General features: G+C 43.3%; 188 protein-coding genes, 1 tRNA gene, 2 pseudogenes and 1 riboswitch (2 of these 192 only partly in view). Of the genes and pseudogenes, 91 read left to right on the top strand and 100 right to left on the bottom strand.

What is annotated here, in order from left to right:
• On the top strand, window positions 1-2477 hold the 3' portion of the coding sequence (locus tag L4C35_RS06710; RefSeq protein WP_428462151.1) for a cadherin repeat domain-containing protein. 676 nt of this gene lie to the left of the window's left edge; 2477 of the gene's 3153 nt are visible here — the last part of the coding sequence; the start codon falls outside the window, past its left edge; the stop codon is at window positions 2475-2477.
• Window positions 2478-2620: 143 nt separating this feature from the next.
• Here L4C35_RS06710 and L4C35_RS06715 read toward each other — a convergent pair whose 3' ends face one another.
• Window positions 2621-2896, bottom strand: coding sequence for a hypothetical protein (locus tag L4C35_RS06715; RefSeq protein ID WP_428462152.1), 276 nt, complete (start codon window positions 2894-2896; stop codon window positions 2621-2623).
• Between the two features lie 323 nt (window positions 2897-3219).
• Between L4C35_RS06715 and L4C35_RS06720 the strand changes: the two genes are divergently transcribed.
• Window positions 3220-4674, top strand: a complete 1455-nt coding sequence (locus L4C35_RS06720) for an HD domain-containing phosphohydrolase (RefSeq protein WP_428462153.1) — start codon at window positions 3220-3222, stop codon at window positions 4672-4674.
• A gap of 125 nt (window positions 4675-4799) precedes the next feature.
• On the opposite strand, the gene L4C35_RS06725 is transcribed toward L4C35_RS06720, so the two are convergent.
• Complete coding sequence (locus tag L4C35_RS06725; protein WP_428462154.1) at window positions 4800-5981, bottom strand: autotransporter domain-containing protein; 1182 nt, start codon at window positions 5979-5981, stop codon at window positions 4800-4802.
• Between the two features lie 471 nt (window positions 5982-6452).
• On the opposite strand from L4C35_RS06725, the gene L4C35_RS06730 reads away from it, so the two are divergent.
• Window positions 6453-7796 carry a winged helix-turn-helix domain-containing protein gene (locus L4C35_RS06730; protein WP_428462155.1) on the top strand — a complete coding sequence of 448 codons (1344 nt, stop codon included), beginning with the start codon at window positions 6453-6455 and terminating at the stop codon, window positions 7794-7796.
• A 161-nt stretch (window positions 7797-7957) separates the two neighbouring features.
• On the opposite strand, the gene L4C35_RS06735 is transcribed toward L4C35_RS06730, so the two are convergent.
• Complete coding sequence (locus tag L4C35_RS06735) at window positions 7958-9229, bottom strand: SGNH/GDSL hydrolase family protein (protein WP_428462156.1); 1272 nt, start codon at window positions 9227-9229, stop codon at window positions 7958-7960.
• A 306-nt stretch (window positions 9230-9535) separates the two neighbouring features.
• Entirely contained in the window at window positions 9536-10447 is a 912-nt protein-coding gene (locus L4C35_RS06740; RefSeq protein ID WP_428462157.1) for a LysR family transcriptional regulator, read from the bottom strand.
• Window positions 10448-10657: 210 nt separating this feature from the next.
• Between L4C35_RS06740 and L4C35_RS06745 the strand changes: the two genes are divergently transcribed.
• Both L4C35_RS06745 and tdh read left to right on the top strand, forming a co-directional pair.
• Window positions 10658-11854 (top strand): glycine C-acetyltransferase, encoded by a 1197-nt coding sequence (locus tag L4C35_RS06745; RefSeq protein ID WP_428462158.1) that lies wholly within the window; start codon window positions 10658-10660, stop codon window positions 11852-11854.
• 26 nt (window positions 11855-11880) lie between these two features.
• On the top strand, window positions 11881-12912 hold the full coding sequence (tdh, locus tag L4C35_RS06750) for an L-threonine 3-dehydrogenase (protein ID WP_428462159.1): 1032 nt from the start codon (window positions 11881-11883) through the stop codon (window positions 12910-12912).
• Window positions 12913-13017: 105 nt separating this feature from the next.
• On the opposite strand, the gene L4C35_RS06755 is transcribed toward tdh, so the two are convergent.
• The 3 genes from L4C35_RS06755 to L4C35_RS06765 form a co-directional block, all read right to left on the bottom strand.
• On the bottom strand, window positions 13018-13302 hold the full coding sequence (locus L4C35_RS06755; protein WP_428462160.1) for a hypothetical protein: 285 nt from the start codon (window positions 13300-13302) through the stop codon (window positions 13018-13020).
• 200 nt (window positions 13303-13502) lie between these two features.
• On the bottom strand, window positions 13503-14027 hold the full coding sequence (locus L4C35_RS06760) for a type II secretion system protein (protein WP_428462161.1): 525 nt from the start codon (window positions 14025-14027) through the stop codon (window positions 13503-13505).
• A 160-nt stretch (window positions 14028-14187) separates the two neighbouring features.
• A complete protein-coding gene (locus L4C35_RS06765; RefSeq protein WP_428462162.1) occupies window positions 14188-14478 on the bottom strand; it encodes a GNAT family N-acetyltransferase in 291 nt (96 codons plus the stop codon).
• A 104-nt stretch (window positions 14479-14582) separates the two neighbouring features.
• Here L4C35_RS06765 and L4C35_RS06770 point away from each other — a divergent pair, with 104 nt between their 5' ends.
• From L4C35_RS06770 to L4C35_RS06785, 4 genes are all read left to right on the top strand, one after another.
• Complete coding sequence (locus L4C35_RS06770) at window positions 14583-15215, top strand: 3'-5' exonuclease (RefSeq protein WP_428462163.1); 633 nt, start codon at window positions 14583-14585, stop codon at window positions 15213-15215.
• Window positions 15216-15473: 258 nt separating this feature from the next.
• Window positions 15474-16358: a tetratricopeptide repeat protein gene (locus tag L4C35_RS06775; protein ID WP_428462164.1), complete on the top strand. Its 885-nt coding sequence runs from the start codon at window positions 15474-15476 to the stop codon at window positions 16356-16358.
• Between the two features lie 409 nt (window positions 16359-16767).
• Complete coding sequence (locus L4C35_RS06780; protein ID WP_428462165.1) at window positions 16768-18738, top strand: BCCT family transporter; 1971 nt, start codon at window positions 16768-16770, stop codon at window positions 18736-18738.
• Window positions 18739-18974: 236 nt separating this feature from the next.
• Window positions 18975-19406, top strand: coding sequence for a hypothetical protein (locus L4C35_RS06785; RefSeq protein ID WP_428462166.1), 432 nt, complete (start codon window positions 18975-18977; stop codon window positions 19404-19406).
• Window positions 19407-19568: 162 nt separating this feature from the next.
• Here the strand turns inward: L4C35_RS06785 and dbpA are convergent, their stop codons facing one another.
• Entirely contained in the window at window positions 19569-20957 is a 1389-nt protein-coding gene (gene dbpA / locus L4C35_RS06790) for an ATP-dependent RNA helicase DbpA (protein WP_428462167.1), read from the bottom strand.
• Between the two features lie 314 nt (window positions 20958-21271).
• Between dbpA and L4C35_RS06795 the strand changes: the two genes are divergently transcribed.
• A complete protein-coding gene (locus L4C35_RS06795; RefSeq protein ID WP_428462168.1) occupies window positions 21272-21823 on the top strand; it encodes a hypothetical protein in 552 nt (183 codons plus the stop codon).
• A gap of 77 nt (window positions 21824-21900) precedes the next feature.
• The gene (locus tag L4C35_RS06800) at window positions 21901-22497 is read left to right on the top strand and encodes a hypothetical protein (protein ID WP_428462169.1); all 597 of its coding nucleotides are present in this window, start codon (window positions 21901-21903) and stop codon (window positions 22495-22497) included.
• Window positions 22498-22505: 8 nt separating this feature from the next.
• Here L4C35_RS06800 and L4C35_RS06805 read toward each other — a convergent pair whose 3' ends face one another.
• The gene (locus L4C35_RS06805) at window positions 22506-23117 is read right to left on the bottom strand and encodes a DNA-3-methyladenine glycosylase family protein (RefSeq protein WP_428462170.1); all 612 of its coding nucleotides are present in this window, start codon (window positions 23115-23117) and stop codon (window positions 22506-22508) included.
• Between the two features lie 116 nt (window positions 23118-23233).
• Window positions 23234-25084 (bottom strand): beta-ketoacyl synthase, encoded by a 1851-nt coding sequence (locus tag L4C35_RS06810; protein WP_428462171.1) that lies wholly within the window; start codon window positions 25082-25084, stop codon window positions 23234-23236.
• Between the two features lie 114 nt (window positions 25085-25198).
• Here L4C35_RS06810 and L4C35_RS06815 point away from each other — a divergent pair, with 114 nt between their 5' ends.
• Together L4C35_RS06815 and L4C35_RS06820 are read left to right on the top strand one after the other, a co-directional pair.
• Entirely contained in the window at window positions 25199-26179 is a 981-nt protein-coding gene (locus L4C35_RS06815) for a GlxA family transcriptional regulator (RefSeq protein WP_428462172.1), read from the top strand.
• 157 nt (window positions 26180-26336) lie between these two features.
• Window positions 26337-27014, top strand: a complete 678-nt coding sequence (locus L4C35_RS06820; protein WP_428462173.1) for a hypothetical protein — start codon at window positions 26337-26339, stop codon at window positions 27012-27014.
• Here L4C35_RS06820 and L4C35_RS06825 read toward each other — a convergent pair.
• Window positions 27011-27493: a methylated-DNA--[protein]-cysteine S-methyltransferase gene (locus L4C35_RS06825; RefSeq protein ID WP_428462174.1), complete on the bottom strand. Its 483-nt coding sequence runs from the start codon at window positions 27491-27493 to the stop codon at window positions 27011-27013. The genes L4C35_RS06820 and L4C35_RS06825 overlap by 4 nt on opposite strands.
• A gap of 396 nt (window positions 27494-27889) precedes the next feature.
• Between L4C35_RS06825 and L4C35_RS06830 the strand changes: the two genes are divergently transcribed.
• Window positions 27890-28549, top strand: coding sequence for a nitroreductase family protein (locus L4C35_RS06830; protein WP_428462175.1), 660 nt, complete (start codon window positions 27890-27892; stop codon window positions 28547-28549).
• 100 nt (window positions 28550-28649) lie between these two features.
• On the opposite strand, the gene L4C35_RS06835 is transcribed toward L4C35_RS06830, so the two are convergent.
• Together L4C35_RS06835 and L4C35_RS06840 are read right to left on the bottom strand one after the other, a co-directional pair.
• Window positions 28650-29321, bottom strand: coding sequence for a PH domain-containing protein (locus L4C35_RS06835; RefSeq protein ID WP_428462176.1), 672 nt, complete (start codon window positions 29319-29321; stop codon window positions 28650-28652).
• A 62-nt stretch (window positions 29322-29383) separates the two neighbouring features.
• Window positions 29384-29848 (bottom strand): c-type cytochrome, encoded by a 465-nt coding sequence (locus L4C35_RS06840; RefSeq protein ID WP_428462177.1) that lies wholly within the window; start codon window positions 29846-29848, stop codon window positions 29384-29386.
• Window positions 29849-29994: 146 nt separating this feature from the next.
• Here L4C35_RS06840 and L4C35_RS06845 point away from each other — a divergent pair, with 146 nt between their 5' ends.
• Together L4C35_RS06845 and L4C35_RS06850 are read left to right on the top strand one after the other, a co-directional pair.
• Window positions 29995-30621 (top strand): cytochrome b/b6 domain-containing protein, encoded by a 627-nt coding sequence (locus L4C35_RS06845; protein ID WP_428462178.1) that lies wholly within the window; start codon window positions 29995-29997, stop codon window positions 30619-30621.
• Window positions 30622-30631: 10 nt separating this feature from the next.
• On the top strand, window positions 30632-31063 hold the full coding sequence (locus L4C35_RS06850) for a MarR family winged helix-turn-helix transcriptional regulator (RefSeq protein ID WP_428462179.1): 432 nt from the start codon (window positions 30632-30634) through the stop codon (window positions 31061-31063).
• Window positions 31064-31203: 140 nt separating this feature from the next.
• Here the strand turns inward: L4C35_RS06850 and ppiC are convergent, their stop codons facing one another.
• The gene (gene ppiC, locus L4C35_RS06855; RefSeq protein WP_428462180.1) at window positions 31204-31485 is read right to left on the bottom strand and encodes a peptidylprolyl isomerase PpiC; all 282 of its coding nucleotides are present in this window, start codon (window positions 31483-31485) and stop codon (window positions 31204-31206) included.
• Between the two features lie 194 nt (window positions 31486-31679).
• Window positions 31680-33572 (bottom strand): methyl-accepting chemotaxis protein, encoded by a 1893-nt coding sequence (locus tag L4C35_RS06860; protein WP_428462181.1) that lies wholly within the window; start codon window positions 33570-33572, stop codon window positions 31680-31682.
• A gap of 208 nt (window positions 33573-33780) precedes the next feature.
• On the opposite strand from L4C35_RS06860, the gene L4C35_RS06865 reads away from it, so the two are divergent.
• Genes L4C35_RS06865 through L4C35_RS06875 form a run of 3 tightly spaced genes read left to right on the top strand, consistent with a single transcriptional unit; the run spans window position 33781 to window position 36141 of the window.
• On the top strand, window positions 33781-34152 hold the full coding sequence (locus L4C35_RS06865) for a PepSY domain-containing protein (RefSeq protein ID WP_428462182.1): 372 nt from the start codon (window positions 33781-33783) through the stop codon (window positions 34150-34152).
• Window positions 34149-34814 carry a response regulator transcription factor gene (locus L4C35_RS06870; protein ID WP_428462183.1) on the top strand — a complete coding sequence of 222 codons (666 nt, stop codon included), beginning with the start codon at window positions 34149-34151 and terminating at the stop codon, window positions 34812-34814. Before L4C35_RS06865 ends, L4C35_RS06870 begins: the two co-directional genes overlap by 4 nt.
• Complete coding sequence (locus L4C35_RS06875; RefSeq protein WP_428462184.1) at window positions 34798-36141, top strand: ATP-binding protein; 1344 nt, start codon at window positions 34798-34800, stop codon at window positions 36139-36141. The genes L4C35_RS06870 and L4C35_RS06875 overlap by 17 nt, the downstream gene beginning before the upstream one ends.
• Before the next feature lie 53 nt (window positions 36142-36194).
• Here L4C35_RS06875 and L4C35_RS06880 read toward each other — a convergent pair whose 3' ends face one another.
• Window positions 36195-36437: a hypothetical protein gene (locus tag L4C35_RS06880; RefSeq protein ID WP_428462185.1), complete on the bottom strand. Its 243-nt coding sequence runs from the start codon at window positions 36435-36437 to the stop codon at window positions 36195-36197.
• Between the two features lie 190 nt (window positions 36438-36627).
• Between L4C35_RS06880 and L4C35_RS06885 the strand changes: the two genes are divergently transcribed.
• On the top strand, window positions 36628-38274 hold the full coding sequence (locus tag L4C35_RS06885) for a P-loop domain-containing protein (protein WP_428462186.1): 1647 nt from the start codon (window positions 36628-36630) through the stop codon (window positions 38272-38274).
• Between the two features lie 225 nt (window positions 38275-38499).
• Here L4C35_RS06885 and L4C35_RS06890 read toward each other — a convergent pair whose 3' ends face one another.
• From L4C35_RS06890 to L4C35_RS06905, 4 genes are all read right to left on the bottom strand, one after another.
• Entirely contained in the window at window positions 38500-39198 is a 699-nt protein-coding gene (locus L4C35_RS06890) for a hypothetical protein (protein ID WP_428462187.1), read from the bottom strand.
• Window positions 39199-39237: 39 nt separating this feature from the next.
• Window positions 39238-39813, bottom strand: coding sequence for a cyclase family protein (locus L4C35_RS06895; protein WP_428462188.1), 576 nt, complete (start codon window positions 39811-39813; stop codon window positions 39238-39240).
• A gap of 775 nt (window positions 39814-40588) precedes the next feature.
• Entirely contained in the window at window positions 40589-41548 is a 960-nt protein-coding gene (locus tag L4C35_RS06900; RefSeq protein WP_428462189.1) for a YadA C-terminal domain-containing protein, read from the bottom strand.
• 479 nt (window positions 41549-42027) lie between these two features.
• The gene (locus tag L4C35_RS06905) at window positions 42028-42615 is read right to left on the bottom strand and encodes a cyclase family protein (RefSeq protein WP_428462190.1); all 588 of its coding nucleotides are present in this window, start codon (window positions 42613-42615) and stop codon (window positions 42028-42030) included.
• 298 nt (window positions 42616-42913) lie between these two features.
• Between L4C35_RS06905 and L4C35_RS06910 the strand changes: the two genes are divergently transcribed.
• The 5 genes from L4C35_RS06910 (at window position 42914) to L4C35_RS06930 (ending at window position 48163) form a co-directional block, all read left to right on the top strand.
• Window positions 42914-43273 carry a c-type cytochrome gene (locus tag L4C35_RS06910; RefSeq protein WP_428462191.1) on the top strand — a complete coding sequence of 120 codons (360 nt, stop codon included), beginning with the start codon at window positions 42914-42916 and terminating at the stop codon, window positions 43271-43273.
• Between the two features lie 15 nt (window positions 43274-43288).
• Entirely contained in the window at window positions 43289-44698 is a 1410-nt protein-coding gene (ccoN, locus tag L4C35_RS06915) for a cytochrome-c oxidase, cbb3-type subunit I (protein ID WP_428462192.1), read from the top strand.
• The gene (locus L4C35_RS06920; protein WP_428462341.1) at window positions 44699-45313 is read left to right on the top strand and encodes a cbb3-type cytochrome c oxidase subunit II; all 615 of its coding nucleotides are present in this window, start codon (window positions 44699-44701) and stop codon (window positions 45311-45313) included.
• Window positions 45310-47466, top strand: coding sequence for a c-type cytochrome (locus L4C35_RS06925; RefSeq protein ID WP_428462193.1), 2157 nt, complete (start codon window positions 45310-45312; stop codon window positions 47464-47466). The genes L4C35_RS06920 and L4C35_RS06925 overlap by 4 nt, the downstream gene beginning before the upstream one ends.
• A gap of 97 nt (window positions 47467-47563) precedes the next feature.
• Entirely contained in the window at window positions 47564-48163 is a 600-nt protein-coding gene (locus tag L4C35_RS06930; protein WP_428462194.1) for a hypothetical protein, read from the top strand.
• 142 nt (window positions 48164-48305) lie between these two features.
• On the opposite strand, the gene L4C35_RS06935 is transcribed toward L4C35_RS06930, so the two are convergent.
• Window positions 48306-48680 (bottom strand): hypothetical protein, encoded by a 375-nt coding sequence (locus L4C35_RS06935; RefSeq protein ID WP_428462195.1) that lies wholly within the window; start codon window positions 48678-48680, stop codon window positions 48306-48308.
• Window positions 48681-48904: 224 nt separating this feature from the next.
• Window positions 48905-49909 (bottom strand): adenosine deaminase, encoded by a 1005-nt coding sequence (locus tag L4C35_RS06940; RefSeq protein ID WP_428462196.1) that lies wholly within the window; start codon window positions 49907-49909, stop codon window positions 48905-48907.
• A gap of 99 nt (window positions 49910-50008) precedes the next feature.
• Window positions 50009-50108: riboswitch (purine riboswitch) on the bottom strand.
• Window positions 50109-50354: 246 nt separating this feature from the next.
• On the opposite strand from L4C35_RS06940, the gene L4C35_RS06945 reads away from it, so the two are divergent.
• Window positions 50355-53999 carry a hypothetical protein gene (locus tag L4C35_RS06945; RefSeq protein ID WP_428462197.1) on the top strand — a complete coding sequence of 1215 codons (3645 nt, stop codon included), beginning with the start codon at window positions 50355-50357 and terminating at the stop codon, window positions 53997-53999.
• A gap of 113 nt (window positions 54000-54112) precedes the next feature.
• On the opposite strand, the gene L4C35_RS06950 is transcribed toward L4C35_RS06945, so the two are convergent.
• The 12 genes from L4C35_RS06950 to L4C35_RS07005 all read right to left on the bottom strand — a co-directional run bounded on the left by L4C35_RS06950 (window position 54113) and on the right by L4C35_RS07005 (window position 74525).
• Window positions 54113-56272: a molybdopterin-containing oxidoreductase family protein gene (locus L4C35_RS06950; protein ID WP_428462198.1), complete on the bottom strand. Its 2160-nt coding sequence runs from the start codon at window positions 56270-56272 to the stop codon at window positions 54113-54115.
• A gap of 12 nt (window positions 56273-56284) precedes the next feature.
• On the bottom strand, window positions 56285-57733 hold the full coding sequence (locus L4C35_RS06955; protein WP_428462199.1) for a Na+/H+ antiporter NhaC family protein: 1449 nt from the start codon (window positions 57731-57733) through the stop codon (window positions 56285-56287).
• Window positions 57734-58064: 331 nt separating this feature from the next.
• Complete coding sequence (locus tag L4C35_RS06960; RefSeq protein WP_428462200.1) at window positions 58065-60002, bottom strand: monovalent cation:proton antiporter-2 (CPA2) family protein; 1938 nt, start codon at window positions 60000-60002, stop codon at window positions 58065-58067.
• The gene (locus tag L4C35_RS06965) at window positions 59999-60625 is read right to left on the bottom strand and encodes an NAD(P)H-dependent oxidoreductase (RefSeq protein ID WP_428462342.1); all 627 of its coding nucleotides are present in this window, start codon (window positions 60623-60625) and stop codon (window positions 59999-60001) included. Before L4C35_RS06965 ends, L4C35_RS06960 begins: the two co-directional genes overlap by 4 nt.
• A gap of 253 nt (window positions 60626-60878) precedes the next feature.
• Window positions 60879-62462 (bottom strand): methyl-accepting chemotaxis protein, encoded by a 1584-nt coding sequence (locus L4C35_RS06970; protein WP_428462201.1) that lies wholly within the window; start codon window positions 62460-62462, stop codon window positions 60879-60881.
• Window positions 62463-62803: 341 nt separating this feature from the next.
• Window positions 62804-63802 (bottom strand): patatin-like phospholipase family protein, encoded by a 999-nt coding sequence (locus L4C35_RS06975; protein WP_428462202.1) that lies wholly within the window; start codon window positions 63800-63802, stop codon window positions 62804-62806.
• On the bottom strand, window positions 63792-65123 hold the full coding sequence (locus L4C35_RS06980; RefSeq protein ID WP_428462203.1) for a DUF4056 domain-containing protein: 1332 nt from the start codon (window positions 65121-65123) through the stop codon (window positions 63792-63794). The genes L4C35_RS06975 and L4C35_RS06980 overlap by 11 nt, the downstream gene beginning before the upstream one ends.
• A gap of 6 nt (window positions 65124-65129) precedes the next feature.
• Entirely contained in the window at window positions 65130-66293 is a 1164-nt protein-coding gene (locus tag L4C35_RS06985) for a BamA/TamA family outer membrane protein (RefSeq protein WP_428462204.1), read from the bottom strand.
• An 11-nt stretch (window positions 66294-66304) separates the two neighbouring features.
• Entirely contained in the window at window positions 66305-67216 is a 912-nt protein-coding gene (locus L4C35_RS06990; RefSeq protein ID WP_428462205.1) for a hypothetical protein, read from the bottom strand.
• Between the two features lie 389 nt (window positions 67217-67605).
• Window positions 67606-69789 (bottom strand): 1,4-alpha-glucan branching protein GlgB, encoded by a 2184-nt coding sequence (gene glgB, locus L4C35_RS06995; RefSeq protein ID WP_428462206.1) that lies wholly within the window; start codon window positions 69787-69789, stop codon window positions 67606-67608.
• Window positions 69790-69793: 4 nt separating this feature from the next.
• Window positions 69794-71986: a 4-alpha-glucanotransferase gene (gene malQ, locus L4C35_RS07000; RefSeq protein WP_428462207.1), complete on the bottom strand. Its 2193-nt coding sequence runs from the start codon at window positions 71984-71986 to the stop codon at window positions 69794-69796.
• 79 nt (window positions 71987-72065) lie between these two features.
• A complete protein-coding gene (locus L4C35_RS07005; protein WP_428462208.1) occupies window positions 72066-74525 on the bottom strand; it encodes a glycogen/starch/alpha-glucan phosphorylase in 2460 nt (819 codons plus the stop codon).
• A 498-nt stretch (window positions 74526-75023) separates the two neighbouring features.
• Here L4C35_RS07005 and malT point away from each other — a divergent pair, with 498 nt between their 5' ends.
• Together malT and L4C35_RS07015 are read left to right on the top strand one after the other, a co-directional pair.
• On the top strand, window positions 75024-77732 hold the full coding sequence (gene malT, locus L4C35_RS07010) for an HTH-type transcriptional regulator MalT (RefSeq protein WP_428462209.1): 2709 nt from the start codon (window positions 75024-75026) through the stop codon (window positions 77730-77732).
• 46 nt (window positions 77733-77778) lie between these two features.
• On the top strand, window positions 77779-78477 hold the full coding sequence (locus tag L4C35_RS07015; protein WP_428462210.1) for a DUF4336 domain-containing protein: 699 nt from the start codon (window positions 77779-77781) through the stop codon (window positions 78475-78477).
• A gap of 155 nt (window positions 78478-78632) precedes the next feature.
• Here the strand turns inward: L4C35_RS07015 and L4C35_RS07020 are convergent, their stop codons facing one another.
• From L4C35_RS07020 to trxB, 7 genes are all read right to left on the bottom strand, one after another.
• Window positions 78633-79913, bottom strand: coding sequence for a sulfurtransferase (locus L4C35_RS07020; RefSeq protein WP_428462211.1), 1281 nt, complete (start codon window positions 79911-79913; stop codon window positions 78633-78635).
• Between the two features lie 245 nt (window positions 79914-80158).
• Window positions 80159-81322 carry a glycine/sarcosine/betaine reductase complex component C subunit alpha gene (gene grdD / locus L4C35_RS07025; RefSeq protein WP_428462212.1) on the bottom strand — a complete coding sequence of 388 codons (1164 nt, stop codon included), beginning with the start codon at window positions 81320-81322 and terminating at the stop codon, window positions 80159-80161.
• 12 nt (window positions 81323-81334) lie between these two features.
• Window positions 81335-82876, bottom strand: a complete 1542-nt coding sequence (gene grdC, locus L4C35_RS07030; protein WP_428462213.1) for a glycine/sarcosine/betaine reductase complex component C subunit beta — start codon at window positions 82874-82876, stop codon at window positions 81335-81337.
• Between the two features lie 78 nt (window positions 82877-82954).
• Window positions 82955-83419, bottom strand: coding sequence for a glycine/sarcosine/betaine reductase complex selenoprotein A (grdA, locus tag L4C35_RS07035; protein WP_244915165.1), 465 nt, complete (start codon window positions 83417-83419; stop codon window positions 82955-82957).
• A 14-nt stretch (window positions 83420-83433) separates the two neighbouring features.
• Window positions 83434-83901, bottom strand: a complete 468-nt coding sequence (gene grdA / locus L4C35_RS07040; protein ID WP_084711705.1) for a glycine/sarcosine/betaine reductase complex selenoprotein A — start codon at window positions 83899-83901, stop codon at window positions 83434-83436.
• Between the two features lie 218 nt (window positions 83902-84119).
• A complete protein-coding gene (gene trxA, locus L4C35_RS07045) occupies window positions 84120-84446 on the bottom strand; it encodes a thioredoxin TrxA (RefSeq protein ID WP_428462214.1) in 327 nt (108 codons plus the stop codon).
• Between the two features lie 10 nt (window positions 84447-84456).
• On the bottom strand, window positions 84457-85668 hold the full coding sequence (gene trxB, locus L4C35_RS07050) for a thioredoxin-disulfide reductase (RefSeq protein WP_428462215.1): 1212 nt from the start codon (window positions 85666-85668) through the stop codon (window positions 84457-84459).
• A 920-nt stretch (window positions 85669-86588) separates the two neighbouring features.
• Between trxB and L4C35_RS07055 the strand changes: the two genes are divergently transcribed.
• Window positions 86589-87986: an aminopeptidase gene (locus L4C35_RS07055; protein WP_428462216.1), complete on the top strand. Its 1398-nt coding sequence runs from the start codon at window positions 86589-86591 to the stop codon at window positions 87984-87986.
• Window positions 87987-88010: 24 nt separating this feature from the next.
• A complete protein-coding gene (locus L4C35_RS07060) occupies window positions 88011-89492 on the top strand; it encodes an oligopeptide:H+ symporter (RefSeq protein ID WP_428462217.1) in 1482 nt (493 codons plus the stop codon).
• Window positions 89493-89668: 176 nt separating this feature from the next.
• Here the strand turns inward: L4C35_RS07060 and L4C35_RS07065 are convergent, their stop codons facing one another.
• Complete coding sequence (locus L4C35_RS07065) at window positions 89669-90031, bottom strand: DsrE/DsrF/TusD sulfur relay family protein (protein WP_428462218.1); 363 nt, start codon at window positions 90029-90031, stop codon at window positions 89669-89671.
• A gap of 276 nt (window positions 90032-90307) precedes the next feature.
• Between L4C35_RS07065 and L4C35_RS07070 the strand changes: the two genes are divergently transcribed.
• Window positions 90308-90724 carry a GrdX family protein gene (locus L4C35_RS07070; protein WP_428462219.1) on the top strand — a complete coding sequence of 139 codons (417 nt, stop codon included), beginning with the start codon at window positions 90308-90310 and terminating at the stop codon, window positions 90722-90724.
• Window positions 90725-90858: 134 nt separating this feature from the next.
• On the opposite strand, the gene L4C35_RS07075 is transcribed toward L4C35_RS07070, so the two are convergent.
• The 3 genes from L4C35_RS07075 to selD (L4C35_RS07085) form a co-directional block, all read right to left on the bottom strand.
• Window positions 90859-92154: a glycine/betaine/sarcosine/D-proline family reductase selenoprotein B gene (locus L4C35_RS07075; RefSeq protein ID WP_428462220.1), complete on the bottom strand. Its 1296-nt coding sequence runs from the start codon at window positions 92152-92154 to the stop codon at window positions 90859-90861.
• Between the two features lie 14 nt (window positions 92155-92168).
• The gene (locus L4C35_RS07080) at window positions 92169-93461 is read right to left on the bottom strand and encodes a glycine/sarcosine/betaine reductase component B subunit (protein WP_428462221.1); all 1293 of its coding nucleotides are present in this window, start codon (window positions 93459-93461) and stop codon (window positions 92169-92171) included.
• Between the two features lie 107 nt (window positions 93462-93568).
• Entirely contained in the window at window positions 93569-94612 is a 1044-nt protein-coding gene (gene selD / locus L4C35_RS07085) for a selenide, water dikinase SelD (protein WP_428462222.1), read from the bottom strand.
• Between the two features lie 882 nt (window positions 94613-95494).
• Between selD (L4C35_RS07085) and L4C35_RS07090 the strand changes: the two genes are divergently transcribed.
• From L4C35_RS07090 to L4C35_RS07110, 5 genes are all read left to right on the top strand, one after another.
• Window positions 95495-95586 (top strand) — tRNA-Sec (locus tag L4C35_RS07090).
• Between the two features lie 235 nt (window positions 95587-95821).
• Window positions 95822-97189, top strand: a complete 1368-nt coding sequence (gene selA, locus L4C35_RS07095; protein WP_428462223.1) for an L-seryl-tRNA(Sec) selenium transferase — start codon at window positions 95822-95824, stop codon at window positions 97187-97189.
• A complete protein-coding gene (gene selB, locus L4C35_RS07100) occupies window positions 97186-98994 on the top strand; it encodes a selenocysteine-specific translation elongation factor (RefSeq protein WP_428462224.1) in 1809 nt (602 codons plus the stop codon). Before selA ends, selB begins: the two co-directional genes overlap by 4 nt.
• 23 nt (window positions 98995-99017) lie before the next feature.
• On the top strand, window positions 99018-100097 hold the full coding sequence (gene selD, locus L4C35_RS07105) for a selenide, water dikinase SelD (protein WP_428462225.1): 1080 nt from the start codon (window positions 99018-99020) through the stop codon (window positions 100095-100097).
• Between the two features lie 230 nt (window positions 100098-100327).
• Window positions 100328-100597 carry a D-fructose-6-phosphate amidotransferase gene (locus tag L4C35_RS07110; protein WP_428462226.1) on the top strand — a complete coding sequence of 90 codons (270 nt, stop codon included), beginning with the start codon at window positions 100328-100330 and terminating at the stop codon, window positions 100595-100597.
• A gap of 128 nt (window positions 100598-100725) precedes the next feature.
• On the opposite strand, the gene L4C35_RS07115 is transcribed toward L4C35_RS07110, so the two are convergent.
• Together L4C35_RS07115 and L4C35_RS07120 are read right to left on the bottom strand one after the other, a co-directional pair.
• The gene (locus L4C35_RS07115; RefSeq protein WP_428462227.1) at window positions 100726-101013 is read right to left on the bottom strand and encodes a helix-turn-helix domain-containing protein; all 288 of its coding nucleotides are present in this window, start codon (window positions 101011-101013) and stop codon (window positions 100726-100728) included.
• Window positions 101003-101248, bottom strand: coding sequence for a hypothetical protein (locus tag L4C35_RS07120; RefSeq protein ID WP_428462228.1), 246 nt, complete (start codon window positions 101246-101248; stop codon window positions 101003-101005). Before L4C35_RS07120 ends, L4C35_RS07115 begins: the two co-directional genes overlap by 11 nt.
• Before the next feature lie 225 nt (window positions 101249-101473).
• Here L4C35_RS07120 and nadS point away from each other — a divergent pair, with 225 nt between their 5' ends.
• The 3 genes and pseudogenes from nadS to L4C35_RS07135 form a co-directional block, all read left to right on the top strand.
• Window positions 101474-101674, top strand: coding sequence for a NadS family protein (gene nadS, locus L4C35_RS07125; RefSeq protein ID WP_084711714.1), 201 nt, complete (start codon window positions 101474-101476; stop codon window positions 101672-101674).
• A gap of 316 nt (window positions 101675-101990) precedes the next feature.
• Complete coding sequence (locus tag L4C35_RS07130; RefSeq protein WP_048897574.1) at window positions 101991-103481, top strand: SulP family inorganic anion transporter; 1491 nt, start codon at window positions 101991-101993, stop codon at window positions 103479-103481.
• Window positions 103482-103857: 376 nt separating this feature from the next.
• A pseudogene (locus L4C35_RS07135) lies at window positions 103858-104070 on the top strand (LssY C-terminal domain-containing protein); the annotation flags it as partial.
• On the opposite strand, the gene L4C35_RS07140 reads toward L4C35_RS07135, so the two are convergent.
• A complete protein-coding gene (locus tag L4C35_RS07140) occupies window positions 104037-104678 on the bottom strand; it encodes a CAP domain-containing protein (RefSeq protein ID WP_428462229.1) in 642 nt (213 codons plus the stop codon). The pseudogene L4C35_RS07135 and the gene L4C35_RS07140 sit on opposite strands and share 34 nt — an antisense overlap.
• 424 nt (window positions 104679-105102) lie before the next feature.
• Here L4C35_RS07140 and L4C35_RS07145 point away from each other — a divergent pair, with 424 nt between their 5' ends.
• The gene (locus tag L4C35_RS07145) at window positions 105103-106143 is read left to right on the top strand and encodes a hypothetical protein (protein ID WP_428462230.1); all 1041 of its coding nucleotides are present in this window, start codon (window positions 105103-105105) and stop codon (window positions 106141-106143) included.
• Window positions 106144-106241: 98 nt separating this feature from the next.
• Here the strand turns inward: L4C35_RS07145 and modC are convergent, their stop codons facing one another.
• From modC to L4C35_RS07185, 8 genes are all read right to left on the bottom strand, one after another.
• Window positions 106242-107324 carry a molybdenum ABC transporter ATP-binding protein ModC gene (gene modC / locus L4C35_RS07150; RefSeq protein WP_428462231.1) on the bottom strand — a complete coding sequence of 361 codons (1083 nt, stop codon included), beginning with the start codon at window positions 107322-107324 and terminating at the stop codon, window positions 106242-106244.
• Entirely contained in the window at window positions 107318-108010 is a 693-nt protein-coding gene (gene modB / locus L4C35_RS07155) for a molybdate ABC transporter permease subunit (protein ID WP_428462232.1), read from the bottom strand. Before modB ends, modC begins: the two co-directional genes overlap by 7 nt.
• On the bottom strand, window positions 108000-108773 hold the full coding sequence (gene modA, locus L4C35_RS07160; protein ID WP_428462343.1) for a molybdate ABC transporter substrate-binding protein: 774 nt from the start codon (window positions 108771-108773) through the stop codon (window positions 108000-108002). The genes modB and modA overlap by 11 nt, the downstream gene beginning before the upstream one ends.
• A 115-nt stretch (window positions 108774-108888) precedes the next feature.
• Window positions 108889-109566 (bottom strand): CerR family C-terminal domain-containing protein, encoded by a 678-nt coding sequence (locus L4C35_RS07165; protein ID WP_428462233.1) that lies wholly within the window; start codon window positions 109564-109566, stop codon window positions 108889-108891.
• 185 nt (window positions 109567-109751) lie between these two features.
• The gene (locus tag L4C35_RS07170) at window positions 109752-110714 is read right to left on the bottom strand and encodes a 3'(2'),5'-bisphosphate nucleotidase CysQ family protein (RefSeq protein ID WP_428462234.1); all 963 of its coding nucleotides are present in this window, start codon (window positions 110712-110714) and stop codon (window positions 109752-109754) included.
• Between the two features lies 1 nt (window position 110715).
• Window positions 110716-111717, bottom strand: a complete 1002-nt coding sequence (locus L4C35_RS07175) for a phosphotransferase (RefSeq protein WP_428462235.1) — start codon at window positions 111715-111717, stop codon at window positions 110716-110718.
• A gap of 48 nt (window positions 111718-111765) precedes the next feature.
• The gene (locus L4C35_RS07180) at window positions 111766-112029 is read right to left on the bottom strand and encodes an alternative ribosome-rescue factor A (protein WP_428462236.1); all 264 of its coding nucleotides are present in this window, start codon (window positions 112027-112029) and stop codon (window positions 111766-111768) included.
• 35 nt (window positions 112030-112064) lie between these two features.
• Window positions 112065-113225 (bottom strand): serine hydrolase domain-containing protein, encoded by a 1161-nt coding sequence (locus L4C35_RS07185; RefSeq protein ID WP_428462237.1) that lies wholly within the window; start codon window positions 113223-113225, stop codon window positions 112065-112067.
• Between the two features lie 441 nt (window positions 113226-113666).
• On the opposite strand from L4C35_RS07185, the gene L4C35_RS07190 reads away from it, so the two are divergent.
• Window positions 113667-114362: a MaoC family dehydratase gene (locus L4C35_RS07190; protein ID WP_428462238.1), complete on the top strand. Its 696-nt coding sequence runs from the start codon at window positions 113667-113669 to the stop codon at window positions 114360-114362.
• A 62-nt stretch (window positions 114363-114424) separates the two neighbouring features.
• Here L4C35_RS07190 and L4C35_RS07195 read toward each other — a convergent pair whose 3' ends face one another.
• The 5 genes from L4C35_RS07195 to L4C35_RS07215 all read right to left on the bottom strand — a co-directional run bounded on the left by L4C35_RS07195 (window position 114425) and on the right by L4C35_RS07215 (window position 118932).
• Window positions 114425-115231, bottom strand: coding sequence for a DUF4349 domain-containing protein (locus L4C35_RS07195; RefSeq protein WP_428462239.1), 807 nt, complete (start codon window positions 115229-115231; stop codon window positions 114425-114427).
• A 268-nt stretch (window positions 115232-115499) separates the two neighbouring features.
• The gene (locus L4C35_RS07200; protein WP_428462240.1) at window positions 115500-116192 is read right to left on the bottom strand and encodes a DNA alkylation repair protein; all 693 of its coding nucleotides are present in this window, start codon (window positions 116190-116192) and stop codon (window positions 115500-115502) included.
• Window positions 116193-116330: 138 nt separating this feature from the next.
• Window positions 116331-117302, bottom strand: coding sequence for a DUF4382 domain-containing protein (locus L4C35_RS07205; RefSeq protein ID WP_428462241.1), 972 nt, complete (start codon window positions 117300-117302; stop codon window positions 116331-116333).
• 197 nt (window positions 117303-117499) lie between these two features.
• Window positions 117500-117913 carry an alternative ribosome rescue aminoacyl-tRNA hydrolase ArfB gene (arfB, locus tag L4C35_RS07210; RefSeq protein ID WP_428462242.1) on the bottom strand — a complete coding sequence of 138 codons (414 nt, stop codon included), beginning with the start codon at window positions 117911-117913 and terminating at the stop codon, window positions 117500-117502.
• A gap of 104 nt (window positions 117914-118017) precedes the next feature.
• Complete coding sequence (locus tag L4C35_RS07215; RefSeq protein ID WP_428462243.1) at window positions 118018-118932, bottom strand: LysR family transcriptional regulator; 915 nt, start codon at window positions 118930-118932, stop codon at window positions 118018-118020.
• 72 nt (window positions 118933-119004) lie between these two features.
• Here L4C35_RS07215 and L4C35_RS07220 point away from each other — a divergent pair, with 72 nt between their 5' ends.
• Complete coding sequence (locus L4C35_RS07220; RefSeq protein ID WP_428462244.1) at window positions 119005-120237, top strand: carcinine hydrolase/isopenicillin-N N-acyltransferase family protein; 1233 nt, start codon at window positions 119005-119007, stop codon at window positions 120235-120237.
• A 113-nt stretch (window positions 120238-120350) separates the two neighbouring features.
• On the opposite strand, the gene L4C35_RS07225 is transcribed toward L4C35_RS07220, so the two are convergent.
• Window positions 120351-122066 (bottom strand): NAD-dependent malic enzyme, encoded by a 1716-nt coding sequence (locus L4C35_RS07225; protein ID WP_428462245.1) that lies wholly within the window; start codon window positions 122064-122066, stop codon window positions 120351-120353.
• Window positions 122067-122302: 236 nt separating this feature from the next.
• Here L4C35_RS07225 and L4C35_RS07230 point away from each other — a divergent pair, with 236 nt between their 5' ends.
• Complete coding sequence (locus L4C35_RS07230) at window positions 122303-123094, top strand: TOBE domain-containing protein (RefSeq protein WP_428462246.1); 792 nt, start codon at window positions 122303-122305, stop codon at window positions 123092-123094.
• A gap of 699 nt (window positions 123095-123793) precedes the next feature.
• Here the strand turns inward: L4C35_RS07230 and L4C35_RS07235 are convergent.
• Window positions 123794-124054 (bottom strand): hypothetical protein, encoded by a 261-nt coding sequence (locus L4C35_RS07235; protein WP_428462247.1) that lies wholly within the window; start codon window positions 124052-124054, stop codon window positions 123794-123796.
• A gap of 446 nt (window positions 124055-124500) precedes the next feature.
• Here L4C35_RS07235 and rbsD point away from each other — a divergent pair, with 446 nt between their 5' ends.
• From rbsD to L4C35_RS07265, 6 genes are all read left to right on the top strand, one after another.
• Window positions 124501-124920, top strand: coding sequence for a D-ribose pyranase (gene rbsD / locus L4C35_RS07240; RefSeq protein WP_428462248.1), 420 nt, complete (start codon window positions 124501-124503; stop codon window positions 124918-124920).
• 62 nt (window positions 124921-124982) lie between these two features.
• Window positions 124983-126497, top strand: a complete 1515-nt coding sequence (gene rbsA / locus L4C35_RS07245) for a ribose ABC transporter ATP-binding protein RbsA (protein WP_428462249.1) — start codon at window positions 124983-124985, stop codon at window positions 126495-126497.
• The gene (gene rbsC, locus L4C35_RS07250; protein ID WP_428462250.1) at window positions 126494-127486 is read left to right on the top strand and encodes a ribose ABC transporter permease; all 993 of its coding nucleotides are present in this window, start codon (window positions 126494-126496) and stop codon (window positions 127484-127486) included. Before rbsA ends, rbsC begins: the two co-directional genes overlap by 4 nt.
• Window positions 127487-127583: 97 nt before the next feature.
• Entirely contained in the window at window positions 127584-128462 is an 879-nt protein-coding gene (gene rbsB, locus L4C35_RS07255) for a ribose ABC transporter substrate-binding protein RbsB (RefSeq protein WP_428462251.1), read from the top strand.
• 185 nt (window positions 128463-128647) lie between these two features.
• Window positions 128648-129568: a ribokinase gene (gene rbsK / locus L4C35_RS07260; protein WP_428462252.1), complete on the top strand. Its 921-nt coding sequence runs from the start codon at window positions 128648-128650 to the stop codon at window positions 129566-129568.
• 54 nt (window positions 129569-129622) lie between these two features.
• Complete coding sequence (locus tag L4C35_RS07265; protein ID WP_428462253.1) at window positions 129623-130630, top strand: substrate-binding domain-containing protein; 1008 nt, start codon at window positions 129623-129625, stop codon at window positions 130628-130630.
• Window positions 130631-130791: 161 nt separating this feature from the next.
• Here L4C35_RS07265 and fabG read toward each other — a convergent pair whose 3' ends face one another.
• The gene (gene fabG / locus L4C35_RS07270) at window positions 130792-131526 is read right to left on the bottom strand and encodes a 3-oxoacyl-ACP reductase FabG (protein WP_428462254.1); all 735 of its coding nucleotides are present in this window, start codon (window positions 131524-131526) and stop codon (window positions 130792-130794) included.
• A 280-nt stretch (window positions 131527-131806) separates the two neighbouring features.
• Between fabG and L4C35_RS07275 the strand changes: the two genes are divergently transcribed.
• A complete protein-coding gene (locus L4C35_RS07275; protein ID WP_428462255.1) occupies window positions 131807-132763 on the top strand; it encodes a LysR family transcriptional regulator in 957 nt (318 codons plus the stop codon).
• The gene (locus L4C35_RS07280) at window positions 132729-133685 is read left to right on the top strand and encodes an alpha/beta hydrolase fold domain-containing protein (protein ID WP_428462256.1); all 957 of its coding nucleotides are present in this window, start codon (window positions 132729-132731) and stop codon (window positions 133683-133685) included. Before L4C35_RS07275 ends, L4C35_RS07280 begins: the two co-directional genes overlap by 35 nt.
• 103 nt (window positions 133686-133788) lie before the next feature.
• Here L4C35_RS07280 and L4C35_RS07285 read toward each other — a convergent pair whose 3' ends face one another.
• Both L4C35_RS07285 and L4C35_RS07290 read right to left on the bottom strand, forming a co-directional pair.
• A complete protein-coding gene (locus L4C35_RS07285; RefSeq protein WP_428462257.1) occupies window positions 133789-135711 on the bottom strand; it encodes a DEAD/DEAH box helicase in 1923 nt (640 codons plus the stop codon).
• A gap of 423 nt (window positions 135712-136134) precedes the next feature.
• Window positions 136135-137835 carry a sensor domain-containing diguanylate cyclase gene (locus L4C35_RS07290; protein WP_428462258.1) on the bottom strand — a complete coding sequence of 567 codons (1701 nt, stop codon included), beginning with the start codon at window positions 137833-137835 and terminating at the stop codon, window positions 136135-136137.
• A gap of 424 nt (window positions 137836-138259) precedes the next feature.
• Between L4C35_RS07290 and L4C35_RS07295 the strand changes: the two genes are divergently transcribed.
• The 4 genes from L4C35_RS07295 to L4C35_RS07310 all read left to right on the top strand — a co-directional run bounded on the left by L4C35_RS07295 (window position 138260) and on the right by L4C35_RS07310 (window position 143279).
• Window positions 138260-140269: an exoribonuclease II gene (locus L4C35_RS07295; protein WP_428462259.1), complete on the top strand. Its 2010-nt coding sequence runs from the start codon at window positions 138260-138262 to the stop codon at window positions 140267-140269.
• A gap of 243 nt (window positions 140270-140512) precedes the next feature.
• The gene (locus L4C35_RS07300) at window positions 140513-141055 is read left to right on the top strand and encodes a DUF1415 domain-containing protein (protein WP_428462260.1); all 543 of its coding nucleotides are present in this window, start codon (window positions 140513-140515) and stop codon (window positions 141053-141055) included.
• Window positions 141056-141192: 137 nt separating this feature from the next.
• Window positions 141193-142437, top strand: coding sequence for a GGDEF domain-containing protein (locus L4C35_RS07305; RefSeq protein ID WP_428462261.1), 1245 nt, complete (start codon window positions 141193-141195; stop codon window positions 142435-142437).
• A gap of 236 nt (window positions 142438-142673) precedes the next feature.
• Window positions 142674-143279, top strand: coding sequence for a hypothetical protein (locus tag L4C35_RS07310; protein ID WP_428462262.1), 606 nt, complete (start codon window positions 142674-142676; stop codon window positions 143277-143279).
• Between the two features lie 604 nt (window positions 143280-143883).
• Here L4C35_RS07310 and malG read toward each other — a convergent pair.
• The 3 genes from malG to malE are packed head-to-tail and all read right to left on the bottom strand — an operon-like array spanning window position 143884 to window position 147618.
• A complete protein-coding gene (gene malG / locus L4C35_RS07315) occupies window positions 143884-144774 on the bottom strand; it encodes a maltose ABC transporter permease MalG (RefSeq protein WP_048897535.1) in 891 nt (296 codons plus the stop codon).
• A 12-nt stretch (window positions 144775-144786) separates the two neighbouring features.
• On the bottom strand, window positions 144787-146376 hold the full coding sequence (gene malF / locus L4C35_RS07320) for a maltose ABC transporter permease MalF (protein WP_428462263.1): 1590 nt from the start codon (window positions 146374-146376) through the stop codon (window positions 144787-144789).
• 60 nt (window positions 146377-146436) lie between these two features.
• The gene (gene malE / locus L4C35_RS07325; RefSeq protein ID WP_428462264.1) at window positions 146437-147618 is read right to left on the bottom strand and encodes a maltose/maltodextrin ABC transporter substrate-binding protein MalE; all 1182 of its coding nucleotides are present in this window, start codon (window positions 147616-147618) and stop codon (window positions 146437-146439) included.
• A gap of 619 nt (window positions 147619-148237) precedes the next feature.
• Between malE and malK the strand changes: the two genes are divergently transcribed.
• The gene (gene malK / locus L4C35_RS07330; RefSeq protein WP_428462265.1) at window positions 148238-149347 is read left to right on the top strand and encodes a maltose/maltodextrin ABC transporter ATP-binding protein MalK; all 1110 of its coding nucleotides are present in this window, start codon (window positions 148238-148240) and stop codon (window positions 149345-149347) included.
• 95 nt (window positions 149348-149442) lie between these two features.
• Here malK and L4C35_RS07335 read toward each other — a convergent pair whose 3' ends face one another.
• Window positions 149443-150375, bottom strand: coding sequence for a universal stress protein (locus L4C35_RS07335; RefSeq protein WP_428462266.1), 933 nt, complete (start codon window positions 150373-150375; stop codon window positions 149443-149445).
• A 213-nt stretch (window positions 150376-150588) separates the two neighbouring features.
• Window positions 150589-152514, bottom strand: a complete 1926-nt coding sequence (locus tag L4C35_RS07340) for a BCCT family transporter (protein ID WP_428462267.1) — start codon at window positions 152512-152514, stop codon at window positions 150589-150591.
• Between the two features lie 309 nt (window positions 152515-152823).
• On the opposite strand from L4C35_RS07340, the gene L4C35_RS07345 reads away from it, so the two are divergent.
• The 5 genes from L4C35_RS07345 to L4C35_RS07365 all read left to right on the top strand — a co-directional run bounded on the left by L4C35_RS07345 (window position 152824) and on the right by L4C35_RS07365 (window position 158377).
• Window positions 152824-153003: a hypothetical protein gene (locus L4C35_RS07345; protein WP_428462268.1), complete on the top strand. Its 180-nt coding sequence runs from the start codon at window positions 152824-152826 to the stop codon at window positions 153001-153003.
• 146 nt (window positions 153004-153149) lie between these two features.
• Window positions 153150-153491 carry a hypothetical protein gene (locus tag L4C35_RS07350; protein WP_428462269.1) on the top strand — a complete coding sequence of 114 codons (342 nt, stop codon included), beginning with the start codon at window positions 153150-153152 and terminating at the stop codon, window positions 153489-153491.
• A 691-nt stretch (window positions 153492-154182) separates the two neighbouring features.
• Window positions 154183-155394, top strand: a complete 1212-nt coding sequence (locus tag L4C35_RS07355; protein WP_428462344.1) for a maltoporin — start codon at window positions 154183-154185, stop codon at window positions 155392-155394.
• A gap of 112 nt (window positions 155395-155506) precedes the next feature.
• Complete coding sequence (locus tag L4C35_RS07360; protein WP_428462270.1) at window positions 155507-156331, top strand: MalM family protein; 825 nt, start codon at window positions 155507-155509, stop codon at window positions 156329-156331.
• Between the two features lie 120 nt (window positions 156332-156451).
• Complete coding sequence (locus L4C35_RS07365; RefSeq protein WP_428462271.1) at window positions 156452-158377, top strand: glycogen debranching protein; 1926 nt, start codon at window positions 156452-156454, stop codon at window positions 158375-158377.
• Window positions 158378-158486: 109 nt separating this feature from the next.
• On the opposite strand, the gene L4C35_RS07370 is transcribed toward L4C35_RS07365, so the two are convergent.
• From L4C35_RS07370 to L4C35_RS07385, 4 genes are all read right to left on the bottom strand, one after another.
• Window positions 158487-160370 carry a methyl-accepting chemotaxis protein gene (locus L4C35_RS07370; RefSeq protein WP_428462272.1) on the bottom strand — a complete coding sequence of 628 codons (1884 nt, stop codon included), beginning with the start codon at window positions 160368-160370 and terminating at the stop codon, window positions 158487-158489.
• A gap of 244 nt (window positions 160371-160614) precedes the next feature.
• Window positions 160615-162144: a glycogen synthase GlgA gene (gene glgA, locus L4C35_RS07375; RefSeq protein ID WP_428462273.1), complete on the bottom strand. Its 1530-nt coding sequence runs from the start codon at window positions 162142-162144 to the stop codon at window positions 160615-160617.
• A complete protein-coding gene (gene glgC / locus L4C35_RS07380) occupies window positions 162134-163351 on the bottom strand; it encodes a glucose-1-phosphate adenylyltransferase (protein ID WP_428462274.1) in 1218 nt (405 codons plus the stop codon). The genes glgA and glgC overlap by 11 nt, the downstream gene beginning before the upstream one ends.
• A gap of 649 nt (window positions 163352-164000) precedes the next feature.
• Window positions 164001-164279 (bottom strand): PepSY domain-containing protein, encoded by a 279-nt coding sequence (locus tag L4C35_RS07385; RefSeq protein ID WP_428462275.1) that lies wholly within the window; start codon window positions 164277-164279, stop codon window positions 164001-164003.
• 149 nt (window positions 164280-164428) lie between these two features.
• Between L4C35_RS07385 and L4C35_RS07390 the strand changes: the two genes are divergently transcribed.
• Window positions 164429-165568, top strand: a complete 1140-nt coding sequence (locus L4C35_RS07390; protein WP_428462276.1) for an amidohydrolase — start codon at window positions 164429-164431, stop codon at window positions 165566-165568.
• A 96-nt stretch (window positions 165569-165664) separates the two neighbouring features.
• Here the strand turns inward: L4C35_RS07390 and L4C35_RS07395 are convergent, their stop codons facing one another.
• Entirely contained in the window at window positions 165665-167383 is a 1719-nt protein-coding gene (locus L4C35_RS07395) for a phospho-sugar mutase (protein WP_428462277.1), read from the bottom strand.
• A 278-nt stretch (window positions 167384-167661) separates the two neighbouring features.
• Entirely contained in the window at window positions 167662-168999 is a 1338-nt protein-coding gene (gene astB / locus L4C35_RS07400) for an N-succinylarginine dihydrolase (protein ID WP_428462278.1), read from the bottom strand.
• Window positions 169000-169334: 335 nt separating this feature from the next.
• On the opposite strand from astB, the gene L4C35_RS07405 reads away from it, so the two are divergent.
• From L4C35_RS07405 to L4C35_RS07435, 7 genes are all read left to right on the top strand, one after another.
• Window positions 169335-170753: an HlyD family type I secretion periplasmic adaptor subunit gene (locus L4C35_RS07405; RefSeq protein ID WP_428462279.1), complete on the top strand. Its 1419-nt coding sequence runs from the start codon at window positions 169335-169337 to the stop codon at window positions 170751-170753.
• Between the two features lie 2 nt (window positions 170754-170755).
• Entirely contained in the window at window positions 170756-172069 is a 1314-nt protein-coding gene (locus L4C35_RS07410) for a TolC family outer membrane protein (RefSeq protein WP_428462280.1), read from the top strand.
• A 17-nt stretch (window positions 172070-172086) separates the two neighbouring features.
• Window positions 172087-172677 (top strand): OmpA family protein, encoded by a 591-nt coding sequence (locus L4C35_RS07415; RefSeq protein WP_428462281.1) that lies wholly within the window; start codon window positions 172087-172089, stop codon window positions 172675-172677.
• 69 nt (window positions 172678-172746) lie between these two features.
• On the top strand, window positions 172747-173433 hold the full coding sequence (locus L4C35_RS07420) for a transglutaminase-like cysteine peptidase (protein ID WP_428462282.1): 687 nt from the start codon (window positions 172747-172749) through the stop codon (window positions 173431-173433).
• A gap of 5 nt (window positions 173434-173438) precedes the next feature.
• On the top strand, window positions 173439-175361 hold the full coding sequence (locus tag L4C35_RS07425; protein ID WP_428462283.1) for a bifunctional diguanylate cyclase/phosphodiesterase: 1923 nt from the start codon (window positions 173439-173441) through the stop codon (window positions 175359-175361).
• Window positions 175362-175363: 2 nt separating this feature from the next.
• Window positions 175364-177520, top strand: coding sequence for a type I secretion system permease/ATPase (locus L4C35_RS07430; protein WP_428462284.1), 2157 nt, complete (start codon window positions 175364-175366; stop codon window positions 177518-177520).
• Between the two features lie 106 nt (window positions 177521-177626).
• Window positions 177627-178127: a transcription elongation factor gene (locus tag L4C35_RS07435; RefSeq protein ID WP_428462285.1), complete on the top strand. Its 501-nt coding sequence runs from the start codon at window positions 177627-177629 to the stop codon at window positions 178125-178127.
• A gap of 17 nt (window positions 178128-178144) precedes the next feature.
• Here L4C35_RS07435 and L4C35_RS07440 read toward each other — a convergent pair whose 3' ends face one another.
• From L4C35_RS07440 to L4C35_RS07450, 3 genes are all read right to left on the bottom strand, one after another.
• Window positions 178145-178915 carry an ABC transporter permease gene (locus L4C35_RS07440; RefSeq protein ID WP_428462286.1) on the bottom strand — a complete coding sequence of 257 codons (771 nt, stop codon included), beginning with the start codon at window positions 178913-178915 and terminating at the stop codon, window positions 178145-178147.
• Window positions 178908-179549, bottom strand: a complete 642-nt coding sequence (locus tag L4C35_RS07445; protein WP_428462287.1) for an ABC transporter ATP-binding protein — start codon at window positions 179547-179549, stop codon at window positions 178908-178910. The genes L4C35_RS07440 and L4C35_RS07445 overlap by 8 nt, the downstream gene beginning before the upstream one ends.
• Window positions 179550-179619: 70 nt before the next feature.
• Window positions 179620-180243 (bottom strand): HD domain-containing protein, encoded by a 624-nt coding sequence (locus L4C35_RS07450; RefSeq protein ID WP_428462288.1) that lies wholly within the window; start codon window positions 180241-180243, stop codon window positions 179620-179622.
• 224 nt (window positions 180244-180467) lie between these two features.
• On the opposite strand from L4C35_RS07450, the gene L4C35_RS07455 reads away from it, so the two are divergent.
• A complete protein-coding gene (locus L4C35_RS07455) occupies window positions 180468-181487 on the top strand; it encodes a S66 family peptidase (RefSeq protein WP_428462345.1) in 1020 nt (339 codons plus the stop codon).
• 161 nt (window positions 181488-181648) lie between these two features.
• Window positions 181649-182455, top strand: a complete 807-nt coding sequence (yidA, locus tag L4C35_RS07460; protein ID WP_428462289.1) for a sugar-phosphatase — start codon at window positions 181649-181651, stop codon at window positions 182453-182455.
• Window positions 182456-182519: 64 nt separating this feature from the next.
• On the opposite strand, the gene L4C35_RS07465 is transcribed toward yidA, so the two are convergent.
• Window positions 182520-183755 (bottom strand): dicarboxylate/amino acid:cation symporter, encoded by a 1236-nt coding sequence (locus tag L4C35_RS07465; RefSeq protein ID WP_428462290.1) that lies wholly within the window; start codon window positions 183753-183755, stop codon window positions 182520-182522.
• Window positions 183756-184537: 782 nt separating this feature from the next.
• Here L4C35_RS07465 and L4C35_RS07470 point away from each other — a divergent pair.
• Window positions 184538-186307: a bifunctional glycosyltransferase family 4 protein/polysaccharide deacetylase gene (locus L4C35_RS07470; RefSeq protein ID WP_428462291.1), complete on the top strand. Its 1770-nt coding sequence runs from the start codon at window positions 184538-184540 to the stop codon at window positions 186305-186307.
• A 101-nt stretch (window positions 186308-186408) separates the two neighbouring features.
• Here the strand turns inward: L4C35_RS07470 and L4C35_RS07475 are convergent, their stop codons facing one another.
• Entirely contained in the window at window positions 186409-187668 is a 1260-nt protein-coding gene (locus L4C35_RS07475) for a metal-dependent hydrolase family protein (protein ID WP_428462292.1), read from the bottom strand.
• Window positions 187669-187763: 95 nt separating this feature from the next.
• The gene (locus tag L4C35_RS07480) at window positions 187764-188774 is read right to left on the bottom strand and encodes a helix-turn-helix domain-containing protein (protein ID WP_428462293.1); all 1011 of its coding nucleotides are present in this window, start codon (window positions 188772-188774) and stop codon (window positions 187764-187766) included.
• 117 nt (window positions 188775-188891) lie between these two features.
• Here L4C35_RS07480 and L4C35_RS07485 point away from each other — a divergent pair, with 117 nt between their 5' ends.
• The 3 genes from L4C35_RS07485 (at window position 188892) to L4C35_RS07495 (ending at window position 191426) form a co-directional block, all read left to right on the top strand.
• Window positions 188892-190355, top strand: coding sequence for a pyridoxal phosphate-dependent decarboxylase family protein (locus tag L4C35_RS07485; protein ID WP_428462294.1), 1464 nt, complete (start codon window positions 188892-188894; stop codon window positions 190353-190355).
• Between the two features lie 130 nt (window positions 190356-190485).
• Window positions 190486-190956, top strand: a complete 471-nt coding sequence (locus tag L4C35_RS07490; protein ID WP_428462295.1) for a GNAT family N-acetyltransferase — start codon at window positions 190486-190488, stop codon at window positions 190954-190956.
• 164 nt (window positions 190957-191120) lie between these two features.
• A complete protein-coding gene (locus L4C35_RS07495) occupies window positions 191121-191426 on the top strand; it encodes a nitrogenase-stabilizing/protective protein NifW (RefSeq protein ID WP_428462296.1) in 306 nt (101 codons plus the stop codon).
• A 73-nt stretch (window positions 191427-191499) separates the two neighbouring features.
• Here L4C35_RS07495 and L4C35_RS07500 read toward each other — a convergent pair whose 3' ends face one another.
• Window positions 191500-192513, bottom strand: a complete 1014-nt coding sequence (locus L4C35_RS07500; protein WP_428462297.1) for a helix-turn-helix transcriptional regulator — start codon at window positions 192511-192513, stop codon at window positions 191500-191502.
• 134 nt (window positions 192514-192647) lie between these two features.
• On the opposite strand from L4C35_RS07500, the gene L4C35_RS07505 reads away from it, so the two are divergent.
• Together L4C35_RS07505 and L4C35_RS07510 are read left to right on the top strand one after the other, a co-directional pair.
• The gene (locus L4C35_RS07505) at window positions 192648-194225 is read left to right on the top strand and encodes a DUF4145 domain-containing protein (protein WP_428462298.1); all 1578 of its coding nucleotides are present in this window, start codon (window positions 192648-192650) and stop codon (window positions 194223-194225) included.
• A gap of 9 nt (window positions 194226-194234) precedes the next feature.
• Window positions 194235-195377: a PcfJ domain-containing protein gene (locus L4C35_RS07510; protein WP_428462299.1), complete on the top strand. Its 1143-nt coding sequence runs from the start codon at window positions 194235-194237 to the stop codon at window positions 195375-195377.
• Window positions 195378-195474: 97 nt separating this feature from the next.
• Here the strand turns inward: L4C35_RS07510 and L4C35_RS07515 are convergent, their stop codons facing one another.
• Window positions 195475-195963, bottom strand: a complete 489-nt coding sequence (locus tag L4C35_RS07515; RefSeq protein WP_428462300.1) for a hypothetical protein — start codon at window positions 195961-195963, stop codon at window positions 195475-195477.
• Window positions 195964-196228: 265 nt separating this feature from the next.
• Between L4C35_RS07515 and L4C35_RS07520 the strand changes: the two genes are divergently transcribed.
• Both L4C35_RS07520 and L4C35_RS07525 read left to right on the top strand, forming a co-directional pair.
• Window positions 196229-197539, top strand: a complete 1311-nt coding sequence (locus L4C35_RS07520; protein ID WP_428462301.1) for a lipopolysaccharide biosynthesis protein — start codon at window positions 196229-196231, stop codon at window positions 197537-197539.
• Window positions 197526-198227 carry a lipoate--protein ligase family protein gene (locus L4C35_RS07525; RefSeq protein ID WP_428462302.1) on the top strand — a complete coding sequence of 234 codons (702 nt, stop codon included), beginning with the start codon at window positions 197526-197528 and terminating at the stop codon, window positions 198225-198227. The genes L4C35_RS07520 and L4C35_RS07525 overlap by 14 nt, the downstream gene beginning before the upstream one ends.
• Window positions 198228-198386: 159 nt before the next feature.
• On the opposite strand, the gene L4C35_RS07530 is transcribed toward L4C35_RS07525, so the two are convergent.
• Both L4C35_RS07530 and L4C35_RS07535 read right to left on the bottom strand, forming a co-directional pair.
• Window positions 198387-198860, bottom strand: coding sequence for a hypothetical protein (locus L4C35_RS07530; protein ID WP_428462303.1), 474 nt, complete (start codon window positions 198858-198860; stop codon window positions 198387-198389).
• A gap of 231 nt (window positions 198861-199091) precedes the next feature.
• A complete protein-coding gene (locus tag L4C35_RS07535; protein ID WP_428462304.1) occupies window positions 199092-199745 on the bottom strand; it encodes a class I SAM-dependent methyltransferase in 654 nt (217 codons plus the stop codon).
• 1120 nt (window positions 199746-200865) lie between these two features.
• Here L4C35_RS07535 and L4C35_RS07540 point away from each other — a divergent pair.
• On the top strand, window positions 200866-201198 hold the full coding sequence (locus tag L4C35_RS07540; protein WP_428462305.1) for an Hpt domain-containing protein: 333 nt from the start codon (window positions 200866-200868) through the stop codon (window positions 201196-201198).
• Window positions 201199-201214: 16 nt separating this feature from the next.
• Here L4C35_RS07540 and L4C35_RS07545 read toward each other — a convergent pair whose 3' ends face one another.
• Both L4C35_RS07545 and L4C35_RS07550 read right to left on the bottom strand, forming a co-directional pair.
• The gene (locus L4C35_RS07545) at window positions 201215-201835 is read right to left on the bottom strand and encodes a LysE family translocator (protein ID WP_428462306.1); all 621 of its coding nucleotides are present in this window, start codon (window positions 201833-201835) and stop codon (window positions 201215-201217) included.
• Window positions 201836-201995: 160 nt separating this feature from the next.
• Window positions 201996-204665 carry a hybrid sensor histidine kinase/response regulator gene (locus tag L4C35_RS07550; RefSeq protein WP_428462307.1) on the bottom strand — a complete coding sequence of 890 codons (2670 nt, stop codon included), beginning with the start codon at window positions 204663-204665 and terminating at the stop codon, window positions 201996-201998.
• A gap of 113 nt (window positions 204666-204778) precedes the next feature.
• On the opposite strand from L4C35_RS07550, the gene L4C35_RS07555 reads away from it, so the two are divergent.
• Window positions 204779-205261: a hypothetical protein gene (locus tag L4C35_RS07555; RefSeq protein ID WP_428462308.1), complete on the top strand. Its 483-nt coding sequence runs from the start codon at window positions 204779-204781 to the stop codon at window positions 205259-205261.
• Window positions 205262-205263: 2 nt separating this feature from the next.
• Entirely contained in the window at window positions 205264-206304 is a 1041-nt protein-coding gene (locus L4C35_RS07560; protein ID WP_428462309.1) for a porin family protein, read from the top strand.
• A gap of 87 nt (window positions 206305-206391) precedes the next feature.
• On the opposite strand, the gene L4C35_RS07565 is transcribed toward L4C35_RS07560, so the two are convergent.
• From L4C35_RS07565 to L4C35_RS07575, 3 genes are read right to left on the bottom strand one after another with little or no spacing between them, the layout of a single operon-like run.
• Window positions 206392-207153, bottom strand: coding sequence for an ABC transporter ATP-binding protein (locus L4C35_RS07565; RefSeq protein WP_428462310.1), 762 nt, complete (start codon window positions 207151-207153; stop codon window positions 206392-206394).
• Window positions 207150-208199, bottom strand: coding sequence for a FecCD family ABC transporter permease (locus tag L4C35_RS07570; RefSeq protein ID WP_428462311.1), 1050 nt, complete (start codon window positions 208197-208199; stop codon window positions 207150-207152). The genes L4C35_RS07565 and L4C35_RS07570 overlap by 4 nt, the downstream gene beginning before the upstream one ends.
• The gene (locus tag L4C35_RS07575; RefSeq protein WP_428462346.1) at window positions 208196-209344 is read right to left on the bottom strand and encodes an ABC transporter substrate-binding protein; all 1149 of its coding nucleotides are present in this window, start codon (window positions 209342-209344) and stop codon (window positions 208196-208198) included. The genes L4C35_RS07570 and L4C35_RS07575 overlap by 4 nt, the downstream gene beginning before the upstream one ends.
• A gap of 511 nt (window positions 209345-209855) precedes the next feature.
• Here L4C35_RS07575 and L4C35_RS07580 point away from each other — a divergent pair.
• Together L4C35_RS07580 and L4C35_RS07585 are read left to right on the top strand one after the other, a co-directional pair.
• Entirely contained in the window at window positions 209856-210791 is a 936-nt protein-coding gene (locus L4C35_RS07580) for a DMT family transporter (protein WP_428462312.1), read from the top strand.
• Window positions 210792-210802: 11 nt separating this feature from the next.
• Window positions 210803-212263: a sodium:solute symporter family protein gene (locus tag L4C35_RS07585; RefSeq protein ID WP_428462313.1), complete on the top strand. Its 1461-nt coding sequence runs from the start codon at window positions 210803-210805 to the stop codon at window positions 212261-212263.
• 88 nt (window positions 212264-212351) lie between these two features.
• Here L4C35_RS07585 and L4C35_RS07590 read toward each other — a convergent pair whose 3' ends face one another.
• The gene (locus L4C35_RS07590) at window positions 212352-213230 is read right to left on the bottom strand and encodes a helix-turn-helix domain-containing protein (RefSeq protein WP_428462314.1); all 879 of its coding nucleotides are present in this window, start codon (window positions 213228-213230) and stop codon (window positions 212352-212354) included.
• Window positions 213231-213782: 552 nt separating this feature from the next.
• Here L4C35_RS07590 and L4C35_RS07595 point away from each other — a divergent pair.
• Window positions 213783-215015, top strand: a complete 1233-nt coding sequence (locus tag L4C35_RS07595) for a serine/threonine protein kinase (RefSeq protein WP_428462315.1) — start codon at window positions 213783-213785, stop codon at window positions 215013-215015.
• Between the two features lie 88 nt (window positions 215016-215103).
• Here L4C35_RS07595 and L4C35_RS07600 read toward each other — a convergent pair whose 3' ends face one another.
• A complete protein-coding gene (locus L4C35_RS07600; protein ID WP_428462316.1) occupies window positions 215104-216012 on the bottom strand; it encodes an ROK family protein in 909 nt (302 codons plus the stop codon).
• A gap of 278 nt (window positions 216013-216290) precedes the next feature.
• Between L4C35_RS07600 and L4C35_RS07605 the strand changes: the two genes are divergently transcribed.
• A complete protein-coding gene (locus L4C35_RS07605) occupies window positions 216291-216503 on the top strand; it encodes an acetyltransferase (RefSeq protein WP_428462317.1) in 213 nt (70 codons plus the stop codon).
• A gap of 70 nt (window positions 216504-216573) precedes the next feature.
• On the opposite strand, the gene L4C35_RS07610 is transcribed toward L4C35_RS07605, so the two are convergent.
• Genes L4C35_RS07610 through L4C35_RS07620 form a run of 3 tightly spaced genes read right to left on the bottom strand, consistent with a single transcriptional unit; the run spans window position 216574 to window position 220200 of the window.
• Complete coding sequence (locus L4C35_RS07610; RefSeq protein WP_428462318.1) at window positions 216574-217170, bottom strand: PqiC family protein; 597 nt, start codon at window positions 217168-217170, stop codon at window positions 216574-216576.
• Window positions 217170-218819, bottom strand: a complete 1650-nt coding sequence (gene pqiB, locus L4C35_RS07615; protein WP_428462319.1) for an intermembrane transport protein PqiB — start codon at window positions 218817-218819, stop codon at window positions 217170-217172. Before pqiB ends, L4C35_RS07610 begins: the two co-directional genes overlap by 1 nt.
• A complete protein-coding gene (locus L4C35_RS07620) occupies window positions 218812-220200 on the bottom strand; it encodes a PqiA/YebS family transporter subunit (RefSeq protein ID WP_428462320.1) in 1389 nt (462 codons plus the stop codon). The genes pqiB and L4C35_RS07620 overlap by 8 nt, the downstream gene beginning before the upstream one ends.
• A 338-nt stretch (window positions 220201-220538) precedes the next feature.
• Here L4C35_RS07620 and L4C35_RS07625 point away from each other — a divergent pair, with 338 nt between their 5' ends.
• A complete protein-coding gene (locus L4C35_RS07625) occupies window positions 220539-221159 on the top strand; it encodes an alpha/beta hydrolase (RefSeq protein ID WP_428462321.1) in 621 nt (206 codons plus the stop codon).
• A gap of 121 nt (window positions 221160-221280) precedes the next feature.
• Here L4C35_RS07625 and L4C35_RS07630 read toward each other — a convergent pair whose 3' ends face one another.
• Window positions 221281-221769, bottom strand: coding sequence for a hypothetical protein (locus tag L4C35_RS07630; protein ID WP_094958293.1), 489 nt, complete (start codon window positions 221767-221769; stop codon window positions 221281-221283).
• Window positions 221770-222154: 385 nt separating this feature from the next.
• Between L4C35_RS07630 and L4C35_RS07635 the strand changes: the two genes are divergently transcribed.
• From L4C35_RS07635 to L4C35_RS07650, 4 genes are all read left to right on the top strand, one after another.
• Window positions 222155-224110, top strand: coding sequence for an alkyl/aryl-sulfatase (locus L4C35_RS07635; protein ID WP_428462322.1), 1956 nt, complete (start codon window positions 222155-222157; stop codon window positions 224108-224110).
• A gap of 39 nt (window positions 224111-224149) precedes the next feature.
• On the top strand, window positions 224150-224635 hold the full coding sequence (locus tag L4C35_RS07640; RefSeq protein ID WP_428462323.1) for a hypothetical protein: 486 nt from the start codon (window positions 224150-224152) through the stop codon (window positions 224633-224635).
• A gap of 336 nt (window positions 224636-224971) precedes the next feature.
• Window positions 224972-227617: a beta-N-acetylhexosaminidase gene (locus L4C35_RS07645; protein ID WP_428462324.1), complete on the top strand. Its 2646-nt coding sequence runs from the start codon at window positions 224972-224974 to the stop codon at window positions 227615-227617.
• A gap of 315 nt (window positions 227618-227932) precedes the next feature.
• Complete coding sequence (locus tag L4C35_RS07650) at window positions 227933-229918, top strand: bifunctional metallophosphatase/5'-nucleotidase (RefSeq protein ID WP_428462325.1); 1986 nt, start codon at window positions 227933-227935, stop codon at window positions 229916-229918.
• Between the two features lie 171 nt (window positions 229919-230089).
• Here L4C35_RS07650 and L4C35_RS07655 read toward each other — a convergent pair whose 3' ends face one another.
• Complete coding sequence (locus L4C35_RS07655) at window positions 230090-230437, bottom strand: immunity protein YezG family protein (RefSeq protein WP_428462326.1); 348 nt, start codon at window positions 230435-230437, stop codon at window positions 230090-230092.
• Window positions 230434-230686: pseudogene (locus L4C35_RS07660) on the bottom strand (DNA/RNA non-specific endonuclease); it runs 115 nt beyond the window's last position. Before L4C35_RS07660 ends, L4C35_RS07655 begins: the two are co-directional and overlap by 4 nt.

A 230686-nucleotide genomic window follows, 5' to 3' on the forward strand; every position in this document is an offset into this window, starting at 1 on the left:
AAGCTATTACTAACAACTTCTCCGATATAGAAATGAAGTTTGGTGCAAAACCACTTCATCAAACGTTAAGTAGTGAAGCCACTTACACATTCCAGGCAAATGATCCTGAAATAATTAGCATCGATCAGGCATCTGGTACTATCCAAGCTCTAAAAGTGGGAAGAACTTATGTTGACGTTACTTATAAATCTATCCATTCAAACCAAGCAGCAATCCATGATGGTTTTTATGTCGATATTGTAAAAGGCGATCGTCCTGCTGCTTTTAACGCAGCAATAGCACAGGATCTTCCTTACTCGACACTTATCCAGCAACCCAAACTACATCTGGCAAATCAAACTGGTAAGTTAAGCTATGAGCTTGTATCTGGTAATAACATCAGAAACTTCAGCAACACTAATGGCTCTTTCCTAACAACCGGATTGGGTACAGTTGAAATAAAAGTAACAGACAAGAGTGACAACTATGTCGATGCATCTGATCTCGTCACCTTTGAGGTAGTGAAAGCAGATCATCCACCTTTGGCAACTCTAGAGACTAACTATACTTACTCAAGCTCTGAGCATACTGTTACAATTCCAGGCCAAAAAGGTACATTACAGCTTAAACCTTCAGATACCAGTATCTTACGTGTAGATGGTAATAAGCTTACAACCTTGAAAGCCGGTATTACTACAGTTGGAGTTACTGATATATCAGAGCTATACAACACAGCAACAACAACATTAACTGTCCATGTTGAACGTGCAAACCGCAATGCTTTTACAGTTAAACCCGTAAATCAGAAATATTCTGCAAGCTCGATTAAGTTTACAGAACTGTACGATTACTCAGAAAATAGTGCAACGGTACAAACACCACCAGTTGTTAGTGTTAAAGCTAATTCCGATGGCGCTGTTTCATTAAACCAGACGAATAAAACACTAAACATTAACAAAGCGGGTTCAGCAACTCTTGAATTATACTGGCCACAAGATGACCAATATAAAGAATCAGACAAGAAAACTGTTGAGATAAATATCACGCCAGCAGATAACCGCTTAACGCTTGCGGCACGTTCAGTATCAGCAACCTATCAAATTGATACAAAAACTATTGGGGCGCCTAAAGTTGAAGGTAAAAAAGGCACAATTAGCTACCGTATAAAAAGCGGTAGCCCGACTGATGTGGTCAGCATTGACAGTACCTCAGGCCTGATGACAGTTAACAATGCGGGCAATACAACCATTGAAGTTATCGACAGTGGCAATGAAAGCTTCATGGAGTCTAAAACAACATTTACTGCTATTGTTCATCAAGCTAAAGCTGATTTAGTTGTTGAGTATCCAAATGAGATCGCTCTTGGTGGAGATAAATTCCTTCAACCTAAAATTTCACGTAAATTATGGGATCTTAACTTCACTGTAGATAATACTTCAATTGCTGAAGTGGCTAATAATTCAAATGGTCACATCGAGTTAAAATCACCTGGCACTGTACTCATCTCTTATAATGGTACATCTCGTAACTACCAAGCTGTACGTGGGCAAAGCTACCTTAAAGTGCTAAAAGAAGCGCACCCTGGTATTAAGGTGGAAAATCTTGATGTGTATTACACCCCATTAGAGCAAAAGAAATCGGTAAAAGTAACGTCTCAGCAGTACGGTGCAAGAACCTTTATCCCATCAGGATCACCGGGCTCGCGTTATAGTTATAACTTCAACACCCGTTTAGGCACTATTTCTGACATTCAAGATTATCCATTTTCTATTAGCTTTGCAGTCACAGAAAGTGAAAGCGAAAAATATCAAGCTGCAATAAGTGGGTCTAAACAAGCGGATCAAGGTGTTATTCACATTTATCCACCGCAACCTAACGACTCAGATAAAGATTACACACTCACACTTTCTAGTAGTAGCCCGTCGCTAGTGATTGAAAGTGGACTAAATAGTCCTCGCTATAGCGGGCTATTGCGAAGTTCGTTGTACTTAAAAGGTTATGACAAACATTACTTACCAACGCAGACTGACGTAGCAACTTACGGCAATGGTTTTTTTGCATCTCTGAGAGTCAAACCAGTGGGTAACGATGACATCAAAGCAAGGACGGCTGTTCGTGTTGTAATTAACCGTTATGATGGTTGTGAGTCAGCTTACAATGATAGCAGTTCATTAATGCCAAATATGGCTATCAATTTTAATACAGATGGACAAAATGACTGTAAAACAGAAGGTGAACGCGCTAACTATTTTACTAAATTTACTCTACTGGATAGCCATCACCTAACGCCTGGAGAGTGGGAACTCGTCGATCCGCTGGTTATTTACCGCGCAGGTAAACGCGAGTTTATAGATACACCAACAGGTGGGTCATATGTTCAATACTATAAACTAGATGAAGATAAAAAAGGGTACCTAGAGTCCATCCATGCAGATGCTCAAAGTAAAATGCGTAAAGTCTATGAATGGAATACTGTTAACCTGAGATTTAGCATCTAGACTTAACAGTGAATCCATAATATGAAAAACCGAGCATGCATATTGCTACTCGGTTTTTTCATATCTAGCACGCTCAAAAAAGGCGGTAACTGGGATACCGCCAAGCGCCAAGCGCCAAGATGTCGCTATATTATCCTATACCGTTAATCAGAACGTAGGCAACGCTGTTCTGACTCAAGTTCAGTGGCAGCTCGCCATAGTTTTTGCTCTCGGTGTTGGTGTTTATCTAATGTTTGATGGATGCCCTCTACCGCTAATTCATCCATTGGACCTATGTACTGCTCGGCATGGCTGGAGAAAATAGTCCTGAACTCCTCCATAGTTGGAAGACGGTTATTTTCCTCCTCAAAACTGTCAAAGATATCAGTAACCTTTACCGATATATCACGCTTAATTCCATCATGATCTGAACTATCCATATTAACCTCAGCGGTAAATAAACTTACTAGTACAAATGCCAACCATAAAAACATAGACATAAGTGTATGCTTTTTTGTTACGGGTAAGTGTAGTTGAAGCCAGCAACGTTCGAGTAATAATGTGATACATATTTTGTACAAATCAACCAAACTAACACAGCAAAAAGTCGCTAATACAGTAAGAAAACCGTAACATGTAGCCTTGATTAACCTATTGCGCCAATGATTATTTCTATTGTAATGATATTACTGAGAATTTAATGAATAATGCAGTTTTAACACCTTGTTAAACTATTGCGCTTTCGTACTAATAATAACCAATAATGACTACAGAACAACAACTCACAAAACGTGCAGCGATCCATTACATTTTTGCAGCTGGTATTTTTACTTTATATGGTGAACGTGTTTGTCCATTTCTCGACTCGCTTGCAGGCTGGCAAACTGGACTCTATGCCTTCATCACTTTCACTTTGATGTTTTTACTACGGTCAATATGGCTTAAAAGTGACGACAGCCTTCTTTGCGTTACTCGAAATATGATCATTTTTTCCACTGGAGCGATTGGATTATCTTTATGGTATAGCCTCTTCCATGATTTCCCCGTTGAAAGCGCTCTAAAAGTCCTCTTCGGCATTGCGAGCCTTGGCGTATTGATCAGCTTAGATCTTTCTTTATATGGACAAATCCTCCACTACCCAAAAAAGATTGATATTAAGCAACTTGAGGGCAGTCAAAGTTATCGCCATTCGCTCGCCTTTAAAATGGCGGCAACAGTACTCTTTGTCGTGACTTTACTTACCGTAGTACTAAGCTTACTGATGCTTAAAGATGTACGTTGGTTAGTTGATAATGTCGCGATTACAGGCCCTCGCGTTGCTATCATCAGTATCATTAAAGAATTTACTTACGTCGCGATTGTGCTAGTCGGCTATACGGCATCCATTATGTACCTATGGTTGAAATTGCTGCGTTTGTTACTTGTCAATCAACAACAAGTATTACAAGAAGCGGCAAAGGGAAACTTGGCGGTTAGAGTTCCCGTTGTTCAGCATGGTGAAATGGGGAAAATCGCGCACTATACCAATGAGATGCTAAGCCGATTAGAAAAAAGTTACGATGAAATAAATCTCACTCGTGATGTCGCGATTGTTGGTCTATCTGCCTTAGCGGAGTCCAGAGACAATGAAACAGGTGCACACATTTTACGCACACAAGAGTATGTTCGCGCTTTAGCTAACCAGCTTAAATACCATAGCAATTTTCGCGCTAACTTAACCGATGAATGGATTGACTTGCTCTATAAATCAGCCCCACTGCACGATATTGGTAAAGTGGGTATCCCTGACGCCATTTTACTTAAACCTGGAAAGCTAACGGACAAAGAGTTTGAGATCATGAAAACACATGCTCAAATCGGTGCCGAATCACTCGCAACAGCTGAAAAGAACATGGGAAGTTCGAGCTTCTTGAGTTTAGCGCGAGAAATTGCCCTAACCCATCATGAAAAGTGGGATGGAAGTGGCTACCCACATGGCCTAATAGCAGAGGAAATCCCTTTGTCAGGGCGATTAATGGCCTTAGCAGATGTTTACGATGCTTTGATCTCACAGCGCGTATACAAGCCCGCTTTTAGCCATGAAAAGGCAAAATCCATCATATTGCAAGGCAAAGGAATACACTTTGACCCTCAGATCATCGAGGCCTTTTTAGAGTGCGAAAATGAATTCATTAAGATTGCCTACAATAACCAAGATAATGTATTAATTGCAGCTTAGTCCGATAATGGCTTTGCTATTATAAGGCCTGTTTGAAACCAGGCCTTTTTTTGTTGTTACTGTCATCAACACCACTAATCACAAGGTAAATAGCCCCTCCTTTTGGAGATGATAAAAGCATCAAGCTATTTAAGCTGAAAGCGAATGCCAAGCGTAAAACGTTGTGCATCAAGTTCATCTAAACCAACCAATGAGCTTGCCTCTACATATCCATACCAATCGTTGCTAAAACGCCCAGCCATACCGACATGTACACGACCAAATATTTGATCATCTGATTTAATCACTATCGGTAACGAAGAACCGTACTGCTCGGTCTGAAGTTGGCTTATAATTTTTTGGCCACCATTATCAAAATCGTAGTGCACATAGCCACGCACATAGGGCTGAAATAAACCAAGGCTAGTTCGGAATGGATAAGTAAAGCTCGCACCAGATATAAGCATGCTAGAACCTAATGCGTTCACATCTTCAACTGTAGAAAGAAGGTAATTAGAGTTACCACGAGAAGGGCGCTCGGTATAACGATCCGTATCTGAGAGGATATGCTGCAGTGAACTTTCAAGTGCAATATCCCAATACTGGTGACTGATTAAATAACCCGCGCCTAATGAAAACACCCAGACATCAGAGTCGGCTCTTTCTTGCTGAGAAAAAGCACTGCTGTCTAATATCGATACACGGCGCTCAATATCTGTATCGACTACCGCATAACTCGCACTAAAATCAACGTACCAGTCGTCTTGGAAATAGCTGAAATACCCCGACGCGACTAATGCATCTATTTCAATGTCATTTTGATTTGTTCCACCTTGGTAGTAAGGTAATCCAAGTGCAACACCAAATAAATAGTGCTCATTCAGTAGGTAATCACCACCTAACGTTACCGTATATCCATCTTCAAATTGGACATTCGCAGTGGATTGACTCGGGCGCACATCTTGATCAATACGAACATAAGCATCAAGCCGAGATTGCTCTTTGCGCCCATAACCACCATCACTGTATAACACGGCTTTTGATAAGTTTGTGGATTGATAAGTCGAAGAAAAAGCCGAAAGAGCCTCACTGGAAGCGTATGAATTATTGATGTTAGCCGCTCGGTTATAGACAGAAGGCGCTGTTTGTTGAGCTCGCGTTAAATATTCATCATGCCGAAAGTCTGCGACAGCATCTTTAAAACCAGAAGATATCGCCTTATAGACATTTTCAGACAGACTGATATCGTCTTCTGCCACGGCACCCATTGCATAAATGGTAAAGCACCATGCAAATGGTATACGCAGGTATACACTGTGAAAGATCATAATCGCGCCCCTAAAAAAACACTCCAACTTATGCTGAATTTTCTTGCACTCTTTGGTGCTTATTTATCGACGCCACTTCAACAACTTAAAATGTGAACAAACAAATTGGTTACATCTTAAATTCCACCTTCCTGTGAAAATATTGATTGCAAAAGTAACATACTAAGCATAGTCGCCGCTCTTCAAACTCGCCTACCAACATCAAGATCCTAACCAAATAGCCGTCTCGCTTTGGCGACATAGGCGAGCAAGCTACTGAATTAAAGAATCAAATCGTTTCAAATACTTTTGAGGATTCACAAAACAGAAGATGACAACTTTTTGACTCATTAATGATAGCATTACCCACAACCAGGTTTGATGTGGTATCATATTCACAAAGCTTGCAAATAAACCACTTAACATTCACAAGCTCAATAGACTTAGTGGTTAATTCGCCATCAAATCATATAATATAAGAATGTGAGTTACATGCTTGATAAAGAACTTAATAACGATAATTACCAAGTAGGTGCTGAGTTTATATATGTTTGCTCAACACGCACTCTCTCTACATCAAGGCAAGAAGTGAGCCTAAATCGTGCTGAACGAGAACTATTGCACTGTTTAATCACAAATGCATATCGTGTGGTGTCTTTCGAAGAGTTACTGCAAGCTGGGTGGCCACACAAATCCGTTGCGCGTACTTCTCTGTTTCAAACCATTCGCAATTTGCGCATTAAATTAAGAGAGACAGAAAAAGGTGAATTCATTGAGCACGTATCTAGCGTTGGCTACCAGATAAAAGCGACAAAGACCGTCACGACTACTGCTAAGTTAAATGAAAATCCCCCTCCTTTAGCTCATTCAAGCAACAAGCGGAAACAAGTTATAAGCACCATACTGGGCTTGCTAACACTCATGACGGCACTCCTCGTATACTTTAACTTGGAGAACACATCCGAAACCGATTATTTTTATCAGGTAAGCCATAGTAAAAAAAACAGCAGCATTGTTTATCTGACGAAATCACAAGATAAACTGAATTTTTTAGAAAAGAACAGCAACACATACCTAACACCCACAACATTAGGTCAGCGATTATTTTTTATTGCAAAAATGGATGATAGTTATTCGGTCGCATACTGTGATAAAAATGCTGATGGTGAGTGTATTGCATCATCAGTACAAGCCATCGCTTTTAGCCATAAAGACATCAATGTTTTTTGGAATAAACTGGCAAAAAATAGCAAGTCAAATCTAGCCATCCCTTTATTACATGATGAAAAGAATATTCAACACGCCGCTAAATCGTACAACCTTTATATTGATAATGGTAAGTTTATTCCGAACTTAAGCCAATTTTATCTTCAAAAAACAGGTTCATATAACTGGAACTATACAGCGGTATTCTATCGGAAATTTAACCATAAAAATCGTTTTATACCATTAGCATTTAGTGGTGGCGAGATATCATTATCTGCCACCAACAGAGCTCCTTTCATCGCAAAGGCCGTTGTCCACACAAACTGCTCTCATGCCCTGTTACCTAAAGATGAACTGGAAAAGTTAAGTGATGGGCCTGCGGGAAACCTAGAAAGGCGTATTAATCATGACTATAGCAAAAGCTCTACGACACTGGCTTATATTTTGTTTCGTCAAAATGGGCTTATCTTATGGTATTCCGACGTCGATGGTTTTTTCTGGTTCAATAAAGATCAGATCATGAACTCAGAATTTTCAGCATTGGCTGAACTTGATGCCTGTAAAGATTATCTAAACCTTGGTGTCTGTCATAATACGCCCGCTAATACGCCCGCTAATACGCAAGGATAATGGCATACCCTTACCACCCGTACGATTTAATCTATGGTGATGTAAAAATTTAATATGATGGTATTTGTTATTAACAATACCTACCAACAGCCATTTAAAAAGGAGGCAACCATTGGCTTCCTCCTTTTTTGTCAGTGCTTTTAACCAGCAATAACGATCAGTTACTTGGTTAGATTGGAATTAAAACTAAAATATTTCAAAACAGTTTGTTCTACCTGCTCTGCAATCACTTTATGTGCCTGAGTCGTTGGGTGTGTTACCCCCCAAAATACATAGCTATCAGATCCGTAACTTGCACAATCATTCGTTAGTGAATGACTCATCAAATAATCAACTGACGAACTACGATTAATATTCATACAAGCATCTGTGGCGTTTCTAAAACCGTAGCGTGATGGCTCTTGTGTTAATTGTTCGAATAAAGTACTGGTGTCATACAATGCAATATTGACGCCCTGCATACGGAATAACATAACCTCTTGAGCAACGAAATCATTAAATGCTGTGATTTTTGCTTTAATGGCTTTTGCTTCATTAGGATCGCTGTATTTAAACTGTGGCGCTTTTGTTGCGTCAGGTAAGTTTAATACCACAATATTATTTGCACCGTTGGCTATTAATTTTTTCAACGCACGATCAAAATCGTTGCTCACATCGGCAACATTACGGTTGTAATTGACAAAATCATTCAAGCCAAATTCAATCGTAAATAAGCTGTTTTGAGGGTTATAGTTCTTCGCCATTTTCATGTAGGTTAAGTAAGAGTCCACCTGATCATGAATACCAGACAAAGCAACGTATTTAGTTGTCCCCGCAGCACCACCAACAGCCCATGTATACAATGGAAGCCCTTTCGACTCGGCTAAATACTCGGTCCATACAAAACCATTTGAAAAATGACCTAAGAACCATGAATTACGGTTAGGGAAAATCCACTGCGAACCATTATATAAATTGCCCGTATCTGAAATACTATCACCAAAACTGATCATTTTATTGATAGTACCAGCCTGTTCCGCACTATCGTTCGTCCAAACCGAGTGGTTGTATGACATGCGAGTATCCGCTGCAAAATATGTCATATCAGCCGTGTCATGTGTCACCCCTAGGGTACTGTCACAACGCGCTTGAATTTCAGACTGCGGGGTATCGGTATAAAACATATTTTTAAATGAGACAGAAGAGTACCAATAGCCTGGTAGCGTAAAATAATCACCATTTTCATCCAACGCCCATTCCCATGTAGTTGCCGCATCATCATGCGTCGTATGCGGGCGGTACCAGCACTTCACATAAGTATATGTATTCGCACTTTGTACATTCTGTACTTGGGCATAAGAAATACTTTCGGGTGTCACCAGAGGTTCGCTCGCCGCTGCCGTAGTTATCGCTGAAGTTAAAATCAGGGTTAGTGGTATTATCATTTTTTTCATAAATAGGCTCGCCTCATAATTGTGTCACAATGGATAGTACAAAAATAAAAAGCTCGATAAGTGTCAGGAAAGCCTGAACGACTTAATATTGCGTTGCACTATATTGCTTATAGCGACCATTTTCTGTTGATAATAATAATTAATTGATACTAATTGTGATGCTTATACCAGATATTGAAATTTGAGTGTATACCGCCTAAATAATCATCCATAGAGGATTATTTATTTGCATTTATTCAATTCTTTAAATAATAAAACAGACATTTAATCTAACTAAAATCAAGAAACACCTATAAACAACGCCTATTACAACGGCAGATGTTTACTCATATAGTCAATAAATACTCGCAAACGAGCTGGCATGTATTTCGTTTGTGGGTATTGCATAGCGATTGCACCATGATAGTTACTTTTAATGGTCCAATCGCTTAGTACAGGTACAACTGTGCCTGACGCTAACGCATCTGCTATCACAAAGTCGTGGAAAATTCCGATCCCTAACGCATTTTTGACCCCATTCAATCGCATTTGTGAATGGTTCACCGCATAACGCCCTGAAACTGCCACAGTATGAAATTCATCGTCTTTCAGAAAGTCCCAAATATGATCTCGCTCTGTTTCAGCAAGGTATAAACAATCATGGCCAACCAACTCGGTAGGATGACGAGGAAAACCTTTCGCTTCTATATAGGCAGGGCTAGCACACAGTACTAAATTCGTTTTACCGATTTCCTTCAACACCAAGTTTTCATCAGGTTTATCCGTTAGTTTAAATGCGACATCGACATTGTGTTTAAACAAATCAATATCGCCATCGGCAGCGCGCAGCTTTAATTGAATCTCAGGATAGCGCTTTAAGAACGGCACAACAAAAGGTTGTAATACTGAGTTTAAAAAAGCCTCTGGCGCCGCAACCGTAATTGAACCTGCAGGCTCGGTGTGATCTGAAGTAGATAACTCAACCGCTTGCTGGGCAGCATTGACCATCAAAACACTTTGGTCATACACCCGCTGTCCAGATTGGGTGATAATCAGCTTACGCGTAGTACGTTCAAACAATTTTACTGACAAGGCTTTTTCTAAACGCGTGATCAATTTACTCAAAGCCGATGGTGTCACGTTCAGTTTTTTAGCTGCAGCAGTAAAGCTGCCCTCATTCACAACTAAAATAAAAGCGGCTAAATCGGGTAATAACGCGATGAGTTTGGTACTAATCATGATGTTCTGTGCTCTAAGTCTCAGTACACATTTTTATTTGTGCCTTAGATTCATTAATGTTTTTCCATCTTGAGGGATAATCCTCATAATGGCAATGAATTAGAATAGTGGAATAGCTATCAAGTGCTAACTATTGGCATTTTTAGCTGTCCCTACAACACAGTAACGACCAGGACGTTACTACTATAATGACTAGGAAGGAATAGGATTATGTCCTCTGCATTCTATCAACAGATCCAGAATCAAATTGAAGAAGTAAAAAGCGAAGGTTTGTACAAATCTGAACGCATCATTACTTCAGCTCAAAAAGCAGCTGTTTCAATCTCGACTGGCGAAGAAGTACTTAACTTCTGTGCTAATAACTATCTTGGCCTTGCTAACCACCCTGAGCTTGTAAAAGCAGCGAAAGCAGGTATGGATGAGCACGGTTTTGGTATGGCATCTGTACGCTTTATTTGTGGTACACAAGACTCTCATAAAGTGCTTGAAGAGAAGCTATCTACCTTCCTAGGTAAAGAAGATACTATTCTTTACACATCATGTTTTGATGCCAATGCAGGCCTTTTCGAAACCATTCTAGGCAAAGAAGACGCTATCATTTCTGATGCGCTAAACCACGCCTCTATCATTGATGGTGTTCGTCTATGTAAAGCGATGCGCTTTCGTTACTCGAACAACAACATGGAAGAGCTAGAGCAACAACTGATTGAGGCAAAAGAAGCAGGCGCACGTCACACGCTTATCGTGACTGACGGTGTGTTCTCTATGGACGGTGTTGTTGCGAACCTTCCTGCTATTTGTGACCTTGCTGAAAAACACGGCGCATTAGTGATGGTTGATGATTCTCACGCTGTGGGCTTCATGGGCGAAAACGGTGCTGGTACGCACGAATACCACAATGTTATCGACCGTATCGATATCATCACTGGTACCCTAGGTAAAGCAATGGGTGGCGCGTCAGGCGGCTACACATCAGGCAAAAAAGAAGTGATCGACTGGCTACGTCAGCGTTCTCGTCCTTACCTATTCTCTAATTCTGTTGCTCCTGCCATCGTTTCTGCATCTATTCGTGTGCTTGATTTGCTTGCTGAGTCTGGCGATCTACGTACACAACTATGGGAAAACGCGGCACATTTCCGTACTCGTATGGAAGCAGCTGGCTTCACTATGGGCGGTGCTGATCACGCGATCATTCCAATCATGCTAGGTGATGCAAAAGTAGCAGCAGAATTTGCTGAGCGTTCATTGGCGAAAGGCATCTACGTAGTAGGTTTCTCTTTCCCAGTAGTACCTAAAGGTCAGGCACGTATTCGTACCCAAATGTCTGCTGCACATACCCGTGAGCAACTTGATCGCGCAATTGATGCGTTCATCGAAGTTGGTCGCGATATGGCAATCATTAAATAATCACAGATAGTAGTAAGGGAAATAACATGAAAATTAAAGCTCTGTCTAAATTGAAGCCAGAAGAAGGCATTTGGATGACCGAGGTTGAAAAACCTGAAATGGGTCATAACGATCTGCTTATTCGCATCAAGAAAACAGCTATCTGTGGTACTGACGTTCATATCTACAACTGGGATGAATGGTCACAAAAAACAATTCCAGTACCTATGGTTGTAGGCCATGAGTACGTAGGTGAAGTTGTTGGTATTGGCCAAGAAGTTCGCGGCTTCAACATTGGCGACCGCGTATCTGGCGAAGGTCACATCACATGTGGTCACTGTCGTAACTGTCGTGGCGGCCGTACTCACCTTTGTCGTAACACTACAGGTGTTGGTGTAAACCGCACAGGTGCGTTCTCTGAGTTCTTGGTCATTCCTGCGTTCAACGCATTCAAAATTCCTGCAGAGATCTCTGACGATCTAGCATCTATCTTTGACCCGTTTGGTAATGCTGTTCACACGGCACTGTCTTTCGACCTTGTAGGTGAAGACGTACTGATCACAGGTGCGGGTCCTATCGGCATCATGGCAGCAGCAGTTGCACGCCACGTTGGTGCACGCCACGTTGTTATCACTGATGTAAACGAATACCGCCTAGATCTTGCTCGTGAAATGGGCGTAACACGCGCTGTTAACGTTGCAAACGAGAAGTTAGAAGACGTCATGTCAGACCTTGGCATGACTGAAGGCTTCGATGTGGGTCTTGAAATGTCAGGTAACCCATCGGCATTCAACAGCATGCTAACCAGCATGAACCACGGTGGTAAGATTGCCCTGCTAGGTATTCCACCATCAGACATGGGTATCGACTGGAACCAAGTGATCTTCAAAGGCTTGGTGATCAAAGGTATCTACGGTCGTGAAATGTTTGAAACGTGGTATAAAATGGCAAGCTTGATCCAATCTGGCCTAGACCTAACACCTATCATCACTCACCACTACAAGATTGATGACTTCCAAGCTGGCTTCGATGCCATGCGCTCAGGCAAGTCTGGTAAAGTAATCCTAGATTGGGAATAACATCCCCCTCTATTGGTTAGTTTTACTTAATCGAAGCTAAAACAGCAAAGCCCCTGTACGCATAATAAACACGTACAGGGGCTTTTCTTTGCTAGGCGACAAGTCTTACTTCTTAATTGCCGTTTTTAGGTACTTATAGGCTTCAGAAAAGAAGAAATAGACACCACCCGCACCAGTCGAAGCTGCATACTCTTGCGTTAAGTAAACAAAATTAGACTTAAACTTCTCTATCGCCTCTTCTTGGGTATCTGCGTAGATATAGTCGCCTTCCACCTCAAAGCCTTGTTCAAGCAATTGATTTTTTTCTTCTAAAAAGGTCTCTGATTCAGGGTTTAAAAACGTAAATGCTTTTTCGTTGTCGCCTTGACGGAAAAACTGAAACTTAGCCATATCAACACTTTCCTTCTGTACAATAAGTTATCGTTAAAGTGATTTTGAAGGGAATGGTACTAAGTCAGCCTCATAAGCTTAAAAGTAAAATAGCGCTAAATTGATTGCTTGGGAAGGGTTGTTTTATGCGAAACGACGAAGGATCAAAAAAGCCTGATGGAATCACTTCATCATCAGGCTTTTGTCTTGCTATTGGAAACTTATTGGCAAGGTGTGATTTCTAAGCGGTAGGGAATATCGTTTTGAGTCTTTCTATAATAGCGGATAAAGCAGTTATTATTTACCAGCTTACTCTGTTGACCTTCACGATAGACATTATCACGTTGCGTAATAGTGATTGATGGGCCTTGTAGATCATCTTGTCCATGAATAAAAACGATCGCCCAATCATCTCTCTTTGTGTGATCGCCTAAAGCATCAACTAATACAGGCAACGTCAATGTATCCGCCGCTGGGTAGCCGTAACGAAAGTCACAGCTTGTTTTTTCACAACCAGCAACAGGGACATCTTTATTAAGTAACGGGGTTGCTTCCAAGCCATTCATAGCTAGAATTCCGTATCCCATTTCCATCCCCGAAGTCATTGCTCCTTTCATTGCCTGTAGCGCTGAGTTTCTCGCGTCGACTTGCATGTTCATAAATCGAGGCGCTGCCGTAACGGCTAAAATGCCAAGGATGACAATCACCACCACTAGCTCAATCAGAGTAAAGCCTTTATTTTTCACACCAGCTCTCGACAAAAATTTGACAGGTGGTAATTCTATGCCTTTAAAAACACCAGTCAATACTCATGAAGAATAAATGGCGATCAAGATCACGTCACATTGGATTAATCATCACCATTTATAAAATGTCTAGAATCATACCCTTATCTTGTAAATAACCTTACTTCGTCGCCACTAAATGTTGCCACTCTTCATGCTTATTAAGGTAATGAACAACGTAACTACAAATAGGCACAATGCGTAAACCTTCAGCCTCGATATAAGGCAATACCGCAGCCATCATCTTCCCGCCTGCTCCTTGTCCTCTTAATGCATCAGGCACCGAGCTATGGTCCACCTGCAATACATTCCCGACACGTTGATAACTCAGCTTGCCCCAACAATCTGGCGCGAGTTCAATACGATATTCATTGTTATCCTGATCATGGATAACATTCAGTTGCTCTGCCATACATAGTTCCTTCTGCGTTTATGTTCTACTTACTTTGGTTTTTGCCTCATGGCGTTGTACCTATATAATACCGAATATCTAATAGTAGTGAGCAAGTGAATATAATGGCTAACCCTCTCGCCAATAGCGTCGTCGTACTCGATTTCGAAACCACGGGTCTTTCGCCTAATCAAGGCGATCGCGCCATAGAAATTGGTGCAGTCAAATTAGAGAACGGTATTGTTACAGGGCAGTTCCAACAGCTCATGAATCCTGGCCGTCGCGTCAGTAGTTTCATCGAAGGTTATACCGGCATTACCAACTCGATGCTGAGCACAGCCCCTTCTTGTGAAGAAGTGATGGATGAATTTGCCGACTTTATTGGCGACGCTAATCTTGTTGCACACAATGCCTCTTTCGATCAGCGATTTCTTGACGCAGAACTCGATATTATTGGTCGCCAGTATGGCGGCACATTCGCTTGTTCTATGCTGATTGCGCGTCGTCTGTATCAATCTGCGCCCAATCATAAATTAGGGAGTTTGGTTGAATATAAAAACATCGAGACAGACGGTGTTTTTCACCGTGCGTTAGCCGATTCAGAAATGACAGCCAAACTATGGCTACAGATGCTTGAAGACCTAAACCTCGACTTTAAGATTCAACACCCAAGCTTTGAGTTAATGCAAAAAATTGCTAAAAAGAATAAAGCAGCGGTACCTATGTTTTTGTACCGTGAAGCAAAAAATTTCGTTTAAACGCGCACGCTTCTTTCCTCGCCAAACCACAACGTCTTCCCTTTAAATCAGGCGTGTTGGCAAAGTATGTATAGCCAGAGTCATTGGCTACTACCTTGCTACGTCAATACGCCTTAACTATCTTCTAGTTATGCTCGCATTAACATCTACATACAAATCCAACCTGCAACTGATAGGCTCCCGGGCATAAACATCGATACTCATGTTGATAATCTGTTAGGGTGTGTACGCACTCAACATCAGAAGTAGGACGCTATAATGCAACTAAGACAATGGTTTCTAACCGTTTGCCTGATAGGCATCACCCTTCCCACCCTTGCTGAATCTACCCCAGATAGCCAGCAAGAGCCTAAGAGTGAACCAACCTACTCTGAGCTCAGTATTTATGATAAACCGCTGATGGAGCGCTATGTTTTAGATGAATTGAAAACATTACGTACCAATCAGCAAGACCTTGAACGCCGCATGATTGTCGAAATAACTGATCGGGAGTTAGCCGTAGCTGACAAATCTCTGAATTATGCCAATGTCACTGTGACTTATTTCTTTTACATCATTGCGGGTGTCGCATCACTGATTGCCTTGATAGGTTGGCAGTCATTACGCGAAATGCGGGTCAATACTAAGAAAATGGCGGATCAACAGCTACAAGAAATCGCCGAACAATACGAGAAAAAATTCCAAGCCTTAGAACGCGAACTTCGCAGAAAAACCCGCAGTATCAGTGATAACAACAAAGAAATCGAGAAAATTAACGAGGTTCATAACCTCTGGCTACGCGCACAAAACTTCCAAAATCCTGAGCAAAAAATGGAAGTCTACGATGAAATCTTAAAGATCCGTCCTGGTGATTTAGAAGCCTTAACCCACAAAGCTGATGCCGCAATGGAAATCCGCGAGTTCCACTGGGCACTTAGCTTGTGTAACCGCGTATTAGAAGTAGATGACTCTAATGCTCATGCACTTTATCAACGTGCTTGTGCTTATGCCCGCCTCGGTGTGGATGAGCAAGCAATATCAGATTTAGAACGCTCAATTAGTGAAAGTGCACTCATGCGCGATCTTGCTGCAGAAGAAGCTGATTTTGAAATGCTACACGGCAACGAGCGATTTGATATGTTGATCGCAGCAACAGAGCAGTAAACACGCCATCGAACAGCGTGTCATCTCGGCAGTATCCTCATGAATTTTAAAGTGATACTGCCAACCTCCTCTTATTTATTCCTTTGCATCCCACCACTCTATTTTCTTTAACACTCAACGCATCGAACTCTAAGCAATTAACAGGTTGCTTTCGCACTGTAATACACCTCCAACACCCACAAACCCGCTATTTCAGAGCATTTAATTCTACAAAATCCGTTCCATTAACGAATCATTCACCACAATTTATTTTGAACTCTAAACAATTAGTTGTTAGCATACTGTCAAATTGATAACTAACAGGAGAAAATCATGCGCATTTTGCGCTCACTGGGTGCGGCCAGTTTCATCGTCGAATAGACTCGACACAAGAAGGATAAGCCCGTAACAATGTCATATCGAAGGATGTATGAGTTTTCAAAAAGATATCAATAAACCCGTTTTTTTCATTTCATTAGTAATCATTGCATTACTTTCATTTGTCGGCGTATTTTGGCCTGACTCAGCACAAAACTATTTTGGTGCGATCCAAAAATGGTTCGTTACCCAAGCAAGCTGGCTATACATTTTATCTGTTGCCATCTTTCTAATTTTCCTCGTATTCGTCATGTGCAGCCGCATGGGCGATATCAAGCTTGGCCCCGATCATTCAGAACCTGATTACACCTTTGGCTCTTGGGTTGCTATGCTGTTTTCTGCAGGTATGGGTATCGGCCTGATGTTCTTCGGTGTTGCCGAGCCAGTCATGCACTTTATGTCACCACCTGTTGGTGATCCGCAAACGGTTGAAGCCGCTCGTGAAGCCATGAAGATCACTTTCTTCCATTGGGGCTTACACGCTTGGGCTATCTATGCGGTTGTGGCACTTTCACTCGCATACTTCTCATATCGCCATAAGTTGCCACTGCTACCACGCTCTGTGCTACACCCACTGATTGGCGATAAAATCTATGGGCCGATTGGTCACGCTGTCGATATCTTCGCGGTAATCGGTACCCTATTTGGCGTTGCAACCTCACTCGGCTTTGGTGTAATGCAAGTAAACGCAGGCTTTAATTACTTATTCGGTCTGCCGCAAACCACTACAGTTCAAATGGGCTTGATTGCCGTTATCACTTTGTTCGCAACTGTATCCGTTGTTTTGGGTCTTGATGGTGGTATCAAACGCTTATCTAACATCAATATGTCGCTAGCAATACTGCTTGTTGCCGTCGTGATTATTGCAGGTCCAACCGTACTTATTCTGCAATCATTCGTCCAAAACACAGGCAGTTATCTCAGCGATATTGTGAATAAGACTTTTAATTTATTCGCCTATGCACCTAAAGAAGATTGGATCGGTGGTTGGACACTACTTTATTGGGGATGGTGGATTTCATGGTCACCGTTCGTCGGTATGTTCATCGCTCGAATCTCACGTGGTCGTACTATTCGTGAATTCTTGATCGGTGTACTTCTGCTGCCTTCACTGTTTGGTTTCCTATGGTTTACCGCATTTGGTAACACAGCCATTGATGCCATCATGAACCACGGTGCAACTTACCTAAGTGAAGCTGTGAGCAGTAACGTGCCAGTCGCATTGTTCAAATTCTTCGAACATATGCCACTGTCTAGCTTATTGTCCATGATGGGCGTATTACTGGTTATTACCTTCTTCGTTAGCTCGTCTGATTCAGGTTCACTTGTTATTGATACTCTGACCTCTGGCGGTGCAGAAGAGCCACCTGTATGGCAACGTATATTCTGGGCGGTGACTGAAGGTGTCGTTGCTGCGGCATTACTTGGCGCTGGTGGCTTATCAGCCTTACAAACCATGACGATTGCGAGTGCTTTCCCTATCATGATTCTGCTCTTGGTATTTTGTTACTGCTTGTTTATCGCATTACGGAATGATTACCTGTTGCAGTCGAGTGTGCAAAATCACAATACGTCTGTGCAATACACCAAAGCAAGTGTGAGCTGGAAAGATCGAATCTCTTCGTTGGTTAGTCATCCAAAGAAAACAGAGGCGAAAGCCTTTATTGATGAGACAGCAAAACCTGCACTCACCTCGCTCGCGAATGAAATGAAGAAGCAAGGTCTAGCCGCCCGCATTCAAATTCTGGATCCTGAACGTGTACGTATGGTGATAGAAAAAGAAGGGGTAGAAGACTTTGCCTACGGTATTCGTCTGCGTCGATTTGTATTACCAACCTATGTTAATGAAGAGCAAAGCACTTACTACCGTGCAGAAGTCTTCTTGTTGCAAGGTGGCCAACAATACGATGTCTTAGGTTATACCCAAGATCAAATCATTGCTGATGCGATTACACAATATGAGCGTCACATGCACTTCTTACACTTAGCAACCTCAGAAAATGTTGCAAGTAAAGCTGGTTAAAGCGTCTTTTAAAAAATAAAGACTTAAACAAAATCAAGCCCTTAACACTCAAGTTATCATTCCTTGAGTATTGAGGGCTTTTTTCAGCAAAAAACTTCCCTTACGAATATAACTTGTTACATCATTTGTTCTTTTCGAAATTCTCTTGATAAGAAATTCATCTTCATTGTTGAATTTAACAACGTTCAATTCCTGTCGCTTTATATACCCATAGAGCATGCAAAAGGGAAGTAAGAATGAATGTAACAATGAGCCCCTCAATGTCGATTCTTGACTATCAACAAGCAAACGCAAACAACATATCCGCCAAGAACACGAATCAGCTAATTAAACCTATTATGGAGAGCAGAGAAACGACAACTCATGCAATAGACCATAATAAAAACCTCCAAACCCAAATGAAACATAGCGCCGAAAAAGCAAAAAAAGCACCAACAAAGAATGAAAACCGAAAAGATGAACTCCAAAAACTGAAAGAGCGATTAAATGAGAAAATTGAAGAGCTCGTTAAGCAAATAAAAAACTTATCTAAATTTGATAGTGAAGCTACTAAGCAGTTAAAAGAATCATTCCAATCACAACTGATACAAGTGCAAGGACAGCTTACAAAAGTAATCGATGAAGAAAGAAAGTTATTAGAAAAAGAAGCTCGAGAAAAAAACTTGTAATACGCCTGAACAATCAGAGTCTATTTAATCGCGCTAACTCAACCGACACATAAGAAAAACCCCAAAGGCACATATGTGCATTTGGGGTTACATTTCGAACTTTATTATTTGCCGCTAGTTTTGACTGATACTACTAGCCTAAATAAACATCTAGTCAATCAATTAACGGTTAATCGGGCGTACACGGAAGTTACGACCTTTCATTTTACCCGTTTCAAGCTTACGCACTGCTGCGCGCGCTACTTCACTATGTACAGCAACATAAGCACGGTTATCAAACAGGTGAATTTTACCGACTTGAGAGCCATTGATACCGTTTTCACCAGTCAATGCGCCAAGAATATCACCAGCACGTACTTTTTGCTTTTTACCACCATCGATAAGCAGCGTTGTCATTAGTGGACGACGCGTTGGCTTGTCTAGCAAGTCCATAGACGGTAGTTCTTCACCGTGAATTGAACGATCTAGGTAGTCTTCTAATAGCGCAACTTTGTAGTGCTCTTTATCGCTAAAGAGCGAACAAGCAATACCTTTGCTTCCCGCTCGACCTGTACGGCCAACACGGTGAACGTGCACTTCAGTATCACGCGCAATGTGATAGTTAATAACAGCATCTAGCGAGTCAATATCAAGACCACGTGCCGCTACGTCTGTCGCAACCAGAATAGACGCACTCTTATTGGCAAAACGCACCAAGGTTTGATCACGTTCACGTTGTTCTAGATCACCGTGCAGTGCTACCGCACTAAAGCCGTACATATCTAATGCGTCAGCAATTTCTTGCGCTTCACGCTTGGTATTACAGAACACAACCGTTGATTCTGGTTGGTGTTGTTGAAGTAGAAGACGCAATGCAATCATGCGGCTTTCATTGTCATCTACTTTGAAAAAGTGCTGTGTGATGCTGCTATTGTCGTGGGTTGATTCCACTTTCACCATAACTGGCTTATGCATAATGTCGTCAGCAATTTCTTTAATTTGCTTTGGATAAGTTGCACTAAACAATAACGTTTGACGATCGCTTGGCGCTTCATCAACAATCGCATCAATAGAAGATTGGAAACCCATTTCCATCATACGGTCAGCTTCATCAAACACTAGGGTATTTAATTCTGCTAAGTTTAAGAAGCCTTTGCGGATATGCTCTTCTACACGGCCCGGCGTACCCACAATAATGTGTGCACCATGCTCTAGTGAGCCAATTTGTGGACCAAACGGCATACCACCACAAAGGGTCAACACTTTAATATTGTGAATAGTACGTGCTAACTTACGGATCTCTTTAGCAACTTGGTCGGCCAGCTCACGCGTTGGGCACAACACCAAAGTTTGCACGCGAAAACGCTTAACATTCAAGTTAGAAAGTAATCCTAAACCGAACGCGGCCGTTTTACCTGAGCCAGTTTTTCCCTGCGCAATCACATCTTTACCTGCCAACATGTGCGGCAGACTTTGCGCTTGGATCGGTGTCATCTCGGCGTAACCCATAGATGATAAGTTTTCCAGCAAAGCAGGGTTCAGTTCGAGTGTAGAAAAGGCAGTCTGGCTCAAGGTTATGTCCTATCGTATAAAGAGTTAGGATGGATAATTACGGATTATTCCCATTAAAGGCTGCGCACAATACCAGTTTGCAGTGTGCAAGCATAGTAGCAGAACGTTTTTATCCTTGCTGTTTTAGTTCTAACACTATTAACTAAAATACAAACCAGCATGTGCGATATAAAACAACATCCCATACAGGCACACTTCAAACTTGCCACAAACGCACAAAAACGCCATTAAATCTTCTAATTACCTATCAGAAATATTATCTTTTATGCCATAATGCCGATAAGTTATAAATCAAACAATATTTGTCATTACTCATGCGTACGTCTCTACATTATTGCTTACTGTATACTATTGGTTTATTCACCATTTGTACGGTACCCCACGCCTATGCTAATAACTTTTCATATAATTATGTAGAAGCGCAGGTCATTACAGACCCTGGTGGTATCGGCGTGGCTGGCAGTGTTCCTTTCCACGAACATGCGCATGTTGTCTATAACGCACAAACTTCTTTCAATTCCGATTGGCTACTCACTGGCGGGGTTGGCTTTAATGCACCTATCGCAGATCGGGCTGATGTACGTGGCTATTTAAAAGCACACTCACGCAAAAACGATCAAACCAATGGCGACTGGGGTGACACATTTTCTGAGTTCAGTTTAGACTTCTCCATTTGGGCCAATCAGCTGTCCGAAGTCGGCGCATCAATCGGCACCTACTACATGCCTGAAGATGAAGAAATTGATAAATTCCACCTGTTCTATCGTTATCATGCCACCAGCGCGATATCCATTGGTGTTGAACTTCACCTAAGCGGCTTAGATGATGGCCAGATGTTACTATCAGCCCGCTACCCTCTCGGCTAATATCTCCCCAGAAAAACGTAGAACTCAACGAATCAGTCATTAAGAAGCAGCATTATGCTTACTAATGGCTGATTTTCTTGCTTGATACATATAGACTGTCGATAAAAAGACAAATAAGATTTGATTTAATTATGTATAAAGCTGTTACGTGCGCACTATTCACCTTCTTCTTAATCATTACTTCCGCTAACACATACGCTAATAATTTTAATTACAATTACGGTGAAGTACTTGTTCCACTCAATCCTGGCGGCCTTGGTTTAGGCGGTTCAATGTTGATCCACCAAAATGCTCACCTGGTTGCCGAGGCACAAAGCGCCTTCAAAAATGACTGGTTAATAACAGCTGGTGCAGGCTTTAATGCGCCGATATCACAATTCGCGGACCTACGTGGATATTTAAAAATACATTCGCAAAAAAACAAACAAACAACAAATACCTTTGGCCGCTTTTTTACCGAGTTAAGCCTCGATGCATCGACATGGGTGAACCCTGTTTCAGAAGTTGGAGCAAGTGTTGGTTCTTACCTTATTTCTGATGACGATAAAAAATTAAAACTTCAAACTTATTATCGCTTTCATCCAACACCAACATTCTCATTCGCTGCAATTTTAAATATTAGCGGACTTGAAGATGGTCAAATCATGCTATCAGCACGCTATCCACTAGGATAGAAGTGTGATTATGCTGGCGCACCGCGGTAATAATGCCATAGGAATAATGATCCGACGGTTCGCCATGGCGTCCACGCGCTGACAAGCTCGCGCGCTTCTTTTGCGGTGGGCTTTTCGTCTAATCCCTTTAAACGCCCTAATGCCACTTGCAGTGCTAAGTCGTCTGCTGGAAACACATCGGTTCGTGCTAGTGCAAACATCAAATATATCTCGGCGCTCCAACGACCAAAGCCTTTTAAAGCCATAATGCTATCTATCGCTTGCTCATCATCAAACGTTGCGAGTCGATCGATATCTAACTGTCCATTATAAATCGCCTGCGCTAACCCTCGGGTATATAGCACTTTGCGCCCAGACAAGCCTGCCTCGCGAATGCTTTGCTCACTCAAACTCAAATAATGCTCAGGGGTAACCGTTGGCATAAGTGCTGTGACTCGGGCCATAATGGCTTTTGCAGCATGGGTAGAGATTTGCTGGCTGACCACGATAGACAACAGTGATATAAAGTGAGGTTTTAAATAACGTGGTGGAGGGTTGCCATATTCCAGCCACGCCTTCGCAAGATCAGCATCAAGCAAAGCTAGCTCTGTCATTCCCTGCGCGATCAATTTTTCATCCATTCACTTGCTCTCTATTCGCCTCACTTCCTCCAATCTAGCGTATTACTTCAAAATAGCAAAAAGCCATACTAAGCTGCCTTAGTATGGCTTTTATAAGCATTTAACGGGGTTAAAGCTTACACGTAATCACTGTACGGGTTTTCGGTTGGCAATTGGATTGCTTGGCCAAACGCTGACAGATTCATGCTTTCAGGTGTCATCGTAATTGATGTTTCATCCATGACATTTTCACCAAAATCGTAACGAATGCTCTCTACGCCCTGACAAGCCGCTTGATCTTGTTGGCTCACCATTTGGCTAATTGGTTCGTTTTTCGCTTGGTACTGCGCAAAAGCCTCTGCACCGTATTTTTTCACTAGCATTGCTGTTGTCTGAGCTGGAGACAGCACCAAGCCTGTTGCGTTATTTCCGCCAAAACCTTTCGCATTCAAAATAACGGCTTTGTAGTCTTCGCCCTTCTCGCCCGCATATTGGTGTTGTGTCAGAATATTAAGATTCGACTGGTGTACATCTTCAGCAATATGGTCAATCGAAGTAATGCCCGGCACCCAGCCGTACTGCCATACGCCTAGCGAAGCGATAAGTTGATCGCCAGCTGCCGCGCCCATAGAGTGGCCCAAGTAAGACTTCACTGCCGTTACTGGCCAGTTATCAATACTAAAGGTTTTCGCGACTTCGTTCAGAATATGGCTTTCTGTCACGCGATTTTGCGGTGTGCCTGTACCATGCGCTTGTACATAAGTTTGCTTCACACCTTGCTCGCCTAAAATGGCTTTTGCTAAGGCTGTCGCTTTTGCTACCGTGACATAGTTACCCACACCCGGTGCAGAGATAGACTTTTTATTACCGTCGGCATTCACGAACACATCAGCGACAGAACCATAAATATTCATGCCAAGTGATAACGCCAGTTCATCATCCATCAGTACCACAAACTGCGATGATTCCGCCATGGTGAAGCCAGCATTGCTTGAGAACGGACGACACGCACGGCGGTTATCGACGGTTTCACTTTGATCGAGGGCTTTAATTTGCTCATCTTCCGCCAATGCGCCCATCACACGGAAACCTTCCATCACTTCTGCTACAACAGGGGCTTCAGCGTTACCAACAATAACAACCTTCGCTTTACCATGCTGAATGTCGTACATGCCTTGACGGAGGTTATAGAGGAAAGTCGCACACGCGCCCATGTTGGTGCCCGTTGTACCAACACTGTTGATCATGTAACCATTAATGAAATCCGCTGGCATTTCAGCAAAGGATAACGCCATCATCTTTGAGCTAACACGGCTACCAATTAATGGCGCGGCAATCATGCCAGACAGTGATTGATCATCGATTTGACCTAACGCACTACCCGCATAGACAGAAACTTCGTCTGGCTGAATGTGTTTTAAAATTTCTTGCCAATCAACCCCCATCGAGTTCAACGCATCAGATGCACCGTATACCGACAGCTTTAAACCACGAGGGTGAAAACGGGAATTGTACAAACTACCTGGATCAAAGCCTGCGGGGATATTGCCACCGCTGGTTACAGGGTAACTTGTGCGGTCTTCTAACAAGGCTGCCAGATCACCCGTTACAGTGATTTTGACTTTGCTGCCTTGTACTTCAAGTGACCAGTTCTCAGGAATTTTTGTTGGCAATTTAGATTTGCGCACCGTGAATGTCATGGTGTCGCTACCGCTATTAATCGTTGCTTTGTACTGGTGCAAAATATTGTCAGGATCAAATGAATCAATACGGCGGATTAGTGTGCCCGCTTTAATCGCTTCAATAAGCTCATCGGTAAGATTTTCCTCTTGGCTTAATCCCATTCGACGCGCAAGATCTTGCCATGTTGATGCCATTACATCAGCAGATAATACATCCGACACCATACGCTTATAACTATGGAAACCAGAACTACGACCAGCAGCATTAATGCCACCAAAACCCACGATAAGCGGTAACTTTGTCATTTGACGCCTACTACAAAACAATAATTTGCGGCTAGGTTACCAATTTACGCTGGTTTATCACCCTGTATTTATGCCAAAATCACTGCCATTCACGCCAACATAGAGCCAATGTGTATGAAAGTCGGTTTTGTTCTCTACCATCGCGCCCTGATCACCGGCGTTTCCCTCGCCGCCGAGATGCTAAGCAGTGCGGCCAGTTTGCGAGAAAGACGGCTACAACGCAGTGATCCCTTTAGTATTCAGCTAATTGCAGCCAGCTTATCGTCACCAAAATTAACCGCGGGGCTACGCTTAGAGCCTGATATTACCTTCGATGACCCTGCGGCTTTCGACGTAATTATTTTACCACCTATGTGGGGGAACCCGCTGTCAGCACTTAGCCATACACCTGCGTTAATACCTTGGCTTATTGAACAATACCGCCAAGGCGCTAAGTTAGTTGCGACAGGCACTGGGGTGATGCTACTGGCAGAAACAGGCCTATTGGATTATCAAGTCGCAACAACACACTGGTACTTCTACGACAAATTCACCGCTCGTTACCCAAACGTCAAACTCAACCGCAAAGCGTCAATTACCGCCGCCAATGGCCTTTACTGTACAGGCAGTATCAACTCCCAAACGGAGATGATTTTGTTTTTGATTGCACAGCAGTATGGTCAAAAAATCGCGACCACTATCGAAACCCACTACGGCCATGAAATATCAAAATCAACCCAGCAACCGTTTTACCAAATTGGTGGCGAAGTACAGTTTGATGAGTCTATCGCGTTTGCTCAAGATTGGATGAAGCGCCATTTATCACAAGTGATCACCGCACAGCAAGTGGCGGATGCCTGTGAACTCCCTTTACGAACTTTCAGTCGCAAGTTTAAGGATCAGGTAGGGCAGGCTCCTCATCAGTACTTACAACAAATACGAATGGAAGCGGCACAAGAGCTATTGCGGGATTTCGGCATGAGTATTCAAGATGTTGCCGAGCAAGTCGGCTATAAAGATGCATATCACTTTTCGACACGCTTTAAGCAAGCCTTCGCCATGACTCCAGCACAATATCGCACCATGGTAAAAGCGAAGATTTATAACGCGAGTTAAGCAGGTATTCCGTGTAGTGAGACATTACGGTACTGTTTATCGCTGAGGCTAAACCGTATACGACCAACCAAAAGTAAGACTTGTCTAATAGCTGATACACTGGAAAATCATATCGCCACATAAACTGTCTGTATTGATTCGTAACGTTGTGAAGCTTATGTGGTTCATTCTGTTCGTCGTCATCAAATACATAAAACGCGCTGGCATCTATGCTGTCAGCGTCGTGACGATTTACAGCTATGGCGCTCAAGCTGGCGTACTACCGACGAGTAAAATCACGGTTGATGCCCATCAATGCCGCCTCGACTTTTTCCATTTAGCGAAAAATCAGCAACAAGAATTTGAACCTATCATTCAATTAGCCATGGTATACACCAAAAATAGCCAAAGCCGCTACGTGGCAATAAAGCGTAAAATTCCTACCGATATACACACGGCAGTTCAATATGAAAATATTCAATATCAACGCGCGCATAAACCTGTTGCTGTATTCACAACCTATTGGCAGTCGCTGAATAAAGATCACCAGATCGGCGGCCTTGTGGTATTAGGTAGCGATAATTACCAACAGGCTTTTGATAAAATCACCTCATTGATGTTCCAAGATGAAGGGCATTTTGAATTATCCCCTCAGCAAGGTAAGTCAATTTTAGGCTCCTTGCCTGAAACACCGCAGTCTATCCCCTTACCAGCGCGAGAACCTGACAATAATCCGAGAGAAAATAAGCCGCCAAAGAAACACTATTCCTCAGATAAAACAAGGCAAGGAATATATCAATTCTATGTGCAAGACGATCACCTAGCTCAGTTTAAACATTGCTTAAGCAAGACTTAGTCATGCACAGCTAACGCGCCTTCTAACTTTAATAGGTAGGCCTTCATGTCTACACCACCGGCATAACCCGTTAGTTTACCGTTAGCGCCAATAACACGATGGCAAGGTACGATAATCGCAATCGGGTTCTTACCATTGGCAGCACCAACCGCCCTAACCGCTTTAGGATTATTAATTGCATCAGCAATGGTTTTGTACGAACAGGTTTCGCCATAAGGAATACTTCGAAGTGCTGTCCAGACCTGCTTTTGAAACTCAGTACCTTCTGGCGCAAGCGGTACAGTAAAGCGCGTTAATGTGCCAGCAAAATACGCATCAAGCTGGTGACAACATTCAATAAATGGATCTTCTGTTAATAACCAATCGGGGTCGACATCATCATCTTCACGTTGTGAGGCCAGCGTTACTCCAATCAAACCATGTTCATTGGCGAGCAAACGTATCTTACCTAAAGGGGATGGATGGAAATGACAAAACATTTTGCACCTCGGGTAAATAAACGATTCAAAAACGAAATTATCACCATGATGCCGTTTTTCACACCAATATGCACCACACTATTGATATTGGTAACAATAAACACAGGTCCTAATTTCCATTTAGCGGCGACTTACCACTATTCAGGCGGTATTGGCCTCAAACCAGCTCGAACTTGTTAAAAATCAGCTATTCACACCAAAACCATAGCGAGTGACATTCGTTCTTCAAAGCGAAGTTCGCTCAACATTATGGACATTTAACACCATAATGATTGGATCAAAACGCTATTTTTCAATTGGAATATTCCTCTTATTCTTGCTGCCAACAACACGGTTGAAGAGGCTAACTCAAGCAACCGACAAATTATTAGTACAAGTAAAACGCTGGAGAGCACCATGTCTCATCAAATTATCGCCGATCTAAACACGCGTTACACAGCAAAAAAATACGACGCAACCAAGCGCATTTCGCCAACAGATATGGATGTTATCAAAGAAGCAATTCGTCTATCTGCTTCTTCAATCAACTCACAGCCTTGGAAGTTTATTGTGATTGAAAGTGATGAGGCCAAACAGCGCTTCCATGACACTTTTGCCAATATGCACCAATTTAATCAGCCACATGCTAAAGAAGCATCGCATACAGTACTATTTGCTTATAATCCGAATTATAGTAAAGATGAGTACAAGAAAGTGGTTGATGTCGAGGTCACATCTGGTCACTTGCCTGCAGACAGATATGATGCAATGCTCAATGGCGCCTATGGGTTTGCGGAAGCGAATACTGATGAAAATGGCTTTAATGGTGGCTGGACTAAAGCACAAACCTATATCGCCTTAGGCAATACATTACACACTCTAGCCCGACTGGGTATTGATTCAACGCCAATGGAAGGCGTGGATTCCAAGTTGATTGGTGAAATATTTAAAGATGAGCTTGATGGCTACGTTTGTGACGTTGCACTTGCGATGGGCTATCGCCTCGCTGATGGTGATTACAACTATGGTTTACCTAAATCTCGCCTAGCAGCAGAAGATGTAATCACAGTGCTTTAATCAGCAGCTGCTGAGTAACAACATAATATTCAAAAACCGCCAATGGCTAAGTTGGCGGTTTTTCTATATCTCATATAACAGCGATTTATGCCGTGATAACTTACTGAGTAAGCTGTACTTTATGGCCAAGATACATCACTTCAACCGTGGCATAACCCAAGTTAACCGCTTCAAATTGTTTGGTCAGTTCGCGCGCATGCTTTGCATCTTTTGCTAAAAAAGAGACATTATAAATTGGGCGCTCTACACCACTTTCTAGTGTTTGGGTATTCAAGTACGAAGATGTAATCAGACCCGCCTGATTTAAACCAATAACACGTTGCAAATCGACACCTAAAACACGATCCATCTCGAGGGCATCAATACCTTCACGCCATGTAAATGTCACCCCATAATTTTTGGGTACGGGTGTATTATCCAGCCATTTATTGCCAAGCAAGCGTACGTTATTAATTTTTACCAGTTCTTTTTTATAAAGAGGCAAATTTGCCAACTTCGCTTTGGCATTGGCTTCATCTGTCGCATCAATAACAAAACGAATAAGTTTCATTGGTTTACCGTCAATACTGCTATCAAAGACAAACATATCTTTAATTTCACCGTTATTCACTAACTGGCCAAAAGCAGCGCGTTGCTCCGACATCGTCGCTAGTACATCATTCGCGTTATTGGTATTCCATGCGAGTTCAACCCCATAATCAGCAGCAGAGACAGCAGTGCTTACCGATAGAGAAGCAAAGATAACAGTGGCAATAGTCATTACTTTTTTCATGGTTCTACCCTTTTGGTTAATTATATTTATTTTGCTGACGTTCTTTCTAATTCGGCTGTTGGTTAAAAGCGCGAACGGTAACTACGGTGACACCCGCGGCAAGTCTTTTCGGCTTTCGACAACCCTGTTTTTAATTCATTAAGGTTTTGCTGTTCGCTTGCTTGATGCATTTGCTGGAAGCCCGTATCCATTTGAGCCAACAAAGCGTTAAATTTTTCAGGCTTATTCCATACCTCTTTTTTCGCTTTACTGCCGCTTTGGCTTCCTTCAGGAAATAATGTCATCAGCGCTTTACTGTGATCAGCAAGTTGCTCACTGATCAGCGCGAGTTGCTGCCAATCCGTATCTTGACCACCAATACTTTTTGAAGCCGTTTTCAAATCGCTTTCGATACTGCTAAAGGCTGTTTGACGCTGTGCAATTGCTTGGTCGTAACTATCAACACCAGCCTTCGCAATCACTGGCAAGCTAATAACCAGCGGTAGCAATACCAAGGCACATACTTTTTTATTCATTCGCTTTCTCATGACTCTCTCCAAGTTTGATTGGTTGCCACTGCTGGCTTGCTTTTTAATTTACACGGCAATAGTTGCAATTGCAACTATTGCCGTGTAAATTATCTCTGCCGCATAGATAAAGCATCAACTCATCGAACATTGATTAGGGGTATAGAATGAAAGTTTGGGATCTTTCCGCACGTATTTATCACTGGCTACAAGCCACTTTATTTTGCTTACTTCTTGCATCTGGCTTTTCAGGTAAAGACGCACATATCCCTCTTGGACTTATGCTGTTTACCTTGATTGTGTGGCGATTAATTTGGGGAGTTGTTGGCAGTGACACCAGCCGGTTTACACATTTCCTGCGCTCACCATTAAGTGTTATCCGTTATTTACGCGGTAAAGAAGACGCTAAAGCAGGCCATAATCCACTGGGGGGATGGATGGTTATTTGTATGATTGGTACTCTGTTATTGCAGTGCATATCGGGATTAGCTCTCGCAGGTTTATTAGATACCCTCCCAATGGCCGAATATTGGCTATCAGATAACGTTTTTACCGTTTTAGAGAATATCCACCTGTTTTTGGCCAATGGTTTACCTATTCTGATCGCTTTGCATGTAGGCGCGATCATTATCTACAAACTACGTAAAAAACCACTTGTTATGGCTATGTTTACTGGGCGCCAAGCTGGATTGGAGAAATCACAGACTGAGCTGTATTTCGCATCTAACGCACGAGCATTACTCGTGCTAACTGCCGCAGTATTCGTTACTATTGCAATAGTTGCATTCGCATAAGAGAAAAATAATGGACGAACAATTTGATAGGCAAAAGAGTTTTGGTTGGATGATCAATGTAGTCGCAAACCAAGCAGCCAAAAACCTCGAAACTGAGCTTGCGAAACATGATTTTCCGCGCTCACTTTGGCCAACAATGATGTGCTTATGGGAAAAAGAAGGGGTGACTCAACGTGAAATCGCGCAAATTGCTAAAGTAGAAAATTCCACCACTACACGCATTATTGACAAACTCGAAGTATTAGGACTCGTTGAACGTCGTGACGACCCCAACAGCCGTCGTTCATATCGCATTTATTTAACTAAGGCTGGACGAGATTTGAAAGGCACTTTGCAACCTATTGCCTTGAAAGTAAATAAAGAGATCCTCGATGTGCTTGATCCTAAAGAGCAAGACGAAATGATCCGCTTATTGCAAAAAATGATGCCAACATCAATATAAGATGAAATTAAGGCCTAGGAACACCTGAGACGGGTGTTTTTAGGCTCATCTTCCATGCTCCCACCATTAAAAAAGCCTCGAAAACGAGGCCATTAACTTAACAACTCATCCAGTTACTAGACGTCCCTTAATACAAGAGACTAGGTGCGGTACAAAACCTTGATGATATGGTAACCAAACTTGGTTTTTACTGGGCCTAGGTTTTCTAATACCTTGCCAGAAAACACAGCTTTATCAAACGCAGGAACCATCGCGCCTTTACGAAACTCACCTAGATCGCCACCACGTTTACCTGATGGGCATGTAGAGTATTTCTTTGCCAGTGTTTGGAATTTTGCACCCTTGTTAAGTTGCTTAAGGATGTCATCTGCTTGTTCTTTATGCTTCACCAAAATATGAAGCGCTGCTGCTGTAGAGGCCATTACCCATCTCCACGATAAAACGATAATCGCCCGAAGTTTGCGTGAATTCATAGCAACTAGCAAGCTTAACGCAACGAATAAAGGCTGTGAATTACGGGGCAAATAAACGAAAGCCACCCATTTGTTTACTTTGGGTGGCTTATTTACGCTAATTGCTCACAACAAGTACGCTTAGTATCGATACAAGGCAGAACTTATAGCTTATAACGCTCAACTTCTTTTTCTAGCTGATCAGCAAGTGCCTTTAATCCTTCTGCTTGTTTAGCGGCCGCCTGTGCTTCCTCAGCCATCTGATTCGCAACTTCTTGAACACCTTCGGTATTACGGCTAATTTCTGAAGTAACACTTGATTGCTCTTCCGCAGCAGAAGCAATCTGAGTGGACATATCATTAATCACTGTAATTTGACGGGCAATATCATCAAGGCTTATACCTGCATTGTTCACGTCTTGCACGCTGGTTTCCGCTAGCTGATGGCTATCCGACATCACATCGACCGCTTGCTTTGTTGTTGACTGTAACGTCTCAATCATGGATTGGATCTCTTCGGTTGAAGTATGCGTGCGTTGCGAAAGGACGCGAACCTCATCAGCCACGACAGCAAAACCACGCCCTTGTTCACCAGCTCGTGCCGCTTCTATTGCCGCATTAAGCGCTAACAAGTTTGTTTGCTCTGCAATCGAACGAATGGTGGCAAGAATAGAGCTAATTTTTAACGCATGATCGTTGAGGTGCTCAATAATACTCACGGCACTATCAACTTCTTGCGCTAAGTTACCAATAGAAGTTTGGCTTTGCCCAACCTGAACATGGCCGTTTTCAGATAGACCTACCGCTTCTTCTGCACTCTTAGCCGTATTTTCAGCATTATTGGCAATTTCTTGGGTGGCGCTAGCCATTTCAGCAACAGCTGTCGCCACCATGGTGATTTCATCTTGCTGACGACGAATACTTTCACTACGCGCCAACGCGGAATCCGCCGTATTAGCCGCGGCTTCATTCAAATGATGTGTAATATCACGCAATTTGGTCGCCATTATGTGTTGGCGTGAAACAAACTGGTTGAAGTTGCCAGCTAATTTACCAATATCATCATCGCTTTGAACATCAATGCGTACTGTCAAATCCCCTTCACCATTAGCAATATCTGCTAACGCATCTGACACTGTGTTCAATTCACGTAATTGATGCGTTACTAGCCATGCCACGAAAACAGACACAAAGAGTAGAATCACTAAGCCAATCAAGGCTTGCTTGACCAACATATCGCGCATTGGTGCTTCAAGTGTGTCTTGATCCATCACGAGCGCAATCACCCAAGATGTATTTGGCACAGCAACGACAACAACGGCTTTTTCCACACCGCCTACTTGGCTAAAGAAGAAATTATCTCCTGCCATCGTGCGCTGAAGCTTATCAGCAGCAAAATCAGCACCAATATCAGTCAGTGGTTTTAGTTGCATTTTCGCATTAGGGTGAGCAACAACAACGTTATCCCGAGTATCAAGTAGCATGGCATAGCCTTTACCCGGTACTGCAATATTTAAAACATCTTTAACCAGTTCACCGATTGCAAGGTTAGAGGCCGCAACACCGACAATTTCACCTTGCTGAAATACAGGATCAGCCAATGTCACCACTAATGTTTGCATAGTGTGACTAACATAAGGCTTGGTCGTGATAGGTTGGCGAGCTGCGTACGCTTCTTTGTACCAACCACGGCTACGAGGATCGTAGCCAGCTTTATTTAATGACGGATCATGGCGATACATCACACCATCACGCGTACCGTAGTAACTTAAACCAAAATCACCCGCCACCAGCGTTTGCTTCAGATGAGATACAATGTCTAGACTTGGATTGAGTTCTATCGCTTCTTTTAATGCTTGAACTGATTGTTGACGAGCACCAAACCAATCGCCAATCCCTTTACTATAAGCCGCTGCTGTATTGTGGCTTTCACTGCGAATTGCGCTCCATGCTTGGTCTTTCATTGACTGGTAAGAAGACCAGGTGAGTACGACAATTGTTAAAAAAATCAATGAAAGGCTTGATAAAACCAACTTCATCTTTAAAGATAACCGCATAATATCCCTTATAAATAAATCGCATTACATGCATAAAACTTATGGAAGGATATTAATAAAAGCATTAATTTGATTTGCGACATGTATCAAACTAATTACAATGCACTCAATTGGATGCTTACAATCAAACCAGAATGTTCACTTTGAGTTCACCTTTTGCCAGTTACACTGGCTATCATGCTAAAACATTTGTTGGCGGAAGGTACTTATGAAGGTAGGCAAAATCATTAAGTCACTGACATTAAGCGCGCTTATATGCTGGGTTGCCCTAATGAGTGCAACAGCAATGGCAGCCCCCACACCACGGTTAGAAATCGACGAAGATCATGACGATTTTATGGAAGCCGTTGAGCAAGGACTGATCCAATCTTTTTCTGCATTACAAACGACCGTTGCGCGTCAATTACATGGTCGTATCATCAAAGTGGAATTAGAAGAAGATGATGATATCTGGATCTATGAGCTAAAATTGCTCGATCCACAAAATAATATCGTCAAAGTTGAATACGATGCCCGTACGCTTTCTATTATCAAAATATCAGGGCGTCAGCTTGAAAATATTATCAAGGGAACAGAATGAAAATCTTAGTTGTAGAAGATGAAGTCACCCTAGGCGGCCAGATTGTCGAAGGCCTTGAACAAAATGGCTGGGTTGCCGAATTATCCTGTGATGGTATCGATGCATTGTACCGTTCAACATCAGAACCTTGGGATGCCATTGTCCTTGATCTTGGCTTACCAAAATTAGATGGTTTAACCGTATTGAAAGGCATTCGCGATGAAAATGTGAATACGCCCGTAGTGATCCTTAGTGCTCGCAACGAATTGACACAACGTGTTGAAGGGCTAAATGCAGGCGCTGATGACTACCTAACCAAACCCTTCCAGATGGTTGAATTAGTTGCACGTTTACGTGCTCAACTGCGCCGAGCATCAGGCAGTGGTTCACCGGTCATTCAAGCAAGTGGACTAAGCCTAGATACACGTACTTCTAAAGTGATGTGGCAAGGTCAAGCTATCGACCTAACAGCACTGGAATTTAAAGTGCTGGCTTACCTCATGCACAATACAGATAAAGTGATTTCACGCACCGAACTGGTTGAGCATATCTATAAACAAGATTTCGACCGTGACTCCAACACCATTGAAGTATTTATTGGCCGTATTCGTCGAAAAATTGGGGGAGATGTCATTAAAACAGTTAGAGGGCTAGGATACCGAATCAATGCCGATGCTAAGTAAGGTCAATCGAACATCGGCGAGTCTTCGCAGCCGCTTGCTTTTCGCCGCGGCTGCGTGGTTATTGATCATCACTGTCAGTGCGGGTTATCTCGTGCCCAACGTTATCCACCAATATTTAGTGGATCAAGAAAAGCAGCAACTTGACCTGTACCTCGATGAAATAACAGCGCTTGCCGATACTGACAAAAGCGGACGTATTACTGTTACCGCGCCTATGTCGAACCCAAGGTTTCAATCACCCTACAGTGGTTTATATTGGTCACTCAGTACCAAACAGTTTCAACTTAGGTCTCGTTCTTTATGGGATAGCCGTATTTCAGGTAATAAAGAAGAGGGTTTCACTGGTCCAAACGATCAAACGCTACTCACAGTGCAGCGTAATATCTATTTACCTGATATTGATGCCCCCGTGTCGTTGACTATCGCTATCGACAAAAGCCGATTAAACAAAACATTGCACCAACTCAATCAAGGTCTGTGGATTTTATTACTGATCATGGCGGTTGGTATGTTAATGCTTACCTGGCTCCAAGTAAGTTGGTCATTACTACCACTAAAAAAACTACAAGCCAACTTAAAGCAAGTGCGCGATGGTGATACCACAGAGCTCAAAGCCAATTATCCTAAAGAAGTACAACCGGTTATTGATGACTTAAACGCGCTCCTTTTCCACTACCAAGAACTGTTAGAACGTGCACGAAATCAGTCGGGAAACCTGTCTCATGCACTAAAAACACCCATTGCAATTCTAAACAACGAAGTTACTAATTTACCACCAGACGTAAGTGCTAAGTTAGTACCCACCATCAATCAGTTACAGCAACATATCGACTATCATCTCGGTCGAGCTCGCATGGCAGGCGCCGCCAATATTCTTGCAGCGAAAACCCAACCCTCGGCGCGCATTGATGCCATCTCAATGGCCATGGATAAAGTCTATGCTCAGCGCGGTATCGTGCTGGTCAATGAAGTGGAGAGTGACATTTTGGTTGCTGTCGAGAAACGCGACCTTGATGAGATCATTGGTAACCTTATTGAGAACAGTTACAAATGGGCGGATAACTTAATCCGAGTTTATGTTGAACCAGATACTGATCAAACCGTTCATATTGTGATTGAAGATGATGGCCCAGGTATTAGTGATGAAGGCTGCATTGAGGTAGTAAAACGCGGTGTAAGGCTAGATGAATCCACACCCGGTACTGGCCTTGGTTTGAATATAGCTAACGAGTTAACCCATAGCTATCGCGGTGAACTGACGCTTTCTCGCGCGCACCTTGGTGGTCTTCGGATTGATTTATTGCTTCCGCTTGCAAGGAGCATTTGATTTCATAGGGCCTATTCTATCGTTTATAACTAATACATGAATGGATAGGCTCATTAATACTCAGGCCAAAACACCAGATTCACAATACGAACAATCACGCCTAATACGAAGCTGGCGACACCCATTCGATACCAACGATATTCAGCCACATCCATCCCGATTCGCTTGTAAAACATGGTCACTACGCCTAGCCAGTTTTTGGTGCGCAGCCCAAATTGCAGCATGCTTTTCACAATCATTAATACACCTATGGTGATCAAAAGCATTTCTATAGCCGATAGGCTTGTTTGCAGCATACTTGCATCCCTTTGTTAGCTTTCACGTCTACTACCAGCATAAGCGAAAGGGTGATCTCGGCAATTAGACCTTAGTGGCAAGGCTACATACTTTATTTCAACGGATTACCACAAAAGCCACATGCTTATTTAACCACTTTGGTGTAGTATCGCCTCCCCGAGAATGAACAACTACTGATATCGAGGCACTATGCAACTTCTCGAAGCCAAATTACAAAAAATCGATCGACACAATTACCGCAGCTATTCGAGCCTTCGTGGCGAATACAAATTCGTCGACTTCGACTTTTATATCGATATCACCCAAGCAGACCCATACGCGCCTGCTTCTCGAGTTCGTGCGCACCGCGCATGGTCGCTAACTGATCTTGCTTGGCTGAAAGACCAATCAGCAGATTACCAACGCGCAGCGCGTGATTTTATTGCACGTGCATTCGCTGATCTTGCTCAGCAAGAAAATGGGATCAGAATTGACCGTCCGGGACAAACCGTTCTTGATCGTACTGCTGTTGTCTTCGACGACGAAGGTATTGAATTACGTTTTCGCGTAAATCTACCGTCTGACGGCCGTACTATTATCGCCAAGAAAACGCTGAACCTACTGACCTTTACCATGCCGAAAATCATTCGCCGTGCAACGATTGCTCGCGAACTTGATATTGAAGCGTTGAAACGTCACTGTGAAGCAGTAGAAGACCAAGTCGCACTTCGCGCTCAGCTAAAAGAACATAACTTATTAGCCTTTGTAGCTGATAACAGTATTTTGCCACGTCTAGCTGGTAATAATGATTCACCACTTGCTGATGCTGTTCCTTTCATCGCACCTGAGTCGCTAGCGATTGAATTAGACGCACCACACCGTGGTAAAATTCGCGGCATGGGCGTACCAACGGGTATCACCATGATCGTTGGTGGTGGTTTCCACGGTAAATCTACCCTATTGAATGCAATTGAAAGCTCAGTGTTTGATCATCTACCAGGTGATGGCCGTGAGTACATCGTCTCTGACGAAACAGCGGCTAAGATCCGTGCTGAAGATGGTCGCTGCGTTCATAATGTTGATCTATCTCCGTACATCTCTAACCTGCCAATGGGTAAAGATACGGCATCATTTAGCTCGCAAAACGCATCAGGCTCAACCTCACAAGCGGCATGGTTGCAAGAGTCTATCGAAGCAGGTGCACGTGCACTCCTTATCGATGAAGATACCTCAGCCTCTAACTTCATGATCCGTGACGAGCGTATGCAAGCACTGATCGCCAAAGATGATGAACCAATCACACCGCTTGTTGACCGCGTTTCACTCCTACGTGACCAGCTAAACATTTCAGTATTACTGGTTATGGGTGGCTCTGGTGACTATCTAGATGTTGCTGATACCGTGATCCAGATGCATAACTACCAAGCAATTGATGTGACAGCAAAAGCGAAAGAAGTGGTAGCATCCCACCCGACTCGTCGTGCTCTAGAAGGTTCTGAAACACTGCAACGCCCACGCACTCGCCCTATCAACCGTGCGGCTTTGAAAGCCCTACTGGAAGACGGTAAGTTCCGCGTGCAAGTTAAAGATAAATCAGCAATGCGTTTTGGCCGTGAATTAGTCGACTTAAAAGCTCTTGAACAAGTTGCTGATTCAAGTCAACTTCATACTATCGGCTGGCTATGGTTTCAACTTGCTCAAGGCAAAGGTTGGGAAAAAGTGCCAAGCAAAGCATTTGCCGACATGCTAAACGATGACTGGTTTGCCATGATGCCAAACTACGGCGACTTAGCAAAACCACGTGTTATTGAAGTGATGGCGGTACTTAACCGTATGCGTAAATCTGAATTCAAATAATGGCAGACAACACATACTGAAGTTATATTCAGTTGTGATATTACGCTAACGCTCAAATAGAAAAAGCGGCTCGGTTAATCCCGAGCCGCTTTTTATTTAGACGGTTAACATGCCCCTTCGGGCCAATCATCTCAACCATGGTGGTAATGGTATTCTTTCAGCTCATACGCTACATAAAACGACGAGATCTAATAATACCTGATTTATTTTTGCTTCAGACTAAATCTAAGACAGTGCATCCGAATAGAGCGTTAAGCTGCCTTCATATTGGCTCTCTAAATAACGAGAGGCTGATTGCACCATTTCATATCTTCCGCAGATATACACATCGGGTAAAGCCAAAAAATCGGCATCTTGGTAGACCACATCCAAAAGCTTAGCTTGGCGTGTTACGCTATGTGCTGAAGCCATTTCTGTCACGGGTATGTAATGAAAGTTCGTGTACTCTTTCGTCAACCCCGTCAGGTAATCATGCTCATACAGATCACTTTCAGTATATGCCCCCCAATAAAGAGTGAGGTAGCGATCTGGGTCTTGATGCAATGCCGCCTGCAATATACTCCGCGTATAGGTGTAACCCGATCCGCCAGCAATTAAAACAATCGGACTTGGACTATCACGAAGCCAAGCATTACCGCTAGCTGCTCCAACCTTCACAAGGTGCTCCGCCTCGAAGCACGACTGAAGATATTTCACCCCTGCTAGCAGAGCGCTTTGATCTGAAATGCCACCTAAATGCAGCTCAAACTGATTATTACCCGTTGGCATGCTAGCAATAGAAAATGGGAATTTCCCACTATCGCCAAGATCGAGTAGCACGTATTGCCCAGCTAAAAAATCAAAATCACTCTCAGCCTGTAAACAAACCGCCAATGTTTTTGTATTTAGGTAAGTTAAGCTCACAACCTTACACTGTATTGTCATTGTAACGCCTTCCTATAATTAGCGATCAAGCATTTTTAATTACGCCTGACTCAACGCAATAACGTCACAACGTTTGCCTGTTGACGCCGATGTCGGATCAAAACGAATGTCTAGCGACACAATTGAGCTAAGTATTGCTTGAGTCAGGCAGACATTTTCAATCACAAAACAATCATGCGATTCGCAACGTTTATCAAACGAAATATGCTCGTCGCCATGGGCACCAATACCATAGCTATCAATCACGATAAATTGTGGCTCTTGTTTCAAGATCGCATCTAATACGTCGCTATCAAGTACTGTTGATTTACCGCCATAATTCGGGTTTCCGTAGCCGTTTTGCTCAAAATTACCGGTATATAACACCAATGATTTCCCTTGCAGTTCCAACACTTCAACCTGCTCTAGAGTCGGCATAGCTTGTGAGCAATCAAGGATTTGAACATCCGTTTTATAGTTCGTTTCTAATGGCACCTTAGTGTAGCAATCAATGTGAGTCCCAATGTGGCCCATCGCATTGACTGAATCTGCTTGTGCTTTAGCCCACTGATAAGCTGGGTGATCTTCGTTAATCTCAAGGCTGATATTTTTTGAATGTAAATCTGTTCGAGTCATTGTTGTTCTCCTCTCTAGTTGATGGGGAGAATTCTAGCGATTAAACCAGAGTGCCATTACAAGCATTAAGACAAAAAACGTCAAAATAAGGACATATAGAATTTACCAGCCAACCCCGCCTCTGATGAAAACAAAAGAATCATCAATTCAACCCTTCTTAATAAGCCAAGTGATCTTCTATTAAGACTCAACATCGAGCTGATGGCATATAACACAAGAGTTCAACCCAACTCTTCGCAACGAAAAGATAGGCGTTCTCATATCAAATAGTATGTCTAGTGATGCAAACGAAGGGAGCGTAATTGACGCAATAACACAGCCAATTATTATGGTCGATGAAGACTATATGTAGCTTGATAAATAACAGTGGTGATCAGGTATATGTATAACAGTCAGAAAACAACTGATTGCTAATCATAATACTAGGGATTATAGCGAGGAAAAAAACACCAGCAGAAACGTATAATCAAATAATGAAAAAGACGAACTCAGCAGTTCATTTAACCTGCTGGTGATGATTATTACAAAAGTAACAAATGGTAGCATTAGCTCTGATTTTTTACTGAAATCAGGAAAACAGAGATAAGCGTATCAAAATCTTATCATTCCATTTTTATCAATCGAAATGGTAAACGACCAACCTTGCATGGTTTAGCAATGCCTACTTAGCGGGTAGACATTGATAAACAGTGTCTGATTTTTATAACCCGAAACCAGCAAAACGAGTATTTACTTTGAATGGCACTTTTTACTAAAGTGCCAAACAGTAAATCAATTAAAGTGCGTAAGAAACGCCAGCGTTAACCATTGTATCTTTTTGAGAGAACTTACCTTGTGCGTAAGCCAGACCAGCTTTAACAGCTACGCCATTTTCCCATGCTTTAGTCAGACCTACAGCGATAGCAGTTGAGCCATTGTAGTTCGATACGCCAGCACCAACGTGCATAGCTTCACCAGCGATAGCAGGCATAGCCGCTAGAGCACCAACAGCCGCGATACCGTTAGAAAGTTTGCCTTCTAATTGGTCAGTACGTTTTTCAAGTTGGTCTTGACGTTGAGCCATTTTTGAAAAGTCGTTACGTAATTCGCCGATAGCTTTTGTGTTGCCTTCAATTTTAGCAGTAGTACGAGCGTATTCAGCTTCTACAGCTTTAGCAGTTACGTTGTACTCTTTTTCTAAATCTTTAGCTACTTTGTCAGCTTCTTTGTAGATGTTATCGATACGAGAGCCATTGTGAACGATGTTACGGTCGTTGTTAGCAATCTTGTCAGAGTTTTTATCGATCTTAGTTTCGTTGTTCTTAGAACGGTTTTCGTTAGCATCTGTACGAGATTTGTTTTCGTTGATGCGAGAACGGTTGTCTTCGGTAGCTTTGCGGTTAGCTTCGCGCTCATGGTCAGCTTTCGTGGTGTTCTCCATAACAGAGTTGCCGCTGTTAGAAAAATCAGGAGTGTAGTCTGATACATTAACGTCGCCACGAGTTGCAGCTTCGTTAATCATGTCAGCAGCATTACGCGTGTTTTGATCGCCAGCAACTTTTGCAATATCTTTCCACTCACCAATATTGTCGCGATTAACCGCATAGCCACCAATTTTAACTTCTTTACCAGTTTGAACCAGTGTTTCAATTTCAGAAAATACAGAGTCACGACGATCGATGTCTGCGCTTGAAGCCATTGCAGAACCAGAACCAAGAACAGAAAGAAGCGCTAACGCGATTACAGATTTTTTCATTTTGCTAATACCTTGCAAGTTGAATAATTAAGAATCAGGTTCGCCGTCGAACCTGTATCATTTCGGTTGCGGATATTAGACATTAAACCTGATAGTGTCAACACTATATCTAGATTATTTTTAGATATAACCACCAAAACCCATCAATCACCGCACGAATAAAAAACACGATCATTCATGAGCTTAATGCGTTAGCGGTATATCGAACACGGCTATATAGCATTTGCGTCATCAATTAACTATGACGTATAACTCTCACAAAAACCAAAAGATATCACAACGAACCAAGTTGGCATTGCTTTTATCTAACCTAATAACGAAGTCGTAATCAATATTTCGAGCACTTAAAATTGGAGGATATGGGGGGATTAGGCAGAATCAGGTAGGGATAGTAAAAATGCTGTAAAGCACTAAAAATAAGCACTTTGATGAAAGTAAATAATAAAACGGCAGTTTGCCATTACACGAAACCTAAACACTTACTTATCCAACTTGGTATGGCTTAACACAGTAACGTCGCAACGCTTGCCTGTTGAAGCTGATGTCGGATCAAAACGAATGTCTAACGAAACAATGGAGCTAAGCATGGCTTGAGTGAGACAAACATTTTCAATCACAAAGCAATTGTGCTCTTCGCAGCGTTTATCAAACGAAATATGCTCGTCGCCATGGGCACCAATACCGTAGCTATCAATCACGATGAATTGCGGCGCTTGTTTCAATATCGCATCGAGCACATCGCTATCAAGCACTGTCGATTGCGCGCCATAATTCGGGTTGCCATAACCATTCTTCTCGAAGTTACCGGTATAAAGCACAAGTGACTTACCATCTAGTTCCAGCCCCTTAATCTGATCAATCGTCGGCATCGCGTCTGAGCAATCAAGAATATGAACATCTGTTTGGTAGTTTGTTGCAAGTGGTACCTTGGTATAGCAATCAATGTGAGTACCAATGTGACCCATAGCATTGACTGAATCTGCCTGTGCTTTAGCCCACTGATAAGCAGGATGATCTTCATTAATCTCAAGGCTAATATTTTTTGTATGTAAATCGGTTCGATTCATTGTTGTTCTCCTCTCTAGTTGATGGGGAGAATTCTAGCGATTAAGCCAAAGCGCCATTACAAACATTAAGACAAAAAACATCAAAATAAGGACTTCTAGCCTATAGCGATTTCGACAAGCATTCAGTGAGGGCAAAAGAATGGTTAATTTGGCTATACGGATTTACCAAGTGATCTATTCTTAAAACTCGCTACGTACTGAAAAGAGCTAAATGCATTTATTCAAAGTAAGCCATGCAATAGCGCGCTTAGTGTCAATCTATTTACGACAAAATCTGCGTACACCTAAAGGAGCTGTGATGCGTTTTAATCAGTTCAAATATCATTCGCTAGCCACACTTTCAATACTTGCTGTCACGGCGGCCTTTTCCCCAACACTGCTTGCCTCTGAAAATGAACAGTTCGAGATTGGTAAACAAAAAGCCAAAGTTTGCATGACATGCCATGGGGCGGACGGTATCTCCACTCAAGATCCTTACCCTAACCTTCGCGGTCAAAAAATGGGGTATCTCATTTCTTCATTAAAAGATTATCAAACCCGTGAGCGTACCAGTGGACTCGCTGTGCTGATGCAGCAACAAGCAGATGCTCTGTCTGATCAAGACATTCGAGATATCGCCTATTTCTATTCTCAGCTCGGTAATGAATCACAACCTTAAGCAAAGAGGCTTGTTATGGAACCGGTGACAACGCAGTACAGCATTAAAGTTGTGAAGTATTTCATCCTCGCGGCTTTAGTGTGGGCAATTGCAGGCATGACTATCGGTGTTATTTTGGCCGCGCAACTCTATTGGCCATCACTTAATTTCGACTCGCAATATTTTCAGTTTGGCCGACTCAGACCACTTCATACATCGGGTGTTATTTATGGCTTTGTGGTCAACATTCTAATGGGAACGTCGCTTTATATCGCACAACGCACAGGCCATTGCGAAATCTTCAATAAAAGCCTGTCGTGGATGGTCTTTGGGGGTTGGCAACTTGTACTGCTTCTTGCACTTATCTCTTTACCCGCAGGCTACACCACATCAAAAGAGTACGCAGAATTAGAATGGCCGATCGATCTCTTGATCGTATTGGTTTGGGTACTGTATGCCGTGTTATTTTTTGGCACCATCGCAAAGCGTAAGGTTGGTCATATCTTTGTGGCAAACTGGTTTTTTGCCGCTTTTATTATCGTCATCGCCATGATTTTCATCGTGAATAACCTTGCGATGCCTGTCTCAGCCATGAAGTCTTATTCGGTGTTTGCAGGCGCACAAGACGCCATCGTCCAATGGTGGTGGGGACATAACGCTGTCGGTTTCTTGCTTACTGCAGGGGTAATTGGGATGAACTATTACTTCATTCCCAAAGCTGCTGAGCGACCTATTTACTCATACCGACTATCTGTTATCCACTTTTGGGGGTTAGTCGGTTTTTACACATGGGCTGGCACCCACCATCTTATTTATTCTTCAGTACCGATTTGGGTCCAAAACATCGGAATAGTGATGTCGCTTATCTTATGGCTTCCCTCTTGGGCTGGCGCTTTCAACAGTGCAATGACCTTGCTCCAAAACAAAGAAAAACTGAAATCTGACTATATTTTGCTGTTCTTTTTCTCTGCCATTCTTTACTACTGCCTTGCCACATTTGAGGGACCATTATTAGCGATCCGCTGGTTTAACATGCTGGCGCACAACACGGAGTGGGTCATTGGTCACGTCCACTCTGGCGCCTTAGGTTGGGTCGCCATGTCAGGAATAGCCGTCTTCTATTACTTCATTCCTCGGTTGTGGAATAAAACCGAATTATGGTCACAACGCTTGATTAAATGGCATTTCTGGCTAGCACATGCAGGCGTAGCCATTTACGCAATCGCGCTATGGGTAGCTGGCATAGGTGAAGGCTATATGTGGCTGGCGCAAAACGACAATGGTGAACTGGTATATAGCTTTATTGAGGCCATGGACTTTAAAGCACCATGGCTATTTCTGCGCTTCTTCGGGGGAGCACTCTTTGTGCTTGGCTTGCTACTCATGGCGGTGAACTTATACAAAACCGTCCGTATGCCTGCAATATTTGTGGCAAAGGAGGCCTAAATCATGAGTAAAGATTTCACCCACTCCCTTGTCATTTTGATCATAGTAACCCTTGTGGTGGCTTCGTTTTCATTAGTGGTTTGGGTTGTACCTAACATTGTTCGCGGTGATGATATTGCCAAAGGTAGCCTAGCCAAACCCTTTACCGCTATCGAACTCGCAGGCCGCGATATTTATATCAGCGAAGGTTGCCATGTGTGCCACACACAGATGGTACGTCCGCTTGATCCCGAAGTAAAACGCAATGGTCGCCCAAATCAAGAAAGCGATGATATCTATGAGTTCCCAAATTTATGGGGCTCAAAACGTACAGGGCCCGACCTGACTAACCTCGCCCGAAAATACTCAGATCAATGGCATGTGCTTCATCTTGTCGATCCAAGGCAAGTAGTTCCAACCTCCATCATGCCTGCTTACCCTTGGCTATTTGAGCAAACCCTGTCTGGTGATGACATCAGTGCAAAAATGGAAACCCTCAGAACACTCGGTGTGCCCTATACCGACGAAGAAATCGGTGATGCGAGGTTACAAGTAAGAGGAAAAACCAAAGGTGAAGCATTAATTCGGTACCTACAAAGCCTTGGTAAAGATACGTCACAGGAGGTATCGCCATGAGTAGTTTTTGGGCGCTATGGGCCGCTATTTTCACGCTCATTTTCTTTGTACTGATGATTTCTGTTATTGTGAAATATTGGCGCAGTAACCATCAAGCGGATCAAAACCACACCATAGGTAGCTTCGATGGCATCGATGAAAAAGACGCACCACCGCCAAAAATATTGTTTATCAGTTACGCTATCGCATTCGTATTATCTGCTGGTTATCTTGTCTTGTATCCAGGCCTAGGAGAGTGGCAAGGGCTCATTGATTGGCAACAAAGTGATGATAAGCTGAGCTCACCCAATACCAGTTTGGGTCAACAATTTGCACCACTCAATGACGCCAGCTTAGCTAAGCTAGCTGAAAACCCAGAGATTGTCGCAAGCGGGCAAATTCTATTTCAAACCCACTGCGCCGCCTGCCACCGTAATAATGCACAAGGGCAAAAACATTTCCCTAACCTCATCGATCAAGTTTGGTTATATGGCGGTACTGATGAAGCCATTCTTCATTCGATTGCTAAAGGTCGAAATGGCGCTATGCCTGGCTGGAGTGAAGTCCTTCGCCCCGATGAAGTCGCTAAGATATCGTATTACCTTGCCTCGTTAAATCAGCGTCATACCGACGTACCCGAAGTAAAAGTCGAATTGGGTAAAACTTTATTTACTCAATACTGTGCATCTTGTCATGCCGACGGCTCAGTCGCGAATCCACAGCTTGGGGTACCCGATCTCTCAGACGATATTTGGCTGCATGGCGGTAGCATTGAAGAGATCCAACACACCATTAACTATGGCTTAAATAACCTGATGCCAGCATTCGAAAGCCAATTAACAAATAATGAAATACGTGCTTTAGGTGCTTATATTCGTCATGCCGAATTTACACAGCAAATGAAATTAGCAGAGCTGGAACAAAAATCTGTCGAACGAGGTAAATACCTCGCATACGCAGGTGACTGCGTGGCTTGTCACAGCTCTGAAGGTGGCGAACCATTTGCGGGCGGGTTGCCTTTTGTGACGCCATTCGGCACCGTTTATTCTACCAATATCACACCGCATGCCAGCGAAGGGATTGGGGAGTATGACTTTGACGATTTCCGCGATGCGCTCGTTCGTGGTAAGGGCAAGAAGGGATACCTCTACCCAGCAATGCCTTACACCTCTTACCAATACCTCACAGAGCAAGACATGCTCGACTTGTGGGAATACATGCAATCGATCACTGCGGTTTCACGCCGTAACGATGACAACAGCATGATGTTTCCGTCGAACATTCGCTTAGGGTTACTAGGCTGGAATATCGTATTTATGGACACAGATCCAATCGACTATAGCGTCCCCTCAGAGTTAAGCGGACAAATCAAAGACGTTGAAAAATGGCAACAAGGCAAATATTGGGTGGCTGGGCTGGGCCATTGCTCTGAATGTCATACCCCAAGAAACATCGCGCAAGCCTTAATTGCTGAGCGTATTTTCCAAGGGAACCTCATAGATGGTTGGAATGCACCAGACATTACCGCCAATGAGCTATTTATCGATGGTTGGGATGAAGATACCTTGACTGATTTCTTACACACAGGTCATTCCGATAAAGGGACAGCCTTTGCAGGTATGGCCGATGTGGTCAAAAACAGTCTAAGTCTAATGACACGAGAAGATGTTGAGTCTATGTCTTATTACCTACTCAATGGTGATACGAATAACGTGATCAGCAAAAATGCCGTGCCACTGCAACCCAAAGGCTTTGATGAAACAGCTTATCAAACACCTATCTACGCTACCTACCGCCAAACCTGCGGTGCATGTCATGGTGACGATGGTAAAGGCCGCCCACCAATTGCACCAACACTGTTAAACAACGGTATTATCATGCACAGCGATCCGTTCAATACCATTGCCGTCACTGTTCGCGGGTTACAACCAACCTATATCGACAAAGATCGCAATTTTATGCCCATGGCCAGTTTTGAGGATGTACTGTCTGATAAGAACCTCGCAGAACTGATCACTTTTGTCCGTTCCAATCTTGGTGACAGGCATGAGCCCGTCACCGCGGAACACGTCAAAGAAGTCAGGGAGACCTTGGAAGCCGCAGGTTATGCTGGCGGATTGCACACTACACCCGATATGTATGACCGACGCGACAACACGATTAATATTAAGTAGATCACATAATCGATAGTTTCTTCACGCATTCGCTTTTATCCTTCTACCCTATAAGTGCAGTCATATTCATATGTGAATTATTCAAAAGGATAGGAAAATGGCAAATAGCGATCCAGTTGCAGATATTGCAACAGAAGTAGCAAGTGACCTTTTAAAAGAGCTTTTTGGGCCAATGGTTAGTATGGGGCACCCTATTGCTGCAGCAGTAGTAAACGCAACAAAGTACCATATGACTTTAATTCCCGATATACATACTCATCACGGCCAATACACCCAAGCACCAAACTCAACGCTTGGTGTACTACCCGTATCAGCCGAAGAAGAGAAAAGTGTTCATAAAAATATAGTAACAGTAGGTATGAAGTCCGTCATTTCTGGAACAGGAGGTGTTGCAGAAGCTATTTTTGGTTATGAATTCCAAAAAGAAGGCGTTACTTACCAGCTTTGTTTTTATTTAAAACATGGCCATCACCTAGAGGCAGGTGCTGCACTTTGGCGTAAAGGTGAAAAAGTGCATGGTGAAGATTACAGTAAAAAGATCCACAAAGCGGCTGAATCACTCATTCATACCATTCAGAAAAATCGTCCTCAAACATCCTATTCAAAAGACGGAGAAGGAGCCTCTGTCACCGTTGATAAAATAAAAGTTTCCCACTCATCAGGAGAAATGTTCCAGTTCCTCATTGAAGAAGTTTAACGAAGCTATGTGAACGGCGCTTAACTTAAACCACAGAAATGAAAAAGGCGTTAGCAAACTCTACTCTGCTAACGCCTCACATAAATAGGGCATCATGTCTGATGAACATATTTAATTTTTATGATTACGCTTAGTTTGACAATTAATCAATGTCGCAATCAGTACAACTTTGTAGTGCGATTTCATGTTCAAAAACTGCACTCTCGCTACCATCTGCCAGTAGCTCTGCTATTTCATCCGCAACTTCTTGCTCATCTTCCGCTTCAATTTGATCAGCTAGCTCTTCTTCTGCGTAACCATAGAAATTCAGCAATAAGTAATCACGTGCTTCGTCTTTAGTACAAGTCACGTTCACTGAAAGATCTGCCTCAACCTTTCCTTGCGCAATAATAGCAGCCAGTTGTGTTAGAACATCTTCTTTCATCGCCGCTGTTAACCAACCAAGATCAGTGCTTACTGTGGTTTTTTTACAGTTAAAACAAGGTAGTTGGTGAAAGTAATATTGAAAATCAGTCATAGGTAATTTCTTCTTTTAGTGTTGTATAGCAAGATTATGCGCGTTTTCTCGCAAAATACTATCTTAATAGGCACTGAATACTGGATTACCGCCGATGATTCGATTCGGGGCACAAACTGAGATCATGCTGAACACACATCTAAACCAAGGTAATCATTGAAGAGGCTGTCGCAGAAACGAACCGAGTCGGTAAAATAAGGGCTAGCTAACTAGCCCTTTAGTCATTAATGATTTGCTAAGTAATCTTCTACCTGAGCACGGTAATCCGCTTTAAGTGTATCGCTAATAAAACTACCGTTGATCGCATTAATGGTGAATAGTGCCAGCTCTTGCTTGCTCATCGGATGGGCATGACTGACCGCTAAGAAGTTATCTGTCATGTAACCACCAAAGTAAGCAGGATCGTCAGAGTTAATGGTCACCGCTACGCCTTTACGAAGTAGTTCAGCGATATTGTGTTGTTCCATTTCATCAAATACGCGCAGTTTAATGTTAGAAAGCGGGCACACTGTTAACGGCATTTTGCTGTCTATTAACGCCTCGAGTAACAGCTCATCTTCTACACAACGTACACCGTGATCGACACGGCTAACACTCAGCATTTCGACTGCATCGACAATGTTTTGTGCTGGGCCTTCTTCACCAGCATGTGCCACCGTCAGTAAACCGGCCTCTTTAGCTTGTTGGAACACGCGTTTGAACTTAGCTGGCGGATGCCCTTGCTCTGAAGAGTCCAACCCTACCCCAATAATTTTATCTTGATGATTCAAAATCGATTGTAAGGTTTCTATCGCGCTTTCCTCTGAAAGATGGCGCAAGAAACACGCAATAATTTGCGAGGTAATGCTTAGCTGCTCGTGACCGTCCTGCATCGCACGGTGAATACCATTGATAACAGTGTCGAAAGGAATACCACGATCTGTGTGCGTTTGTGGATCAAAGAAGATTTCAGTATGGATAACGTTATCGGCTTTAGACTTTTCTAAATATGCCCAAGTCAGATCGTAAAAGTCTTGCTCGGTACGTAACGCGTTAGCACCTTGATAGTAAATATCTAAAAAAGACTGTAAATCTTCAAACTCGTAAGCTTTGCGAAGGGCTTGTGGGGATTGATATGGAATATCGATGTCATTACGTTTAGCTAATTCAAACAGTAATTCTGGCTCTAGTGAACCTTCGATATGTAAATGCAGCTCTACTTTTGGAAGACCCTGAATAAATGCGTTCATATTCTCATCCATCTTTTCTTATGATTATTGTGGATACAATTACTCTAAGAATAGGCACAGATTTGAAAAAAATGAACGCCATTACAAAGAGTAAGATCCACCGTGATCTCAACTCTTCGTAATCAGCACTTTGAGGGCGCTGGTAGAGACCCCCAAACCATATCATTGGGGTTATACGAAGCAAACGTCAAGGATTATACGCCAAAAGTGATGCTTGGCTAGGGCTTATGGATCTTCTGTGATTTAAAGCGTGTTATTTGAATATGTGCTTTTGATGCCGATTAATGGATTAGAAAAGCGCGCCTTTGGTCGCTTCATACATATAGATAGTGAAATATTTTCGTAGAAAAACGGGATGATCGCGCATCATGAAAGATGCCCTCTTTCATCACAATGTAATTTAATCTACTGTATTTAAAGTTATTTATTATAAAAACATCGCCTTATGAATCAATTTGATAAAAACAAAATAATTACCCTCGATATTCAAGACCCACAACAAATCAAAGCAGCGCTTATTCAATACCAAACGCTCCTCAATACTGACCAAGCTTTTAATAATCAACAGTTTGATGTGGAGTTCAAACATCACAACTCTAATGAACAGCGCCGCTTACAACCTAGTGATGCGGGGCAGAACCTTAGGCTATTAAAGTCCGCGCTAGATAAAGGTCAAGAAGGTGGTTCTCACTACTACGACCATGAGATCACCGACACCACTGAAACCTATATCTCAGAGGTGATCGTATTTGCTGCCGCACTCCAATACCCTGAAATTAAAGACACTATTGTCGATACAGCTAAAGCCATTGTTGCTTATACTCGCCGCATGAACGATACCAGTGAAATGTGGATTGATGACATGCGTGTATTTGGTGTCGAAGCGCTATATATGCTGGCATGCACTGACCTGCAATACACTTACCTTCTGGGACAGTTTTTCATCCCCTATTGGGACGATGAACATGCTACCCAATATGAAAGCTATCTTGCTTCATTATTAACAAAGCACGGCTGGCATCCCGCACTGATTAAAGCCTTTATTTGGTGTGACAACCCTACTTTTCGAACTGGGATGTTCAAGGATGATCCCTATAGCGATGCCGTCACTTATCAGCCTTTAGGTGAGTACTTAAAAGAAAACCCAGATCAATACGACAGCTTTAAGCTGATGGTAATTGAACGTTTTCAGGCCAAGCCTGTATTGTTGTGTCGCATAGATACCACTGAAGAAGAGGATGAAGATTTTAGCCACTACCACCCCGTGCTGTGGCTATACCAAAGCCTCTTCTCACACTCTGATTTTTACGACGAAGATGAAACACTAGATACCTTCATGCAGCAAGCTTTCATGACCAGTACGCTGGAAGATGAAGCTTACGATCTAGAAGCCCATATTCGAAGCCAAGTAACAGATACCTTGGTGATAGCCTCTGAGAATGCGTTAAAAGAACGTGCAGAATACCTCGCCTATCTCGCCCGTGACGAGCGTCAATACGAGCTAAACTTTGGCACCCAGGTACTCAAACCGCTCATTCTCGCCATGCCGCAAGGTGAACAACTTTGGTGTTATATCGAAAACGGCGAAGACCGCAGTGCATTAGATGCCTTAGAAGAAGTTGAGCTAATTCCGCTCGCCAAAGCACATGCACCTGAGATGTCGGCTCAAATTGAAGATCACTTGTGCAGCTTTGAATATAACAACCAAGGCGTTACCGAAGAATTAAATAGTATTCTAGATTTAGTCCGTGGGGATCTACTAACAGATCACTTTGGTGAAGAGTCGACCATTGAACATGAAAATGGCTTGATCACGACCTTAACTGTCACCGCAGACAACGATAAAGGTCGACTGGAAGCACGTCGCCAACAATACCTGCGTGTCATCGATGTCTTTTATCACGCGCTAGGTAAACGTGAACTTCGCAAATACATGATGGAATCACTCACAGAAGGTGATGAAGACGCCTTACTGTCACGCCAAGACTACTACCGTCGCTATAGCCAACTGCCAGCACCCGAAACAACTCCATCAGATGCTGACAATGAACCTCTCGAACCTGCGCTATCGCGTGATGTGCAGTCTATCTTCTGCAGCTTCACCGATAACGATGAGATGCTGTACAGCAAGCATTTTAAGCATGTCAATAAGGTACTGCGTACCTCTCGCGACCTCTGTAATCCAACGCACTGGCCTGAACCTCACATGGGCTTTATGGCGTTGGCAAGTTACCAGCTTCACCGCGATTTCAATGAAAAGCTAGGCGATAATGTTACCGAGGCACTCTTTCACTACTTAAACGAACACAATGTTTGGGAAATGGCCGCCTCGCACATAGTAAAAGAAGCCTTCATTCAAGGAGCCTACTACTGCCCTGAAGATAGAGGGCTAAATGAAGCGGATGTTGCTCGCATCAAAGCCTATTTTATGGCTGACAAACCAACTGAGAGCCAAGAAAGTCTATTGGCATTGCTTGAACCGCAATTATTCCGCGATGATTGCTGCCGCCGCAGTCATATCTACCTGAATAAATACAGCGAATACCAATCAGGTTACAAGTTATTCCAAGACCACGACGAAGACTTCCAGCGCTTTACCTTGATTGCATTCTGGCTACGTCAGCTGCCACTGCCCTTACGTGCACAAGCCGATCGTCTATGGCAATTTATCATTACCCTCGCCCCTGTTCGTGCCGCACGAAATATCTTGCGCGCCTACTCAGATGATTCGTGGGATATTGAGTTTGAGAACATACTTGATGACATCAACATCCAAGAACAGCTCGAAAAAGCAGGGATTAATCAGGGAATACTCAGCGCCTATGAAATGGATCGTCAGTTCCATGATACCAAGCGTTATCAACATTGGATCGATGTGTATAGCGAAATAACCAGTACTGAAACCAGCATGTTTGGCAGCATAGATCGTAAAAAGGCCGAAGCCATGCGTGATGGTTTACAATACATCAACGAACACACCAAGATTGAATTCTTACATCATGCATCGCTTAAGTACCCTGAGATCCCACTCGATCTCAACCACGACTTCAAACGTGCGCTCAATATCATGGTGCAGCTGAATATTCAGTCTTGGGAACAAGCGTTAGCCTACGAGTTGGATAAAAGCTGCTTATTCGTTGGTGACGGTGATAAGACACCAGCGAAACTGCGCCTCCCTATCATCGCTGATGAAGATACGGTTCACGACCAGCCTTGCCATATGGATGGCATGAGTTGGATGGCGATCACCGTGGTGCAAAAACGCCGTAACGAACAAGGCGACGATCATCATGTCATTTTGATGGCTGACCATGAAGTTCCCCTTGAGGCCTACCATGAGTCGCTACCTCGCGGGCCATTACTGATTTTCGCAGAAGATGTCGATAGCCAAGCACTACTTACCCGCATTGCTGAACTGCAGAATACCAAGGCGAGAATCGAACATATCGTCATTCAAACCTTGGAATACCTCGAAGGAAAAACCGATTTCGACAGCATAACGTCACTTTATGCAGCGCAGTTGTCAGGCGAATACTTCAGTCCTAACGCTGAGGAATACACCATGTACGGTTTGAACCAGTTTATTTGGACCATGGACCCAGTGCGCCGTGATCGTTTCGCCAAGTTACTGCTCAACCATAACTACCGTGGCTTTAAAATTATTGAAGGAAACTATGAAAAACCATGGTTACACCATCAGCTCAGCCAAGGGGATATTGACTTTGACATCTACCTTGAACGTGTTCGTGAATATGACAACGAAGCAACAGAAACAGGGATGCATTTCTTACTCAATTGGCTAGTAGCGCTGGAAGTAAACCCAGCCCACATTACGCTATTTTGTATTAAGCATTCTGACTTCGAAGCGTGTTGTGAATTTATTCACACTCATGCACGCGGTGATTTAAGTCGAAGTAACTCAAATCTGGCAAGCTTCAAAAAAACCTTGGCCTATTTACATGCAGGTCGGCGCGCACAACTGCCTGAGATTTTAAGCCAAGCAAGTGATGCGGCTATCTTGATGGAACCGCTCACTAAAGATCGCTCTCGCGCAGTAAAAGAAGCCGTGGCAAATTACTGCCCAGCATAATGTAATCGCTTCATTTAAAACGCCCTTGGCTTACTCAAAGCCAAGGGCGTTTTTTATTTCTTCACAGCTTCTGAAAGATCAAGACGAGACGACTTTATGAATCACAACCTCACCTACTCTTTACTCAGCCTCACCCTAATCCCATTGATATTAAAACTGCCCGCTTCGCCAAGGCCGCGCCCATCATCATCACCATTGGTTAACACATTGTAGTTGGATTCAAAAACATCACCTAAACGGTTATACCCTAGCTCGGGATACCACCAGCTTAAATCAGCCACCACCACATTTAGTGCAAGAGCAGAGTCTAACTTCAACTGCTGATAGATCGCTTGGCCACGCTCAGCTTCTATTCGTACACTGTCACCCTCAATAAGCCCAAATGAAGCAGCTGTTTCAGGATGAAGCCGCACTAATGGATTAGGGTGGGCACCACGCAGCGCGGCTATTTGACGACCATGCGAGAACATATAATGTTTGGATTTGGCCGTAGTCAGTAGCAAAGGATAGCGTGAATTTTTAACCGTTTGCATAGGCTTAAACGTAGGCAATGGAGCCGCACCTAACTGCACTAATGCCTTGCTATACAGCTCCACCTTACCACTAGGCGTTGGAAAGCCATGGTGTAAATATTTACGATACTGCTTAACAGGTGGTGTGGGCGCCAAGCGTTGTTTTGCTTTTAATGCGGTGAAATCCACACCACTTGGCTGCAAGAATAGGTTCCAATACGCTTCATCTTGAAAGTGCTTGAATGGGTCTGGCTCTAACAGCCTGTCATGCTTGGTTTCGAAGACACCCAAGGCCTCACCGATAGCTGCAATAATCTGATGATCAGGTTTCGCATCACCCACTTGCCCTAACTTAGGCTGATAACGAATCGCGCCATCATTACCTTGTGTTAAACCCTCGTATTCCATAAAACTTGCTGCGGGAAAAATAATATCTGCCATCATCGCCGTCGGCGTCATAAATAACTCTGACACGGCTAAAAAGTCTAATGCTTTAAGCGCCTGATGCACTTTACGGGTATCTGGCCAGCTTAATAATGGATTCGCACCAACCACAAAGCCTGCCTTCACTGGATTTTGTTCGTCATGCAAAATGGCATCAGTGATCCCTTGATTCGTCGCTCTGAAATACTCAGGGATAACTGGCGTGCCTGCACTTTGATCTCGCTCGACTTGTGACAAGGCATTGACTTCTTGATCATCGTAAGGCCAGCGACCCGTTATCAAAGAAGCCTCTTGATTATGAAATTGCCCACCAGGGACATCGATATTACCTGTAATCGCCATCAACATAGCAATCACTCGATTCACTTGAAAACTGTCACTGTTATGATCGAGCGCATTACCACTTACGATTACTGCAGGTTTCGCTTGCGCATAGGTTCGTGCTGCAGCCTGAATTTGACTTATCCCTAATTGTGCATCTTGTGCCAAACGCTCTAATGAATAACAACTAAGCTGCTGCTGAAGCCATTCAAAACCGACACACCAATTGGCGACAAAGTCATGATCATAAAGATCCTCTTCAATAATCACTTTAAGCATCGCCAGCCCTAAAGACAGATCGGCTCCTGGTGCAACACGCAACCACAGATCGGCTTGCTGGGCATGCTTCGTTTTTTGTGGATCAATGCAGATTGAGCTAGCACCCGCTTTGAGGGCCCGTTTTAAGGTTTTGACCTCACTAAAACGCGTGTGATACTTGTTAACGCCCCAAAACATGATGCACTGCGTTTGCTCATTGATATCATGGCTTGGGCTATAACCTAAGGTATATTCACGACCCAGTTTTGTTGGAGCCCAGCAGACGGTTTCAGGGCCGACGATATTGGCTGTATTCATGCCATTGGCAAGCCGTAATAACTGGGTGTTGATAAAATCTTTCGAATGCCCATAAGCCAGAAAAACACTGTTATCGCCCCACTGTTGCTGAGTCTGCGCTAAACGCTCAGCCGTATAGTCAATAGCCTCTTGCCAACTCACCGCTTGCCAATGCCCATCTCCTCGTTGACCAATTCGCATCAATGGCTGTGTTAGGCGATCGGGGTGATTCATGATTGCTAATGCGTTTCGTCCTTTACGGCATAACTGACCTTGTGACACGGGATCATCAATATCCCCCATAATTTTCTGACTGCCATCAAAAGACTCAATAACTTTTAACTGGCAACCGCCACCACAAAGCGCACAGCTGGTCATTGTGACTTTCTTATCTTGCTGCTGATTTAGCGCGAGAGGCGCCGCTGCAAATAAATTCAACATGGTCGCCCCCGATCAGTTTGTAATGTCTTTAGGCACACTGTAGCCCTGTGCAGGTTCGTACTTAATAAGCGTACGTCCCATGCCGACGAGCAACAGAGAGATAATAGGTGTAAGCCACACATACACGGCATAAGGCGCATAGACTAATGGGCTAACCCCTAACGTCGCCGTCATAAATGCCCCTGCGGTTGTCCACGGCAATAACATACCTGATGTCATTGACCCTTCACTCAGCAAACGACTAAGCATTTCAGGCTTAAAACCACGTTGTGCATATACCTCTTTGTAAAGGGACCCATTAAGGATCATCGATAGGTAGACTTCGCTGGTTGTAACGTTACCCAGTACACAGGTGCACAACGTGGTAAACACCAAACTGACGTTACTTTTAAGCTTGGGAAGGATCTTCTCAAGCATCACAGTAAGAAAATGCGCCTTCTCAAGTAAGCCGCCCATACAAAGCGCAATAAACGCCAACGAGAAAGTCCACATCATGCTTTGGATGCCACCACGGACCAGCAAGGTATCAGCCAGTTCATGACCCGTAGTGTGAGTAAAGCCATAATTAAGCGCCGCAAAAATGTCGTGTAAACTGTTGCTTTGAACCAAGGCTGCAACCACACCACCAGAGACAATGCCGCAGAATAATGCAACCTGAGAAGGTATTTTGGCGAAGGTCATCGCCAAGGTGATCACAATAGGTGCTAACACCAACGGATTCATATCAAAGGTTTGGCTGAGGACATGTTGTAGCTCAACAATATGTTCAGTCCCACCCGTTTCTGACCCCGCATAATACGCGCCCATAAAGTAATAAGCGGCAGCAGATAATACCAACACGATGCGGTTAACTTTACTGACTGCTTTTAAGTGATCACTCACTGTAGTGCCTGCTGTCGCCGACGATAAAATCGTGACATCAGAAAGTGGCGATAAATTAACACCAAACACACCGCCTGAAATGATCATCCCCGCAATCACAGGTAACGGCACACCTAAGCTGATCCCCATGCCGATGAGCGCGACACCTATGGTAGAAGCTGCGCCCCAGTTGGTACCCGTGGCATAGGTGATGCCACAACAGACTAAAAAGCCAGCAGGTAAAAAGAGTGCGGGCGAAACAATATCTAGCCCATAATAGATCAAGGCAGGAATTGTACCCGCCAAAATCCAGACACCGATGATCATGCCGATAAGCAAAAAGGCAAACATAGCGCCCGTGGCATTTTTTAAGCTATTGCCCATGATCTCAATTTGCTGATCGAGGTTATAACCACAACGCCAGCAAAGTAACATGGTGAGAACCACGGCAATAATCAGCAAAATATGGACATCAAGATGAAAAACCATGATGCCAATAATCAAAGATATAGTGATGAATGAAAGTAGAAACACGGCTTCGCCAAAAGATGGCAGGCGAATACCTTCTCTTTTATCGATAAGTGATGAACGGTTTTCCACGGTCACTTCCTCTGAAGAAAAGTTGAAAGAGCAATTCTAAAGAGGAGGCAGACAATAACTGTGATTTAAACTATTGTTTTTGAAGACTTTATATTGGATGATTTATTTTGTTATACAAATCACTGAATACCGATAACCAAATAAATCAATTAACAATACCACATCAAAACAATCGCAATTATTTAATACAATAACAACCTAGCTCTATCTATTCTGTTTATTTGCCTCTATTCAATCACAATGGTTTATTGTGAAATTTATAAAACCCAATAAAAAAACACCGTCACTTTATTAGAGACGGTGTTTTTATTCTATTCGCTTATCTAATCAATTAGTTCGCTTGAGGCTGTTCATCATCCTCTAAACCATCTGCATAGCCTTTCGGTGGTGGCGTCCAACCGCGCTCTGATCGACTGTGCTTATCACTGCGATCAATTTTCATTTCTTCCGCCATGACTTCTTCCAGGCGAATGAACAAGTCTCGGTAGTTATTATCGAAACGTTCACCTTCTGAATCATCTTCCCACACAGCATACAGCTTGTCTGACTTACGCTCTTCAACCCGCTTATAAGTCGTCTTTTGTTGCTCTACGAAGAATGGATGCATACCGAGCGATTTCATCGCATGACCACCGATTTCTAACGCAGAATGATAGGTTTCTGATTCAATAATATCAGCACCTGCCTGGCGTAACAGGTAGCCATGACCACGGTCGAAAGATCGGGTAATAATCTTCACATCTGGGTAGGTATGTTTAACGTATTTGACCAATTCAACGCTGTGTTCATGATCATCAATAGCAACCACCAAGGCAGCGGCATGTTCAATACCAGCGGTATGCAGTAAATCAGGGCGAGTGGCATCACCATAATAGGCTTGAGTCCCAATCTGGCGCACCATATCCACCTGATTAGCTTGGTGATCAAGCACCACAGTTTTGACTCCGTTAGAAACCAATAGGCGATTAACAATCTGACCAAAACGCCCGATGCCAGCAATGATCACAGTGCCTTGATCATCGATCACATCCGTTTCGCGATCATTCGATGTTTTTTCAAACCGCGGCAAGATCACCTTATCAAACACGATAAATAGCCCTGGCGTTAAGAACATCGATAGTGCAACCACCAGCGATAAAGTCTGCGCGACCTCCGCTGGAATAACATGGTTTTGCAGCGAGAAGCTCAGTAATACAAAGCCAAATTCACCCGCTTGCGCCAAGCTTAACGTGAACAGCCAACGGTCGCTGCCTTTGATCTTAAAGATCAACGCCAAGCAATAAAGCACGGCGGCTTTTATCAGCATCACACCGAGCGTGAGAGCAATGATCAAACCAAAATCATTAAACAATACGCTGAAATTAATTCCCGCCCCAACCGTAATAAAGAACAAACCAAGCAATAAGCCTTTAAAAGGGTCGATGTTGGATTCCAATTCATGCCGAAATTCACTGTTAGCAAGTACTACCCCCGCAAGGAAAGTCCCTAGCGCTGGCGATAACCCCACCAAACTCATTAGCGCAGCAATACCTATCACTAACATCAAAGCTGTGGCGGTAAAGATCTCACGCAGACCAGAACTGGCCACAAAGCGAAACAGTGGCCGGCTCAGATAGTGGCCACCAATCACGACCACGATAATAGACCCAGTGATCACTAAGCCATACGCCCAACCAGGTAAACCTGCGACTAAGCTGAGCTCTTCATGATGCTCTGCCGCTGCCCCAATAGCTGATTGCGCCTGAGCAACTAAATCAGGTAAGGCAAGTAGCGGAATAAACGCCAGCATAGGAATAACGGCTATATCTTGGAACAAGAGCACAGAGAAAGCATTCTTGCCGCCTTCGGTTTTGGTTAAGCCTTTTTCATTAAAGGTTTGCAGTACGATAGCGGTAGAAGAAAGCGCGAAAATAAGGCCGATAGTTAAGGCGATAGTCCAAGGCAGATCAAAGTACAAGGCGAGCCCAAACACAACGGCTGTGGTTCCTCCCACCTGCAGGCCACCGAGCCCCATTAGGCGATTACGCATTGCCCACAACATTTTGGGTTCAAGCTCTAGCCCGACCAAGAACAACATCATCACCACACCAAACTCAGCAAAATGCTGAATAGTCGTGGTTTCTTCACCGACTAGCCCTATGATAGGCCCAATCACAACCCCTGCAATCAAGTACCCAAGCACAGATCCTAACCCCAGTCGTTTCGCAATGGGCACTGCGATAACAGCGGCAGCTAGATAAATGAAGGCTTGTAGAAAAATACTGGTCATTTCACCGCCTCCATTACGCGGGGATCGTCATTTAAATAATGATTAAGCTTCTCGAGCTGCGATGCACGTTCACGATCGACATCACCAGCAACCAACAACTGCAACAAGTCACGCCAATCAGCAAGATGCTCATCAATACGATTTTCTTCTAAAGCAGTACGCGAACCAAACAAGGCAAAAGGCGGAAGATAATGCATCCCTGTTAAGCTGGCCATTTGTTCTAATGGGTACAAAAGTTGACGAATCGTAAAATGGTTATAGCCTTCGGCACGGTATGCTTCTACTTTTGCCCCCGCTGTAAGCGAGCAGAAAAACGTCTTGCCTACTAACGCATCGCCCCCCGTTCCATAAGCAAAAGTGTATTCCAACACTAAGTCTTGCCACTCTTTCAAAATGGCCGGCGTTGAATACCAATAGAGCGGAAACTGAAAGATGATTACGTCATGATCGCGTAAGCGCTTCTGCTCTCTATCGATGTTGATATTGAACGTAGGGTACTCAGCATACAAATCGACAGTTGTTACGCCATCTATCTTCTTCGCTACGTCGAAAAGGGGAAGATTAACCTCAGAGCGATGCTGAGAAGGATGCGCAAAAAGCACCAATACCTTTTGGGTCATAATATCCCTTATTATGTTGCAGAAATATCTATCAAAAAACTTAGTCTAAGCCTAAACATTGAGTTCTATCTTTATCAATGATTTTAACCAGCAAGAACGATCCATTACTTAGTTAAATAGTCATCATATACCTTAACTGATAACTATAGGACTTAATAAAAAAGACACAGAGTGTTAAGGCTGGTGGCGGCACAAATAAAAAAGCCTCAGTGCGATAACACTGAGGCTTGGTAGTTATTTAGCTAAAGCAGATTGCTTAACGCTGAAACTGTTTCATCAAGCGACTCAGGCCTTCTAATCGCTCGACCAAGCGTTGAGTACTTTCAACTGCTCGATCACTGACTGAAGAAGTTGCACAAGAGAGTTCATTAATTTGCTCAACACTACGGCCAATATCATCAGACACTCCCGCCTGTTCTTCAACCGCAGCGGCAATTTGGTGGCTGTTATCGGTCACGCGATTGAGCATATCGTTAATCTGACTCAGTTGATCGCCCGTTTCCAGCGCCTGCGCGCGACATTGCTCTGACAAATCACCACCACGTTCAACCGCAGTAACAGCTTGCCTCGCTGTTTGCTGCAAGTTGGTGATCATGGCTTGGATTTCTTCAGTCGATGTTTGTGTTTTCTGAGCCAGCGAACGCACTTCATCCGCTACGACGGCAAAGCCGCGACCCGCTTCACCAGCCCTTGCCGCTTCAATGGCTGCATTCAGTGCCAGCAAGTTCGTTTGATCAGCAATAGAACCTATCACATCCAAGATACTTTCAATTTGGCGACTACTGTCTGATAGCGCATTAATAACTTGCTTAGAGTTATCCAATTCACTGTGCAGCGCTTGTACCGAATCAATGGTTTGCTGTACGCGTTGTTGACCATCTTCCGACATCGATTGTGCTTGGGAAGTCAGTTCTGAGGCTTGTGCCGCACTTTCCGCCACTTCTCGAATAGAGGTCGACATCTGCCCCATCGCCACGCCCACATGCTCAGTTGCTTCCGTTTGACGTGCCAAGTTGGTTTTAATTTCTTGCGAGTTTGCGCGTTCATCTTCCGCAGAGATAAGAATATCTCCCGAAGTCTCACTCGCGCGGCCAACAATAGCGCGTAGCTCAGCTTGACGCATACGCAGTGCTAATTCAACCGCAGAATAATCATCTTTACGACCGGTATAAACCGCTTCCATCAATGGGTTATCGTAAGCCTTGGCTGCAAGTTCATTGATCGCTGCTTGGCGCTTACCCATGATGCCAGACAGCCCCAATGCTAGCGACGAGATTGCCATCATACCAACAGAAGCAAGGCTATAATCAGAAGCAAACATTTGGTAGGCCGCCAGACCTAAAGTCGCAACCAGCAAGCCATTTAGCAGGTAGCCTTGGCGTAAACGCGGACGCGTTGCCACACCAGCTTTTTGACCTTGCTTAATCTTGCTATAGATCTCTGAAGCACGATTAATTTCATCACGCGATGGGCGGCTGCGCACTGATTGATACTCAACAACCTGCCCTTTATCATCTGTAATTGGCGTAACAAAAGCAGATACCCAGTAATGGTCACCATTTTTACAGCTATTTTTAACGACACCCATCCAGCTTTTACCCGCTTGAACGTATTGCCATAATTGAGCAAAAGCAGCTTTGGGCATATCAGGATGGCGGACTAAATTATGAGGTTCACCATACATTTCTTCAGCTTGATAACCAGCCACATCACAAAAGTGCTGATTGGTATACGTGATATGGCTTTTAGGATCAGTGGTCGAGATAAGGTTAATCGATGAGGCGTACTCATGCTCTTTAGAATGCGATTGAGTGTCGTGAAGCGGCTTTGTTTGATGCATTACCAGCCCTTGAATATAAAATTTTTTTATAGCAAGCCTTCCCTCCACCGTTTAGATGCAGAGAAGATAATTTATGAGTAACAGTTGTATGAGGGGTAAGAAAACTGTGACATTAGTCCAATGTTACAGGATGACAGCAAGTAAAAACAAGCTACCAAAGGTGAAAAGTAAGTTTGAAATACTCGACTAGCTCAATATCAAACATTCTCTTTTCAAATTAAAAGAGCATATGAATAGCTTTCACATGCTTTTTTAATTTTGTGTCTATAGGGTAAGCGATTATGAATAACAGTTAACGTCAAACATACTTAGATCACACCAGGCTAATGGGCCCGTTCTTCTTACGCTGGGTTGCTCAGCAAAGCTTTCAAACGCGGAATATGTGGCAACATCGCTTGATAACCCGCTTGCATAGCAGCCTCACGATCATGTCGATTGCCAAAGTTAATCAGGCTGTCATCCCACGGCGTTGGCCTAACGAGGATATCAGCACTATTAGTTTCTTCGCTTGATGCATCACAGCTCTGTAACCAGTAAGTATTTGCGATAATGGTTGCAGCACTATCAGTCAGCGGCGGTGGTTGACTACAAAACACATCAATACCTATCACTATATCCGCTTTCATTTGGCGAGCGGCATAAACAGGTACAGGTGACAGTACACCACCATCAACTAAAATTTCGTTATTGTTTTGTACAGGTACAAACACGCCGGGTACGCTCGACGATGTCTGCACAGCGCGACCAACATCACCATGAGTAAACATCACTGTACGCTTAGTGGTTAGGTTAGTTGCGATAATACCTGTTGGTATCGGCAGGTCTTCAACATCATCATATTCTATTTGCTTGTTGAGCCATTTTGCCAAGGCTCTTCCTTTGATTAAGCCTTGTCTAGACACATTAAAATCTGCAATTTCATGTTCAGCAAATGAGTACATGATCTTTTCGATTTCATCGTATTCTTTACTGCTATAAAGTACAGCCGCTATTGAACCAACAGACGTACCTGTAACAAGATCGGCTTTGATGCCAGCCTCATCAAGTGCTTTCATCACACCTAGGTGCATCATACCGCGAGCAGCTCCTCCACCAAACGCAATCGCTAATCGAGGACGTTGATTTTGAGCATGCTCTGCTTTGACTTCACCGCGAGCCTCTGATGCCTCTGATGCCTCTGGAGGATGAACAATATCTTGCGTGGTAAGCGCATCGTAATAATTGGTTGTACCACATCCTGTTAAGCCAACAATTAGGCACACAGCTATTATCCAGCTTTTTGCTGAACCATAACCTGGATTACATGGTGTACCTAACTTAGGGCGCTGGCTATTTATCATTGGACTGCCTTAGTTGAAATAAATCGCGCTCATCTAATTGCTGCGCGAAATCAGCGATCTGCTGAAAATGAATATGCTCAATACGATGCTTCCACAGTGCTGGCGGCACGTGCTCGAAAGTATCGGCATAGCGCTCATCAACTTCCAGCACCAAGCGTGCAATATTGTCTAGCTGAATACCTTCCACCTCACTAGGAAGTGATAGTGATGTTGGCGCAACTTGAGCAAGGATCTGAGTCACCGCAGGCTGACCGAACACATCAGCCTCACTGCGAATATTCAGTTGAATCCCACTCTCCACCTCGCCTGTTAAAACATCACTTAGGCTGGCTTTCGTCCCAAGAACATGCGGTGTTTGATGATCACCCATGATGTAATGGCGCTTTAAAATCATATACTTGCTAGGAATAGATTCGGTTGAATCCCACCACTGACCATCTACAACCTCTAGCGCTAGCTGAGCTTGTTCGGTGCTGACAACGCCTAACTGTTTCAAACTGGCCGCTATCCACAAGGTTAAATTCTGGTTGTACTCGGTTTCGTTTAGCATCTTGTACTGCTCGATCAGCGCAAGCGTCAGCTTTGCCCCTAACATGTTGGAGTACAGATCTTCGATTGAATACGCAGAAATCGTCTCTGGCCATTGTGAGAAACTACTGTAGCCATGCCACTGTGCTATTTCATGCGATTCTGCTTTGAAATAAGCGATACGTGCCGCCATATTGGCGGCTATCCGCCATTTTTGTGCATCACTAAAATTCGATGTGTCAAAGGCCTTCATTTCTACATAACGCGGACCAAGTTCTGCAGGCAGTTCAATGCGATGTGCCGTACCTAAATAATTCAACATCTCAAAGAACAAGCCTATCGTATCATCAGCGGTATCACGTACATGTGCTAAATCGATGAAGCCACCTTGGGTGGTATAAAGCAGCCCATTATTTTCGCTGCCTGTGACACCAGAAGCCGATGCTGAAGCGGGCGTATAATGGTAGATTCCACTCGCAAACTTATGCGGACCAATCTCATCCAGACTCACGATGTTATTTAAACGAAAGAAAGGGATCGGCAAAGGACCAAGTTTCACCTTTTGCATGTCACCAAATGCACAACAAGGACGAACGTTATCTGGCACAGACAAGCTCGGTAATTGCGATGTACTAATCAACCACTCATCTGAACGGCTCTTTCCGTCAGATAGCATGGTTTTAACTTGTGATTCAGAAGGCGTCGCATGAATTTGCCACGCCTCTGTAGCACAACCACTGAGTACAGTGCACAGTGCAAAGGTCACCAGTGGCTTAAAACTAAAATTTATCATTACTGATTAAAATGCTTCATTTATTGCAAAGTAAAAACCGCTTTCGCCATTACCAAAGCCCATATCCAGGCGTAAATTAACACGCTGTTTAATTTCAAAGCGGTAACCCACTCCAACGGTTGTTAACCATTTATCTTGACCCAACTCATTAAGCTGATCAGATAAGGTACCCGCACCAACCCAGTACACCATGCCGTGTCGGCCACCGATTGGTTGGCGATACTCCACTTGTGATAACAACATATTACGGTCACGGTAATGCCCTTGCTCATAACCACGCAGTGCACTTGCGCCACCAAGCAAAGCCATTTGATCCCAACTAACGTCACCAAAATTCGCTTCCAGCAATGCCTGCCACGCGATCACCCCATCGAAAGACTGCGGTGAGTAGTAATCGCTATAATTCATCGCGATCCGATCAAATTCATGATCAGAACCTAAAGCTGCACTAAAATGGGTGTAATCCAATTTCAGTAAATGCCCTTCCGAGGCATTTAAAGCAAAATCACGCGAGTCGTAAACCAGTGACATGGTCACGCCTGCACTGAATTGCTTGTCGGGGAACTCAGCTAAAGAATGCCCAAGCCATGGTTTTTCAGGATCATCAATCTCAGCATTTGACGCTTCATTTTTAGAGAATTCAAACCCTAAGCCCACATAAGTGTACGACATGATCTGGAACAGACCCTTAATGGAAGCAGCATAGGTTCTGCGGGTATAATCAACGCGACCATTATTTAAGCCAGCATCCATACCAATTCCATAGAAGACATCCGGTGAATCCATCAATTCCGCATCAATAAATAATCGATATTTATCGTGAGCAAGATAGTTGGTGTTACTCAACGAGAGGCCGTAAGCACCATTAATCGAACCGAATCCATTCAGGCTTACCGAACTCGGCTGCGTCACGGTATCGTCAAGATCAGGTTTATATAATCCAACCGCCGAAACACCAATGCCAAACTGCTTTTCAGGGGTATAAAAGGGACCTGGCATTACGCTCCAATCGACCCCTTTATCAGGGTTGAATTGACCATCAGCGCCAAGTTCAAGCAGCATTTGATTCAACCAAGCTTGATAGCGTTCATAGGTTGTTAGTTCTTTCTCCTCGGCATAAACCGAAAATGAGCAGCTAGCCGCTAATAATAGAGCGAGTGTTTTATTCATTGTTCACTCACTTAAAATCGTCGGCCAAGGGCAATAAAGAAAGATTCGCGCGCACCAAATCCAGCCTCGACTAATACGTCCCAATCACGGTTAAAGGCGTACTGCATGCCCACTACATTATTCCAGTTACTGTTAGCATGCTGGCTTACTTCGAACCCTGCATGTTCATTACCCGCATCATTTGCAATCTTATCAGCGGCAGCAACAACGACAGACGGTAAACCTAAACTTGCAATATCACCCGATAAGAATTGATCCACTTTTTGATACATCACACCAGTGAAAACTCGCAGTTCACGGCCACCCTCGTACTCCCAGCGGTAGCCGACACGCGGTGCCGCAACAAAAGTTCGAATATCCCCTTCTATCGCTGAAATACTGGTGTAGGTGTAGTTCATATCAAGCAAGCCGAACCAATTGCCGACACCGCCAGCTAAGGTTGTACCAATACCGTATGTACCACCATCCATATCTAGGTTGAACATGGTATTTTCAGGTAACTTATCACCGACGGCATTAATGACACCACAAAGTAGATTGGGTCTATCAAACTTACTGCTATCACAGCTTACCGAGTTGATTTTGGCCTTACTCTCACCTTGGGTGTAGCCAATGATGCCGTAAACATTCATGAATGGAAAAACCCACACATCAGCACGTACTGTAATGTTGGAGCCAGTAAAGGTGGCATTTCTTGCATCCACATCAATCGCATCAAGCATAGGCGCGCCTGTTAACTTAATACTTTCAACGGTAATAGGGTTACTCATATCCATGTAAGACACAGAAATACCGTAAGGCTTCGGTAAGGTGTAACCCAATTGTTCAGCTTCATCACCCCAAATAGGGAAAAAGGAGTCTTGTGCAAAGGCCGTTGGAGCGACTAACGTAGCCAACAGTAAAGCGGCAGCAGGTGTTTTCAAAATTTCATCTCGATAAAAATAACACTCACCTTCAAATATTGCTTTTTATAGTGATAGAAGATGTTGTTTATACAGATTGTTACATGCGTGAAAATATCCACAATTACGCGTAATGTTACCAAGTAAACTGGGTTTATATTCAGCAGATTAATTAGTCAATATGGCCAAAGTTAGTGTATTAAAGCTAGGTATAGCGATAATTGAACACTAATCGATTATAAGAGGACAATTAACACTGAGGTATTCAGTGAGCGGATAATACAGCCACAAGGAAGGTTTGACCAGTAAGTAAATATTTACTTTAGAAGCAATATATAAGGTAGCGTTATGATTAATAATAAAAAAGCTCGCAATACTATTACGAGCTTTTTCGTTTTAATTGTTATGTTTTATTTCTTGAATGACAAGAACACTGTAGAAAGTGGTGGTAAATCAATAACAATGGAATTATCTAGCCCATGCGAGCTCACAGCTTGTGTTGGGATCTGCGCACTCACATCAACGCCACTCCCCCAATACGCCTTACTATCAGTATTCATCAGCAATTCATATCGGCCCGCTTGAGGAACACCCAAGGTGTAACCGAGTCGCGGAACGGGTGTGAAGTTAGAAATAACTAAGACTTTATCGCCATTTAATGCAAAACGCTCATGAGCAAGAATACTCTGCTCTGCATCGTCCATTAAACGCCACTCAAACCCTTCAGGCGAACAATCTTGCTCGTGCAGTGCAGGGACTGAGGTATACATCTTATTTAAATCACGCACTAGCGCTTGGGTACCACTGTGACGCGGATACTCTAACCAATGCCACTCGAGTTGGCCTTCATGTGCCCATTCGGCACTTTGAGCGATTTCCGCGCCCATGAAGTTCAATTTCTTACCCGGCTGACCGTACATGTAGCCTAAGTAAGCGCGCAAATTCGCCGTTTTCTGCCATTCATCGCCCGGCATTTTATCCAGCAGCGAACCTTTGCCATATACCACTTCATCGTGTGATAAAGACAATACATAGTTTTCACTGAATGCATACACCAGTGGGAAGGTAATGGTATCGTGGTGATACTTACGATTAATTGGCTCTTCTTGCATGTACGATAAACTATCGTGCATCCAGCCCATGTTCCACTTAAAGCCGAACCCCAAACCGCCCATATCTGTTGGCTTTGACACCCCAGGGAAGGCAGTAGATTCTTCGGCAATGGTCATCGCATTGGGATAATGACGGTAAACCTCTTCATTCATCCAACGCAATAAGCTGATCGCATCGTAGTTCTCGTTGCCACCATCGTGGTTCGGGATCCACTGATCATGCTCACGCGAATAATCGAGGTACAGCATAGATGCAACGGCATCGACACGTAAGCCATCAATATGGTAATGCTCGAACCAGAACAAGGCATTGGAGACTAAAAAACGACGAACATGATCACGACCGTAGTCGTAAATGTAGCTTTGCCAATCTTGGTGCCAGCCACGACGAGGATCAGGATCGTTATACAATGCGGTACCGTCGAAGTTAGCTAAGCCATGATCATCGGATGGGAAGTGCGCTGGCACCCAATCCAGAACGATACCTATGCCCGCTTGGTGACATTGATCAACAAAGTATTTGAAATCATCTGGCGAGCCAAAACGGCTGGTTGGTGAGAACAAACCAATCGGTTGGTAGCCCCATGAACCATAAAATGGATGCTCTGAAACTGGCATCAATTCAATATGGGTATAGCCCATGTCGACAATATACGGGATCAGCATTTCAGCCAGTTCACGGTAAGTTAAAAACTCACCTTGATCATTACGACGCCAAGAGCCAGCATGCAGTTCATAAAAAGACAGCGCTTCTTGATGCTTTGCTGTTACAGGCCGTTGTTGCCACTGCTTATCTTGCCATTGATAACGCGATTGGTCATAAACTTGAGAAGAAAAAGATGGGTACTGCTCAGAAGCATACCCCCAAGGATCGGCTTTGTGTGGTAAACCGTTACCTTGGCTGTCTTTTAATTCAAATTTATACTGCGTGCCTTCTTTTAAATCTGGGATAAACAAACCCCACAAGCCATCATCCAGACGTTGAAGTGGATGGCGTCGACCATCCCACGCATTAAATTCCCCCACCACACTCACTGCAGATGCGTGTGGTGCAAACACCAAAAAGCGCACACCTGAAACGGGCGTATTACCTTGCTGTAAGGTAATAAGCTGAGCACCCATTTCGCAATGCATTTGCGACGGTGTTTTCAGCGCATCACCCGCAGGTAAAATTGAGTGAAATTGGTATGGGTCGTGAATCGTTTGCTCACCTTGCGGCCAGCAAATGTGTAACTGATAATAGGCAGTGGTTAAATCCATGTCACCCTTCAAGATGAAGCCGCTATCGGCTTCACGGGTTAATGGATATTTCTGACCATTTTGTAGCTCAACGGTTACGCTTTCTGCACCCGGTATCCATACCCTTAAGGCAATACCGTTTGCATCATATTGTGGGCCGAGAAACGAAAACGGATCTGAGAATGCAGCCCTTTCGAGCTGCAAATATTCCTTATCACTGCGGGTCACTTGGGTGGTGTCCAACGCATTACTCCTGATTTTTGTTTGGACTAGCTTTTGCTCGTGTTTCTGTTAAACGACGAGTCAGGTCAATAATATCCTGGCGGGTAAATAGATCGTCCAAAGTAGTAGAAAGCTTACGACGCCAATTTGGATATTCATTCACCGTTCCTGGAATATTGACTGGTTTATCCATTTCCAACCAGTCTTCCAGCTGTAGGCTTAACAATGCACTAGAACTCGCAGCAAGGTGAAGTTGCATGCCTTCACTTAACGAACGGTCCATAGGTACATATGCAGCATTATGCCCAACACCTTGAGGAAGGTAACCGTGCCAGCTCAAACTATCAAGGATTTTTTGCTTACTTTCAGCTCGGCTGTCAAATAAACCACTGAGTTGCTCTGCGTCTGGGTATAAACCCAACTCTTCACCCATTTTCAGGTCATCGCAATGCCAGAAACCACGAAGGGTTGGCATGTCGTGCGTACACAATGTCGCCATTGATTGACTTGGGTAGTGACTTGGTGAGTAGTAACCACCATCTTCTGCGGTTTCAAAGAAGAATACCTTGTACGAATGGATCCCAGCGTCTGAAAGCTGGTCAACAATTTCGTCTGGCACTGTCCCTAAATCTTCACCAATAACAGTACATTGGTAACGGTGTGATTCTAGCGCTAGGATCGACATCATATCTTCAACTGGGTAGTACATGTACGCCCCTTCCGTTGCCGATTCGCCTTTTGGAATCCACCATAAACGCAGCAAACCTAATACGTGGTCAATACGCAGTGCGCCACAGTTACGCATATTGGCACGTAATAACTGCACAAACGGTTCGTACGATAGTTCTTGTAGCACTTGTGGATTTAGTGGTGGTAAACCCCAGTTTTGGCCTAGAGGACCAAGAATATCTGGTGGAGCGCCAATACTTACATCTTGACATAGTGCGCCATGGTCAGCCCATGTTTCCGCACCTGAGTCACAGACACCGACCGCTAAGTCACGGTAAAGGCCCATCACCATGCCTTTTTCTTCAGCCAGTTCGTTAACTTCAGCTAACTGAGTATCAGCCAACCATTGAAGGTACATAAATAGCTGAACTTCTTTCTTGTGTTCTTTAATAAAAGCTTTAACAGCTGCATTATCAAAATGACGGTATTCTTCAGGGAAAACAGGCCAGCCCCAAGTGTTGTCATCTTGCTTTTTCAAGTGCGCATGGAGTGCATCGAAAGCCGCTTGATGAAGTAGGCTTTCACCACCTTCTTCAACAAACGTTAGGAATTTTTCAGCACGGGCAGTTTTGTGTGTAAGGTGACGCGCTGTGAATGTCTCGAATAACAACGGCAATACTGCCATTTTAAGGCAAGAGACTTCACTGTAGTTAACCCAGTTTGTTTCGCGTGCTTCCACTAAACGTTGCTGGAATTCAGGACTACCAACAAGCTGTTGTGCTTCATCACACTGTGCAAACTCGGCAACCGAGCTAACGTCAATGTACATTAGGTTTAGCCAACGACGAGAAGATGGGCTGTATGGGCTCGCACCTTCAGGGTTCGCAGGGAACAAAGAGTGGATCGGGTTTAGGCCTACAAAATCACCGCCACGCGCAGCAATATCTGCTACTAATTGTTTTAGATCACCAAAATCACCAATACCCCAGTTGTGGTTAGTACGCACTGAGTATAATTGGACGCTAGTACCCCAAAGTTTCTTCTCGTTAAAAAGGTCTTCCTGCTTAAAGCAAGACTTTGGCGTAACAATCAAGGTCATTTCAAACGGTGATTTACGGCGTTTACGGAACAGTTCTAGTTTGTGGTAGCCCCATGCAAGATCATCAGGTAAAGCAAACGTTAATTCACCTCCTTCTTCACGGTCGTCTTTCACTAACTGAGACTGTAGCCAGCCTTCCATCACCTCACCTTGTTCTGTGGTTAAGCGCCAGCTAAAGTCGCTTACGCGCGCGCTCGCACCCAGCTGTAAGGCAATATGCATTGCTTCACCACTGCGTACCACTTTCACAGGTGCAAGTACATCTGGGCGGTGTTTCTTGCGTGCCGATTCGAGCAATGCTTCGTCGTTCTTAGTGTCGTAACCTAAAGCCATCAGTAAACGTCGAATGGTTTCGTCTTTTACTTTAGCTTCATCACCCCAAGCGCTGACGTAGCTGTCGGCAATTCCCACCATTTCAGCAACTTGTTTTAATGCTTGATTGTCTTTCATCGTTCTCTCCGTTAGCGACCCTTGGGCCGCTACGATGTTATTTTTGCTGATATAAGTTTGTGTTAATCACCGTATGCGATTAACGTTTAACCGCTTTTAATTTCCAGATGTTGTTCACATAGTCACGAATACTACGGTCTGAACTGAACTTACCAACCAGCGCTGTATTCAGAATTGCTTTACGTGCCCATGTTGCTTGGTCACGGTATTCAGCATCAATGCGAGCTTGCGCTTTTACGTAGTCAGCAAAGTCAGCTAATACTAGGTACTGATCGCCACCTTCAAGTAGGTTTTGACGAATCGCAGCCAGTTGACCTGGGTTACCCGGTGTGAACTCATCGGTATTCAATACATCTAACGCTGCACGAAGCAGGCTGTCTGCATGGTAGTAGCGGTAAGGGTCGTAACCCTCTTCTTTGAGTTTCAATACTTCGTCTACTAATAGACCAAAGATAAAGATGTTTTCATCGCCCACTTCTTCACGGATCTCAACGTTTGCACCATCCATCGTACCGACAGTCAATGCACCGTTTAGCGCCATCTTCATGTTACCTGTACCAGACGCTTCTAGGCCGGCAGTCGAAATCTGCTCCGACACATCGGCCGCTGGAATAATGATTTCAGCAAGGCTGACACGGTAATCAGGAATGAAGACCACTTTCAATTTGCCGCCAAGGCGTGGATCCTTGTTTACTTTCTCTGCCACTTTGTTAATAGCAAAGATAATGTCTTTCGCTAATGCATAACCCGGTGCCGCTTTCGCAGCAAAGATAAATACACGAGGGTGCATATCAAATGTCGGGTCGTTCACTAAGCGGTGGTATAGCGCTAAGATATGTAGCAGGTTCAAGTGCTGACGTTTGTACTCGTGCAGACGCTTGATTTGAACATCGAAGATAGCATTGGTATCAAGCTCGATATCCATGTTATCCAGAACCCAGTCAGCCAGACGTTGTTTGTTATCTTTTTTCACTGCCATGTAGCGTTTTTGGAACGCTTTATCTTCTGCAAATTTTGCTAGACCCGACAGTTTTTCTAAGTTTGCAGGCCAATCTTTGCCTACTTTTTCATTAACCAATTCAGTTAGGCCTGGGTTACAGAATTTCAACCAACGACGTGGCGTTACACCGTTAGTTACATTTTGTAAGCGACCAGGGAACAGTTCGTTGAACTCTGGGAATAGATCGCGCTTAACCAATTCTGAGTGAAGTGCTGCCACACCGTTAACCGCGTAAGTACTCACTACACATAGGTTTGCCATGCGTACCATGCGTTGTGGGCCTTCTTGAATGATAGAAAGCTTACGCTTCACTTCATTGTTGCCCGGCCACTTTGCTTCAACTTCCAGCATAAAGCGGTGGTTGATTTCAAAAATGATTTCCATGTGACGTGGCAGCATGTCCGCGATCAGTTTTTCGCTCCATGTTTCTAACGCTTCTGGTAGTAACGTGTGGTTAGTGTACGCAAAGACTTTTGAAGAAATTGCCCACGCAGCATCCCAACCTAATTTGTGCTCATCAATTAAGATGCGCATAAGTTCAGGAATCGCAATCGTTGGGTGGGTGTCATTCAGCTGAATGGTTTCAAGCTTCGCAAGATCTTCAATGCTGTGACCCGCCGCTTCGTGGCGACGAAGAATATCACCAACCGAACATGCACAGTGGAAGTACTGTTGCATTAGGCGCAGCATTTTACCTTGGTCGTGATTGTCATTTGGGTAAAGCACTTTAGTCACGTTGCCTGCTTCTAGCTGGCCGTACTGTGCACCTACGTAGTCACCGTCGTTAAAGCGCTGTAGATTGAATGGCGCAGGTGAGCGACATTCCCATAAGCGTAGTGGGTAAACGCTCTTGTTGTCGTAACCAACAATTGGTAGATCCCATGCCACACCGTCAAGGTTCATTGCAGGAACCCAACGGCGACAAGATTCACCTTGCTCATTAATAAAGGTTTCAACGTGACCAAATAGACCAACCGATTGACCAAGTTCTGGACGAACGACTTCCCAAGGGTAACCTTCAATGCCGCGCCAAGCGTCTGGTGTTTCTACTTGGTGACCATCTTCAAATGATTGACGGAATAAACCGTACTCGTAGTGCAGGCCATAGCCTACAGCTGGAAATTCTTGTGCCGCTAGGGAATCCATGAAACACGCAGCTAGACGGCCAAGGCCACCATTACCGAGTGCTGGATCGCGTTCTTCTTCTAGCAGATCAGTTAAATTAAGGCCTAACTCTTCAACGGCTGCACTTACTTCTTCGTACAGGCCCATGCTAATTAAGTTGTTACCTGTTAGGCGACCAATTAGAAATTCTAAAGAAAGGTAGTTAACGCTACGTACATTTTGTTCAGCAACATGCTTTTCAGTTTCAAGTAGGCTGCCAGTGCTGATTTCAGCTAATGCTTTACCTACTGCGAGATACCAACTGCGAGCATCTGCAGTTTCTTTGGTTTTCGCGTACGTCGTCAGTAAATGCTTCTCAACTGAAGCTTTAAATAATGCTTTATCAAATTGTTGTGTTTGACCACGTGAAGTCATGGTTCGTTCTCTCTCTAAGATTATCTCAACTGGGATCTATGCTGCCTGTTATCCCTATCAAAAACATCCTCCTGAATTATCAGGCTAGAGGGAGGAGGAGGAGGGGCGTAGCTTAGTTAAACCCATACTTTTTGTGACTCAAACCAAAGTTCAGGGGGGAGAGGACATCATTCAATGAAAATTAATGCAACACTATTCACACTTTAGCTGATAATTCCCACGTGCAGCAGGATGAGTATTACTCAGGCTGAATTCGTATATTTGTGATTTAGTTCATAAATCAAGGGATGAGACAGCGATGTACTGGCTACATTTGGCTTTTGCTAGGTAAAGTATTGGGCAAGATCAAAAGTCGCACTATTCATTTCAGGCATGCTTTTACTGCCTAATGAGCATATAAGACCAAGGAAGTGAAAGGTCGTTACGTCACTTTCTCCAATAATAAGAATTACATTGTGGTCATATCAAAGTCGAAACAACGGATTAGACAAAAGAACTATGTGGATACCATCAAAACTAACGCGCCCGGCACGTCTTCATAACGCCATCCTTCGTCCTCGATTGCTGGATCGCCTTAACCAAGCGCCATTTTACCGTCTGGTACTCTTCCGCTCTCCAGCGGGCTACGGTAAAACAACCATGGCAGCACAGTGGCTAAACGATCATCCACATACTGGATGGTTGAATATTGATGAAAGCGATAATGATACGTTTCGCTTTGCTAACTACTTCTTACAATCCATAAACAAAGCCACCAATGGCGCTTGCTTAAAAACGCAATCAATGGCCGAACGCCGCCAATTTGCCTGCTTATCGACCCTATTTAGCGAGCTTTTCGGCGAAATTGCTGAATATAATGAGCAAACCTATTTAGTGCTTGATGACTACCACGTCATCAATAATGAAGATATTCATGATGGCATGCGCTTCTTCCTTAAACACATGCCAGATAACCTGACTCTTGTCGTTACTAGCCGGACTCAACCTCCATTAAGCACCGCTAATTTACGTGTTCGCGACTTATTAATTGAAGTAGATAACGAACACCTAGCCTTTGACCAAGAAGAAACCGAACGCTTCTTCCAAAAGCGTGTCAGTGAGGACATAGAGCTAACGGTACTAAACTCACTACGCGAACAAGTTGAAGGTTGGCCTTCTGCATTGCAGCTTATTGCGCTGCATGCCCAGCAAAAACCCAACAACTTGGCTGAGTCTGCTGAATCGATGGCGAGCTTTAATCGCGGTCACTTATGGGATTACCTTGCAGAAGAAGTGTTTGATCAACTCGATCACGACACTCAGCAATTCTTATTGCAATGTTCGGTATTAGATATTTTTAATGCCCAATTAGTGACGGACTTAACAGGGCGTAGTGATGCACTTTCTATGCTGGAGTCGCTAAACCGCTTTGGCTTATTCTTAAATACACTCGAAAGTAACGACAACTGGTATCGCTTCCATAACCTATTTGCAGAGTTCTTACGCCACCAGCGCTATTCTCAGATCCCACAGCAACGTTACGAACTACATACCCAAGCGGCTTACGCCTGGCTGAAACAAAAAAGTCCACAGCAAGCACTTATTCATGCACTTAAGAGTGAAAACCAAGATCTTATCGTAGAAGTACTGACAGATTACGGCTGGAACATGTACCACCATGGTGAGTTGAAGTTACTTGAAGACTCTATCGCCTCTTTGACCGCCGACAAGTTGTTTTCATCGCCTCGTTTAGCACTATTGCGTGCCTGGCTCGCCCAAAGCCAACACCGTTATAACGACGTTGGTGAACTGATTAACGAAACTAAAGCACAGCTTAGTAAACACAGTATTGAATTAGATGATGCGCTTCAGGGGGAATTCAACGCCCTACTGGCGCAAGTTGCGATTAACCAAAGCAACCCAGAAGATGCACTACTGTTATCAGAACAAGCGTTAGGTCAGCTGCCATCAACAACTTACCGTAGCCGCATAGTTGCGACATCGGTTGTGGGGGAAGTTCACCACTGTTTAGGTAACTTAAGCCGCGCACTGCCTATGATGCAGCAAACAGAAAAAATGGCACGTCAGTACCATGTTTACCACCAAGCACTTTGGGCACTACTGCAACAAAGTGAGATCTTAGTGGCTCAAGGTTACATTCAATCGGCTTACGAGCTACTCGATCAAGCCTTCAAGCTGGTAAAAGAGCAACACCTTCAACAAGTGCCACTGCATGAGTTCTTGCTACGTTTGCGTGCACAGATCCTATGGTGTTGGAACCGCTTAGAAGAAGCGGAAGAGTGTGCCCACAAGAGTTTAGAAGTGTTGGCACCCTTTGATGAAACCAAATCATTACACGCCTATTCTATGCTCGCCCGTATTGCTATCACCCGTGGTGAACTAGACAAAGGCGCGCGCTATTTAGAACTATGTAACAGTTTGGTTGAGCGTTCTGAATACCATATTGATTGGCGTGCAAATGCTGATTTTGCCAATATTCTATACTGGCAAGCAAAAGACGATCATCAAAGCCTTGCTGATTGGTTAAAACAAGCGGAGCGCCCAGAAGGCGGCTGTAACCACTTCCAACAATTACAATGGCGTAATATCGCCCGTACCCACATAACACTTGGCGAGTACGACCAAGCGCAAGAAATCTTACTTTCATTGCAAGAAGATGCAAAAAAATACAATTTAGTCACAGACAAAAATCGTAACCTTGTGGTACAAGCGGTATTAAGTAAACATCAAGATTCACGCGACACTGCGCTAGCGTATTTAAAAGAAGCGCTACAACTAACAAATAGCACTGGCATGATTGGTAACTTTTTATGCGAGGCAAATACGATTTGTGACCTATTAAAAGAACTTGTTGATACACGCCAACTAAATGAACTAGAGCTTCACCGCGCCCAACAATTGCTGCGCGAAATGACCAGTAAAGAGCGCAATCGCTCGGTGCATTTTGATGAAAGCTTTGTCGATAAATTACTGACTTTACCTGATGTACCTGAGTTAGTACGTACTAGCCCGTTAACCCAACGCGAATGGCAGGTATTAGGCTTAATCTACACAGGTTACAGCAACGAGCAAATTGCGTCTGAGCTAGATGTGGCATCAACCACTATCAAAACTCACATTCGCAATTTATACCAAAAGCTGAACATTGCTAATCGCCAGCAAGCCATTGAAACAGCAGAAAGCTTACTGGGGTTGATGGGGTTCTGAACACATTAACGGGGGAAGGATCCCCCGCTAACAAGAGGATAACTCTGTGATTGAATGGATGCGTGATCGCCTGTGGTATCAAGATATGCCACTCAAAGTCAGCGGTATTCCCGTTGGCGCTCGAATGACAGTCATTCGATTAAAGGATCAGAAACTGCTGATCCACTCCCCTATTCAGCTAACCACTCAGCTACAACTCTCACTCAGTAAATTAGGCAAAGTACACGCGATACTAACGCCGAACCATAACCATCACCTGTTTCTTTCTGAATGGTGGCTTGCTTACCCTAATGCGTATTTTTTTGCTCCACCAGGATTACAACAAAAACGCTCTGACTTAATCTTTGATGATGCCCTAAGTGCCACCACTCCCTTGCTATGGCGTAATCAGCTATTGCAAACCCTGATTAGAGGGAGCGACAAAATGGAAGAAGTGGTGTTTTGTGATCCACAATCACACACCTTAATTGTGGGTGATACTTTAGCTTGGATGAAAGACAACACTAATCCACTGTCGATAGGGCTAGCGTTACTTAACGGCTGCTATCAACAACCAGCTATGCCGCTGTATTGGCGTTTATCGTTTCATGACAAAACGCGATTACGTCAGTCTCTGCAAGAGATCCTGACTTGGCCATTCGATCGTATTATTTTGGCTCACGGCCAAGTGATCCCAGAAAATGGTAAGCAATATTTTGCCGATGCTTTTGCATGGGCACTTAAACCATCTATCGTGGCCTGTTAACTTTGACTACAGCCAACGAGTATGACCAACAAGCGCAGAACAACACAGTACTATCTACCAACATAAAAATAGCGGGCTAATTAACCCGCTACCTGCTTCACAATATGCAGCATCCCTTCCGAATAAGATGCTTCGGCACTAATTAAAAAGCGCTATTACACAGGACCAACTAAGGTTGGATTGGTTTTAATACCGCTCCACTCGTACCAGCCGCCATCGTAAACACTGATGTCTTTCCAGCCCATCACGTAAGCGTAGAAAAACGTTTCAGATGCTCGCCACCCCGTGCCGCAGTAGAAAGATACTTTCTGGTTGCGATCGATTTCCCATTGGTGCCAGAAACGCTCAATGTCATCGGCACTTTTCATGGTGTCATCTGGGTTACGGAAATCTTCAAGGCTATTCGCATCACTACCGCCATGGCCCCATTTAGCCCCAGGTATACGTCCTTTGGGCTTGATGTAGTTATAACCACTGATTTTACCTAGGTACTCATCCCAACTACGGATACTCACCAGTGAGTTATTTTGGGGAGCGCCATCGAGAATAGCTTTAGCTTCAGCCATATCAATAATCAGCTCTGGGTTGGCAGGAATATCACGGCCAAAATCCATCACTTTATCGGTTTTTTGCAGCATAGGTTCAGACGCAAAACCAGCGTTTACCCAAGATTTCCAGCCTCCGTTAAGCAAGCGGACATCTTCAACACCTGCGTACATCATTATGCTCGCTGCACGCGCCGCGGCCATATTATCGCGCCCATACAAGATCACAGTAGTGTCATAACGAATACCAAGCTCTTGCATTAAGGTTGTCAGTTTTTCATTGCTGACACGGTTCCAAAGCGGCTTAGTTTCAATATTATTCGTGTTCAAATACAAAGCTGTGGGTATGTGTGAAACCAGGTACTTGGTCGGTGGCCCCCACGCAACTTCCACTAGCTTGTACGCTTTGTTAGGGGCATAGAGTGGTTGTTGACCATCAATCACTTGTTTCACCCATTCAGGACTCACAAGCTGTTGGAATTGAGGTAAAGCTGTGAGTGAACCTGAATAATTTAAAAGTGGCTCTTCAATGGCATTAACCGAGCTAAACCCTTGGCTTAACAGTGCCTTTTTCACTTTCTGGCTATTTGCATGATCACAATATAGATAGGTTGGCTGATCGGCCTTCAGTTGTTTATCCACCAACAACTGTTTAAACGCAGAGTCTTCAATCATCCCTAGCCATTGAGCATCTAAGTTAACCGCACCAGGATAATGCCCTCCTTGCTTAGCACCGATTTCGGGCCAACCGTTATAGTAATTACTCGATCGGCAATCAATCACTTGCGTTGATTCATCAAGGTTTTTAGATAACTGATCAAACGTCATTGCTTGCAGTCCAAAACTTGAAAAAACAATAACAGGTACCAGCACTTTCCTCATTGTATTCATCAGCCAACCTTACTGTGCTTATCACCACTCAGCCTGAGTGATATAAATTAAAAACTCCACTGATTATAATGAAACAAAGCACATATTATGGCGACTAGGCTCTCAAGTTTACCTTTGATGAAGCTTCACACTTGTAAATGAGAGATAAGCGAAATTAAATATCAAATCATGCATATAGGGGACGAAAGAAAAAGCACTACTTACCATGATGGTTTTCGTGCTCAATATTATTTTAAATCACAACACTAGCCTAAGAACTCCGTTTCAACTAGGCGAGCTTTGGCGGCATCGATATCTTCCTTCGCAACAAGGATAATCGGGCCTGTACAGCCCATCCCAGTGCGAGCAAAGATATTTGCTTGCCACAATGATTGGCAGGCATCTTCAATCTCTAAGATATCAATGCCACCGATCTCCGAGTCGGTTACCTTTTCAGGTGGTGCGACGACGGTTTCTTTGGTTTCTACTGGCGCTTTTGGCTGACAATATTTTGCCAGAGTACTGTTTAAGCCTGATAAGGTTGCTGCTTCCCACTCCTCGTCAACGCGCTTCATTACCTCTCCTTTTGCTGCGTCTGCACATAATCTCATGGCTCCTGCCACAACTGGTGCCCCTGACGCCCGAGAGATAATATTCACTAGCTTACCTGCCGTACCTTCACCTAAGCCCGGTCCATAACCAAAGCCCGAGGCTTCATAGCTACCGCCTGTCGTGAACGAAGAGAACATTTTCATCAGCAAATTGCCGGTTAGGCTATCAGTCACCATGACATCTGGTGTACCTTGCAGCAAATCATTACCGCGCATGGCAATTCCGCCATCTGCTCGTCCTGACTCTGCAAAGTGAACGTCATAACCCGCTTGTTGAAGGTCTCGTAGCGCACGTTCACAGAGAGCTGCCCCATCAATATTTAGCACCCCAACCGTTGGCTTTTCGATCCCTGTCGCTTTTGCTAGTGCAATCCCATACAAGGTGTTTTTGAGCATCGCCGCTTGGCGGTTGGTATCTGTGGTACCTGTGGTAGAGGCAATGATCATCTCACGCCCAGTACCCGGTGTTACCACTTTACCCATGGTGCTCACACCAAGAGGGAAAGCATAATGCAAAGTGACACAGCCATCGATTTGCTTCTGCTCAAACAAGCTTTCCATCACTTGGTGGCATTGGTTTAAATCTTCTGCAGGGTGGCATTCAAAGCCACACTCAGGATCATTACAGCCAATGAGCACGGGCTCGATGTCGCTGTGCTGTCGTGCAACTAACTGTGCACCACGAAGCAGTTCTTGTGGGCCATGCTCGCTGCCGATCAGCGTAAGTGCAATTCGGGTTTTCTTACCAAATTGTCCACTTAACAGGCCATCCGCCATTGCTGAAAACGTGTCGGACAGTTGTTGATTGATATTAGCCATCGCAACCTCCGATTACTTCTCGCTCTTCGCGTTTAGCAAGTTTTCAGCCACATCGCGCATTGCTTGCGCCACAACCTGTTTCACTTGATTCTCATCGAACACTTCATCTTGCTTGCCGCTGTTCTTCTGAACCACAAAGCTCAAGCCATCAAACAAGTTAGTCATACGACCTAAGAACAAGCTGCCTTTACCTACCATCATGAAGTTTTTAATTTCATCATTGAGGATCATGTCACGGCCAAAGCCAAGAAAAGGAACGCCGGATGGAATATGCCCTTGCGTTGGCGCAAAGCCCGTCATGCCGTGTTTTACGACAAACGCTGGCAACTGGGTACGTTCCATCTGCCCTTCTTTCACCGCTAGCGCAGCAATCATTTTGTAGTTTGATTCTGGCACATTACCTGCGCCCGCAGGTTTGGTGATCTCAGGGTTTTGCATCTCTACCGAGTACTTGTCGATATCTGTCATCTTCATGCCAGCGGCTTTAAGCGGTGCGGCAATCAATGCCGTCATAACCGCTTGTGGCGATGAACCTGTACCAATTTGATGACGACCAACAATATCAGTGTTAATTTCAGGGCTAACACCGTCATTTTCAGACACCATGCAAGCAAAGCCTGCTAAACAATCTTCCAGTACAGGCAAGTTGTTTTTCACATGGTCACGACCATTCATACCTAACTTAGCAACAGCACCACCAGCAACAACCATGACATTTTTGAAAATGCCAGATTTCACTAGCGCTGCTGCGAGTGTCATTGCGTGCGCAGGGGCTGCACAGAAACCACGAACATCAGAACCGGTCGCGCTGTTACAACCAATCACTTCACCAATGGCTTTCGCGAAGTTACCGCCGCCACGTTGGTTAATGTCACCACACGCTTCTTCTGAACATTCGATCAGGTAATCAACTTTATCAAGTTCAATACCCTGCTGTTTTAAGAGCATCGCTGCCATCACGCCCGATGCTTTTGTGCAGAGGTTTTCTAGCATGATATGGGCAGATAAGTTTTCATCTTCATCATGCGCCGCTTTCACACAACCCACCAACTCACCATTCATCATCAAGACTTCAGCTTGGTGGTGCTCTGTCAGTGCTAGGATTTCATCTTTCGTGATGATTTGATGACCCGCCAGTAAATCAACGTCATCACCGTATAATGGATGATGCGCCACTTGTGCGTGGTATGTGTCGATAAACTCTTGAGTCAGTTGGACCAAATTGAACACATCTACGTGGTTCAACATGGCATAAAATTGAGGCTGGTTGTAGATTTCACCGAACTGACCTTGTTGAGCCGTGTGCTCTTTATTTTCAAACCAAGGTTGTGGGATATCTGCTAATTGCTGCGGGGTGAGGTTTCCGATGTAACACTGGTTAGCGGGGTAAGAAACAACGTCTTCGAATGGACGAAGGTGATCTTTCAACTGCTTCAAGTACGGGTCTGAAGGATCTTTTGCCCGTGACTGTACTTGTACTGAACCGTGTTGAATTAATACATCTGGTGTATGGGCGAGCATGTAGCTCACACCTTTAATTACTGCGTATCCCATTGTTACTCCTGCATCCGAGCCGGATAAAAGGTTCGAACCCGCCTAAACAAACAGATCCGAACCAGCATTGAGATATACTTATGCTAATGCAGTTTCGCTGCGGTATTGTTGCATTTCCGCTTTGATAGCATCGACATCAAGTACCATTTCCATCATTCCAACTTGCTCTTCATAGACAGCTGGATCAACGGCATTTTTAACTTCGTCTTCCACCACGTGATAACAAGAAAGTCCTAACTGGACTCCCGCCAATGGTCCTGCAAAAGTCGGATCACCTGTGGTGACAGTTTCACATGCTAGGCCAGAAGCTTCTGCTTCTGCGCCGCCAAGAATCACAACAAGATTCTCTGCGCCTTTTTCCTCAGCAAGTGCTTTAATCCGCTTTTGATTTTCCAGATCCATTGCGCCAGCGCTTGTTCAGACGAAACATTCTGTAGTAGAGAAAGCAACGTGAGCACCTGTGGTCTTCATGCAAGTTTCAATTGCCTGACCAGGTACGCCATCGCGGTCTCCAAGAATGATCACTGTTTTATTAGCGAACACAATCTTTCTCCCGATTAAACATACTTTCCGAATTGCTCACGATACTCTTTGACCTCTGCCACGATGGCATCGACATCAAGTACCATTTCCATCATGCTTATCTGTTCGTCATAGACGTCAGCATCCACATTGTCTTTAATTTCCGGCTCAACCACATGATAACAAGAGAGTCCTAACTGGACTCCGGCTAATGGACCGGCAAAAGTAGGATCGCCGTTTGTTACGGTTTCACACGCTAGGCCAGAAGCTTCTGCTTCCGCGCCACCAAGTACGACTACCAAATTCTCTGGGCCGAACTCCTCAGCAAAACCTTTGATCCTCTTCTGGTTTTCCAGATCCATAGCACCTGCGCTGGTTCAGACGAAACACTCAGTTGTAGAGAAAAGAACATGCGCACCAGCAGTTTTAATACAAGCTTCGATTGCTTGTCCTGGTACACCGTCTCTGTCTCCCAAGATAATAACTTTCTTATCTTTGAGCATTGTTCACTCCAAGGGTACAGATTACTACGATCATGCTTATCAGCTTATGGAGAACCACGTACTGAGTTCACATGGATTTTATAAAGCACTTTTTTTCCTACCCTGCTTTCATCGAAAGCCATGTAGAGAAAGCGAGGCTTATATTTGCGCCAACAGGCCGTTGCCTATTAAATACAAATTCATTATTGGGTGTAAATCAGTTACACCTAGTTATACTTTTATGCTGTTTCTGCGATGTAGCTTTCTACTTTGCTTGCCACATCTTCCATTTCTAACTCTTCGCCAGAAAGATGTTCAATTTTTTCACCGTTTTTGTAGAAAACGAAAGATGGTAAGCCCATCACTTTCTGCGCCATCGCTAAACGACGGTTACCCTGAATGTTCAGCTTGCAGAACTTCATGTCGTTACCGTACTTCTCAGCTAATTCCATCACTTCTGGCATCAATTCAATACAGCGACCACAACTTTCGCTCCAGAAATCCACCAGCACGACGCCATCTACTTTCACTTCAGCATCAAAGTTATCTTTATTTAGTTCGATCATTGCGTTTCCCTTAATACAGAGTATCTAACTCAGCAATATCCTTAACATCCACTCGCTTGGCTTCCTGCCCAGCGTCAAATCGGATCACAACTGGCACTTGCGAAACCGAGAAACGGTTTGCAATATTTTGACTCTTGTAGGTATCTATGGTGACAACACGTTGATCAGGCTTATCTTTGCAATCTTGCTCTAGCTGGTTAATCACCGCTAAGCTTTCTTTGCTTAATGGATTCCAGAACGCCACCATTGCCGTACCGCCAAATTCAGAGACAGACTTGCGCCAGTTTTCTTCTTCTTCGATATAACGGTCTGCTGCGACTGCCGCGACTGCACCATCGCCCGCTGCGGTAACCACTTGGCGAAGGAATTTATCTGTTACATCACCAACAGCAAAGATACCAGGAACGTTAGTTTCTTGTTTTTCGTTGGTGATCACATAGCCTTGTGGCGTTAGTGCCACTTGGTCTTTGATGAAGTCGGTTTTTGGCACTGTGCCAACAAACATGAAAACACCATCGGTTGATAACTCGGAGATTTCACCGGTTTTCAGGTGTTTCAATTTCACACCGCTAACCAGTTCATCACCGCAGATTTCTTCAACCACAGAATTCCAAACAAATTCAATTTTATCGTTAGCAAACGCTTGTTCTTGCGCGGTACGATCCGCGTCGAGAATGCCTTGATCATGCAGGACAATCATGGTGACTTTATTAACGAACTTGGTCAGGAAGACAGATTCTTCAACCGCAGTGTTACCAGAACCAACTACGACAACATCAAGTTCTTCGTAAAAATCCGCATCGCAAGTCGCACAATAAGAAACACCTTTACCACGGAACTCAGATTCGCCCGTAATACCGAGGATGCGCGGTGTCGCCCCTGTTGCAACTATGATGCTTTTAGTTTGGTAGGTTTCGCCTTTGCTGGTTGTTAACGTCTTAATAAAGCCATCGTCAGCAATAGTGATTTCAGATACAAGTCCGCGGGTAAACTCCACACCAAACTTATTACAGTGTTCACGGAACATATCCATTAACTGCGGACCAGTTGCTTCCACAATACCTGGGTAGTTTTCCATTTCACTGGTTGTCGCGGCTTGACCGCCTGTATTGCGCTTATCTTCTATGATTAGGGTTTTCATTTTGCCACGAGCGGCATAAACCCCAGCTGACATACCACCAGCACCGCCACCAATTATGATGACATCGTATAGTTCAGACATATAATTCACCGATTGCTATTTCACGACTACATGCCCATCTTCCCTAATGGAATAGTGTGGACATATCAAAACAAATCAGTTCTTGCGACAGCATCATAAATAAGAAGACAGCAATATATAGCTGTGAATCAGTTCATCTTATACTTTAATGAGCTGTTAATTGAATCGGGATGGTGAAATATAATTTTATACCACCCAGATATAATCTCTAATTCTTTTAACTTGTAAGTGATTATAATTAGTAATCTTTATTTTTTTGTGAGCAAAGCCTAATTACAGTACAAAATTCACCACGATATAAAAATATGATACTTAAATCATAAATCGACCATACTTAGGGTTATGTAAGTCATTATTAAAATAACCAAATTGAATATCAAACACTATATTTTGACTATCATAAGAAATATTGACGCCTATAGTCATCAAATCCACTCTCGCTTAATATAAAAATGTTGTTCTGTAAAGGAAGCGTAGTTAAAAAACGCTTTCACTTCGGTTGATTTTAATATCCCCCCCTCTATCATTAGTAAAAATAATGACTAGCAATAAAATATCTAGCCTATCGTCACTTTCTATTTTAGAGCACTAACCCAGCCAATTTTTTACTCTTATTTTATGTACTTGAATCAAATAATAGCCTTGCGTTTTGTTTACTTTATTTACTCGCTTTTTTTTACAACCCCATTAGTAGCAATTGTTTTTAATTACAAACATCAGTAAACAATCACCTAACTTGATTTTTATTTCCAACCACCCAATAAGACATCAGCTAGACTTTTAATTTACATAACACTCAATTAGCCAGTGTTTAATCTTGATATATTTATATCAATAAGCAGATCATTCTCACAAACACATAAGTATTCAGAATGATAACCTCCAGACCGAATCATCATTAATCAATGCGGAGTAAGGCAATGGAAACGCTTAAGTTCACTAATGGTTGGCTCGATCTCGATAAAAAGAGAATAGATGAAATAAACCTTTTCAATGAAGGCTATAAACACTTTTTAAACCAAGGAAAAACTGAAAGACAGTGTGTGACTGTCTCAATTGCTCAAGCAGAACAACACGGCTTTCGTCCTATTTCTGAATTTGAACAGTTAGTTGCTGGCGACAAAGTGTATTTTATTAACCGTCATAAGAATGTTGTACTCGCCATTATAGGGCAACGTCCAATCAGTGAGGGGATCCGTTACGTTGTTTCTCACATCGACTCACCAAGATTAGACTTAAAACCATCGCCAATCTACGAGAAATGTGAACTCGCGCTGATGCGAACACACTACTATGGTGGCATCAAAAAATACCAATGGGCCTCACGTCCCCTTGCATTACACGGCATCGTCGTCACTAAGTCTGGTCGTAAAGTCGATATTGCAATTGGCGAGGACGACAGCGATCCTGTTTTCACGATTCCAGACCTACTTCCGCACTTAGATCGCAAAGTACAGCGTGAGCGCAAAGCCGATGAAGTACTTAAAGGTGAAGAACTACAAATCGTAGTTGGCTCTGTGCCAATGACCTTTGATGATGAAAAAATTAAAGATACCGTCAAGCACCATGTGCTAACCAAGCTGTTTGAAAAGTACGAGATCAGCGAGCCTGATTTTATCTCCGCTGAACTCATGCTAGTGCCAGCAGGTAAAGCGCGCGATGTAGGCTTAGACCACGGCATTATTGGGGCTTACGGCCAAGATGATCGCATTTGTGCTTACACCTCACTTGAAGCAATTTTCGATATCGATACACCAGAGCAAACTGCGGTGTGCTTCTTGGTTGATAAAGAAGAAATCGGCTCGACTGGCGCAACAGGCCTTGAGTCACGCTACTTAGAATTCTTTACGGGTGAATTACTGGTGCGTCAAGCGGGTGCTAACTACAACGACCAAATGCTACGCCGCTGTTTATGGCAATCTTACGCGCTATCTTCTGATGTCAACGCTGGACTTAACCCACTATTTGAATCTGTTCACGATGCACAAAATGCCTCAAAACTGGGTTACGGTTTAGTACTTACTAAATACACAGGGCACGGCGGTAAAGTCGCATCAAACGATGCAGATGCTGAATACGTGGCTGCGTTGCGTCGTATTTTCGATGACACCGACATCAAATGGCAAACCGGCTTACTTGGCAAAGTAGACGAAGGGGGCGGCGGTACAGTGGCGAAATACCTCGCACATTACGGCATTAACACCATAGATGCAGGGGCGGCGATCTTGTCCATGCACTCACCGTTCGAACTCTCTTCTAAGTTCGATGTGCATGAACTTTACCGTGCTTACAAAGCTTTCTACCTGCAGGCGCTATAACCTCAGCATCATGGAGATACGATCATGAAAAAGCGTCATCCGTTAACCTTTTATATTCTTTGTTCGTGCCAGTTCTGGTGGGCCTTATCCTTCTATAGCCTATGGGCTATTTTGCCTGTGTTCTTAGGTGATGAGCTGGGGATCGACCAAAAAACCTCGTTCGCGACTTTTGGGGCATTTGCGGCCTTGGGTGCTGCAATGCTTTTTGTCGGTGGCTGGTTAGCCGATAAAATCTTAGGGGCAAAACGTACCTTAGTTTGGGGGTTCTTCTTCCAAGGTTTGGGTTATTTCATCATCGCTTACTCAGCGATCACCGCCCAACCACACTTCGTATTCATTGGTTTGGGTACTGTTGCTGTAGGTCGTGGTATCGGTAGTGTAGCGCCACCAACCATTATTGCGGCATCATATGAGAAAAACGATCCTCGCTTAGATGGTGCCTACACCCTGTTCTACATGGTGAATAACATTGGTGCTTTCATTGCACAGTTGGGTGCACCTATCATGGCGTACAGCATTGGCTGGACTTCTGCCTTCATCTTGTCGGCAGTGGGTATGACAGTCAACGTAATCACCTACTTGCTATTTAACAAGAAAATCAAGGAAGCTACCGAAGCCGACCAACACGCTGTGCCATTCAAAACGAACAGTTTGTTCTTGGCAGGGGTACTACTCACCATTGCAACTGCAAGCTACTTGCTAACTAATCTACCACTTGCCCAAGCGGTACTGGGTATTGCCGCTATGGTTATTTTGTTCCTCATCATGAAAGAGATGAAGAAAGAAGAGCCGACTAGCCGCAAACGCATGATTGTTGGCTTGGTCTTAATGGTACAAGCGCTGGCATTCTTTGTACTTTACAATCAAATGCCAACATCGCTTAATTTCTTTGCGATCAACAACGTAGAGCCTGAGATATTTGGTATAGCGGTTAACCCGGTATCTTACCAGTCGCTTAACCCTATGTGGGTTATCTTCCTTAGCCCTATCCTCGCCCATATCTATACAACCTTGGGTGAGAAAGGCAAAGACTTGTCGATGCCAGGCAAGTTCGCACTCGGCATGCTGATTTGTGCTGCAGCCTTTGCTTGCGCAGGCTTCTCTCAATACTTTGGTGACGAGAACGGCATGCTCAATCCGTTCTGGATTGCAGCACCACACTTCTTGTTCGCAATTGGTGAATTGTTGATTTCAGCCTTGGGCCTATCGGCTATCGCTAAACTGTTCCCAAGCCGGATCCGCGGCTTTATTTACGGGGCGTGGAACATGACATTAGCTATCGCTTCTGTGGCAGGAGCTTGGGTGGCGGGCTTGTCTTCAAGCGGCGAAGTAGAGATGACGCCTGTCGAAAGCTTGGCATCTTACGGTAACTACTTCTACATGCTTGCGATTGCCTCTGCCGTTGTTGGGGTCGTGTGTGTATACCTAGCACCACGTCTTAACAAGTTGATTGAAACCGATGTTGAAGGTGATATCGAACATAAAGATGCACAAACTGCGTCATAGTGAGAACTTAGGTTCAATGTAAATTGGACCTAAGCCTTCAAAGGAAACAATAATAAAAACAGTACTATAAAAGCCGCATAGTGTCCCTATGCGGCTTATTTTTATGTATAACACGGCTTGTATCAATATCTGATGGCTTATACCAATTCAACTAAGTTATAGGCCATATCGGCTGATTAAAAGCAAATCACTTTATCGGCCTGTAGCGTCCACATAGACAAATCATCCAGCGTACCAATTTCAGCCCCCTCAATAAGTGGAAGCTCACTGATCCCCCTGGCGTTACAGCACGTTTTGCATAACTTCACTTTAGCACCTTGTGCAAGTAAGATTTCCAACATTTGTTGGACGTGATACCCCTCCCCTGGCGTCTGCTTTGGCAGGGCACAACTCACCGAGTCTGACATCAAAAAGACATAGATTTTAGTCTTAACCTCTTGCTCGTTGAGGTTAATTGCCAGCCTTAAACCATTAAACGAACGTTCTGAACCGTACGGCGCATCATTTAATATAAATAACAAGGTTTGTTCATTTATCATTATTCTAAAATCCTTCTTTAATGCACATCTTGATGATGTGAAATATCTTAATGACGGTATTTATCGCTATTGTACCTGTATTATTTCTAACGAAAATTGAATCATATCAAACTGGTTATAACGAATTTAGCTTTATGTTATTTCCAATTTACTCACCAATTTAGTTATCGATGCAGTTATCCTTTAAAAATACGAGGCAAGCCATAAAAAACCTGTTTTATAAGGATTATAATTAACACAGAGCATTGCACCGATTAAATATAATCAAGGAATATCATGAGAGCGGATAGATTAGAAATCATTACTAACAACCCAAGTCTTAAAGTTGATAACAGCGCGGTAACAATTATTCGTAAGAATACGGTAAATGATGTTTTAACTTTCACAAGAGACCAAGTCCACCTCGGATACAAAGTAATTTCACACCCTCTTGCTGGCAGTGTAAAACCACATGAAACACCTTACCGAAGCATTGTTATTTATCGTGATGATAGTTTAGACATGGATTCACTCAATACAATTGAACAAACCATAGAAAGATACCAAGTGCTCTGTAAATCTAATCCAGACTTTATCCAGTTGACCAGTCAAGATATCGAACGAGATTTTCCGATCAAACAACGTTCAGACTTCCAATTTATCGATTTCCAATTAATTAAATCATGTCTTAGTGCTATAAATGCCAGCCTATAAATTATAGCCAAGCGATTTTCGTACCCAAGTTAGTTATATGCGCTTGGGTATTTTTATTCCCGTTAATAACAATCGATGCTAATAAAAAAGCCAGCTGTCAGACAGCTGGCTTCTTTTTTTAGCGTGTATTAAATCTAGAATACAGTTTGTTCATCAATCTTAGTTTGTAGCGCGACTAGCGCTTTTTCTACCAATTGACGACGAGTAAATTTCTCTTCTCGTGGCTGCATTTTAGGATCGCCCAATGGATGAGGGATCGCAATGGTAGGAATAATACGGTTTGCACCTACTGTTTTAGAGATAGGAACCACTGTCGCCATATGAACTACAGGCATCACTTTTTCGATTTCTTTAACCATCGTTGCGCCGCAACGTGTGCAAGTGCCTCAAGTGGAAGTGAATATTGCTGCAGTTACCCCAGCTTTCTGTAGTTTCATCGCGATTTCTGCACCATATTCTTTCGCTTTCGCTACCGCAGTACCGTTACCGACTGTGGTGTAGAAAATGTCGTGCAGGCTGCCGATCATACCTTCGCGTTCCATGTCGCGTAATACGTCAACAGGCAGTACGCGGTTAGGATCTTGGTTACAAGCAACTGGGTCGTAGCCACCGTGCGCAGTTTCATGGCTTGCTTCAGTCAGAGCTTCTAGCCCTTCAATGCTGTACTCACCGTACTTAGATGCGCTTGATGATTCGATATGGTCTGGGTTACCTTTCGGCACAACACCACCTGAAGTCACTAACGCAACCTTCGCTGTGCTCATCATCTCAACAGGTGGTTGAGGATCAACGCGGTCAAATACTGGCATTGGGTATTCAGTGGTAAACTCGCCTGATAATTTGTTAATCAGCAAGTCAACGGCACGTTCTGAGCCACGTTTTTCAGCAAAGAAGTTCACACGGATGCCGCGTGGCATGTAGCCCGCTTCTTCTGGAGAACCTACATTACCTTCCGTGTCGATGAAGCGGTTAACCAAGTTAACCATAGCAGGTACGGCTTTACGCATACTTGCTGCGCTGTTACCTGTCTCTACCATGTAAGCGTATTGACGGAATAACTCATAACCAGGGTTTTCAACGTACATGCCAGAAATGGTAGTAATACCCATTTCATGCGCCACTTTTGCAACAGTACCACAAGCCATACCATAACGACCGGCGTTAAATGCAGGGCCAGCAATCACAAGATCAGGTTTCACTTGTGCAAGGATTTCTTGCAAGCTATGACAGCATAAGCTTTCATTTTCGTTGAAATATGAATCACCGCAGATGATGGTGTGAGAGATCTCAGCTTTGTCTTTCAGCATAGTGCCAAATTGCGCACCAACACCGACAGCACCTTCCACCACTTCCATTGGGATGTGGGCCATTTCTTCACCGCCTTTTTGGGCAAAGAACTGGTTGAGATAATAAACGACTTTCAATGTCATGTGTGTATCCTCGCTTAGCTTGCTTTGGTAGTGAGTTTGTGGAAACCAAGCTCACACGTTGCGCCGATGATGGCTTGAAGTTCAACCGTGATTGAACCATCTTCATGCAAGCTGCCGTTGAAACCACCCGCAACAACATCTGCGTAGCGGTCGTAACCGATCACTTTATCCATCGCTGGTAGCGTCACTAACTGGTTAGCATTACCGTTGGTAACTACAGCGTCTGCACTCTTATGAGAATCTGCTAACGATTGGCTTTCACCGTTTTGACCTGCGTATTCATCTGTCAGTAAGACAGTTTGAATGCCCGCGGCTTCCAGTTTTGAACAGTTCATGATTAAGTCAGCATCTGGGTTACCAAAGCCTTCTTCACTCACGATGGCGGCATCCCACCCCATTTGCTGCGCTAGTTTCACAACGAAGTTAGATGAACGCTCTTTGTCGCGGAGTGTCACGTTTTCATTCGTCACGATAACGCCCATGAAATTGTACTTAGAACCGTGATGACGGTATAAGTCATAAATAACAGGGCTATTTTGGTGGATATAACTGGTGTTCTTATCACATGCTGATACACAGTTACCGCTAATGATTGCACCATCCATAACTTCGGTTGGGTACATCAGCGTTGGCAGCATGCCTTTTACATCAACACCGTAGTAGTAGGTGTCATGTAATAAGCCTTGGCTTTGCAGCATGTATACGTAACCTACTTTCGGTAAGTTAGGGTATTCTGCAGCTTGCTCTAGCAGTGGTTTAGTTTCGTAAGTTTGAATTTCGTCAGGTTCAATATCGCGCGCCAATTCACCAATCCAACGACCAGCTTCTAGGCCAACCATACGTACAATGCCTTCATGATCGTACTGGTTGCAGCTTTCATCGACTTCACATTGAATCACAAGGTTCAAGGTTGATGAGAATGGGGTGTAATCTGCACCCGGGCCACTCATATCAACAATACCTTCTTGGAAGCCAACGATTTCACCCGTTGTAACGACTGCCATTCCTTTCAAGACATGGGTACGGCCTTCGCCAACCATCTCTTCTTCACCCAAATGGCGCCCAGGGAATATATTACCGCCGCCGCTTACTTTTACGCGTGGCTCGATGGCGTCCTTTACCGGCATGATACGAATACTATCGCCAGGTTTAGCGATAGATAGCTCGATAGAACGGATACGGTGATCCAACTCAGACAAATGGCCAATTAAAGCCTGCTGATCAACGACCACAGTGTTTTCTTTCACTTCGCTTACTGGGCCAAAGGCCAGATCACGAACATGGATGTTGCCTAGTTCGAGTTTCATGTGTTTCTCCAAACAAGCGTCAGTTGGGAGGATTTTTCTAGGAAGGTGAACGATTTAGCAAGGTAACCAGCCTCTTCCGAAGCTGGTCCACCTGATTAAACCGAATCCTAACTAACCTTTAAGCCAGTTCCTTCTTCGGCAAACCCGACAACCCAACAGGGTTCTTCATTACAGCTAAATTCTGTTAGTAACGCATCCAAACAATCTTTGGGTACGGCAGCAAGTAGACCGCCGGATGTTTCCGGGCAGCACAACTTACGTTGCCAACTTTCATCAAGCGCCTCTGCAAAGTCGATTTCATCGCCGTAAGCCTCGAGATTACGGCCAGCGCCACCAGGAAATAATCCTTGGGCTGCGTAATCTTCAGCTTCAGGCAAGAAAGGAACCTGTTCAGCCTTGAAGTGCATACAAATGTTACTTTTTTCAGCCATCTCATGGGCATGGCCCAGTAAGGAATAGCCAGTAACATCTGTACATGCTCGCACTGGATAGTTAGCAAAAATTTCGGCAGCTTTACGGTTCAGCTTTTTCATATTGTCAGTAGAAGCTTTAATTGCCGCCTGACTTGCTTTACCTCGTTTTTGCGCTGTCGAAACTAAACCCGTACCAATAGGTTTGGTTAATACCAAAACATCACCGTTTTCTACAGCAGCTTTGGTTTGTACTTTTGAAGGATGTATTGTGCCCATCACAGACAAGCCAAATTTAGGCTCACTGTCTTCTACTGTGTGACCGCCAACTAATACTGCACCAGCTTCACGGACTTTTTCCGCACCGCCTTTGAGGATTTGGCCAACCACGTCTTGTGGAAGATCTGGTGGAACACAAAATATATTCATCGCCAAGGTTACTTGTCCGCCCATGGCGTACACATCGCTGAGTGCATTCGCAGCAGCAATCGCGCCAAAGTCATACGGGTCATCCACAATTGGAGTAAAAAAATCCAATGTTTGAATAACAGCAACATCGTCGTTGATTTTATAAACGGCAGCGTCATCACTTACCGTCAACCCAACCATCAAATTGGGATACGCTTGTTCGGGAAATAGGGGTGAAATGGACTGCAGAACCTGCGCCATGGCCTTAGGGCCGATTTTTGCTGCTCACCCCGCTTTTTTGGTCATCTGCGTCAGACGTACTTCTTCTGTCATCTCTAGATCCTTAACAGTGGACGGTAAAAGCACTATTTGCATACAGTGCTCGCGCTAGTACTGAAAAGTCTCGTAAAGCTATCAATAGTGTTTCCATCAATCCCTTTACGCCGATCCTTCCAGATCCTGGTGTTTTCGGTTTGATCCTTTCTGTTATTTCAGTGAAGTGGTATTAACCTCCACGTCTTGCACAGAAAAAAGCCAAACTGAAAACCACATTTAGGTTAATCACACCCCCATTAGTTGGATGTCATTCATACCTATATGCCGCTATTAGATTTAATACTCTATTGCTCGAGTTATATAACCAATAGCTTTTAACTAAAAAATCAAATCCTTGTTTCGTTTAGTTAAAAGCACTTTAATTACATTAATGCTCTATTTTGTACGCATTCTTCATTACAATGTTATATGACAGTTTTATTTACTTGATTTAACGTTAACCTCACGTTGAATTCGATTATAAGTATCAAAGAATTAAATATTGTGATCTAAATCTGAAACAGAGAATAACCAGTATTTAATTTTTTAAAAGACTACTCATCACTCAAAAACAATTGGACATCGTTAATAAATGGACAGTAATGTTAACAACACCTCTAAACACCCACTAAAAATTAACAATAAACCAATAAGACCTGCTAGTCTTGATGTGAACGTCGCCTACAATGATACTTATCGATTGTTGTATACTTTCCCCCACGAATCTAATCGGCAGTAAAAGCTGCATATACTCCTTTAGCGGTAAAAAGTCTGTTAGCTAGACTAGCCTACTACCAATTAAGTTGCATAAGTTTGTCAGTTTGCTGAAAACATCACAAAACACCAGTAAACTACTTTTAACTCATTAAATTATTTGATTATATTGACGCATCAAAACGCGGAAGTGGATGGGGTCTGGTGGCCCTCCCGGTCTTCAAAACCGATGTGAGCTGAATAGGCTTTGGTAGGTTCGATTCCTGCTCCTTCCGCCAATCAATTTAGAGCCTTGAATCTATTACACCTTTTGGATTAGATTTTTTTATATCAAGATATAAAATAAATAATGTTGCTAGCGGTATGATTCTTTTTTGCCTTGTCTTATAAGTTTCATTTAATCAGCCTCTATGTACACCTCCAAAATTGGAAAAAATTTATTAGGCTGTCAAATTATTGCTGTATGAAAAATATGACCGCCTAATGTAAACTTAGTTACCGCTGAGGTTATATATGGCAGTCAGTATCTTATCTTCAATCCCACAAATAGAAAAAATCCTCCAGCAAGCTTTTATTTCACCTTATATAGAACGTTTAAGTCGCCCTATTGTGACCGATATTATTCGTAGTGAAGTGACAAGCTTTAAGGAATATATCCTTAGTGACAAAAATAATAACGATGTTGCTCTCGATAAGCTTTACCTCAATATTAAACATGCCTGTTGGATGATGAACCAACAACGTCTTCAGCGTGTGATCAATGGTACTGGGGTCATAGTGCATACTAACCTTGGTCGATCCCCTATCAATGCCGAACTGTGGCAAAGCGTTGAAGATGTAAACACCCATTACAATAACCTTGAAATTGATTTGTCGACAGGCAAACGCGGCAAACGTAAAGGGATCATCCAAACATTAATGACGCACCTAGTTAAAGGTGAAGATACGTTAGTAGTCAACAACAATGCGTCTTCTGTTTACCTTATGCTTCATGAACTCACTCAAGGTAAAGAAGTGATCGTGTCACGCGGTGAACAAATTCAAATTGGCGGTGGTTTTCGCATCCCTGATATTTTAGCACTATCAGGGGCCAAACTGGTTGAAGTCGGCACAACCAATATCACGACTAACCAAGACTATCTTGATGCCATCACTGAAAATACTGCCATGGTTTTGATGATCCACACCTCTAATTTTAAAATTAGGGGCTTCACCGAATCTGCTGATATCAAAGAACTCGCAAAAGAATTGCCGCCGCACGTTATTTTAGCGGTAGATCAAGGCTCTGGAACGACAGTCGAAGACATGCCAGATGAACCAACAGTGGCCAGTTATATCAATGCGGGTGCTGACTTAGTATGTTTCTCGGGCGATAAAATTTTAGGTGGGCCACAAGCTGGCATGATCACAGGTGAACAATCATTAATTCATCGTTTAGAAAAAAATCCGATGATGCGCGCATTTCGCCCCAGCCGTATTGTTTATTCTTTACTTGAAGAACTTGCAGTGCGCAAACTCAATCAGCTTGATAGCGGCGCGGGGGTTGCTGAGACAAAAAGCACTATTGCAGAAACAGCCCTTAAGCACAGTGCAGAATGCCTAGCTGAAGGGCTTGATCCCTTTATCCAAGTCGTGCGTTCAGACATGACAGTCGGCGGCGGATCACTGCCCGATCAATCAACGCCATCTTGGTCCGTTGAACTCTCACCAAACGACCCCAAACTGGCACGCTCACCAGAACAAGTGCTTAAACTGATGCGAAGCTGGCCATTACCCGTCATTGGAGTCATAAAACATAACAAAGTGCAGCTCAATCTCGCCACCATTGATGACTCAGAAATTACTTATCTTCGCACCCAACTTACCGAGGTATTACAATGAGCTATGTCGTTGGTACAGCAGGACACGTCGATCATGGAAAATCTGCGCTGATTAAAGCGCTAACAGGCATAGATACCGCTCACTTACCGCAAGAGAAAAAACGCGGTATGACAATTGATCTCGGGTTTGCATTTTTTAACCACAATGACGGTACACCCATTGGTGTTATTGATGTCCCTGGTCATGAACGTTTTATCCGTAACATGGTGGCTGGTGTTTGGAGCCTCGACATGGTGCTATTCGTGGTTGCAGCTGATGAAGGTTGGATGCAAATGTCGACCGATCACCTTAAAGTTATCGCTGCTATGGGGATAGAAAATGTCACCTTGGTGATTTCCAAAGCTGATTTAGTCGATACCGATATGATCGCGATGGTGGAAGAAGAAGCCTTAGAGCAATTTCTAGAGATTGCTGGGTTTATTCCTGACTCAGTCGTTGTTTCATCTCATACACAAACAGGGATTGAAAATCTACGCCAGCATATATGCCGTAAGCTTGACCACAAAGCTGAAGATGCTGAGCTGACATTCGATACCCACCAGCAACAAGCGCACTTATATATAGATAGAGTTTTCACCGTCAATGGCTTAGGTACAACGGTCACAGGCAGCCTATGCGGTGGGAAATTCCAAGTAGGGCAAAAACTTACTTTGCAGCCATCTGGTGAAAAAGTACAAGTGAAAAGCTTGCAGTCCTATCACAAAAATATCGATCTGGCAGAACCGGTCTCGCGCGTTGCGATTGCGCTAAAAGGGGTGAAGAAAAAAGATGTCGAGCGAGGATTTTGTCTCACTGATAGCACCGAAGCGGGCTTTGTCACCAACGATCTTATCGTTCGATTAGACAGTCTATTATTTGAAAACAAGTGCCGTAACAACAGTGAAGTAGAAGTCGCATTCGGTACATTCAACTGCCTGGCTAAAATCTTCGTATTCAAAGGCACTAATTTAGCGCGATTACGCTTAAATGAACCTGCCTGCTGTTTCTGGAATCAACGCGCTTTGTTGATCCAGCATGGTGGCAGCCAAATTCTTAACTGTGGTGCCATTGTTTGGTGTGGATCTGTTGCTAAGCAGCACCGAACGAAATTGTATGAACTTCTCACCACTATGCCTGAGCATCCATCTTGGGAAGATTACGTCATGCTTAACATGTCCTTATACGGTTATGCGAAGCGCGGACAAGACGATCAAAACGAATTTGGTTACCTCGAATGCCAAGATTGGCTTTTCACCGAAGAATTTACCTCCAATACCTTCAAACAAATTGAAGCTATCTTTCATCAAGAGCACATCGATTTATCGGCGAATGAGCTGAGCAGCAAACTTCACATTTCCGTCAATGCCCTATCGGCCCTACTCGAACACTTCGCGGGTAGCGGCAAACTCCGCCAAGCCGGCGAATTATTCTCGTTAGGAACAGGTCGAAGTGAAGCGCAGCTCTCTCCGATTGCCAAACAAATCCTGACGAAGATGAACCACGCAGGCAAGCAAGGTTACGAAGCTGAAAAAGAAAAAATCCCTGGCGCACAAAAAGAACTGCGTAATCTGGTGCGTTTAGGCTTCGCTATTCCACTTGAAGGTAAAATTTACTACGAAAAGAGCCTGTACGATCAGCTTGTTATAGAGATGATGCAAGGGCACGCTGTAAACGACCGTTTTACTATTTCAGATGCTAAAGACCGTACTGGTTTATCACGCAAATACATGATCCCACTATTAAACCGCATGGAACTTGATGGCTGGATTAAGCGAATAGACAATGATCGCCTTGTGCTTAAAACCATTGAATCAGAAATCGCTTAGCAGTGTGCAAAGTAGGAAAAGTAATGACAGAACACTCTATAAAGAGCAGTTGTAAAAAAAACGAGCACACGCCACTGACACAAATGACGTCAAAGTCAGGCTGTGCCGCAAAAATTGGCCCTAAGATCATGGATCAATTGCTTGCTTCGTTAACCCCTATGTTCCCACCGCAGGCAAACCCTGATCTTATGGTTGGGCTAACCGTTAGCGATGATGCAGCGGTTTACAAGATCAACGATGATGTTGCCGTTATCCAAACCTTGGATTTTTTCACGCCCATTGTCGATGACCCTTATGATTTTGGTGCCATTGCAGCAGCCAACGCCCTTAGTGACGTCTATGCCATGGGCGGACAAGCAACCCTGGCGATGAACATTTTCTGTGTACCGCCCGATTTACCCCAAGAGATTGTAGGTCAAATCCTGACAGGAGGCGCAGAAAAAGTGCGTGAGGCAGGTGCGGTATTAGTTGGCGGGCATACAGTAGAAGATAGCGAACCTAAATTTGGTTTGTCTGTCATGGGGATCACGCATCCAGATAAGGTGTTGACCAAATCCAATGTGCAGCACGGCGATATTCTGGTGCTAACCAAGCCACTTGGTACCGGGATAATCACCACAGCAGCAAAGCAAGGCAATGCGAGTTTTGAGGCACGAACTGCCGCAACAGAGAGCATGAAGAAGCTCAACAAAACGGCGGCAGAAATCATCTCTCACTATCCCATTACAGCCTGTACCGATGTAACAGGTTATTCATTACTCGGTCATGCACTCGAAATGGCAAATAAGAGCCAATGCTGTCTGCATCTCAACGCAACTCAAATTCCATTTCTCCCCGAAGCACAAGATTACGCTCGCGATGATATCTATCCATGCGCCGCAAAACGTAATTTAGACGCTTTTGAGAGCCAAATTCAATTTGCCCCCGATTTAGAGCAGGTATGGCGCTATAAGCTAGGTAGCCCAGAAACTTCTGGCGGATTGCTGATTGCGGTACCAGAAAATCAACTTACATCCCTTCTGTGTACTTTTGCTGAGCACGATGAACCATGTTGGGTCATTGGCCAAGCAGTCAACGGCCGAGGCATTAAAGTGACAAACTAATCAAATTGCCCACCTAGCACACAATTTACACCAAACGGCTGCCTTTTTGTGCGGCCGTTTTCTTTTTATTTGTATGATGTATATCAAAAATGACTATGCCACTAGGAGTATAGTATTGCTGTTAATCCAGTCAGAACAAGACATTATCATTATTTGACCAGGTACTTATTCAAATTCGTTTTACCCTGACTGCTCTTCTTTTTCTTTCACGTATTTACGAGGATGTAACCGTGGACGCTTCCAAGATCTACTTACGCGATATATTAGGTTTAGGGCTAATTATCTTATCTGTGATGACAGTACTAGGGACATTATTCAGCGTGCTCGCAGCACTTAACTACCTCAGCCACGAAGAAGCAATGGCTGCGACTTACATCAAAGAAGCTATTCCTTTAATGCTTTGTATTTTACCTGCTTTTTTTCTTGGCAAGTACATCAACAAACCAGCTTGGGTCATAGCTACTGATGATTTTCGTTTAAATTCAGCGAAGAACCAATAACTGAATTACCACAAGATCTTCACTACATTCAGGCATCAGCGTTCGAACTGCTCCTTGGTTGATCAACATACTCCTTCCAAAGATCAATCAAGGGGCATATCAGAAATCAGTCATGTTTACGCGGGGTTTTACATTTTAGACGCAAGCAAAGAAGATAATATATTTCTCTCAACGTTCGTTAAGGTTTTCGCCGCATCTAGCGCAGGTAGCAAGGTATCAGGAAGGCTTAAAAAATATCCTTCATCAAGGTCAAACAGTATGGCCGCTTTCTTTAACACTTTCTTTGATGGTTTATTCTTACCAGTTTCAATTAATGATAAATAAGTTGTTGTAATATCTAGATAGTCTGCACATGATTTGCAGCTAACGCCCTTGTCGAGTCTGTGTGCTCGTAAAATAAATCCACTAATTATCATCTAGACTATTCACCATTACGCACGTCAGGCCATCGACAGTATTAATGTCATCAATAATATCAAATGCCGACTTAATGAAAGACTCTCCCTCAATTGTCACCCAAGCATACATGCCGTCTTCTTTCTCTTTGACAACGACTCCTGTTCGGCCGACATCACAAATTATTGAAATAGCAACATTGTCAGCTGTTCTCTTTTTTTCATCGTATATTAAAAGTTCAAAACTAAAAATCATGATCCCCCTTGTAATATTCTTGCTTATTTACTTAATTCATTTAAATATGATAAATGTATTAAAATCGTAGTAATGACAATCCTTTATCGATTAAATTTCACGGTATGTTGCGCAAAAGACACTGACATTACAACCGACCAAAAATGAAATGTTATTTACCTATTTTACAGCGTTCTATTAATTAACACATGGAGTACAGTGTACGCCAATAATAACGAGGCAATTATGACTAATGAAGTAGATATTAGGTCACTAAGAGCAAACCTAAATATTAGCCAAAAGGAACTGGCAAACGACCTTGAATTAAGTTTAGATACCATAAAAAGCTGGGAGCAAGGCAGAAGGAACCCTACAGGGTTAGCAAGGAAAATATTGCGACTGATCGAGCAGTATCCTTCACTCTATATAAAATTCAAAAATAACTGATGCCATCACCAATAGCACCTACATCCACTGTAGATGCTATTGGTTATCACATGAGCATAGGCGATTTATTTTGAGGGAAAGAAACGATCTCGATGAGTATTTTGAAAACCTTAATGGTATTAACAAAGACTTCGACTTTGAAGTTGGTGAAAGCTTTATTGAATTCAAATACTTAAACATTTTTATTTACTTCGTTTTGTTATTAATACTTAACTTTTTCATGTACTAATTGGAGGGTAAGACAATATTTATCACGCCGCCTTAGAAATATATCTCTTAATTACAAACTTAAATGAATTAACTAAAAAGAGATATTATGCTTACATTTTACAAAGAATCATGGTTTAACAATATTAAAGGGGATTTGTTATCAGGAATTGTTGTTGCACTCGCTCTCATACCAGAAGCTATAGCCTTTTCAATTATTGCAGGTCTTGATCCGAAAGTTGGCCTGTACGCCTCATTTTCAATTTGTGTCGTTATCGCTTTTACAGGCTCACGATCAGGAATGATTTCAGCATCAACAGGCGCAATGGCCTTACTGATGACAACCTTAGTCAAACAACATGGCGTCGAATACCTATTAGCCGCATCTGTATTTACAGGCGTTCTTCAATACGGTATTGGGCTATTGAAACTCGGTGACTTAATGAGATTTATCTCTCGGTCCATCGTTACTGGTTTCGTTAACGCCTTAGCAATATTAATATTTATGGCTCAATTACCTGAGCTAACGAATGTGACCTGGCACGTTTATGCGCTCACAGCGTGTGGGTTAGGCATCATTTACTTGTTCCCGTATGTACCTAAGATTGGCAAACTACTTCCCTCACCGCTGGTGTGTATTGTCGCAATCACCATCTTCTCAGTCATTTTCAACGTTGATGTACGTACCGTTGGGGATATGGGGGCGTTACCTGACTCGCTACCGATTTTCTTGCTACCTAACGTGCCATTATCATTTGAGACTTTGCAGATAATATTCCCGTATTCGCTTGCGCTTGCTGTCGTGGGCGTACTTGAATCATTAATGACAGCAAAAATCATTGATGACATTACAGATACGCCAAGTAACAACAACGACGAATGTAAAGGCCAAGGCATTGCCAACATAGTTTCAGGCTTCTTTGGCGGTATGGCTGGGTGTGCAATGATAGGCCAATCCATGATCAATATGAGTTCAGGAGGAAGAACACGACTATCAACATTGTCTTCAGGCGTTTTTCTATTAATCATGGTTGTATTCCTTGGGGATTATCTTAAGCAGATCCCTATGGCAGCCCTCGTTGCTGTCATGATAATGGTTTCTATTAGTACATTTTCTTGGAAGTCTATTCTTGATATTCGCCACCATCCATTAAACTCTAACGTGATCATGATAGCGACTGTTATTTCCGTCGTTATGACGCATAACTTAGCGATAGGCGTTATTATTGGCGTTGTTATTTCAACAGTATTCTATGCCAATCATAGCCGTAAAATCATGAAAGTGACTGATGATGTCGTTATTCATAATGAACATACGATTCACAAAGTACACGGTCAGATTTTCTTTGCTTCCGCTTACAACTTCATTGATATGTTTAATTTTAATCATCCAACTAAGTATGTGACTATCGACTTAACCGATGCTCACTTTTGGGACATCACAGCTGTCGGTGCTTTAGATAAAGTCGTTATTAAGTTCATGGACGCAGGATCCGATGTTGAAATTATAGGAATGAATGAAGAGTCAGATCAGCTAATCAGTAAATTTGCAATATTTGATAAGCCTGACCTTTTAGCCAGTCGGACAATAGGACACTAAACTAGCAAGAACACAATAGTGGTCAGTAATAAAAAGGGGGAGATAGCTCCCTTTTTTTCTATTTTTTAGAAAGCGTAATAATATTAACCTTCATCTCATCACTTTCATCAGGGCTCATATACAATACCCCACCAAGAATAAAACCATATACAAGCTGCCCGATTGTGATATGCCTTTATTTTCAAGCGCGCCTCTAAATGAATGCTTAAATTCAGCTTCATTCATTGGTAAGTAGCGGATAGGATTATAAGCGTACGTATCATCGTTAAATTCAATATAATTAATGACATTCCTTTCAATAAAGATAAAAAGTCAAATCTTGAAGTTTAAAAGGCACTGAGGCTGAAACACTTCGTTTGATTGATTTACTCATTATAAAGGGATCATTACGATTCTTCATGCCATCGATCCAGACGTTGATGAAGAACGCGACCGTTTAGCAAAGAATAGTATGGAAGCAGGTTGGCTTGTAACAAAAGAAAGCCTGCTGATACCGCAGGCTTTCTCTAAAAATAACCACTATTTTAGTGATGGGCAGGTTGCCATCATTCACGCTTACTGTGGCGTGGCGAACACTTGCGTCCAGTAAATATTGTATTGAGAGCCTGAGTTCATATCATAAGCCGCTCCCATTTGCGTGTAGTTACTACCCATAATGTTTTTACAGTGACCAGGGCTGTTTAGCCAAGTAGTCATCACAGTATCAATATCTTTTTGACCGGCCGCTATATTTTCAGCCACTGAACGCCATGCATAGCCTTGGTCGGTGACACGGTTGCTCGCACTTTTTCCGTCTAACCCTGTATGGCTAAAGAAGTTGTAATTCGCCATATTGGTTGAATGTACCTGCGCCGCTGATTGCAACTTGGCATCCCAAGTTAGTGGTGCAGCCGCAGGATAAAAGGTTGAACCACAATTACGCCCAACAGCACGTGCTGCGTTTACTGCGGTTAGCATTTGATCAGCGAAAGTCCCCTCTGGGTCTGGATTTGGGTTTGGATCTGGAGTTACTGAACCACCACCGCTACCTTCACCATTGTCACCCGACCCACCGCCGAAACCTCCACCATTGTCTCCGCCACCTACTTGGCCGGAATTACCGCTATTTGAACTGCCGCTATTATCAGATGAACCACCTGAGCCGCCACAACCAGAAACAAAAAACACGGTAAGTAATAACAATGAAAATATTCGCATGGGTACATCCAATATAATAATGAATTTAACCACTAATCAGCCAATACATAGTAATTACGACTACTAAATCAGCAAGGTTTCGACTCATTAATGGTGAAAAGCTGTCTATCTTTTGTGCGAATCACTATAAATGGTCATGCTGACGATGCAATATTTAGACGCTAACTCTGTTGTTATTTGACATAACACTGACAAACAAAAAACACATCAACCAGGCTATAATTCATTACAATCATATAGATACACTGTAAAACATTAATTTTTAGGCATTAGAGACTAACATTTGATACAAATGTGCAATTACACGAGTAATTAAAATGCACTAACGCATTGTTGCAAATAAGAAATCTATATTTGCCGACCTAAACGTCCAAAAAGTCGGCTATGCTACAACTATGCGATAATAATATGCAGGAGAGTGATCATGTTCGACACATCTTCAATTCAAAATAATCATCAATCATCAGTGGTGTCTCATCAATCATCTGCGACATCACCGTCCATTGATATTCGGTGCCACTCTCCGATGACTCGGAAATATTTGCTAAATGAACTAAAAGCATTGCGCCATCAGTTACCTCAACACTGTTTTTCTGATGATGATTATTGCCTCACCAATATTGTCGAACTTGATTTTCGTGCTGCGCTTAACACCACACAAGCTATTGCGCCGGAACTCATTGATAACGACACAGTCTTTAAGATTGGGATCAGCAATGATCTGAGCCAAGATATTCCACAGCGTTTAGCCTTTTTAAAAAGTCATCTCAATCAAGACAATGAAGTTAGCTTATCGCTTTCTTCACATTTACTTTTGAATGCCGTTTGCCAACGGTACCAAGTGCAGCGCTTAAACCCGATCCAGCAAAACCTCTATTCGGTATGGCTTAATCAGCTGATTCATTTTGTTATTGCACGTCAAACTAGCAACCAAATGCACCACACAACATCTGAATGTCTTACTGACACTGCTGCTACCAATTGGGGGCAATTCGATCCTAGCGATGAATACACCCAACAATGGTCACTCAATACAGTATTAAAAAATTGCTATTACGAAGGTATAGCAACATTAACACAGTGGGTATGTGACCAAGCTATGCCCGACCTACTCGGCATCCAAGCAGCTAAACGCTTTTTCAATCAACATATTCACCCAATTCAAAAAATCGGCTCTCCCACGCTTGCCAACACCACAAATATTGATTGGGTTATTTATGAAAACAGCGATATTTTATATGCCTTGGCACTCAAAACAGGGCCTTGGATGGTGTTGGAATATGCGAGTTATCATCCAGACAAAGCAATCCGAGAAATCGCATTATCACTGTTAGAAAAATATAAGTATGAAGGGAATTGGGGGATTAATTTAGAAGATAGGAATACATTAATACACACGCTGATCCAGCAAGATATAGCATTAGTTATTACTAAGCTAAAACAGCAAAACTACCCTCGACTTTAATACTTTGTCTGCGGCTGTAAGCCAGTTTAAAACCGAATTAATGAGAGATGAGGAATCACTCCCTCACCTCTCCAATCAATATCCAACGCCCTAAAAGACTAAGCAACCAGATCATCTCGGGTTACATTTACCCCTTTCACTTGCGCATAAACTGAATCTCCAACTCGAAGTTCAAGCTCATCTGCTGCCCATAAGGTAATATTGGCCCACAACTGTGTCTCACCAATACGAAGCCGTACTTCAACACGCTCGTTAGCTGTATCCCGTTGAATTTTATCTATACGTGCCCGCAATATGTTACGGATACTAGTTTGTTTAGGTTGTTCTCGGGTCAGTGAAACATCATTCGAATAAATACGTACTCGAATCCATTCACCACGCATTTTCTCTAATTTATTAACCCATAAAAAGTCATCTTGGCTCAACATCACTTGGGTCAACGCATAATCTGGGTGATCAAAGTTAACCCGTGCGCTTAATAATGAACTTTGCTCTTTTGCAGGTAACCAAGGGCGCATCTCTGGCGAGCCCCACACACTATTTACATGTCCAGAAGCAACGACTTTACCTTGATGTAGCATCACCATGTGATCAGCTAAACGTAAAATTTCATCCAAACTGTGAGTCACATAAATAATCGGAATACTAATCTCTTTCGCTAAGCGCTCTAAATACGGTAACAACTCTTGCTTTCGCGGCACATCTAACGATGCTAATGGCTCATCCATCAACAGCATTTTAGGCTTAGTTAACAAAGCACGGCCAATGGCGACCCGTTGCTTTTCGCCACCCGATAATGAGGCAGGAAAACGGTTTAATAAGGCTTCAATACCAAGCAAACGGACAACATCATTAAAGTGTGCCTCATCTTTTTGTGGGCAACCATAGAGTAAATTGCCTTTTACCCGATAATGAGGGAACAAGCGTGCATCTTGAAACACATAACCAATACCACGGCGTTCAGGTGGTACGATGGTTTTAGTCGTGCTATCAAATAAAACATGCTCCCCAAGCGTAATATTCCCAGCATCAGGAAGGGTCAAGCCACTCAATAAATTTATAAAAGACGTTTTACCTGCTCCTGAACGACCAAAAATCGCTGTGATCCCTTGCATGGGTAGCGACACATCCACATCCAGCGCTAAGTCACCTAATTGCTGTGACATTTTGATGGTTAGCATGGCGCCTCCAAACGTTTACGTGCTGCTCGTGACAACCATTCAGACGCAAGCAATGAGGATAACGCTATAACAATGGCAATAACGCACAATCGCGCAGCTTGGTTCTCTGCCCCTGGCGTTTCAATAAACGAATACATCGCTAATGGGATTGTTTGGGTCTCACCCGGTATATTTGATACAAAAGTGATTGTGGCACCAAACTCGCCCAGCGCTCTTGCAAACGCTAAAATAGTCCCCGTTAAAATACCTGGAAGAGTGAGTGGTAGCGTAATGGTCATAAATACCCGCAGCGGGCTTGCCCCCAACGTTCTCGCAGCTTGCTCAAGCTTGTTATCAACACTTTCGAGTGACAAACGTATCGAGCGAACCATCAAAGGGAATGCAACGACAGACACAGCTAAAGCGGCTCCCTGCCAGCTAAAGCTGAATGAGATACCAAACCACTCATAAAGCCAACGACCAATCAGCCCTTGCCGCCCCATAGCAACTAAAAGCAAATAACCGATAACAACCGGTGGTAACACCAAAGGCAAATGGACTAAGCCATCTAATATTGATTTACCAATAAATTGACAACGCGCGAGTAACCACGCACATAAAATGCCCAATGGCAGACTGAAAAGCACTGCCACTCCCGATATTTTTAAACTCAGCAATAGCGCCTGAACTTCGTACTCAGTTAGCACTTACGACCTCAAAACCATACTTTTCAAACACTGCTTTGGCTTCTTCCGATTGCAAAAACATATAATAATTCTGTACTACTGGCGTTGCTTTATTTTTCACAATCGCCATTGGATAGCGGATAGGCGCATGACTGCTATCCGGAAATTCCGCCACAATTTTCACTTTTTTCGAAATTTTCGCATCCGTTTTATAGACAATGCCAAGGTTCGATTCACCACGCTCAACCAGTACCAAAGCCGAGCGGACATTATTCGCTCGCGCTAAATGAGGTTTGGCTGCTTCCCACACGCCGAGGTTCTCTAGCGCCTGCTGAGCATAACGTCCAGCTGGCACATGGTTAGGATCCCCCACAGCCATTCGCGTATCCATAAGAGTAGCAGCAACATCCCAAGACGCCGATGGCGTCACAGTATCATTGGGGTAAGACAAAGGAGCAACCATAACCAAGCTATTTTCCAGCAACGGTTTACGGCTATCATTTTCGATAACTTGCAGCGATTGCAGGTAGTCCATCCATTTAACATTCGCTGAAATGTAAATATCAGCAGGTGCTCCCTGAGAAATCTGACGCGCTAACGCCGATGAAGAAGCAAAAGATAAACGACTATCAACGCCATTTTTCTCTTGATAACGATCCGACAGTTCAGTAACTGCATTCGTCAACGATGACGCAGCAAAAACAGTAACTGTCTCAGCAGCGTACGTGTATTGGCTAGCGACCAAACCCACACCACAAACTAACCAAGCAATATTTTTCTTCATCATTCTAGTCAAACCCATCATTTTTAAGCGATATATACCAAAGTATACATCGAAAGCTAGCTCTTTGTTAGTACAACATAATCTAAACAAATAAGGTATGACTCAAAAGGGGGCTTTAATGAGGTGCAAGTCTATGCAAGGAAAGGAGTGTATCGACCTGGTTAAAGAGGTGGTTTTTCAATTGCATAACTTCTGATTCAGACAGTGTTTTCCAGGCCATATGCTGTAGCAACATATGTCTTGCTGAGCGAACTAGCTGTACCTGTGCAAGTAAACTCAAAGCAAGTAACTTGACCTCAGGATCAGATTGATGGCGCTGTATAACAAAAGCTATCGGCTTTTCGAGCGCACCGAGTATGCCCGCTAAAGATTCATTATAAAGTAGAGAAAAAGCCTTGCTCGGTAGCTGTTGTTCACGGTAAACCAACATCGCCCACGATGCGGTTTGTCGATTAAGCAGTAGTTCAAGGTTTGCATTCAACAGTGCTTTTATCATATGAAGGCAAGCACGGCGCTGCTTCTCAATCGTGTCGATTTGTTCAAGGTGAGAGAAATCTTGCTCTAATTGCTTAATAGCAGGGGCAAACCGTACTGCGAGTTTATGGCTGACATGACGTATTACCGCAAAATATAACCCACGCTTACCGCCAAAGTGATAGCTGATTAAAGCAAGATTAACCCCTGCTTTTTTAGCCAATAAGCGATTACTCGCACCATCATATCCTTTACGGCTAAACACGCTAATGCCCGCTCGAATCAAGGTTAATCGAGTCGCATCAGTTTTGCTCTGCAATCTATTCTTGGTCCGTTGACTCGAAATTGAAGCCCTCTCGTCCACATTACCCCTCCTGACTAGAGGCTATGCCTTCATATAATACTCCGCCATCGTACAAGGAATGATAAGTTACTAATATCACTCAATATCCGTAGCGCTTAATGACAACTATAGTGCAAGCTAAAGCAATGTATAACAAAAGCTCAGACCATTTGACTTACCGATAGCCTCATAATAAAAGTCTGAGGAGATAAATTCACACTAAAAATCACTCCCTCATGATTCATGTAAGAAGAATCTTGACGGTTTAAATCAAGCGGCGCACCGAGAATATTAGATACTGCTACTGGTGCGCCTAACTGTTTTAACGCTTCAAAGATAGCGGCTGTCGCGCTGAAATCCCAAAGGCTACCGCCCCCCTTTTGAGGTTTAGGTAACTTAATATAGGCTGCAGGTGCTGCTTCAAGAACACCGATTGCATTCATCACCGCACCTGACGTGTTAATAACATTGATGTGATCGGTACTGTTAGATTTTAGCTGCGTTCCTAAAGTTTCAAGTAAGGATTGATAACGTGGGTCTTTACTAAAACTGCGATCAATAAAGAGTGTGAAAACCTCAGAGGAGGTTGGGGATGTTTTGCCTTCTTGTTCAGGTAAGGAGTCAGATGATAGAGGCAACCAAGGCTGGCCATTTTTAACCACTTTGCTGTTACCGCCATCGTTAATCGCTTGATATAAATCCCCCGAAGGAGGGTTTAAAACAACACCAACCACAGGCTTTCCTGACTTAGACACCAATGCAATAGAGACGGCATAACCTGACCGACCTTCGATAAAAGGTAATGTTCCATCAAGCGGGTCTATGCACCAAAAGTATTCCCGCTGAAATCTGTCTTGTGCCTCTACCTGTGTGTCATCTGCATTCTCTTCACTCAAGGCGCCCAGTTGATAGCGTTCAATACTTGGCGCGAGTACAGACAGAATCAAGGCTTGGCTATCGAGATCAACTTGCGTCACCACTTGAGCACTCAAACTCGAACCCGCACACTTACTATCTACTTCAAGCTGCGTGCGATCAAACTGTGTAATGTAGTCACCAGCAGCAAGTGCCGCCTTCGTTGCGAGCTGTAAGAGTTGTTCTAAATCCGCACTATTTAACCGCACGTTAAGCTCCCAATTGATCTAAGGCCTGCACTGTCAATGCTTCGGTATAATCATTGATTTTCCAATGCGCAGGGCTCCAACCTTTGACAAAACGTTGAAAATCAGCCCATGCCACAGGATATAAATCACGCCATTCTTGTTCTACGCTTTGCGCGTTAAGATGTGGCTGAAGCGCTGCGAGAGCTTTGGATAATTGCGCGAAATAGTAATCTAAGTAGGTCGGAGCTTGAACCTCTGCTTTTGTAAAATCGAGAACACTGCTTAGCAACAAAATGACATCTTTCATGCCGCAGCCTTGCCCTACATATTGGAAATCCACCGCTGCTGCTTTAGTGCCTTCGGGGGTAAAGCAAAAATTAGCCAGTTTAGCGTCACCGTGAACAAGCGTCTGATACTGAGCATCATTTAACGTTTGATCTATCAAGCTGGCGGCTTGTTTCAGTCGTTGGTCTTGCAGTGCATTCAGTTCGTCTGGTCGCGTCGCCAAATGCCAATACGTTCCCGATGACCAAAGCGCTGAATATTGAGTGGAGCTTGAATGAACCGGATGAAGGTGTTGAGCATGAAAGAAAGCGAGCCACGACAAGCAAGCCTCAACGTGTTCTTGTCGCGCGGAGATCACAACCTCACTATAACCCGCAGGGGTTAGGTCATCTAAAATCAACAAAATTGCATTATCTAATCGTTCGACATATACACAGTGTGGAACAAAGCACCCGTTATGGCTTTTATTGGCAAAGGATTGATACCAATTCACTTCTACCTGATACGAATCTAATTTACGCTGATGCGAGGTCACGGTATTCCAACCTTTAGGGTGACTCTTAGGTTGAGGTAACTCAATATACTTAACCACCACAGAAGGTATTTCAGCGCCATTTAGATAAGCCCGAAATAGCGTGCCATAGCCCCCCCATAGCGTTTGAATAATTTGAGTATGTGAAACACTCGATGCCCGCGAAAATTGAGCGACAGAAGATAGGAGTTGCTGAGAAATAGACATGATAATGAATAAATGAACAAAAAAGAAAAAGAGCCTTATTCAATAAGCTTACGCAGCAAGTGCGTATATCATTGAATAAGGCTCTCGGCCTTTAAATTTATTTTTCCGACTAAAGCTTCCTTTGCCTTTTTTCGCTCTCACTACACGAGTCGTAAATAATTTGCTTGTGACTGCTGCTTTTAAAGCGTTATCTTGAATAACTCCACGCCCTAAATCTGTTGCTGTATGACTTACCTGTGTTACTAAGTTAGCTACTTCAACACATTGATTATTAGGCGATTGCTGCTTCGCTTTGCGCTTTTTAGATACCATCTAAATGACCTCTTTATAAACAATTACATCTGAGATTAAGACTCAGATTGGTCCAATTGTACCTTATCCACCATATATTTTTTATACAATTTTAAAAACTCTAACACCATGCCGCGAGCAACATTGTTTTGTTCACAGTTAATAAGAAAAACCACCCCCGTCTGGGTCACGGTATTAAAAAGCATTTCTGTTCGGATGCCTTTTACCCAGCCACCATGGTGAATAAAACCAGAAAGGCCTTGATAATCAAAGGTTCGCCAGCCTAGACCATAATAGACATTGCTAAGTTTGGCTTTGTAGCGCATCTGATTTGCCCGAATATGAGGCTTATGCATAATTGAAAGCAGAGCGGGATTAAGCACTGCTGGTTGATGACCAAACTGCGCTAGCATCCACTTGGCGAGATCTTGTGCACTCGCATTCACCCCCGCAGCTGCGGGTACTTGGTAATAAGCTTCTTGCGGTTTAACGGCGGCACACCCAGATTTTGTTTTCACATGTGGAGCAACCCGATCTTCATGGCTAGTAAAACCATCAATACCAAAGGTTGCATGATCCATTTCAAGCGGAATAAACAGCTGCTCTTTCACAAAAGTAGGATAATCTTGCCCTGCGGCATGCGCGACCATCTCTGCCGATAAATTATAAATTATATTCTGATAGCCATAACAATCTCCTGGTTCACAGACAAAATTAATGCGTTTTATCATCTGAACTATACGGGTATAGCTAACGTTATCTTCAAGCAGATCAGAATACGCCTGTGGTACCAGCCCTGATGTATGAGATAACAAATGGCGTAACGTAACGGCACTTCCCTGCTGGGGATCGCTAAATTCTATGTGCTCTAAGTAGGGCACAACATGGGTATCCCAATCAATTAATTGTTTATCAACAAGCAGCGACGTCGCTGCCGATGCAAAAGTTTTGGATATGGATGCTAACGGAAAGCGAGTTGATGATGTTACACGCTGCTTAGTACCAGCCTTTGCCACACCATAACCGCGTAAAAGCCGTATTTGTCCATTCACCACAACGGCCAAAGACGCTCCTGGAATCGACGTGGCGATGGCTTGCTTAACCCAATCATCAAGCGCATAGACTATTTCATCTTTCGGCGCGCTAGTCGCCTGACTAGACACCAGCATAATCAATAGTGAAATGATCCTAAAACGAACAGGATTTAAGCTTTTCACCACACACTCCTACAACGACTCAATGTGCAGTAGAAAGTTTAGGTGTTAATCAATTTTTGCCGAGGCTTTAACTGTCTTAATAATGAAACCCAGCCGCTCTGACTAAAATAGAGGATAGAGTTAAGGCAAGAAAGTACCAATTTGACCACAGTTTTTATGGCTAATGTTGCTAAGAAGTTCTACTATGCATTTAGTGAACAGTGCTTTATTCAACTCACAAGTGTACGCTGAAAATGGCTATAAATTGAGTAGATCAATAATACCCATAAATTTTAGTCAAATATTTAACATTACCTATCACACTGAAATTAAAAGATTATCACTCATCCGATGAGTTTTTAAATGAGATCTAACGCACAAAATGTTTTCTGATACTGCCTGTAAGCCATTATAATATCTGGCTCTGTCGAGGTGACATGATTTCTAACAAGGTTCATATTCATGAAAGTAGTCGATTTTCTTAAGCAAAAGCGTGAAGCTCTAGCGCACAATCCGTTTGAACTTAAAGACTGGCTATCTCCATCTATTCGCGATTATTGGAGCGAGTTCTTAGATAAAGCGAACAATAGTCAACTTGTCGCTTGGGGCCGTGACCAAAAAATCGCCGCATCTAATGATGCTATTGCGCCAGAACCGGAAATCAAGCAACCTGCGCCGATTGAGTTGTCTGAAGAAGCTCAACGTGTAAAAGAAGAGATCGAAGCTAACTTAGGTGAAGAAATTCACGTCGGTGATTGGCTTGTGGTAGATCAAGACCGCATTAACCAATTTGCAGCCGTTACTGAAGATCACCAATGGATCCATACCGACCCTGAACGCGCCGCTGAAGAGTCACCGTTTAAAACAACTATCGCACATGGTTTTTTAACGCTGTCTTTACTCTCGGTTCTAACTGACAGTGTTGATCCAGCTAAGCAAACATTCCCATCAGCAAAAATGACAGTTAACTTTGGCTTAAATAAAGTTCGCTTCCCATACCCAGTAAAAGCGGGTGTTCGCGTACGTGCTCGCACATCTATTCAGTCTGTTACACCAATCAAGCGTGGTCTTGAGATTGTTCAAGAAATCAAAGTTGAGATTGAAGGTTGTCGCCGCCCAGGCTGTGTTGCAGAATCAGTGATCCGCCTTTACTTCTAAGCACAGAGTAACACCAAACTAATAAGCCGAGATATTATCTCGGCTTTGTCGTTTTATCACCCTTAGCTATTTTCTTTCTGCTTTACGCGACGTGCAAAGAACCAAGCTTTACGCAATACATAGACAAAAATGGCGAGAATAGGTAGCCAAGGTAGTAGATAGGCAATAGCTGTAATCGCTTGGCCAATACTTTCCGATAAATTAGTAATAAAATCGCTGCCCGCATCTTTTATCGGAGTCATAAATGATGGCGGCTCATACGAATATAAGCTAACCGACACAACATCTAAATTAACCCGCTGCTTTAACTTTGCCTGCTCACCTTGCGCCGTTTCTATCTGTGACTGAACTTGTGCAAGTTCGCTCGCTATTTGAACTAGTGCACTCACATCTTGCCCTGAGATCTTTTTTAGGTCGAGCAATTCTTTTTTATAGCCCATCAACATCGCTAAACGTTGTTCACTATCTACAATCGCCCCTGTTAAATCTTCACTCGTTGTCGAAAGGTTTTTAGTTTCACCCTCTAAGGAAGCGAGTGCCAAAAAGTCATTTACGGCAGTAGGTAAAATTTTGACTTCAACATTGGCTTGTATATAGCGATCTGTATTTAAGTAACTACTTGTCAGTGTGCATTGATACTCGGTCACTTGTTGGCATTTATCCAATAAATCTTGATAACGTGGTTCAACATCCTCCCTTTGGAGCTCAACGGAGACACTATGGTAATAAGCAAGTGTTGAATCATCTGTACCGTCACCTTGTTGGCTATATACTTGAGGCGTCGTTGACTGGTATGGCTGGCTATCATCACCACACCCCATCAAACTTAGCAGTGAAATACTGAATAACATCCACATTAATTTCTTCATCTTTATCACTCCCTTATAGCTAAATAGTGCATTGATTACTTAGCAAATACATACATTCTGTCGTTATCAATTTAAAAATTCGAATTGGTCAAAGAAATATATTGAACAATGTACAATTAATAATAGCACGTAAACAACCTGAAAGATAGATTCGCACTCACGACGAATCTATTCTTCTAACCTATCATTAGATTAAGCATTGAATCAATTTATACTTAGCGAGGGCCTAATGTTGATTACTTTCATCAAAATCAGCTTATAGCATAAGCTAGCAAGTAGTTTTAATAACTATCTTCATTGCTTCTCGTTGGCTTAATGGTGCCAATTTCGAGCGGTGCCTATGGATGAAAAGATTCACGTAGCTAGGATCCGTTTTTGAATACTCACGCAATACCCACCCTATCGCCTTTTGAATAAAAAACTCTTTTTCATGCGCTAACATCAAAATCGTTTCTTCAAGCAAGGATAAGTTCGTATCACCTTTGTGTTTGAGATGTGCGAGTAAAGACGCTCGACGCAACCACATATTCTCGCTTACTCGCCACGTTCTCAGCTTAGCTTCAAACTCGCGATGATCTTTCACTAGCTCGCCGATTAAATTGGAAGCAAGCTTATCCACAGTATCCCAATTATCCGCCGTTGCTAGCATCTCTTCATAGACTTCAAAGGCTTCTTTCGTGCGAAATTTTTTATAATATTCAGCAACATCCATTGCCAGGTATAATTCTTCGCGATGCGTACCAGACCATAACCAAAGCACGAGTCGACGATAGTTGGTAAAATCATCAACAAGTGTATGTGCTCTGGCTTGTTTAAACACTTCTTTTCGGGCGGGACTTTTTACACCATAAAACGGTTGCTGGATTTTCATGTATGCTTGCATAGCGATAGCATCATCTTTATTCGACACTTCCACTAAGCGCTGCTGCATGAAAATGACCATAGGGATCATTAGAGACATGGACTTTCTTTCTACTTAATATCGTTTTTATGACGCTATTCTAAATGGGTTCGAACCACATTGGAAAGAATTAAAACCAGTAAAAAAGCCAGCTTCATTATAAAGCTGGCTTCAGTTATTCATCTATAGCTGACTTAATTAATATTGAAGATCCACGGTTAAACCGGTTTCTGTCAGGTTCTGATCTTTAACCACAGGGCTCATCAGGTTAATGGCATCGCCAGCTTGAACTGGGTCATCAGCTGCACCATCACACGCTAGCGCAACGTCGTAGCGCCCTAATGGTAGGAAACCGACACTGTATTTTCCTGTACTTGAATCAACTTTTGCCGATGTATAAGGTTCAGTCGATGAGCCAAGATCCCCGTAGTTATCATCTGTTCGTGGTAGATAAATATAAGCATACGCCTTATTTAGATTACCCTCTGAAACACACGAACCTTCCGCAACCGTTCCTTGAAGCGTAGCTACATTCTCATTTTTCACTAAACGTAAACCACGGGGTTTTAACTGATAACCGTGGGCATTAGAAACCATGCTTTTTCGTAAATCGAACTCAAGTGTATACGCTTGTGTGGCATTTGCGGTTACATCAAAACCATCGAGCTTAAGCTCACCACTTGGCACGCGAATATCGAGTTTATTACCTGTCACAATTTCTTCTACATGTGAATACGGTGTTCCATCCGTATACACACCAGAGCTATCATTCCATGTAGACAACACAGATAAGCGCATTTGGCTATATTGCCCAGCCTCTAGCTTTTCATCACTCAAAACTTGCAGTGCATTCGCACCTTGGTAATCCAATAGATCAATCACCATAAACAGCGGATCGCCATTAGCATCTTTCGGAATTTCTAGTCCATTCGGGATACATCCCTGTGAACTTTGATCAGCAGCGAATGATGTCGTCGTCCATGCCGATTCAGAACCGTTACTATGCTTTACCGTAATTTTATCAAAGGCCACGCAAACTTTATTTAAGCCATCTACTGGAGCATCTGAGAAGGCCAGTGAAAAAGTACCTTCATTATTTGTATTAGAGTCTGAACCGCCACAACCAGAAAGTGCTAAACCTAAAGCACTAACAATAAGCATTTTATTCATGAGATTTACCTGATAACGATCAATCTATATAGCTTAATACACCCATAATCAAAGCATAGTAGCTGTATCTAAAAGGCATCATTCCTGACATAAAACTCACAAAAGGATGAACACTAACATAAAAAAAAATACATCAAGGTTAGTAAAAGCAGACAGCCATGATTAAATAACGCCCGCAAGCAAAAGAATAAATGTGATTAAAAACTCACTTTTCCTCGCAACGATTTGGTTTGCCCACGTTGATTTTTTTTATCCATACGGCGCTTTTGTGAGTTACGCGTCGGCTTCGTGGCTCGACGACTTTTTTGCACCACAGTGGCAGATAAAATCAGCTCTTTTAAACGATTAAGCGCATCTTCTTTGTTCATATCTTGGGTGCGGAATTGCTGGGCTTTGATGATAACCACCCCTTCTTTGGTGATCCGGCTATCAGACAATTTCAACAAACGTTCTTTATAAAAATCAGGGAGTGTTGAGCGATTAATATCAAAGCGAAGATGAATGGCGCTAGAGACTTTATTGACATTCTGGCCACCTGCACCTTGTGCACGAATAGCCGTCAGTTCAATTTCCCAATCAGCCAGTTGAACAGTATTAGAGATTGTTAGCATTAAAAAGCCATTTAGAAAACGAAATAGTACATGTGCATTATAAGTGGTTAAGAATCAAAATTCGCGTTAGGTGACCTTCTTTCTTTCCACGCAACCAACAATATCTAATTTCCCCCTTTTAATAACTGTTGATGAAGATAGTCACAAATCCAACGATTAATAGGCCTATTGTGGTTAACTTCTAAAAAAGTAGCATGTATAGGAAATATTAATCGTTGATCTAAATCTGTATTTAACCGTACTAAATCATATTGTTGTTCTGCCTTCTCAAGAAAGATTTTAGGAATGAGGGCATAACCAAGCCGACAACTGGTCAGTAACAACATCTGCTCTGTCGTTTCTACTTCCAATATTGTATTTGAGAAATTCAATTCTGTTTTTAATGATGGGGGCTCCGGCATGAGATATGTAACCTGACATCCCATCTCTAAATCTGCAAAACTAACTCTATCCATTTTTGCTAATGGGTGATCAACATGTGATACAAAACATGCTTCAATGCTGCCTAATCCTATCGAGCTAATCCCTTCTTCTTTCGCTGCAATAAAGACATTAACTGCAAAGTCAACCTCGCCTGCCTGTACTTTATCGTGAATTTGAAACAATGATGGTTCCAATAAAGAAAACCGAGTTGTAGGAAAAGTATTCACCAACGCTCGAATAAAGTACTGCATATCTTCTTGCGTAAATATTGGTGGCAAAGCAACGCGCATTTCAGTTTCGACACCCATGCTTAGCCCAAGACAGAATGTATTTAAGTCATCAAACGTCTTAACTGTATGCCGGCTACGCTGCAAAACTGTCTCGCCCTGAGCCGTTAGTTGAATTCGTTTTGATGAAAAGCTGCGCTTAAATAAAACGATACCAGTCTGGTCTTCCATTTGGTCAATCAAGCGGCTAATTGTTGACTGAGAACACTTCAATAGTTTCGCTGCCTTGTTCATAGAACCACTATCTACAACAGCTAAAAATGCACGTAATTGAACAGGTGTTAGCATTTCATTATCCACTTTCTGCATAGTTACTAGCTTAGTTTAATCCGTAATCTTCACTTATTCTACAGGTAAACCTGATAATAATGGTGCATTCACATGAATAAGTTTTTTCTTACTTCCGTAATTTGCAGCGCTCTTCTTTCTGCATCTTACATGCCATCTGCACAAGCAAAAGAAAATATCAACGGTCCTATGTTTGGGGAATCACGTAGCGCACTGTATAACGAAGTCGTTGTCAGAAAGCTCGCAGGAAATGTATTTGATAAAGATTACGCTGATAAAATGGTTTCTTCGTTCACTAAAGAGTACATAACCGCAACAGTGAATGCAGAGCTAGCATCAATGCAGAAAACGATTAGTGATTTTACAACCTTCAAAGAAAAAGCTGCCAATCAATTACCTGTACTAAAAGGTTTTGATCCTGAAATGCATGCTTATGTTGTTCGTTTAGCTGAATTACTGACAGTAGATATTGAAGACCTATGGGTTAGCTTTTATGCAGATGCAGCATGGGTTGAGAGCATGCAACCTAAGCTCATTTATGCTTGGAACCACAATGGTGAACTTAAGAATAAAATATTCTCAGAAATGTTCAAAGGTAGGGGGGGTTGTACAACAGCAGCGTGGAGCAACGGTATTGTTGGCGGTAATGAAGATTTTGCCTCCATTTATGGTGGTACAGGTGAACTCATTGTATCTGACAACTTACTGTTTGAAGGCTCATATAATGGCGCATGGCGAGCACAAAGCAGGCATATTGGAATGGTTGTTAACACACTAGTCTCGGATAGCCTTGCTGATGGCGCAAATGGCTTACCTCAACCAATCATTATTGCTAGTGTGGTTAAACGGGCCAAAAATGTGCCTGATGCCATAAAAATGCTCGATAGCGTTAGAGGAGAATCACCGTTTAACTACACAATGGCTGATACGGAAGGTAACGCGGCAGCATACAACATGCTAAAAAAGCCGCTGAAAGTAACCGTTCTACCGGTCAATGGGGCGGTAACACATACCAACCACCGTACAAGCTCACGCAAGAGTATTCTAAGAGCATGGGGGGATGACTACCAGCAAGCCAATAGCCACTTTGGATACTCAATTGCAAGAAGAGACACTGCCAATACACTGACCCGTATTGTGCCACATGATGAACGAACGGCTGGAACGATGAAAACCATTCTTCGCACCCAACCTATTTTAATGCGCGCAGCACGAGGCGAAGATTTTGGTACTATCTATAGTTTTGTGATGGACGTACCTCAGGGCTGTATATACATGACACCTGATCGACCTGATCTTACTGATTATAAAAAAGTATGTTTTTAATATCGTCTGGATAGTTAGCAATACATTTAATCATTTGTATAAAGCGGCTATATAAAGCCGCTTTTATTATATTATCAGGAGTACTGAAAATCCGCGTTAAGCACGCAATACGCTCACACCCGACGATAAGGTAAATACACCGGTTCCCAAATATAGTGGGCAAGTGCCTGCTCAACGTCTGTTTCACGTAATTGATGGTGAGGATCTGTCGCTTGAATATTGGCGAGGATACGTTTAGCAACAGTAATCGAGACATTGCGAAGCTCACTGATCCTTGGGTATACGCAGCCTTTGTCTAAATCCTCTTGAGAAACAGCATCAGCCAGCGCATAAGATGCCGTCGTGAACATATCCATGGTAATTTTTTTTGATTGAGAAACAATGGATGCCAAGCCAACCCCTGGGAATATAAACACATTATTCCCTTGGCCAATACGGTATTCACGGCCATTGTAATTCACATTATCAAACGGACTACCTGTCGCAACAATCGCTTGGCCATCACTCCACTGGTAAATATCTTCAGGTAAGGCTTCACAATTTGCTGTTGGGTTTGAAAGAGGAAATACCATAGGGCGCTTGGTATATTCCATCATTTTTTGCACATGCTCGGCTTTAAACGCACCGCCAATGCCACTTGTTCCTAAAAGTACCGTCACTGGGTGATTATTAATTAATTCGGTTAGCGAGACTTTGGTCTCATGTTCGGTTTGCCAACCTTGTGCAAGGGATCTTGGTTTGGCGTACCGTTTTTTATATTCATCAAGCCCTTCACGATCGTCAAACACTAAGCCTTGAGAGTCGAGTACAAATATTTTTTCGCGTGCAGCACTATGTGAGCAACCTTCTTTTAATAGCCCAGCGAATATTTGGTCAGCAACCCCCACACCACCGGCTCCAGCACCATAAACGACGTAGGTTTGATCCACCAGCGTTTCATTTTTAATCTTAACCGCGCCTAAAATACCCGCTAAGACAACCGAGCCCGTGCCTTGGATATCATCATTAAAAGACGGTAAATATTCTTCATACTCAGTCAGGTTATCAAAGGCATTCGACTTACTAAAATCTTCCCACTGTAAAACGGCTTTAGGGAAATTGCGCTTCACTTCATGGACAAATTTTTGAATGAACTGCTTATACTCCTCACCACGCATCCTTTTTCTCGGCACGCCTAAGTACATAGGATCATCGAGCAGATCTTGATTATCGGTACCCACATCCAGTGCTATCGGTAAGCAGTGTGCAGGATGAATACCAGCCCCTAAGGTATAGAGAGATAGCTTACCAATCGGAATACCCATGCCACCCACACCTTGGTCACCTAAACCCAGGATACCTTGGCTATCTGTTACCACGATGATCTTAATGTCTTTCCCTTGGAAGTGACGGGCAAGCTCACTCATCTGCTCGACATTATCTTGCGTAACATATAAACCCCGCGCTTTTTGATAACGGTGACTAAACTCTTGGCAGGCTTTACCCACCGTTGGGGTATAAATAATTGGCGTCATTTCCTCGACATGGCGAGACACTAAAGCATAGAACAAGGTTTCATTACGATCTTGCAATGCACGTAAAAACAAATATTTTTCAATATCTGTCGAAGCATTACGAAAACCATCATAAACACGGTTCAGCTGATCATCGAACGTTTGCACTTTAGGTGGTAATAACCCTGTTAGCTGGAAAGCTTCCCGCTCTTCATAGCTAAATGCCGTACTTTTATTTAATGTTCTATCATTTAGTAACTCGGTGCCTGTGAGTGAAACTGGGCGAAATTCGTTGCCGTTTTCGTCTTTCCACCTTAGGTATTTGCCTATGGTCATGGTATCCCTCCGCGCGATTAACGACTTGTGGTTAAGAAGCCACCATATTATGCCTATAGCATCATAAAAAACGTGACATCATAACGAGTTAGCAAGGTTAACGATAACGAGAAGGTACTAACGTGATCTTAAAAGTATACCTATGAAAGCAAGGCTTAAGTTGCAAAAATTAGTATTATCCACCATAAGGCTATACACTGATGACCCCTTTAATCATACTGATTTAATTCATATTTATGATGAACTTTGACGCGCAGTTAACGCTTTTAGATAACGGTAAAATGTATGTAAACCCTCGTCGAATTGCCCTATTAAAAGCCATCTCGCTTACAGGCTCGATCAGCCAAGCAGCCAAGCTTGCCGAGATCAGTTACAAAGCTGCACATGACGCGCTCAAAGATATGAATAGCCGAGCAGAACAACCTGTGATCACTAGCGAAAAGGGCGGTAAAGGTGGCGGTGGCGCAACGTTAACCCACACGGGTGAACGATTAGTACAGATGTATGAATTGCTCAACCAAATACAAGATATGGGTCTCCAAGCGTTAAATGATGATGATGCACCATTGCACAGTTTGCTAGGTGTTATGAGTAAATTCTCATTGCAAACCAGTGCCCGTAATCAGCTTTTCGGCAGTATTACACACATTGCAAACCATGAATTACACGATGTGATTACCGTTGAGTTAAAAGGGAAGCAAACCATACTAGCAACTATTACCCATGGCAGTACTGAGCGTTTGGGCTTAGTTAAAGGTAAAGATGTGGTAGCACTCGTGAAGGGGCCTGCCGTGACGCTATCACCAAATGCCACTAGCGACGATTACGATAATGTACTGTCAGGCACTGTCTGTTCGGTATTACATGAAAAACATGCATCAGAATATCAATTATCGTTGGAGGGCGGCGACACCCTGTGCGCAACCAATGAACACGCAGGTAACACACCGAATGAGTCTAATATCTTTGGGGCCACTTGGTTTGCACACTTTCATTCAAACCAAGTGATCATTGCGACGCTAACTTAATCAAACGAAGGGGATTTTAAGTAAGCTTCTACTGGGGTAGATTCTTGTTCATTATTAATAAGTAATTCTTGATACTCGCGTAAAAAACACTCTCGTGTTTGCGCTATGTGTTCAAGCGCTTGCAATCTTATTTTGTTATGACAGTGTTTTTTATCTTTCATAATCGAATAATTCGCAAGCAGTTTCGACATTGATATTTAGCACTACATAAGAACTTTTCCCACCAATGCCGCTTCACCTTTACTACACTGCTACAATCACATTTCTCGCACATACCGCTACTTACAACCTGTTCTACAACTATAAAGACTAAATCGCGCACAATGAGCACGCCGTACTATTAATAGTTTACACAGTAAAACATCGAGTGATACCAAACTCACTGCTTATTTTGACGCTAATCAAAAATTGTAAAACTTTGAATTAATTCGCGTTTTGAAATAAATCATTAGTGGAATAATTTGACCCATTTACCCTGTATTTCATTCAAAGTTGAAGCAATAAAAGTTAAATAGGAGCGCAAGATTAGACCAATCTAGCTAAGTGAGAGTTCAAGCACTAGCGCAGCTAAAAGTACGTATAACAAGGCAAAATTGCACTTATTATCTGAATTCAAGACTTAGTTAAATTGGCTCAGCTCTTCGGTAATGGCATGAGTACTAGAAGGGGGCTGTTTATTTACGAGGAATAACAACTCTTTTAATCACGCTGACCAGATTTTAAGCATAAGCCAGAAAAAGGGCTGTAGCCTTCTCCACGCAGTAAACATTGCTCAAACTTCTTGTAGTCAGTGTATTGCGACAAAATTAATAACAGTACAGATAATATAAGCCCTATCACGGCACCGACTGATAACCATGAGATCTTCTTTTTCATTCCATACACTAACGCCACCATAGAAATAGGTGCAACAGTTAATGCAATGACCCATACATTCACAGTTAAAGCGAGAATCGACACGTTTTCTTGACCAAATTTAAATCACGAACCATAGCAATGAACAAGCGTTCATTCAGAAGCAGAATAATAATCGCTTTTTGCTACAACAAGCAAAGCATGAATCAGATATTTTCAAAGCTTTACATTACTCGGACATAAGTTCTGCTCAGCCTCCTTAATAAACCAAACTCGTAAGCAATAATAACCTTGTCGCATATGCGCACCCAAACTGGATTATAGACAGCTGTGAGCTTTATCGCTTTTTATTGCTTGCAAGCATTTCAAATTCGATCAATCTCACACTTTGTTACCAAATCAAGTGCAAACCAGCCCTTTTATCTCTACATTTCAGCCATCGAAACGTTTGCGTAAACGTTTCGATGGCTAAAATTCAATTTGACGTGTTACACGATATTCCAAGAAAACATGTTAGAGCATCACCACTTTTTATAATTAAGGTGCACCTCATGAAAAAAAACGCACTCATCAATGCCGAGCTGTCATACGTAATTGCCACACTTGGCCACACTGATGAAATTACAATTTGCGATGCAGGCTTACCCATTCCAGACGAAGCACAACGCATCGATTTAGCTTTAATTCCGGGTGTTCCAACCTTTATTGCCACGGTAAAAGCCGTGTTGGGTGAGATGCAAATCGAAGGCGTCATCATTGCAGAAGAATTTAAAACTGTTAGCCCAGAACACCACACAGCACTCATTGAGCTGATTCAAAACGAACAAGCGTTATGTGGCAAAACTATCGCCATCAACTACATTCCACACGAAGCATTCAAAGTGCACACGCAAAACAGTAAAGCTGTGGTTCGTACTGGTGAATGCACCCCTTATGCCAACGTGATTTTTCAATCTGGTGTTGTCTTTTAAGTCGCATGCGCTTTTAAGCCACTTATTTGCTAGCAGCTAAATTGAAACCGTAAGGAACGAACATGAATCAGCCAATCTTAGAGCTACAGGGCATTGAGAAAGCCTTCCCAGGTGTAAAAGCCTTGGATCATGCTTGTCTGAATGTCTACCCCGGAAAAGTCATGGCGCTGATGGGTGAAAATGGTGCGGGTAAATCCACACTGATGAAGGTGCTAACCGGTATTTATACCATGGATAGCGGTGAAATCCGCTACCAAGGCAAACCAGTTAACTTCAATGGGCCTCGCCACTCTCAAGAAGCTGGTATCAGCATCATTCACCAAGAATTGAACCTGATCCCTGAACTGACTATTGCAGAAAACATCTTCCTTGGCCGTGAAAAAACCAATGCCTTTGGGGGCATAAAATGGGCAGAGATGTACCGCGAAGCCGATGCGCTGCTTAAACGTTTAAATGTGAAGCACCACTCGCGCCAATTATTAGGCGAATTGAGCTTAGGTGAACAACAAATGGTTGAGATAGCCAAAGCGCTGTCGTTTAAATCTCAAGTCATCATCATGGATGAACCAACCGACGCCCTCACCGACACAGAAACTGAATCACTATTTAAAGTGATTAACGAATTACGCGATGAAGGCTGTGGCATTGTTTATATCTCTCACCGCCTAAAAGAAATCTTTGAAATTTGTGATGACATTACGGTACTCCGTGACGGTAAATTCATTGGCCAATGTGTCGTCGCAGAAACCAACGAAGATGGTTTGATTGAGATGATGGTAGGCCGCCGCTTAGACGAGCAATACCCACGCATTGACGTCACGCACGGTACCACTTGCCTTGAAGTTAAAAACCTCACAGGCTCGGGGATTCACGATGTCTCTTTCAAACTTGACCGTGGCGAAATCCTTGGTGTTTCAGGCTTGATGGGTGCGGGCCGTACAGAGCTGATGAAAGTGATTTATGGCGCACTACAAAGCGAGTCCGGTGAGATTAAGCTTGATGGCAAAAAAATCAATCCAATCAGCCCACAAGATGGCCTAGCAAACGGCATTGCCTATATTTCTGAAGACCGTAAAGGTGACGGCTTAGTCCTTGGCTTATCGGTGAAAGAAAACATGTCGTTATGCTCGCTGGAGCAACTATCTAAAGGTGTTCAACTTAATCATTACGATGAAGTCACCGCAGTGGAAGATTTCATTCGCCTCTTCAATATCAAAACACCAACACGAGACCAAATCATTGGCAACTTATCGGGTGGTAACCAACAGAAAGTCGCGATTGCTAAAGGCTTAATGACCCGCCCTAAAGTGCTGATCCTTGATGAGCCAACTCGCGGTGTTGATGTAGGTGCGAAAAAAGAGATTTATCAACTTATTAACCAATTTAAAGCTGAAGGCATGAGCATCATTTTAGTGTCGTCAGAAATGCCAGAAGTTCTCGGCATGAGTGACCGCATTATGGTTATGCACGAAGGCCGCATTAGCGGTGAATTTATGGCAAACGATGCCGATCAAGAAAAATTACTGGCCTGCGCTGTTGGTAAAACCATTGCGCAGAACGATGAGGTAACAGCATGAGCAGCAAGGCGATGAACAAAGAACAAACACCAACCACAGGCTCAGCAAACAAGCTGTTCACCAAAGAGTGGTTAATCGAGCAAAAATCATTGATCGCACTGATCTTACTGATCGTTGTCGTATCATTTTTGAACCCTAACTTTTTCACTGTCGACAATATTTTAAACATTCTGCGCCAAACCTCAGTGAATGCCATCATTGCTGTGGGTATGACGCTGGTTATCTTAACGGCGGGGATTGATTTAAGCGTCGGTTCGGTATTAGCCCTGTGTGGCGCATTTGCCGCTACCATGATTGGCATGGAAATGCCGGTTATTATTGCGGTGCCAACGGCATTACTCGCCGGTGCTGCTTTAGGTGCTATCAGCGGTATGATTATCGCCAAAGGTAAAGTCCAAGCCTTTATCGCGACCTTGGTAACCATGACATTACTGCGCGGCGTGACCATGGTGTACACCGATGGCCGTCCTATCTCTACTGGCTTTACAGACGTTGCAGACTCATTTGCATGGTTTGGTACAGGTTACGCTATGGGTATCCCTGTTCCAATCTGGTTAATGGTTATCGTATTCGCTTCTGTCTGGTACCTACTTAACCACACTCGTTTTGGTCGTTACATCTACGCACTAGGTGGCAACGAATCAGCAACTCGCCTTTCTGGCATCAACGTAGATCGCGTCAAGATTGGCGTCTACGCAATCTGCGGCCTATTGGCAGCACTAGCAGGCATTATCGTCACATCTCGTTTGTCTTCGGCTCAACCTACTGCAGGTATGGGGTACGAACTGGATGCGATTGCAGCTGTTGTACTTGGCGGTACTAGCCTTGCTGGTGGTAAAGGTCGAATCATGGGTACCTTAATTGGTGCACTGATCATCGGCTTCCTTAACAACGCACTAAACCTGTTAGACGTGTCTTCGTACTACCAAATGATTGCTAAAGCAGTGGTTATCTTGCTGGCAGTACTGGTCGATAACAAAAATAAGTAACACTTGAATCTTTTTAATCTTTGACTGAAACACCGGGCGGCGTTCCCCCCTGATGTCGCCGCTCGGTACCCTGACCTGAAACTAAAAGGAATACAGAATGAAAAAGTTAGCAACCCTAATCTCAGCGGCAGTGCTGTCAGCGTCATTCAGCACTACAGCATCAGCACAAGACACCATGGCAATGGTTGTTTCTACGCTGAACAACCCATTCTTCGTGACAATGAAAGAAGGTGCTGAAGCAAAAGCCAAAGAGCTAGGTTATGAACTCATTGTTCTTGATTCTCAAAACGATCCAAGTAAAGAGCTTTCTAACATTGAAGACCTTACTGTTCGTGGCGTGAAAGCAATTCTGATTAACCCTACAGATTCAGACGCTGTTTCTAACGCCATTCGCATGGCAAACCGCTCTAAAATCCCAGTCCTTACACTAGACCGTGGCGCTAGCCGTGGTGAAGTCGTAAGTCACATTGCATCAGACAACGTTGCCGGTGGTGAAATGGCGGGTAAATTCATCATGGAAAAAGTGGGCGAAAAAGCACGCGTTATCCAACTTGAAGGTATTGCTGGTACTTCTGCGGCACGCGAGCGTGGCGAAGGTTTCATGAAGGCTGTTAACGGTGGAGGCATGGATTTACTTGCTAGCCAACCTGCTGATTTTGACCGTACGAAAGGCCTTAACGTGATGGAAAACATGCTAGCGGCGAACCCAGATGTTCAAGCCGTATTTGCCCAAAACGATGAAATGGCATTAGGTGCACTGCGTGCAGTTCAAGCATCAGGTAAAGACGTACTGATTGTTGGTTTCGATGGTACAGAAGACGGTGTTGCTGCTGTTAAACGTGGCATCCTAGGTGCAACTGTCGCACAACAACCAGACCTGATTGGCGCGCTAGGCGTAGAAACGGCGGTTAAAGTGCTTAAAGGTGAAAAAGTGGATGCTTATATCCCTGTCGACCTGAAAGTTGTGACTAAGTAATCACGCCTAACAATATGAGGAGAAGAGCTACCATGCTTCTCCTCAATTTATCAGCGACCCAGCGCTGATTCACACCAAAGACAAATAACCAGCCCAACAAAATTCATCGTTTAGCGCACTCGTTAACCCATGCATTTTGACCGCCATAACACTATTGGCTCAAGTAGAAACAAAAAGGTCTCGATATGAATAAGTTAGTTGTTCTAGGTAGCGTTAACGCTGATCACGTTCTTCAAGTGGCATCTTTTCCTCGCCCTGGCGAAACGCTACACGGCCACAGTTACTCGGTTATTCCTGGTGGTAAAGGCGCAAACCAAGCCGTTGCAGCAGCACGTTTAGGGGCTGATATCGCTTTTATTGCTTGCGTGGGTGATGACAGCTTTGGCATTACTATTCGTGAAGCCTTTGCCAATGATGGCATCAACACCGAAGCCGTTTTGATTGAAGAAGCCACGCCAACAGGGATCGCAATGATCCAAGTGGCAGCCACGGGTGAAAATAGCATTTGTATCTCAGCAGAAGCTAACGCGTGTTTAACACCAGCACGTCTTGCACCACACCACGCGTTAATCTCGAATGCCGATACCTTGCTAATGCAACTTGAAACGCCAGTGGAAACCATCGAAGCTGCAGCGCGTGTGGCGAAAGAAGCCAACACCAAGGTGGTACTCAATCCTGCACCTGCGCAAACATTAAGTGATGACTTATTGCAACTTGTTGATATGATTACGCCTAACGAAACGGAAGCGGAATTATTAACGGGCATAAAAGTGGTTGATATGGCCTCTGCGCAGCAAGCTGCGGACGTCTTACATAAGAAAGGCATCCCAACAGTCATGATTACGCTGGGTAGCCAAGGTGTTTGGGTAAGTCAGCAAGGTCAAGGTGAGCAAGTCGCTGGTTTTCGCGTAGAAGCAACGGATACAACGGCAGCCGGTGATACCTTTAATGGTGCGCTATTAACAGGCCTGCAAGAAGGTAAAAGCTTAAATGATGCCATTCGCTTTGCCCATGCTGCTGCCGCTATTTCAGTCACCCGTTTAGGCGCGCAGACATCAATACCACACCGTCATGAAGTAAAACGTTTCTTACTTGAACACAGTTAATTCATCCCCTAGCCCTGTGAAAACGCAGGGCTAAAACACATACAGGGACATCGTATGGCGACCATTAAAGATGTTGCGAAACATGCAGGAGTATCTACCTCCACCGTCAGCCACGTACTCAATAAAACACGATTTGTCAGTGAAGATATTTCTACGCGTGTTCGTGCAGCCGTTGAAGAACTCAGCTACGCCCCATCAGCATTAGCACGCAGCCTTAAGGTTAATCACACCCGTACCTTCGGCATGCTGGTAACTACTTCGACCAACCCCTTCTTTGGTGAAGTTGTGAAAGGCGTTGAACGCCGCTGCTACGAACAAGGTTACAACCTTATTTTATGTAACACCGAAGGCGACTTAGAGCGCATGCATTCCAACCTCGATATGCTATTACAAAAGCGTGTTGATGGCCTTTTATTGATGTGCAGTGAAGTTGAAACCAACGCCTTTGATTTATTCTCCCGTCACCAGCCCGTACCAACTGTGGTTATGGATTGGGGCCCGATTGATTTTCCAAGTGACAAAATACAAGATAACTCCCATCACGGCGGTTATTTAGCCACCACGCATTTAATTGCCCAAGGCCACACCAAAATCGGTTGTTTAACAGGACCGCTTGATAAGTTACCCGCTCAACAGCGTTTATCGGGTTTTGTACAAGCGATGGAAGAATCTGGCTTAACCATCAATAAAGACTGGATTGCTTCAGGCAACTTTGAGTGTGAAGGGGGCGAACAAGCCTTTAATACCATTTGCCAAAACGGTGCGCTACCTACTGCACTATTTGTCTGTAATGACATGATGGCAATGGGGGTTATTAATACCGCCCATAAAAAAGGTATTTCTGTACCTGACGATCTTTCAATTGTGGGTTACGATGATATTAAGCTCGCAAAATACATCACACCATCGCTAACTACGATTCATCAGCCCAAGCATCGTTTAGGTCAGCAAGCGGTTGATACACTACTAGATAAGATTAATCACAAAACCACCTCGAATAAAGTGATTCAACTAGAGCCAACTTTGGTCGAGCGAGACAGTGTCAAAAGTTTGGTTAGCTAAGTAAGCCAAGGAGCTCGAGTGAACGAAAGAGCCCCAGCCGGTTAATTAAATATAATTTCTTTCGCTTGCTCATACCCAAAGCAAGACGAGATAATTTTCTTGCTGTTATCACCCCAAAGAGCGCCTCTGCGCTCTTTGGTATCTATTGTTTAACTATCTCGCTAAATAACCAAGCCGCCATCAATTTTTAACGTTTGACCGGTAATAAATGAAGCGTTATCACTCGCGAGAAAAAGTGCACCATTGGCGATATCTTGTGGTTTACCCATGCGCTTAAGTGGCGTTTTGGCTTTCATAAAATCGAGCACCTTCTCGGGTAAATCGACCGTCATTGGGGTTTCAACAAAGCCAGGGGCGATACAATTAGCACGCACTTGCGCGCCTTTACGCGAGAACTCTTTTGCCCAACCTTTTGTCATGGCAATGACTCCCCCCTTGGTTGCGGCGTAATTTGTTTGGCCAATATTCCCATCTGTACCCACAACCGAAGACATGGTAATAATCGAGCCAATACCAGCAGCCATCATTAACGGTGCAACAGCTTGCGTCATATTGAAAACCCCTTTCAGGTTTACATCGGCAACCATATCCCATTCATCTTCGGTCATTTTATCAATCAGGTTATCGCGGGTAATACCAGCATTATTAACCAAGACATCAACGGTGCCGAACTCCTCATGAATTTTTTCAATGAAATGGGCAATGGCAGGCCTATCACACACATTTAGCTCAATCGCGCGAACGTTTGAATACGTTTCTGTCAGATCTTGCATCGCTTTGGCGTTCATATCACAAACAAACACCATTCTTGCGTCATTCTTAGCAAAAGTTTCAGCAATACAGCGGCCAATCCCCTGCGCAGCACCAGTCACAATACACACTTTGTTCGTTAGCATAACTCCATTCCTTAGGCGTAATTTAAAACAAGCGGTTCAAATACTTACAACGAGACATTTCTTATCATCTGATGATAGTTCAGTTATGCAATTTAATTACCAACATTGCTGCAATTCAGATTTGCATATTTATTTCGAGTGAAGTTGCCGCTCAAGTTCACAGAGCTGAGATGAAATATTTTTGCAATAAGATGCATACCTCTTTTTTGGTATAGTAGCTTGGTGCCACTTGGATATGCCACTGTTATTCACAGCCTTTAACTGACCTATGGAAAGCAAAATGTTAGACAAGGTAGTTTTTTTTCTTCACGTCATTCGGGCGGGATCACTCAGTACTGCCGCTAAGCAATACGGAATATCACCCTCGGCGGGCAGTCGTTGGCTCAATGAGCTCGAAGAGAATATGGGCGTAAGCTTAGTCAAACGAACTACTAGAAAAATCAGTCCAACTCAAGCAGGGCAACGTTTATTTGATCGCTTCAATCAAATCCACGGCCAGATCAACGACGTGTTTGATGAAGTACAAAACCTTAGCCATGAGGATCGCGGAACGATCCGTATCGCCAGTACACCGCTTTTTGCCAAACATTACCTCTCGACAATCATAGGTGAATATGTGCAAATTCACCCTGATATCAACTTCCTCGTTATAGAGACAGCCTTCGATGTTGATCATACCCATGAGGTCGATTTTGCTGTTCGTGCCAATGCAACCTATCGCGGATTTCAAGACAAAGACAGCTTGTTAGTCAAACGTACCTTACTACAAGAACCGCTCATTGCGTGCTGTTCACCGCACTATATTGAACAGTTTGGCGAACCCATTTATCCATTAGATCTTAAGCAGCACCTTTGTTTATACGCCACTACTTTAGTGGGCGGTAATAAATGGATTTTCGAATTAAACGGTGAGTACAGCTCAATTGAGATCCCGCAAACTGTGGAGGCTGATGATAGCGAAATCTTACGAAATATTGCGATTGCCGGCGGTGGGATCGCCTATTTACCCTATTGCTTGATAGGAAAAGAGATTGCAGCAGGGAAACTCGAGCCAATATTGACCAACTATGCCACCAGCCAATTTGAACTAAGTTTATACTTCAAGCCACGCCGACACATGCCAACACGATGCGCCAATTTCAAAGAATACTTGGTTAAACGCACCCCAGAAATAGACCTAGAACGCAAGAAAGGAATGACTCATGCCAATGGCAAGCCATTTACGCAACTGGCTTAATGCCATCCACCAACACGCGCCTAGCTTACCGCTTTCACCTCAAGAGGTTCGTGACGGGCTGGCAACCCTAACAAAGCAACATACAAGTGCCTGTATCGATATGGCTGCTATCGTAGACACTCATATCGCAGACAGCGCTATTGGCTGTCGAATTTACCAGCCATATAAACAACATAGGCTATACGAGCGATCAATAAAGGACAGTAAATGGCAAAAGGATGAGAAGCTTCCCGTGCTTTTGCTATTACATGGTGGTGGGCATTTGTGTGGCAGCATTGATGTTTACGACACCATCAGCCGACAGCTTGCACATCACTGCCAAGCAATAGTTGTCACAATCGATTATCGCCTAGCCCCTGAGTATCCCTACCCTGCAGGCCTCGACGATGCATACCATAGCCTTCTGCATATACACGATACACTCGCAGCTGTGGGCATCAAGCATAGTGACTCCTTACTGTTAGTTGGTGACTCTGCAGGGGCAGCCATGGCAGCAACACTGGCACAGCAACTGCAATACGAAGACAATCCGATGATAAATAGGCTAGTGCTTATTTATCCAAGTTTGGACTATACCCTCAGTGCCCCTTCTTTGGATTTGCATGGACAGGGGTATTTATTAGAAACGAAGAAAATTGAATGGTATTTTGATCAATACTTTACAGAACAAGATGATAGGCACAGCGCTTCTCCTCTTTTTGGGACGCTGACACAAGCACATCCAAAAACCTTAGTGCTATCGGCACAATATTGCCCAATCAAAGATGATGGTAGACGCTATTATCACCGCTTACTTGCCCACAACATAGAAGCGATTTACCTTGAGCAACCTAATACGATCCATGCTTTTTTAAACTTACCGGATCTGATGCCAGAAGCTAACACGCACAGTTACTTAGCCATCAGTAAGTTCTTAGCCTAACTTCAATTTAACTCACGCCCCCATCACAAACACCAAACGACAGGTAATAAAAAACCGGACTAAAAAGCCCGGTTTCTTTATTCAATCTGCTTAAGCGCTAAGCTTATGCATCATTGCGTGGTTTGCGATCTGCATTGCTACGACGGTTGCCGCCGTTGCCGCCATCACGGTTACCACGGTAACCACCACGGTTGTCACCGCCACGGTTACGGTCGAAACGACGCTCACCGCCTTCACGACGCTCGCCATTGCCACCTTCGCGACGACCACGATGACCATTGCCACCGTTACCACGGTTACCACCGTCACGACGACCACCGTTACCACCACGGTGCTCACGAAGTACTTCACCTTCAACAACAACAGCTTTCACATCGTTTTGACGAATGCGTAGCTTCTTAAGTTGTGCAGACACTTCAGCCGTCATCTTCTTAGGAAGTTGAACGTAAGTGTGCTCAGGAGCAAGTTTGATTGCACCAATGAACTCTTTGCTTAGGCCAAGTTCGTTTGCGATTGCGCCAACGATATCTTTAACCTGAACACCTTGCTCACGGCCAACTTGCAGCTGGTAAGTATCCCAGTCAGCGTTGTTGTATGAACGGCGCTCACGACGCTCACCGCGTTCACCGCCACGCTCACCACCGCGATCATCACGACGACGATCACGACGTTGTTTTTCACGCTCGATAGCAGCGATCATTGGGTCTGGACCGTTGTAGAACAACGGACGGTTGCCTTGTTGACGCTGAAGAAGCATTGCAGCAAGTGTTGCCGCATCGACTTCGATAGATTCTTGTAGTTTCTCAACTAGCTCAACAAATGCATCAACATTCGTTTGCTCTTTTTGAGCTGCTAGTTCTTCACCAAGACGGTTCAAGCGAGATGCTGCAACAAGGTCACGGTTAGGAAGTTGAATTTCTTCCATGCGAGACTTAGTTACGCGCTCGATTGTACGAAGCATACGAATTTGGTTAGTACGAACAAGAAGGATCGCCTTACCTGTACGTCCAGCACGACCTGTACGGCCGATACGGTGGATGTATGATTCTACATCGAATGGGATATCGTAGTTGAATACGTGTGTGATACGCGGCACATCAAGACCACGAGCAACAACGTCTGTTGCAACTAGAATATCGATAACACCACGTTTGATGTGATCAACAGTACGCTCACGTAGAGACTGAGGAATATCACCGTGAAGTGCAGCAGCTTTAAAGCCACGAGAAGATAACCAGTCAGCTAGACGTTCGGTATCTTGACGTGTACGTACGAATACGATTGACGCGTCAGTTTCTTCAGTTTCAAGAAGACGGCTCATTGCTTCGTCTTTCTCTACACCTTTAACAACCCAGAACTGCTGCTCTACTTGAGAAACAGTGCGGTTTTCACCAGCAACGTCAATGCGTTCAGGGTTACGTAGGAAACGGTCAACGATTTGCTTAACGATTGGAGGCATAGTAGCCGAGAACAATACACGCTGAGCAGAAGCTGGCGCTTGTTCCATGATCCAAGTTACATCGTCAACGAAGCCCATTTTCAGCATTTCATCTGCTTCATCAAGTACGAAAGTACTTACTTCATCAAGGTGCAGACGGTCACGTGAAATTAGGTCTTTAACACGACCAGGTGTACCAACAACAATGTGAGCACCATTTTTAAGTGCACGCATTTGATCAACGATAGATGCACCACCGTAGATTTCTAAAACTTTTAGGCCCTTGATGTTTTGACCAAGAACTTTAATTTCTGCAGCAACCTGAATTGCAAGCTCACGCGTTGGAGCCATAACAATAGCCTGAGGCTTGTGCTGAGAAAGGTCTACTTTGTTCAGTAGTGGTAGGGAAAACGCAGCTGTTTTACCAGTACCAGTTTGTGCTTTACCTAGTGCATCAACACCAGTAAGAAGCAAAGGAATCGACGCAGCCTGAATAGGAGTAGGCGCAACAAAGCCCATTGAGTCAAGTGCGGATAATAGTGTGTCGGCCAGATCTAACTGACGAAATTCTGTAACAGATTCTTGCATTGGGATCCCAATAAATAATCTAACGTAAAACGGGGCCCCTTCTGCTTTAAGAGTTCTGCAACAGCAACCACAAGCATGGGCCTCGACGATGAGAGGCGCGTATTCTGCGCCATTACTTGATAAAAAGCCAGAAAAAATTGAACACTGTCACAAATTGACTGTTAAACGCCCGTTTTGAGCTGATTTGGGCAAACAGTGCTGTAAAAGTAGCCTAGTTCTTGCTAGTAGCACAACATAAACAGCACGTTAACAAACGATGAAGGAAGGAATAAGCCTAAAAAAACGCCGATGACTATATTCGGAAGGTTCTCATAAACAGGTTTATCTATTAACGGCTTACTAATACCGTAATAAACGATAGGCTTGTCGCACTTATTTACAAACATCCATGATGTTGTTGCTATTGCAATCCAATGGCTTTTACTAAGCTGTGCAATGGCTTTCGCTAGACAGCCAAGACACCACACAGTTACGTCCTTGCGTTTTTGCTGCATACAAGGCTTTATCCGCTAACGCCATTAATGCTTCGCTCATACTAAACGCCCCCTCAGGTACCATGGTATGTATTCCTATGCTCACCGTAGCGCACTGAGTATGTTCCGTATAATGAGGAATACCCAGCGCCACAACCGCACACCTGAGATCTTCAGCAATCAATTTCGCCATTTTTTCATCAACGGTCGGCAGCAAACAAGCAAACTCCTCACCACCGTAGCGGCATACTACCGACTTTTTATAAGGCTCTAGCACCTTTGCGAGCCGAGCTGCGATTTGCTTAAGGCAGTAATCACCTTCTAAGTGCCCATAAGTATCGTTATATAATTTGAAGTTATCGACATCAATCATCATTAATGTCAGTGGAACCCGTTTCTTGGTTGCTATCTCCCAATAGCGAGCAAAACGAAGATCGAAGAAACGACGATTGGCAATACCCGTTAGCCCATCTTGCATCGATAATTGTTCGAGACTGCGGTTAGCATCTTCAAGTGCTCGGTTTGTTGCTTGCAATTCTTGCGTTCGCCTAATAACGCGCTGCTCTAAATCAATATTGAGTTCTTTAATTGAGTCATAATTACGGCGGATCACAATTTGCTGCCCTATCGCAGCGCCAAACAGTTTTAATATTTCTTTTTGATGCTCCGTCAAGGCCTGTTGATTTATCAAGTTATCAACGGCAATCCAGCCGATGCATTCAATACCATTCCACATGGCTATCATGGCATTCCAACCCACCCCCACTTGCTCCTTACCAAAATAGAGCGGAGCATTTTCTTTTACCACTACATGATTTTTATGACTCAAAGCTTCATTGACAAGCGAATGATCTGGGATCTGGCTATTAAAGCTTTTTCGATTCACCAACTGACCTTCAGGGGATGTGCCGTAAGTTCCCAACATCAGATTAGATTTAAAGTCAGTCAGGAAAATCGCCATCCTATCTATACCTAGATAAGCACGTCCTAGCTCTATCGCTTGTCGATAAAGATCGTCTAATTGGGTCGCTTGCGATAATTTCAGCGTAACTTCGTGCAGATTACGCATTAAGCCCAAATAATTGGTGATTGACTGCTTCCGAACCTCTAACTCGGCTTCTATGCTACGCCGCGTAATATTGTGGTGTATCACTTCCTGCTGTAATACACGCGCACTGATATCCGATGCTAGCACAACCAGTAACCTTTCAACGTAATGAAGGCTAGATTCAAAACAGGCTGAATCAACCGTTTCTGCGTAAATATACGCAACATTACGACCATGCATTTGGATCGGCAGCAAAATCTGACACCAGAGATTATCTTCGTTACCCCACAGGGCTTTACAAGGCTTACTCACATAAGCACGAACGAATTCATGATTCTGCTTGGCCTGCTCGAACAAGCCAACCGGTACACCATTATATTCCGTCATCAGCAATGGCTGATTGTAATATCGATAATCGGATTTTCCGACCCAACTGGCAAACACATAGGTACGATCATCTTGTTCTACCAGCAACGTGATCGAATCCAGTTTTAGATCCTGATGCAGCGATGACATTAAACAATGGCACCAGCGCTCCATATTGGCTTGTCTTGCAAGCTGCTCGACTAAATCATTTAGCCCTGTAACATCACAAACAGTCATAAATCACCCTAGCGCCAACACATACCAATCCAGAACAATGGGCGATCTTGATAATGACCCTATCCCCCAGTTCAGCTTGATATTCTTATTTTATTTTTTGTGGCTCTTACAGAATCTTTGTCTGCCCGATTAAATAGCAACAAAGACAGTGGCCTATGCAAATTATTGCGTTTGGATTTGGACTGAACTAGTAACTTTTAATTAGTTTGTGAACTCTGCACAGACGCTTTGCTATAAAAACGATTGATACGACATAAATATGTCATTTGAACACGACCTTTTCTTTCAGTAGCGATAATTCAAACACGGTCTGTAGGTAGGCTAGCGGTCATAACTCAATAAAATAACTCAATCTTCGCTGTAATTTGTGCCATTTACGATAAATCCGTATAGTGTGATGGTTCACATTCTGAGACCAGGTAAAATGTTTCAAGACAACCCACTACTAGCCCAGCTAAAGAAGCAAATTCAAGAGACCCTTCCGAAAAAAGAAGGGACGATCAAAGCCACAGATCGCGGCTTTGGCTTTTTAGAACTCGACAACAGTAAAGACAGTATTTTCATCCCGCCGACATACATGAAAAATGTGATGCATGGCGACCGTGTTATTGCAGTTATTCGAACTGAAAAAGAGCGTGAAGTTGCTGAGCCACAAGAGCTTGTAGAACAATCGCTAACCCGTTTTATCGGCCGTGTTAAGTTGATTCGCAGCCGTTTGCATGTCATGCCGGATCACCCGCAACTAAAAGATGCAATCAAAGCGCGTGCCATCAAAGGACTAAATCCAGAAAGCCTAAAAGAAGGCGATTGGGTTGTTGCAAACCTGAACAATCACCCGCTCGATACCACCAAAGATGCTAAGAACAAGGCATTTTCTTGTATCGTGAAAGAGAAAATCACTGACAGCGGTGACAAAATTGCCCCTTGGTGGGTAACGCTAGCTCGCCACAACTTGCCTAATGCAGAGCCTGCACCACAAGAAAGCTGGTCGATGCTAGATGAAGGCCTTGAGCGCCAAGATCTTACGCATGTGCCTTTCATTACCATTGATGGCGAATCAACCAAAGATATGGATGATGCGCTATACACGGAACAGAAAGAAGATGGTAGTTTCGACATTACCATTGCGATTGCCGATCCTACCTCGTACATCGAAGTAGGTAACAAGATGGATAAAGAGGCCCGCGAGCGTGGTTTCACTATCTACCTACCTGGTCGTAACATCCCAATGCTACCGCGTGAGCTGAGTGACGAACTTTGTTCACTAATGGAAAACGAAAAACGCCCTGCAATTTGTTGTCGTGTTAACGTCAGTCAAGAAGGTGTGATCAGCGATGACATCACCTTCTTTGCGGCATGGATCCAATCTCAAGGTCGTCTTGCCTACGATAATATCTCTGATCTGATCGAAAATGGCGAATGTGAAGGCTTTGAACCGAATGACATCATCCGCCAACAAATCGATGTGCTACACGCATTCGCTAATGCACGTAGTGACTGGCGTGCAAACAATGCCGTTGTATTCCCAGATCGCCCGGATTATCGCTTTGAATTAAGCGAAGACAACGATGTGATCGCGATTCACACCGATCCTCGCCGTACTGCTAACCGCATGGTTGAAGAAGCGATGATCACTGCGAACATTTGTGCGGGTCGTGTACTTCGCGATAAATTTGGTTTAGGTGTATTCAATACTCACGCAGGCTTCAACCCTGAGAAAATTGATACGGCAATGGATTTCCTTACCAAAGCAGAAGCACCATTTACCAAAGAAGAAATTGAAACTTTATCTGGCTTCAGTGCTCTTCGTCGTTGGCTGAATGAGCAAGATACCACTTACCTTGATAACCGTTTACGTAAATTCCAAGCGTACAGCGAAGTCGGTAACCTACCAGCACCTCACTATGCTATGGGCCTAGATGTTTACGCAACCTGGACATCACCTATCCGTAAATACGGTGACATGATTAACCACCGTCTATTAAAAGCTGCGATTACAGGTAACGAATCAAGCCAGAAACCCGATGACACTGTCGGTGATGAAATCGCCGCACATCGCCGTGCCCACCGTATGGCGGAGCGCGATGTATCAGATTGGTTATACGTGCGTTTACTATCAAACGCAGTAAAAGATGAAACTGTCTTTACCGGCGAAATATTTGATATTAACCGTGCAGGTATGCGTGTTCGTCTAATCGAAAATGGAGCAGCGGCCTTTATTCCGGGCTCATTGATCGTTGATAACAAAGAACGCATCGAATGCAGTGGCGAACTCGGCGTCATCAATATTGATAAAGTGCGCGAATACCAACTTGGTGATAGTTTTGAAGTAAAACTAGCTGAAGTGCGTACCGCTACACGCCAACTTGTTGCTCGCCCAGTACAACAGTTTCCAGCCCCTAAAGCCGAGACAAGCGTTGAAGAAAAAGCCTAGTCTTTCGCTATTATGAATGAAAAAGCCGACAGATGTCGGCTTTTTTGTACCCAATGCCCATGTATCCCCACAACAAAAATAATTTACTCCTTGATGTAATTGGTCTCAATTACACTCTTCATACAGGATATTGATCAAGGTGATAAAGCCGATTAAATTTGTCTTCATACCTAGGGATTATCTCGTCTATCGCCTGTTTTACTGTTACCCTTATCAAAAAATAAATAAGAGTAAATATCAGCCATGTCGAACGTTGCTCAAGTTGTACAACAATGGTTAGAAGATGTCGTAATCGGCTTAAATCTGTGCCCGTTTGCAGCCAAACCCAACCGCAATAAACAAATCAAAATTCATGTTAGTGAGTATAGCGATGAAGCGGCACTGCTAGAGGATATCTATCAAGAGTTGCGTAATCTTGATGAGACGCCGCCAACTGAACTGGAAACAACTTTGGTTGTTGCACCTAATATGTTGGCAGACTTTGATGACTATAATCAATTCCTTGATTTAGTCGAAGGCTTGGTTGTACAGCTGAATAAACAAGGGATCTACCAAATCGCGAGTTTCCACCCAGATTACCAATTCTATGGGACGGAAGCTGATGATGCTGAAAACCTAACAAACCGCTCTCCCTACCCTATCTTCCACCTGATTCGAGAAGAAAGCATGGAGAAAGTGTTAAAACATTACCCTGACCCAGAAGGTATTCCCGAACGCAATATTGAGTGCGTGGAAAACCTAACGGCAGAGCAAAAGCGCCAACTCTTCCCTTACCTTATAAAGTAAACTGCCCAAAGGCCGATAACATACTAGCGAGCAGACAAGGCTATTAGATAAACAGTCAAATGATCTCTTGCTAGTATCCATACTTCCAAAAGGAGCCTTATGACTTTGAGAAGCACCCGTTAAGAGAAAGCGATTACATGTTGCCACTATCATTTGATGTATTTAGAAGCGCAGGATTTCGATTTGGGTTACCCGTTTGTTTAGCATTGGGGACCCTCTATCTTCTCGAGTTCGCACAATATACGCTTATCACGTACCAGTCGCTGCTTTTCTCGCTACCATACGTCCTATTCGCATTAGTTATTTTACTTAGCCAGCCTTTTAATCAAGGGCGAACAGGGCTAACCGCGCTCTTAATGGGTGTGGGGTATTATTTCATCCAAAATTACCTACAAGCTCCGCTTTCTAATACCGAAACGAAACTTATTTATGTGTTACTGTCGGCATTATTACCACTGAATCTATTACAGATACATATATTGCCCGACAAACGACTACATTCTCGGTTTGGCGGGTATTACCTGCTGTTCATTGGAATGCAAATAGCGTGGTCAGCCCTCGTCGTTAATCACTTTCGTCATAGTGATTTAGGCTGGCTATGGGACAGTTACTTGTTCACAATTTCAAGCTTCTCGCCTATGCCTATCGTGCTTTTTCTACTCTCGGTAGCCATTACCTTGAGTAGCGCATCAACGATATTGAAACGTAACTTAGGTTCAGATCAAACCGTATTTGTTAGCTTATTGTTTTCTAGCATGACGTTTGTGCTGTTTCAATTTAGCTTTATTTCAAGCACGGCATTCTCTATTGCGGCTTTAATTCTATTACTCAACCTCGTCACTTGTAGCCATGAATTAGCCTTTGTAGACCAACTGACGGGCATACCAGGCCGACGCGCATTAGAAACCGAATTAAAGCACCTTGGCCGCACCTATACCCTAGCAATGCTTGATGTTGACCATTTTAAAAAATTCAACGACACCTATGGCCATAAAACTGGTGACGATGTGCTTAAACTCGTGGCACAAATAATGAGAAATACAAAAGGTGGTGCGCAAATTTTCCGTTACGGTGGTGAAGAGTTCACTATTATGTACAAAGGGAAAGAAGCCAATGAGTGTAAAGGCTTTTTAGATGAACTTCGACAAGCAATAGCCGATTATGACTTAGTGATCCGCGATCATGCGACTCGCCCCGAGAATGCCAAAAAAGGTGAGAAAATGCGGAAAAAAGAAGAAGACAAAAACAATTCAACCAATGTCACCGTTAGTATTGGTGTTGCTGACAGCTTCCCGGATCATAACCCTGATAGTGTCCTTAAAGCGGCTGACCAAGCTTTGTATAAAGCCAAGCAGAAAGGGCGTAATCGCGTAATGCTATAGTGACCTATTTAAGGCAAAGGAATGCCTTAAACGATAATTCGCATCAAAATAACCACTAACAACCACACACCAAAACTGCTGCTTTTTCATACAGCCAAACACCCACCCCATCCCTTCATACTTACAACCTTGTCATGTGTGAACGAGGTGAAATCTAATCGTACTTTACTGCTAGCAAATGGTGTTAGCCCGCGACATACTGCGTGTTTTGTTTATAGTGGTTCGAGACTTTACGGATGAAAAAGCTACTTCTTATCTCCCTTTTTGCTGCCCCAACTTTCGCGTCAAGCAACATCAACGACAACTTCACTCACATTGGTTTTGGTTATAAACATACTCGCTATGCGACAGATGCAATGGCTCCTTACTATAACGATAAATACCAAAATGAAGAGTGGAAAAACCTGGGCGGCTTTTATCTTGATATCAAAGCCGAGCTCTTTGCTGGCGTCTATTTTGAAGGTTATGCAGATGCGACGACACGATTCAGTTCTGATATCGATCAGTGGCAAGCTGGTGTTGGCTTTGCGCCTTACCGTAGTCCATTCTTTAGTATCCCAATGAGCTGCGGTGTGGTGAACTACAGCGCGTCTCGTGACAATACAGCAAGTAACTCAGAACTTGCGCCATATTGCAAAGTGGGTGTACGTACCCAAATAGCCAACCACTGGAATCTAAGCGTTGATGTGCAACAACAGATGTTTGAACAGGCTCGTCAAAGCATCTCGTTTGATAATACTTTCCAATTTGGCCGTGTCTTTGGCTTAGTTGCTGGCCTTGAGCTAGCCAATCGCCATAAAACAGAAATCGGCTACAAATTCGGCATGCAATTTTCTTTCTAATTGAAAGAATAAGTGAAAGAACACCCATAAAAAAACCCGATGAAAACATCGGGTTTCGGTTACCAATAAAACCTATCTTATCTTAGTTCACTAAGAAAGCATCGGTCCAGCTATGCAGCAACGCCAATATAAAGGTAAGTACGGTATCTTAACAGATCGGCGACCAAACCATTAGTTAAGGCCTATACTTGGGAGTGGCTTTCCTCTAAGTGAGAAAGGTCAGCCTTATTATTATTCGAACCATATGCAACTATGCCTAACAATCATTAATTTATAAAATCAATGGTTTAGCAGAGCAGAATAAATACTATCTACAAATCATAGTAGCAGCCTAATCGACTAGATAAAACAAAATAATTCATATTAACAGACGCTTTTCTCATCTCTTAGTTAGTAGCTTATACGCTGAATAAGTTCCCAAAAAATGAGGCGAAAACATAATTCTTTCATTCATTATATACGTTTAAGTAATACCTCAACGTCCTGATGAGAATACAAGACAAGCGGTCAACACCCGTGCGCTAGGTAAGTACACTCCAAGTTTATATAATAAAAAACCCGCCAAATGGCGGGTTTTAGTTTTAATGTTATACCTCTTATTAACTTATCCTTTTACGCCACCAGCTGTTAGGCCACCAACGAGGAATTTCTGAGCTAATAGGAACACTATGGTAATAGGCAGTGCAGATAAGACCGCTGCGGCTGCAAAGTCACCCCATAAGTAGTTCTGAGGGTACAAGTATTGCTGCATACCTACCGCGAGAGTATAAGACCCGACATCGCGAAGTAGTAGTGATGCGACTGGTACTTCAGTCACTGCGGCAATGAAAGAAAGAATGAACACAACCGCCAGGATTGGCACCGACAGTGGCAGTAGCACCATGCGGAACGCTTGCCAAGGTGTTGCACCGTCTAAAGCGGCCGCTTCTTCTAGCGAACCATCAATCGATTCAAAGTAGCCTTTGATTGTCCATACATGCAGTGCGATACCGCCCATGTAGGCAAATACTACCCCACCGTGTGTGTTCATACCGAGGAATGGTACATATGCGCCTAGACGGTCAAACAATGCGTACAGAGCAACAAGCGCCAGTACCGCTGGGAACATTTGGAAAATCAACATAGCACGAAGAATCGTTGCTTTACCGACAAACTTCATACGAGCAAACGCGTAAGCACAAGTTGTTGACAGTGTTACGATACCAATTGCCGTTAAGCCAGCTACTTTCACTGAGTTCCACAGCCAAGTAAGTACAGGGAACGGAGGTGGTGTCACACTACCATCGGCATTTTCTACCGCAATACCTAATGCCAGTTTCCAGTGTTCTAACGATGGATTACTCGGAATTAACTCACCCGATGCATAGTTACCTTCACGGAACGAAATTGCGATAACCATCAACAGTGGGAACATCATAATGCCAAGGAAAATCCACATACCAATGTGAGTCGCCCACAGTCTGTATTTCAATGATTTAGGTTGAACCATAGCCATGTTCTGTATCCCTTACTCAGATTCAAGCTTAGTGAATTTCATGTTCAGTAGCGACAGGCCACCAACCAATAGGAAGATGATCGTTGCGATAGCACCTGCTAGGCCGAAGTCTTGGCCACCTGCACCTTCAAACGCGATACGGTAGGTGTAACTAACAAGTAAATCGGTATGACCTGCTGGCACACTCGTACCAATCATATCTGGTGCACCATTGGTCAATAACTGAATCAGTACAAAGTTGTTAAAGTTAAACGCAAAGCTCGCAATCAGTAGCGGGATCATCGGCTTAACAAGCAGTGGCATTGTAATATTGAAAAAGTTATCAATAGGGCCTGCACCATCCATCGCTGATGCTTCATACAAGTCTTCTGGAATGGCTTTTAATAGACCCATTGCAAGAATCATCATGTACGGGTAACCCAACCAAGTATTCACTATGATAATCATAGTTTTCGCTAAGAATGGGTCAGTAAACCATGCAGGGCTTAAACCAAATAGACCTTCTAATACTTGGTTGATCTCACCAAAGCTTTGGTTGAACAAACCTTTGAATATCAAAATAGAGATAAAAGCCGGCACCGCATAAGGCAGAATCAAGAGCACACGGTAAACACCACGGCCTTTTAGTGCTTCCCAAGAAACAATTTGAGCCAGCACCACACCCACAGCGAGCGTGAGCACAACAGTCAGTGCAGAGAACACAACTGTCCAAACAAAGATTTTTAAGAATGGACCTTGAATACCTGGATCAGTGAAGATACGGGTAAAATTATCCATACCAATGTTAACAATGAAACCTGGCGACAGTGGCTCACCCACAAACTCACCATTTGCGTCAACTTGTTGGTAATGACCAATATCCCAATTTGGTTTTAGTGTGACGTTTTCACGTTGGTTAATCAGTGTTTCGCCATCATCTTGTAGCATGTACAACGGTGTGATCTCAGCAAAGGTACGTAGCCCTGACATCTTCAGTTCTGTGCCTTCTGCCGTTGCTAATGTGATATCAGACAGTGCTGTACGGTTACCAATCACAGTTTTAAGCGGCGCTTTGTTACCTTGTGGGGCTTCACTACGCGTTAATAACACATCATCAACAGGTGGCTGTGCAAGATCAATATTACCTGTCACATACCACTGCTCGCCATCTTTGACCGCAATACTGTATTTGCCATCGTGCTCATACATGGTGAACTTGTAGCTATCGCCACTTTGAAAGCTCTGTTGAAGCAAAACACTTTGTGCACGGTCAAATGTCAGCTGATTGGAACCACTATAGTTAGTGAATGCTAACCCTATGGTATAAAGCAAAGGGAAAATAATGAATAGGATCATCCCAGCCACACCCGGGAAAATATAACGGTGGGCATAGGTTTCTTTACGCGCAAAAACGTACACGCCGAGCGCAGTGACAAATAGCGTTAATAATGCAAAGGCATATTCGCTGCGAGCATACATTAGAATCGTGGCGTAGCCGTTGATTAGACTAACTAATCCTAACGTGGCCCACTTAAGCCATTTCTTATGGTCAAGGCTAGTTTTTTTTGAATTTTCCATATCGGAATCGTCTATCGCCATGTCGGCAGTTTGATGAGACTGCATTAGTGATCCTCACAGTGCTTCTTTCGAGGGGAAGCATGCCTCCCCTCGGGATGGGTAGTGTTACTTGGTAATACGTTCTGCAACAGTGTTTAGTGCGTCATCAACAGATTGACGACCTGTTACTACGTTACCGATAGCCGCTTTTTCTGCGTACCAGAATGCCGACATTTGAGGAATGTTAGGCATAATTTCACCATTCATCGCATTGTCCATTGTTGCGGCAATACGGGTATCTTCGCTTAGCTCAGATTGGAATGATTTCAATGCAACAGCGCCTAGTGGGGTATCGTTATTTACTTTACGTAGACCATCGTTAGTCAGTAGGTAGTTTTCAATAAACTCAACCGCTAAGTCTTGGTTAGGTGATGCTGTGCTGATACCAGCCGTTAGGACACCAACAAAAGGCTTAGAAGGGTTGCCATTTAGTTTAGGAAGAACCGCAACACCGTAATCGATGCCAGCTTTGTCAATGTTGCCCCAAGACCAAGGACCATTGATTGTCATTGCTACTTCGCCTTTGTTGAAACCAGACTCAGCAATTGAGTAATCAACGTCTGGTGCAATCACACCACCATCAACCAATTTTTTCACGAATGTCATTGCGCGTTTTGCGCCATCGTTATTTACGCCCACATCTTTTGCATCGTAGCCGTTAGCGGTAAATTTGAATGCGTAACCGCCATCAGCGGCAAGTACAGGCCATGTGAAGAAGGGTTCTTGTAAGTTCCACATGATGGCTTTTTTACCATCTTTTTGTAGTTCCTTATCAAGTGCGGCCATTTCTTCCCAGTTCTTAGGTGGCGTTTTAATCAATGCTTTGTTGTAAATAAGAGAAAGTGCTTCTACTGCAACAGGGTAACCAACATACTGACCGTTGTAAGACACAGCATCCCAAGTGAAATCAACAAACTGTTTCTTAAAGTCAGCGGATGGTTTCACTTCAGCTAAAAGACCGGCTTGTGCATAACCACCAAAGCGGTCGTGTGCCCAGAAGATGATATCTGGACCGTCACCAGTAGAAGCTTGCTGTGGGAATTTCTCTTCAAGTTTATCAGGATGAGAAACAGTTACCTTAATACCCGTATCTGCTTCAAATTGCTTACCTACTTCTGCTAATCCGTTGTAGCCCTTATCGCCATTGATCCAGATGGTCAATTGACCTTCTTCAATTGCTGCATGCGCACTGATTGAACCAAGAGCTGCTAGGGTACAAAGCGCTACAGTACTGAGGACTTTCTTCATTTTTAACATCCTTCGTGATTGTTATTTTTGGTGGGTATGGCATACCGCTCATACCGCAATTTCAGTCTTAATCATCCATTACTGGCGGGCAAGTCACATCCTCCTATCTACTACGCCCCCGATAGCCAAGAATCAAAAGCGTGATCACGGTCGATATGACTCCGTGACGAAGATCTAATAACCCCTCTATTTTGTGATAGAAAGCACATGTTATTGGGGTATAAAAAAAACCTCATCCTCTTACTTTTCAAAGTGTGATCTAAGTACTCCTCCCCCTCCGTCACCCTATTTTAATTTAACCCAAGGAGGATGTTATTGATTGCCATCTTGATGAAAATAGCGACATACCCAATTGGGTTGTTGAAGATGTTTAACCGCATTGACTGTTATTGTTTTTTGACCGACGTAATTCTGGTGTCGACATACCGCTAGAATTAAACACCACATGACTTCTTGGGGAAGTAAGCCATGTGTGATTGGTAAGGTAGCGGACTAACATCTGCCAGGTGTAGCCGCTACCGCTTTTTCTTCAACATACTCATAAAATTCTTTACCCGTAAGCAGACGTATGAATACCATGCTGCTTACAGGCGACAACAAAACTTAGAGGAATGGCTCGATGACGAGTGTCACTTTACGAAATGTATGTAAAGCATATGGAGATAACCTGATTTCCAAGAATGTCGATCTCGACATCGCTGAAGGAGAGTTCGTTGTATTCGTTGGGCCATCAGGTTGTGGTAAATCAACACTACTTCGCTGTATTGCAGGCCTAGAAGATATCACCTCTGGTGATTTGTTCATTGGCGACAAACGAATGAATGATATTCCACCGTCAGAACGTGGCGTGGGTATGGTATTCCAATCTTATGCACTTTATCCGCACTTAAACCTATTTGATAACATGTCATTCGGGATGAAATTAGCAAAAGCAGATAAAGGCGAAACCAAAAAGCGTGTCGATCATGCCGCCGACATCCTACAGCTTGGTCATCTACTAGAGCGTAAACCTAAAGCTTTATCAGGTGGTCAACGTCAGCGTGTTGCTATTGGCCGTACGCTTGTTGCACAACCTGATGTGTTCCTATTAGATGAACCACTGTCTAACCTTGATGCCGCACTGCGTGTTCAAATGCGTATCGAGCTATCTAAGCTGCACAAACAGCTTGGTAGCACCATGATTTACGTAACCCATGACCAAATTGAAGCCATGACAATGGCTGATAAGATTGTCGTGCTGGACGATGGTTTTGTTTCGCAGGTGGGTAAACCACTTGAGCTTTACCATTACCCACAAAACCGCTTTGTGGCGGGCTTTATTGGCTCACCAAAAATGAACTTCATGAGTGTGTTCATTGAGCAGGCAGAGAAAGACCGTGTGATGGTACAACTGGCCAATGGCAAAGCGTTCTGGATCCCTGTCGATGGTACAACCGTCACCCGTGGTGAACGCATGTCGCTTGGTATCCGTCCAGAGCACTTAGTTCCATGCGCTGAAGGGGATGCATGTATCGAAGGTAAAGTACAAGTTGTTGAAAAACTTGGCCATGAAACCCAAGTTTACCTCGGCCTTAGTGGTGTAGATGCTAACTTTATTTACCGCGAAACAGATACACTAAATATTGAAGCAGGTGATAATTTCGAAATTGGTATCCCAGCAAACCGTTGCCACCTATTCCACAGCGATGGTAAAGCATGTCAACGCCTGTACAAAGAAGACGGCATTTAATCGCCATAAATAAACGAATGTAACGATCCCCCTTTACATGCGTAAGAAAAAGGCAGCGAGTTAATCACTCACTGCCTTATCTTTTTAGGGCTAGCCTAAAGCACTGGTGACTTGAATGAATCTGGTTTTAGCGTAACCACCGAACAGTCTAGCTGATTCAAAATAGATTCCGCGGTATTCCCCATCAGAAAACCAGCAATTCCTTCCCGCGAAAGCGAGCCAAGAATGACTAAATCGATATCGCTATTTACGACATATTCAGGTAATACTTCACGGGTCTCGCCTTCAAGCAATTTAACATCGGTAGTGATGGCACTATTCTCATAAGGCTCCAACAAAGATTGTAGCCGAGTCATGCGATCATCCCGCATACTCTTGGAAAGCAAAGCAATATCAATATCTTCATATCTGTTCCACTTTCTCAAAAAGCCCTCAGACTCTAATCGCCAAGCGTGGCATAAGATAAGTTCTGCACCAAACACAGAGCAAATATCTGATGCTAACGATATGATCTTATGATTAAAACTCTGGTAATCTTGGTTCGTTAAATCAATAGCGGCAACAACACGCTTCACCGATGCAATATCAGTACTGATCGACCAAATTGGCACTTCAGATTTTCTCATCAAATTCAGCGTATTACTGCCTCTCTGACAGGCAATAGCCTTATCAGGTCGATGAGAGTCAATCACGACCATGGTCGCCTGTAACTCTTTGGCTTCTTTGATAATTTCAATGTAAGGAACACCAATACGAATTTTAGTTTGAAACTTAATATTGGCGTATTGGCTTTTTAGCAACTGAATATGCTCGTTCAGCGCTGCATAATAAATTTTGGTCGCTTCATCCAAGATATTGAGTGTTGTTCCTGAATAGCGATAAATTTCTTTAAACTCAGCAAGATCTTCAATCACAGTGAGTAAAGTAACATGCGAAGAACATTGATCAGCTAGCTTCAACGCTTGATGAAGAGAATCATTAATGGGCTGTTCTGGCACAATGGGGAACAATAGTTGAATACATTTCATACAAGCTCCTGATCGTACTATACGGTAGTCGCATTGCTTGTTAGCCTACAATGCAGAAATATTAATTAGCATAGATAAACAGTCGCAATAAGTCATTAGACGCAAAGTGGTTATATGTAGCGAAAATAGGAAAGCCCCACCATCGCTTATAAAAGCAATAAATGGGGCTTTGATATTGCACTGAAAACAAACTTCAGCCGTTATTCAACATGATTACGAAGAAACTGCGACATTTTCTGTCTCAACTAATTCTCGCTGTTTGACTAAATCATTAAATTCAATGCGTGCAGCTTGTGCTAGTTCAGACGCTTCAATTTTTTCTTCTTTAGCCAGCATCGCTTCATTGGTTAGACGATCCAATTCATCCAGCAAATCTTGTGGAATGGCATCTTCTTCACTTTCATGCACGCCTTTGGCAAGCGCTGCAGCACGAATGGCCTTTTTGGTTTTCCAAATTGCATTCAGTGCTGTTCGCTCATTCACGGCCGCTTCGATTGCAACGTCTTTTAACTGTTCAAACTTTGAAAACGCCATCCCTTCTTTTGACCAAGGATCGATCTCAGGCAGATCTTCAATGTTGATCACAGGATCTTCATAACCATCTTGATGGGTTAAATCCAATGTCGCTGCTTTAACCGCCGATATCATCAACATCACGGCAATCACAAGCAGTGGTAAACCACCGACAATCGCTGCCGTTTGTAGGGTGGATAAACCGCCCATGAACAACAGAACCGCCGGCATGAATGATAATGCAAACGCCCAGAATAGGCGGTTCCAACGCATTGGATCACCCGTTACATTTTTTTGCACCACAGAGGCCAAAATGTAAGAGATAGAGTCAAAGGTTGTCGCGGTGAAAATTAAACAAAGCAACGTAAATACCGCAATCACTAAAGTGCTGAATGGTAATTGCTGCAAAATAGAGAATATTGCCTTGTTTGCACCTTCCGAATTAAGGATACCAACAACATCCAAGGTACCAGACAGTTGTAGTGATAAACCATAGTTGCCCAAAATCATGAAGAATAGGAAACAGCCCATAGATCCAAAGAAGATCGAACCTGTCACCATTTGCTTAATAGTACGACCACGTGAAATACGGGTAATAAATAAGCCCATGCTTGGTGCAAACACTAGCCACCATGCCCAGTAGAAGATTGTCCAATCTTGTGGGAAGTGGGTATTTTCAAATGAACCATAGCCACCAAAAGGTTCAGCCCATGTCGCCATAACAAAGAAGTTTGATAGCATACGGCCTAACGAATCTAGACCCGTTTCCAACATGAAAATAGTAGGACCTGCAACCAGAATAAACGCAAGTAAGCCAATCGCTCCCCAAAAGTTGATGTTACTCAGTAGTTTAATGCCTTTTTCCATACCAGCATAAGCGGAGTAACCAAAAATCGCGGTACAAACAAAGAGCACACCAATTTGTGTCATCATGGTTTTCGGTATACCAAATAGGTAATTAACACCTTCTGTAATCAAAGGCGCGGCAAGGCCTAATGTGGTTGCACCACCACCTAGCAAACCAAAGATAAACAGCACATCGATCACTTTACCTATCCAACCATGACTACGTGCTTCACCCAGCACTGGCATTAAGGCGGCGGATACTTTTAGTACAGGTTGCTTACGCACATAAAAAAAGTAAGCCATAGGGATCGCTGGCACCAAATAAATAGCCCATGCAATAGGCCCCCAGTGGAAGATACCGTAGGTTGCCGCCCAACGAACGGCCTCTTCGCTACCAGGCTCTAACTGAAAAGGTGGGCTTTGGTAGTAGTACGCCCATTCAATTACGCCCCAAAATAAAATACTGGCACCAATACCGCCACAGAAAAGCATGGCAGCCCAAGAGGCGGTTTTAAACTCTGGTTCTTCATCGCTATCACCCAGTTTAATCTGACCAATATCAGAAAAAACGATATAAATCATAAAGAAAAATGATGCGAGACCTAGACCAAGGTATAAAAACCCTAGCTTATCCGTCATGAATGTTTTAGCAATCGCAATCCATTCTGCGCCTTCAGTTGGGAAGATAAGGAGTGGTAGCACAACCGCTATCAGCATGCCTAACGCACCCAAAAATGTGGGTTTATCAATTAATTCAAAGTGTTTATTGCGAGTATTCACTGTGTCTCCTTACAGCGATAAGATCAAATCTGAATACCGCGATAATCAAGACTTCCCACACCAATGACAAACGAACTATTTCATCGTCTTAATCAATAAAATTACTGATAAATCATCCCTACTGTAACCCTGTTTTTATCTAATAAAATCTCCGTTTTATCAGGAGGGAAAACCACGAAAAAGCCGTTATAGCTAAGAGGAAAAAATAACAGAACTGACATAAACTGATAATGAAAGTCGGTCTAACACCTATCTGAATAAGTCAATATTCGGGTAATGGCATAGCTATAAATCATTGGAGGATTTCTAATGCACAATAAAGAGAGACTCGAAGATATCGAACTCCGTATTGCAACGGCATATGAAGAAGGTAATTACTACGAAGCTGCTTTACTCGAGAAAAAACTGGCTGAATATAGAGGAAAATCCAACCTTTATGATAGTAACGAACCCTACTCCATCGAAGGGCGGGCTTTTTTTGATGAATGATCTACTTCATTCAACAGCTGATTCAATGTAAAGCGCCTTTTGCTCCCGAAACAGCATAAGGCGCTTTATTTATTATTTCATGTCATGAAAGAAAACACCGTCGTAACGGTCTTTTTATCTGAGTCACTTCACCATAAGGATTCAGTATGTTTAGCAAAACCGTTATTGCCACTTTAGCCCTAGGCTTCAGCTTTTTCGTACAAGCGGATTTACAGAACATCGGTCACTTTACTGCTAACGGCACCTATCAACCGGGTTATGCCAACTATAGTCATGCCCGTGAAAGATCAAGTGGCGTGGCTAGTGAACCACTCTCTATCAACCATCAAGCGAGAACGGGGGCCATTGAACCCAATTACGTTAATTACCCAATACAGACACGCACACATCGCACCGCCACTTCTGGTGATCAGCTTTCTAAGATTGGGAATTATAAAAATGGCATTTATGAACCCGGTTATTTAAATCACCAACACATCAGAAATTAAATTCAATTAAAGGCATTTGTTTTTCATATTCAAATGCCTTTTTAATATTCAGTGGTCTGCATACAGTTATGAGTATAAAACTGTGATGAAAATCTTATTATCAACACTAAATAGAAAATAAATTGTGAATTGATCACAGATATAAATTCACATCACTCATTAACAATTGCCGTCTCGTCACAATTTTTATTCATGGTAAAGTGCAAAACGTTTAATACGCCTATCTCATCCCCCTGGGGAATGACTTCTTGCGTGATTAAGTTCAAATTAATTACATGACCATGATCACACCTTTTTTATTTAAGTGATCTTCACCACGTTTAATAAGCATCTCTGCTCTATTTTCCTTTATGAAATAACAAAGTGTGATCTACACACTCCTCCTCCCTCCTCCTCCTAAAATTAATATCTCGGAGGAGGATGCTGTTAATTAACCGCAGGCGCACAATTGCTGTATCCAATTACGGATAAGAGTTTTATTGCTGAGTTCACTCTTTTTCTCGCATACACATTTGAGATTTGGCCTCACGGTCGGCGGGAGGAACACCCTGATTCCCGCCAATTCTTTGCAAAGCCTTCATGAAATAAAGGCTTTGCAAAGAATTATAAAAAGGGCGGTTTCATCAGCCTAATTGTTATAACGGAAAAACAACAAGAACATAATGTTTCACTTAAGGAGTTACAAATGAAGATGAGCAAAATCTGCCTAACAGCTGCGGCTGTATCAGCAGCTTTAGTATCAGCCTCTGCAATGGCATCTGATGGCGTTGATTTCCATGGTTACATGCGTGCCGGTGTTGGCATCAGTGGCGACAATGGTGCAAACTATTCTTACGAGAAAACTAAAGTTGGCCGTCTAGGTAACGAAAACGACGTATACGGTGAAATTGGTCTAGGTAAAGAAGTTTACAACCAAGACGGTGCATCTTTCTACGTTGATTCAATGCTTGCTGTTTCTGCTAATGGTTCTAGCGATTGGGAAACATTAGATGGTAAAGAGGATTCAATTGCTCTTCGTCAATTCAATGTTCAAGCTAAAGGCCTAATCGCTAGCGATTCAGAAGCCGTGCTATGGGCAGGTAAGCGCTACTACCAACGCCATGACATTCACATCTCTGATTTCTACTACTGGGATACGTCTGGCGCAGGTGCTGGTATTGAAAACCTATCTGTAGGTCCAGGTAAACTATCTGTAGCTTGGCTACGCGATGACGACGGTAAAGTTAACGGTAATAACTTCGACGTTCGCTACAGCGGTATCAACCTATGGTCTGACGCTAGCCTTGAAGTAGGTATCAACTATAACAAAGCGAACCCAACAGATACTCAAGACAAAGGCGTTGAATTCAAAGACAGTGTAATGGGTACGGCTGAATTAACTCAAGGCAACCTACTTGGTGGCTTCAACAAAACTGTACTTCAATACGGTACTAACGGTTTTGGTGAGCAAATGGCTGCTCTAGGTGCAGGTCACTACACAAACACCAAATCTGATGACGGCGTAAAAGGTTACCGAATCATCAACTGGGGTGTGGTAGCACCAACAGAAAGCTTCGAAATTGGTCACCAACTTGTATACGCAGCATCTAGCTACGATAGCCAAGATGATCACAAAATCTGGAACGCAGTGGTTCGCCCTATGTACAAATGGGACAACCACATGAAAACTATCTTCGAAGCCGGTATCTTCGATGAGAAGAATGCACCAGAGAATAATACAACAAAAGACAAAGCAGGTAGCAAATTGACGGTTGCACAAGCCTGGTCTGCTGGCTCTAGCTTCTGGGCTCGTCCTGAACTACGCGTATACGCTAGCTACTTAAAAGATAGCAAAAACGACAAAGCATTCGGTGATAAAGACTCTGAATACAGTGTTGGTGTTCAAGTTGAAGCATGGTGGTAAGCACTTCGCTTCTCTAGCATAAAATCACAGCTGGCCTAACTAGGCCAGCTGTATTTGCTTTGTGTATTCGTTATTTTAGACAAAGCAAATACAGTCAAAGGTGGTAATAATTATGAAAAAAACCTTCCCTATGTTGCTATTAGCTACCTTGCTAAGCGGTTGTGTTACGTCGCAAGATGTAGTGACTACGGCTGCCCCAAACCAAGTAGAAAAAAACCTACAATCCATTGACCAAATTACTTGGACCCCAATACAACTACCAAGTACGACTAAATTTACAATTGATGGCACCAGCCAACACTTAAATAATCCCCTAAGTAAAAGTGGCATCGCCGCATTTACAGTCCCAGCCAACCGCGGAGCAATTACCATTGAGCTAAAAAGCTACGCGAATAAAACGATCTACTCGCCAACAATCCAAATTTACAACAGCAAAAACCAATTAGTACAAGAATATACTTCAGCACAATTTAAATATGAGCCAGCGGCTATGCTGGAAGATGATCGCTTAGTAGGTAAATTTACTTTTCTACCACCACTAACAGAAAAAGAAGCTCGAATCCTCGTATTTTCCACACCAGAAGATATTGTTAAATCAACCACCGTACTGCACCCTGCAAAAGCTTATGCTATAGCTCGTAGCACTCAGCCACCTGAAATTGCAGATCCTATCGTGCAACACAGTGGCTCTAAAGGGCAGTTTTCACTCATGCTGTCTTCACCGAGCATGGCTAATAACCAAATAGTAAGTAACGGCCCTGCGGGTGACCATGCACCAACAATAAAAGAAACTAAAGGTTACTACTTGAATTCCATCGAGAATGCAGTGAATAATGGTGATCTTAATAAAGCGATGAAACTACTTGATGAAGCAGAGAGACTGGGTATTGCCGATGCACGACCAACCTTCATTAATGCCGTTGAAGCGAAGAAATGATAACAATCAGGACATTTATTCAATCACTATCATGACTTTTTGGCAGGGTATCCGCTGCTAATGATAGTGTGAATATTACAAAGGCTGCCTTGGCAGCCTTTATTGCGTATTGAGGAACCCATGGACTGGCAAGTAACCAAAGGCACCGCGGCCCCACTTGGTGCAACTATCACAGCGACAGGGTGTAATTTTGCAATTCACGCCCCAAACGCCAAAGGACTCACTCTCGTTATCTTTGATCAAAATAACGATCATCACTCTATAGCATTACATAAAAACCATAGTCATATTTATTCTGCCCATGTCAGCGGTATCCAAGCTGGCACACACTACGCCTACAGCGTAGTAACGCAAAAAGAAACACTATGGCTTATCGACCCTTATGCTCATCAGTTAGGCTGTAACCTGCTCTCAGAAACCGTACCAACGGCTGTGATTACACATCATGCCTTCGACTGGCAAAGCACCGAAAAACCACAGATAGAACAGGCCAATACACTGGTCTACGAGCTCCATGTAAAAGGTTTTACCCATCTCCACCCAGATATACCCACTGTGCTACAAGGTAAGTATTTAGGCCTTTGTCACCCCGCATGCATTGAACATTTTAAATCATTAGGCATCACAACACTTCAGCTAATGCCGATAGCAACCAGCTTAGATGAGGAACATCTTCACGATAAAAAGCTCACCAACTTTTGGGGATACAACCCACTTTGTTGGTTTGCACCAGACAAGAAATTTGCCATTTCAGATCCCGTCATCGAGCTAAAAACCATGGTGCGTACCCTGCATCAACACGGAATTGAAGTCATTCTTGATGTTGTTTACAACCATACTGCTGAAAGTGGACGGGGTGGCCCTGTTTTTAACTTCAAACAACTGGCGCCAAAAACCTACTTAATGAATGGACAAGATCAATTCGAGAATTATTCGGGCTGTGGCAATACTGTCGATCTAAACTACCCACCCGCGCTAAGAACTGTCATGGATTCACTGCGCCATTGGGTTGAAGAATACCAAATCGATGGCTTTCGTTTCGACCTTGCCGCCACATTAGGTCGCAGAGGTCCCCTTTTTGATCGACGTTCTGCATTTTTCCAAAGCATTCACCAAGACCCAGCGCTCCAAACAACCAAGTTGATTGCCGAGCCATGGGACATAGGGCCAAACGGCTATCAACTCGGTGGCTTTCCGATGCGTTGGAATGAATGCAATGATAAGTTCCGCGATATAACCCGTAGTTTTTGGAATCACAGTGCCAGCCTTGGTGATTTCGCTACCCGCTTAATGGGATCGCGCGATCTCTTTAGTGCATCAAAATGGCCCGATAAACTGAGCGTCAATTACATTAGCTATCATGATGGTTTTACCTTACAAGATCTCGTCTCTTACAACGGTAAACACAATGAAGCAAATAAAGAAAACAACCGCGATGGTCACGGCGATAACCGCTCATTCAACCACGGTGTCGAAGGGCCCACTGACACGGTCGCAATTGTTACCCTACGCGAGAGACAGAAACGCAACCTGCTCACCAGCCTACTGTTTAGCTTTGGTATTCCGCACCTGCTTGCGGTCGATAGTTTATCGCATACCCAAAAAGGTAATAATAACGCCTACTGCCAAGATTCTGATATCAGCTGGGCTAATTGGCAATTAGGCGATACACAGCATGATTTTTATCAGTGGTTACAGCAGATCATCGCTGCCCGTAGTAAATACATGGTGCCTTTTATTGAAGGCTTTTCAGGTGAGAGCCGTGGTGAACACCGTATAAACTGGATGAAGCCCAATAGCCAACGCTTAAACGTCGATGACTGGCATCAACATTCGCCAATCATTTTACATTTGGGGTTATACCACTGCGGTTCTGAATTACTGTATCTGATCAATCCAGACAAAATCCCAACGCGCTTTCGTCTACCAAAAGGCAGCCCATGGGAGATTATTTGTGATACATCCGATCGAAATCCAAGTCAGCCAACAGTTTGTACCACTTACATGCAGTCTGCACATTCGATGACAATTCTGCATCGAAGATAAAATACCCCATAAAACAAAACGCCCGCTCAGAATGCCTGAGCGGGCGTTTTAATTTCAGCCTTATAGCCTCTCAGTAGCTAGGCTATAACACAAAGCAAATCAATTACGATTAAACAACAAAGGCTGCCACTTTATCATTCAGGTCTGATGCTTGTTTGCTTAGACTCTGCGCTTGTTCACGTGATGATTGGGCATCGACTGCTAATTGATCTGTCACATCTTTGATGGTCGTCGTGTTCTGAGTGATCTCATCCGTTACGTGCGTTTGTTCTTCAGCCGCGGTCGCAATCTGAGTCGCCATGTCACTAATCAGCGCTACAGAATTACTAATCTGATCCAGTGCCGCTGTTGCCTGAACGGCATCATCTACCGAACATTGAGCAAGCTGCGTACTGGTTTCCATCAAACCAACCGCTTTTGAGGTTGTCGTTTGTAAGGTAGCAATCATGCTCTGAATTTCTTCAGTCGACGTATGTGTTCGCTGTGAAAGTACGCGCACTTCATCAGCAACAACAGCAAAGCCTCGACCTTGTTCACCGGCACGCGCCGCTTCAATAGCCGCATTCAATGCAAGCAAGTTAGTTTGTTCAGCGATGCCTTGAATGGTAGAAAGAATGCTATTAATACCCTGTGCGTGACTATTAAGCTCACCAATCACCTGAGTTGCTTCATTCACTTCTGTTGCAAGGTTATTGATTGACGCACGGCTCTGGGTCACCAAGGCATGGCCACTGGTTGTGTGCGAGGTAGAGTCTTGTGCTGCACGCGCCGTTTGCTCTGCATGTGATGCGATTTCTTGCGTAGCAGATGCCATCTCAGTCACCGCTGTAGCGACTAAGGTAATTTCATCTTGTTGGCGACTTAGCTCTAGTGCTGACTGTTCAGCGCGTTTTTCCGCATCGACTGAGGTATGGTTTAATTCCACACCCTGTGCCCGAATATGACCAATTAGTGTCTGCAGACTCGCCACAAAACGGTTGAAGTTACGGGCTAAATCACCTACTTCATCATTGGTATCAATATCGATACGCTGGGTTAAGTCACCACCACCTTGTGCAATCAAGGCTAATGCATTAGAGACTTGCTGCAACGGTTTAAACAGGTAAGCACAAAGCATATTGAATAAGAACACACACACAATCACTGCAAGCAGCGTGGTAAATAGCTGTTCATACAATGAGGTGTAAAGAGGAGCAACCACGGAGTCATGATCAATTACAATAACCGTGTTTAAGTTAGTGCCTTGAATTGGCGCAACAAAAACATAGCTCTCATGGCCTGTGATATCTTGTTGAGAAACCTGACCTGTACGAGCAAGACGCTGTAATAAATCAAAGGTTAAATCGCGGTCTTTCGCATTCACAGGTTTATTCAGTAACGAGGTATCTGCATGGGCAAAAATATTGCCTTCATCGTTAGCGATAAACATGTAGCCTTTGCCCGGTAAAATAACTTCATCGAGCTGCTTAATAATATCAACCATTTCCACATCCGCACCCAGTACAGCTTGCTGACCGAAAATGTTAATGGCTTTACCCATAGATACCACGCTTGCCCCTGTCGCCGCGGCAACGGTTGGGTTTTCAACGGTTACTTTACCGTTTAACTTAATGGCATTTTGAAACCAATGCCACTGGCGCGGGTCATTGTTGCCAGGGGGAAGAATAACCTTGTTAGCATTGTCTTGTGTGCCATCGCTATAAGCGAGAAAGACATTGTCAAACTTACCTGAATCACGCACTTGCTCTAAATGCAGTTGCGTTGCATCTTGCGCTATACGTGTTGGCATAGCTGAAAGCGCCGTACCCTTTGCATCCAACCAATCAACAACATAGTGATTATAAGCCGATGCGACACCTTTTAGCCGGGTACTTAAGTCTTGATCTAATCGCCCCAACGAAGATACAAAAGACAAAGCGGTAACGACCAAGCCTCCTAAAACAATTGCAATACTGGCCGAGACTGCTAGTTTTTGCCTAAGTGTTAAATTCATTATTTTTAACCTTAACGTTATAATTGTGTTTGAATGTTCTAAATTATGACCAAAAGCCGCATTTATTTCACGGCTTAAAATAAAAGCAATTATGACATTTTTAACACAATTAATAAATCGCAAAAGGAATAATTGAACGCACCAATGCCATTTGCGTCATCAATACAGATGGATTTATAAATTAGCGGTATAAAAATAAAAAAAAGCCCCCATAAAGATGGAGGCTTCTCAACATATATATTTATTATTGTGACAATGATTCAGAGCTTATTTCAGCACTAGTATCATCAATCGCATCACTTAAATACATTTCTAGATAGCGTTCAGCGGATTCTTGCCATAAGAACTTACACGCCATTGCATTTTGCTGCATCCGCTTAAACTCTTGCGGTTGCTGACAATATAAAAGCAAACTGCGCTGTAATGTGATCAACAATGCATCAGCCGTTGGCGCATCAAACATAAAGCCAGTTGCAACTTGCGGCGTCTGATCGTAATCAATGACGGTATCTTTTAACCCACCAACGCTACGTACAATTGGTAATGTACCATAGGCTAAGCTATACATCTGGTTCAAACCACAAGGTTCAAACTCTGATGGCATTAAGAAGAAATCAGCGCCAGCTTCGACTTTATGTGCCAGTGTATTATCGTATGCTTCAATAAATGACAGCTTCTCAGGATTCGCCTTAACCAAGTCATGTAGCTGAGCAGCTAAGCGAGGATCACCTGTTCCTACAATCGCCACCTGTACATCATGCACGAGGAACTGCTGTAAAATAGGCAGTAAGTAATGAATACCTTTCTGCTCGGTGAGTCGACATACCATGCCGTACAAAGGCACATCTTTCGTCGGTAAATTCACTTGCTGCTGTAAATCACGTTTACACGCTTTCTTACCACGCGTCATGCTGATCTTATTGGCTTTAAAGTGCTGCTTAATAAATGGGTCCGTTTCTGGATTCCAGTCATCATAGTCGCAACCATTCACAATACCAAAGAGATCACTTACGCGCTGGTTGAAATCAAAGTCCATGCCATGTGCGCCTAATGGCGTCAGTAATTCAGACGCATAATTAGGGCTTACTGCATTAATTTTATTAGCATAAGCGACACCTGCCTTAAGCATGCTAATATGCGCGGCATCCATTTCTAAATGCATATAACGGTGCTGAATCAACTCTGGAATCAAACTGAATTGATCGTAGTTATATACACCTTTAAATACCGCATTATGAACAGTTAACACACTCTTTGTATTGGCAAAGAAAGTATTATCGGCATAACGAGTACGCAGTAAAAATGGTACTAGTCCTGTATGCCAATCATTGCAATGAATAAAGTCCGGCTTAAAGCCTACTTTCTCACATAGATCGAGTGAAGCGGCACTAAAAAAGGCAAAGCGCTCGCCGTTATCAGCATAAGCTTCATTATTTTCAGCATAAAGCTCAGCACGATCAAAATACTGTGGCGCATCAATCGCGTACACAGGAACATCACCGCTATTTAGCGGCATCACCTGATAAGGTGCAGGCGCTGGTTGGGACGCAACATTTAGCTCAGTGCTAATGCTAGGTTCAAACTGTTCACGTTGAGCAAGCGCACGATAATAAGGCATGGCGATACGGACATCGTGCCCCATTGCTTTTAATGCTGCAGGTAAAGACTTAGCCACATCAGCCAGCCCACCTGTTTTCACTAAACCTTCAACTTCAGATGATACGAACAAGATTTTTAACGGCTTATTCGTTACCCTTTTTTTCTTAGTAGCCAATTTTCGCTCCTTTAGGGATTACGACGATTCCTTCGTCTGAAACGTGATATTTCTTACGATCTTCCTCTAGGTTTTCACCTATCACAGTCCCTGGTGCGATCATGACGTTTTTATCAATAATCGCACGGCGAATTGAGCAGTTTGCACCAATTTTCACATCACCCAAAATAATGGATTCTGAAATCGTACTACAACAATCAACATTGGTACGGAAACCAAGTACTGACTTATGGATACGCGCACCACGAATATAACTACCCGCTGATACCATACAGTTATTAATATCAACTTTGCATTCTTCGCTATCAAGCACAGTTGCAGGTGGTAGTGGTGGGTAGAAGGTATGTAGCTGCCATTGACGGTTGTACAGTGAGAATGGTGCATCTTCCGACAATAGATCCATGTGTGCCTGCCAGTACGATTCAATCGTACCTACATCACGCCAGTAACCGTTATTTTGTTCACCTGGGATAATGTTGGTGTTGAAGTCATAAACAAACACCTTACCTTGAGGAACCAGTTTTGGAATGATGTCTTTGCCGAAGTCGTGGCTAGAATTTTCATTCTCAGCGTCTTCTTCAAGCTCTTTACACAATACGTCAGTTTCAAAGACGTAGTTACCCATAGACACAAGTGCGTGCTCTGGGTCACCTGGAATCGATTTTGGATTTGCAGGTTTTTCTTCAAAACCTACCATGCGCCCTTCAGCATCCACTTCAATCACACCGAATGCACTTGCTTCATGCAACGGCATACGAATGGCTGAAACGGTCAGTTGTGCTTCTTTTTCCTTGTGGTAGTCAAGCATCTGCTTCACATCCATTTTATAGATGTGGTCACTACCAAAAATACACACTTGCTCTGGCTCTGCGAGTTCGATAAATCGAATATTTTGATAAATGGCGTCAGCTGTACCGTCATACCAGCGTTTACCCATACGCATCTGAGCAGGGATAGGATCGATGAAACGATCGGTAATACCTGTGATGTTCCAGCCTTTCTTCATGTGGACATAAAGAGACTGAGATTTAAACTGAGTAAGAACGTAGATTTTCATTAAGTCTGCATTAACAAAATTGTTTAATGCGAAATCAACTAGTCGGTAACTGCCACCAAATGGCACTGCAGGTTTTGTACGTGAATCCGTTAACGGACGAAGACGAGAGCCTTCTCCGCCTGCCAAAATCATTCCTAAAACGCCAGCCATGGTGTACCTCCGTGTTATTAATTTAAGCAATCGCTGTCATATATATCACACTCTGCAGGCGGTTGAGAATATCCTTGCACTGAATATTGATGAATATTTCCAATAAATGCGACTTCAAGCCTCAACACAAACACCTAAACCTCACCAACAAACCAGCCTTAACCACTGATTTAAAAACAATTTACGGCGTATAAAGCTGAGCAATTCACTACACACAGATAATTAATATTAAAAATAAAGTAAAATGAAATCGCAATCTTGTAATAATTATTACAACACTTCATAACCACAAGGATACATAAAAACAATCCTAACCTAGGCTTGAATACAGGGTGATGATGGAAATATGTCGGATTAATTACACGCAGAGACAGCGTGATGAAATGAAAAATGGAACAAGACACAAAGAAAAGCTCTCTCCCCCTTGATAAAACCAACCATCAGAAGCAGAAAAAGTAAATGATAGTTATCTTGTTAATTTACAACATATCAAAAAAGAAACTGGCGAGTTCATACCAAAAAGGAATGAATTGAAAGGGTTAATTCGCAGTTAAAAATCGCTACAGGACATTACAAGTAACAACGCGCTCGTATTCGTGCTAATGCAGCTCCCCATCAAGCATCAAAACGAGGAAATTAAAGCGCATCGTTAATCATGTTCAATCGTCAATATTTGCCCTGTATACAAATCTAGTTCGATCTCAACTCTATGACCTATTTTATTGCGAGCCTCCACTTCAATCTCATCTTCATCTTGCTCAAGTTTAATTTTCTTAAAATCATAGTAACCCTGATCTTGCAGCATACGGAGAGCTTGCTGCACCGTCAGTGCGTTATTAGGCGTTGTATGAACAGGATCTGCAGTGCATACGACAGGGGCTATCGCTAACGTTAAAATTAAAAAACTTGAGGGTACAAATAACTTCATCTTATTTCTCCAAATGTGGACTCAAGCATCATAACAAAGCTAAATCACTCTCTCGACAGCGATGTTTCTGCTACCTCGTGAATCGGATCACACATTCATTCCATTGCGCTCGTTACAGTGGTCACCTATTGATTAACCATGAAGTTGTTATGCCTACTCATCTATCAGGCGCTTTTGACCCAATTCGATTTCGCCATCACCTACATCGCTACCCAGAACTCTCACTACAAGAGCAAAAAACTGCATCAGTGATTATCGATCAGCTTTTAAAGTTCGGCCTGTCTCCTCATACCAATATAGGTGGCTTCGGCATAGTCGTTGACATCAATAGTGGGAATGCAGGCAAAGAAACCTTATTACGTGCCGATTTTGATGCCCTACCGATCAGCGAACAAGCAGGTCATGACCATACATCGCGACACGCTGGTTGCATGCATGCATGCGGGCATGATGGCCATACCGCAAGTTTATTGAGTGTCGCTGAGCACCTCAGCCAACACCCACCTAAAAATGGTCGCGTGATCCTACTTTTTCAGCCTGCAGAAGAAATCGGCCTAGGGGCAAAAATGATGCTCGCCGATCCTCGGCTGCAACAGTTTAATCCTGATGCAGTTTACGCATACCACAACCTACCGGGTTATCCACTAGGTACTGTGGTGGTAAAAGAAGGTGCCTTTGCCTGTGCGTCTACAGGTGTGAGCATTTCACTCCAAGGCAAAACATCCCACGCTGCCAAACCTGAGAATGGCCGTAGCCCTGCAACCGCTGTCAGCCGTATCATGGCCTATCTAGAAGATCTTCCAGACAGTATTGACGATGCCTTCTGCTTGGTGACCTTGGTTCATGTCAAAATTGGCAACCCAGGATTTGGTACCTCTCCTGGCAAAGCCGATGTCATGGCCACCATACGCAGTGACAGCGACCTCGCCCTCGCGAGTATGCAAAAACAATTACAGGCCTTTGTTGACGAACAAGCTGCAGATCAAGGGCTAACCTCTAGCATCGAGTGGGTTGAACCTTTCTCTGCAACCCACAACCACCCAGCCTGTACTCAACAGCTGATTTCTGCGGCGCAAACATTAGGCTACCCCATAGAAGTACCTGCCCAGCCAATGCGCTGGTCGGAAGATGTGGGAGAATTTTTAAGTCACTGGCAAGGTACACTATTTTGTCTCGGTAGCGGTGAGGCACATCCTCAACTACATAACCCCGATTTTGATTTCCCCGATGATCTTATCGGTATAGCTGCCCGCTTGTTCATCCAACTCATTGAAGAACGTCATCATTAGTTGGGAACATTCAAAATCTGCCAGACAGAAAAAAGCGCGCTCATCATCAAGATTGAACGCGCTTTATTACTTAGCGTCGACCCATTTACGCAACCTCTATAGCGATGCCTGATGATCACTGATCAGGGCTGCCATTTGTGCCTCAGCACGCTGCTTCGCCTCTTCATAGCTTTCATCTACTTGCATCTGCTCAACCACTTCGTAATAGCATTTCACTTTCGGTTCGGTTCCTGAAGGGCGAACAACCACACGTGCTCCATTCTCTAAACGGTAAATCAATACATCACTGGTCGGTAAATCTATCGACTCGGCGGGTTTCGTAGCCAAGGAGCCAGAGAATGTGCGCTGAGCCGTTTGCAAATCGTCAGTTTGAACAATATCAATACCAGCAATGCGAGCTGGTGGCGAGGCACGTAGAATGCTACCGATTGCAGGAGAATCAGGCATCAAGGCAATGCTACGCTGTGCATTCAAATAGAAACCATGTTGACGATAAATCGCTTCAAGCTGTGACCAAATCGACTGCCCTTTTGCGGCTAGCTCTGCGGTCATTTGTGCAAACGCCACTAACGCTGTCAGACCGTCTTTATCCCACACTTTGCTACCCACGGTGTAGCCTAATGCTTCTTCATAAGCGAATAAAAATTGACTAGTGTCAGTTTGCTTTTGCATCGCAACATTGGTCAACCACTTAAAGCCTGTCAGGGTTTGATAGAAATTAGCCTGATGCGCCTGAGCAATCTTTTCAAGCAAACTTGACGATACTATGGTCGTGCCGACTAAGTTTTCATTGCTACCACTCGCTACATTTAGCAAGTAGTGCCCAAATAAAATACCAACCTGATCCCCTGTTAGCATTTTATATTCGCCATGCAAATCACGTACAGCAACCGCAAAACGGTCCGCGTCAGGATCGTTGGCACACGCTAAGACCGCGTTATGTTTTTTGGCTTCTGCAATCACTAAATCCATCGCCCCTGCTTCTTCAGGGTTAGGAAAATTCACCGTAGGGAAAGTACCATCAGGTTCGCGCTGGGCAGCCACACTATAAACATGTTCAAACCCCACGCGTTTAAGCATGGTTTCTGCCATCTCAGCCCCCACACCATGCATAGCAGTGTACGCAATCGAAACGGCTGCTGGCTGATGATGATTCTGCAGCAGCGGATTCGCTAACTGCGCATCTAAATACGCTTGATAAAAATCATCAGCTAACCATGCAAGCAAACCCTGATGCTCTGCTTGCTCAAGCTCCATCAAGTGCAAAGGTTGAACAGCAGCTTTATCAATCTCAGCAGCAATACCTGAATCATGCGGGGCGATGATTTGTGCGCCATTCTCCCAGTACACTTTAAAGCCGTTGTACTCAGGGGGATTATGGCTTGCCGTTACCACTATACCTGCCGCCGCTCCCAACTGTTTTACACCAAAAGCCACTAACGGTGTCGCCGCCACTTTACTCGTGAGGTATACCTTAATGCCCATCGCTGTTAGCGCCGCCGCCGCATCTTGAGCAAATTGTTTTGAGTCTAATCGGCCGTCATAGCCAATAACGACCCCACGGTGGTCTGCTTCTTCAATTTGCGATAGCAAGTACTGCCCTAAGCCTGTCGCTGTTTCTTGAATCACAAGGCGGTTCATACGATTAGGACCAGCCCCCACGACACCACGCAACCCTGCGGTTCCAAATTCAAGGCGTCCCGAAAAACGAGCTTGCAGTTCAGCCTCATTACCTGCGTCGATCAAACCTTTAAGTTCTTGCTGAGTTTTAGGGTCTGGATCTCGAGTAATCCACTGAGAGATGATTGTATTCATGATTAAATTCCTGCGGCTTTTTTTTAACTGAAACTACAGTAAATGATATTTATTCTCATTAAATTTATTGAGGTAGCATCAATTTTGAGGACGGTATCGATTTCGTCCTATGATCAATTCGGTGATTGAATGAAGTATAGATAGAAGAAAGGGATAACCCTGAATAATAGAATGTGACCCTGTCAGCATTATGAGAGAAAGAGGCTAAACCACCTCTTTCTCTTACGCGACAGTTAAGCCACTATCTCTTGGGATACAGGCTAGTTGAGCGGATCCGCTCAGCCTCTTTGGAATGGATAGACTGAGCCTAATTGGAGAATTTGAGTCAACTCATCCAGTGCGGTGCGTGACTCAATCAATAATTGCGGATCGGCTAAGTCTGATTCTCGTAGCTCATCACGATAATGAAAATCAACCCAAGTATTTAAGCGTTCAAATAATTCCTCATTCATCAAGGTAGATGGATTGACTGCTTTTAATTCATTGTCGTTTAAAACCACCCTTAAACGTAAGCAAGCAGGCCCACCGCCATTTGCCATACTCTGTTTAAGATCGAAAACTTCAACCCTATCGATACCTTGTTTTTGCGCAAGCATCGACTCGACATATGCCCACACATTTTTATTTTGACGACATTCATCTGGTAAGACTAAGACCGTTTCACCGCTTGGCATACTCAGTAGTTGTGAATTAAATAAATAACTATTTACCGCATCATCAATCGATACTGCACTCGTCGGCACTTCAATCACTTTAAACGAGTCCCCGACTTTCGCCGTAAGTTCATCGTAGACCGCTTGTTGATCTAAAAATGCTTGCTGATGACAAAACAAGACATTGCGGTTACCTACCGCAATCACATCATTATGGAATACCCCTTGATCGATCACGGCTGGGTTTTGCTGCGCCATCACCGTATGGCTTTCACTAAGTTGATGTAATCGTGCGACGGCCTCGCAAGCCTCATAGGTATGCCTAGCGGGAAATTTGCTTGGGGCTGGGTGACGGCTATCAAACGCATGCCGACCATAAACAAAAAATTCGACGCCTTTGTCCCCATATTGCTGACAAAAACGGGTATGGTTCGCCGCACCTTCATCACCATAATGCTCAACACTGGGTAAGGCGGCATGGTGGGCAAAATAACGCTCATCAGCGAAAGTCGCCTGTAATATTCGGCCCGTTGTTTCATGCTCTATCGAACGATGGAATTTATTGGTGAGATTAGCAGGCGTGAAATGAACCCGACCATCAGCCGTATCGGCGGAAGGCGAGACCGTTGAAGCATTTGCTGTCCACATACTCGATGCAGAACAACATGCCGCTAGCACTTTAGGGGCTTGTTTCGCCGCTTGCGCAATAACATCACTGTCTGACCCACTAAAACCCAGTCGGCGTAAGGTAAAAATATCCGGCCGTTCTTGTGGTGCTAATACGCCTTGCACTAACCCCATCTCGGCCAAGGCTTTCATTTTTGCTAACCCTTGTTTCGCCGCCTGCTTGGGTTTTGAAGGCGCTGCTTGGTTTTTCGCTGAAGCGACATTGCCAAAAGACAAACCACTGTAGTTATGCGTAGGACCCACTAACCCATCAAAATTTGCTTCATACGCTTTCATAAACATTCCATGTTGATAAACCACCCAAACAACATAACAAAGTATTTACATTTTAAGCAAGTATCGAGCAAAACCACGTATAACCGCTAAAAATAAGATACTCATTCTGCTTTGACACATAAAGATTCATCGACTCTTTCGCAACATCACTAAGAAATCAACAAGGTTATCGTGCAAACAGGTGTTGCAACTCGCTGTTATAGCGGGGTGTCGTTCACTTCTCCTTTATTAATAAGTTGACAAATCAAGCTCGGTAAATTGTCAAAAAAGGCATACTTAGTTTAATACTTATATAACTAACGTATAAAAATAGAGCGGATATTTTTATAAAAAACATGACGAGTAAACACAAAAGCCCACCAAAGAAGGCAGACAAACCGTTAACAACTGAGCAACTTGATTATATCGATGATCAAAGCGCAGCCTTGTTGCTTAACACCCCTAAAAGTGCACGGCGGATGCTGTGGGTAATTGTTTTGTTTTTCGTTATTGCTTTCGTATGGGCTTCACAAGCGCAGCTTGATCAGGTCACTGTGGGGAGCGGCAAAGTCATTGCCTCTTCGCAACTACAAGTGGTTCAAAACCTTGAAGGGGGCATAGTTAAGTCCCTGCTGGTTACAGAAGGCGATGCAGTTGTGCAGGGGCAAGAACTACTGATTATTGATGACACTCAATTTCAATCTGACTTCAACGAACAAAGCCAATCTCTGGTAGGGACACAAGCCGACAGTGTTCGCCTGAATGCCTTACTCGCCAGCATTCGCATTGATAAATCACAAGCGAAAACAAATTGGCAAAAAAGCATAGTGATCAAACGACAAGCATTAACCTTTTCCAGCGAACTAACTCAACACCAAGCTCGCTTAGTTCAGCGGCAGAAAAATGAGTTTACCGACCAGCTGTCACAACTCGAAAGCCAGCTTGCCGTGGTCGAACAGCAGATCAACCAAAAAGCACGTGAACGAATAGAAACCCAATCGCGCGTCAGCAGCTTACGTAACAGTTATGGCATTGCCAGCAAAGAATTAGCCATCACCAAACCGCTTGCCGATGAAGGAGTGGTGCCAGAAATTGAACTGCTCAAACTACAGCGCCAACTTAACGATACCCGCCGAGAGCTTAAATCGGCTGAATTACAGCTGCCTATCATCAAAGCCGCCATTCAAGAGGCTATATTAAAGCGTATCGACATTGCGCAAAATTTTCGTTCTGACTTACAACGCGAGCTTAACGAGATTAGCGACCAAGTTGCCAGCTTATCGGCCTCACAGATAGGGCTTCAAGATCGGGTAAATCGAACCACCATCACCTCCCCTGTGACTGGCATCATACAAACACTGCATACCAACACGGTTGGTGGTGTCATTCAACCCGGCATGGATGTCATTACCATAGTCCCCACCGACGATAACTTGCTGATTGAAGCGCAAATCGCGCCAAAAGATATTGCCTTCCTGCGACCAAAACTTCGCGCAATGATCAAATTCAGCGCCTATGATTTTACTGTCTTTGGGGGATTAGAAGGCACCCTAGAAACCATCAGTGCCGATACCATTAAAGACGATGAAGGCAATAGCTTCTACCAAATCAGGATCCGCACCGCTCAAAATTATTTACTCAGCGGCAGTGGTGAAATCTTACCTATTATTCCAGGAATGACAGCATCTGCCGACATCATCACAGGGAAGCGTACGGTACTTGATTATTTATTAAAGCCCGTGATATCGGCTCAACACAATGCGCTAAGAGATTGAAAATGAAGAAAAAAACTTTTATCGTCACCTTGGCTTGCATAGGATACAGCCTCATCAACTCCCCAAATGTATTAGGGCAATCTTTAGAGCAAGCCATCGCCCAAACACTCGCAAGTAACCCAGATATACGCCATGCTTACCATGAGTTTATGATCCGCAATGAACAAATACGTGCATCACAAGGTGATTACCTGCCAGATGTTAACCTTGACGCAGGAGCGGGTTACGAAAACTACAGTAACGAGCGAGGCAGTAAAGGGGACTTTCAACCCCGCGAAGTACGATTGAGCGTGCAGCAATTATTGTGGGACGGTGCCATTACCTACAACGATATCACACGGAATAAATCCGAAACCGAAGCGCAACGCTATCAACTACTTGCTGATGCACAAGATAACGCATTACGCACCACGCAAGCCTATTTAGATGTCCTTCAAGCACAAGAAATCTTGTCGCTTTCACAAGCCAATTTCGATGTCCACCAGCGTATTTATGGTGATATTAAAAAGCGCGCCGATTCAGGCATAGGTTCAACCGCGGATTTAGCGCAAGTTGAAGGACGTTTAGCTCGTTCAAATACCAATTTAATTTCCGCACAAAGCAACTTAAATGACCAAGTCACCGAGTTTGTTCGTATTGTTGGTCAATACCCTACCGCACTTGAAAAGCCAGAAGTCGACATCAATTTCATCGCAACATCGCTTGACGATGCAATGGCAAAAGCCAAGGAAAACAACCCTGTCGTCAAAGTCGCGCTCAATGACATTGACGCCGCTCACTCTCAGTATGATCAAGCAAAAGGCACCTTCTACCCCACTTTTTATGTCGAAGCATCACAACAATGGGGCGAAGAGTTAGATGGCGTGCCTGGAAGTAATGATGAATTTAAGGCCATGCTCAGAATGCGCTATAACTTGTACAACGGTGGTAGCGATCAAGCCCAAAGCCGCCGCGCAGCCTACCAAGTCAATCAATCGAAAGACGTACGCGATCGGGCACTGCGTCAGCTAGAAGAAGGGACTCGCCTCGCATGGAGCGCGATGGCGCTTGCCAATGATCAGACCGAATTTTTACAGCGCCATGTCGATGCCTCAGCCCGCACTGTCATTGCTTATGAAAAACAATTTAAGATCAGCAAACGCACCCTGCTCGATGTGCTAAACACCGAAAATGAGCTGTTTGAAGCACGTAAAGCCTATCTAGATGCCCATTACAATGGCATTTATTCTAAGTACCGCTTACTCAATGCAACAGGGCTACTATTGTCTGAATTACGCGTAGATGTACCAGAGCAATGGCTCACATCCGTTAAGTAATGCAAGGAGCTTTTACGATGAAATTGCTAGTTTTTCCATGCTTACTACTACTCGCAGCGTGTGCAACCTCGGTACCCAATGATATGCCGCTGGCGGAACAATCAAAAGATTTACGTGACGACGACGATGACGGCGTTATTAACGCTAGAGACAAATGCCCTAACACCCCTCACCCTGCAATTGTCGATAATGATGGTTGTCCTACCTTTGTCGCGAATCCGGAAGAAGGACGAATTCATATATTGTTTGCCAATGATTCGACCCAAATTACGGCAGAGTATCAAAGCCAAATAAGCGAAATGAGCCAATTTCTTAAAGCGCACCCGTCAACCTATATCGAGCTAAAAGGCTACGCTAGTCCAGTTGGCAATAGTGACTACAATGTCGGGCTATCTCAACGCAGAGCCCAAGCCGTCAAACAATCTCTGCTTGGTGCTGGTATAGCGCAAAGCCGCATCATGACTGTCGGATTCGGTGATACAGAGCCTGTTAGTGCAGACAACGCAGAAGTGACCAATACATTAAGTCGTAGAGTTACCGCACAAGTCAAAACGGCCTCCAATAAGGTTATTGAAGAATGGACAATCTTTACGCTTCGCCAAAATTAATGCCTGCCGCTTTTATTAGCAATGGCTAGTTTTTTCAATGTTTTATGCTATTCGTTAATAATAGGCGCGTTGTTAACGCAGCACTTAGTCGCCAGTGACGAAAGTCACGATCAATTAACAACCGTTGACCAACAAAATATCGATTTAATCCACCAATTTTATGGTGAGAGAGCAGGAAAACGTGCGACAGCGTGGCGACAGCTTTTGCACCAATTAACGAACACGCACAATGAAACTCTGACGGATAAAACATCGGTCTCTGAGTCTACTCGGCTAGAAAGTATCAACCGATTTTTTAACCAGTTACAGTTTATTGATGACGATAAACTATGGGGTGAGACAGACTACTGGGCCACCCCGAATGAGTTTATTGGTGTTGGTGGTGGGGATTGTGAAGACTTCAGTATCGCTAAGTATTTTTCGTTGCTGTCACTGGGTATCGATGACGAAAAGTTACGGTTAGTGTATGTAAAAGCCCTGACGCTGAATCAGTTCCACATGGTTGTTGCCTATTACCCACATCCTGCAGCTGTGCCACTGTTATTAGACAACCTTGATGGTGAGATTAAGCCAGCAACAGAGCGACTCGATTTGTTACCGATATACAGCTTTAACGGTAGCCAACTGTGGCTTATGAAACAAAAAGGGCAAGGTCAACTGGCTGGCGATGCCACTAAGCTCAGTGCATGGAACGATGTGCGTCTCCGCAATACCGAACAAGCATTGCGGCGCCCAGCTATCAATTTGGATGAGTAACGACCATGACTTTATATCGACAACTGCTCAGTGGAATGTTGCTACTGCTGATCGTCCTGATCTTCGGCGTATTCGTGGTGCAATTTCAAACCACCAAAGACTTTTTACAGTTGCAACAAGAAAATGAACTCGATAACACCATTAACTCCGTTGGTATGGCGCTTACGCCTTATCTGGATAAGCAAGATATAGTGGCAGCGGAGTCCTTGATCAATGCGACCTTTGATGGTGGCTTCTATCAATCGGTGACACTGTCACTTATCGAGTCTAATCAGAAAATTGAGCGCCAATATCCCAGTCAAATCCAAGGCGTGCCACAACTCTTTACCTACCTCATTAATTTAGAACCGTTAAGTGAAAGCCGCGTTCTCACAAGCGGCTGGATGCAAGTCGCCAAACTCACAGTCACAACTAACCCTGCTTTTGCTTATCTCAAACTCTGGCAAGCCAGTGTGCAGCTCTTTCTTGGGTTTATCGCCACCAGCTTATTGGGAGCCGTCATGGTGTCTGTCTTTCTTCGCCGCGTTCTCACACCACTCACGGCGATTCAGAACAGTGCCAAAGCCATGTCGAAGAATGAATTTAAACAGCCCCTGATTGTGCCTGAGATCCGCGAATTAAAAGACGTCGTAAACGCATTTAACCACATGAGCTTACAGCTAAAATTACACATAGATCATCAAGCACAAGAAGCCGATAAACTTAGAGTGCGGGCCTATCAAGACCCAGTATCTGGTCTAGCAAATCGGCATTACTTAATGACAAAAATTGAGACACTGATTAAACACAAGGTGTTTGGTGGGGTGATTTTATTACGGGCTGACTTCATTGCCGACAGCTATGAAAAAGAGGGCTATGAAAAGGGTGATGAACTCACGGTTAAATTGGCCAATAGCCTAAAAGATTTAGCCAGCGATGAAATCACAATAGCTCGGCTCAACCATGCCGAATTCATGTTGCTTGTCCCTCATTGTAGCAGCAGTGAATTAACACAACTTGCCCGTGCCGTATTACAAAAATCAGCTGCGCTCCAAAGCGATCCACTGAACATTGCCCCCTTGCATGCTGCTGTTGGTCTTGTTATCGCTAGTGGTAGCGATACCAGCAGTAGTCTACTGGCACAAGCAGACAACGCGGTTAACCAAGCTCGCCAACAAGCAACCGAGCATTTATTTCTCATCGACAGCCTAGATCAAACCCTGCGGTTAGGTAAGCAGCAATGGAAGCGACTTGTTGATCATGCGATCAGCCATGATCAACTTGCCTTAACCTTTCAGCCTGCAACAGATGCGAATAATAAAGTGCTTCACCAAGAAGCCTTCAGCACCATTTACGATGGGCAAAAAAGCTATAGCGCTGGTCAGTTCCTAGGGGCGATCGAGCAACTCAACGCAGGGCCCACATTTGATCGACATGTGATAGCTAAAGTCATCGCGATGCTGATCGACAATCCAGATTTTGACCCTATCGCCGTTAATATCACCCAAAGCAGTATCAATGATGCAGGCTTCATGCGCTGGCTAGGTACATTACTTAAAACCAACCCACAATATCGGGACCGCCTGTTATTTGAATTACCAGAGATCAGCTTTTTAAATCAACTCGATAACATCGAGCTCTTGTGTGACATCATCCATCGTAACGGCTTTCATTTTGGTATTGATAATTACGGTCATAACTTTAGTTCTGTCAGTTACCTACATCGCTTTAAACCTGCGTACGTAAAACTTGATTTTGCTTATACCCAACACATCGATGATGCCTTAAAAGCGGATGTACTCGCTTCCATCACTCGTAATGCACGCACATTAGGGATCGTCGCCATCGCATCGCGCATTGAAACCCAAGAGCAACGTGAAAAACTATCTGCGTTAATGATCAATGGCTTCCAAGGCTATGTCACCCAGCAAGCAGTGCAAGAGGATTAGCAATGAAAGATCCTCTCCTACACAGTCTGGCCTATCTTTGCCGCTATTATGGTCAAGCCAATTCACCTGATGCCTTAATTGCAGGTTTACCACTTAATGATGGCTGGCTCAGTCCTCAGTTACTGCCACGTGCCGCAGAACAAGGCGGACTGCACGCTAAAATGAATCAAGTCGCGTTAGATACCCTCTCCCCCTTATTGCTACCCGTTATTTTAGTGCTCAATCACAATGATGCCTGTGTATTACTCAGCATTAACACTGAGACCAGCGAAGCCGACATTGTTCACCCACACCTGCAACTTGAACCGCAAACTGTCGCACTTGATTCACTGAACACCAATTACAGTGGTCAGCTTTTTCTGATTAAAAAACAGTTTCGCTATGATGAACGTTCCCCTGAATTATTAAAAACACGCAAGGGGCATTGGTTTTGGAGCACGCTGTGGGAGTCGCGCTCTATCTACCGCGACGTGCTCATCGCGTCCATTTTGATCAATATTTTTGCGATTGCAACGCCGCTCTTTACACGCTTAGTCTATGACAAAATTGTCCCGAATTTCGCGTTTGATTCACTCTGGGTGCTGGCCAGTGGTATGGCGATCATCTTCATCTTCGATCTTGTTTTAAAATTAATGCGCAGCTTCTTTATCGACATCGCAGGAAAAAAATCGGACTTACTACTATCCGCTAAGATATTTAGCAAGGTACTTGGCATTAAAATGGAAGCTCGACCACCATCAGTTGGCGCTTTTGCCCGCCACCTGCAAGAGTTTGAATCCATCCGAGAATTTTTCACTTCAGCCACGGTTTCAACCTTGATCGACCTGCCCTTTGCGATCCTTTTTCTCGTGGTCATTGCCCTCGTCGCAGGGCCTCTGGCTTATGTGCCGCTGGTAGCGGTTATTCTATTGGCGCTATACAGCTGGTTCATTCAAAAGCCACTCAAACAGAGTATCGAAGAAGGTTCACGCTTGGCCTCACAAAAACACGCCAATTTAATTGAAAGCCTGCATGGCTTAGAAACCGTGAAATTATTCGGCGCACAGCATCAGTTCCAATACCGCTGGGAAGAAGCGGTCGCACACTTGGCAAATTGGGGGATTAAGTCTCGTCGGCTGACCGATTCAGTCCAAAACAGTGCTAGCTTCTTACAGCAATTTGTCTCTGTTGCCATGATTGTCTTTGGGGTCTACTTGATCGCAGCAGGCCAATTAACCATGGGTGGACTAATTGCGGCCACTATGCTCAGTGGGCGCGCTGTTGGCCCTTTGGTACAGCTGTCATTACTTTCTACCCGATATAACCAAGCCAAATCTGCTATGACGATTTTAGAACAATTGATGGCAATGCCCTCGGAACAAGACAACGACAAACGCTACATTCATCGCCCTGTCCTACAAGGTAAAATTACCTTTGATAATGTCAGTTTTTCTTACCCCAATAACAGTGCAACAGACGACACTAAAACAGCACAACCCGCGTTGCGTAACGTGAGTTTCACTATAAACCCGGGTGAAAAAGTGGCGATAATCGGTCGGATTGGCTCAGGAAAAACCACCATAGAACGTTTAATTATGGGACTGTATCAAGCGCAAGAAGGTTCTGTACTGATAGACGATACCGATATTAATCAGCTCCATCATATTGATGTCAGAAAAAATATTGGCTGCGTGCCACAAGAAAATTTACTGTTTTTCGGATCTATTCGCGACAACATTACCTTAGGTCGGCCACTGGCCAGTGACAATGATATTTTGCGCGCAGCGCAGCGTGCAGGCGTCACTCAATTTAGTCAGAGCGACAGTGCTGGGCTGGAAAAACAAGTAGGCGAAGGCGGTAATGCGTTATCGGGTGGACAGCGCCAAGCCATTACCATTGCTCGTGCCTTGTTAGGCGAACCACCCGTGCTATTAATGGACGAACCCACCAGCAGTATGGATAACCGCTCTGAAAGTGGCATTAAAGCACAACTCGCTAACCTGCAAGATCACGAGACACTCATCTTGATCACCCATAAAACTAGCATGCTTGATGTGGTCGATCGCATTATTATTTTAGAGCAAGGCCGTATCATTACCGACGGCCCCAAAGCCAGTGTGTTACAACAGCTTCGAGATGGACAACCACATCAGCCATTTACAAAAGCACGTAAAGCCTGAGGCTAACTTACCCTTGTTTGCTATCCGAAAATAAAGTCTCTGCCGCTTTGGTGCATTTTCAGTTAGGATAGTCCTGTATTCACCTGTTTTGGACCCGCAACACCCAATGGATAAACAATTACTTCGTACTCGTATTTTGCAACAACTACAGATCGTCCACCAAGGGGCCGTAGAAGCGGCTCAACGTGCGTACGACACAGCAACCAACGATGAAAATGTAGCAGAAAACCAATATGACACATTAGCATTAGAAGCCTCTTACCTTGCCCACGGCCAATCGCAACGCGTAGCGGAGTGCTTAGCAGATATTCAAGCCTTTACAGCGCTGGACCTTCACAATGAGCAGGCAAGCGAACAAGTCGTATTAGGTAGCCTAGTGCAGTTAATTGATGAAGACGACAACACACGCTGGGTGTTCTTTGGCCCTTCTGCGGGCGGGATGAAAATCATGATGCGTTGCGATGAAAGCCAGCAAGAGAGCGAAGTCGTGATCATTACCCCCACCTCGCCGTTAGGCGAAGAATTGTTAAACCGTCAGGTTGATGATGAAGTAGAAATTATGATTGCGGGCAAAAAGATCACCTACGACATTGCGGTTATCGCATAGCTTAAACCAATCTGAGGTTAGATAACCAGTTGACCATAGCGGTTAAAGGCGTACTTGTTAACCAATACCAAAGTGGTGGCAACAGAGAAAACCGCCGCAAGAAATATCGCGACCATAATGACCAGCTGATATTTCACCGCTAATAATGGCTCGGTTCCGCCAAGGATCTGACCTGTCATCATGCCAGGTAAGCTCACAATACCCAAGGTGGTCATTGATGCTAACTGCGGCGCTAATGCCGTTTTAATCGCTTCTTTAACGAAGGGTTGTGCAGGCTGAGGCGCCCCTAATGATACGTAATACTGGTATTCATTTAAGCGGCTTTTCAAACTACTATGCCAACGCTCAAGGGCAAGCACATTTGCTGCTAAGCAGTTTCCAAGTAACATGCCCGCAACGGGAATAAGATACTGCGCCTGCCACCAAGGCGAGAGTTGAATCGCCATGACTAAAAGCATGGGTAACACCACAATCAATGCAACAGCTTGCCCTGTTAGCACTGCGGGAAGTACCCTTTTTAGAGAAAGCCCTGCACGCTGGCAAATACTCACACCCGCAACACCCGCCATGATAGTTAACCAAGCTAAGTTAAGCAGCGGATTTTGAAAATCAAACAAGGTCTGTAAGTAAATACCAACCACTGCCAGCTGCAGCGTCATACGTAAAACTGCAGTGACAATACTGCGTGTTAATCCAAGCTGCCATCGCACAAACAACGCAATCGGTATAAGTAGCAACAGATAAAAAGCAGCCATTCCCCACAAGCTGATCCCAACCGTATCATTCATGCTTGCTCTCCATTTGATGGACAAAATCACAACTGGCTAACCAGTGAGGATCGTGTGAAACTGAAATTTTAATGGCCTGAATTGCAGCTAAAAGTTCGATAACCTTATCACGACTTCGAGCGTCTAACGCTGAGGTGGGTTCATCCAATAGCCAGACGGCTCTTTTCATCAGTAATGCCCGAGCAAAACCTAAACGTTGCTTTTCACCCCCCGATAACTCGGCCACTGATTTATCAAGGCGATGGTGTAAACTAAGCTGTTCAAGCGCCTCTTGGCATTCAGCCTCACTCGGTATTGCCGATTGCATCGCGTTCAAATGCCAAGGCAGCAGCAAGACTTGCAACACAGTCTCTCCCCCCATAACAGGTTGCTGGGGCAAATAACAAATATCACGTCGCCACTGGGGTAACCGCTGCGAGGTAATAAGGTTACCTTGCCAGCTGATCGCGCCCTGCTTTGGCGGTGCTAAGCCTGCTAATATTTGTAATAAACTGCTTTTACCACAACCCGATGGCCCTGAAATCGCCAAGTGTTCATAAGCCGATAATATTTGATGAAGCGGCTCTACATCCGCAGACTCAAAGCCCGATGTAAGGTGCTGAATATCTAGCTGATCAGTTACCATTTCACTCATGCATCCATATATAAGTTAGGTTTCATTCCTACTTGGAAAAGTGCCGTGAAAGTCACACGAGAACACAGCTTTAGATTTCGTGATGTAGCTGAGTCAGGTAGTCACGCATAAATGCCACACGCTGCTGTGCTTCATCTTTTGCCGCTTGGGTATGTAAGGTCTCGGCAATACGGAACAATTTGGTATAAAAATGATCCACCGTAAATGCCTTATCATTTGGCGTGCGTTGAGCACAAAAAGGGTCATCTTCACTGTACAAGGTCGATCCCAATACGCCGCTAATTTGTAAGCATCGACTCACCCCTATCGCACCCAAAGCATCTAAACGATCAGCATCTTGTACAATTTTCGCTTCTAATGTTTCAGGGGGAATATTAGCACTAAAGCTGTGCGTCGCAATGGCATGATGAATGGCCGAATAATAGTGTTCGGGGTACTGCCACTCAACCAGTAAGGTGAGTGCATGATCAGCGGCCATAACGGAGCTTTTTGATCTATCTGGATGGTTTTTAGGTACTGTAATACAGTCATGTAACCATGCTGCGGGGATAACAATATTGGGGTCAGCTTGCTCGATATTACACAATTGCTTTGCTGTTTTGACGACGCGAAGTATATGCGCTTTATCATGAGCGGCATCGGTCGCGACACTGTTTTCTAATAACGCCAAACAGTGTTTTTCTATTGCTAACATAAAGGGTCTCCTTAGCCTTAAGGGCATAGTATCAAATACACCCAGCGCACCCTATTTTTCCATTCATTCTCAGAATGATACATACAAAGATATGCAACATAAGTGACATTTAGCTCTATTCTCTCAATTGCCATTGGCATCATGAATATAAACCTATATGGTCATAAATCTATTAGGCTAAATATAATCGTGACAGTGATTAACGCATTGAGGTGTATATGGAAATACGACTACCGCAGCCACTAAAACAAGGTGATACCATTGGCTTTTTCTCGCCATCATCACCTGCCACCCACTTTGCTCCTACTCGCTTTGCGCGCGCTAAACAATACCTTGAATCACAGGGCTACAAACTAAAAGCGGGCGCATTAACAAGTCAGAGCGACCATTACCGTTCAGGGACAATTCAACAGCGGGCCGATGAACTAAACGCATTAATTCGCGATCCCGATGTACGCTGCATTATGTCGACCATTGGTGGCATGAACAGTAACTCGCTCCTGCCCTATATCGATTACGATGCCTTAATTGCCGATCCTAAAATTATTATCGGCTATTCCGATGTTACAGCGCTGCTACTCGGCATCTACCAACAAACAGGCATTATCACTTTCTACGGCCCTGCATTGGTCGCATCATTTGGCGAACTAGCACCATTAGTTGACGAAACTTTTGCTTCATTTTCAGCGCTGACTCAAATCCAGTCATTGCCATACCGTTATGAGCAACCTCAACACTGGACTGATGCTTTTATTAACTGGGAACAACAGACAAAGGCAAAACCTGTAAAAGTAAATGAATGCGAATTTCAAGGCGAAGGTGTGTATAGCGGCCGCTTAATCGGGGGCAACCAAAATACCATGATGGCGATTACTGGTAGCCCTTATATGCCTGACATCCAGAAAGGTGACATTTTGTTAGTGGAAGATTGCCTTTCTGACATCGCGACACTAGAGCGCACCACTGCACAGTTAAAAATTGCAGGGGTATTTGATCGTGTTAGTGCCATCATTTTAGGTAAACACGAATTATTTAAAGACCAGGGCACAGGGCGACAGCCCATTGATGTCTACCGTGAAGTATTAAATGGCCAGCCTATGCCCATCATCAATGGCTTTGACAGTTGCCATACTCACCCAATGCTCACTATGCCGATAGGTGGAACCGTAAAACTCGACTTTGATCAGAATACAGTTGAAATAATTACACCTTGGCTAGCCCAGGATGAAAACAGCCTGAGCTGATATCTGACAGACACAGACCGACATTCGAGATCAGAGGGGATCAAATAGATCAGTGTCAATGAACCGTGCAATGACCCATCGTTTCGCTTAAAAATCTATCGAGCTGATCACAAACATCCGTTAGAATGGCGCCTCAAAAATTTTACGGTTGGAAAGCACACATGTATAAATTGGTTGCACTGGATATGGATGGCACACTCCTAAATAGTAACGGGGAGATCTCGCCAAGAACCCAAGACGCTATCGCGAAAGCACGTAGCATGGGGGTACATGTGGTGTTAGCTTCTGGTCGTCCGTTAGAAGGCATGACAAAAGCGCTGACTGATCTCAATATGATCAGCGATGAAGATTATGTACTAAGCTACAACGCCTCTATGGTTCAACGTGTGGCAAGCCAAACCGTCATTCGCAGCCAAATCCTTAAAGGCAGCGATGCAAAAAACATTGCCAGCCTTAGCCGAGACTTAGGCGTACACGTACATGCCTTTTCACGTCGTTTTGGCTTGATTACACCAGAAAACAACGATTTTACTCGCCATGAAGCGAAGATAAATGGCCTTACCATTACTGAGCTTGATTTTGCCGAGCTGGATAACAATGAAGACATCATGAAAGTGATGATGATTGATGAACCAGAACGCTTATCAGCGGCAATAGCGCAACTGCCTTCGATGCTATACGACCAGTACACTATCGTACAAAGCGCCCCTTTCTTCTTGGAGTTCTTAAACCCGAAAAGTAACAAAGGTGCAGGTGTTGGTATGCTAGCCGAGCACTTAGGTATTGAGGCGAGTGAAGTGATTTGCATGGGCGATGCAGGCAATGATAAACACATGCTGGAATACGCAGGTTTTGGGGTCGCTATGGCCAATGCCACCGATGATATTAAAGCGATTGCTGATCACATTACAGATAGCAACAACGACGATGGTGTTGCCAAAGTGATTGAAGCCTTTATTCTAAAATAGGCGGTAAGCGATAGATAAGTTGAAAGCCTCAAGTAAGAGGCTTTCATTGCACTATCACTGGCTATTAGTTAACGACTGACTCGCTTATTACTTCGACTTTTCCGCAATCAGCTTGCGCACTGAGCTCACCATCTTTGTTAAAAATGCCTTCCAACATCAAGGTTAATGCGCCATCCCCAGTCACGTTACACGCAGTACCAAAGCTGTCTTGCAGTGCGAAAATCGCAATCAAAAGGGCCACACCTGCAGGATCAAAACCAATAACGCCAACCACTATGCCCATTGATGCCATGACAGTTCCCCCCGGCACACCCGGAGCACCAATAGCAAAAATACCAAACAGTAAGACGAACAATGCCATAGTACCAACTGACGGCAGCGCGCCGTACAACATCAAAGAAATCACCATAATAAATAGCGTTTCAGTTAATACAGAACCCGCCAAGTGAATCGTGCCACCTAACGGCACCATAAAATCGACGGTTTCTTTACTCAATACTTTGGATTTTCGCGCGCAATCTAAGGCAACAGGCAAAGTCGCAGCGCTAGACATAGTACCCACCGCTGTCAGGTAAGCCGGCCCATAGTGCTTTAACACCTCCCATGGATTTTTACCCGACACAGCCCCCGCTAATGAATACAGCACACCCAACCAAATAATGTGGCCCACTAAAGCCAGTACCACAATCTTCAAAAAGACAGGCAGCTGCAATGTCAGCGTACCTTCATAGGCTAAACCAGCAAATGTCGTCGCAACAAAGAAAGGCAGTACAGGGATCACTGCGGACTTAATGACCATCAGCATCATTTTTTCAAATTCTTGTAAGCCCTTTTCAAACACTTCAGCTTTAGTTTTCAGGGTAGTGATACCGAGTAAAATAGCGATAACCAAAGCCGACATCACAGACATCACAGGTGGAATCGCAAGTTGAAAGCTCGCTTCGGGCAACTCGTGCAAACTATCCATCACACTGGGTACAGAGAGGTGAGGAATTATCATCAAGCCTGCAATATAAGCAAAAGTTGCGGCCCCAACGGCTGATAAATACGCCATCCCAATGCCCATGCCTAACATCTTATTCGCATTGTTTTTCAATTTAGTTATGGCAGGAGCAATAAAAGCAATAATAACCAAAGGCACAGTAAAAAATATAAATTGCCCTAACACATATTTAATCGATACAACCACAGACATTACAGATTCAGTAGCAAGCAAACCAACAACTGAACCAAATAAAATTCCCATTAATAATTTAATGATCAAAGACCATTCGTTTTTAGCATTCCCTTTATTTTTCATAACGTACAACTTCTTAATATAGATACATTCAAGTCCATCTAAAACGAGTAAAACCGCACTTACCTGCCATACTAATCAATTCATTAATAAGCAGTAATTAAGCTCACTTCAATCTAGAACCAAGCAGAACATTCATCCATACTATAAGAAAAAAACGAAATACAAATGAACGTTTTGATATATATTATTCAAACAAATACCACCAATTACATTTAGGACACAATATTATAAACAGCTAGTAGCAATAAAGCGTGATTAACAACATATTTACGATAATAGGAGACTTTTACTTCTCATTCTGTGAATCAGAAACCCCATGCTTGGATAAAGTCTTTACTTAAGAAGAGCCGCTTCAAGAGTTAAAGACCAATGAACGGCTAGAAAGGAGATGTAGCAACGCAATAAAAGGGGAGCATCAGCCTTCTTTCATGACTGATTACCCAACCTTTAGCATTCTTACGATGAATAACTAAGCCACCCAACAATCACCCCAAAGCATAATTTAACATCGAACAATATTTATTCACACTAAAAAAGAAAGAGCGACAAATATAATTTAAACTTATATTTACAAGGCCAAATTAAATATATAAGTTGAAATAATCAATCATATTATTGCAATAACTAAAATCCACACCATCCAAGATGGATGATATACACATCCATTTCAGATTAAACTGCGATCAACTATTAAAGTAATGACGAAAGGCGATAGAAACATTGTTTTTATTGTTTCTATTTGTTTAAATGCACTTTCTTGTTAGTAACTTTAATTGATGAATATGAATATATTAATGGCTCTGTCTCAACGTGAGGTTACAGGAGCAGAGGTTTACGCAACAACGGTCGGTAATGAGTTAACTAAACGAGGCCATCAGGTTTTCTATATCTCCGACACGCTGACTAAGCCTCATACTGGGTCATTTTTTAAATTACGTTTCAACAAGCGAAGTATTCCACGACGTTTCTATCATGTCGGTTATCTTATTTACCTGATTAAAAAGCACAATATTCAATTAGTTCATGCGCATTCACGTGCATCTAGTTGGAGTTGCCATGTCGCTTGTAAATTGACAGGTACACCTATGGTAACAACCGTGCATGGCCGTCAGCCTGTACATGCATCGCGTAAAAAATTCCATGCGATGGGCAACAAAGCGCTACCTGTTTGTAAGGCCATTGAAGAGCAGTTAATGCACGATCTTGGTGTCGCAAAAGAACAGCTTGTCGTAAGCCGTAATGGAATTGAAACCGAACGATTCCAAGTTGTTACACCGCCAGAAAACACGCGTCCAGTCATTACTATCATAGGTCGACTTACAGGTCCTAAAGGTGAACTATGCTATCGCTTACTTGATACTTGCTTAGATTTAACCAAGTACGATGTTCGCGTTGTATCAGGATCGAAAGTTGAATCTCGCTTCGATAAATTCAAAGATAGCGTGACCTTTACAGGCTATACCCAAGATGTCCCGAAAATGCTCAGTGAAGCCGATTTAGTTATTGGGGCAGGCCGTGTCGCTATCGAATCTCTGATGTGTGGCAGACCCACTTTAGCAATCGGTGAAGCAACCTGTATTGGTATTGTCACACCAGCTAATATTCAACAGGCCATGACCACCAATTTTGGTGACATTGGTCCAACCGACCTCGATATTAATTTTGACACCATCGCCAATGAAGTTGAATTAGGCTTGCAACAAAAGCACTGTGATCTAGCCGTCACTAACACGGTTAAAAGCAGCTACGACCTATCTTCTGTGGTTGATCATATCGAGCAAGTTTACCAAGATGTTTACATTGATAAGCTTCGCCGTGAAATGCCTGTCATTATGTACCACCGCTTCATACAAGATGATAGCGAGAAAGGTGTACATTCAACTTACATGCATATAAAAATGTTTGAGAAACACCTTCAGCTTTTAAAGCGCATGGGGTTCGAGTCACTCACATTTGAAGATTTAGCCAAAGATAATGTCATTCGTCGATTAGATCCTGGCAAACGCCCTATTATGATCACCGTAGATGATGGCTATGCAGATAACTATCATTTAATGCTGCCTTTACTCAAAAAGTACGGCTTCAAAGCGGTCGTTTATGTCGTAACCGGTGAGAGCTTTAATCGCTGGGATGTAGAAAACGCAGATAACCCTGAAAATAAAGTCAACCTAATGTCTGCCGAGCAGGTGAAAGCATTAGCCGACTCAGGGGTGATTGAGATCGCAGGTCATACGATGACACATCCTAAATTGGACTCACTTTCACGCGATCAACAGCATGATGAAATCACCAAAAATAAGCAGCAACTTGAAGCGTTAATTGGCAAGCCTTTAACCTCTTTTGCTTATCCATTTGGTTTATGTAATCAAGATACCAAAGAAATAGTACAAGATAATGGCTATCAGTTTGCTGTCGCGACTAACTCTGGACCATTACGTTTCCACCAAGATCCTTATGAGATCCGTCGGATTGGTATTTTCCCGCGAACCGATGTATTTGGACTTTGGCGTAAAGTTAGAGGCAATTACCTTTTCAGGAAAGTGAAAGCTTAAATAAGCTGAATGAGTAATACGGGTTCAAGCATAATACGAACCCGTATTATGCTTAATCCCCGCATTAGTGTAGTTTTTTACTCAACAAGACTACTCAAGCTCTACAATGTATTTTTGTAGACCATGCCATCTTTCATGATTAAATTTTGCTTTTCAGGATTGGTAACACATTCTACGCCCGACAATGGGTTACCATCGATAATCAATAAATCGGCATACGCACCTTCAGTAATAACGCCCAACTTACCTTGCTGATAAGGGTGCTGATACGTCGACATCTCGAATAAACGCCCACAGTTTGCCGTTACCATGCGTAGAGCCGTTACCGAATCAAATACATTTTCTATGGCTTGTAGTTCATTTGACTGTGTTTTATGCACATCGAGACTGCCGACACAATCGGTACCAAAACACACGTTTTGAATATCGTACTTCTTAATTAACTCTGCCGACTTAAACATCGCTTTACCAACGCGCTCAGTCTTTTGGTACAAGATTTCATCGCCCAATGGGATCTTGCGCTCAGCAATCAACGACGATGTAAAATACGAAGGAATGACATAAATCCCTTTGTCTTTAATAATTTTCGCAATGTCATCATCCATAATAGTGGCATGTTCAAATGACATCACCCCCGCTTCAGCAGCACGACGCATTGCATCTGCAGTATGAATATGGGCGGCAACATACGTGCCGTAATCCGAAGCCGCTTCAACCGCCGCTTTCATTTCATCAAGGGTATATTGCAAAGTATCTAGCGGATCAAAGGTTGATGATGCACCACCACCAGCCATGATTTTGATCTGAGATGCGCCCATAAATAGCTGTTCACGCACCGCTTTAAGCACACCAGAACGTCCATCGGCAACGGTAAACGCACCTGTTTTCATTAGTGGAGAATCTTCATGCGTACCAACACGTTGTTGTGCCTGATTTTGGCGATAATCTGAGTGACCACAAGTTTGCGAAATAGCAGCTTGTGAAGGGAGGATTCGAGGGCCAGTCGCATAACCTTGATCGATGCTATTTTTCAACCCCAGGGTGTTACCCGCCACATCACGAACAGTGGTAAAGCCTCGCATTAGCATCTCTTCTGCCACTTTCGCAGAGCGGATTGCAACCTCTTCACGCGTCATTTTATCTAGCTCATGGAAAGGTGCTGACATCGTGATATGAACATGTGCGTCCATAAGCCCAGGCATAACTGTTTTGCCTTGAGCATCAATAACTTCATCCGCTATTGCTGGATCAATATCTCCGATCTTAGTAATCAGATTATCTTCGATAAGAAGAGATGTATTACGCTCAAGTTGATCATCAGTACCGTTAAAAACATTGGCGTTAATAATTGCAATTTTCATGACAAAACTCTCTCTGTTTTTTCGTGTTATGACTTAGGGTGTGGTCATATCATAGGAAAAGAGTGAGAGAGAGAATTGCCATTTGATGACAGTGGCTATTTTGACCGATTCAATTTCCGATATTGGGATGGCGTCATCTGCATCTGACGTTTAAATGCGCGGGTAAAGTGGGCGGAATCGGTATAACCCATCTTGCTGGCTATATTGGTAAGCGATAAATCAGTATTACAGATAAGGTCAATAATCTGCTCAAGTACCATCTCTTCAATAATGTCGCTGTATATCGCCCCTTCTTTTTCTAAACGCCGCTGCAAAGTACGCACATTAATCCCCAAGATGTCTGAGGCCCATTTGATTGAAAGCTTCCCCATCGACAAATAAGGCCTAATCGCCAGCTTAAACACAGCAACAAATGAATCCGCTTTAATTGAATCTGTCATGCTATCTGAAAACGAAGCACGAGTTGGCAGATGAACAGGGCTAAGCATCATTTCTTCAGGGATCGCGACCGCCATGACAGAACGCGCAGTATAAAGCTGGGTATTTATGAGTGGCTTGAAGCTCCGAAAAATATCGGCATCGTGGGATTGCAGTGCCAATTCACTCGCACTCCATTTACCCGAGGTTAATGTTAACAACAGTTCATGAATAAAAATCACAGAAAACAGCTCTGCGTACTGGAAGCTTACGTCATGGCTAAACGGTTTATCCCTGACTAGCCACCATTTACCACCTCTTTGCTGGGTATAGACTTTACTGCCAGTAGCTGACTGTTGCAGTAACTCACAGCACTCATCTAATGCTGCTTTTAAGCTTGAAGAGTGAGTCAGCTTTTCAAGCAAGCGAGGAATATACACATCATGACAAACACTCCATACCAAGAGTCCAAACTGATCAGGCGTTGTTCTACTGCCTAAAATTTGAATTAGATTTTTCAGTGCGTTTTCAGGTAAATAATCGTAACAACTGTCTGTACTATGCAGATCATTAGGGATCCTAGACGCTTTCAACAATGCATACATATCATGATCTAACGTTTTGAATAGTTGCGAAAAAAACGCAATATCTTCGCGCTTAACTAATGCTATTTCGCGATTTTCAACCATCGCATTCCCCCCTATACCGCCCCTAGACAGATAAAAACAGTATTGTCATCAAATGGCAAGAACTTCTAAACCTGATCGCTAAGATGGAACAACACTTAGTCATCAAGGTATAGCGTTATGTCACATCAATTCAATCAGTATAAATCACCATTACAGCAATCATTCAAACATGCGGTTTCTTATATTGAATCACTGCCAGATCGAAAAATCGATCAAACACCAACATCACAGCAGCTTCGCCAAGCGATTGCAGGACCACTCCCGCTTCATGCTACCGACCCTGCAACCGTTATCGATGATATGGTTAAAAATGTCGATGCCGGGCTCATTGCGTCAGGTGGTCCTCGTTTCTTTGGTTATGCGATTGGCGGTTCATTCCCAGCGTCATTAGCAGCTGATTGGATGGTGAGTGCTTGGGACCAAAATGTACCGTATTTTGTTTCAAGCCCAGCAATGGCTGTGGTTGAAGAAACCGCAGCAGAATGGATGGTTGAGCTACTCGGTCTAACAAAAGGCTCGGCTGTCGGTTTTACTTCTGGAGCACAAGAAGCGATTTATACTTCATTGATCACGGCAAGAAATACACTATTACAACGTGAAGGTTGGGATGTGGCAGCCCGTGGCATGTATGGTTCACCTCGCATCCAAGTGGTTATTAGCGATCAAATCCACTCTACCATTAAGCGCGCCTTATCCATGATAGGTATTGGCTTAGAAGACATCATCAAAGTACCAACAGATGACAACCTAAGGTTGATCCCCGAAGAGCTGGAACGCGTGATGAAATTGTGCGAAGGACCAACCTTGGTATGTGCACAAGCGGGCTGTATTGATTCAGGTGCGTTTGACCCCTTTGATCAAATTGCTGATTGCGTAGAAGCACATAGCAACGCATGGCTACACGTTGATGGTGCTATCGGTCTATGGGCGGCGGCAAGTGATAAACAAAAACACCTATTAAAAGGCATTGAACGTGTCGACTCTATCGATACCGATGGCCATAAATGGTTCAACATGCCTTACGACTGCGGCATGGTGATTGTCAAAGATCCAAGCACGATCACTACCGCTATGGGCGGGAACAACATGGGTGATTACCTGAATGATGCGATGGAGAAGCCCGATCGTAATGCGATCAACTTCGGTATTTCAGCATCACGCCGCGCACGAGGTGTGCCAGTATATGCTGCATTTAAATCGCTAGGTAAAGAAGGTATTGTCGCTCATCTTGATAATTGCAGTGCACTAGCAAAACTGATGGCAGAAAAACTGGCGGCAGTAGATGGGATCACCATTCTTAACGATGTCGTTTCGAATCGTTTTTCCGCTCAATTTGGCTACGGTGATGAAAACTACCGTAACGAACTGACAGCACGTGTCGTACACCACTTACAAGAAGAGGGTTATTTATACCCATCAACATCAGGCTACAAAGGCTTAAAAACCATGTTGATTTCAATTCTAAGCTGTCATACCAGTGAAGAAGATGTCGTAACCTCAACCAAGAAAATCATTGCTGCCTACCATCATGAGCAGGCAATGATGAAAACAGAATCGCATCAAGCGGACTGCGTTAATTAAGCCATTCAGCACTAGCACAATAAAAAACGAGCTAATCTTTAAGGTTAGCTCGTTTCAGTTATTTACTCTGCCTATTCTCGTTTGTAATATAGAAACCACAATTTACTTTTATACCCATACAGGATGTAAGATGAATAAAGTGAATTTTCTCAAAATCAATGGCCATATTGCAGAAGAAGTAATTAAACTCGCAGTAGGAAACGATCAAGACCACCTGATTGCGACTAACGCAGAGTGGCTGACTCAAGCTCATTTTAATAATGACAGCATAGACTTTGCTATCTATCACTGCGGGCAGCCCGCCGGGTTAATTTCACTCATCGACCCAAGAATTCGAGCGATTCCAGATGTTCACTTTCAACCTGATCACTTGTACGTTTGGCGATTAATGATAGATCATGCATTTCAAGGCAAAGGTATCGGCAAGGCTGCGGTCGAATTTGCCAAAAGCTATGCACAGCTAGTCGGATTATCGGGGGTCTCGTTAACCACAATGGATAATGAACAAGGCAATGCTAAGCCCTTGTATTTAGCGAATGGTTTCACGCCGACAGGACGCAGACTTGACGATGAAATCGAGTTAATATTTAGCCACGATTAAGCGCTCTCATTAACTCGCCGACTAATCACCGCCCCCCACCATCAAGTCTAACGGGCCTAATCATCAAGACTCGGCGCGCGTAAACAACGAATAATACGTGTTACATCAATGTTCGACGGTTGGAATTTTCCTAAACTGATGAAAAATTTTCATCAGTTTAGATTATGAGCCAAGCCAATACCCAACCAGCGACACTACAACAAACCACACTACAACAAACCATTGCCAGCTTTACTTCTATCGAACAAGCGCTGGAATACTTCGACATTGGCTTTGATAGTCGCTTTATTGATGCCAATCGTCTTGAATTAACCAAACGCTTTAATGGCTATTTAATACTCACTAAACCTGATGATTGGTTTTCAGGCAGACGCGCACTGAAGAATGCCTACTGCAAAGTACAGCGGAGTAAACTAGACCGTCATACCCGTTCAGCTTGCCGTGGCTGCACATCTTGCCAACGTCGCTAAGCTCCATCATCACTTTTTTTATTACACACTTAGAGACATTAAAGCACCAATGGCGATTACAAATACTAGCGCTTTAAGCTGAACTCTCTAACCCATACATCTGATTCGCAAGCCTAATCGATTCTATCACTTTGGCACGGATAGAAAGTGGCGAGACAATCTCAACAAAGTTCGCATTCTTCATTAACCACCACTCAAACGCTAAGCTATCTCTGACTTTAGCTGAAATACTTGTATAGCTATCATCACTCGCGATAATTTCTTGTGATTCACAAAAGAGTGGTTCTTCGAGTAAATGTTGACCACGATAGTTTTCGATTCTCAATATAATTTCAGTCCACGCTCCACCTGAGAAGTGAGGAATATGCGTCACAACATGCTCCCGAATATCAAACCCCTTGATAAGATGCTGCGTCGAAAATCCAATCGCTAGAGACTGAATACGATGCAAAGCGAAAGTCCGAAATTCACCTTGTTTTATCGCGATGAGATAAAAACTATTGCCGTGCAGCACAATCCCTAGTGGAGATATATCGTATTGCGTCGCTTTAGCAGCACCACGCTTTTGATAGAGCAGCTTGAGATCTCTTTTTTGCATCAAGGCAAGCTCTATTGTTTTGAAATACTCTTCATCTAATTCAGGGGCATTTAGCTGAAACTCTAAAGGAAAGTAACAAAATCGCTCTCGCCATAACGCCACTTGTTTATTGTCTTCACGGTTTAAGGCACTAAAAATAGACTGGGTTTCCCCCCGTAAGGTCGGTGGCAGTAAATTATTAATCTCTTGCTCGATTACCTGTAACGAGACCACAGATGACATGGCATCAGGGTGTACAGGATGAGGTTGCCCTTGCGCAATGCGATACCGATAAGGGCGCTGTTCAATAAGGACTTCGATACACCAATGATCCGCACTCACCTTATCAAGAATACGCTGCACTGCTTTCATTTGGCTTTTGTCTGAAACCTCTCGATTAATCAGACCCACGCTGTCTAATCGCTGTTTCATTTCTAATGTTGAAATCGACTCAGGAAAGCACGGAATACTCTCAAGTACTTTCTGATAACGCTGGATCTGAACACTCACCCTATTTACCCCACCATAAAATTTCAGCTGCCTTACAGTATATCGATAAAGTTTACTGTCAAACACTTAGGCGACACATTATGTCGCCTAGATGTTTACTATAGCACTTGTTCACAACACATCAGGGGCGAGTCATGCAAACACAGACAATGGATATAGAGCAAGAGCAAGGCAATTTCGATTTCTTAAAAGATGGACTGAGCGAACTTTATACCCAGGCTTGCTTGGCTGAGCGCTACTTTACGAACGACCCTCAGTCTAGCCTCGTTAAAATGCGCTTATTTGTAGAGATTGCCTGTCATGACTTGGGACGACATTTTTCTTTATGTCCTCCCGTTCACGGTGAGTTGGCCAACAAAATTAAAATACTGGATGCCTCAGGATACGTTGAAGGCTGGGTTATCGATGCAATGAATTCGCTTCGTTTAGAAGGAAACCGCTCTGTTCATCTAACTGAAATTAATGGTAATCATGTTGCGAAACTGGAAGTATCTACACTGCGTATGCGCCAACACATGCGTAACCTTCATGATATTGCTCGCTATGTGGCTGAGAAAGTCTTGAATGTCTGTTGCAAACAGATCCCAGATTGGCATGAACCTCTACAGTGTGACATCAGCGAGCATGTCGCCGCGGCATTAAATGGTCATCGTGACTCCAGCTTTTACCTTGCTAATCGCTTCTACCATGAACTTGAAACTATGCGATCTCTCAAAGGTACTGACCGTTGGTGGACTAAAAACACATTTATAGACAAGCAAGCCGACCTCGCTTATTGGCTAGAAAAAGCGCACACACAAGGCCACAGTGAAACCTGGCTACTGTTTGCGAAAAGTTACGCGAAAAAACTATTACAAGACGTTGAACAACGTGATGCAAAAAGCTGTTTTAAACTGGCTATCAAGCAAGATGAAACGGGAGAAGCCGCCTATGAATACGGGCGCTATTTAACCAATCACGGTGAGACGAAACTAGGGCTGACTTTCATCAAGCAAGCCGCTGAAAAAGGCTTCAACGAAGCGCTATCTGCGATGTTAGAAAAAACAGTGGCGACGGATGACTATCCGAATTGGTTACACCTCGCTCTTAAATGCAATGTATTAGAAGCCTATACCTGCGAAGCCTTTCGCACGCTAGAGGAGCATGAAACCGAAGCCTCAGCGACAACCACTAAGCGCCTTAAATCCGCATTGGTCAATGCTCAAGCGCGTCGCGCACCTGGCTATCAGTTTGTGAAAGCCTATGCCGACCTTCATGTTTTTAAGGTAATCACACCTGAATGCGCAGCAAAAATCATGGTTGATCACTATAAAGATCTCCCAGAGTACCTCTGGTATGAAAGTAAGTTGTTTACACAAATCTGCCAAAACAGTGCGTACTTCAGCTTGGTATCAGAGCTATATCAACGCGCAATTTACCAGGCGGACGATGAACACCAAGCGTCAGAGATTAAATTCCGTATGGCCCAATTAGCATTGGCTGAATTCACAACCAAGAAATCAGTAAAAACCCCAGCAGATATTCCAACGATGTTAAAAGAAGCCGCTGACGCAGGCCATCCTGAAGCAAGAGAGTTTATAAACAGTACGAAAGGAAAAGCCGTGATGAAACGCTGTGGCTTTCGTTCATCAGGTAATCATCAAAAAAGCGCCACCAGCAAAGATAAACAAAAGCGTAAACGTAAACTGGCTAAAAAAGCGAAACGGAAATAAGGGCTCAACATGACAGCATTAACTATATCAACCACCGAACTTGGCTATGACTTTGATATCGAATTAAGCAGTTGGCATGACAAGCTTTGTGGCTATCGCGTGTTCCCAAATAAAAAAACACCTTTAGACGGTGGCTTAGGGATTGGTTTTAATTTTGTGGCGCAATACGACCTTGATGGTGCATGGCTTTCACAAATCCCACAGCACTATTTAACGATCACCGAACCCTTTCCTGAATACCAATATCAATTACTGTGGTTAGCTGCCAATTCAACGGCTGCAGCGCAAATATTAGAAAGCCGCCCTATCATTTTAGTTTTGGTATGCCATCGCTTTCGCGTGGATAATGAGAGCGCACTCCGATTATGTCAATTAGGGCAACGCTGCATCCTACAAGCGTTAGGGTTTGATGGGCGAAAAGCATCGCTTAAATTTTTAGACCGCCTGAATATCAACTTTTCTCAAGGTAACGAGCTAGAACACATCATTCGTTTACTTAATGCCAAAGAACAGCGCTACCTGAAATTTAAGCACTACACTTCGATTGAATATAACAATCTAGTGTTAGATCAAATTCATCCCTTCCTTACAGGAAGTCGTCTAGGGCTCTCTGTCGCCAAAGAACAACGGGGCTATCGTACTTGTGGCTTAGCCACTTTCCAGGATGTATTAATGCTCGGGCGCGATCTTGGTATTCATGATCCGATAGCTCATATTGTTCGGCAGCCATCATTAGCCGCGTTAGAGCAACTACACGACCGTTGGACAGATCAGCGCAATCAGCGAATTTATGGTAAGCGATTAAAGCCCATAGATCATGATGTGCCCTATGCTCTACCACTCAAAGGAACAAGTAACATTATTCCCATCAAAGACTATGCAGCGTTAGTCGAAGAAGGGCGAAAACAACGCCATTGTATTTCTGTCTATCACAGCCGCATTACCTCAGGACAATATTGCGCATTTCGTATGCTGCACCCTGAACGCCTAACCATAGGGATACGCCGCCTTCCTCGGGGACGTTTCCCATTTGAGATAGACCAAATATCAGGGGTTAAAAATGCCCTACCATCGGAAGAAAGTCGACAACTTGTTCACGCTTGGTTTAGCCACTGCCGTCAAAGTTGGTATTCAGAGAAAAACAGTGAATAAGCCATAAAAATACAGCTGTTTTATCCTTTTTTAACGAAACCCCCCCATAAACTGCATATCAGTTCATGGGGGTAGCTTTCGTTCAATCAGCAAACGTTTACTGCGAGTTACACTTACCGAACGTAACCGTATTCAGTCCTTCTGATGCTTGCTTTACTGTGTCTGCACACATGGTTTCTGTAAAGGCGAGTGTATCGTTAAAGTTGTAACCAATTTGCTCACGAGTATCATAATTGGTGAACAAAAAATCACCGTTATCATGGTTATAAACAAACTGAGTCCAAGTTGCGTATGTTTCACCATTCACAGGGTCAATCAAGTCTTGTGGTACAAGGTTACCCGCATTGAAAGTGCTCAACAATTTACCGCGAGTTTGCGCCCAGCTTTTGCCTTCTTCTAGTGTTATGTGGCTGGTGTTAAACAAGCCGCGTAAGTTACGATCAAGCGATGAAATTGATGATGGAATATCTTTCGCGGCTAAATCGGTTAAATCTACCTTTTCCACATACGCACGGTGTGTTTGCTGTAGCGGTGCGTTAGCCATGACACGAAGATCGGATTTGACATCACCACGGTGCATCACCATCTTGCCGCTCTTATTCAACTTGGAAAAGTGCAATGTTACCCGCTTTATCTTGAACAGAAATATGTAAACCATGTTGCATTCAGTACAAGCCATCAGCCCAAGTAACTTGGCAGCGACGATGTATTGCAGTGCTCCCTAAACACATATTTGATATTTACTCGCACCAAATGCGAATAATTATTTTTCAGTTTTATTCTTGCTTCTGTAGTACCTCGCATGATGAATCAAGTAGTATCTAACCATCATCAGTTATGTTGTCAGTACCATGGAAAAGATAAACGCTCAAAACTCACCACAAGAAGACACACTCACGCGGCTTAAAAAAGCATTTATCACTGGCATTTTTGCAACGCTCGCCAGTATATCCATTGGGTTTATCTTCAAAATTTGGCTAGCGCAGTGGGTCGCTAAAGAAGATCTGGCATTATTTCATAGTGTGGTGGATATCATTTCTTTGTCACTGATCCTAATGACAGGCTTTCGTTCATCCATGGTCGTCAGCTACAGCCAAACAAAGAATGATCGCGATATCATCAATATTTTCCGATTTAGTTTGATCATTATGGTCTTGATTACTTGGGGGCTAGTCATTCCCTATATCAAACATGAACTGAATATCAACGTTAGCTATTATCAGCTGGTTGGGATCATATTCAGTATGGGGCTCAAGGTTTATTTCACCAACCTTGTTGCCATGTATCGGCTTTACAGTATTTCAAACAAAGTGACTTGGCTAGATCCATTAGCGAATGCCGTACTTTTCCTATTCTGCTTCTATGTGATCGAATTACCCCCTCTTTCATCACTGTTCTATAGCATGACCTTATCTTCCCTTGCCGTCGCAGGGTTTATGTATATTCGTCGCCGAAAAGAGATAGCAACCAAACCACTGTCGACCGTTCAGCTAGATCCAACATTGATCAATTATGTCAAAAAGAGCTTTACCGCATCGTTGGAGGCGGGGGCGAGTATCTTAATGATCTACATCACGGTACTACTGACCATTAGCCATTTCAGTATTGATGAACTTGGCGATTTTCAGGTTGTGGTACGGCCTATATTTACCTATATGACTATGCTGTTTGTCTTCCCGATTTACCGTTTTGTACTACCTGAACTCGCCGTTTGTGTGCGCCAAAAGCAACATGATCAGGTTAAACAGATCCGCCGCTGGGTATTCAAACTGTCTTTTATCGTTTCTGCGATCTTTTTTAGTATCATGCTGATGTGGGCGAAACCTATCGTTCTTTGGGTATTCCCTGCTGAGTACGTAGGGGCTATTCCAGTGTTATTCCACTTCTCGATTTTCTTTATTTTCATGATGCTCAATGCCTACCAATTGGCTTACATTAAAGCACATGGTCACTTTACACAGAGTCTACTTATTCGCTTAAGTGGTATTGCCAGCTTAGTGATTGGCTATTACGGTTTATCGCTATTTACCAATAATGTGGTGGCTATCATTGCTGCATTAGGAGTGGGGTATATGATGATGTTTATCTTATCAACCCTTGCGGAACGTCAAATATTACGTCAACAACAAGCTGTAGAGGAAAAGTGCATTGAAGTTAACTAACAAGCTCGTACGCTATCCACATATTGATGTTGACCGCGCTTTTGAAAAAGAAGATGAATTATTGCAGCAAATACAGGCAGGTGAGATTGCGCAGGCCTTGATGCTTTGGCAAGCAAAAACGCCCACACTTGTTTTACCCGCGGGAAATAAATGGCCAGTTACAGAGCAATCTAAGCAAAGCTTAGCGGCACAAGGTTGGCAACTCACATCACGCAAAACAGGTGGCGCGCCAGTTCCCCAATTACCGGGGATCATTAACCTGTCGCACATTTATCATTGGCCCGGCAAAGAACCTTACAATATTCAGAAGGCTTACTTACAGTTATGCCAGGTTCTGACCCTGTATTTTAAAGGGCTTGGTGTAGACGTAGATATCCATGCAACACCAAGGTCGTACTGTGATGGTGACTACAACCTTAATATCAATAAACAAAAGGTAGTGGGAACCGCCCAGCGTGTGTTACTCAAAAAAGGCGGAGGGAAAATCGTACTTTCTCAAGCCTGTATTTTGCTAGATGTCGACCTAGAAGACATCGTTGCCCCCGTGAACTTTTATAACCAAGTTTGCGGAAATGCAACCGTGATTGATGCACAAGTTCATACACCTTTGTACGCACATTTAACAACGCGACCCAGTGTTGATTTTCTCTTTCAACAATTGAGCCAGGCATTCATTCAACATGCATGATGTCATCGATATAACACCATGCTAACTCATAGGGAGACGCGCCATCGATGCTAAGGCTCGAACTCGACGCTGTTGTTTCTTCCTGCCTATCGGTGATGACAGTTCCAAGCGAGTTACGATAGGTAAAACTAAGTGACATGAGTGTGCTAGGTTGTATTGCTAATAATACATAAACTCTTCTAATTCATACGGGGGAAGATAACGAATAGCTTTGTCATCATTGACACCAGTGCATTTTAAATCAACTAAGATATCTTCGTTCTTTATTACATAAACGCCCGCTTCTTCAATTTTTTCTCGTACTCCCCTCTCTTCATCTATCCATTCACCATTCATAAGTCTTGAATAAATAACATACTTATAAGCATTGTTTTTAAACGTTAAATGCCCTTCCCCACCACCACTATAACCCGTAATGCTAAAGTGAACAGGTGAAACTAAGGTCAATTCAATTGCCCCTAACTTCCCGTATCGATAAATCAATCGATCATCCTTCTTGGCGCAGACTGAAACTATTTTACTTTTAATATTGCAAGAGAAGGATTCGACTTCTCCACTGCGACACAAGCTTCCAGACCAAACATTTGCTGTAAAGAGTATAAATGACAGAGGCAATAGATATTTTTTACTCATTATTCACCACATTTAAAGAAGAAAGTTACCGATTAATTAACTCATACTACCACTGTGGGCAATAATTTATACGCCATGATAATAATCATTTATCCAATAAATATGACAATAGGTGAACAACTGATATTTGAGTAGTAAGAGAGTTGACCATTATAAACAAAGAGGAGCCAGCCAATCATGGCTGACTTTAAATAAGATCAAATATTGAATCTAACTGAGCGACAGTTTCCGCTATTTTTTAACGCCAGAAAAAAGTGCAACACAACCAACTACATGAATGCTGACATTAGAAAAGTGCTTCTCTAGTGCCTGTTTTAATGTTGCTAATTCATCCTTCGAATTACAGAAAATACCCTTCTTGTTGTAGAGGTTCATGAGTTTTTCAGCAAACAGATTCTTAGGTACTCCCTGTCCAAGTATTGTGCTACCAAAAAGTACGCCTCCCTCATTAAGTATCTCTTTTAAATTATCAAAAATGATACCTTTTTCTAAAAATGAACCGGGAAGACAGTGCAATAAATAATTGATACTAATTGAATCAAATTTATCACAATGTAACGTTAAGGGATCCAACACATTAGCTCGATAAACTTCTGGTTTAAAATACTGAATAGCATTTGCTGTTGATTCTAAACTATTTTCATTTAAATCAAGCAAACCGACTCTTCTTTCAATCTGTGATAAGTGGTTTTTCAAATAATATCCAGTACCAACACCAACATCGAGGTGATTTGTTGATGCCAATTCTTCAAACTTCTGTCCAATCAACGATGTTGGGCACTTCCATAAATAACGATTAGAAAAGCCTAGAACCCATAAATCATAAATTGATAGAACTTTCTTTGTATATATAGCCTGTCCGGCAACTACCGCATCTTTATTCATTTTATGTCTGTCATTTATTGTTGTAACCAATAAACTTAACTGAAATGGTAGTGTAATCAAATCTTACCAGCCTAAAAAACCAGACATACACCAATAAGCAGACTTAAAGGATGTCGCATGAGCGATGTAACACAGCTAACCACCACAACAAACCAAGCTCGGTGATATACCGATATCTTTTCGTCCACCAAACAACATTCTATTTAGATGATGTCTGTGCAATAAAGGTAACGCTGAGATTTAATACCATAGAGAAAACACTCAGTTAGTTTCTTATGTTAAGCACCCCCTCGTATAGATTAAATAACCAACACTTATTGATCGTGATTTGAGCTATATCTCAGGATTTTTAGTAAGATTTTGATCTAATGAACAATTCCCTCGCAATTACCACTTTAGGGTTATAGTATTCAAGTCCTATTCAGCAAGTATAATTGAAACTAGATGCATCAACATCTATGGAATGGACACCTCAAATGAAATGTAACTGTACTCAAGTGAAACGCATTCGTCGCAACTTCTGGCAACGCCTAGTGTATACCTCGATTCACCAGTGCCAACAATGCGGAAAATTATTTAAATTATAAAGCGTTCGCATGTAGTTCCACGGCAAACTCAAAGCTAAATAAACAACGTTCTGAACTCGGCTTAAATCATGTTATTGCGACTTTAATCAGCGCATCAAGGTGACGAAAGCGTACGATTGAATATCGTACTTTAGTGCTTTGCTCATTTGGAATGATTAAATATAAAAGAACGCAGAATAACCTCTGCGTTCTTTTGTTTATTAACCGTTGTTCTGGGTATTATAAACTAACTGTATTGTGATCATCTGCTGTCGCGTTATATTCACCGAACCATTCAAAGCGCAGTCCTTATCCCCTCTCTTATTACTTTGCTTATTTTTAGCGCCAACGAACACATAAATTATAAAACGGGTAAGTTACACACACTTACCAGCCAGGAAATACCCCTTTGATAGATGAGATATTGATCAACAAATGAAAATCAACAACCGTCTTTGTCTTGAATTATGGTCAAACCTAAACCATAAATTATGAACATAGGGCCTCATTTGGCCTCAATACTTGATAGGTAAAAGACCCAAAAGAGTGGCAGTATGATTGATTTTGAAGCATTTAATGATGCGATGGACGGCGATAACGACATGATGGCGATGATTATTGAGCTATATAACGAAGAACATGGCAACGATATCCAAGTTATTCAAGAAAAATACGCCAACAGTGACATAGACGGCTTATTGCATACTGTGCACTCCCTGAAAGGTGTACTGCTGACTTTATGTGAAGAGAATGCCAGTGAACAATTTGAGACAATAGAACGCTTATGTAAACGCGGGGAAAAGCCGGCTCCCCAGATGATCAATACTGTTCTGAGCGAAATGCTCAAAGTGAACCAGCAAATAGCGACTCATACACGAACAAACTAATGGTAGCCATGCTTGCCTAGCTCATGAGTAACCAAATCGCGACACCAAACATCAAACTTCCCGCGACTCTATTCATGGTTTTGACATTTTGTTGATTCATCAACAATCGGCGTAATGCCTTGCCACCGCTAGCATAAATCGACATACACACAAACTCAGAGATCATAATAATGCCGACAAGCAACGCCAACTGAGGGACAAAATCTAGCTTTGAATTAATGAAAGGGGGTAATAATGAAATCATAAATGCCCACCCTTTCGGATTGGCTATCGCAGTAATAAAACCTTGTGCTATCAGTCCTAGGTTCGATGCTTGTGAAGTCTGTAAATTATCATCACTCAGTGCCATTTTGCCTTTCGACTGCCACATTTGCAGGCCGAGATAAGCCAGATACATAGCGCCAACGGTTTTAAACACCACAAACAGCCAAGGCATTTTGACCATAACAGCGGCAATCCCTAATACTGCGCTAATAGCAACAAGGGCGACACCCACTACCTCACCAAGCATCATCCACAGGGTTCGGCGAAATCCAATACTCATGCCCAAGCCTAGAGCCAATGTCATGCACATGCCGGGGGTTATCGACACAAAAAAGAAGGTTGGTATAAACACCAACAACACGCCATATTCCAATCTTATGCTCCTGCAAGTAACGATTTATTCGCACTGTAGCGGTATTTCATTTACGAACCAATAGCTAAACAGTAAGTTGTACCGAGAAAAAAGCCACCGTAGCGTTATTACTTCTACGGTGGCTTTACTGATAACACCAAACTCAACGGTTATTACTCCGCTAAGCAACTTCGTTAAGTTTATCGAGCTTATCTAACAATACGTCTTTCTTAAATGGTTTAGCCACATAATCATCCATCCCCGATTCAAAGCACTTATCAATGTCTTGATCGAGCACACTGGCTGTTAATGCGATTATTGGCAATCGTGATTTTTCATTTTTCCCTTCCCAAGCACGAATCGCTTCTGTCGCAGAGAAACCATCCATTACAGGCATCATGCAATCCATCAAAATAGCTTTAAACTGCTTACCTTGCGTTATCGCATCTACTGCCTCTTGACCGTTATTTGCTAACTCAAAATCATAGCCCGCTTTCTTCAAAAACAGCGAGGCAACTTTTTGATTCACAAGGTTATCTTCAACGACCAGTACCACATCCTTCACGCAGACTTCAGCATCGACAGTGACACCCTGTTCTGCTTGAACTTTTCTATGATGTTCTTGCATTTTTTTCAAGGCTTGGCTGGTTGCTTTTACCAAGCGACGACCAAACAAGGGGGCGCTAATCACACCATCAATATGTGCACCAAAATCATATTGCTCATCACTGTTGCTGGTACATACCACGACAGCAGCGGGTGATTTTACCGCCTTAATTTCTGCTATGGTATCGATTGTGCGGATCAACGATCTCTGACAGAACAAGATCAAATCATAGTAATTTGAAGCACGCTCAACATTACTCATCACCGTCTCAACGTCGACAGCAAGGCCATGTTCAACACACTGCGCTCTTAATGCATCGGCATAACCCACCTCATTGGTCACAATTAACGTCTTCACGTTTTGTAAGTCTGCTACTTTCGGCGCTTGGGCTTTCACAACATCAACATCTATCGTGAAGTGGAAGGTACTGCCTTTGCCTTTTTCAGAATCTAACGCTAAATCACCGTCCATCAACTCAACAAGCTGACGACAAATAGCCAAGCCTAAACCTGTCCCGCCAAACTGGCGCGTAATTGAACCATCTTCCTGCGTAAATGGCGCAAATACTTGTGCTTGCTTGTCTTTGGCGATGCCAATCCCTGTATCTATGATTGCAAACCGAATCGCCGCCTGACCGTTCTCTTTCATCTGCTGAGTAACGGACAAGGTCACCGATCCCGATAAGGTGAATTTCACCGCATTCGACATCAGGTTCATCAGAATTTGGCGTAAACGATGCTCATCAATCATAGTTAACGCCGCGACATCAGGCGCAATATCGACTTTCAGGGCTAAGTTTTGCTCCGACGCTTTTGCCATCACAATCGACATGGTGTCGTACGCGACTTCACGGACATTACATTCCGTCGGCGCAATAACTAAGTTGCCTGATTCAATTTTAGAAAGATCTAAAATATCGTTAATCAGTAGCAATAAGGTCTGTGAGGATGTTTCGATAATTTGCAGGTACTCTGACTGAGAGGGATTGAGATCGGTATCCGACAATATTGATGACATACCAATGATGCCGTTTAGCGGCGTACGGATCTCGTGCGACATATTGGCAAGGAAAGCACTTTTGGCGACATTGGCATTCTCAGCTTCTTCTTTCGCTTGCAACATTTTCGCTTGGTTATGATAACGTTCATCAATTAATACATTCAGCTTTTGCGTAAATAAAGTAAACTCATCACGTCCATCCTCTTTCACCTTCACAGCATGATCACTCGACTCTTCAATTTTTGACATGGTTTTAATTACACGCCCCAAATATTGAATAATACGTTTCGCTAAGTTTACCCCTAAAATAGTTAACACTATCAATGTGAGTAAGATTGCACTGGTAAGAATAGCCATCTTCACTTTAGCATTGGCTATTGTAGTGTGGATTTCAGAAACGAGTTGCTGGCCTACTTTACTGACAACAAATTGAATTAAGTTATAGCGTTCATCCAAGGCTTTTAGACCGACGGCAACCGCATCTTGAGATACACCACCACCTAATAACCCTTCACGCAAAATGAAGCTGTTCGCGAACGCAGGATCAGAGAAGGTTTTTTTCAGCAATTCGATTTGCTGAGGATCGGCATTAATTGAAATAAAGCGGTCGATATAAAGCTGTTGGTTTTGAATGACACTCATTAATTCTGGTTTGATTTCATCTGTCAGATCTGGCGTCAGTAGCAACTGGCGAATATACCAATTCTCTTGCTGAGACCAGAACGACAACCAATTGAGCTGATACAAGACACCCAGATTTTGTTCGACTTTTTTATTATTAATGATCAATGGTGACTTTTCTAAGCTGGTTAATATGCTAGTTAATGTTTCGTCAATCCACGCAGACCAATCTAACAAGTCTTCTTGGTGTATTGCCGAGAATTCAGATACTGCATCAGATAAGTCATCGACCAATACATTGGCAGAATTCGCTTCTTTTGTTGTGAATGCATCAGGGACGAGTAGCTGTAGTTTTGTGACCTTTTTATTCAGGTCGTTCGGCATGGAATTAAGATTTGGACTCGATGTCTCATTTTGCATCTGCGTTTTCAGTAAATGCGCTTCAGATAAGAAAGCTGAGGTCTCACCCAATAAACTCACACGGGTGATAAGCATGTTTAACGCATTGACGTTTTTATAGAGGCTTTGGATCTCTAACCCTGCGAAAATGCTCATAAAAGCCAATGGTAGAATAACGAGAACAAGTAGCCTCGATTTAATCGAAATCCGATTCAGTAGGCTCATATCTTCTCCTTGAACGTGAACCTGAACACCTTTTTTAAATGTCTATTTGTAGTTACACAAGTGTAAACTATCATCAATACTAGGACTAATTCAGGATGAATGGTAAATAATTAATGAATAATGGACTTAACCTAAAACCTATTGTGACAAAGCTCTTAATTACGAGCTTTTCCCTTGGGTTATCCCTTTCTGCATTTGCCAATAATAAAGCCGCTGAAGATGTCGAATTTGCCGTTTTTTCGATGAATAAAGACATTCCACAACTAAGCAAAAGTAAAGCTCGAATGCTTTATAAAGGCAGAACAAAAAAATTAAATGGCAGCATAAAAATCGTTCTGGTTGATTTACCAGAGAACTCGATTCACCGAGAAGAGTTTTACGACATGCTTTTAGGCAAGTCGGTATCACAAATGAATGGATATTGGGCATCGTTATCGTTTTCTGGTAAGGGGAAGCCACCAGCAGAACTTAATAGTGATGATATCAAGGACATTCTTGAATGGCTCAATCAAAACCCAAATGGGATTGCCTACGCGCCAATTAGTACTGTTCCTGAAAATGCTAATATTCTGATTACCGTCTTACAAGGAGAGTAAGCATGAACATAAAATATCCCCTTCTTGTAGCAGCAGCGATGCCTTTATCCTCATTCGCTGCCATTGATATTACCGATGATTTTTCGATTAGTGGTTTCGGCTCGACTTCTATTGCTAAGTCGAATAATACAACACCATTATTTATCCATCGTGAAATCACTGACGAAACTTGCTACGACTGTGACACCATTTTTGGTATCCAAGCCGACTACACCATTACAGAAGCCTTGAACGCATCTTTACAAGTCGTAAAACGACCACAAGATAAATGGTCAAATCCTGAAATTGAGTGGGCCTATTTAAGTTATGAGATTAATGAGCTCACCGTTAATGGTGGTCGTTTACGTCTGCCATTATTTCTTGCATCTGAATACTACTATGTCGGCCAAGCCTATACATGGGCTCGTCCCCCTCAAGAGGTATATGACAGTATTTTAGGTTTTACCTTTTATGATGGCTTCTCTTTACGGTGGGAGAAATCAGTATCAGATGAGTTAACAGCATCAGTCATGCCATTTTACGGCTTTGGTCGTGAAAATAAGACCAAGCTAGGTACCTATGAGCTCATTTTCGAAACCGACTTCATGGCTGGATTATCAGCAGAAATCACTGGCTTCAATTACCGTCTTCACTCGGCATACATGTACACAAAATTCGAGCAAAACGGTGCACCCTCTGAAAATATGAATATTTTCACACTCGGCGGCGAATACTCACTCGATCAGTGGCTATTCATGGCAGAAGTTGAGCACGATAAACTACAAACTAACTGGTATGTTTCGGCAGGTTACAGTTATGACGCTTTTACCCCTTATGTCACTTATGGGCAAAGTCACGAACGCCGCTATACCAAGAGCATCACTGCAGGCGTGCGTTACGATGTCACCCCTCAAATATCGCTCAATGCCGAGTGGCAAGGCGTCTACTTACCGCAAGAACGTTACGACCAAGGTAAAGATGGACAGTTCGTTATACCGCCTATCGCCCTACAAGAAGATAAAGATGTGCAAGCCTATACGCTCATGATCAACTTTGTGTTCTAAGACTTTACCCTCCTAGAACTACCCCATATAACAAAGCCCAGCTTACACTGCTGGGCTTTTACATATAACATTTGAGCAAGAGCTAGATTAATGACTTTTCATGACTACCACGGGTCGCTGATCAACTGTGATGATGTGTGAGTCAACGTCAAAAAGATCCCAAATGAGTTGCGATGTGATGGCGTTACTTGGCTTATCAAATGCGAACAACTCCCCTCGATGCAATGCTGCAATTTTATCGGCGTATTGGATTGCAAGGTTCAAATCGTGGATCACCATGAGTACACAGGCATTACTGGTTTTAGCATAATGCTGGACATAGTTAAGCAAACGTAACTGATTTTGCATGTCCAATGCCGATGTCGGTTCATCAAGCAACAAGACTTTAGGTCGGTTAATGATCGCTTGTGCAAGTCCCACCATTTGGCTTTCACCACCCGACAAATCAATACAATTTTTATTCGCTAAATGCAGGATCCCCATCTCTTCTAACAGAGTTAGCCCCTTTCGTGCACTCTCTTTTTTCGCCATGAGCGATGTCGAGTCGATATTAAGAGTGGTGATCAATAGCTCTATCACTGTAATACAGGCGCTAATACGGTGATCCTGTGGTAGGTAGCCAATATCATCCAGCGTTAACGGCCGATCACAATACTGAATTTGCTGCGGCTGATACGGTGACTGCTGACGAAGTAAGGCTGTCATTTGACGTAATAAGGTCGATTTACCTGCCCCATTTTTACCTATTAATGCCACCATTTCCCCATCTATAATGGTGGGGATAGTGAGGTTATTTAAGACATTTTGCTTACCAAAGGATACCGATACTTGGCTAATTGTTAGGCTCATCCGAAACGCCCTCCCTTTTTAATAATCAAAAAGATAAAAAACGGGATACCTACAATCGACATCACGACGGTCAGCGGCAGAATAATCCCCGGCATGATGGCTTTACTGGCAATGGACGCTAATTCCAACAAGACCGCGCCGACAAGAAAAGAGGCAGGTAAGAAGAAGCGTTGATCTTCCCCCAATACCATGCGAGCAATATGCGGTGCCACCAGGCCAACAAAACCGACTGCGCCGACGAAAGACACAGATAGCGACGTAATCACAGAGACTAAAAACAAGGTTTTCATTCTTAGCTTCTTAACATTAATTCCCATGGCTTCTGCACGCTCGGTACCTATTTTTAGGCTCGATAAACGCCACGCATCTTTCATCATAATGATGAGTACAAGAGGTAACACAACCGCCAGAATCGCAATTTTCTCCCAGCTACCACGATCGAGCGATCCCATTTGCCAAAACACTAACGTCTGCAACTGCGTTTCACTGGCAATGTACTGCATCATGGTTAACAAACTGTCGTAGGCAAACATGACAGCAACACCAAATAGCATCACCCCTTCAATTGAGACTCTTTTCGCTGAGGATATGCCGGCAATCAGTAACGTGGTGAGCAAACACATCACAAATGCCATGACCGCAATTTGGTATTGCTCAGGAATAAAAGGAATGGCCACGACATTGGTGATCACGAGTGAAGCACCAAAACCTGCCGCAGCTGACACGCCAAAGGTATAAGGATCTGCCAGTGGGTTATTCAACGTTGTTTGCATTTGGGCGCCAGCCAGCGCGAGGGCCCCTCCGATAAACGGTGCCATCAACGACATTGGCATACGAATATCCCACACAATGATCTTACTGGCGATGGAAGCATGAGCAGGGTCGAAAATCGCTTGGATCACAGCACCCAACGTCAACCCTTGCGAACCAATAAGTACATCAGCAATGACACACACTATGCTCAGAATAAAGAAGGCTGCCAAAGCAACCTTCTTTTTATTATTACGAGCAAAGTGAGCGTTTAACTCAAGTTGCAAGGCATTCACTTTGTCATCGCCTCTGCATTGTTTTGACCAAACTGTCCACTGACTTGGCGATCACCAAACTTTAGGTTCATTTCTTCAAATGTCTTTTCTGGATCTAATGCCGTGAAAACTTCAGGGTGCAACCACTTAGCAAAATATTCCATTGCGACCAAGTTGTATGGCGAGTTATAGAAGGGCATGTAAATCGAATACACATCATTGTTTTGATAAGCCGTTAGCGCTTTCAACCAGCTGCGATCCATTAAGCTTTGCGTTGCTTTCTGAATCGCTTTTTCATTCGGGCTATAGCCAAGAGGAATACCATGGGTAGGTTGACCATCTTTATTGATCCAACCTGTTGTTTGCATAATGTAGACATCTGGCTGCGCCGTAATCACAGTTTCTGGCGACATTTGGCCAGTATTCGCGCCTTTCAACGGCTTGATCGCAATGTTGGTAGCTTTTAAGAAAGGAATGTATGCGCCCATATTGCCTGTGGCAAAAGTACGACAACATGATGCTTCATACCCAGCGGCACGCTCAATGAAAACACGCTTGTTTTTTGCACCTGGATATTGAGCTAGAGCGCGCTTTATCGAAGCAACATGCTGATTGTAGTAATTAGCAAAGGCTTCACCTTTCTCCGCGCGATTAACCGCTTGTGCAACAACTTCAACCGATTTAACCGTATTTTCTAATGGGTTTTCACGAAAATCGATCGCAAGGGTTTTGATACCAGCGTGATCGAGCTTTTCCAATAATCCTTTCTCTTGTGCCAACTTTATATTGGAAACATCAACAATAAAAAGATCGGGTTTTGGCTTCAAATTAATAAAGCGCTCAGTATCGAACTCCCCTGATTTTATTTTGCCAATAACAGGCACAGTATCCAATGATGGGTATTGCTCAAGATAGTTTGCATACATGCTCGGGGCAGACATGCGCATATCGTCACGCGCGGCGACAAGATGCTTCGCGGCCTCTTGTTGGTAAATAATTTCTAATAACGGAAATACACGAGCGGATGATAACGCGATATGTTCTGGTTGATGATCAAAAGTGACCGTTCTACCCGCAACATCGGTAACGGTTATTGGGTAATCTGCAGCAAACGTTGATACAGAAAACAGTGAGCCAACTGCGATAGTGAGGATTGTTTTAGTTATGTTGAGCAAAGTGAATATCCTTTGAGGGAATTTTATTCACGAATAATAATGAGAACAGTTATTATTATAAATGCCATTTATTGGAATATTAGTCTACCAAAAAGATCCCTTACCCCTCCTTTATGACCCATCTCGCGACCACTGCCAATCACAGGTCGCTTCCACATGATTGCATATCGGCACGTCTCATTTCGTATCTTCGCTTGTTCACACTTTTATTCTGTCGAGCAGCAATTAGCAAGTTAACGGCAGGTTTCGGCTAGTTATCCCCCTACCTATCAATCAGTATTAAATGCAATCACAACATGCAAGCCCGTATAACGGGTTAAGTGTTGCTATAAGCCTTGAAAGAGGGAACGAAAATGCTAACAGGATATTGGTCAGTCGATGCGTTTATAGTGGCAAATCTCGTCCTATGTGTGGTGGTAGCTACTATCTACGGCTATTACCAGATCACCGGTGGTGGAATGCTTGGTGGCCAGCCTAATGAAATTAATCAAAGGAGCAAGTCATGAATACCAAAACATTGGGCTACGCAACCATGATCGTGTCAGCGGCACTCATGGGCTGTGTTGGGCTTTTTGCAAGAAACATAAATACCAGCGGTGATGTTATCGCTTTCACTCGTATGGCAGTGGGAGCAATCTGTATTTTTGCTCTCATGTATCATCAAGGTAAAACACACCTTATAAAATCCACTAAGCTATCACCCACGGTTATTCTTAGTGGTGCATGTTTGGGGCTATGTTTAGCTGCTTATGTCTCCTCAACGCAATACACAACACTGGCTAATGCCGTATTTCTTATCTACACAGGTCCAGTCTTCTCTACCATCTTAGCGGCTGTTTTTCTTAAAGAAAAAATATCAGCACTCACCGCAAGTTTACTCACTGCGGTATTTATCGGGTGTTTGTTCATTATTGGCATCATTAGTTACGACGCAACCAGCGGTTTAACTATGTCACTGTCTTTTTCTAAAGAGACCTTTATTGGCGATATGCTAGGGTTAGCATCTGGTTTTGGTTACGGTTTGTACCTGTTCTTTAGCCGCTACCGCACCGATGTCAGTTCAGATTCTCGTTCCTTCTTCAACTTTACTTCTGGCGCACTTGCTATCGCTATTTGCTTCATGATCAAGCCACCATCACTCGCTGAAATGGACGCATCTTCGTGGGTATGGTTACTGGCGATGGGCTTCTTTATTGGCTTTGGTGCCCTCACCCTGCTTACCATTGCCGCCAAGCACTTAAAGGCTGCAGAATTGGCTTGTGTGTCTTACCTTGAAACCGTCGTTGGCGCAGGCATTGGTATTGCCATGTTTGGTGAATCACTCACCATGCTACAAACCGTCGGTGGCATCTTGGTGATTGGTGGTGGTATGGGTGAAATTGTCATAAGCATGGCGAAAAAACATGCTTCAATGAAAAACGCGCAAGCTAACGGCTAAGGATAACAACTATGATCACCTCATTTAATTGGGTACTGCTCTTGGTGACGGTGATCATCATGGTTGGACTCGCACTGTTTAGTAACCGCATCATGAAAACACGTAAAGGCGAAGGTGGCTTTTTATTGGCCGCCAACTGCCTCGGCCCTTTCATAGGTGCAGCAACTATTGTCGCAACAGGCTTTTCAGGTTGGGGCTTTATGGGCTCCCCTGGTGTTGCCTACAAATACGGTGCTATTGAATTATTAGGTAACTTTTTCTTCGCGCCAGCCATGGTGTTTGCTGTACTGTTCTGTGCCCGTTTTCTTCACCAGAAAGCGCAAACTATGGGCAGTTTAACCATACCTGAATATATCGCACGTAGTCATCAAGGGCCTGACTCTGTAAAGCGCCTGACGCAAGCTTTCGCTGCTGGTATCACAATACTGCTACTGATGGTCTTTCTAGTCGGACAAATTAAAGCTTTGGGCTTACTGGCAGGTCAGTGGTTAGGGATAGATAACCAAAGTGCTTCACTCTTGATGGTTGGCATCATCATTCTTTACACCTCTATTGGCGGACTTGCTGCTGTCGCTTTTACTGATGCCTTCATGGTCGTAGGCATGTGTGTCTCTGCGTTGATTATTGTTGTAACCATTTTTGCTGACTTATCGCCCAGTGAAATTATTACCGGTTTAAATGCGATAGACCCGCACCTTTTAGCGCCAGACGATTCAGGGCCTTATGGTTCCACCCCATGGCATGTCTTTATGGTTTTACCCTACGCTTTCATTTATAGCGCCACCCTTCCCTATATGTCCGTCCGCTTTATGGCATTAGCCAAAACAACCAAGTTACACCATGTTGCCGCCTACATGACACCAATTGCTTGCTTGCTCAGCCTTGTTCCACTGGCAGGTTTATATACGCGGTTAAAAGTCCCAGGGTTAGAAAACCCCGATCAAGCCATGCCCGTTTTCCTTGCTCAGTTCCTATCACCTGCCGTTTCATCTGTTGTGACGCTCTTTATATTATTTGCCATGAAATCCACGGCAAACTCGGTACTTCATGCAATTGCAGGGTCTGTCTCGCATGATTTGCGCCAAGCTATTTGGCCTCAATGTCGCTTGTCAGATAAAGCGTTGCTAATACTCAATCGGTCTTCAGTGTGGGCGTTAGGCGCGGTAGGTTTTTTTGCTATGGTTTATGCCCCACCATTTATGTTGTCGATGCTCGCAATTTTAGGCTCAGGTACTCTAATGGCTGCACTGGTCGCACCAACTTTATTAGCTCACTTCATTCCCGCTAATATTTACGCAGCGCTATCTTCAATAATTGTAGGTTTTATCACTGGCTTAATTTTCTTTTTACAATTTGATTTAGGTTGGGTTGAAGCCCCACTTTATTCATCGGCTCTTGCCTGCACAACTTACTGGGTAGTAGCAAAAGCATGTAGTTATCAAAATGAAACAATATCAATCTCTAGCCATTAATTAATGGTTGTAATATCACCAAAATAAAACGCTATCATTTCGATAGCGTTTTTTATTATTTATAGCCTTTAATCAAATACTCAACTCGTCATTCAACTGTTGCTTCTGCGAACTGTTTTTGCAATTGCCCTTCGACTGCACGACTACTTTCTATATCTTTTCGCATATCGACATGATTAGAGCGATATTGTCTTGGCGTCATCTGCAATAAACTTTTAAATTTAGAATTAAAATTAGATAGCGATGAAAAACCGACTTCTGATCCTATACGTGCAATTGTCCAGTCAGTAGAAACTAAATAACGAGCGGCTTGGCGAACACGCTGCTCGATTAAATATTGTCGAAAGGTAATACCTAAATTTGCATGGAAAAAGCGCGAAAAGGTACTGTCTGCCATATGCAGCTTTTCAGCCAATACAGTCACCGATATTGATTCAGCTAAATTTTCAGCGATATAGTCTTGCACCATTTGCACACGACTTTCTGTTCGTTTGATATTACTGACCTCAAATGAGTTATCAATTAAATAGCGCCGAGGTGAAAGTTGCGATAGATTTTCTAATAGACTAAGTAAGCTCAACACCTGTGAGAACTCAAATGTATTCTCCATATTGTTAAGTAATGCATGAATTTCATTATTCTGACACCCTTCGAATAATAAGCCCCTTCGAGACTCATCAAGCATATTTTTGATCGTTTTAAACTGTACGCTATCAACAAACGTCTGACCAAGTGCATTTAAGCGAAAATGCAGTACGTCACAATCTGTTGAGCCCGCTTTATGGGTGCTATCTAACGTTAATCTAAAGGGATTAAATGGCGCCAAAAGCACTAATTGACAAGCCCTTAAACGATAGTGAGTATTCGCTAAATGCAGCGTACAGCCAGAGGTTTTCGGCCGGATAAGTATGTAGTCTGCGCCAAAAATCATATGTTCCGTTTCTTCTACTTTTTGTAAATCAAACATCAGGAACTTTGGCGTATTTGCGATAACACGTTGACACATGTTCGTACCTCCTCGTTGTACTCTTCATATTTACTCAATAGATAAATAAACACCAAGACATCGAAACAAGAAATGTGATATTCAACCAAATTATCTGCACCTTGTGATAGATGAGATAATATTTATAAATAATTATTGGAGTAATATTTTGCTCAACAAGGAATTCTTAGTGTTTTCGCCAACTCATAGCTTTAACAAAAAAGGCACATCGTCAACATGTGATTTTTTGTAGTTAGAAGCACCAATATGAATTGTGCATTTAAAGTTGTAATTAAAACTATCGATATATCGGCATAAAAACGTCATTCTTCGGCATCAATTGACTATTATAAGCCCCCGTTTCGCGAGATATTAATGTCATTGAAGAGCAACACTAAATAGCTCATCAACCTAAAAGCTTCACCTAATTGAATACCTTACGGCTTATTTGTTTTATTGATTTCGCTCGGCCTAAAGGACTATTTATCAGCAATCAAAATATAATTTAATTATTATGTTATTGGAGATTTTGCAATGAGTGTTTCCAACGATCTATATCCAAATGCCTCTCAACCTCTAGAAAGAAAAGATTCTGGTGTACCTTATGTTCGCCAAGGCCTTCACGTTGAATCTTACAATGACTTCGATCCACTTCGTCACGTTATTGTAGGTATTGCGGATAACCAACATATTCCAGAAGCTTGCCCAGCAAGTAATGAAAAAATCCCAGCTGATTCGCCAATGCGTGGCAGTAAAGCGGGCCGTCGTACTCAAGAATCTATCGACCGTGCGAATGAATGCCTAAATGGCTTCGCGAAAATATTAGAGACTCGCGGTATAACCGTTGACCGCCCAGGTGCTGTTGACTGGCACGAACGCATTACTACTCCTGATTTCTCTATCAGCTCAGGCTTTGGTGTTATGCCGCCTCGTGATTGCCTATTAACTATGGGTAAAAGCATTCTGATGGCGCCAATGAGCTTCCGTAGCCGTTACTTCGAATATCTAGCATACGTTGATCTACTACGTGAATACTTCGAATCAGACAACGAATGTATGATTGAGCAAGCACCACGTCCTCGCCTATCTGACGATAGCTTCCGTATGGACTATGTTGCTGCTTACGAATACCTTTCTGACGAAGAAACCATGGAGCGTTCACTACGTAAAGAATACAGCACTAAAGAAACAGATATCCTGTTTGATGCGGCTGACGTCATGCGTTTAGGTAAAGATATCTTCGTTCAACACGGCTTAACCACTAACCTTGCTGGTATCCGTTGGATTAAACGTAAATATGAAGCTCAAGGCTACCGTGTTCACACACTAAGCTTTGAAGATAACCACCCTATCCATATTGATGCAACTTTCTGTCCGCTACGTCCAGGGCTGATGCTGCTAAACCCTAACCGTCCGTTATTCAAAGGCCAACGCGAAATCTTTGAGAAAAATGATTGGGAAATCGTTGAAGCAGTTAGTCCTGCATGGGACAACCCACCACCGCTATGTTACTCAAGCACATGGTTATCAATGAACACCTTAATTCTTGACCATAAAACTGTGTGTGTGGAAGCGTCTGAAACAGGACAAATGGAACAATTTGATAAGCTTGGCTTTGAAGTTATTCCTGTTGACCTACGTGATGCTTACGCGTTTGGCGGCGGTCTACACTGTGCAACAGCCGATGTATGGCGTGAAGGTACATGTGAAGATTACTTCGCTAACCAATTCACTGGCGCTCATAGTATTGAGCACTGGGAATACTAGTCGTCATTTACTAGTTAAAACGTGGTGTTAATGGCTTCTTCGGAAGCCATTTTTTATTGGTCGAAGGGGTATATTCAGTGTAACGCAGCTAATCCATCACCAACATAGCCGCACCAAAGACACCAGCACTATCGCCTAAAGTGGGCTTAACAATACGTGTAGCGAGTGTCGGGTTAAATAAATGCGGTAATATCGCCGTTTCTGCCTTTTCGTACAAATAATCAATATTACCCACGCCGCCACCAATCACTATCACCTCAGGATCCAGCACATTGATAATGGATGCGACCGCTAAACCAAACTGCTCGACTAACCTGTTTAAGGTTTGCAATCCAGCAGGTTCTTGCTGTTTCGCGCGTGTAACGATTTCAGGTAGACGACACGCTGTCCCTGAGAGTTGATGATAATACGCTTCTAGCCTCGGCCCTGATAACACGGTTTCAACACACCCTCGCTTACCGCAGTAACAAGCCTCCCCCTGCGGGTCTAATACATTGTGCCCCCACTCACCTGCAATGCCATGACACCCTTGTAATACTTTGCCATTAACCACAACCCCCGCGCCAACACCTGTGCCCATAATAATCCCAAACACAAGTTCCGCCTGTGGATTGATGGTCTGCACAACGCCTAACCGTGATTCCGCCAGCGCAAAGCAATTCGCATCGTTAGCCAGTACCACAGTTACATTAAGTAATTGCTGTAAATCGGCATCTAACGGCTGGCCATTGAGCTCGGTAGAATTACAGTTTTTCATCACCTGCGTATTCGGATCTAACGTCCCAGGGGTTCCAAAGCCAATTTTGTCAGGATAACTGCCAATGCTATCGGCACATCGCAAAACAAGGCGCTGAATTTGCGACAAAATATGTTGATAACCTTGCTCCCGCTCTGTGGCTATCCGCTCTCTTAACACACATTTTCCTGTGACTTTATCGAGGACAGCACACTCTATTTTAGTACCACCAAGATCGATACCCCAGTTGAATTTCTCCATACTATCGCCACCATCTATAACGCTATAGTTCACTGATTTACATAGCATAAGCAACTACGAACAATAAACGAAAAGGGGCGATGAAAATCGTGAACTGACGAATAAACTAAGCAGGCTATTACACCTAAAAAGACACGTGCATACGCTAAAAAAGACAAGAAGTCGCAGTTAGACAAATATCAACCATAATTAGGGATACAACGCGATGCGATAACCTCTATCTCCACAATCGGGTTTTCGCCATAGTGTTTAACTGTCTGCAATAAAGGGGCAATGTTATGTTTCTGAAAGAAATGCGTAGTGGGGATTTAGTCGATGTGGTTGATATGTCGTCACTGGTCAATCCATTTACCCAGCACGTTACTGTGCAATATCAATCAGGAGAAGATCTCGCAGATCCTGTGGCGATTGATAAACAGCAACTGGCATTTCCTTCTGGTGAAGATCTGCCAGAGTGCTGGATAAATGGGTACTACCGTATGAAGCCATAACCCGTTATTTGCTGCGTACGAGCAAATAACTCGAGCTTGGCTTCAAGCTTATACCTATACGAAATAGGTGCTATTTGGCCATTAACCGTTGAGCAATCTGTGTTGTTAACTGATCAACACCTTGTGACAGTGCACTGACTTGTGCATCGTAACCAGATTGCGCCAACGGCACCTGCAGTTGGAACGGGTAAACACCTTGCAATTTACCCTCTTTATCTATCACTAAGTACTCACCACTGAGCGCGGCATTGCCGGTATAACGTCCATTAAACTGGGTAAATTTAACTTGTAACTTGGCTTGCCCTGCCGACGACATGGCAGGGGTTAATTCACTGGGCCAATAACGTTTTTGTTTAGCCCGCAAGTCCGCAGTAATGCGTCGAGTGAGCTGCTGAGCAATACTGTCTGCCCAAGTATTTTGCTGAGCTTGAACAATTTCCGTCTCACTCACTTGGTATACCAACCCCATTCCCGCTAAATGCGCCGCCATTTCGACAGGGCGCACCACCAGCAAAGCTTGGGATTGCCCAAGCGGAGTCGGATTCGCAGCCACCACAGAACTAGACGTGGGTGGCAATAAATAGGTAGCACGCGTCACTTCAGGCTGACTGCTGCACCCACTGAGCAAGGCGATCGCTGTCATTCCACCGACTAACCATGTTTTCATTATTCTTGTCCTTTTGCTACTGGAACAGGATCTTTCGCTTGTTCACTACTAAAGATTAACGCGTTTGGTTTTTCGTTCACTTGTCGTAGTACAGGTTCGAGCTCTGCTAATACATTCTCAAATCGCGCAATCGCTTGTTCTAAATTCTGATACGGTGCAGCATCTGGCCCAAAGCCATTCAGCGTCGTTTGGATCTCTTGCAAGCTCTTACGCACATCCGATGGGATCGCTTGTGTATCTTTTTGCTCAAGGATCTTATTGAGTGAATCCGCCACAGTTTGTGCTGAACGTAAGGTCTTTTGAGACGCAATTAAGCTGTTATTGAGTGAGCCTAATGTTTCTTCTAACGGTAGATCATTAAATTTATCCAACAAGGTCGTGACTTGCTTTTGAATTTCAGCAAAGCCGCCCGCTTGGGTTGGGAAAATATCGTATTGTTCGTAATGCTTGATCGGGTATCTATCCGCATTTTCATACACTTCAGTATCAATAAACAAGGCCCCAGTTAAAAAGCTGCCTGTTTTCAACGTAGCGCGTAAGCCTTTATCAAATTCGTTAAATAAGCTCTTTTTTAGTGCCTGTAGATCGGCAGCACCAATATTTTTATAGACTCGGCCAAGCTCAATACGCACCAATACAGGGATCTGTTTAGTCGAAAAGCCTTGTTCTTTTGAGGGTAAATGCAATGGCACTTTCTTCACCGTACCAATGCGGATACCACGGTATTCAACAGGTGCACCAACATTTAACCCTCGCACAGATTCATCAAACATCATCACGTATTCTAAGTACTGATCGAACACACGCTCTCTTACTTGCTTGAAATTACTGTACAACTTGAACCGTGCTTGTTGTTTAGTGACTTGCTCACCAGGCTCTGCACCTTTAGGAACTCGGAAACTCACGCCACCGGTGATCAGAGACTCTACCGAGCCAATTTTCAAGTTAAAACCTTCCGCAGACATTTGTAAATCGACGCCAGAACTTAGCCAAAATTTAGTATGTTTACGGATCAAGCTATCGTATGGCTGGAAGATAAAAAGCTGATAATTCGCTTTTTTAGTTGCAGGATCAAAGCTGACTTTTTCCACTCGCCCAACCGTGAACCCCTCATATAATACAGGATCGGTAATGCTTAACTTGCCCGCTTCACGGTGTGTTAATACTATGCGAAGCCCCTTTGCATCGGGCGGAGCAACGGGAGGCGTGTCCAGCACAGTGAAATCCAATTTTTCTTTTTCAGCCCGACCAGGTTGAAGTTCTAAATAAGCACCAGAGAGCAAAGTATCTAATCCTGAGATCCCCTCTTTGCCAATGCGCGGCTTCACCACCCAAAACAATGTATCTTCTTTCAACATACGAGCAGCATCTTTGTTCATCTGAGCCGTCGCAGTAATATAGGTGTAATCATCGCTTAGCTTAACGCCAGTGATCACCCCGACTTTTACATTCAAGGATTTTATTTCAGTTTTACCAACTTCGATCCCTTCTGCTGTTTTTAAGGTCAGGGTCACTGTCGGGCCTTTACTCCCGACAAACTGAATTAGCATCCAAATACCAATAGCAACAGCCACTAACGGCACCAACCATATGGTTGAAAACTGTTTCGTTTTTTGTACTTCAGCCTGCGCTGGCTTGTTATCACTCATAGTGTTTGTTCTCATTGACAGGCAATAACACATCATCATTGCCGTTACGTTGAATAGCTGAATTTGAGGTCATTGGTTGTGCTTCATTGGAGCATGATGTTTGAGTCCAGAAGACTCGAGGGTCAAAACTCATTGCTGATAGCATGGTAAACACCACCACGGCCGCAAAGGATAATGCGGCAGGGCCAGGGAATATCGCCATCAAATTTTGCAGCTGTACTAAAGCCACCAAAATAGCGACCACGAAAATATCAATCATGGACCAACGGCCAATAAATTCCGTCATTCGATAGATCTTTAAGCTTTGAATCGCTTGCTGGGCTGAGCTTTGATTACCGCGCTTAGCATGAACAAACAGCCACACTAGCGCCATCATTTTTGCTAGAGGGATAATCACACTGGCAAAAAAGATCACAAATGCGATGGGGTAAGAACCTAGCTTCCATAGCAATACCACCCCACCCATGATCGTCGAACCCTCGGTTTGCCCTAAACTTACGGTATACATCATAGGGTATAAATTCGCGGGAATATAAAACACCATAGAGGTCAGCAATAATGCCCACGCCCGCTGTAAACTCGCCGTCGGATCATAAGGGTGTAATCGACTACCACAGCGATAACACTTGGTGTGCTTATGCACCACAGCCACATCTAGCGGCGGATTCAGTTGGGCGCAAACATGGCAACTCTCATGATTCCCCGAGATATGGCTGTCTCCTTCCTTCACACCTGCCAAAGCCTGTAAAGGGTCAATGTGGTGCCACAACCATGTGCGATCCACCATAGAGACAAACTTAACCACTAAACCGGTATAAATACAAAATGCCCAAAATGACATGCCTAAACCCACATCGGCCAAGGAAGCAATTTTAATTAAACTCACCAAAACGCCAATCAGGAAAACATCGACCATCAACCAAGGTTCAATATGGGAAAGCATTCTAGCTATGCGTTTAACCGTTTTTTTATTCGTTTTAGCGTATTTGCCTTGCTGAATATGGCGAGCCTGACGGTATAAGTACATCACCATCACAATAAAGCAACCCGGCAATACAATAACCGTCAGTAATAGCAAAAGAGCCAATAAGCTGTTTTCAAAATGCTGGAGCATTTGAGCGGCATGTAACAAGGTAATGTTCTGATTCAAACCCTGTACGCTAAACGACATAAATGGAAAACTAACGCTAAGCGCTAACATGACTAAGGTCGCGATGCCAAAAGCCATGGGCCGTTGAAACGGCTGATGTATCTGTTTCACCACACCATGATGACAACGTGGGCATGATGCTTTATCGCCTTCGTGAAGCTCGGGCACAGACATAACAAGTCCACACTCTTCACAAGCGAGTTTGGCCTCTGTCGAAAAACGATACGTCATGACTTAACCTATATGATAAATAAGTGATCTTATTATAGAAAAGATTTGTTCAGTATATTTGTAGCAATTTGTGATAGTCATAATTGCTTCTGCAATTACGACCTCAGATGAGTCAACGCAGTACACAAGCTATTGTGGCCTATCGCTCAATTTCGCAAAATGTATCAGCTAATAGATAAATCACCTATCAAAATAACGCATTCTTGACCAAAACTCGCCTTATCAGAATACAAGCTACGCTTGCAAAAAAACACCTTTCAATTAAAATCATTTACATAGCATTTGCTTGCTTTATATGTTTTATAAAAACACAAAGCGAACAACATAACAGGGATAGTATGAATAAAATAACCTTAGCGCTTTGCCTCAGTTTCATTTTAACGGGCTGCAATACGACATCAAGTGATCCAAATACCTTTACTTCGCAATGCCGTTATTCAGAGCTGCTGGGCGATCCGCCGTTAACTTTTACCGTCACAAGTGTAAATGAAGCAAGACTTGATGGTGTTATTTGCTCAGGTTCACTCAATGCATTTGAGAATATGCTAGAACATTTTCCTTCCGTGAATACCTTTAAGATAAAAACGATTCCAGGTAGTGCCGATGATGAAACAAACTTAGCGTTATCAACTGTCATTCATGCAAATGGCATTACAACGCATATCATGTCAGGTGGTATGGTTGCCAGCGGTGGCACTGACCTATTTTTGGCTGGTGTAGAAAGAACAGCTGAAGACAGCACACCACAAATAGGTGTTCATAGCTGGTCTTCATCCGATGGGCGTAATGGTAATACAATCCCACGCGATGACGAAGAGCATCAGAGTTACTTAGACTATTACCAAACAATAAACATCAATCCTGACTTTTATTGGTACACCCTAGATGCAGCGCCCGCAGATAACATGCATTGGATGACAGTAGAAGAAATGAAGTATTTCCATGTACTAACAAAGTAAAACCAACCAACTATTGATTTAAGCCGTTCTACACGCATAAAAAAACCACCGCATAAAAGCAGTGGTTTTTAATCATGAACCATGAACGAGCAAACAGTTTAGTAGGCTCGATACTAAGCGCTTAGATACCTGCGCGTTTTAGCAGGCCCGCCATTAATGGTGAACTTGCTTTCACCATTTTAGACTTGTTCTTAAACTCACGTGCAAGTGAAACATCATTCATTTCATTTGCAATGTGAATCATTGCTTTGTACATATCACTAGGATTCTTAATACGATTAGAATCGTTCAGCGGGCTAATGATTTTAACGACATCATTACCGGTTTTATTGTTCGCGTTCGCGTAGTTAAGTACTGAATCAAGTAGCTTATCAAGATCGATAGAAAACTCAGAACTTTCCACACCTTGTTTCTTCATTTCTTTCAGGTTTCTTTTACGTACCTGACTGATAATGAATGCTGGCTTATTAATTTTTTTATAGCCAAAGAAACCAGCTAGGACAAGTAGAGCAACACCGCCTGCTACATACCCCCAAATTGAACCTGAAGACTCCGCTACGGGTTGGATTGCTTCAGCTGCACTAACTACAGATACTGGTACATCAGACATATTCGTAACCTTATTACTTCTATAAATGCTTTCACTGGCCACAGTATGCACTCAATGCGCCAATAACCATGCGATTAATCAATTTTTACGTTAAATTGAGTGACGAGCTTCAAGGTTTGGCTGTTCGCTCGTATTTATTGCTGCATAAAACCCCAGAAACATAGACCTGCTTGCCGACAAACAAAATCACCCAATTATCTGCACCTTTTAAATCGGAGTTAAAGAATGATCTAACATTCGATCTCCTGCATCCCCTTCATCACGCCGTTCTGATTGACACCCAAGCTGATTACGCCAAAGTGCGCGTAGATGCATAAAATTTGAACATTTTTTAATCTTGACTAGTGTTGACTATGATCTCACTGACTCATTCAAAGGAGTGAATATGAAGCACTACGCGATTGCGTTGCTAACAACCGTCATTGCTTTTCATAGCTACGCGGTTGATCCCAAGCCCGCAACACAAGCCACCATAGATGCCAACCAAACCGTTTTAAATACCCTACCCTTTAAAGATAAAAAAGACTTCGACGATGCACAACGCGGCCTTATTGCCAAGCAAGATACTGTGACAATAAAGAACGAAAAAGGTGATGTTGTTTGGGATTTGGAAGCCTATAAAAAATTTATCACCCTTGAAAACCCCGCTCCTGACAGCGTAAACCCGAGCCTGTGGCGTAACGCCCAGCTCAATATGGTTAATGGCTTATTTGAAGTGACCGATGGGATCTATCAAGTTCGCGGCTATGATCTCAGCAATATTACCTTCATCAAAGGTAAAACAGGTTGGATTGTTTTTGACCCACTCATTTCGCAAGAAACCGCTAAGGCCGCATTAGATTTCATTAACAGTGAGCTTGGTGAGCGACCAGTGGTAGCGGTTGTGTACAGCCATAGCCATATTGACCATTTTGGCGGTGTACGCGGTATTGTTAACGAACAAGATGTCATCGATGGCAAAGTCACCATTATTGCTTCTCATGGCTTTACTGAACATGCGGTATCAGAAAATGTTATTGCAGGTAATGCGATGGGACGCCGTGCGATTTATATGTATGGTGCTCTACTCCCTCGCGATGAATTCAGTGGTGTGAATGGTGGCTTAGGCCAAACCACCTCAACCGGCCTTGCGACCCTGATCAAACCAACCGATATTATTGAAAAAACGGGCGATGAACGTACTGTCGATGGCATTAAGATGGTCTTCCAATACACACCAGGATCAGAAGCGCCTACAGAAATAAACACTTGGTTCCCCGACAAAAAAGCCCTGTGGATGGCAGAAAATAGCACCAATACCATGCATAACATTCTCACCCTTCGTGGCGCCCAGGTACGTGATGCACTGAAATGGTCTGGTTACCTCCAAGAGACCATAGAAACATGGGGTGATGAAGTAGAAGTGAAGTTCCAAAGTCACCACTGGCCATTGTGGGGACAAGCCGATATTGTCGACTACTTCAAAAAACAACGTGACATGTACAAGTACACCCACGATCAAACCGTGCGCTTGATGAACCAAGGGTATATCGGTTCTGAAATTTCAGAAATTATTCATTTCCCTGATGCATTAGATAAAAACTGGAGTACCCGTGGCTACTACGGTACGTTGCGCCATAACAGCCGCGCTGTGTACCAACGCTACATGGGTTGGTATTCAGGTAATCCATCCGACCTTAATAACCTGCCACCAGCCGATGCCGCCCAAAAATACGTTGAGTATATGGGTGGTGAAGATGCTGCGATTAGCAAAGCCAAAGCCGACTTTGATAAAGGAGAATACCGCTGGGTTGCTGAAGTGATGAAGCACGTTGTGTTTGCTAACCCCGACAGTAAAAACGGCAAAATGCTACTTGCAGACACATATGAGCAGTTAGGCTACCAAGCCGAATCAGGCCCTTGGCGTTCAGTCTATCTACAAGGTGCCTATGAACTGCGCAATGGCACACCGAGTGCGGGAGGCACTACCACAGCCTCGCCAGATATCATCAAAAATATGCCACCAGAGATGTTATTTGATTATCTCGCAGTACGTATTCTGCCAGAAAAAGCCGCGGGTAAAGACTTCGCTATCAACATCGATTTCACCGATTTAGACCAACAATATACGCTGTATGTTGAGAACTCAGTCCTCAACCACACGAAGAAGCTAACAGATAAGCCTGACGTCAGCTTAACCCTAACGAAAGCCGCTCTCGACGATGTGCAACTGGGTAATATTACATTAGAGAAAGCCATTGCTGATGGCGATATAAAAGTCAAAGGCAACGAACAAGTCTTTAAAGACTTTGTTGGCATGCTAGATACCTTTAATTTCTGGTTTAATATCGTGACACCATAAGGCTTGTTCTATCTTAAAAATCATACACATGGAGTGTACATGAAAGTATCAACACTATTATTGATACTCTCATTATTAGGAGCAAGCTCAGCCGCTTGGGCTTGCTCTTACGATGGGCAATTCAATAACCCTTTTGCAGAAAGCTATCCTGGTTCACTAAGCATTGCGTTAGCAACACAGCGTGCAATTAGCCAGCAACAAATAACACAAACCGATAAGCTTGAAGGCCAACAAGGGCTTCGACGTGCAAGTTGGTGGCTACAGCTTTTTGTTAAACAAATTACATTATTACCCAATGAGGTACATATATACCTTGTCGATAGCCAATTATGGTCAAAATACCAAGTGGGGACCCCCCTAAAAATTCACTCAGATCCACCGCCTAATGGTGAGGTCGTATTGATGTTAAGTGAGTCAGCGTTAGACAATTTAGTATCAAAGAACATTTCTATTACACAAGCAATGAGGATGGGGCTAGTTAATACCAATGAAAGCGCAAGTAAGATGATTAACATTGGTATTTAATTTCACATCAGCGCTAAAACTTTATTTAAAGATAAATTAAGTTGTTTAGAGTTCAAAGTATGACTTACGTCGGCATTTTTAGCTAAATAAAAGACAGAACCAACAATAATGAGACCTGCATCGCAGATCCCAAATCTGTTTTTGGAAATTTGCTGTAAAACAGATGAACCAATAAGGTGATGCAAGTCTAAATATTTCAAATAAACACACACAAACCTATAGTTATTTGTGATGAGTAGCATAAATACCATTTATCTTAATTTTTAATATTAAAAAACTTTCGTATTCTAATTCCAGATTTGAAATTTAATTTCTTTATTTGTTAGGAATGGAATCATGTTGAAACGAAGTCTTCTTTCTTGCGTTGTTCTGACGAGCTTAACGGCTTGTTCGTCTATGTCGCCGGAGCAATCAACAGTTAATCAACTGGCTGAAAACCTTGATATAAACTACACAGTGATTACTAATCAAGGCGCTGATGACGGCCTTGCTTGTAAAGAACTTCAAGCCGAATGGGCATCATGTAACAAAGTGAACATGACGCTAACGAATACGGGTGAAGCGGTTAATTCAACAGATTGGACAATCTACTTTCACAGCATCCGCTTAATTCTAGATGTTGAGAATGATCAATTTAAAATTACTCGCGTAACGGGTGATTTACATAAACTAGAACCGACAGATAAATTTGATGGTTTTACGGCAGGCGAAGAAGTGGTGATCCCTTTGGTCGCTGAATACTGGCAACTCTTTGAAACTGACTTTATGCCCGGTGCTTTCGTCACAGCCCCAGGTGCAGAAGTACGTAATATTATCTCGTTAGATACGCAAGATACGGGTGAATACGTCGATGAAATTATCGGTGTTCAGTTAAAACGTACCCTTGCTGATAATAACATCGTCGCCACAGCCAATACTCGTTTCGAAAAAAATGCTGACGTGACAGCCGTTGATGCCACAACCCATATTATTCCAACACCTTTAAAAACCACACTAACCTATAAGAAAGTTAATTTAGCAAACGGGATCTCTATTACTGCCAGCGGTATTGATGCAGACCAAGTTGCAGCGTTAAACCAGCGTGCTGAATTATTAGGGCTAGACACCGCTGGCGAGTACCCAGTATCGGTAACAGTCAATAAGCATCAATTTAAAGACGGTGTATCAGGTGCATACAAACTTGATATTACTCAAGGTAAAACAACCGTTGTTGCTTTTGATGAAGCAGGGGCATTCTACGGCGTTCAATCGTTACTTGCGCTCGTCAACTTGGATAACTCAGAAATTCCAACCCTGAATATTCAAGATGCTCCACGTTTTGAATACCGTGGCGTCATGGTTGATGTGGCACGTAACTTCCACTCGAAAGCCGCTATTTTAGCGACTGTGGACCAAATGGCCGCTTACAAGCTAAACAAATTACACCTCCACCTAACAGATGATGAAGGTTGGCGTATAGAAATCCCTGGCCTTCCTGAACTAACCGATATTGGTGGCAAGCGCTGCTTTGATGAATCAGAAACAAGCTGCTTATTGCCTCAATTAGGCTCTGGCGCTGATTCAAATAACTTTGGGTCTGGTTTCTTCACAACAGAAGACTATGTTGAAATTCTAACATACGCCAAAAACCGTAATATCGAAGTGATCCCTGAAATAGATATGCCCGCTCACTCACGTGCAGCAGTAATGTCGATGGAAGCGCGTTACGCTCGTCTTGCAGCTGAAGGCAAAATGGAAGCAGCGAACCAATACCGCCTGATGGATCCAAAAGACCAATCAAACGTGACAACGGTTCAGTTCTACAACAAACAAAGTTTCATCAACCCGTGTCTAGATTCATCTGCAACCTTTGTCGATAAAGTGATCACTGAAGTAGCGGCAATGCACAAAGCTGCTGGTGTACCGCTATCAACATGGCACTTCGGTGGCGATGAAGCGAAAAACATCAAACTTCATGCGGGTTTCCAAGATATCAACGATAAAGAAAAAATCGCATGGAAAGGTGATTTAGACCTGTCGAAACAAGATTTCCCATTTGCCAAATCCCCACAATGTCAGTCGCTTATCGCAAGCGGTGAAGTGGCAGATTTCGAGCACTTGCCAAGTCACTTTGCCGAGCAAGTCTCTAAAATTGTTGCAGATAAAGGCATCCCACACTTCCAAGCGTGGCAAGATGGCCTGAAACACTCGAAAAATGCAGATGCATTTGCAACAGAGTCAGTGCGTGCTAACTTCTGGGATACGCTGTACTGGGGCGGCGGTGCGTCAGCTTATGAGTGGGCAGATAAAGGCTATGACGTCGTAATCTCTAACCCAGATTACGTTTACATGGACTTCCCATACGAAGTCGATGCAAAAGAGCGTGGCTACTACTGGGCAACGCGTGCAACCGATACCCGTAAAATGTTTGGTTTCGCGCCAGAAAATCTACCTCAAAATGCGGAAACATCAGTAGATCGTGACGGTAACGGCTTTGAAAGTGCAGGTACAGTCACCCCGAAGAAACCTTTCTATGGCCTATCTGCTCAACTTTGGTCTGAAACAGTCCGTACTGATGAGCAATACGAGTACATGGTGTTCCCGCGTGTAATAGCTGCTGCTGAGCGTGCATGGCATGAGGCATCTTGGGAAAATGCATACAAAGCAGGTGTTAAATACTCACAAGCAACTAACCGAGTAAACAAACAAGCGCAACTTACTGATTGGACGAAATTTGCGAACACTATGGGCCAACGTGAACTCGCAAAACTTGAAAGAGCAGGCATAGATTACCGTTTACCTATCCCAGGTGCTGAGATTAACAATGGTCAATTAAGCATGAACGTATCTTTCCCAGGTGTAACGCTAGAGTATTCTGTCGATGGCGGTAAAACATGGGCTAAATACGACAATAGCAACAAGCCAACCGTCGCGGGTGAGGTTCAAATTCGTTCCGCATCTTTCACAGGCGAACGTGTTAGTCGAGTAACAAACGTTAAATAATTAACGTATAAACAAGCATTCAATAAGCAAACGGCACTTCTTCAGAGGTGCCGTCTTTTTTCTAATTCCCTGATTCACATAAAAACCCCACCCAAGCTCCTAATTGGATGTGATACTGCGCCCTTGCTATCATTTTTGTGAGTATATTAACATTAAGTGTTAACCGTGATCTCAGTTTGACTTTCCTGCAATTGCCCACTCATTTCAACTTCTATATAGTGCCCTCGCCCATATTTCCGCGGATACTCCTTCAAGCAGTGGCAGTTAACGCTTCCTGGCTATCCATTTTGCAGATAATTATAAAAAGGTATCAACATGACGTTCTCCAAGCCTCTTATCGCGATGTCTATCACATTGGCACTTACAGGCTGCTCGCTTAGTCCTGCACCATCAGATGATGCTTTCACTCTAACCGTTGCTCATATCAACGACACGCATTCTAATTTCGATCCAGTTAAATCAAGTTTTAAAGCAAACGATACACTGGTTTACAATGAGTTCGGTGGCTACCCTCGCCTTCAAACAATGGCCGAAGAGTACAAACAAGCAGCCACTGAAAAAGATGAAAGTTTCTTGTTCTTACATGGTGGTGATGCATGGCAAGGCAGCGCATACTTCAAATTAAACGAAGGTGCGATGAACGCAGAACTACTAAGCCGTATGGGCCTAGATGCAATGGCGCTAGGTAACCACGAATTTGATCTTAATAACGCAAAGCTGAATCAGTTTATTAGCGATATTAACTTCCCAGTTCTAGCAGCTAACGTAGATATCAGCAAAGACCCAGATCTTAAAGGTCAAACTAACCTAAAACCTTTTGTAGTATTCGCTTTTGATGGTAACGATAAGGTTGAAGTAAAAGATCTAACTAACCTACCAACAGACAAAGATTTAGTGGCTGTATTTGGTATCGCGCTTGACGACATGCCAAACCTATCGCCAAACACTGGTAAAGTTGAATTCCACAACATGGTGGAGTCATCACAAGCAACGGTTGATATGCTAAAAGCAAAAGGCATCAACAATATCGTCGCGGTTACGCACATTGGTAACGCGGTTGATCTAGATGTTGCATCAAAAGTAAATGGCATTGACCTGATTGTTGGTGGTCACTCACACACCCTTCTAGGCGACTTTACTAACATTGGCCACGACCATACAGGCACTTACGCACAAATGGTGACTAACCCGAACGGTACGAGCCAAACATGTGTTGTTCAAGCGGGCCAATACGCGCAAGCAATAGGTCAACTTGAAGTAAGCTTTGACAAGCAAGGTGACGTGACCTCGTGTGCTGGCTTGAATACCCTGCTAAGTAACGACGAATACTACCACTCGCCAATGCGTGAAGCTGAGAGTAAATTTAACGCGGCTGACAATGCAAAAGTTGTCGATTTCATCGAAGGTGAAGACAACATCACTATCACCGATGAAGAAGCCTCTATGCGCTCGCTGATCGATACCAAATACAAGCCAGCTGTTGATAAAGCTTACGGTAAAGTGATTGCACAAGTACCAGAAGAAATTAACCACGAACGCCGTCCTGGTGACAAAGGCACAGACCAGCATGGTTCAGATGTTGCGGTGTTAATTGCAGCAGGCCAATACTACTGGGCTAACACACCAGAAGTAAAAGCTGTAACAGGTATGGACGTTGATTTCGCACTAATTGGTGCTGGTGGTATCCGTACGAACATTGAAGCCGGTGAGTACCGTGAAGGTAACGTTGCCCTTGAGATGCTGCCATTCTCTAACTTTATGTCAGTACTACCCGTTAAAGGTAAAGACATTAAAGCATTAATTGAAGGCACTATCACAGCAACCCTTCCAGCAGGTGCGCACGCTGGTAAATTCCCATACGGTGGCCACATTCGTTACCAATTCACTGAAACGCAAGCGAACCAAAGCGGTAAGCTAGATTTCGTTGAAGTCATGACAGGTACAGCAAGTAACCCAACATGGACGCCATTACAAGACAACAAAACCTACAACATTGCAGTGAACAACTACAATGCAACAGGTAACGATGGCTGGACTCCACTGTTTAAAGCACAACAGAAAAACTCTGGTCGTGTTGACCTTGCCTATGTCGATGGCAAGCTAACGGGCTTTAAAGTGAAGAATATTGAAGAAGTGAACGGTAAATACAAAGTTCGCTACGAAGATAAAGCGCCGAACTGTAAAGCTGCCAATACCCGCTGTAATACTGATGCACAAGCAATGATCGATTACATCGCTAATGAGATGCCAGTGATCACGCCGCAAAGCTATGAAGTAGTTACATTCAAACGCGCAATGTAATTTCTGAGTAAGCCATTATATATATTAAGGGTCTAGTGATAGGCCCTTTTTACATTAAATTAAACGCAGTATCCTTGTGCGTTAATTTGAGTTTGATAGCGTTCAGTTACCGTTACGTTCTGTCCCACGGTGCGCTCAGGTAATACGGTTCAGCTTAACGTTGATTTTAGTTTACTCGTTATTTAAACGTTCAATTTCATCAAATAACGCTTGATCCCATTCAAATTCCATATTGAACTTACCTGCAGGTTCCAGTGTGAACTTGGCTCTATTCCATTTACTAAAGTTATTTTCTATTGTCATTTGATATAAGCGATGAAAATCGCTAATGATACGCCTATCAAATTTGCGAAATTTAAAAGATGTAAACGCATTGTCTTTATTTTTAAAACCACCTCCCATCTCTAGAGCATCCTTACCATAGTATTCAACATCAATATGTGATGTTATCCAGTCCTTTGACTTGATGTTTTCAAGCATATTTCCAGCTATGCTTAAATAGATTTCATCAAAACTCATAGTAACTTACCTTCAGGTTTATTTTCAAATGGGACAAATTTCTCTACACCATCTATTTCATAAAATACATCAAAAGCACTCGGACTTTTACTATCACCATCATAAATGGCATTGCTTTCAACTTCTACTTTTTTAGGTGGGTCGCCTTTTAAGGCTTTAGTCCATTTATTTCCATACGCTTCCATGCGCCTTTATTTAAATTGCCATCCATTGCCGCATAGTTTATTTGCTCACCCGGCCCTTTAAAGA

This window comes from Photobacterium kagoshimensis, assembly GCF_050337045.1.
In the GTDB taxonomy this organism is placed as follows: domain Bacteria; phylum Pseudomonadota; class Gammaproteobacteria; order Enterobacterales; family Vibrionaceae; genus Photobacterium; species Photobacterium kagoshimensis.

Coding starts and splice junctions, on each gene's coding strand:
- L4C35_RS06715 (WP_428462152.1), bottom strand. CDS start 2,896: ATGGATAGTTCAGATCATGATGGAATTAAGCGTGATATATCGGTAAAG.
- L4C35_RS06720 (WP_428462153.1), top strand. CDS start 3,220: ATGACTACAGAACAACAACTCACAAAACGTGCAGCGATCCATTACATT.
- L4C35_RS06725 (WP_428462154.1), bottom strand. CDS start 5,981: ATGATCTTTCACAGTGTATACCTGCGTATACCATTTGCATGGTGCTTT.
- L4C35_RS06730 (WP_428462155.1), top strand. CDS start 6,453: ATGCTTGATAAAGAACTTAATAACGATAATTACCAAGTAGGTGCTGAG.
- L4C35_RS06735 (WP_428462156.1), bottom strand. CDS start 9,229: ATGAAAAAAATGATAATACCACTAACCCTGATTTTAACTTCAGCGATA.
- L4C35_RS06740 (WP_428462157.1), bottom strand. CDS start 10,447: ATGATTAGTACCAAACTCATCGCGTTATTACCCGATTTAGCCGCTTTT.
- L4C35_RS06745 (WP_428462158.1), top strand. CDS start 10,658: ATGTCCTCTGCATTCTATCAACAGATCCAGAATCAAATTGAAGAAGTA.
- tdh (WP_428462159.1), top strand. CDS start 11,881: ATGAAAATTAAAGCTCTGTCTAAATTGAAGCCAGAAGAAGGCATTTGG.
- L4C35_RS06755 (WP_428462160.1), bottom strand. CDS start 13,302: ATGGCTAAGTTTCAGTTTTTCCGTCAAGGCGACAACGAAAAAGCATTT.
- L4C35_RS06765 (WP_428462162.1), bottom strand. CDS start 14,478: ATGGCAGAGCAACTGAATGTTATCCATGATCAGGATAACAATGAATAT.
- L4C35_RS06770 (WP_428462163.1), top strand. CDS start 14,583: ATGGCTAACCCTCTCGCCAATAGCGTCGTCGTACTCGATTTCGAAACC.
- L4C35_RS06775 (WP_428462164.1), top strand. CDS start 15,474: ATGCAACTAAGACAATGGTTTCTAACCGTTTGCCTGATAGGCATCACC.
- L4C35_RS06780 (WP_428462165.1), top strand. CDS start 16,768: ATGAGTTTTCAAAAAGATATCAATAAACCCGTTTTTTTCATTTCATTA.
- L4C35_RS06785 (WP_428462166.1), top strand. CDS start 18,975: ATGAATGTAACAATGAGCCCCTCAATGTCGATTCTTGACTATCAACAA.
- L4C35_RS06795 (WP_428462168.1), top strand. CDS start 21,272: ATGCGTACGTCTCTACATTATTGCTTACTGTATACTATTGGTTTATTC.
- L4C35_RS06805 (WP_428462170.1), bottom strand. CDS start 23,117: ATGGATGAAAAATTGATCGCGCAGGGAATGACAGAGCTAGCTTTGCTT.
- L4C35_RS06810 (WP_428462171.1), bottom strand. CDS start 25,084: ATGACAAAGTTACCGCTTATCGTGGGTTTTGGTGGCATTAATGCTGCT.
- L4C35_RS06815 (WP_428462172.1), top strand. CDS start 25,199: ATGAAAGTCGGTTTTGTTCTCTACCATCGCGCCCTGATCACCGGCGTT.
- L4C35_RS06820 (WP_428462173.1), top strand. CDS start 26,337: ATGTGGTTCATTCTGTTCGTCGTCATCAAATACATAAAACGCGCTGGC.
- L4C35_RS06825 (WP_428462174.1), bottom strand. CDS start 27,493: ATGTTTTGTCATTTCCATCCATCCCCTTTAGGTAAGATACGTTTGCTC.
- L4C35_RS06830 (WP_428462175.1), top strand. CDS start 27,890: ATGTCTCATCAAATTATCGCCGATCTAAACACGCGTTACACAGCAAAA.
- L4C35_RS06835 (WP_428462176.1), bottom strand. CDS start 29,321: ATGAAAAAAGTAATGACTATTGCCACTGTTATCTTTGCTTCTCTATCG.
- L4C35_RS06840 (WP_428462177.1), bottom strand. CDS start 29,848: ATGAGAAAGCGAATGAATAAAAAAGTATGTGCCTTGGTATTGCTACCG.
- L4C35_RS06845 (WP_428462178.1), top strand. CDS start 29,995: ATGAAAGTTTGGGATCTTTCCGCACGTATTTATCACTGGCTACAAGCC.
- L4C35_RS06850 (WP_428462179.1), top strand. CDS start 30,632: ATGGACGAACAATTTGATAGGCAAAAGAGTTTTGGTTGGATGATCAAT.
- ppiC (WP_428462180.1), bottom strand. CDS start 31,485: ATGGCCTCTACAGCAGCAGCGCTTCATATTTTGGTGAAGCATAAAGAA.
- L4C35_RS06860 (WP_428462181.1), bottom strand. CDS start 33,572: ATGCGGTTATCTTTAAAGATGAAGTTGGTTTTATCAAGCCTTTCATTG.
- L4C35_RS06865 (WP_428462182.1), top strand. CDS start 33,781: ATGAAGGTAGGCAAAATCATTAAGTCACTGACATTAAGCGCGCTTATA.
- L4C35_RS06870 (WP_428462183.1), top strand. CDS start 34,149: ATGAAAATCTTAGTTGTAGAAGATGAAGTCACCCTAGGCGGCCAGATT.
- L4C35_RS06875 (WP_428462184.1), top strand. CDS start 34,798: ATGCCGATGCTAAGTAAGGTCAATCGAACATCGGCGAGTCTTCGCAGC.
- L4C35_RS06880 (WP_428462185.1), bottom strand. CDS start 36,437: ATGCTGCAAACAAGCCTATCGGCTATAGAAATGCTTTTGATCACCATA.
- L4C35_RS06885 (WP_428462186.1), top strand. CDS start 36,628: ATGCAACTTCTCGAAGCCAAATTACAAAAAATCGATCGACACAATTAC.
- L4C35_RS06890 (WP_428462187.1), bottom strand. CDS start 39,198: ATGACAATACAGTGTAAGGTTGTGAGCTTAACTTACCTAAATACAAAA.
- L4C35_RS06895 (WP_428462188.1), bottom strand. CDS start 39,813: ATGACTCGAACAGATTTACATTCAAAAAATATCAGCCTTGAGATTAAC.
- L4C35_RS06900 (WP_428462189.1), bottom strand. CDS start 41,548: ATGAAAAAATCTGTAATCGCGTTAGCGCTTCTTTCTGTTCTTGGTTCT.
- L4C35_RS06905 (WP_428462190.1), bottom strand. CDS start 42,615: ATGAATCGAACCGATTTACATACAAAAAATATTAGCCTTGAGATTAAT.
- L4C35_RS06910 (WP_428462191.1), top strand. CDS start 42,914: ATGCGTTTTAATCAGTTCAAATATCATTCGCTAGCCACACTTTCAATA.
- ccoN (WP_428462192.1), top strand. CDS start 43,289: ATGGAACCGGTGACAACGCAGTACAGCATTAAAGTTGTGAAGTATTTC.
- L4C35_RS06925 (WP_428462193.1), top strand. CDS start 45,310: ATGAGTAGTTTTTGGGCGCTATGGGCCGCTATTTTCACGCTCATTTTC.
- L4C35_RS06930 (WP_428462194.1), top strand. CDS start 47,564: ATGGCAAATAGCGATCCAGTTGCAGATATTGCAACAGAAGTAGCAAGT.
- L4C35_RS06935 (WP_428462195.1), bottom strand. CDS start 48,680: ATGACTGATTTTCAATATTACTTTCACCAACTACCTTGTTTTAACTGT.
- L4C35_RS06940 (WP_428462196.1), bottom strand. CDS start 49,909: ATGAACGCATTTATTCAGGGTCTTCCAAAAGTAGAGCTGCATTTACAT.
- L4C35_RS06945 (WP_428462197.1), top strand. CDS start 50,355: ATGAATCAATTTGATAAAAACAAAATAATTACCCTCGATATTCAAGAC.
- L4C35_RS06950 (WP_428462198.1), bottom strand. CDS start 56,272: ATGTTGAATTTATTTGCAGCGGCGCCTCTCGCGCTAAATCAGCAGCAA.
- L4C35_RS06960 (WP_428462200.1), bottom strand. CDS start 60,002: ATGACCAGTATTTTTCTACAAGCCTTCATTTATCTAGCTGCCGCTGTT.
- L4C35_RS06970 (WP_428462201.1), bottom strand. CDS start 62,462: ATGCATCAAACAAAGCCGCTTCACGACACTCAATCGCATTCTAAAGAG.
- L4C35_RS06975 (WP_428462202.1), bottom strand. CDS start 63,802: ATGATAAATAGCCAGCGCCCTAAGTTAGGTACACCATGTAATCCAGGT.
- L4C35_RS06980 (WP_428462203.1), bottom strand. CDS start 65,123: ATGATAAATTTTAGTTTTAAGCCACTGGTGACCTTTGCACTGTGCACT.
- L4C35_RS06985 (WP_428462204.1), bottom strand. CDS start 66,293: ATGAATAAAACACTCGCTCTATTATTAGCGGCTAGCTGCTCATTTTCG.
- malQ (WP_428462207.1), bottom strand. CDS start 71,986: ATGAAAGACAATCAAGCATTAAAACAAGTTGCTGAAATGGTGGGAATT.
- L4C35_RS07005 (WP_428462208.1), bottom strand. CDS start 74,525: ATGACTTCACGTGGTCAAACACAACAATTTGATAAAGCATTATTTAAA.
- malT (WP_428462209.1), top strand. CDS start 75,024: ATGTGGATACCATCAAAACTAACGCGCCCGGCACGTCTTCATAACGCC.
- L4C35_RS07020 (WP_428462211.1), bottom strand. CDS start 79,913: ATGAATACAATGAGGAAAGTGCTGGTACCTGTTATTGTTTTTTCAAGT.
- grdD (WP_428462212.1), bottom strand. CDS start 81,322: ATGGCTAATATCAATCAACAACTGTCCGACACGTTTTCAGCAATGGCG.
- grdC (WP_428462213.1), bottom strand. CDS start 82,876: ATGGGATACGCAGTAATTAAAGGTGTGAGCTACATGCTCGCCCATACA.
- trxA (WP_428462214.1), bottom strand. CDS start 84,446: ATGATCGAACTAAATAAAGATAACTTTGATGCTGAAGTGAAAGTAGAT.
- trxB (WP_428462215.1), bottom strand. CDS start 85,668: ATGTCTGAACTATACGATGTCATCATAATTGGTGGCGGTGCTGGTGGT.
- L4C35_RS07055 (WP_428462216.1), top strand. CDS start 86,589: ATGGAAACGCTTAAGTTCACTAATGGTTGGCTCGATCTCGATAAAAAG.
- L4C35_RS07060 (WP_428462217.1), top strand. CDS start 88,011: ATGAAAAAGCGTCATCCGTTAACCTTTTATATTCTTTGTTCGTGCCAG.
- L4C35_RS07065 (WP_428462218.1), bottom strand. CDS start 90,031: ATGATAAATGAACAAACCTTGTTATTTATATTAAATGATGCGCCGTAC.
- L4C35_RS07070 (WP_428462219.1), top strand. CDS start 90,308: ATGAGAGCGGATAGATTAGAAATCATTACTAACAACCCAAGTCTTAAA.
- L4C35_RS07080 (WP_428462221.1), bottom strand. CDS start 93,461: ATGAAACTCGAACTAGGCAACATCCATGTTCGTGATCTGGCCTTTGGC.
- selA (WP_428462223.1), top strand. CDS start 95,822: ATGGCAGTCAGTATCTTATCTTCAATCCCACAAATAGAAAAAATCCTC.
- selB (WP_428462224.1), top strand. CDS start 97,186: ATGAGCTATGTCGTTGGTACAGCAGGACACGTCGATCATGGAAAATCT.
- selD (WP_428462225.1), top strand. CDS start 99,018: ATGACAGAACACTCTATAAAGAGCAGTTGTAAAAAAAACGAGCACACG.
- L4C35_RS07115 (WP_428462227.1), bottom strand. CDS start 101,013: ATGATAATTAGTGGATTTATTTTACGAGCACACAGACTCGACAAGGGC.
- L4C35_RS07120 (WP_428462228.1), bottom strand. CDS start 101,248: ATGATTTTTAGTTTTGAACTTTTAATATACGATGAAAAAAAGAGAACA.
- nadS (WP_084711714.1), top strand. CDS start 101,474: ATGACTAATGAAGTAGATATTAGGTCACTAAGAGCAAACCTAAATATT.
- L4C35_RS07130 (WP_048897574.1), top strand. CDS start 101,991: ATGCTTACATTTTACAAAGAATCATGGTTTAACAATATTAAAGGGGAT.
- L4C35_RS07140 (WP_428462229.1), bottom strand. CDS start 104,678: ATGCGAATATTTTCATTGTTATTACTTACCGTGTTTTTTGTTTCTGGT.
- L4C35_RS07145 (WP_428462230.1), top strand. CDS start 105,103: ATGTTCGACACATCTTCAATTCAAAATAATCATCAATCATCAGTGGTG.
- modC (WP_428462231.1), bottom strand. CDS start 107,324: ATGCTAACCATCAAAATGTCACAGCAATTAGGTGACTTAGCGCTGGAT.
- modA (WP_428462343.1), bottom strand. CDS start 108,773: ATGAAGAAAAATATTGCTTGGTTAGTTTGTGGTGTGGGTTTGGTCGCT.
- L4C35_RS07175 (WP_428462235.1), bottom strand. CDS start 111,717: ATGTCTATTTCTCAGCAACTCCTATCTTCTGTCGCTCAATTTTCGCGG.
- L4C35_RS07180 (WP_428462236.1), bottom strand. CDS start 112,029: ATGGTATCTAAAAAGCGCAAAGCGAAGCAGCAATCGCCTAATAATCAA.
- L4C35_RS07190 (WP_428462238.1), top strand. CDS start 113,667: ATGAAAGTAGTCGATTTTCTTAAGCAAAAGCGTGAAGCTCTAGCGCAC.
- L4C35_RS07195 (WP_428462239.1), bottom strand. CDS start 115,231: ATGAAGAAATTAATGTGGATGTTATTCAGTATTTCACTGCTAAGTTTG.
- L4C35_RS07200 (WP_428462240.1), bottom strand. CDS start 116,192: ATGTCTCTAATGATCCCTATGGTCATTTTCATGCAGCAGCGCTTAGTG.
- L4C35_RS07205 (WP_428462241.1), bottom strand. CDS start 117,302: ATGAATAAAATGCTTATTGTTAGTGCTTTAGGTTTAGCACTTTCTGGT.
- arfB (WP_428462242.1), bottom strand. CDS start 117,913: ATGCTAACAATCTCTAATACTGTTCAACTGGCTGATTGGGAAATTGAA.
- L4C35_RS07215 (WP_428462243.1), bottom strand. CDS start 118,932: ATGCAGAAAGTGGATAATGAAATGCTAACACCTGTTCAATTACGTGCA.
- L4C35_RS07220 (WP_428462244.1), top strand. CDS start 119,005: ATGAATAAGTTTTTTCTTACTTCCGTAATTTGCAGCGCTCTTCTTTCT.
- L4C35_RS07225 (WP_428462245.1), bottom strand. CDS start 122,066: ATGACCATAGGCAAATACCTAAGGTGGAAAGACGAAAACGGCAACGAA.
- L4C35_RS07230 (WP_428462246.1), top strand. CDS start 122,303: ATGATGAACTTTGACGCGCAGTTAACGCTTTTAGATAACGGTAAAATG.
- rbsD (WP_428462248.1), top strand. CDS start 124,501: ATGAAAAAAAACGCACTCATCAATGCCGAGCTGTCATACGTAATTGCC.
- rbsA (WP_428462249.1), top strand. CDS start 124,983: ATGAATCAGCCAATCTTAGAGCTACAGGGCATTGAGAAAGCCTTCCCA.
- rbsC (WP_428462250.1), top strand. CDS start 126,494: ATGAGCAGCAAGGCGATGAACAAAGAACAAACACCAACCACAGGCTCA.
- rbsB (WP_428462251.1), top strand. CDS start 127,584: ATGAAAAAGTTAGCAACCCTAATCTCAGCGGCAGTGCTGTCAGCGTCA.
- rbsK (WP_428462252.1), top strand. CDS start 128,648: ATGAATAAGTTAGTTGTTCTAGGTAGCGTTAACGCTGATCACGTTCTT.
- L4C35_RS07265 (WP_428462253.1), top strand. CDS start 129,623: ATGGCGACCATTAAAGATGTTGCGAAACATGCAGGAGTATCTACCTCC.
- fabG (WP_428462254.1), bottom strand. CDS start 131,526: ATGCTAACGAACAAAGTGTGTATTGTGACTGGTGCTGCGCAGGGGATT.
- L4C35_RS07275 (WP_428462255.1), top strand. CDS start 131,807: ATGTTAGACAAGGTAGTTTTTTTTCTTCACGTCATTCGGGCGGGATCA.
- L4C35_RS07280 (WP_428462256.1), top strand. CDS start 132,729: ATGCCAATGGCAAGCCATTTACGCAACTGGCTTAATGCCATCCACCAA.
- L4C35_RS07285 (WP_428462257.1), bottom strand. CDS start 135,711: ATGCAAGAATCTGTTACAGAATTTCGTCAGTTAGATCTGGCCGACACA.
- L4C35_RS07290 (WP_428462258.1), bottom strand. CDS start 137,835: ATGACTGTTTGTGATGTTACAGGGCTAAATGATTTAGTCGAGCAGCTT.
- L4C35_RS07295 (WP_428462259.1), top strand. CDS start 138,260: ATGTTTCAAGACAACCCACTACTAGCCCAGCTAAAGAAGCAAATTCAA.
- L4C35_RS07300 (WP_428462260.1), top strand. CDS start 140,513: ATGTCGAACGTTGCTCAAGTTGTACAACAATGGTTAGAAGATGTCGTA.
- L4C35_RS07305 (WP_428462261.1), top strand. CDS start 141,193: ATGTTGCCACTATCATTTGATGTATTTAGAAGCGCAGGATTTCGATTT.
- L4C35_RS07310 (WP_428462262.1), top strand. CDS start 142,674: ATGAAAAAGCTACTTCTTATCTCCCTTTTTGCTGCCCCAACTTTCGCG.
- malG (WP_048897535.1), bottom strand. CDS start 144,774: ATGGCTATGGTTCAACCTAAATCATTGAAATACAGACTGTGGGCGACT.
- malF (WP_428462263.1), bottom strand. CDS start 146,376: ATGCAGTCTCATCAAACTGCCGACATGGCGATAGACGATTCCGATATG.
- malE (WP_428462264.1), bottom strand. CDS start 147,618: ATGAAGAAAGTCCTCAGTACTGTAGCGCTTTGTACCCTAGCAGCTCTT.
- malK (WP_428462265.1), top strand. CDS start 148,238: ATGACGAGTGTCACTTTACGAAATGTATGTAAAGCATATGGAGATAAC.
- L4C35_RS07335 (WP_428462266.1), bottom strand. CDS start 150,375: ATGAAATGTATTCAACTATTGTTCCCCATTGTGCCAGAACAGCCCATT.
- L4C35_RS07345 (WP_428462268.1), top strand. CDS start 152,824: ATGCACAATAAAGAGAGACTCGAAGATATCGAACTCCGTATTGCAACG.
- L4C35_RS07350 (WP_428462269.1), top strand. CDS start 153,150: ATGTTTAGCAAAACCGTTATTGCCACTTTAGCCCTAGGCTTCAGCTTT.
- L4C35_RS07355 (WP_428462344.1), top strand. CDS start 154,183: ATGAGCAAAATCTGCCTAACAGCTGCGGCTGTATCAGCAGCTTTAGTA.
- L4C35_RS07360 (WP_428462270.1), top strand. CDS start 155,507: ATGAAAAAAACCTTCCCTATGTTGCTATTAGCTACCTTGCTAAGCGGT.
- L4C35_RS07365 (WP_428462271.1), top strand. CDS start 156,452: ATGGACTGGCAAGTAACCAAAGGCACCGCGGCCCCACTTGGTGCAACT.
- L4C35_RS07370 (WP_428462272.1), bottom strand. CDS start 160,370: ATGAATTTAACACTTAGGCAAAAACTAGCAGTCTCGGCCAGTATTGCA.
- glgC (WP_428462274.1), bottom strand. CDS start 163,351: ATGGCTGGCGTTTTAGGAATGATTTTGGCAGGCGGAGAAGGCTCTCGT.
- L4C35_RS07385 (WP_428462275.1), bottom strand. CDS start 164,279: ATGAAGTTATTTGTACCCTCAAGTTTTTTAATTTTAACGTTAGCGATA.
- L4C35_RS07390 (WP_428462276.1), top strand. CDS start 164,429: ATGCCTACTCATCTATCAGGCGCTTTTGACCCAATTCGATTTCGCCAT.
- L4C35_RS07395 (WP_428462277.1), bottom strand. CDS start 167,383: ATGAATACAATCATCTCTCAGTGGATTACTCGAGATCCAGACCCTAAA.
- astB (WP_428462278.1), bottom strand. CDS start 168,999: ATGAAAGCGTATGAAGCAAATTTTGATGGGTTAGTGGGTCCTACGCAT.
- L4C35_RS07405 (WP_428462279.1), top strand. CDS start 169,335: ATGACGAGTAAACACAAAAGCCCACCAAAGAAGGCAGACAAACCGTTA.
- L4C35_RS07410 (WP_428462280.1), top strand. CDS start 170,756: ATGAAGAAAAAAACTTTTATCGTCACCTTGGCTTGCATAGGATACAGC.
- L4C35_RS07415 (WP_428462281.1), top strand. CDS start 172,087: ATGAAATTGCTAGTTTTTCCATGCTTACTACTACTCGCAGCGTGTGCA.
- L4C35_RS07425 (WP_428462283.1), top strand. CDS start 173,439: ATGACTTTATATCGACAACTGCTCAGTGGAATGTTGCTACTGCTGATC.
- L4C35_RS07430 (WP_428462284.1), top strand. CDS start 175,364: ATGAAAGATCCTCTCCTACACAGTCTGGCCTATCTTTGCCGCTATTAT.
- L4C35_RS07435 (WP_428462285.1), top strand. CDS start 177,627: ATGGATAAACAATTACTTCGTACTCGTATTTTGCAACAACTACAGATC.
- L4C35_RS07440 (WP_428462286.1), bottom strand. CDS start 178,915: ATGAATGATACGGTTGGGATCAGCTTGTGGGGAATGGCTGCTTTTTAT.
- L4C35_RS07445 (WP_428462287.1), bottom strand. CDS start 179,549: ATGAGTGAAATGGTAACTGATCAGCTAGATATTCAGCACCTTACATCG.
- L4C35_RS07450 (WP_428462288.1), bottom strand. CDS start 180,243: ATGTTAGCAATAGAAAAACACTGTTTGGCGTTATTAGAAAACAGTGTC.
- yidA (WP_428462289.1), top strand. CDS start 181,649: ATGTATAAATTGGTTGCACTGGATATGGATGGCACACTCCTAAATAGT.
- L4C35_RS07465 (WP_428462290.1), bottom strand. CDS start 183,755: ATGAAAAATAAAGGGAATGCTAAAAACGAATGGTCTTTGATCATTAAA.
- L4C35_RS07470 (WP_428462291.1), top strand. CDS start 184,538: ATGAATATATTAATGGCTCTGTCTCAACGTGAGGTTACAGGAGCAGAG.
- L4C35_RS07475 (WP_428462292.1), bottom strand. CDS start 187,668: ATGAAAATTGCAATTATTAACGCCAATGTTTTTAACGGTACTGATGAT.
- L4C35_RS07480 (WP_428462293.1), bottom strand. CDS start 188,774: ATGGTTGAAAATCGCGAAATAGCATTAGTTAAGCGCGAAGATATTGCG.
- L4C35_RS07485 (WP_428462294.1), top strand. CDS start 188,892: ATGTCACATCAATTCAATCAGTATAAATCACCATTACAGCAATCATTC.
- L4C35_RS07490 (WP_428462295.1), top strand. CDS start 190,486: ATGAATAAAGTGAATTTTCTCAAAATCAATGGCCATATTGCAGAAGAA.
- L4C35_RS07495 (WP_428462296.1), top strand. CDS start 191,121: ATGAGCCAAGCCAATACCCAACCAGCGACACTACAACAAACCACACTA.
- L4C35_RS07505 (WP_428462298.1), top strand. CDS start 192,648: ATGCAAACACAGACAATGGATATAGAGCAAGAGCAAGGCAATTTCGAT.
- L4C35_RS07510 (WP_428462299.1), top strand. CDS start 194,235: ATGACAGCATTAACTATATCAACCACCGAACTTGGCTATGACTTTGAT.
- L4C35_RS07515 (WP_428462300.1), bottom strand. CDS start 195,963: ATGGTGATGCACCGTGGTGATGTCAAATCCGATCTTCGTGTCATGGCT.
- L4C35_RS07520 (WP_428462301.1), top strand. CDS start 196,229: ATGGAAAAGATAAACGCTCAAAACTCACCACAAGAAGACACACTCACG.
- L4C35_RS07530 (WP_428462303.1), bottom strand. CDS start 198,860: ATGAGTAAAAAATATCTATTGCCTCTGTCATTTATACTCTTTACAGCA.
- L4C35_RS07535 (WP_428462304.1), bottom strand. CDS start 199,745: ATGAATAAAGATGCGGTAGTTGCCGGACAGGCTATATATACAAAGAAA.
- L4C35_RS07540 (WP_428462305.1), top strand. CDS start 200,866: ATGATTGATTTTGAAGCATTTAATGATGCGATGGACGGCGATAACGAC.
- L4C35_RS07550 (WP_428462307.1), bottom strand. CDS start 204,665: ATGAGCCTACTGAATCGGATTTCGATTAAATCGAGGCTACTTGTTCTC.
- L4C35_RS07555 (WP_428462308.1), top strand. CDS start 204,779: ATGAATAATGGACTTAACCTAAAACCTATTGTGACAAAGCTCTTAATT.
- L4C35_RS07560 (WP_428462309.1), top strand. CDS start 205,264: ATGAACATAAAATATCCCCTTCTTGTAGCAGCAGCGATGCCTTTATCC.
- L4C35_RS07565 (WP_428462310.1), bottom strand. CDS start 207,153: ATGAGCCTAACAATTAGCCAAGTATCGGTATCCTTTGGTAAGCAAAAT.
- L4C35_RS07580 (WP_428462312.1), top strand. CDS start 209,856: ATGAATACCAAAACATTGGGCTACGCAACCATGATCGTGTCAGCGGCA.
- L4C35_RS07585 (WP_428462313.1), top strand. CDS start 210,803: ATGATCACCTCATTTAATTGGGTACTGCTCTTGGTGACGGTGATCATC.
- L4C35_RS07590 (WP_428462314.1), bottom strand. CDS start 213,230: ATGTTTGATTTACAAAAAGTAGAAGAAACGGAACATATGATTTTTGGC.
- L4C35_RS07595 (WP_428462315.1), top strand. CDS start 213,783: ATGAGTGTTTCCAACGATCTATATCCAAATGCCTCTCAACCTCTAGAA.
- L4C35_RS07600 (WP_428462316.1), bottom strand. CDS start 216,012: ATGGAGAAATTCAACTGGGGTATCGATCTTGGTGGTACTAAAATAGAG.
- L4C35_RS07605 (WP_428462317.1), top strand. CDS start 216,291: ATGTTTCTGAAAGAAATGCGTAGTGGGGATTTAGTCGATGTGGTTGAT.
- L4C35_RS07610 (WP_428462318.1), bottom strand. CDS start 217,170: ATGAAAACATGGTTAGTCGGTGGAATGACAGCGATCGCCTTGCTCAGT.
- pqiB (WP_428462319.1), bottom strand. CDS start 218,819: ATGAGTGATAACAAGCCAGCGCAGGCTGAAGTACAAAAAACGAAACAG.
- L4C35_RS07620 (WP_428462320.1), bottom strand. CDS start 220,200: ATGACGTATCGTTTTTCGACAGAGGCCAAACTCGCTTGTGAAGAGTGT.
- L4C35_RS07625 (WP_428462321.1), top strand. CDS start 220,539: ATGAATAAAATAACCTTAGCGCTTTGCCTCAGTTTCATTTTAACGGGC.
- L4C35_RS07630 (WP_094958293.1), bottom strand. CDS start 221,769: ATGTCTGATGTACCAGTATCTGTAGTTAGTGCAGCTGAAGCAATCCAA.
- L4C35_RS07635 (WP_428462322.1), top strand. CDS start 222,155: ATGAAGCACTACGCGATTGCGTTGCTAACAACCGTCATTGCTTTTCAT.
- L4C35_RS07640 (WP_428462323.1), top strand. CDS start 224,150: ATGAAAGTATCAACACTATTATTGATACTCTCATTATTAGGAGCAAGC.
- L4C35_RS07645 (WP_428462324.1), top strand. CDS start 224,972: ATGTTGAAACGAAGTCTTCTTTCTTGCGTTGTTCTGACGAGCTTAACG.
- L4C35_RS07650 (WP_428462325.1), top strand. CDS start 227,933: ATGACGTTCTCCAAGCCTCTTATCGCGATGTCTATCACATTGGCACTT.
- L4C35_RS07655 (WP_428462326.1), bottom strand. CDS start 230,437: ATGAGTTTTGATGAAATCTATTTAAGCATAGCTGGAAATATGCTTGAA.